This is a genomic window from Streptococcus sp. 27098_8_134 (assembly GCF_041431675.1).
GTDB classification, from domain to species: Bacteria; Bacillota; Bacilli; order Lactobacillales; family Streptococcaceae; genus Streptococcus; species Streptococcus sanguinis_R.
The window spans coordinates 1-230686 of sequence record NZ_JAPVYD010000002.1; the positions used below are offsets into that span (position 1 = coordinate 1).

Genomic DNA, 230686 nt, shown 5'->3' on the forward strand with positions numbered 1-230686 from the left:
TAGTTTGATTTTTTCTGAAGTTTTGCTATAATGGATTTAATATGAATAGTGAGCACCCTTAGCTCAACTGGATAGAGTACCTGACTACGAATCAGGCGGTTAGAGGTTCGACTCCTCTAGGGTGCATTTGGAAGCGAAGTCTTAGGGCTCCGTTTTTAGATTGTTTAAACACCGGGAAGTAGCTCAGCTTGGTAGAGTACTTGGTTTGGGACCAAGGTGTCGCAGGTTCGAATCCTGTCTTCCCGACTAAATAACATTGAAGATGGATATACTGATCTATCTTTTTTGTTTTTAAGAAAACTATTTTGTTCGGTATCCATTACTTCGCTAACGTATGTTGTTATTAAGCTTTCTTAGTTATATTTGGATTTAATAAGGATAGAATCTTTTAGAACTTCTGGTCTGATCCTTTTGTATAATCCTATTTGAAAGCATGGGATTTGATTATTCAACTAGATTTAGTTTGATTTTAAAGTCTAGTGTTCTGGGAGTTTAGTCTGTATCAAGCTGCTCAAATGTACTTTTCATTTGAGATGAGTAATATTAAAGATAAAAACCTCTGATAGCAGTGTTTGTTGCTTTCAGAGGTTTTTATATGTGCTGAGTTTGATTTACTACATCAAAGAGTATTCGTCAGATAGCATAATGGTTTCTTTACCCTTGTTATCAACGATGTAGACTTTTCTGGGAAAGAAAGGGTCAAATTGGTAGTTTAAATCAAATGAAATAATAGTGTTGAAGTTTTTTTGTGAGAATCGTAGAGATACTCTTCCTTGGCTATTGATGATTTCAAACTTGAGGACTGGGCGAAGTTCGAAGACTCCTTTGAGATTGTTATCAATAACGTACCAGAATGAGTCTATAATTTCTTCAGGGAGGCTCGTCATGATGCCAAAGCTGGCATATCGGCCGAGAGTATTTGTAAATGCCATGGGAGACTCCTTTCTTACGGTCTGGATTTTCTTATATGATACCCGAAAATGCTTGAGATTGCAAGAATTTGACCTCTGGTGAGGGCGAATTAGATAAAAGAAAAAGAGCTTTCGCTCTTTGACAACTTTATCGATTCTTTAGTTCAACATAACGTTTGTACCAAATATTGACATAAGCATCTGAAAATGGACCTCTTCCGTTGTTAATCCAATCAACTAGGATTTTGACATTTTCTTTGAGAATGAAATCCAAATCATCAGAATAGTGCATCTGTTTTTTGTGACGTTCATATTCTTCTACATCCAACAGGCGTTTTTCACCATCAGCAAAGACTTTGACGTCTAAATCATAGTCAATGTATTTTAGAGCTTCATTATCCAGATAGTAAGGACTGGCTAGGTTGCAGTAGTATGAAGTTCCATTGTCTCGAATCATGGCAATGATATTAAACCAATATTTTTTATGAAAATAGACAATGGCAGGTTCACGTGTTACCCAACGTCGGCCATCACTTTCTGTTACCAGTGTGTGGTCATTAACGCCAATAATGGCGTTTTCTGTTGTCTTTAGTACCATGGTATCTCGCCAGGTGCGGTGAAGATTCCCATCATGCTTATAACTTTGAATTGTAATAAAGTCGCCTTCTTTTGGAAGTTTCATAACTTACCAACTTTCTACAATTTATAAGTTTATCTTCTTTATTGTAACATATTTTCATAGAAATGCATAAGTTTTCATAGAAAATCTTAAAGATATTCTCTCAGAGCGCTAGCGATGTCGGAGAAATCATAGCCTTTGCGAGCTAGAGCTTGGGTCAGACGCTGTTTTAAGTCATAGCCGTTGTACTTTTTTGAGTACTTGCGGTATTGCTTGTCTAGCTCTTTATAGAGAAGCTCTTGCTGGTTTTCTTGGTCTTCTTCGATTTCCAAATGCTGATAGGCGGTTTTGGCTTGGCTGTATGAAAAACCTTTGTTTATCAAGGATTGAAGTATTTTATCTTGTAAGGCCTTGCTGGGCAGTTTTCCTTGGTATTTTTTGAGCAGCTTTTCGGCAATCTTGTCTGTTAGTTCAGTGAAATCAAACCGGCTCAATTCTTCCTCTATGATAGTGCTAGAAATCCCTTTTTGACTGAGTTTTTGCTTGAGAACAAAAGCGCCTTTGTCACCAGTGAGAAGGTTGGATTGGATAAAAGAATGAGCATATTTTCTATCATTAATCCAATTATCCTTTTTTAGATTGTCTAGGACCTGGCTGATGGTTTCTGGTTGGATGTCGTGCTGCGTTAAGTAGTCTTTAACTTCCTTAGTAGTTCTTTGCTTGAAGGAGAGATGATAGAGGGCTAGGTTTTTTCCGTAAGAAAATTGGGCATAGTCTTGAATTTCTGATAGTTCCTGCTCTGTGATTTCCATTCCTTTGGACAGCATGAAGCGGACGATGGTGTCTTCTGTAATATAGAGCTTTTCACTGTCGTCCAACTCCAAGAGGTAGAGTCTTTTTTTCTTTTCGATTTTTGTGATTTTCATAAGAGATTTTGGTAGAATCCTGTCTTTTAGCCAAATGCTTCAAAGGCAGCAATCAAGCGCAGTTTGTCTGTATCAACATTCTTCCTGCCATAGTAGTCAAGAAAGAGCTCTGCATATTGAGGGTCAGATAAATTATAAGTAAGAGACCAGATCGCCCAGTAAAGATCAATGTGGCGATCGCTAAGGCCAGCGAGGCCAACATCAATAAAGCAGGAGAAGGTTGCTGCGTCTTTCAGAATGAAATTGGGCAAGCAGGCATCTCCGTGGATCAAGGCGTCCGCCGTCAGTAGACCTCCCTGCTCTTGGATAAGCTGGTATGCTTCTTCTCGACTTGAGATGTGAAATTGAGGCAGCAAGGCTTTTTGATAAAAGCAACCTTTCCGATAATTTTCCTCTGCTTGCTCTTTGTAGTGTTGAAGGCGATGCTGGATTGGGAAATGCTGGGGTTGGATGCTGTGAAGTTTTTTGAGTGCGGCAGCCATCGTTTGGCAAAGTTCTTCTTGCTGTTGGAGAAAGGCTAGGGCGTCCTTACCCTTGGCCTCTTTAGTCAGCAGGTAGTCTTTATCTGCTGCTAGGTAGTGGATGACAGGTACACCGAGTCCTTGCTTTTCAAACCATTTGGCAAGTGTGGCTTCTTGGGCTAACTGTCCTTTTTGGTCGATTTTCAAATAATAGCCCGTATCAGCATAGAAAACACTGGCTGCAGAATGTGAGGAGCTGTCGTAAAAGTTGGCCCCCTCTAGATAAGTTCGTATTTGCTCAGGGAAATGGGCTAGTGGAAGGGATATTTTTTCTGCTTTCATACTTTTATTGTAACATATTCTCAACTAATGCGAGGCAGCGTGGTATAATAGAAGCATGAATGTAAAAGTGAAGCAAAGAATTCCTTTGAAAATTAAGAAAATGGGGATTAATGGTGAAGGGATTGGATTTTATAAGAAAACACTGGTCTTTGTGCCAGGGGCTTTGAAAGGTGAGGAAGTTTACTGTCAGGTGACTAAGGTTCAGCGTAATTTCATCGAGGCCAAGCTCTTGACTATCAACAAGCGCTCGAAATTTCGGGTGGAAGCGCCTTGTGAGATTTATGATAGCTGTGGGGGCTGTCAAATCATGCACCTCCATTATGACAAGCAGTTGGAGTTTAAGGAGGATTTGCTGCGTCAGGCCTTGAAAAAATTTGCGCCAGCTGGTTATGAGAACTATGAGATTCGTCCGACCATCGGTATGCAGGAGCCGCTCTATTATAGGGCCAAGTTGCAGTTTCAGACTCGAAAATTTAAGGATGAGGTCAAAGCAGGGCTCTATGCCCAGAATTCCCACTATCTGGTCTCGCTGAAAAATTGTCTGGTTCAGGACAAGGTAACGCAAAAGATCATCAATAAGGTGGCTAGGCTTTTAGGCAAGTATAGGCTGCCAATCTATGATGAGAGGAAGACTGCCGGAGTGCGTACCGTTATGATTCGCAGAGCCAGAAAGACAGGTCAGGTGCAGATGATTTTTGTGACAGGCCGCAAACTGGACTTTTCTCCAGTCGTTCGAGATCTAGTGGCTGAATTTCCTGAGTTGGAAACAGTGGCGGTCAATTATCATACGAGCAAGTCCAGTGAGATTTATGGGGATAAGACAGAGATTATCTGGGGTGAGGAGGCTATCCAAGAAGGAGTGCTGGACTATGAGTTCTCTTTGTCGCCTCGAGCTTTCTATCAGCTCAACCCTGAGCAGACAGAGGTGCTCTACGGGGAGGCGGTTAAGGCGCTGGATGTGACGAAAGAAGATCATTTGATTGATGCCTATTGCGGAGTGGGGACCATCGGCTTTGCCTTTGCTAAAAGAGTCAAGTCTCTGAGGGGCATGGACATCATCCCTGAGGCCATTGAAGACGCTAAACGCAATGCGAAACGCATGGGCTTTGGCAATACACTCTATGAGGCTGGAACGGCAGAGGAAATTATTCCTCGCTGGTATGCTGAGGGCTATCGGGCGGATGCCTTGATTGTCGATCCGCCACGAACTGGTCTGGACGATAAGCTGCTGGAGACAATTGTCCGCTATGCACCTGAGAAGATGGTCTACGTTTCCTGCAATGTCTCAACTCTGGCTCGGGATTTAGTCAAGCTCTCTCAGGTCTACGATGTTCACTATATCCAGTCGGTTGATATGTTTTCGCATACCGCTCGGACCGAGGCAGTGGTGAAATTATCCAAGCGAGATAGCTCTCGTTCGAGTTAATCGTAAGCAGCTCGCAAGAGCTGACAAAATCATTCTAAAAAGGACTTAGTTTTCTTGTAATACAGAGCTAAGCCTTTTCTTTTGTCAAAATCGCAATGGTTTTATAGGGAGATCAGTTTCCGCCTAATCAATTAGTCACAAAAAGAGAACACTCGTCAAGTGTTCTCTAATGGCAATCAGTTATATTAGAATAAACCGAAGACTAGGACTGCAAGGACGGCACCAATAATTGGTCCGACAACTGGAATCCAAGCATAGCTCCAATCGCCATTTCCTTTATTTGGAATCGGAAGAAGACTGTGCATGATGCGAGGACCTAAGTCACGAGCTGGGTTTAGGGCATAACCTGTTGTTCCACCAAGCGAGAGACCAATTCCGACAATTAGTGTTCCAACTGCAAAAGTGCCAATGCCTGCTTGCAGCTTATAAAGTCCAAGAGCGAAGATAGTCAGTACAAGAACAAAAGTTCCAAGGATTTCACTAATCAGGTTAGAGAAGGTATCTTTGATAGCTGGGCCTGTGCTAAATGTACCCAGGACGTTAGCCGGATTTTCTTCAGCTAAATAGTGAGGTTTGAACTGCAGGAAGACGAGGAATTGTCCGACCATAGCACCTGCAAACTGAGCGAGGATATACGGAAGAACAGATGCCCAAGGCAAATCACCTTTCAGAGCTACTCCGATAGTTAGGGCAGGGTTCAGATGGGCTGGGCCAAGGTTGCCAGATACAAAAGCAGCAATGGCAACGGCAATCCCCCATCCCATGGTAATCACAATCCAACCTGAATTGTGACTCTTGGTTTTGGGAAGAACCACACCTGCAACTACACCATTTCCTAGAAGGAGCAAGAGCAGTGTTCCTAAAAATTCGCCAAATATTTCTTTCATCATTTATGTTACTCCATTTAAAAGAAGGGGTGGCAGACAGTTCTTGGTCTACCGCCTTTTCTCGTATTTTCTATTTTTTTAATTCTTCTAAATCGTTATTTGCAAGGGCAGCTTGAACATCATTGCGATAAGCTGCTTTTTCTTCTTCTGTCCAGTCGTAGAATCGTCCCATTTCATCCAGAACAGGCTCTACAATAGCATCTAAGCTATCCCGCATAAAGAGCATGTGGTTTGTCCGACGAAGCAAGAAGTCAACAGGGCTCAGAGCCAACTCATTGCGCATTGCATAATGCAGTGACAAGGTATCCGCTAGGCTGAGACCTGGTGCTTGTTCGATGCTGTGAGCGAGGGCAAAGACTTTAGGAGCATTGGAACCGTAAAGGTTTGCAAGATAGAAGGCTTCTTTGCTGTCTAAACCGCGTGAGACACCAAGTTGAGCAAAAGCTTCGATTTCGGAATCCACATTTGCTGGATTGAGCTCTCCGCCTGAAACAGGGTAGGTCTTCGAGTTGATGAGCTTGAAGCTGCGGTCAAATTCTGCTTTGAGGATTTCAACCACACGCTCCATAGCGCCTTCAGCCATCTTACGATAGTCTGTGATTTTACCGCCAGCAAGGGTCAAGAGGCCATTGTTATCACGTTCCAAGCTGGAACCGCGGGACACAGCAGATGGATCCAAGTGTTTTTCAGAAGTGCTGCTTTCGAGTTGCGTAACAGCCGCCTCGACATCCTCACGGGATTTTTCTTTAGCCAAATAGCTTTCAACGGTCGCAATCAGTGCATTGAAGCTTTCGTCGCTAATGGTACCGTTGTTTCCGCCATTGTAGTCAGAAGCGCTGTTTCCTGCAATCAGAGGACGAAGACCCGCCCAGCTGCTTTCGATATCGTCAATCGTGATGTTTGCTTCTGGGAAGCGATTATTGACAATGCCCAAGAGGTAATCCACATCTTCTTGTGTTACTTTTGGATGCTCTAGGTCGCCAGTGTAGTCAGTATCAGTCGTACCAAAGTAGGTTTTATTTTCACGTGGAAGAACAAAGACCATCCGGCCGTCTCCCAAGCCTGTGTCAAAGTAGACTGGCTGAGAAACCTTGATCTTGCTAGAGTCAACTACCAAGTGAACTCCCTTGGTTGGACGCATTTGTGAGTATTGCTCACCGTCATTTGATAGATTGCGCACCTTATCGCTCCAAGGTCCAGTTGTGTTGATGACCAAGCGAGCCTTGATTTCAAAGACTTCATCCGTCAAGAGGTCACGCGCAACAACGCCTGTAATCTTTCCAGATTCATCAAATAGGAAGCCTTCTGCCTTGACATGGTTGGCAATCAGGGCACCGTCTTGGTTGGCGCGTTTGATATTTTCAATCACGAGACGTGCGTCGTTGTTGCGGAAGTCAAGATAGACACCGCCGCCGACTAAGCCCTCCTTCTTGAGTTCAGGTTCCCGTTCTAAGACTTCTTCCTTGCTCAGGACCTTGTTGGCAGCAGGAGTGTTGTTAACACCGGCCAAGAGGTCGTAGAGGTCCATAGCTACTTTGAGACGGAAGAGGCTGAAGGTAGCGCCCTCTTCTTCATAGACAGGAAGCAGCATAGGATCTGGTTTTGGAATATGAGGGGCAATTTGCTGAACGACAGCACGCTCAGAAACTGTATCTGAGACCACCTCTACGTCGAATTGCTTGAGGTAACGAAGGCCACCATGGACCAATTTGGTAGAACGGCTAGAAGTCCCTTCTGCAAAGTCCTGCATTTCAATCAGACCGGTCTCCAGTCCACTAGCTGCCGCTTGCAAGGCTACCCCAGCACCGGTAATCCCACCACCGATAATCAGGAGGTCCAAGGTGCGTTCCTGCATTTTTTTTATCGATAATTCACGTGTTTTCTTTGAAAATTCCATAATTACACACTTTCTAACTTAGTCGTTTCCTGCTTCTACTGACTTTTTTATCAAAAATAAATCAGTATCAGTCGTCGATTTCTGCAAAGGCTTGAGTTGCCTTAACGGCTTTTTTCCATCCTTTGTAGAGTTGTTCCTTGCGGGATTCATTCATAGACGGCTCAAAGAGTTCTCCAGTTTCATTGAGAGTGCGGAGTTCGTCTAAGTCTTTCCAGTAGCCTACTGACAGTCCTGCCAAGAAGGCTGCACCGAGAGCAGTTGTTTCTAAGTTTTTAGCACGGGCAATATCGATTCCCAAAATGTCAGCCTGGAACTGCATGAGGAAGTTGTTCATAGCGGCACCGCCGTCGACTTTGAGGACTTGAATAGCAGTCTTGGCATCCACCTGCATAGTATCAATGATGTCGCGTACTTGGTAAGCGATGGATTGCAGAGTAGCCTTGATAAAGTCTTCTTTGCTGGTTCCGCGAGTCAAGCCAAAGACAGATCCACGTGCATTTTGATCCCAGTAGGGAGCGCCCAGACCTGTAAAGGCAGGTACGACATAGACTTCGTCATTGTTATGAGAATCAAGGGCATATTTTTCAGACTCAGGTGAGTTTTCAACCATGCGAAGACCGTCGCGCAGCCATTGAATAGCACTTCCGGCAATGAAGATAGAACCTTCTAAAGCGTAGTAAACCTTGCCATTTATACCGTAGCCGATGGTTGTTAAGAGGTTGTTTTCAGACAACTGCATCTCTTCACCAGTATTCATGATGATGAAAGAACCAGTTCCGTATGTATTCTTAACCATACCAGGCTCAAAAGCTAACTGTCCAAAGAGAGCCGCCTGCTGGTCACCAGCCATACCAGAAATCGGAACTTCTCCTCCGTAGAAATGGAATGGAGCAGTCTTGCCATAGATTTCTGAGTTAGATCGAACTTCCGGAAGCATAGCCTTTGGAATGTTGAGGATTTCCAAAATCTCATCATCCCATTTGAGTTCCTTGATGTTATAGAGCATAGTACGGGCTGCATTTGAGTAGTCGGTCACATGAGCCGCGCCGTCAGTCAATTTCCAAACCAGCCAGGTATCAATGGTACCAAAGAGCAATTCGCCCTTTTCAGCTCTTTCTTGTGCACCCTCTACATGATCCAAAATCCAGCGAACCTTGGTAGCAGAGAAGTAAGCGTCAATAATCAAACCAGTCTTTTCATGGAATTTTTCCACATAGCCTTGGCTTTTCAGCTGTTCAGCCAGAGGAGCGGTCTGGCGAGATTGCCAAACGATAGCATTGTAGATAGGAAGACCAGTATTCTTATCCCAGACGACAGTTGTCTCACGCTGGTTGGTGATCCCAATGGCTTCGATTTGGTTGGGTTTGACTCCACTTTCGATGAAGGCACCAGCGATAACGGACTGTACTGAGTTCCAAATTTCATTGGCATTGTGCTCAACCCATCCAGCTTGAGGGAAAATCTGAGTAAATTCTTTTTGACTGGAGCTAACTTTTTCTCCTTTTTTGTTAAAGATGATGGCGCGGGAACTAGTAGTTCCTTGGTCGATGGCCATGATGTATTTTTCTTGTGACATGAACTGTCCTCCTGGTAAAAATCTTGAGGATGTTTCCTCTACAGTAACTAGTATATAAAATAAAACGCTTTCTTTTTTATCAACTTTTTTTAAATTTTAAAAAAATCTGAGGAGATTGTGCGAAAATCACAAAGAAACCTGGATTTCTCCAAGTTTCTTAATGAAATATCATGTGACGGATTTGAGCCAAATCTTCCAAATCTAAGTCATTTTTTAAATAATAGATGGGAACTTGCTGGGTCTGATGAATAGGATTGTTGGTGATGATGAGGTCATAATTTCTGGTCAGGTCGTAGGATTCAATCGTTATAAAGCGATTGTACTCTAAATAGCGTCTTAAAATGGCCGTCATCCTGGAAACAACGATAAAACTATCTGTCAAATCCATGCCTATCTTGATGACTTGACCGTCGTTTTCAGCAATGTACTCCATCAGCTGGAGCCATTCCCACAACACCTTTTTATCCAGAGATGTTCCCTGCTGGAAAATAGGCAGTTTACTAAAAATAGTGTCTGCCACTTGTCGATAATCGTATTCGCTCCATAAGTAAGGATGGCGCAATTCCAGATTGTGCTTGTATTTGTCTTGCAAGAGATAGCCTTTAAAAAGAAAGGCTCGAGCACAGAGTTGACTGAGTTCGTAGGTCACCTGGTCCTCGATATAGTCACCTAGCAAGTCCTGAGCTTTCATCTCTTGAATCAGTTGCGTAATCAGACTGGCAATTTCACCTCCAAAGCCTAGTATATATTCCATGGTGTGCAGGGGTAAAATCCGATGGGAAAGCAGAAATGAAAAGAAAATCATCATTTCCCCATCTTCTTGTCTCAGGGTGATGTGCTGTCCGGCAAAGAAATCATTTGTCCGGCGATGCAAGCGTTGGTAGAAGATGTTTTCAAAATAGCCCTGCATTTTCTGTTCAATGTTTTGAAATTGACAGGCATTGACTCTTAGGCGCTGTTGGGTGATATGTGCCCAAAGAGCCAAGTCTAATCGCTGTCCTTGAGAGAGCTGGGCTCCACAGAGTTCTTCTAAGACGGCAACTTCCTGCCTTCTTTCTGATTTTTGAAGTTCCTTTTCCCAATCTTGGCTGGACCAGACCTTGCGAAAGAGGCAGAAATAAAAATAGCGGATTTGGTGCTCAGAACCTTTCAAGCGGCCATTTTGGATAGATAGCTCAAACTCTGATAAAATCTGATTTAGCCCAGATATATGGCGGCCGAGGGTTGCTTCACTGATCATGAGTTCTTGGGCTAATTGATGGGCTAAAAACTGCTGATGATAGAGCAGGTAGTTTAAAATCTGGTATTTGACAGCATTGCCCAAAAATAGCCTGCGAATATCCCGTCCCTTGGTATCAGATCCGATGGACAGACTGAGCGTTTCATCCTGAAGCTGGATGGATAAGGCTGCATGATGGTCTCTGGCCTTGTCGTTAATTAGGCTAATGTACTTGGTCAAGGTTGCTTTCGAGAATCCTGTTTCTGACATGATGTCCTTCAAACTGGATGTAGAATGCTGCTGTAAATAAGACAGGACAACAAACTGCCCCGCTTCACTCTTTTCCATTAAGTCTGCAAGATACATACGAAAACCCTCTCAATTCACTAATCTTAGCTTATCACAAAAGGGAAAAAAGACGAAGCAATGTGCTTTATATTTTCTTATCATTGCCTGAGGCAATAATGGAAGGCAGAAGTCTGTCATCATGTCTATCTTAATGTGCTATTCAATTTCTTTTGAACTAACGTAAGAGGTGCCCCCCAGATCTTTTTTGCTTTGAGGCAGATAGCTTTTTTATGGTATAATTGTAGAAAAATGACGATGAAGGAGCAGCTATGGATAATGTGATTGATTTGTCTATCCCAGTGGCAGAAGTGATTGAGAAGCAGCCAGAAGTTTTGGATGTTCTGGTCGAGTTGGGCTTTACGCCTCTGGCCAATCCCGTTATGCGCAATACAGTCGGGCGCGTGGTTTCTATCAAAAAAGGTGCTGGTATGAATGGAATTGACCTGAATAAAATCAAGCAAACTCTGGAATTAAATGGCTATGAAGTGGTGGGGATTTAGGCATGGCTACTGAACGCATTGAAGTCCTCAAGTCTATCTTGCTGGATCTACATAACGGAGCTTCGGCAGAGTCCGTCCAGGAGCTTTTCAACGAGCATTTTGCAGGTGTGTCTGCTATTGAAATCAGCCTGATGGAACATGAGCTAATGAACTCGGATACGGGAGTGACCTTTGAAGACGTCATGTCCCTTTGCAATGTCCATGCCAACCTCTTTAAAGGTGCCATTCAGAATGTAGAGGTGGCTGATACCGATCATCCAGGCCATCCTGTTCAGATCTTTAAGCAGGAAAATCTAGCGCTTCGGGCTGCCCTCATGCGGGTTCGCAGGCTCCTATCTACCTATGAAAGCACAGAAGATGAGGAGCTTCTACCTGAAATCCGCAAGGGACTCCAGCGCCAGCTGGGTTTGGTGGGGCAGTTTGATGTCCACTATCAGCGCAAGGAAGAGCTCATGTTTCCCATCATGGAGAGCTACGGCCACGATTCGCCACCCAAGGTCATGTGGGGGGTAGACGACCAGATTCGAGACCTCTTCCAAGAGGCTAAGATTGCTGCAGAGCAGCTACCAGATACTTCGATTGAAGAAGTCAAGGACAAGTTTGAGACTTTTGCGGCTGAGTTTGAAGCTATGATTTTCAAGGAAGAGTCTATTTTGCTGATGATTCTCTTGGAGTCCTTTACTCAGGATGACTGGCTCAAGATTGCTGAGGAGAGTGATGCTTATGGCTATGCTATCATCAAGCCAACGGAGAAATGGATTCCTGCGCGGCACTCATTCTCAGACGAGGAAGCTGGGGATGCTGCTGATGAAGGAAGCGAAGCGCCAGCCAGTAGAGAACAGACAAGTGATGGCAGATTTGAGCAGGTCATTGATACGCCGGATGGTCAGGTCACTATTTCCTTTAAGCCCAAGGAAAAGAAGGAGCAAGCCTTTAATCGGGACTCCCAGCAGCCTTTTGGTCATGGCTATCTGTCGGTGGCGGAGGCCAATCTGATTTTGGACCATCTGCCCATGGAGATTACCTTTGTCAATAAGGAGGATATTTTCCAATATTATAATGACAGTGTGCCGGCAGACGAGATGATTTTCAAGCGGACGCCTTCCCAGATAGGGCGCAATGTCGAGCTCTGTCACCCGCCCAAGTTTTTGGATAAGGTACGGCGGATTTTCAAGGCTCTGCGCGAGGGAGAGCGGGACAAGTTTGAGATGTGGTTCAAGTCGGAATCGCGGGGCAAGTTTGTCCATGTGACCTATGCCGCGGTGCGGGATGAGGCCGGTGAATTTCAAGGGGTGCTGGAGTATGTACAGGACATTCAGCCATTCCGTGACATTGACAGTGATTTTTACCGAGATTTGGACTAGGTATTTGCAGTTAGAAAGTGAGAAAAATGAGCTACGAACAGGAATTTTTACAAGACTTTGAAGCTTGGGTCAAGACCCAAGTCATGATTAACGAGATGGCCCTAAAGGAGAGTCAGGCGGTCTACGAGGCTGACCAAGACGAACGGGCTAAGGAAGCGGCCATTCGTTATGAAAGTCGTCTAGATGCCTACCAGTTCCTTTTAGGGAAATTCGCCAACTATCAGGCGGGCAAGGGATTTCATGACCTGCCAGACAGACTTTTGGGTGAGAGAAATTATTGATTTTTCGCTGGAAAGGTGATAGAATAGGTTCATCAGAGGTGTTTTGAGTCAAGCATTTTACAGAAAGTGGCGGTGCTGAGAAGTCCACAAGTGTGTCAAAACTGGTTGCTGATGAATGAAAATGAAATATTATTGTCTTTTTATTTTAAAGACTAAAGTTGCGGGCATCTGCCCGAAATTGGGTGGTACCGCGGATAAACACATTCGTCCCTGTCATGTAGATGACAGGGACGATTTTTTATAGAAAGCGAGGGAGAAAGATGGAGCAGGTACGATTACCAGAACGACTGGAAACGGAACGGCTAGTGTTACGAGTCCGCACCGTGGCTAATGCTGAGGATATCTTTGACTATGCCAGTCGGCCAGAAGTCTCCTATCCAGCAGGCTTTCCGCCCGTCAAGACCTTAGAAGATGAGATTTATTATCTAGAGCATATTTTGCCCGAGCGCAATCAAAAGCAAAATCTCCCCGCAGGCTATGGAATTGTTGTCAAAGGGACGGATAAAGTCATTGGTTCCGTTGATTTCAACCATCGGCACGAAGACGATGTGCTTGAGATTGGCTATATCTTGCACCCAGACTACTGGGGGCGAGGCTATGTTCCAGAAGCAGCGCGTGCCTTGATTGACCTAGCTTTTAAAGATTTGGGTCTTCACAAGATTGAGCTGACCTGCTTTGGCTACAATGTCCAAAGTCAACGAGTCGCGGAAAAATTAGGCTTTACCCTCGAAGCTCGCATTCGAGACCGCAAAGATGCCCAAGGCAATCGCTGTGACAGTTTGATATATGGCTTGCTGAGGAGTAAGTGGGAGGTTAGAAGTTGCTAGTTGAACCGTTCGAAAATTTCGAACAGTTGAAGAAAAGGAGAGGATAAGTTAGTGAAAACAGATGAAATTATCAAATTAATAGCAGCCTTTGGAATAGGTACGATAGTTAGCACCATCTTTTCTTTTATTAAGTCTACTAAAAGAAATCAGTTAGACTATATCACGAAAGAGAGGTCAGAATGGAGAAAAGGCATAAGAAAAATCATTGTCAAACTCTTAGGGTCAGACTTAGATAAGAAAAAAAATGCAGTCAATCAATTGAAGACACAGCTTAATCCATATGGTTTCCGTAGGAACTATAAGTACGGTAAAGATTATTATATGGCTGATGGACATATATGGGATGAATTGGAAGATTTTGATTTTTCTGAAAATAGAATCCAAAGAATTGTCCAATATCTAGTATTACTATTAAAATTCGATTGGGAACGTTCGAAGGATGAAGTTGGCATCGATCAAAATAATATTATATGGAATGCTTTAAGGTGGATTTTAATAGTATTAAATAGTGTAATGTTGGTTTGGGCTGGTCAGGTAAATAACGAAAAAAATACATACTTTGCATTTATTTCTTTGATCTTGTTACTATTACAGAAGCTTACACTAAAATTATTATCAGGTTTAAATTTAGATTCACGAAAGTCACAATTTGCTTTCTTTATTGCCTTTATTTTTGTTTTTCTATTACCATATATTTATTCAATACACTTAGTTGTTTTACTATTAAATTTTTATAAAATAATTAAGTTGAGTCTAATTTTAAGTATACTACCTATATTATTTATAGTTATTGTTATTTCATCAGAGGTGTATGTGTTGTATCAAATTTATAATTTAGATTCTCAATATGTATCAAAAATAAAGATACTAAATAAGAATGAGTCTTCTTATGAGAGTGAAGAATTTGAGCTCTACAATAAAATTTATGAACTTGAAGAGGAAATAGACAGAGTAAAGAAATTAAAAAAATCTAAAGACATTGAAAAATCTAAAAAAAGACGTGATAGATTACAGAAAAAATTAGATAAATTAATAAAGGAGAATAATTAATGTCAAAACAATTATCACCTAAATACAATCCAGCCGAGGTTGAGGCTGGTCGTTACCAAAAATGGCTTGATGCTGATGTTTTCAAGCCTTCAGGCAATCAAAAGGCCAAGCCTTATTCGATTGTGATTCCACCGCCAAACGTGACTGGTAAACTCCACCTTGGTCACGCTTGGGACACGACTTTGCAGGATATTATCATCCGTCAGAAACGCATGCAAGGTTTTGACACGCTTTGGCTGCCAGGGATGGACCACGCTGGGATTGCGACTCAGGCTAAGGTCGAGGAGCGCTTGCGGGAGCAAGGCATTTCCCGCTATGACCTTGGTCGTGAGAAATTCCTAGATAAAGTCTGGGAATGGAAAGACGAATATGCGACAACTATCAAGGAACAATGGGGCAAGATGGGTCTCTCTGTAGACTACTCTCGCGAGCGCTTTACGCTAGATGAAGGTCTGTCGAAAGCTGTCCGCAAGGTCTTTGTCGAGCTTTACAAGAAAGGCTGGATCTACCGTGGTGAGTTTATCATCAACTGGGATCCAGCAGCTCGCACAGCCCTGTCTGATATCGAGGTCATCCATAAGGACGTGGAAGGTGCTTTCTACCACATGAACTATATGCTGGAGGATGGCTCACGCGCCCTTGAAGTAGCGACCACTCGTCCTGAGACGATGTTTGGAGATGTGGCCGTTGCGGTCAATCCAGAAGATCCACGCTACAAGGACTTGATTGGTCAAAACGTTATTCTGCCGATTGCCAATAAATTAATCCCAATCGTTGCGGATGAACACGCTGACCCTGAGTTTGGTACAGGTGTCGTGAAAATCACGCCTGCCCACGATCCAAACGACTTCTTGGTCGGTCAACGCCACAACTTGCCACAAGTTAACGTCATGAACGATGACGGAACTATGAATGACTTGGCCTTCGAATATGCAGGCATGGACCGTTTCGAAGCTCGTAAGGCAGTCGTGGCTAAGTTGGAAGAAATCGGCGCCCTTGTCAAAATCGAAAAACGTATCCACAGTGTTGGTCACTCAGAGCGGACTGGCGTTATGGTTGAGCCGCGTCTGTCTACTCAGTGGTTCGTAAAGATGGATCAGCTGGCTAAGAATGCTATTGCTAACCAAGACACAGAGGATAAGGTAGAATTTTACCCGCCACGCTTCAACGATACCTTCCTCCAATGGATGGAAAATGTCCACGACTGGGTAATTTCCCGTCAACTCTGGTGGGGTCACCAAATCCCTGCTTGGTACAATGCTGAGGGTGAAATGTATGTCGGTGAAGAAGCTCCAGAAGGTGACGGATGGACTCAGGACGAAGACGTCTTGGATACTTGGTTCAGTTCAGCCCTTTGGCCATTCTCAACCATGGGCTGGCCAGATGTCGACTCAGAAGACTTCAAGCGTTACTTCCCAACATCAACCCTAGTAACAGGTTACGACATCATCTTCTTCTGGGTGTCTCGTATGATCTTCCAATCTTTAGAATTCACTGGTCGTCAGCCATTCCAAAACGTGCTCATCCACGGTCTCATTCGGGATGAGGAAGGTCGCAAGATGTCCAAGTCACTGGGCAATGGGATTGACCCGATGGATGTCATTGACAAATACGGTGCCGATGCCCTGCGTTGGTTCCTGTCAAACGGCTCTGCCCCTGGACAAGATGTGCGCTTCAGCTATGAAAAGATGGATGCTTCTTGGAACTTCATTAACAAAATCTGGAACATTTCCCGTTATATCCTCATGAACAATGAAGGTTTGACGCTGGATGCGGCGCGTGAGCATGTCGCTCAGGTGGCGGCTGGTCAAGCTGGTAATGTCACCGACCGCTGGATTCTCCACAACCTCAACGAAACCATTGGCAAGGTCACTGAGAACTTCGATAAGTTTGAGTTTGGTGTAGCTGGACACATTCTCTACAACTTCATTTGGGATGAATTTGCCGACTGGTATGTGGAGCTGACTAAGGAAGTGCTTTACAGCGACAATGACGACGAGAAAGTCATCACTCGCTCTGTACTCCTCTACACGCTGGACCAAATCCTGCGCCTGCTCCACCCAATCATGCCATTCGTGACAGAGGAAATCTTTGGACAAATCTCAGAAGGCACCATTGTGACAGCGGCTTATCCAGTGGTTCGTCCAGAGTTTGAAAATGCCGAGGCAGCAGCTAGCGTGGAAGCCCTCAAGGATCTGATCCGTTCGGTTCGCAATAGCAGAGCTGAGGTCAATGTGGCGCCAAGCAAGCCGATTACCATCTTGATTAAGACGACAGACAGTGCGCTGGAAACCTTCTTCAAGGATAATGTCAACTACATCAAGCGCTTCACCAATCCTGAGCATTTGGAAATCGCAGCAGACCTTGCCGTGCCAGAGCTGGTCATGTCTAGTATCATTACAGGAGCAGAAATCTACCTGCCGCTTGCTGACCTCCTCAATATCGAGGAAGAACTGGCTCGTCTCGAAAAAGAACTAGCCAAGTGGCAGAAAGAGCTGGATATGGTCGGCAAGAAACTCTCTAACGAGCGCTTCGTAGCCAACGCCAAACCAGAAGTCGTCCAAAAAGAACGCGACAAACAAGCCGACTATCAAGCTAAATACGATGCGACCGTAGCACGTATTGAGGAGATGAGGAAGTTGGTGAAATAAGCTATAAATCTTATCAATTTGCTGAGGTTTTTGGTATAATGAAAAATGAGAATATTTTTTGAACAAAGGTAAGAAATGATAGAAGTTGTAGACTTATTTTCTGGTGCTGGAGGATTGACTTTTGGTTTTCAGAATACAATTAAAAATAATAAATTTGTTTCCAGAAATGACTTTAACATTAGATTTGCAAATGAATTCAATCATGATGCAGCAGAAGCTTTCAGACAAAATTATCCTAGAGTTACTATGATTGAGGAAGATATTGCTAATATAGATAAACATTTTTTAAAATCCAAAGGAATCAGTTCAAAAAGAGTTGATTTAGTTATTGGTGGACCACCTTGTCAGTCATTTAGTACGGTTGGTAAGAGACAATATGATAAAAGAGCTAAAATGTATAGAGAATATCGAAGGATACTTTCTTTTATCCAACCTAAGATGTTTGTTTTTGAAAATGTTTATGGACTTTTAACTATGAAAAATGAACAGAACGGCCCAATCATTAGAAATGTAAAAGAAAGTTTTAATGATTTATCAAGCTTTGGTGAGGCCAGTGGCTATGACGTTTATACTAAATTAATTAATGCAAAAGATTTTGGTGTTCCTCAAAACAGAGAACGTGTCTTTTTGATAGGAATAAGAAAGGATTTAAAAATTAAGTTCGAGTGGACATTCCCAGAAGAAACCACCCTAAATAATGAAATTACATTAAGAGACGCAATTAGTGATTTACCTATATTAGGAAATAATGAACAAAAAAATAATTATATATGTGAACCAAGAACAGAGTACCAAGCTTTATTAAGAGGAAATCAAACCGAGCTACTTAATCATGTTAGTCGAAATCATGGTGAGAGATTACAAAAAATAATGAGAGCTCTTGGAGAGGGGCAAGGGAAAAACGATATTAATAGGATGGTAGAAGATGGTATTTTAGATAAAGATTTATACCTGACTTCTGGCTATAATAATACTTACGGTAGATTGTGGTGGGATAAACCTTCTACTACCATTACAAATAATTTGTCAACACCGTCCTCTCTTCGTTGCATTCACCCTGAACAAAACAGAGCTTTGACGGCTAGAGAAGGTGCAAGAATTCAATCTTTTCCAGATAATTATAAATTTGTAGGTGGATTGCAAGCTATCAATACTCAAATTGGGAATGCTGTTCCTCCAATTTTAAGTATTCATTTAGCTAATAGAATAAAAAAATTTTTCGAGGAAAATAAATTATAAAGGCGTTTAATTATGATAGAAACTAACAGTATCCCATTTAACTTCTCTTATTTTGCTTTAAACTTGTTAGGAAAGCAAATGTATACTAATAAATGGACCGCAATATCTGAATTAATAGCTAATGGTTTAGATGCTGGCGCAACAAATGTCAAGCTCTATATAGAATCTATCGATAAAGAGAATTCGATATTAGAGATTTTAGATAATGGCAGTGGAATGAGCTATGAAGATTTATCTACTAAATACGCCTTGATTGGTAGAAATAGACGTATATCAAACGAGGAATTCTCTGAGAAGACAAAGGGAAGAAAAGGTATAGGAAAATTAGCGACGTTATTTTTGTCAAAAAAATATTATATAGTTTCTAAGAAGGGAGGAACTGAAACAGCTTGGATGTTAGACTCTACAAATGCATCTGATAGCGATATTCCTGAATTAATTCGTGTTGACATTAATGATGTATCTATTGAAAATAGAAGTGTTTGGGATTCGTTTGAGTCGGGGACTTTGATAAAATCGGTTGGAGTTAATTTAGCTGGATTTGCAGAGGGAAAGCTAGATTCTTTAAAGATGAATTTGGCTAATTATTACTTGTTAAACAATATTGGTGCAGTTATCGAAGTGGCGTACAAGACTAAAGCAAAACAGAAGATAGAATTTTCAAAAGTTTCTAAAGTAATTGGATTTAAAAATTTGTATGCTTTTTTTCAAACTTCTGAAGGTATCGTTGAAAACAAATTGTTAAATGACTCAGTGAAAATAAATGCAGATTTAGAGCAAGTATCCAACAAATTACGTAAGGTAAAAAAATTAAATCCATCAGATATTACTAAAATAAATTTAAAAGGAAAAAGAAAATTTATAACTTTACAAGGAGATGCAAAGGAATTTAATTATGAATTAACTGGTTGGATAGGAATCCACAGTACAATTAATATGGTGGAAGCATCTGAAAATACAAAAAATGATCCCAATAATAGATTTATAAGGAATTCTGTTTATAAGGCTAATCAGCTAAGACTTTATGTTAGAGATAAATTGGCAGTATCAAATTTTATTCCACAGTTAAATAATACTCAAGCATTTAGTAATTATATAGAAGGGGAAATCTCATTTGATATTTTAGACAATGATTATTTGGAGGATATTTCAACTTCAAATCGTGAAGGATTATCAGGAAATGATGAAAGGATAACTTTATTGATTGAACTGCTAAAACCAATTGTTAATAAGTTGATAAGTGAACGTGTTAATATTGGTGGTGTAGTTCGCAAAGAAGTGGAAAAAATTCGACAAGAAGAAAAAGAGGAATTAGAAAGAAAAGAGCAACTTGCAGAGGAAAAAAGGAAGCAAGCAGAAGAAAATAAAAGAATTGCAGAACAGCAACATCAGGAGGCTGAGTTAGCTAGAAAATTGGCGGAGACAAAACAAAAAGAAGCAGAAATAGCTAGAGACATAGCAGAGGAGGAAAGTAAAAGAAAGGATGTTTTAATTGGAAGTAATAATTCTGCGCAACAAAATTTGCTGGCTCATGAATTAACTGGAGTGTATAAAAACATAGATTCAGTAAATAAAAAAATTGTTGCAGATTTTAAATCGACAGATGATTTTGAACGAGTGAGCGAGTATGTTGTTAGTCTAAAAAAATCTTCTGGAAAATTATTTACAATAAAAAACCAAATTCTCAAATTAAATACTTCTGAAGTAAAAGGAAGGAAATACATTAATGTCAAAAGTTATATAAAGAGTTACTTAAACAGTCTGTCTTATAAAAATTTAGAGATTATAATTGATTTTTCAAATAATCCTCATACTTCCAGAGTACATATTTTTGATTTAGGCATGATACTAGATAATTTTATTATAAATGCTATGGATCAACTAGCAGACAAAATTATATTTAAATTCATAGATGAAGAAAATAGATTAGTTATAACTTCTAATAAGCCATTATCTTCTGAAATAGTAAATAAGGACGATATTTTTAGATTAGGATTTACTACTAAAGAAAATGGAACAGGAGTTGGGATGTACATAATTAGACAAACTTGTAAAAAATTTAAATGGGAAATTAAAGTGGTTTCAAATACGGAAGAAACAAGCTTTATAATTGAATTAGGTGATAATTAGAAAATGCGTAGAGATATTAGTATTATTTGGTTAGAAGATGAGATGGAAGATGCTTTTCACGACTATTTAAAAATAGTAAAACAAGCTATAGAAGATAAAGGTTATCAATTATTAATAGATAATTGTCATTTATGTGAAAGCATTGGAGATGCCAGAAAAGTTTTGGATGATAGTTCTAAAAGAATCGATTTTTTTATATCCGATTTTAATTTAGGAGAAGAATATGCGAATGGTATTGATAATGGTATTGACTTTTTAAGTGATGTAAGAAGTCGAGAAAACTATAAGCAATTTTTTATTCTTTATTCAAAAAATTATGATGAGATAAAGGAGACAGTAATAACAAAAATTAATAAGGAAGATAATCTAGGATTATTAAATAATACTATGATTATCAACTTATCCTCTCCTAGTGATGAAGTAATTAAACGTGAATTTCAGAAAGCCATTGAAATTAGTCTATCAAAATGGGATGAACTAAATGCTCTTAGAGGAGAGTATATGAGTGAAAATGCTGAGATAGAATATGAATTAAAAAAAATATTAAAGGTTGACTTGGCAGATTCTAGAAATTATAAATCTCTCTACGGAGATTTTAAAAATAATCATCTTAGTAAACGTGATAAAACCCTCAACAAATCATTATTGGATGATTGGATGCGAATGATAGATAAACGGAACTCATTAGCTCATTCTAAAGAAGAATTTAATGATGTAAAAGGATATGTGATATCAAATATTGATGATAAAAGTATACAAATTGTAGAAGAGGAAATTAACGAAGAGAGAAAATTATTGATACATCTATCAGAACGAGTGAAAGCATTGGTAAGGTCAAGACCAAAAAGAATAATCAATAATAAACATTGATGATGAAAGTACATAATTGTATAGGAAATTAATAAAGATAGGAAATTGTTGATAAATCCATAGGAGCAAGTAAAAATATGGGTACAAATAGATATTTTTATATCCAATAAAAAGATAAAATACAATTATTTGCAAATTATCAAAATACTACTAATATAACTAACATTTCTAGAAAGCAGGTTACTACATGACAAATTCTGTAAGTTCGAACCGCTCTGAGAAGTACAACATTGCAGCTTTCTTCTCAGATGTTGGGGGAATTGAGCTGATATTTGAATAGACTAACTAGTTCCTAATGGTGTAAATCAATTAGTTTATTAGTATACACGTCAGGCTTATCAGTTAAAACATCCTGATACCTATTTGGTGGTCATGATATTCACAATGTTTAGCCAGAGGATATCCCAGCTGGGGCTTTGGAAACTAATATGAAATACTCTACTTTACTAAAATCTCCACAACCAAGTTCAGTTACATCTGTACTTGGTTTTTCTATCCCTCCCTCTTTCATCCGCCTCCGACTTAATACTTTATTTTAAGTCTTAAAAATGATAAAATAAGACAAACAAACTATAGGAGAACATAATGACTAAAGCAAATTTTGGTGTTGTTGGTATGGCTGTTATGGGCCGTAACCTTGCCCTAAATATCGAATCTCGTGGCTATACTGTTGCCATCTATAACCGCTCAGCAAACAAGACAGAGGACGTCATTGCCTCTCATCCGGAGAAAAATTTTGTGCCAAGCTATGATGTGGAGTCTTTTGTCAACTCTATCGAAAAGCCACGCCGGATTATGCTGATGGTTCAAGCTGGTCCTGGTACAGATGCGACTATTCAGGCCTTACTTCCTCACTTGGATAAGGGTGATATCCTGATTGACGGTGGGAATACTTTCTACAAAGATACCATTCGCCGTAATGAAGAGTTGGCTAACTCTGGTATCAACTTCATCGGTACAGGTGTTTCTGGTGGTGAAAAGGGCGCATTGGAAGGGCCATCTATCATGCCGGGTGGTCAAAAAGAAGCATATGAGTTGGTAGCCGATGTCTTGGAAGAAATCTCTGCCAAAGCTCCTGAAGACGGTGCACCGTGTGTGACCTATATCGGTCCTGATGGCGCAGGTCACTATGTGAAAATGGTTCATAACGGGATTGAATATGGAGATATGCAGCTTATCGCTGAGAGTTATGACCTTATGCAGCACTTGCTGGGCCTTTCAGCTAGTGAAATGGCTGACATCTTCACAGAGTGGAATAAAGGCGAGCTAGACAGCTATCTGATTGAGATTACAGCGGATATCTTGACACGCAAGGACGATGAAGGTCAAGCCGGTCCAATCGTTGACTATATTCTGGACGCGGCTGGCAATAAGGGAACTGGTAAGTGGACCAGTCAATCTTCACTGGATTTAGGTGTGCCACTGCCATTGATTACAGAGTCAGTCTTTGCACGTTACATTTCTACATACAAAGATGAGCGTGTGGCTGCCAGCAAGGTATTGCCAAAACCAGCTGCTTTCACCTTTGAAGGAGACAAGGCAGAGTTGATTGAAAAGATCCGCCAAGCTCTTTACTTCTCAAAAATCATGTCATATGCTCAAGGTTTTGCTCAATTGCGTGTAGCTTCTAAGGAAAACAACTGGAATCTGCCGTTTGGTGAAATTGCTTCTATCTGGCGTGCTGGATGTATTATCCGTGCCCGTTTCTTGCAAAAGATTACAGATGCTTATGGCCGTGATGCTGACCTAGCAAACCTACTCTTGGATGAGTACTTCATGGACATTACGGCTAAGTATCAGCAGGCAGTTCGTGATGTTGTCAGCTTGGCTGTGCAAGCAGGAGTACCGGTGCCAACCTTCTCTAGTGCCATTGCTTACTTTGATAGCTATCGTGCGGAAAATCTGCCAGCTAATCTGATTCAGGCGCAGCGTGATTACTTTGGTGCTCATACATATAACCGTAAAGACAAAGAAGGTACTTACCACTATTCTTGGTACGACGAAAAATAGGATAGGCCTATGGCAAAGCGAATTTTACTAGTAGAAAATGAAAAAAATCTTGCCCGATTTGTGAGTTTGGAACTGCAAAAGGAAAGCTTTCTTGTAGATTTAGCTGAGACTGGTCAAGAGGGGCTAGCTCTGGCTAAAGATGCCGATTATGACTTGCTTCTGCTCAACTATAATCTTCAGGATATGACTGCCAGCGACTTTGCTCAGCAGCTGAGTTTGATTAAGCCAGCGTCCGTCATTATCGTCCTGGCTAGTCGCGAAGAGATTGCAGAGCAGCAGGAAGCAATCCAGCATTTTGCCGTTTCATACGTAGTCAAGCCTTTCATTATCAGTGACTTAGTGGAGCGTGTCTCTGTCATTTTCCGCGGGCGTGACTTTATCGACCAGCACTGCAGCCTCTTGAAAATTCCGACCTCTTATAGGAATCTGCGAGTGGATATTAAAAATCACACGGTTTACCGTGGTGAGGAAGTTATCGCACTGACGCGGCGGGAGTACGATCTGTTGGTGACCCTTATGGGCAGCAATAAGGTCATGAGCCGTGAGCAGCTGCTGGAGCGTGTCTGGAAGTACGAGAGTGCAACGGAGACCAACGTTGTAGATGTTTATATTCGTTATCTGCGCAGTAAAATTGATGTGGAAGGGCAGCCAAGCTATATCAGAACCGTTCGCGGTGTTGGTTATGCCATGCAAGAATAAAAATTCAAAACTCTGTTCTCCTTAGGGAGACGGAGTTTTTTGCGCTTGTTACAGTATTGATAGGAGAAATAATGCGGACTTTCTGATTATTCTATGCAATCGTTTTCGTTGAAATATAGCAAAAATATGTCTCGTAAAAAGGGATTTTAGCCTTTGGAATGCAAAAAAAGAGAAAATATTTTTATAAAAGCCTTTACAAAATAAAAAATCGTGCTATAATAGAAGTATCGACATGCAAACGATTTCACAAAAACGGACTTGTTTGCAAAAAATATAAGGAGGTCTGAATGATGAAAGATTCATTCAAGAACATTTTTAGCTTTGAATTTTGGCAAAAATTCGGTAAAGCTTTGATGGTGGTCGTTGCTGTTATGCCGGCAGCAGGACTGATGATTAGTATCGGTAAATCGATCCCGATGATTAATCCAAATCTAGGTGTTTTAGTCACTATCGGCGGTGTCTTAGAGCAGATTGGTTGGGGGGTTATCGGTAACCTGCATATCCTCTTTGCTTTGGCTATTGGTGGAAGCTGGGCAAAAGAACGCGCAGGCGGTGCCTTCGCAGCAGGTCTGTCCTTTATCCTGATTAACCGTATCACTGGTGTTATGTTTGGTGTTACCAGCGATATGCTCTCAGATAAGGCTGCTGTAGTTAAAACAATGTTTGGCGCATCTATTAAGGTTTCAGATTATTTCATCAGCGTTCTGGAGTCACCAGCTCTGAACATGGGTGTCTTTGTCGGAATTATCGCTGGTTTTGTTGGAGCGACAGCTTATAACAAATACTATAATTTCCGTAAATTACCGGATGCCTTGTCATTCTTCAATGGTAAGCGTTTTGTACCTTTCGTTGTTATCTTGCGCTCAGTAATCGTAGCAATTGTTTTGTCATTCGTATGGCCAGTTGTTCAATCAGGTATCAACAGCTTTGGTATTTGGATTGCTAACTCACAAGATACTGCACCAGTTTTGGCACCATTCATCTATGGTACTCTGGAACGTCTCTTGCTTCCGTTTGGTTTGCACCACATGTTGACCATTCCAATGAACTACACAGAACTAGGCGGTGTTTATCACGTTATTACTGGTTCTGGTGCGGGAACAACTGTAGCTGGTCAAGACCCTCTATGGTTGGCTTGGGTAACTGACTTGGTTGGTACGAAATCAGCTGATCCTTCTACTTACCAACACTTGCTTGATACAGTTCATCCAGCTCGATTCAAGGTTGGTCAGATGATTGGTTCATTCGGTATCCTTATGGGGGTAGCGGCGGCTATCTATCACAATGTGGATGCTGACAAGAAGCACAAATACAAAGGTATGATGATTGCGACTGCTTTGGCAACCTTCTTGACAGGGGTTACTGAGCCAATCGAGTACATGTTCATGTTCGTTGCAACACCGCTGTATATCATCTATGCATTTGTACAAGGTGCTGCGTTTGCAATGGCTGACATCGTTAACCTTCGTGTGCACTCATTCGGTTCTATCGAATTCTTGACCCGTACTCCTATGGCCATCAATGCTGGCTTGGGAATGGATATCATCAACTTCATTTGGGTAACTATCCTATTTGGTGTTGTGATGTACCTCATTTCTAACTTCATGATCAAGAAGTTCAACTATGCAACTCCAGGACGTAACGGTAACTATGAAACAGCAGATGGTTCAGATGAAGCTTCTTCATCAGAGTCAACTGGCGGTAAAGTTGCTGAAGCTTCTCAAGCAGTAAATGTTATCAATCTTCTGGGTGGTCGCGCTAATATTGTAGATGTAGATGCATGTATGACTCGTCTGCGTGTGACTGTCAAAGATGCTGAAAAAGTTGGAACAGAAGAACAGTGGAAAGCTGAAGGCGCTATGGGCTTAGTTATGAAAGGTCAAGGCGTTCAAGCTATCTACGGACCAAAAGCTGACGTTCTCAAATCTGATATTCAAGACTTGTTGGATTCTGGTGAAGTGATTCCTGAAACACTTCCTAGCCAAAAAGCAGAATCAGCAGCTGCCGAAGTTACTTACAAAGGTGTGACTGAGGAAGTTGAAACTGTTGCGGACGGTCAAGTCATTGACTTGGTAAATGTTAAAGATCCAGTATTCTCACAAAAAATGATGGGTGACGGATTTGCAGTTGAGCCTGAAAATGGTAAGATTTATTCACCAGTTGCTGGTACAGTAACTAGCGTCTTCCCTAGCAAGCACGCTATCGGTCTTGTGACAGATAACGGCTTAGAAGTCTTGGTACATATTGGTTTGGAAACTGTTAGCCTTGAAGGTAAACCTTTCGAAGTTCATGTTTCAGAAGGTCAAAAAGTTGCAGCTGGAGATCTCCTAGTCACGGCTGACTTGGAAGCGATCAAGGAAGCAGGACGTGAAACTTCAACAATCGTAGTCTTCACAAATGCAGCAGCTATCAAGTCTGTAACAGTAGAAAAACTTGGTCAAGCATCTGCTAAGACAGTTGTTGCTAAGGTTGAATTGTAATATAGAAAAGAGAAATCATGGCAAAATTCCTGACATTAAATACTCATAGTTGGATGGAAGAAGAGCAAGCAACTAAGCTTAATCAGCTTGCAGAACGCATTCTTCAAGAAAAATATGATGTCATTTGCCTGCAGGAAGTCAATCAACTAACGGAGTCTGAACAGGTTGTTCAGGCTCCTTTCTATCAGGCGGTTGAAGGAGCGATTGCGATTCATCAAGACAACTTTGCTCTATGTCTGGTAGAAAAGTTGGCTGAGGCAGGACTGGACTATCATTGGTCCTGGGCCTATAATCATATTGGGTTTGATATTTACAACGAAGGAGTGGCAATCCTATCCAGAAAACCACTAGCTCCTAGAGAAGTTCTGGTATCAGAGGCTAATGATCCTAGGGATTACCATACCCGCAAGGTCTTGCTAGCTGAGACTGAGGTAGAAGGTCAATTGCTAACAATTGCCTCCTGCCATCTGTCTTGGTGGGACAAAGGCTTCCAGGGGGAATGGGCTAAGCTTGAAGCAGAGCTTCTCAAGGTTAAAACTCCTCTGGTCCTCATGGGCGATTTCAACAATCCAGTCGGCCAGCAAGGCTACCAGACTATCTTAGCCAGTCCGCTGAAGCTGCAGGATAGTCATGCCGTTGCGAGAGAAGCTATCGGAGAGGCGACAGTAGAAGGTACTATTGCAGGCTGGGATGACAATAAGCACGCTCTGAAGATAGATTATGTTTTCACTAGCCAAGGGATGGACGTTGAGCGTTCCGCTGTCGTCTTTGACGGGAAAGAAACCCCTGTTGTCAGTGACCACTTTGGTTTAGAAGTGCAAGTGACTTTATAATGGTAAAAAGATGAGGCAAGACTGTGAATACAACAGATTGCCTCTCTTTTTCTTTTTGATAAACATATTTTTAGGGCAAAATGGTGAAATATTACCCTCCAAACGGCTGTCTTTTGTTATTCTTGAAAACGTGTTATAATGAAGTATTAGGATTCTAGGAGGAAATGGTATGCGTTGTCCGAAATGTGGTGGGAATAAATCAAGTGTAGTTGATAGCAGACAGGCAGAAGATGGGAATACGATCCGCCGCCGCCGTGAGTGTGAGGAATGTCAGCACCGTTTCACGACCTACGAGCGCGTCGAAGAGAGAACCCTAGTGGTTGTCAAAAAGGACGGGACACGCGAGCAATTTTCTCGGGATAAGATTTTTAACGGTATTATTCGCTCCGCTCAAAAACGGCCAGTATCTAGTGACGAAATAGAGGAGATTGTCAACCGAATCGAGCAAAAAGTCCGCAGTCAGAGCGACAATGAAATCAATAGTGAATATATTGGATCCTTAGTCATGGATGAACTGGCCGAGCTGGATGAAATCACCTACGTTCGTTTCGCCAGTGTTTACCGGAGTTTCAAGGATGTGGGGGAACTTGAAAGCTTGCTCAAGCAGATTACCAAGGGGTCCAAGAAGAAAAAGGACAAATAAATGAAACCAAACCATCAGTTTTCTTTCTTGCGTAATAATGCAGTCAGCCCAGATATTGCTATCTTGACCAAGCTCTATCTGCCGATTCTGGGGAGAGAAGCGGTAACACTTTATCTTTATCTGCTGTCTTTTGGGGATAATGGACAAAAGCAGCACCTCTTCAGTCAGATTCTCAATCATTTAGATTTTGGACTTAATATTTTGGAAGAAAGTTTTGAGCGTTTAGCGGCGATTAAGCTAGTTGACCTTTATCAAACAGATGACCTTTATCTTATTCAACTCCACCCGACCTTAACGGCGGAGGAATTTTTCAGCCATAATGTGTACAGCCGACTCTTGGAAAAGAAAATCGGCGAAGCTGCTGCAGATGCCCTGCGACCAAAAAATCCTAGTGGAGAGAAATTGGTTAAGCCTTTTATGCAGGTGTTTGGTATGGAAGCTGAGCAGCCAAGGGCAGTGCGAAAGGCCAATGATTTTGACTTGGAGTATTTCAAGCAACGGATGGCTCAGGACAATCTTCGCTTTGCCAATGAAAAGGAAGATTTGTTAGAATTGTTTGCAATTGCTGAGCAGAAAAAGTGGACTTGGTATGAGACCTATGTCTTGGCTAGAGAAACTGCTGTTTCTCAGGTCATTTCTACTAAGAGGATGAAGCAAAAGCTAGCTCAGAAGCCAGCAGAAGGTCAGTTTTCTAAGCAAGAGCAGTCTATTATCCAAGAAGCGAAACGAACATCGCCAATGGTCTTCCTGGCAGAAATCAAAAAAACCCGTCAGGCTGCTATTACGAGGACGGAGAGAAAGCTTTTGCTAGATTTAGCTGAATTAGGCCTTTTGGACGAGGTTATCAACGTAATCTTGCTCTTAACCTTTAATAAGGTGGATTCAGCCAATCTCAATGAAAAGTATGCCCTCAAGGTAGCCAATGATTTTTCTTATCAAAAGGTGACGACAGCTGAGGAAGCTGTCTTGAAAATCCGTGAGCGCAACCAGCAGTCCCAGAACCGTCCAGCTAAATCTGGACAAGGCTCTACCAAGAGCAACGTACCTGACTGGAGTCAGCCAAATTATAAAAACGAAACGAGTGCAGAGAAGCAGGCCGAGCTAGAAGAGCAGAAACGTCGGCTCTTAGCCAAACTTGAAGGAGGAGGCGAATAAATGGAGAAAATAGGACAGAATATGCCTCATATGAATAGGGTGCGGCAGTTTGACTATCAGGAGCTGGTCAAGCAAATCATGGCGGACCCAGATGTGGCAGCCTTTATCCAGCAGGAAAAGCTGACCCAAGCTGAGATTCAGCGCAGTGTCTCCAAGTTTAACCAGTATATTACGGAGCGCAACCGCTTTTTGCTGGGGGATGAGACCTATATTGCCAAGGGTTATAAGCCAATCTTGGTGAAGAATGAAGGCTATGCGGATGTTGCCTATGAAGAGACGCCAGAGTTGATTGAGCAGGAGAGACAGGAGGCCATTAGAAGCCGTCTCAATCTTATCAGCCTACCAGCCAGTCTCAAGGAGGCCAGTCTGGCACAGGTGGATCTGGATGATGTTGGTCGCTACAAGGCTTTTGAACTGTTGACCAACTTCGTTGCTGAGTTTCCACATTATCAGAAGGCTGTTTATCTCTACGGCGATTTTGGTGTCGGAAAAAGCTACATGATGGCTGCTCTGGCGCATGATTTGTCAGAAAAACGCAGTGTTTCAACGACACTGCTTCACTATCCAAGCTTTGTTTTGGATGTTAAGAATGCGATCAGTTCCGGCTTGGTCAAGGAGAAGATTGACCAGGTCAAGACGGCTCAAGTGCTGATTTTGGACGATATCGGTGCAGAGCAGTCTAGCCCCTGGATGCGCGATGAGATTTTGCAGGTCATTCTCCAGCACCGTATGCAGGAAAATCTGCCAACTTTCTTTACTTCTAACTTTAGTTTTTCGGATTTAGAGCGTCACTTTGCCAGCTCTAAGAATGGCGATGAGACTTGGCAGGCCAAGCGAGTTATGGAGCGGATTAAATTTCTGGCTCAGGAGGTACGCCTAGAAGGAGAGAACCGCCGATGAATGAAACAATTAACTTGATGAATGCTCATACGTCTGTTCGCCGCTTTACGGAGGAGCAGATTTCGGATAAGGAATTACGTGCCATCATTGATGCTGGGCGAGCAGCGTCCAGCTGGAAGAATTTCCAGTCCTATTCTATCATTGTGGTACGAAGCAAAGAGAAAAAAGAAGCCCTCTTTGACTTGGTGCCCCAAGAAGCCATTCGGCAGTCTTCAGCCTTCCTGCTTTTTGTTGGAGACCTCAATCGTGCCCAAAAAGGCGTTCACATGCATACGGAAGACTTTTATCCTAAGGGGCCGGAGAATCTCCTGATTAGCTCAGTAGATGCTGCTTTAGCGGGTCAAAATACTCTCTTAGCAGCTGAAAGTTTGGGTTATGGCGGAGTAATCATTGGACTGGTTCGTTATGCTGCTAGTCAAATAGCAGAGCTTTTCAAGTTGCCGGACTACACTTATCCAGTCTTTGGGATTGCTCTGGGAACTCCCAACCAGAACCATGCAGTTAAGCCACGTCTGCCTTATGAAGCAGTAGTCTTTGAGGAAGAATATCGTGAACAGGATGATTCAGTTATTCAAGCCTATGACCGCGTTCAGACTGAATATGCCGGCGAGCGAGCTAAGGAAACCTGGAGTCAGCGCCTAGCTGCCCAATTTGGTCAGGAGCCTAATCAAGCTATCAACCAACTGTTCAAAGAAAAGAAATTAGAAAAATAGGGCGGAGTTTGGCTCTGTCCTAAAGAATGAAAGAGGAAAAACATGGCCTTACCAACTATTGCCATTGTCGGCCGTCCTAATGTCGGCAAATCAACGCTCTTCAATCGGATTGCCGGTGAGCGGATTTCCATTGTGGAAGATGTTGAAGGGGTGACCCGCGACCGAATCTATGCGACCGCAAACTGGCTCAACCGTAAGTTTAGTATTATTGATACGGGCGGAATTGACGATGTTGACGCGCCTTTTATGGAGCAAATCAAACACCAGGCTGAGATCGCTATGGACGAAGCGGATGTCATCGTTTTTGTCGTGTCTGGCAAGGAAGGTATTACGGATGCGGACGAGTATGTGGCTCGCATGCTCTATAAGACTCATAAGCCGATTATTTTAGCGGTCAACAAGGTGGACAATCCCGAAATGCGCAATGAGATTTTTGATTTCTATGCGTTGGGCTTGGGTGATCCATTCCCGGTTTCCTCAGTCCACGGGATTGGTACAGGGGATGTTCTTGATGCGATCGTTGAAAATCTGCCAAATGAAGAAGTGGCTGAAAATCCTGATATGATTAAGTTTAGCTTGATTGGCCGTCCTAATGTCGGCAAGTCTAGCTTGATCAATGCCATCTTGGGGGAAGACCGAGTCATTGCTAGTCCAGTGGCTGGTACAACGCGTGACGCTATTGATACGGTCTTTACAGACAGTGAAGGTCAGGAATTTACCATGATCGACACGGCTGGTATGCGCAAGTCAGGCAAGGTCTATGAAAATACGGAAAAATACTCTGTCATGCGGGCCATGCGGGCCATTGATCGCTCAGATGTCGTTCTGATGGTGCTGAATGCCGAAGAAGGAATTCGTGAGTACGACAAGCGAATCGCTGGCTTTGCCCATGAAGCTGGAAAAGGAATGATCATCGTCGTCAATAAGTGGGATACGCTAGAAAAAGATAACCATACCATGAAAGACTGGGAAGAAGATATCCGAGACCAGTTCCAGTATTTGTCTTATGCGCCAATTATCTTTGTCTCTGCCCTGACCAAGCAGCGTCTCCATAAGCTGCCGGACATGATTAAGCAAATCAGTCAGAGTCAGAATACCCGTATTCCCTCTGCGGTCCTCAATGATGTTATCATGGATGCTATCGCGATTAATCCGACACCGACTGACAAGGGCAAGCGTCTCAAGATTTTTTATGCGACTCAGGTAGCGACCAAACCGCCAACTTTTGTCATCTTTGTCAACGAAGAAGAACTCATGCATTTCTCTTACCTGCGTTTCTTGGAAAATCAAATCCGCAAGGCCTTTATTTTTGAAGGAACCCCGATTCACTTGATTGCAAGGAAGCGGAAGTAGAGTTGTAAAACAGCAATTTGACAAACATACGTTTATATGCAAAAATGAAAGTAAGCATAAGAGCTTGCTTTTCTTTTTTTATGTCGAAAGTATGGTATAATGGTGAGATAAATGTAAGGTGGTAATTATGGCAAAATTAATTCCTGGAAAGATTCGGACAGAAGGAATAAACTTAGCCGAAGCTGGAAAAATTGAAATTATAGAAGCCAAGGATTCTTTTTTATACACTCGGATTGATGAACAAAATTTACGGTATAGTTTAAATGATGATGCTATTTTTTGTTCCTGCGATTTTTTTAAAAAGAAAAAATACTGTGCTCATTTAGCTGGTTTAGAATATTTTCTAAAAAATGATATAGATGGTAAGACTTTTTTGGAAAATATGGAGAAAAAAGAAACTTCACAGCAGGAAACAAAAAAATTAGTATCTTTCGGAAGTTTATTTCTAGATAAAATCTTTTCTGAAAAATCTAAAGAGGATATTCGATATGAATTATCTGCTTTTGGTCAAGAAGATGATTACCTTGGACATATTCTTTGGACTCTGAGAATTTCGCGTTTGCCAGATGAACGTTCTTATGTCATTCGAGATATTTTATCTTTTTTGAGGACCATGGTAAAAAAAGGATATTATCAAATTGGAAAAAGCTATTATGAATCAATTAGCTTTGAAGAATTTGATGAGGCTAGTCAGGAACTCCTCATTTTTTTACAGGGGTTAGTAAAGGATTGCCAAGGAAAAGAATCCAATTTAATTTTTCCAAATACAGGACGTAATTTATTTTTTCCTGCAAGTCTATTTGAAGAAGGCGTCAATCTATTAATGAATCTCACTTCATTCCAGTTGGAATGTGGCTTCTATAGTTATAGAGAAGTTATGTTTCAGGATTTTCATGAGGATGCTGGGATTTATCAGTTTAAGGTTGAAGAAAATGCCGATTACTTTGAATTAACGGTTTCAGAAAAGAACTATAAAATGTTATATGATGGTCAGTATATTTTATCTGGCAATACCCTTTACCAATTAAATCATAAACAAATCATTTTAATAAAAGCATTAAGAGATTTACCTATAGCCCAAGACGGGGAAAAGCATTTGCAGTTTGATGGGGCTGATAAAGCTAAACTAGCAAGCAGTTTGTCCATGTTTAGTGAAGTAGGTCGAGTTGTAGCACCGAAATCACTAATGATACACGAATTTACGCCTCACTTTAGTTTTGACATAGCGGAAAATCGGGAAATCGTTTTAACACTCCTTTTTGAATTTGAGGATAGAAAGATAAGGAGTAGAGAAGAACTAGAAAAATTACCTTATGCTAGTGATTTTAATCATGAGCAAGACATTTTTAAAACGATGCTATCTAATGGTTTTTCTGACAATTTTGTCAGTCGACGGTTACCTCTGAAATCGGAGGAGATTTATCATTTCTTTTCTGAAGTTATTCCGTCATTTAGAAAATTGGGTAAGGTTTGGTTATCTGATCAATTGCAGGAGATAGGAGCTTCTACAAAGCCAGATGTTTCAGTTCAACTTAATGGTGGTCTTTTAGATATTAGTTTTGATTTTGCGGGTATTGAGCAGTCTGAGATAGATTCTGCACTAAATTCTTTATTTTTGGAGAAAGATTATTTTATCAGTAAAACTGGGAAAGTTTTAATTTTTGATGAAGAGACCAAGGAGATGAGTCGGACTTTGCAGCAGCTGCGGAGTAAGCGGACTAAAAATGGCTTCATTCAGACCAGCAGTCTGGCAGCTTATCAACTGGCAGAGTTTTTTAAGGGCAAGGATAGGGTACAGTTTTCAAAAGATGTACAGCAGCTGGCCTTTGACCTGACTCACCCAGAGGAATTCCCTCTTCCTGAGCTACAAGTCAAGGCTGACCTTCGGGATTACCAAGAGACGGGTGTCAAGTGGCTATCCATGCTGGATAAGTATGGCTTCGGTGGCATCTTGGCTGACGATATGGGACTAGGGAAAACCCTGCAGACAATTTCTTTTCTGAGTTCGCGTATAGATGACTCTAAGAAAGTCTTAATCTTGGCGCCATCCAGCCTGATTTACAACTGGAGCGATGAGTTTGCTAAATTTGCTCCGCATTTGGATGTGGCGGTGGTGTATGGTCTGAAAAATGTTCGTGATGAGCTGATTGCGGAGAAGCATCAGATTACCATTACCAGCTATGCTTCCTTCAGGCAGGATGTGGAAGAATACAAGGACAACCACTTCCAGTATCTGATTTTGGATGAGGCTCAGGTCATGAAGAATGACCAGACCAAGATTGCCCAGTATTTGCGGGATTTTGAAGTGGAGCATACTTATGCCCTTTCTGGGACGCCGATTGAGAATAATCTGGGAGAACTTTGGTCTATTTTCCAGATTGTCATGCCAGGACTTTTGCCGAGCAAAAAAGAATTTTTAAAACTGCCGGCTGAGAAAGTCGCCCGTTATATCAAACCATTTGTCATGCGGCGCAAGAAAGAAGATGTGCTGCAGGAATTGCCAGATTTGATTGAAGTAGCTTATCGCAATGAATTGGCAGATAGCCAGAAGACTATTTATCTGGCTCTGCTCAAACAAATGCAGGACAGAATTATCCATGCGACAGAAGATGAAATCAACCGCAGCAAGATAGAGATTCTGTCAGGTCTTATGCGCCTCCGTCAGATCTGTGATACTCCGAAGCTGTTTATGGAAGATTACGAGGGCGAGAGCGGTAAGCTGGAAAGTTTGCGGGAATTACTTGAACAGATACAAGATGGTAATCGTCGTGTCCTCATATTTTCACAATTTCGTGGTATGCTGGATATTATCGAGAGTGAGCTGGACAAGATGGGCATGGAGTCCTTTAAGATTACAGGCTCTACTCCAGCCAAGGAGCGTCAGGACATGACAACTGCCTTCAATGACGGCCAGCGTTCAGCCTTTCTGATCTCCCTCAAGGCTGGAGGTGTCGGTCTCAATCTGACTGGTGCTGACACAGTTATCTTGGTTGACCTCTGGTGGAATCCAGCGGTTGAAGCCCAGGCCATAGGCCGTGCCCACCGTATCGGTCAGGAGCGCAATGTCGAAGTCTATCGGATGATTACACGAGGCACGATTGAAGAGAAGATACAGGAGTTGCAGGAGAGCAAGCGCAATCTGGTTTCGACTATTCTGGACGGAGCAGAAGCCAAATCCAGTCTCTCTGTGGAGGAAATTCGAGAAATTCTGGGAATTTCGGCAGAATAGCTTGAAAAATAGCCTGAATAGTTTATAATAATGAAGGGTTGAAAGGAAAAAGATATGACTGATAAACAATTTCCTCTGGTGTCAGATGATGAAATCATGCTGACGGAAATGCCGCATATGAATCTTTATGATGAACTGGATCTCATTAGCAACATTACCGGAGACTATACAGACCGTAATTATTTGGAATGGATGCCGATCGTGGACTCCAACAGGCATGCTCCCATCGCTGCCAGTCAGGCTATCAGAAGACCGCTGCAAAAGCAGTCTGCTTTCAAGGATTTTAAAAAGCCGATTGATAAGAAAGATCCAGCTATCCGTTATGCTGAGCAGGCACGCGAGGAGGCTCGGGCAGATTTGAAAAAGAAGCGTTCAGCGTCTTATCTGACCAGCGACCTTCCGACTAAGGTCCGCAGCAGAAAGCTTCCAACAGCTTCTAATGCGGAAAGACCGAAGCCAACAGCCCCTTTTCAGAAGAATACATCGGGCGAATTTACGAAGTTTGGCGATAGGCTTCAGCAGGATAACTATATTTTGGCAGATATTCAGCCTGAGTATAGCAGCCCTCAGCCACAGGAGCCGGAAGAAAAGCCTAAGAAGAACAATTATGATTTTTTAAAAACCAGTCAGATCTATAATCAGGATAGAGCTAAGGAGGAGCAGTTGAAGCATTCCAAGGCTCAGGAACTGAATTTGACAGGCTTGGACAGCGAATAAAGCTGGCTTGCTCGAGTCTTTTCTGCCTGCAATTTTCTGATGTATAAAGGAAATTGCTAGTTGATTATGTAAATGTAAAATCTATCTGCATATAACATCCATCATCGGTTGAAAAAGACCGATGCTAGAAGCTAGGACTTACTGATTGGTCCGGCTTCTTTGGTGTTTTGGCGGTGCCTAAAAGCTTGTAAAGAAAGAAAATCCCTGCGGGCTGATGAGGGTCTGCGGATATTTTCCTCTTTGAACTTGCTTTTATGGCCTAGTATCTTAAGGAGTAATCATGACGAAAACCTATCATTTTATCGGGATTAAGGGCTCTGGTATGAGCGCTTTGGCTTTGATGCTGCACCAGATGGGCCATAAGGTTCAGGGCAGTGATGTTGATAAATATTATTTCACTCAGCGCGGTCTGGAGCAGGCTGGCATTTCCATCCTGCCTTTTGATGAAAAGAATATCCAGCCAGACTTCGAAATCATTGCCGGCAATGCCTTTCGTCCAGATAACAATGTAGAAATTGCCTATGCAGACGCAAATGGTATTGGCTATAAACGGTACCATGAGTTTTTAGGTAGCTTCATGCGTGACTTTGTCAGCTTGGGAGTGGCTGGTGCCCACGGGAAGACCTCTACAACGGGTATTCTCTCCCATGTTCTGTCCAATATCACGGATACTAGCTATCTGATTGGCGATGGTACAGGCCGTGGTTCTGCCAATGCCAAGTATTTTGTCTTTGAGTCAGACGAGTACGAGCGTCATTTCATGCCTTATCATCCGGAATATTCGATCATTACCAATATCGACTTTGACCATCCGGATTATTTCACGAGTCTGGAAGATGTCTTTAACGCTTTCAATGACTATGCCAAGCAGATTACCAAAGGACTCTTCATTTATGGAGAAGACGAGCAGCTACGCCGGATTACGTCCAATGCCCCGATTTACTACTATGGCTTCAAGGAAGAGGGCAATGACTTTGTTGCTCACGATCTCTTGCGTTCTACCAGCGGTTCAGGCTTTAAAGTTTCTTTCCGAGGGCAAGAGCTGGGTGAGTTCCAGATTCCAAGCTTTGGCCGCCACAACATTATGAATGCGACAGCAGTAATCGGTCTCTTGTATACTGCAGGTCTTGATCTGAATCTAGTTCGGGAACATCTCAAGACCTTTGGCGGGGTTAAGCGCCGCTTTACAGAGAAAATTGTCAACGAAACAGTTATCATTGATGACTTTGCTCACCATCCGACGGAAATTATTGCGACTCTGGATGCAGCACATCAGAAGTATCCAAGCAAGGAAATCGTGGCAATTTTCCAACCGCATACCTTCACTCGGACTATTGCTCTCTTGGACGAATTTGCGGAAGCCCTCAATCAGGCTGACTCAGTCTATTTAGCTCAGATTTACGGTTCTGCGCGTGAGGTGGACAAGGGTGATGTTAAGGTAGAAGATCTGGCTGAAAAGATTGTGAAGCGGGCCAAGGTTATTGATGTGGATAATGTTTCTCCGCTTCTTGACCACGATAATGCCGTCTACGTCTTTATGGGAGCTGGTGACATCCAGACCTATGAATATTCCTTTGAACGTCTCCTGTCCAATCTGACCAGCAACGTTCAGTAGGAGGAGACTTGATGGAAGCACCGATTCGAATCAGACAGGCTGACTTGAGCGACTGGGAAGAAATTCTTGCAATCGAGCAGCTGAATTTTCCAGCAGCAGAAGCAGCCAGTTCAGAAGTTCTCAAAGAGCGGATTGAGCAGATTCCAGATACTTTTTTGCTAGCAGAGCTGCATGGTCAGCTGGCGGGCTATATTGTTGGACCAGCTGTTCAGGCGCGATATTTGACAGATGACCTCTTCAGCAAGGTGGGTGCTAATTCTCCAGAAGGTGGCTTCATTGCCGTCCAAAGTCTGTCCGTCCATCCTGATTTTCAGAGGCAGGGGGTCGGAACCTTGTTGCTTGCAGCTCTCAAGGAGACAGCTGTTCAGCAAAATCGACAGGGCATTAGCCTAACCTGTCATGATGAGCTGATACCTTATTATGAGATGAATGGTTTCGTCCACGAAGGGATTTCTGACTCAACTCATGGTGGAGCCGTCTGGTCTGATATGGTGTGGGAAAATCCCAATTTTAAGGAGAAGTGATGATTATCCGTCAAGCTCAAATGGCTGACTTAGATGCCATTTATGCTATCGAATTGGAAAATTTCAGTCCAGAAGAGGCTGTTAGCCGAGAAAGTCTAGCAGCTCATATCCAAACCCTATCTTCGACTTTTTTGGTGGCGGAAAAGGATGGTAAGATTCTAGGCTATCTGGAGGGACCTGTCTGTCCAGAACGTTATTTAAAGGATATTTCCTTTACAGAGGAGATTGAAGATTATGGTCATCTGGACGGCGGCTTTATCTCATTGACCAGCCTTTCTATCTCGAAGGATGCTCAGGGGATGGGGGTCGGTCGCAAGCTATTGGTAGCTATGAAAGAGATTGCTATAGCAGATGAACGCCATGGCATCAATTTGACCTGTCATGATTACCTAATCGCTTACTACGAGAAGCATGCTTTTGTAAATGAAGGTTTGTCACAATCAACTTACGCAGGTGCTACTTGGTTTGATATGGTCTGGGAAAACCCTAGTCTCAAACTGCAAAAAAACCAATAATAAGCTAGAAAATCCTACTCTTATTGCATTTATCTGACTTTTAAGATATAATGTTAGGGATTATGATGAAGGAGGTCAAATTTTTGACTGAAAAATCACAAGACAAAGAGAAGAATCTGAGCTTTAAAGAGCAGATTTTGAAAGACTTAGCTGGAGAAAAGGAAGAACAAACTCCCTCTTCAACTAGCCAATCAGAAGCGGACGCTGCTTCTGCAAAAGAAACAGCAGCTGCGGAGGACTTTGAAGCTAGACCAGCTTCGGTAGATGTTTCCTACAAGGTTGCAGAGAATGAAAAGGCTCACCCTCAGGTCTATGGCCGAGTGGATGAGGAAGATAAGAAGCCCAATGAGGTTCTATCTCGGGCTAATCGGGCCAACAACACGGTCAAGAAAAAACGTCAAAACACCTTAGCCCGCAGGATTATGACAACGGTTTTGCTGATTGTCCTGCTGGGACTTGTGGTCACAGGAGTTGTCGGCTATACTTATGTATCTTCAGCTCTTAAACCTGTTGATGCAAACGCAACAGAGTATGTGACGGTTGAAGTACCAGAAGGTTCAAGCTCTAAGCAAATTGGGGAAATCCTCGAGAAAAAGGGGCTGATTAAAAATGCCCAAGTTTTTAGTCTCTATTCTAAGATTAAAAGCTTTAACAATTACCAGTCCGGCTATTACAATCTCCAGAAGAGTATGGATCTAGATACCATTGCTCGTCAGCTTCAGGAAGGTGGAACGGATACGCCGCAACCACCAGTTGTTGGTAAGGTTACTATTCCTGAAGGCTATACACTGGAGCAGATTGCAGAGGCTGTGACGGTTAATGCAGCTGCAACTTCTAAGAAGACTAGTAAGACACCTTTTAGTAAGGACGATTTCCTAGCTAAGGTACAGGATGAAGCTTTCATTTCCAAGATGGCGGCTAAATATCCACAGCTGCTGGGCACTTTGCCAAGTAAGGACAGTGGAGTCAAGTATCGCTTAGAAGGTTACCTCTTCCCTGCCACTTATAACTATGGTGAGGATGCGGATTTGGAAAGCTTGATTGACCAGATGTTGGGCGCAATGAATACCAATCTGTCTTCTTACTACTCTACTATTGAAGCGAAGAACCTAACGGTTAATGAAGTTCTGACACTTGCTTCTCTGGTAGAAAAAGAAGGTTCAACAGACCAAGATCGCAAAGATATTGCCAGCGTCTTTTACAATCGTCTCAATCAAGCGATGCCGCTTCAGAGTAATATCGCTATCCTTTATGCTCAAGGCAAGCTAGGAAAGAAAACGACTCTGAAAGAGGACGCTGAGATTGATACCAATATTGACTCGCCTTTCAATGTCTATAAAAAAGAAGGGCTTATGCCTGGACCAGTTGATAGTCCCAGCCTATCTGCTCTGGAGGCTACCATTAATCCAAGTAAGACGGACTACCTCTACTTTGTGGCAAATGTTGAAACAGGCGCTGTTTACTTCGCCAATACTTATGAGGAACACGCTAAAAATGTTGAGGAGCATGTCAACAGCAAGCTCACTCAATCCAGCAGCAGTTCTAATTAGACTGTTGTCATTGCAGATAAGAGAAAGCTAGTGCATTTAGTTCTAGCTTTCTCAGTCCTGCTATATAAAAAAGGGACTGATACAGACTTGTCTCAGCCTCTTGTTTTAGTTTTAAAATAAAAGAAAATAAAAGAAAAGAGAAAAAATGGCTGAAAAAACTTATCCTATGACCCTAGAGGAAAAGGAAAAACTAGAAAAAGAATTAGAAGAATTGAAATTGGTGCGTCGTCCAGAAGTGGTAGAACGTATTAAGATTGCCCGCTCCTACGGCGATTTGTCCGAAAACAGTGAATACGAAGCTGCAAAGGACGAACAGGCTTTTGTGGAAGGACAGATTTCTAGTCTGGAAACCAAGATCCGCTACGCTGAGATTGTAAACAGTGATGCTGTAGCCAAGGACGAGGTAGCTATCGGCAAAACAGTTACCATTCAAGAAGTAGGCGAAAGCGAAGAGGAAGTCTACATTATCGTTGGTTCTGCTGGTGCAGATGCTTTCGCAGGCAAGGTATCCAATGAAAGCCCAATTGGTCAAGCTCTAATTGGCAAGAAAACAGGCGATACTGCAACAGTCGAAACACCGGTTGGCAGCTACGACGTTAAAATTATCAAGGTTGAAAAAACCGTTTAATAAATACCAAAAGGAACTGGCTGGAAGACTGGTTCTTTTTTCGTTTCTTTTAAGACAGAGAGTATAGGATAGATAAGAAGAGCAGGGGAAAAATAGAGAAAAGACAGATGGTTATGCTATAATGAGAATAAGCTAGAAAAGTAGGAGAACTGTATGCAAGAGCAAGATATTTATGGGAAATATGGGGCCTACCTGCCCAAGATTTTAGAGGATCTTAGTCAGCGTATTCAAGAGGCTAATGATCGAGTCAAGCAGGAAACAGGGCAGAAGCTTTTTGAGCATTTTAATGCACGGATCAAGCAGGCAGCCAGTATGGAAGAGAAATGTCAACGCAAGAATCTGCCTAGGGTGCCAGAGTCAGCCCTGAAAGAAATTCGTGATGCGATTGGGATTAGGATTGTTTGCGGTTTTATTGAGGACATCTATCAGACTATTGAGGTGCTTCGTCAGCTGGAGGGCTGTGAGATTGTTCTGGAAAAAGACTATATCCGAGCTGCCAAGCCTAATGGCTATCGCTCCTACCACTTGATATTAGAGGTTGAGACTCCTTACGAGGACTGTCATGGTCAAAATCCCGGCCGCTATTTTGTAGAAATCCAGCTTCGGACCATTGCTATGGATTCTTGGGCCAGCTTAGAGCATCAGATGAAGTACAAGCATGAGATTAAAGACAGCAAGCGGATTGTCCGCGAGCTGAAACGTTGTGCGGATGAGCTGGCTTCTTGTGATGTGACCATGCAGACCATCCGCAATTTGATTCGAGAAAGTGAGTGAGATGATGAAGATTTTATTAGCTGAAGATGAGCAGCAGCTGTCCCGCGTCTTGGAAACAGCGATGATCCATGAAGGCTATCACGTTGATACAGCCTTTGATGGGCAGGAGGCTGTGGACTTAGCCAAGGAAAATGCCTATGATTTGATGATTCTGGATATCATGATGCCGGTCAAGACAGGTATTGAAGCGCTGAAAGAAATCCGCCAAACCGGCAATACTACCCACGTCATCATGCTGACAGCTATGTCAGAGGTAGATGACAAGGTTACAGGGCTGGATGCCGGTGCAGATGATTATCTGACCAAGCCCTTCTCTCTGAAAGAGCTTCTGGCTCGCCTGCGCTCCATGTCCAGACGGGTAGCAACTTTTACTCCCAATTTACTGCGGATTGGCCAAACCAGCCTTAATGTCGGAGAGCATGAACTCATTAGCTCCAACTCAATTCGCTTAGCCGGTAAGGAATCTAAAATGATGGAATTTCTCATGCTTAATGCCCAGAAGAGTCTTTCTACTCAGGAAATCTTCCGTCATGTTTGGTCCAAAGACGAGGATGAGGATTTGGACGAAGGCTTCGTCTGGATTTATATTTCCTATTTGCGCCAGAAGCTGAAGGCTATTCATGCTGACCTTGCTATCTTGGGTGAGGAAGGCGGCAGTTTCACTCTGGTGCCGCTGGAAGGAGATAGCCATGTTTCGGAAGCTTAAAATTCGGTTCATTCTGCTGGCTTCGGCGGCTATTGTTTGTATTTTGCTGACCATGATTGCTGTCTTAAACTCCGTTCGCTTTCTGCAGACCAACGGAGAAATCCAAGCCGTTCTCAATATTCTATCTGCCAATAATGGCGATTTTCCCAGCGTAGAAGAAACAGCAGAGAGCTTGCAAAACGACCGTATCACCATTGATACCATCTACCAATACCGCTATTTCAGTGTGGTCTATAAGGAAGACAAAACACTTTACTCCACCAACTTAGACCATCTTTCCAATCTATCTAAGGAGCAGGCGCTCAGCTATGCTAACAAAGTGATTAAGAACAGCCGCAGCAGTGGGGTTTTTAAGGTAGGCAGTCAATTTTATTCCTACCAGATAACGCAGGATTCCAAGACCAAGCGCTATTTACTGGTGGTCTTAGATTCGACTAATTCTCTCGAAAGCCGCAATGACTTTTTCTGGCTGTCTATCCAGTTATGCTTCTATAGCTTTATTTTCTTTGTCTTGGTCGTGTCTGGATTTTCCAACTTTGCCATCCGTCCCTATATCAAAAACTATGAAAACCAAAAACGTTTCATCACTAATGCGGGGCATGAATTGAAGACGCCATTGGCCATCATCTCAGCCAATACGGAGCTGCAAGAGCTGATGACTGGCGAAAATGAATGGACAGAAAGCACCAAGGACCAGGTCAAGCGTCTCAGTAATCTAATCAATCAAATGGTCGTTCTGGCCCGTCTGGAAGAGCAGCCAGATGTTACTTTGGTAGATGTGAATTTTTCAGAAGTTGTTAAAAAAGTAGCAGGAAACTTCAAGTCTGTCATCGAGAAGGCAGGCAAGAAGTACGAGATCAAGCTGCAGGAAGACATCCATGTCAAGGCAACTGAAGATGAACTCTATGAATTGGTTAGTATCCTGATTGACAATGCCTGCAAGTATTGTGACGAAGATGGACAAATTTTTGTCACCCTGACCAAGGCCAAGCGTGGGAAGCGAGCTCGTTTGACGGTAGCCAATAGTTACGCGGACGGTAAAAATGTTGATTACAGTCGATTCTTTGACCGTTTTTATCGCGAAGACGAATCGCACAATCAGAAGCAGCCTGGCTACGGGATTGGCCTATCCATGGCAGAAAGTCTGGTTCGGATTTTTAAGGGCAGGATTTGGGTTTCTTACAAGAAGGGTTTGATTGGCTTTACCGTTTTACTATGATAGCGTCACCTCGTTCATCAGTTATTGCTTTCTTTGCTGAGCTTTTTGTATCGGTTACGCCGATTCTTACTCGAGATTAAAAAAATTCTTCTAGTATTAGCTAGAAGAATTTTTCTTTATCTTGACCGTTGCTTACCAGCATTGCGGTTCTTTTTCTTTTTGTTCTTTTGCTCAATAGCCGGTTGAGCTTTTGGAGTGACATCTTTAGCCCGGCTAGCTTTTTTCAAACCTTTAGGAGGATTTTTTTCAAATTCTTCTGCTACTTGTTTTCTCAGGCGAGGTCGAATGATATAGTTGATGATAAATTGCTGAATGATTTGGATAAATCCACCGACTACCCAGTAGAGAGTGACTGCGGCAGGAGAGAAGAATGAGAAACCAACAATCATGATAGGGCTCATATAAGAAGCTTGTTTCATGCTGTTTCTTTGAGTTTCATCTTCAATGCCATGCAGAGAGAGCACAGACTGGATATAGTAGAGGATACCGACAATGGCAGTCAAAGCCCAATCGCTTTTGGCCAGGTCTTTAATCCAGAGGAAGGAACTGCCTGCAACTCCTTGAGTATACTGAGCTGCAAAGAAGAGGGCTGAGAAGAAAGGCATTTGGATGAGCAGAGGCAGACAGCCTATACCGCCAAACATGCTGAGTCCATTTTCTTTTTGAGCAGCCATCAGTTCTTGCTGAGCCTGCATTTTCTCTTCCTGAGTTTCAGCATTTTTGATTCGCTCTTGGATTGGGGCAAAAATCGGCTTAAAGTAGTTCATCTTTTCAGACTGAAGCGTCGCCTTCCAAGACTGATAGATTCCCAGCGGAAGAATGATAATCCGCACGATGAGCGTAACGATAATAATCGCCAGACCATAACCCAGACCTGAATTCTTGGCAAAGAATTGGATACCATCCGCCATAGGCTGACCAATCACGTCCCAAATCAGACCAGAAGGATTACCGGCCTTGTCGCGGCCCACACAGCCAGACAGGAAAAGAAGCGCAGCCAGTCCCATACCGGAGAATAAAAAGCGTTTGAAATGTTTCACGAGTTCATATCCTTTGTTTCTAAAAAATAATACCTATCTATTCTACTGTTTTTTTGCAAAATATACAATAGTTCTGCAGACCTAATTTGAAATTTTAAAGTCAGGATAGGAGTCGAAATTAGCCATGGTCACATCCAAATAACTGACCTTAGAAAAAGGTGTCGGTCCCTTGCGGATTTCTTGGATAAATTTGGCCATCAGAGCTGGGTCATCAGCCTGAGCCAGAATGCCAACAGTACCGTCATCATTGTTCCAGACCCGGCCGGTAATACCTCCGATTTCCAGCGCTAGAGAATAAACTCCCCAGCGGAATCCGACCCCTTGTACTCGTCCTTGGGCTATCATTTTTACCTTCTGCATGGCATCCTCCTTTAGTGAGCGGACCGAGGGGATTTAAGCCCTCAGTATGAGTGCAAGTCTGCTAAATTGTGGTATAATGTTCTTATGAATATTATAACCTCAAAAGCCAATAATGTGGTAAAAAAAGCTAAAAAACTTCATCACAAAAAATACCGCAAGGATTCTTATTTGATTGAGGGCTGGCATCTATTTGAGGAAGCTGTCAGCAGCGGAGAAGAGCTGATTCGGATTTTTGCTTTAGCAGAATACGCAGAGCGATTAGGTGATTTTTCTCAGGTAGTCTTTGTCAGTCCGGAAATTTTAGCAGATTTAGCTGATAGTAAGACGCCACAGGGAATTGTCGCGGAAGTGGCTTTTGAAAGGGAAGCAATACCGGCGGAGTTAAGTGGACGCTATCTTTTCTTGGAGGATGTTCAGGATCCAGGAAATGTCGGCACCATCATTCGGACTGCGGATGCAGCTGGTTTTGACGGGGTTTTCATCTCTAGCTCGTCGGCAGACATCTATAACCTAAAAACGCTGCGCTCTATGCAGGGGAGTCATTTTCATCTACCTGTTTATCGGATGGATACAGCTGATTTTATTAGGCTGGCTCAATCTTCCCATTTACCGATTCTGGCTTCAACCTTGTCATCAACATCTATTGACTACAGAGAAGTGAACAGCAGAGAGAGCTTTGCCCTAGTCATGGGCAATGAAGGGCAGGGGATTAGTCCGGAAATGACGGAAGCAGCTGATATTCTGGTCCATATTTCCATGAAAGGGCAGGCAGAAAGTCTCAATGTTGCTGTCGCTGCTGGTATTTTAATCTTTCATTTAAGCTAAAAATCAGAAAAAGAGATATAATAGTTGGCAAGGGAGGTGATTCTATGCCTTACAAAAAGGACGAGGAATTTATGGCCTATGTTGGGCACTTGATTGAAAAGCCCAGTGTTCAGCGCCTGAAAGAAATTCCCCATCATATTCATTCCAATAGACTTGAACATTCCATCAATGTAAGTTATACTAGTTACAGAATTGCCAAAAAATTTGGTTGGAATGCCCGCAGCAAGGCACGCGGTGCCCTGCTTCATGACTTATTCTACTATGACTGGCGTGTGACCAAGTTTAAGAAGAGTCATGCTTGGGTTCATCCGAGGTTGGCAGTTCGCAATGCTCGTAAGATTACTAAGCTTAATAAAGTCGAAGAGGACATTATCGTCAAGCATATGTGGGGCCTGACTTTGGCACCGCCTCGCTACAAAGAATCATTCGTTGTGACGATGGTGGACAAGTATTGGGCCGTCAAAGAAGCAACGGCACCTTGGAGACGCAAGGGCAGTAATCGCAAGCTCTTTCATCGAAAGATGCTGAAACCGTAAATGTTTTATTATAAAAGGAGTAACTATGAATCATTCTATTATTCAAGATCAATCAGATATTAATTCTTTCTATGCCAAGGTTTATTCTATCGTTGGTGTCGGTATCGGAATCTCAGCAATCGTATCCCTCTTGATGCTGAACTTCTTTCAGGACATTATTATCTCTGTTCTGACAGGCTCCACTTGGATTTTCTATGCAGCTATTGCAGTTGAGTTTATCCTTGTGTTGGTAGCATCTGGAACTGCTCGGAGCAATAGCCCAGCGGCGTTGCCTATGTTTTTAGCTTATTCAGCCATCAATGGTTTTACCTTAAGTATTATCATGGCGCTGTATCTTCAGTCAACTGTTCTCTTAGCCTTTCTGACAACGACTGTTATGTTCTTTGCCATGGGGTTCATCGGCAAGGTGACTAAAAAGGATCTTTCTGGAATGGGGAGAGCTTGTATGGCCGGTTTGATTGGTATTATCGCTGCTAGCTTACTTAATATCTTCTTGAGAAGCAGTGGCTTGGACTTTATCATCAGTATCGTTGGTGTCCTTATTTTCTCAGGACTTATCGCTTGGGACAATCAGAAAATCCGCTATGTCTATGAGCAGACCAATGGCAATCCAGGAAATGGCTGGGCAATTTCTCTGGCTCTGCATCTGTATCTGGACTTCATTAATCTCTTCCTCAGCTTGTTGCGTATTTTTGGAAGAAATAAATAACTAGGTTAAATAAGGCTCAAGCATTGGACGTTTGCTCCAGTGCTTTTTGTTTCTCCTATGGATTTATGGTATAATAAAGCCAGCAAATAGAAAGCGAGAATAGTATGAAAACTCCTTTTGTCAGTCGTGAAAAGCTAGCTGAGATTACGGCTCAATTTCCAACCCCTTTCCATCTTTATGATGAGAAGGGGGTTCGGGAAAGAGCGCGTGCCCTGCATAAGGCCTTCTCTTGGAATCCAGGCTTTAAAGAGTATTTTGCTGTCAAGGCCACTCCCAATCCTGCTATTTTAAAAATCCTCAAAGAAGAAGGCTGCGGGGTGGACTGTGCTAGCTATGTTGAGCTGCTCATGAGCCAAAAGCTGGGCTTTGCTGGACAGGATATCATGTTTTCGTCCAATAACACACCAGCTGAGGACTTTCAGTTTGCGCGTGACCTTGGAGCGACTATCAATCTGGATGCCTATGAAGATGTAGCTTTTCTAAAGGAAGCCGCTGGTATTCCCAAGGTCATTTCCTGCCGTTACAACCCTGGCGGTGTCTTTGAGCTGGGAACCAGCATTATGGATAATCCAGAAGAAGCTAAGTTTGGTATGACCAAGGACCAGCTGATTCAGGCTTTCAAAGAGCTCAAGGAGTTGGGAGCTGAGAAGTTTGGGATTCATGCCCTCTTGGCCTCTAATACTGTCAGTAATGACTACTATCCCGAACTGGCCCGTCAGCTTTTTGAGCTGGCTGTGGAAGTAGTGGCTGAGACAGGAGTTGAGTTGGATTTTATCAATCTCTCTGGTGGAGTCGGCATTAATTATCAGCCTGAAGGTGAGGAAAATGACATTGCGGTCATCGGTCAAGGAGTTCGTCAGGCCTATGAAGCTATTCTAACTCCGGCTGGCCTAGGACAGGTAAAGATTTATACGGAGCTGGGCCGCTTTATGCTGGCGCCTTATGGCCTGCTGGTCACCAAGGTTACCCATAAGAAGCAGACATACAGAACCTATCTGGGAGTGGACGCCTCTGCGGTCAATCTGCTACGTCCTGCCATGTACGGTTCTTATCACCACATTACCAATATGGATCGGTCTGAGAGTGAGACAGAGATTGTGGATGTTGTCGGCAGCCTCTGTGAGAATAACGATAAATTCGCCATTAATCGCCCGCTGCCCGTCAGCCAAATTGGGGATACACTAGTGATTCACGATACAGGTGCGCATGGTTTCTCTATGGGTTATCAGTATAATGCCAAGCTCCGCTCCAGCGAAATTCTCTTGGAGCAAGATGGCAATGTTCGCATGATTCGTCGGGCAGAAAAACCAGAAGATTATTTTGCGACACTATATGGCTTTGATTTTGAAAAATAAAGAAAATTTGATATAATGAAGAGCAATGTAAAAATGGAAATAGAGGAGTTCTCGATATGAATTTAGTTTTAGCAATTTTCTTGATTTTGGCAGCATTTGCTGGAGGCGTGATTTTGGGTATGTATCTGCTTCGTCGGCAAGTGGAGAAAGAATTTGCAGAAAATCCGCGTTTAAATGTAGAAGCAGTTCGGACCTTGCTTAGCGCTAGCGGTCAACGGCCAAATGAAGCGAAAGTGCAGCAAGTCTATCGTCAAATTATCAACCAGCAGAAAGCTGCGCTTGCTAAGAGCAAAAAGAAAAAATAATTTTCTAGAGGCTGGCTTTTAATACCAGCAGAGAAAATCTATAAAAAAATGGGGATTTGGAATCGGCTTCCAGTCCCTTGTTTTAGAAAGAAGACCTTATGGATAATCGACCAATCGGTTTTTTAGACTCAGGAGTGGGCGGTTTGACTGTAGTCCGTGAGCTCATGCGGCAGCTCCCCCACGAAGAGGTCATTTATATCGGAGATTCAGCGCGGGCTCCTTACGGTCCTAGGCCTGCTGAGCAGATTCGCGCTTATACCTGGCAGTTGGTCAACTTCCTTCTGACCAAGGATGTTAAGATGATTGTCATCGCCTGCAATACTGCGACTGCCGTTGTCTGGGAAGAAGTGAAGGAAAAGCTGGATATTCCAGTACTGGGCGTGATTCTGCCGGGGGCTAGTGCGGCTATTAAGTCAACTGCCAGTGGCCGCATCGGTGTTATTGGAACGCCAATGACTGTTTCTTCTGATATTTATCGTCAGAAGATTGAAGCGCTCTCGCCGGAGATGCAGGTGGAAAGTTTGGCCTGCCCTAAGTTTGTACCTTTGGTAGAGTCCAATGAACTTCATTCCAGTCTTACCAAAAAAGTTGTCTATGAAACCCTCCAGCCTCTGGCTGGCCGGGTAGATACCCTCGTCTTGGGCTGCACCCACTATCCCTTGCTCCGGCCTATTATTCAAAATAGGATGGGACCAAATGTGAAGCTGATTGACAGCGGGGCAGAGTGCGTACGGGATATTTCTGTCCTGCTTAATTACTTTGAAATCAATCGCAGTCGGGAGAAACAGGAGCTCAATCACCAATTTTACACAACCGCCAATGCCAAGAGCTTTTCGGAAATTGCAGAAAGCTGGCTGGGACTGAAAGTGAATGTGGAGCATGTAAGCTTATGACAAATAAAATTTATGAATACATTGACGAGAACAATTGGTATATCGGAGAATGGACCCGCTTTCGCAAGGCTGGCTATCATTTCAATGACATCCCTTACAGGCTCTTGGAGTATATAGATGCAGAGTTGAGTGAGCTGATTGAGCGAGATTTGGATGAAGAATATAATGCCTTTACCACAGTTGTAGTAAAATACGGCTCACCTATGTCCTATATCCAGTTTGTCCTCAATATGATTAACGACCGTCAGGAGCGAGAGTTTAAGGCGACCAATCATAAGGGAGCTATTCTAATTACAGAAAAGGACTTGCTGCGCAAGGTCTTCTTCCTGTCTAAGGATGGAGTTAAGATAACTGACTTTTTTGGTCAGGAGCAAGAGTCCGAGATAACTGTCGGAGATACCATCTTGATTGCGACTCGCAACGAAGGAAAGACAGCAGAGTTTCGCGAACTCTTTGAAAAGCTGGGCTATAAGGTTGAAAATCTCAATGATTATCCTGACTTGCCAGAAGTGCAAGAGACAGGAACTACCTTTGAGGAAAATGCGCGGCTCAAGGCAGAGACAATCAGTAAGCTGACCGGTAAAATGGTGCTAGCTGACGACTCAGGTCTGCAGGTCGATGTTTTAGGCGGCTTGCCTGGCGTCTGGTCGGCTCGCTTCGCTGGAGTAGGCGCGACAGATGATGAAAACAACATCAAGCTCCTGCATGAATTGGCTATGGTGTTTGATATCAAGGATCGCTCGGCTCATTTTCATACGACCCTAGTAGTGGCTAGTCCTGACAGGGAGTCACTGGTAGTTGAAGCGGATTGGCCGGGCTACATAGCCCATGAACCAAAAGGGGAAAATGGCTTTGGCTATGATCCTTTGTTCTTAGTGGGAGAAACAGGAAAAACGTCTGCCGAGCTGACGATGGAAGAAAAAAATGCGCAATCCCATCGGGCTCAGGCAGTTAAGAGATTAGTGGAGGTATTTCCAGCATGGCAAAGCAAACTATTATAGTCATGAGTGATTCTCATGGCGACCGTGCTATTGTAGAAGAAATTAGGAATCATTATATTGGAAAGGTAGATGCGATTTTCCATAACGGAGACTCTGAGCTTCCTTCTGATGATGAGGTATGGCAAGGGATTCAGGTTGTTGCAGGGAATATGGACTTTTACGACGGCTATCCAGAACGCTTGGTGACGGATTTGGCGGGGACCATTATTGCCCAGACCCACGGGCATCTCTTCCATATTAACTTTTCTTTTCAAAAGCTGGATTTGTGGGCGCAAGAGGTTAATGCAGACATCTGCCTTTATGGTCACCTGCATATCCCAGATGCTCGAATGGAAGGCAAAACGCTCTTTCTGAATCCGGGCTCCATCAGCCAGCCACGTGGCCTGATCAATGAACGCCTCTACGCTAAGGTAGAGATTGATGATGACCGCTTTAAAGTAGATTACTATACGCGAAATCATGAACTTTATCCAAGCTTGTCCAAGGAGTTTAGCCGATGATTGCTAAGGAATTTGAAGACTATCTGCTGCAACATGAAGAAACTTTTTTGACGCCTGGGGAAAATCTGGCGGTTATGATTGACACCCACAATGTGGATCATGCTGTCCTACTGCTGAGCCAGATGACTTACTCACGTGTACCAGTCGTGACAGCAGATAAAAAGTTTGTTGGCACGATTTCCCTGACAGACATCATGTCTTATCGCATGCGCCATGATTTGCCAGAAGAGGAATTCATGATGACAGACATCGTCCATATGACTAAAATGGACGACTTGACAGTTGGGCCAGATTATACTGTTTCAGATGTACTTCATAAGCTGGTCGACGAGTCATTCCTGCCGGTTGTGGGCGAGGATCAGCATTTTTACGGAATTATTACTAGAAAGTCTATTTTGAAAGCTGTCAATTCCTTGTTGCACGGCTTTAGCAAAAAGTACGAAATTCGCAAAAAATGAAAGAATACATTAGACCGTTTTTAAATCAAAAAAACATCTCAGAAAATTCTAAAATTGCCTATTCTTATGATTTGGAGCAGTTTATCGAGGAAGTACATGGCCGGATTACCGAGACCAATCTGCGGATTTATCAGGCCTCTATCAAGGATTTTAAGGCGGCTGTTCAGAAGCGGAAGCTCTCAGCAGTCAATCAGTTTCTCTACTTCCTTTATCAGCAGCAGCTCATTGAGGAGTTTCACCGCTTGGTCCTGCCCAAGGTTTCCATATCAAAGGAGCAGGAAAATGAACTGCTGGATCTGTCTGCTTTTTGGCAAGAATCAAGCGTTCCCAGGGGGCGGCTGATGGCTCTTCTTATCTTGGAAATGGGCTTGCTGCCCAGCGAGATTTTGCAGGTCAGAGTGGCAGATGTCAATCTTGACTTTCAGGTTTTGAAGATTGAAAAGGCTGGTCAGAAGCGGGTTATCAAGATTCCTGAGAGCCTGACGGGTGAGTTAGAAGACTATCTGACGGGGACATACTTATTTGAGAAAAACGGCAAATCCTATTCTCGTCAATGGGGCTTCCGTCAGCTAGAGGCCTTCTTGATTGAGCAGGGACAAGCCAGTCTATCTGCCCAAAGCCTGCGTGAGCAGTTTATTTTGCGTCAGCGGGAGAAGGGGATTGGCCTCTATGATATTGCCCAAGATTTGGGCTTGAAAACCATGATTACACTAGAAAAATACAGATAAAAATGGATATCAAACTAAAAGATTTTGAAGGCCCGTTGGACCTGCTACTCCACCTTGTATCTAAGTACCAGGTGGATATTTATGATGTGCCCATTACGGAGGTCATCGAGCAGTATCTGGCTTATGTGGCTACTTTGCAGGCCATGAAGCTGGAAGTGACGGGCGAGTATATGGTCATGGCAAGCCAGCTCATGCTGATTAAGAGCCGCAAGCTTCTGCCTAAGGTGGCGGATAATACTGAGCTGGAAGATGATTTAGAGCAAGACCTCTTGAGCCAGATTGAGGAATACCGCAGGTTCAAGCTCTTGGGTGAGAAAATGTCGCTCCAGCATGATGACCGAGCTCTTTATTATTCTAAGCCCAAGCTAGAGCTGGTTTATGAAGATGCTGAGCTCCTGCATGACAAGTCAACGATAGATCTTTTTTTGGCTTTTTCCAAGGTTATTGCCAAGAAGCAAGAGGAATTTTCTAAGAGTCATACAACCATTGTGAGAGACGAGTACAAGATTGAGGATATGATGGATGTGGTGCGCCAGCGCTGTGCTGGTAAGAGACGTCTGGCTCTGCAGGAGATTTTTGCAGAGACCAAGGACATGAATGAAGTTATTACTCTCTTTCTGGCGACCTTGGAATTGGTCAAGGTGCAGGAAGTGCAAGTCATTCAGGAAGAAAATTTTGGAAATATTTATTTAGTAGGAAGAGGAAATGAGTAAGTTAGCAGAGATTGAAGCCCTGCTTTTTGTGGCGGGAGAAGATGGACTCAAGGTTCATCAGTTGGCAGAAATCCTTTCTTTGCCGCCGACCGGGGTTATTCAGAGTTTGGAGAAGTTGGCTGAGCAATATGAAGCCAATCCAGATTCTAGCCTGACCCTGCTGGAAACCTCAAAGACATACAAGCTGGTCACAAAGCCAGAGTTTGCTGAGATTCTGCGGGCCTATTCGCGGGCTCCAATCAATCAAAGTCTGTCGCGGGCAGCGCTGGAGACCTTGTCTATCATTGCCTATAAGCAGCCGATTACAAGGGTAGAAATAGACGACATCCGCGGGGTTAATTCTAGCGGTGCTTTGGCTAAGCTCTTGGCTTTTGAACTGGTTCGAGAAGATGGCAAAAAGGAAGTCATTGGCCGGCCGAATCTCTATGTGACAACGGATTATTTCTTAGACTATATGGGGATCAATCATCTTGATGAACTGCCGATTGTCGAAGAAACAGAGCTAGTTGCTGAAGAAAGCCAGCTCTTTATTGAAAGGACAGATATCGATGAGAATCAATAAATACATCGCTCATGCTGGGATAGCCAGCCGCCGTAAGGCAGAAGAGCTAATCAGGCAGGGGAAGGTCAGTATAAACGGCCAAGTGGTACGTGAGCTGGCGACGAACGTCAAGTCTGGCGACCGTGTGGAAGTAGAAGGCCAACCTATCTACAACGAAGAGAAGGTTTATTACCTCCTCAATAAGCCGCGTGGGGTCATTTCCTCTGTCAGTGATGACAAGGGACGGAAAACGGTCGTGGAGCTCTTGCCTCAGGTTAAGGAGCGGATTTATCCGGTCGGTCGTTTGGACTGGGATACTTCTGGCATTCTCATTCTGACCAATGACGGAGATTTTACCGACGAGATGATTCATCCCCGCAATGAGATTGACAAGGTCTATGTGGCCCGTGTCAAAGGATTGGCCAATAAAGAAGTTCTCCGTCCTCTGACTCGCGGTATTGAGATAGAGGGGCGCAAAACCAAGCCAGCGGTTTATGAGATTATCAAGGTTGATCCGGCGAAAAATCGCTCGGTCGTTCAGCTGACCATCCACGAAGGCCGTAACCATCAGGTCAAGAAGATGTTCCAAGCGGTCGGATTGCAAGTAGATAAGCTGTCACGGACTCGCTTTGGGCATTTGGACCTAACTGGCCTTAAGCCTGGTGAGTATCGTAAGCTCAGCAAGAAAGAAGTCAGCCAGCTACATACACTGGCTGTAACCAAGACCAAGAAATGATAAAGAAACTGCTTATTGCTCCTGTCCGCTTTTATCAACGCTTCATATCGCCTGCTTTCCCTCCATCTTGCCGCTTTCGGCCCACCTGCTCTAACTATATGATAGAGGCTATCCAGAAGCATGGTGCTAAAGGAGTTTTGATGGGCTTGGCACGCATTCTCCGCTGTCATCCCTGGTCTCAGCCGGGAGAGGATCCTGTACCAGACCGTTTCAGTCTGAGAAGAAATAATACAAGAAAAAAGTCTCACTAGCGATTTAGCTAGTGAGACTTTTATATATATTCTCCGAATATTTCCTATCTTCTAGACCAGGTCTTAGGCAGGAAGAGCAGGAGAATCGGGTAGATTTCTAAGCGACCACCAATCATAGCAAAGGCTAGCAGAAGTTTAGAAAAAGGACTAAAGATAGAAAAAGTATCTGTCGTCCCAATCATAGGACCGATATTGTTGAAGCAAGAGAGAACCCCGCTGACAACCGTCATAAAGTTATTATTATCCAAGCTGACAATGAAAATGAGAGCTAGAATAATCAAGATATAAACGGCTAAGTATTTCAGTACCTTATGCTGAGTATCCTTGTCAATGACCGCACCATTGACATGCAAGGTCAGGACGCGATTAGGTGATAAGGTAGATAGAATCTGATTTTTAGCAATGCGGGACATGATAATCCCCCGAATGACCTTAAATCCCCCAGCTGTTGATCCAGCTGAGCCCCCGATACACATGAGCAGGAGCAGGATAACTTGAGAAAAGAGCGGCCATTTGACTGTATCGCCATAGCCAAATCCAGTTGTTGTGATGACATTGGCTACCTGGAAGAAGGAAATCTCCACGCTCTTGGCAAAGCCTTGATAGAGATGGAAGACATTAAAGGCAATCAAGGCTGTGGAAAGAAAGACAATCCAGAGATAGCCCTTGAGCTCCTCATCTTCAAAGCAAGCTTTAAACTTACGAATCAGCAAGTAATAGTAGAGATTGAAGTTGACCCCGAAAGCTAAAACTCCAAAGCTGACTAGATAAGTAATCAGCGAGCTGTTATAGTGGGCGATACCGTCATTATAAACGGTGAATCCTCCTGTGCCAGCAGTTCCCATGGCAATGACGAGACTGTCAAAGAGGGGCATGCCCGCTAGGAAGTAGAGCAAGGCGAAAATAGCAAAGAGAGCCAGATAGATGATGTAAAGAATCTGGGCCGTACTCTTAAGCTTGGAAACAACCTTGCCAAAGACTGGGCCCGGAACTTCAGCTTTCATGACCTCCAAGTGACCATTTTTGGCATTGTCCATAATAGCTAGGGCAAAGACCAGCACTCCCATTCCTCCGATTAAGTGGGTAAAGCTGCGCCAGAAGAGCAGCGAATGGGAGAGGACACCGACATCGTTAAGGATAGTCGCTCCCGTGGTGGTGAAGCCAGAGCTGATCTCAAAGAAGGCATCAATAAGGTCTGGAATCTGCCCGGAAAAAACAAAGGGCAGAGCTCCAAAGAAGGACCAGAGAATCCAGCAAAGGGCTACAATTAGGACACCTTCCTTGGCGTAGATATGTAGGTCCTTGGGCTTGAAATAAGAGCCTATTCCACCTAAAACTAGCAGAATGGCCATAGTCGCCCCGATAGAGAGAAAGATTTTTAAGGGCTCACCGTAGATTAGAGCTACGATAATGGGCACAATCAGCAGTGCCGCCTCAATCAGTAGTAATTTTGCCAGCAGGTAGCGAATCATAGATCTATTCATGGGCCTACCTCGCTAACAGATCGTAAATCTGGGTGATATTTTGCAGCAGAGTAGTAACGATAATCTTATCTCCGACTTGCAGGTCGTCATCGCCGGTAGGGAAGATGGCTTTGCCTTGACGGATAATGGCCGCAATCAGGACATCTTTCTTCAGATGAAGCTGAGACAGAGGAATACCAGTCATCTTGTTTTCTTCCTTGATTTGGAACTGCAGGGTCTCAATTTGGCCATTGGCTACATGGTGCAGAGCTTCTAGGTTAGAGAATTGAGCATTGTAGCGACCGCGGATAAAGTGCATAATGGTATCAACAGCGATACCTTTAGGTGTCACGATGCTGGCAAAATCTTGATTATCAATGATTTCCAACAAACTGGTCCGGTTAATCTTGGTGATGTTTTTCTGTACACCTAGATTATTAAGGAACATGGAAGTGATGATATTTTCTTCATCCACACCAGTCAGGGTAGCGATGGCATCAAAGTTATTAGCGCGTTCCTCCAGCAGGATGTCCTTGGCAGTACCATCACCATGGACGACATAGAGATCAGGAAATTCCTGACTGAAAAAGTTTGCCCGCTCACGGTTGGATTCAATGATTTTGAGCTCAATTTTACTGTTTTTGAGAATATTGAGCAGGTAATAAGCGATCTTGCCAGCCCCGATAATCATCAGGCTCTTAACCACTCTAGGGCGTACCATATTGTGGAATTGAACAATGTCTAGGCGGTTACCTGTTACATAGATCTTGTCCCCGGCCTCCAAAGTGAAGTCGCCATCAGGAATTTCCAAGTGCCCTTTTCTCTCAATAGCACAGACAATGATATTTCCAAATTTCTTACGGAACTGGGAAATATTCATCTGGCAGAGATTGCTGTCTTCCTTGAGTTTGAACTCCATCAGTGCCACCCGACCATTGGCAAAATGCTCTACTGACAGGGCATTAGGGAAGTCAATGTTATTAGCAATATAGCGAGCAGTTAGGAGCTCAGGATTGACCACCAGTGAGAAGCTCAGGATGTTCTTCTCCTTAAAGTAAGGGTTGGAATACTCAGGATTGCGCACTCGGACGATAGTTTCCTTAGCCCCCATCCGCTTTGCTAGGACTGCTGAAACCATGTTGACCTCATCCTGCTCGGTCATAGAGATGAAAATGTCACAGTGGCTAACATCCGCCTGCTCTAGGATTTTGAAGTTAGCACCATTGCCAGAAATACCGATAATATCATAGCGTTTGGTAATCTGGTTGAGAACAGCCTCATCCTGCTCAATCAGGATAACATCATGTTTTTCAGCCACTAAGGAGCGACAGAGGGCCGTTCCGACCTTCCCGCCGCCAACAACGATAATTTTCATAAGTTTAGATTCCTCCAAAGTATGTATCTATCATACTCTTTTTTCATTTAAATTTCATCTATATAATACAGAATAGTCTAGTTATTTATAGAATTCCGAATATTTTTTTACAAAAATGGTATCTTCCTATGAAAATTTTAAAAAAACTAGAATTTTTTGAGCCGTTTTTATTGACTTGTAGGCTGAAAGTGTTATACTAAATGAGTACCTTCATTGGTTTACCTCAAACCTGTTGTGATGTAAGTTAATGAAGCCTTAACCACGCTGTTTGCTGAGCTTGACTCCGGGCAGTGTGGCTATTTTTTTATCTAAAGAAAAATACTAGGAAAAATATTCTTATTATGAAAAATCATATCGTTCTTTTTGAGCCTCAGATTCCGCAGAATACCGGCAATATTGCCCGTACTTGCGCCGCGACTAATTCGCCGCTTCACATCATCAAGCCTATGGGATTTCCCATTGATGACCGCAAGATGAAGCGGGCGGGGCTGGACTATTGGGATAAGCTGGACATCACCTATTATGAGAGTTTAGACGATTTTATGGAGCAGATGGACGGCCGTCTGTATCTGATTTCTAAGTTTGCAGAGAAGGTCTATTCTGAGGAGAACTATGCAGCAGAAGATTCGCACTATTTTATGTTTGGCCGAGAGGACAAGGGGCTGCCAGAAGAATTTATGCGTCGTCATCCAGAAAAGGCTCTGCGTATTCCCATGAACGACCAGCATGTCCGTAGCCTTAATGTATCGAATTCTGTCTGCATGATTGTCTATGAAGCTCTGCGCCAGCAGAATTTTGCTGGCTTAGATTTGGTACATGAGTATGAAGCGGATAAGCTGAAGTAGGGGAATGAATGTATCTAAGCAGTAATTTTTTCTAATAGATAGAATACTATTGTTGAAACATTTCTAATTACATCAATCAAATTGCTTGCTCTGGCAGGCTTTTTTTGTTATGATAATGATGTCTTCAGGGCAGGGTGAGATTCCCGACCGGCGGTAACTTTTGGCTGGAAAATGTTTTTTCCTCAATGCCAAATCAAGTCCGCGAGCGCAAGCTGATGTGGTGAGATTCCACAACCGACAGTATAGTCTGGATGGGAGAAGACGAGAGGCAGTGAAGCAATCTTGCCGTTTAATCTTTATTTAAGGGCTTAGCCTTATACTAAATAATTATTAGCTGACAAGCTTTTTTTTCAGTGGCCTTTCCGGCTTCTCTAATTTTTATAAATTGGAGGAACCTGTGATGACAAATACTCGTAAGTTGGCGATTGTAGCAGTTTTATCTGCTCTATCATTTCTACTCATGCTTTATGAGATTCCCTTGATAACCGAGTTTCTAAAGTTGGATTTTTCAATTATTCCGATTTTACTGGCTTTGGTGGTCTTGGATTTTAAAAGCTCTATGGCAGTGCTCTTGATTCGCTCTGTCTTAAAGCTAGCTTTGAATAATCATGGTATAGGCACTCTTATCGGTCTCCCCATGAATATATTGGCAGTAGCTGTATTTGTTTCTGCTTTTGCATTCTTATGGAAAAAAAGGAAAAACTTGTCTGACTATGTGAAGGCTTCTCTGGTAGCAACGCTTGGTCTAACTGTAACTATGATTGTTTTAAATGTCATTTATGCAGTTCCTCTCTTTGCGAGATTTGCTGGTTTTGATATTTATAAAACATATGGCCTGTCCAAGTATCTGCTGACTATGATTGTCCCTTTTAACCTATTAGAAGGAGTGATTTGGGCTGTCGTCTTTTGGCTAATTTACAAACTCTTACAGCCTGTTCTAAAACGCTATGAAAAATAAACAATCTTATCTAACAAAGGGCTCTTTTGCCCTTTTACTTTTCGTCATGCTAGGCTACATGGTCAAGTTTTATCCTGACCAGCTGATCAGCTTTGACACCCCGATTCAGACCTGGCTGCGGGGAGACTTGCCTGCAGCTTTGACAACTTTTTTCAAACTAGTGACCAGTGTGATTGATCCGATGGGTATTATCATCTGGGTTTCAGCTCTTGTCCTGTTTTTCCTTTATAAAAAATGGAAGCTGGAAGCTGCCTTGCTAGCGGGAAATCTGGTCTTACATGGGATTTTGATTAAGCTGATTAAACTTGTTTACCACAGAAGCCGGCCGAGTCTTTCGCATTTGGTCGAAGAGGGCGGTTACTCTTTCCCGAGCGGACATTCCATGGCGGCAGCCATTGTTCTTGGAACCTTGATTATTATCGCTCAGCAACGGATTCAAAACCAAAAAATCAAGCGCTTGGTACAAGGCCTGCTCCTGGTCTATATCTTCACTGTTATGGCCTCCAGAGTCTATCTGGGCGTGCACTATCCGACAGATGTTATCGGAGGAGCCTTGATGGGCTTTGCCATTCTCAATATCGAATTTCCCTTTTATGACAAGCTGCGTTTTCAGTGGCGTTTCAAGGGAAAGCAGAAATAGCGTTTACTTTGATAAGAATAATCAATAAGAACAGAGTTACAGAGTCGAAAAATCATTTATGGCATAATTCTTGAGTTTTAGAATTCAAACTTAGTTTTGGATTTACAGTTATCATACACTGGTCGTTAAAAAATGAGTTATAATTGAATTATTGAAAAACACCAAATGAACATGGTAAGTAGTTCATTTGGTGTTTTTTGAGTTTTAAGCATTTTGAATAATATCTTGAATAGATAGCTTGCAAAGTGATTTGAATTTTTTAGAAAAGACTTCAGGAGATTCTGGAATTGCTTGTGAAATCCATGACTTTATAATTGATAGAGTATAATTAACAAGTAATTCTTCAGTAAACTCTTTAGATAAACCCATTTTACTAGACAGTTGAATGTTTTGGCTAATCCAAGTCTTATATTGGTTCTTTAAAAAAAGTTCCCAATTAGGATCAGCTGCAGTTGAATAAAGATATTTTAGCCAGATTCTATTCTCATAAATTAATGGTATTATTTCAGAAGCAAGGAAGTCAATAAGAAGAGCATTATCGGATCCATTTGAACCTGGTACAAAATCTAGCATTTTTGACATTATTCGTTCGTCAATGTCATGATGAATAGCTTCAATTATTTCGTTAGGAGAGTTGAAATGATTTTTATAGATTGTTTGTCTCGCTATGCCTGCTTCTTCTGCAATCTCAGAAAAAGAAAAGTTAGATTTATCAGGATATTTTTCAGAAAGTCGAAAGAAAGCAGTGATAATATTTTCTCGCGTATCTTTGGTCATCGCTGTTATTCTCCTTGTCAGTCTATATGTAGCCTAGTACTTCTATTGTTATTATTAAAAAATAATTTTAATCTAAGTATAATTAATTAGATTCAATATTAACAAAAAAATTACAGTTTGTAAAAAATTTTCTAAATTGCATTTGATTATTCTGTAAAAACGAGATATTTTGGCTACATTTTGTAAATTTTTGGTACTGGAAGCAGTATAATGAAAATGTTATTATGTAACTTATATCATGTAAATTCAATTTAGAGGGGGAAATTATGAATTCTGTATTTAAAAATGACTTTACTAATTATTTTACAATTTGCAAGCATAAAAAAGACCATGTGGATACTTTATCTTCTCAGATAATTATCCTAAATACTATTACTGATATAGAACTGACTCTTTTAATTTTAAAAGAAAATGTTTCTGTTTATTTCCCAGATTTTGAAAATGATAGTGAAATAATGACTCACTTATATGATAAAAAATATAGTGATATTACTTTGGAAAATGCGGGAACAGAAATTTTATTTGATAATATTCTAAGATTGAGTGAAAAAATTGGGATACCTTGTGAAGTGCTAAACGATGTGCTTTTTACCGAAATTAAAGTGGATAAAGAGCTTGTACATAAAGTTGAAAAAAATAATGTAATGGTTTCAAAAAGCAAACGATTGCCAAATACAAATGTATTTTATCTGAGAGGTTTTTTTGATACAAAAGAAATTCAACTTGATCACAAGGCTGAAGATCATGTCGAATCAATTATTTTAACTGAAATTTGCCGACAAGCCTGTTTATCTACGTCTGCAGAAGCTTTGAGTGGTGAGGAGCATTTTATTCCTACTGAAGAAACAAAAGTTTATCAAAGTTTTGTAACTCAAAAGACTCCTTTGATTATTCAAGTTATTTCGGATAAAACAGCAAAGCATAAAGGATATTGTGTCTATGCTCTTTATCAAAATGGAAAATGTTGTCTAAAAGGGTATATGACTGGAAGAATCTTTAGGAATAGAAAGAGCTTTGAACATATGAGACATAGTCATGAATAAATTAGAAAATATATCTGTAAAAAAACTGTTAGTTCAACTAATTATTCCCTCATTAGTTACAGCAATAGTAAGTGGGTCTTATAATTTAGTTGATGGCATATTCATTGGACAGACCTTAGGGCTTGAGGGGAATTCCGCTAATACATATACATTTATGATATACGCTTTGGTCTATGCTTTTTCAGCTCTAGCAAGCGAAGGAACAGCATCCTTGTTGACAATCTCACTTGGCAAAAAGGATTACAAAAATGCCCGATTAATTTTAGATTCCTCTATCCAAGTTTCTTTAATTTTATCAATTCTACAGTCGATACTTTTATGGTTTTCTTTAGAAGGTTTATTGATTATTTTTGGGGCACCACAAGAACTGTATCATTATGTTAAAGAATTTTGCCTTACATTTCTTATTGGAGCGCCTATATATTTTGTCTCACACACTCTTTTGTACTGTTTGCGGGCTCAAGGTAAGATTAAAGAAGTTTTACATATCAATGCTATTTCATTTCTTGTGAATGCAGGGACTGGTGCAGTTCTAATTCTTGTATTTCATACTGGTTTTTTTGGATCAGCTTTATCTACAGTTCTGGCTAATCTTGCTGCACTTATCTTGACATTCAGAGAGTACACTGGAAAATATAACGATTTAAAAATAGATTTGAAGAGCTTATTATTTATTGATAAAAAGCTTATCAATAAAATTATTGCAATGGGGTTGCCATTCTTTCTCACAACTGTCATATCTGTGATATTACTGATATTATATAATAGGGTTGCTTTTGATTATGCTGGTACTTATGGTCTTGCTGCTTTATCTATAACTTCTTCAATCTATCGCTATATTATTTCTTTGATGAATGCTATTACAAATGGAGTTCAGCCTGTAATTAGTTTTAATTATGGTGCAAAAAATTATAGTAGAATAAAGCAATCACTTAGTCTTTCACTAATAATCAGCACAATTTTTTCTCTGTGCTTGTTCCTTGTAATTCAAATTTTTGCAGTGCAAATAGCTACACTTTTTAATTCAAGCGATCCGAAATTTATAAAGTTTTCTAGTACAGCCTTAAGACTTGTTATGATTTCGTTACCTGTACAAGGAATCATCAATATCGGAACTAACTATTTTCAATATATTTCTTTCTCGCGGATATCTACTTTTTTAGTTATTCTGAGACAGATTATTTTTCAAATACCTTTAGCATTATTTTTACCAATTTTGTTTGGAATAACTGGCCTATGGTCCTCTTATTTTATTTCAGATTTTTTGATACTTGTGATTATAATGTTTTGGCTAAAATTTATGATGACTAAATTAAGAAAAATTATGGAGGCATAAAATGACCTATATAGAGATGTGTAATTCTTTTAAACGATATAAATCAGGAGACAGCGAGATTGTCGCTAATAATAATATCAATTTCAAAATAGATAAAGGGGAGCTCGTTATTATTTTAGGAGCATCAGGAGCTGGTAAATCAACTGTTTTAAATATTTTAGGTGGCATGGACAGTAATGATGAAGGAAAGGTCATTATCGATGGAAATGATATTTCTGATTATAGTGCGAAAGAATTGACGAATTATCGAAGAAAGGATGTCGGCTTTGTTTTTCAGTTTTACAATCTAGTTCCTAATTTAACAGCTAAGGAAAACGTTGAACTTGCTTCAGAGATTGTTGAAGATTCTATGGATGCTGAAGAAGCTTTGAGGAGTGTGGGGTTAGAAAAAAGAATGAATAATTTTCCAGCTCAGTTATCAGGAGGAGAGCAACAAAGGGTTTCAATAGCTAGAGCAGTTGCAAAAAATCCTAAATTATTGTTATGTGATGAGCCGACAGGAGCATTAGATTACAAGACAGGTAAGCAAGTGCTAAAAATTTTACAGGATATGTCTCGATATAAGAATTCAACCGTGATCATTGTCACTCATAATTCTGCACTTACTCCTATTGCGGATAAAGTAATTTACATGCATGATGCAAAAATTAGTTCAGTAGAAATTAATGACAATCCTAAGGATATTGAATCAATAGAATATTAAGGAGTATGAAAAGTGAAAAAAACGACATTTTGGAAAGATATAAGGAAATCTTTTGCCTTATCCAAGGGACGATTCATTTCGATTATGTTGTTAATGTTTCTTGGTTCATTTGCATTAACCGGTTTAAAAGCTACACCGCCAGATATGGAAAGAACGGCTAGAGCATATTTGGATAAACAAAAAACGATGGATTTAGCAGTCATATCAAATGCTGGTTTAGATAAGAAAGATAAAGCTGAATTGGACAGTATAAAGGATGTAATTATTGAATACGGGTATATGGTTGATACTTCCATAAAAGATAGTAACAAGTCAATGAGAGTTTTTTCAGATAGTAAGGATATCTCTTTATATGACTTAGTTTCTGGGAAATTCCCTCAAAATAGTAAGGAAATTGCTTTATCATCGAATTTAAAAGATCGTTATAAAGTGGGAGACAAAATTGAATTTAAAGAGGAAAAAAATTCAATTTTAAAGGGGGATGAATATGAAATTGTCGGTTTTGTTAATTCTGCAGAAATCTGGTCAACAACTAACTTAGGGAACACAACTGCTGGTGATGGGACTTTATCGGCTTATGGAGTTGTCAGTTCAGATTCATTTTCAAGTGATGTATATACAATTGCACGATTAAAGTATGATGAAACTGATAGAGTAAATCCTTATTCAGACAAATATTCAGAAATCATTCAGAAAAAACAGGAACAACTAGATGACTTGCTTTCTGATAATGGAGAGCAGAGATTAGTTGATATAAAAAAGACTCAGCAATCGTCAATCAATTCAAAAAAAGCTCAACTTGAAGAAGCAAAATCGAATTTAGCTAAAAAAAGAGAAGCAGTTGCGAATTTGCCAGAAACCCAGTTAAACGGGATTAATAAGGAATTTTCTGAGGCACAGGATAAAATTAATAAAGCTGAAGAAGATATAAAGAATGGTCAAAATAAAATTGATTCTTTAGAGGCACCTAGTTATAACACATATACGCGTACAACTTTTCCAGGGGGAGAAGGCTATAGAACTTATGAGTCAATAAAAAACAATATTGGTAATATAGGTAACCTTTTTCCTGTAGTTTTATACCTTGTTGCTGCACTAGTCACTTTTACTACGATGACTCGCTTCGTCAACGAAGAGCGGATCAATTCAGGGATATTGAAGGCACTCGGTTATTCAGATTTTGATGTTTTGAAAAAGTTTATTTGTTATGGAACAGTAGCTGGTTTTACCGGAACACTATTAGGAATCGCTTTAGGTCAGTATGTTTTACCTAGCATCGTGACCCGAACTGTTTCAAATACGATGATTATAGGTGGTCCAAAGCTTTATTTCTATTGCTCCTTTTCACTCTTGTCATTGATTTTTACTCTAATAAGCGCTGTTATGCCTACTTTTCTGGTGGCTAGAAAAGAGTTGAATGAAAATACTGCTCAATTATTGTTGCCCAAGCCTCCAGTGAGTGGTTCAAAGATTCTTTTGGAGAGGATTGGCTTTATTTGGAATGGTTTGAATTTTACTCAAAAGGTAACAGCTAGAAATATTTTTAGATATAAGCAAAGAATGATGATGACGGTGCTGGGTGTTACTGGTTCTGTTGCCTTACTTTTTGCAGGATTAGGGATTCAGTCTTCTATTGGTAAGGTTGTAAATAATCAATTCAAAGAAATAACTCGTTTTGATATATTAGCTGTTAAAAAAAATAATATTAGTCAAGATGAGCAAAAAGAAATTGATAATCTTTTGAAGTCTGAGAGAGTGAATGAATTTAAAGAAATACATTATAAAAGTATTAGCGAGAAAATTTCAGGTCAGATTGATAAGAAGTCAATCTCTGTTATAAGTAGTGATGGAAAGCTAGATTCTTTCATTACATTAAGAAATACTGAATCAGGTAAAGAGTTAAAACTTTCTAATAAGGGAGCTTTGATTTCCCAAAAGCTGGCTGATTATTATAATGTAAAGAAAGGAGAATATTTTAATTTTAAAGATAATGACGGGAAAAATTACAAAATAAAAGTGGCTAATATTGTTGAGATGAATGTTGGGCATTATATTTTTATGAGTAATGATTACTATCATAAAACTTTTGGTGAAATCGCAGAAAACAATGCATACTTGATTAACTTAAAAAATAAGTCTGCTTCAAACATTTCTAGTAGTTCTAAAATTTTCTTGGATAAATCAGGAATATCCGCGCTATCTCAAAACTCTGCTTTAGTTAAAACTGTTAGAACAGCAGTAAATTCTTTGGGGACTTCAATGACGGTCTTGGTAGTTGTTTCTGTATTGTTAGCCATTGTAATATTATATAATTTAACGAATATAAATGTGGCTGAACGAATTAGAGAATTATCTACTATAAAAGTCCTTGGGTTCTTTGATAAGGAAGTAACGATGTATATCTACAGAGAGACAATGATACTTTCTGCCATAGGAATCTTATTGGGAATAGTAGGAGGTTATTACTTACATAATGCGATTATTACGATGATGAGCAAAGATACTGTATATCCCAAAGTAGTTGAGTTAACTGTATACTTTATACCAGTGGCGACCATAATATTGATTTTATCTATTCTAGGTTTTGTGGTAAATTTCCGTTTAAAAAATGTAAACATGTTAGAAGCATTAAAATCTGTAGATTGATTATATTTTGTTTTATATATATTTTTTTGAGTATAATTTTATCCCTTTTTCTTTATGGAAGAAGGGATTTTTGGGTCACTGCCGGATTTTGTGGTAGAATGGAATGTATAAAAACTTATAACCTCTTAAACCTTTATTATTGGAAGTTTCTTAGAGAGTTAGCTAATCAATAAAGCTGTAGAAGTAAGTTTCGATTACTACCATCGTAGGAACAATCTTGCTATGGACTGGAGGTCAAGGAGGCTTTATATCTATAAGTCAAATGGAAGTTGCTCGGAAATAATAGGAGTACATCTTCAATGAAAGTGGTTTAATAATATAGCCTCTAAAACGAAAGGTAGTGTTCCAGCTTTTCTGATCTACTTTGTAAAAGGAGGGCCATGTCCGTGTTGAATCAAGAACTCATCGATGCTGTTTTAGCATTAGTAGATAGCATTCCCTCTGGGCGCGTGGCGACCTATGGTCAGATTGCTCGTTTGATTGGGCGGCCAAAAAATGCCCGCTTGGTGGGAAAGATTCTCAGTCAGTCGGAACTTTATGGTGGCAAACATCCTTGCCATCGGGTGGTCAATGCAGTAGGGCGCCTCGCACCTGGCTGGGAGGACCAGAGACACTTGCTCTGGGCGGAGGGAGTGGACTTGAAGGCCAATGGCTGTATAGATCTCAAGCGTTATCAGTGGGAGCTATGACTTCCTTCTTTCCTTGTGAAAGAGGGAATTTTTGTTTCTATGCCCCTTTTTGTGGTAGAATGAAAGGTATGAAATCTTACAATTCTTTGAATGATTATTATCGCAAACTTTTTGGAGAAAAGACTTTTAAGGTGCCCATTGATGCGGGCTTTGACTGTCCCAATCGGGATGGTACGGTAGCGCATGGAGGATGTACGTTCTGTACCGTTTCGGGTTCAGGTGATGCCATTGTGGCGCCGGATGCGCCCATTCGCGAGCAGTTTTACAAGGAAATTGACTTCATGCACCGCAAGTGGCCAGATGTTCGCAAGTATCTGGTCTATTTCCAGAACTTCACCAATACACATGAGAAGCTTGAAGTGATTCGTGAGCGTTATGAGCAAGCCATAAACGAGCCAGGTGTCGTTGGACTTAATATCGGAACTCGGCCGGACTGTTTGCCTGATGAGACCATCGCCTACTTGGCTGACTTGTCCGAGCGTATGCATGTGACTGTGGAGCTGGGGCTTCAGACTACCTACGAGGAGACCTCAGACCTCATCAATCGTGCCCATTCTTATGAGCTCTATGTGGAGACGGTCCAGCGAGTCCGAAAGCTGGCTCCCAAGGCGGAGATTGTCTCTCACTTGATTAACGGCCTGCCGGGCGAAACCCATGAGATGATACTGGAGAATGTCCGCCGCTGTGTGACGGACAATGACATTCAGGGAATCAAGCTTCACTTGCTTCACTTGATGACCAATACCCGCATGCAGCGGGATTATCATGAGGGGCGACTGCAGCTGCTCAGTCAGGATGAGTATGTCTCCATCATCTGCGACCAGCTGGAGATTATCCCCGAGCATATCGTCATCCATCGTATCACAGGCGATGCTCCGCGAGATATGTTGATTGGCCCCATGTGGAGCCTCAATAAATGGGAAGTTCTCAATGCCATTGAGGCAGAAATGCGTCGTCGTGGCAGCAAGCAAGGCTGTAAAGCAAAGGAGCAGAGATTCGTATGTTAAGACCCTTACAGATGGCCCATGCCTTTTTGGCAGAAGTCGTGACCAAGGAAGATATCGTGGTGGATGCTACTATGGGCAACGGACATGACACCCTCTTTCTGGCTAAGTTGGCCAAGCAGGTCTATGCTTTTGACATTCAGGAGCAGGCTGTGGAAAAGACCCGCCAGCGCTTGGCAAAAGCTGGCTTGGACAATGCTCAGCTAATCTTGGCTGGCCATGAGACTCTGGACCAATACACAGACCATTTCAAGGCAGCTATTTTTAATCTTGGCTACTTGCCTTCGGCGGACAAGTCTGTCATTACCCGACCCGCTACGACGTTGGAAGCTCTGGGAAAAGTCTGTCAAGGCTTAGAAAAAGGCGGCCGTGCAGCGATCATGATTTACTACGGGCATGAAGGTGGCGAAGTTGAAAAAGATGCGGTGCTAGACTTCGTCAGTCAGCTGCCTCAGCAGGACTTTACTGTTGCCCTCTATAAGACTATCAATCAGATTAACAACCCGCCTTTCTTAGTCATGATTGAGAAATTGAGAGAAGGAACTTGAGATACAATAAGGATACAGAGAGAAAAGCCAGACAATAGGAGCTTTCAGTACTGTATCCTTGTTTTTTATCGTGAAAATCGAATAATTAGGTCTAAAAGAAAAGAATTAAGGTGTGTGTAAATTTAAAGTCTTATATTTTCTTACATAGAAGATATAAGACTTTTGACATTTTTCAGTTTATATGATAATCTATGACTGTAAAAATAAAAACGTCACAGAGTTTTTAGGAGGAAGTTATGGCTACTGCTTTTACTGCTGAAGAGAAAGAAGTAATTAGAAAGAAATTACATAAAGTTGCAAAGGAATGCCTTCAAAGATATGGGCTTAAAAAAACCACAGTTGACCAGATGGCAGTAATGGTAGATATTTCCAAAGGTTCTTTTTATAATTTTTATTCCTCAAAAGAAATGTTATTTTTTGCGGTCTTAGAAGAATATCAAATAGATGTTATGGATCGCCTGACAGAACAATTAGATATGGAAGCCAAGATAGATACAAATCGTCTGGTACAGTTACTTTATGATTTTTATCAAGATTTTCGCTATTCATTTATGTATACCATATTCAAAAATCATGAAATGGAATTACTCGTAAGAAAATTGCCAAAAGAGGCGATAACAAATCATCATCTGATAGATGATAGGATGGTTAAAAAAATTGTATCCCGAATCAATATTAGAGAAAATGTATCGGTAGAAATCGTCTCTGCTTTATTTAGAACGATTGCTATGACTATTCTACACATCGAGGAAATCGGTGAAGAACAATTTGATACTACATTGAAGTTAGTCATACAAGGAGTTGTGGAACAAATTACTAAGGAGGATAGGTAATGGTGAAAGAAGCAATTAGAACCGCAAATCTTTCTAAAAGATATGGAACAAAAAATGTTGTCAACAACTTGAATCTATCAATAAAAAGTGGTGAAATAGTAGGTTTTTTAGGACTGAATGGTGCAGGGAAAACAACAACGATGAGAATGATGTTAGGATTGATAAAATCTACATCAGGAGCATGTTATATTCAAGGAAAAAAGTTAGATCTGAATAATTTAGAACTTCGAAACGAAATAGGTTATATTATTGAGACACCTTATTCTTATCCAGACTTAACTGTGAGAGAAAATTTAGAAATCGTTAGTAAATTAAGAGGGGTTAATAAAGATAATATTGACTGGGTAGTTGAGAAATTAAAACTAAAGCAATATGAACATAAACAGGAGAAGCATCTTTCTTTAGGAAATGTTGCGTGTTTAGGAATTGCAAAAGCGATTATTCATAAACCTAAAATTCTAATTCTTGATGAGCCAACAAATGGATTAGATCCTTTTGGAGTTATTGAAGTGAGAGAACTATTAAAGGAATTGGCGAATAATCTAGGCACAACTGTTCTTATTTCAAGTCATAATCTGGAAGAAATATCTAAAATTGCTACTAGAATAGTCATTATACATGAGGGCAGACTTATAAGAGAAGTTGAAAGCAATGAATTAGAACAGTACTTAGAAAAGAAGTTACTAGTAACTGGATCTAATAATAAGGCCATGAAAGAAGTGTTATCTAACCATGGCTATCAGGTGAACATTCAATCAGACACAGAAAATAATATCGATTTCTTAGAACTAATTGATAAAAAATCTGTGGAATGCCCGGAAGATGTTGCTACATTGCTAGTCCATGCAGGTTATCCACCTAAAACACTGATTGTTGAAAAAGAAGATTTAGAGCATTATTTCTTAAGAATACTGAATGACTATAATGGAGGAATCTCGAATGAAAAAGCTTAGTTCCTGTATTTTAATTGAATGGAGAAAGTTAATAAAATCAAAACTTTCCATCGTAACTGCTTGTTCTATCTGTTTAGTTCCTTTTATTGTTGGGCTGTTTGCAACTATGATGAAATATCCAGAGAATTTCAAAAATCTTGGTTTGATTTCTGCAAAAATGGAAACGATGAGGATAACAGACTGGTCGTCGTACTTAATGACCATATCACAAGTCATTTCTGTTGGGGGATTGCTCATTTTTGGATTTACAGCATCTTGGGTTTTTGGTAGAGAATATTCTGATAAAACGATGATAGACCTATTAGCACTCCCGATAAGAAGAGATACAATCGTATTATCCAAGTTTATCGTTATCGCCCTATGGAGCTATATTCTATCAATTTTTGCTCTTTTATTAGGATTATTAGCTGGCAATCTGATTGGACTTGAGGGTGGAAGCTTAATGGTGATTTTCAAAGGTATACTTACTTTTGGTTTTTGTACTACTCTTACGATCATTCTCTCTACTCCAGTGGCTTTTTTTGCTTGTTTAGGCCGGGGATATTTGTCTCCATTGGCATTTATTATTTTTACTATTATTTTTTCTCAGCTTGGTTCTGCTCTTAACTTTGGAAAATACATTCCATGGGCGATTCCTGCACTTGCAAGTGGTATTGCAGGAAAAGCACTATTGAATTTTGGGAGCATTGTCAGTTTATTTGGGATGAGTATTCTAGGTCTTATCGCAACAATAGTTTGGTGGAGATATGCTGATTACGATTAAAATGAAGTGATGAAAATGATAATAACACAAAGATGAGCCTTATTCATTTCAATTCAAAACAACCCCTCCTGTTCAGATTGAAAAACAAGAGGGGTTATATTATGACAATCGAAAGTTTTGGGCGAGAGGAGACTATGTGAGTACCGTGGGCCTAAATGAAAAGATAGTTTCTAAATATATACGCGATTGGGGAAAAATGACTTTGCCTTTGATAAGTTAAGTGTCAAAGCGTTCTCAGATGGCGGTTTTAGAACAAGGTGAAATCCCGTTGTTATAGGCATTAGTCAAGTAATCATAGCATTAACCTAAACGAAGTTCAGTGAACGTCTTTAGACGTCGCTGGAGGGAAATGGCTATGAGTCCGTGTATAAGCCGCCCGTTTTCACGGGTGGTTATGATTTTTCAAAATGAGCAAAAAAACAGTAAACCTTTGTGATTTACTGTTTCTCAAATTGTTATATTCAATTATACAAACTGGGATTTTTAGATTTTAATCCTTAAGGAAAATAAAATGGGCTATTCTCCTGAAGTATGTTCTATAATATTATAGTTTAATGCAAAGTGTAGCTATATAGTCATTTCCATAGCGTGATAATCTATGTCTTTTGTCACACGATTCATAAAAATCTATCATAGTGAGACCATTTTTAAGTTGTCCTCTAATCTGAGTTTCTAAGGTATGGCTAAATTCATATCCATATTCTGGATTGATGGTTATCTTGCCTTCCTCTTCAAGCTCTTTTGAATTAAAAGGTATTGAAAACTTTAAAAGTAATTCCTCATCAGGTTTGTCCCATACAATGTCAGCATCATACATGTATATCCAGGGGTTCATAAATCCGACCATTAATAGTCCACCCTTTTTCAATACTCGAGAAGCTTCTTTATACATGTTTTTTAAATCTTCTATATATACATTTGAAACTGGATTAAAAATAATATCAAAGGTTTCATTTTCAAATGGAAATGATTTTGTCATATCGCCTTGAACTGTGTTGATTTTTAAGCCTTCTCTTTTAGCAACCAACTCATCTCTTTGTAATTGTGATTTAGAAAAATCCATTATGGTGACATCATAACCTTTTATAGCAAAAACTGGCCCCTGCTGTCCACCACCACAAGCTAAACCTAATATCTTTTTTCCGTTTGCTTTTTCAAACCATTCTTTTGGAACTTTTTTCCCAACAGTTAATGCAACAGAAATTGGATGTTTTCTAACTTCTTCTAATTCTTCATGTGTCAATGGCTCAGTATAGTCATTTTTTACATTATTCCATCTATCTTCATTTAATTTTATATAATTGTTCATCTTATAATCTCCTCGTAATTTTATACTATTTCGATTTAAGTTGGATGTGTTGCCATTATATTTTTCTCACCTCTACAAATTTCTTATTTCTTGAACTATTTTAATCTTGCTTTAATTTTTAATTTTTATTTTATTTGAAACTTTAATTTGTTATGTTTCAAATACAGCACTTTTATAAATTTACAATCTCTTTTCATGTATCAATTTATGTTCTTTGCTGTTCATATAATCTTTATGTTTATGATTATGCTTTTCCTCTAATATAAAATGACTATGCTCATGTTCATGCGTGATAATATGAGTATGTGTTTTCCCATCATGCGTGTGAACAATTATGTGAGAATGACTATGACTGTGACGTTTAACCATTGTATCATATACAACAATTACGCAGCCGATTATCATAAAAACAAGACCAATGAAATATACCAAAGTAAGTTTTTCTCCATTTACTATAAATGCTAAAAAAGTTCCTACAAACGGAGCTACAGCATAATATGCACTAGTTTTTGTAGCACCTAAATCTCTTTGTGCTCTGATATACATAAAAATACTGAGCCCATATGCCACAAATCCAAGTAGCAAAGCAGCCATTATATATTTCATTTCAGGAATTCTTTCTCCCAAAATAAGGGCGACTATAAATGCACCGCTACCTGAGAAAAAACCTTTTAGTAAAACAATCTCATAAGTACTTTTATCTGAAATTTTTCTAGTGCAGTTATTTTCAAGTCCCCAACAGCAAGTTGCCAGTATAACAAACAATGAACCTAATGAAAACTTGAAACTTTCAGCCCCTTCAAATGAAAGAACTATACTTGATATTGTGATAAATCCAATAGCAATCCACAACTTTGATGTTACTTTCTCCTTAAATATCAAAAGAGCAATAATTGTTGTTGCTACAATTTCAAAGTTACCTAGCAGTGAAGCATTTGAGGCTGAACCAATATTTATGCCAATCATAAGGGATATAGGTGCCGCAATATCAAGGACAATCATTCCAACAGTATAAGGTAAATCTGCCTTATTTAACTTTTCATACTTTTCTTCGACTTTCCTATGAAACAAGTACATAATACCTACACCTGTTCCAGCTCCCAAATATAGAAAAGATGCCATCAATGTCGGTGGAATCTTATTTAAAAGCACTTTAGAAAATGGTGTATTTATTGCATAAAAAATAGCCGCAAGCAATGCTAAAATTACCGCTATAAATTTTCTGCTTTTATCCATATTTAATAAATCAACTCCTTTTAGATAAATTCTCAATTTGACGCACTGTAGATGATTCTCGCTTAGATGCTACATCTGAAATGCTGTTATCCAAAAACATATTGCAGCTATAAGTGAAATCGGAGTCATAACATATTTCTCTTTCTTACTTTTTGAAATCATGTTCATAATTGTATTCAAGGATAGATAAGCGGCAAAGAAGAAACAAATATATTTAGTAACCTTAAAAGGCAGCCACAAGGGAAGCAAACCTCCAGCTTGCAAAATAATGATCATGGCAAAAATTTGGATAGCCACCGAAATGACTGCCACAATTCTAAATTTCTTAGGTAAGATTTTATGTTGTCCACCCATTGTATATTCGCCCAAAGGCAGACCGCAAGCAACAAGAACTGTCATAATTGCTATAACTCCAAATAATACTGCACCTAATATTGAAAACATAAATCTCTATTCTCCCTTCGTAAAGTACAAAAAATTTTAATTACAAATTCAACTTTGTTTTACTTAGTATTCCTAAAAAATTATAAGAAATTCTTATCAAGTGTTCAAGTTTTATAGGTTTTTCTCAAGCTAGTCTGTTGATTTCCCTTTTCCTTTGTTCTTCCACCAATCGCTCAGGTCGACTAAGGATTGAGCGGCGGAAGGGATGAGAAGGAGGACATAGATATAGACATACTGGCTCTTGGTTTCCCAGAAGAAGTGGAAGAGGCCGCCCCCCAAGAGAAAGATGAAGGGATAGAGGTCAAAAGGCGTCAGCTTTTCCTCGGCGACGAAAAATTTATGTAGAATAAAGAAACAGGAGAGCAGATAGATGCTGGCTAGCAGGGTTAAGAGCAGGAAATTAACAATCTGATAACCTTTTCTTTCCTCATAAATGCTGCGCAGGATAGCTGGCTTCATGTATTGCTGGCGCTCAATCTGAGGCCCAGTCCAAATAGACTGAAAAGTCGGCTCAGTCCAGGTAGACTTGACCTTTTCGTAGAAGAATTTCAACGCATAAGCAGGATGCTTGCTGAAGTGAATCAGGATATCCTTCAAATCCCGAGTGGCCATTTCTGTAGCCAAATTTTCATCGTACTTATTGCGCTTGAGAATTTTGGTATTGTAGGCATCGTACCAGCCTCCCAAGGTCTGCCGATTAGGATCATCCCGCAGGCCCATGGTGATATAAGCGATTTTTGGTGTCCCGACACCTATCTTGCCTCCGATCAGCTGCTCATAGTAGGCCGTCAGACCCTTGTTTGAAAGAACGATGCCGGCTAAAATCAGGATGATAGTCAGTGGTTTCTTCCAAGACCATTTATAAAAAACGGACAGGAAGTAGACGCCGATCAGCATAATGGCAAAGATAATGTAGTTGTTGCGCAGGAGGCAGGCCAGACTGATGCTGGCCGCTCCCAGCAAGGCATAGAGCAGGTTTCCTTTCTGATCCAGCTTGATAAAAGCATAGAGACTGAGCAGACAGAAGAAGAGACCGGGAATGGTACCGTAGACAAAGAGAACGAAAAAGAGTTGTGGTAGAAAGAGAAAAGTCAGCAGAATCGTGTATTTCTGAATCATTTCTCTGGCATTGAGCAGGGCTGTAATCTTGTAGATCAAGAAATGACTGAGTAAAGTCCAGACGACATTCATGCTAAAGGCAAACTGAGTCGTAGGAGAAATAAAAGCATAAATCCGCTCCAGAGTCATCAGCCCTAGCTGATGGGGATTACGATATATGTAACTTCCGATGGTTGTCAGCGAGCTGTAATCTCCTCGATTAAAGGCTAGCGCTGCATTGAAAACGTGCTTGGCGTCAGCTCGGATGCGGCCATCGTAGGCCGTTATCAGAAAAATCGCTGCTGCTATAAAGATGAGGGACAGGATCAAAAAAAGATGCTTGGTCTGAACCTTTTCCAACAAGGGCCGGATTAAAAAGAGGCTGAGGAGAAAGAGCAGGAGGATAGGGTAAAAATACCAAGGATTACTGACGAATTGGACTCCTTCTGCAATCCTCAAAGGGATGTAAGTGTGGGATAGCAGAATCTGCCCAGACAGGAAAAGCAAAGCAATCGCAGTCATGGTCAGAATCAGAAAATAGCCCAGATTGAAGATAGTATTAGAAAATTGCTTCATGAGGACCTGACCTCCACCTTGACGAAATAGCGGTCTTCTCCCAGCTCAATCAGCTCGACTGGTTGGGGATAAAATCGATCCATGGCCTCTTTTTGAAGAATGTCTCCTTTAGGACCTTGGGCTATGATTTCGCCTTCTTTCAGGAGCAGGACATGATCCATAGCTTCAGTAATTTCTTCTACATGGTGGGTGACATAGAGGATGGTAGGAGCCTGGTCCATCTGTGTAATCTTACCAATCTGATCCAGCAGACGCTCGCGGGCAAAGAGATCCAGACCGCTGGTCGCTTCGTCTAAGATAAGCAATTCCGGCTTTTCCATGAGACTGCGCGCAATCAGCAAGAGCTGTTTTTCCCCTTGAGACAGACTGGCGTAGTTTCGGCCAATCAAATCTTGCCCGCCAATGGAAGCCAGCATTTCCCTAGCTTGATCCAGCTCAGTTTGCCCGTAAGGAGCATAGAGAATACTGCTTTTATATTTGCCTGTCAGGACGATTTCTTCAGATGTGAGGCGGCTGGGCAGACGCTCAGCAATGAAGGAGCCGACTACTCCAATCCTAGTTCGCAGTTGAGGAATGTCGCCGGCGCCAAATTCCGTACCGAGAACTGTTACCTTGCCTTGAGTCTTCCAATGTTCAGCCATGAGCAAGCGCAAGAGAGTAGACTTTCCAGAACCGTTGAGACCGAGGATGGCCCAATGTTCCCCCTTTTTCACTTGCCAGTTGAGATCTTTTAAGATGGTTCGGCCTTGTTTAGCCAAGCTTACATTTTCCAGTTTGATAATCTTTTCCATTTTTACTCTTTCTTTCGTTAAATCTCCTTTATTATAACAAAATTTATGGTAAAATAACTGATAGGAGGAGTCAAATGTTTCATAAAAGTAAGCTGATGTTTTGGACCAGTGAGGTCCTTTTGCTAACGATTATTTTCTTTATCTGGCGCCAGATGGGGGATATGATAACCCCGATTGTTAGCGTTGTGAATACCATCTTGATTCCCTTTCTTGTGGGAGGATTTCTTTACTATATTACGAATCCGCTGGTGAAATTTCTCCAGGATAAGCTCAAAATCAACCGAATGATTGGGATTCTGATTACGCTCAGCCTTTTATTTGGCTTGATTGCTTTGGGCGTTATTTACCTCTTGCCGATTTTGATTAATCAGCTGAGCAGCTTGATTAATTCAACGCAAGGCCTTTATTGGGAAATTCAAAGTTTTGTCAATCAATTATCTAAAAATCCGCTCTTTCGAAATCTGAATATCCAGTCCACCATCCAGCAGCTCAATCTGTCTTATGTGGATATTCTGCAAAATATCCTTAACAGTGTAACCAACAGTTTGGGCAGTGTTCTGTCAGCAGTTGTCAACACGCTGATGATTTTGATTATGACGCCGATTTTCTTGGTTTACTTCCTCATGGACGGCCATAAGCTTTTGCCCATGCTGGAGCGGACAGTCCTCAAGCGAGATAAGCTCAATATCTCCAGCTTGCTGACCAATCTCAATGCTACTGTTGCCCGCTATATCAGCGGAATTTCAATCGATGCCCTGATTATCGGTGCTCTGGCCTATATTGGCTATAGCGTGATTGGGCTCAAGTACGCTTTGGTCTTTGCTATTTTCTCCAGTCTGGCTAATCTGATTCCTTATGTAGGACCGAGTATCGGCTTGATTCCCATGGTCATTACTTATGCCTTTACGGATCCTCAGAAGATGGTGGCAGCCTTGATTTACATGCTGATTATCCAGCAGGTAGATGGCAATATCCTCTATCCCCGTATCGTTGGTGGTGTGATGAAGGTCCATCCTATTACCATCATGGTGCTCTTGCTCTTATCCAGCAATATCTATGGTGTGCTGGGGATGATTGTGGCAATCCCGACCTATTCTATCCTCAAAGAAATCGCCAAATTCTTGGCTAATCTCTATGATAATCACAAGGAAGCCCAGCAGCAGAAGAAGAACGAAGAGTTTGGGATTATTAATAAATAAGGATGAGTTTGGAATTCGATTGATTCCAGAGTCTCGATACCAGAAAATAAGACGGAAGGAAGGCCTTCCGTCTTATTTTCATTTCCTGTGCACTAAATTTAAAAATATGATATAATCAGATTTACTTATACATTTCGAGGAGAAAGAATCAATGGAAGACCCTGGCAGTCAGAATATGTTATGGCAAGCCTTACTACTGTTTATATTGACTTTGTTAAATGCCTTTTTCTCAGCTGCTGAGATGGCAATGGTATCGCTCAATCGGGCACGTGTGGAGCAAAAGGCTGAAGAGGGCGACCTCAAGTACAGCCGCCTCCTAGCAGTCTTAGAAAGCCCCAATAACTTCTTATCAACTATTCAGGTTGGGATTACGGTTATCAATATCCTGTCTGGGGCCAGCTTTGCGGACAATCTGGGGAAACTCTTTTCTTCTTGGATGGGAAATTCCGAAACCGCGCGTGCTATCGGAACTTTCTTGGCTTTGGTCCTATTGACTTATATTTCCATTGTTTTGGGTGAGCTTTATCCTAAGCGCATTGCCATGAACTTGAAAGATAATCTAGCTGTGCGGGCTGCACCAGTCATTATTTTTCTTGGTAAGATTGTCAGTCCCTTCGTCTGGTTGCTGTCAGCATCAACCAACCTGCTGAGTCGGATAACGCCGATGAAGTTTGATGATGCAGACGAAAAGATGACCCGGGACGAGATTGAGTATATGCTGACTAAGAGCGAAGAGACCTTGGATGCGGACGAGATTGAGATGCTGCAGGGGATTTTCTCTCTGGATGAGCTGATGGCGCGTGAACTGATGGTGCCACGGACGGATGCCTTTATGGTAGACATTCAGGACGACACCAAGGAAATCATCGAAAGCATCCTCAAGCAGAGCTTCTCGCGGATTCCTGTCTATGATGGGGATAAGGACAATGTCATTGGACTGATTCATACCAAGCGACTGCTTAATGAAGGATTCATCAATGGTTTTGACAATATCGTTCTGCGCAAGATCCTGCAGGAGCCGCTCTTTGTACCGGAAACCATGTTTGTCGATGATTTGCTCAAGGAGCTGCGCAATACGCAAAATCAAATGGCGATTCTCTTGGATGAGTATGGTGGTATGGCTGGTCTGGTCACACTGGAAGACCTCTTGGAGGAGATTGTTGGTGAGATCGACGATGAGACAGACAAGGCTGAAATCGAAGTCCATGAAATCGGTGAGAATACCTACATCGTCTTAGGAACCATGACCCTCAATGACTTTAATGAATACTTTGAAGTTGAGATTGAAAGCGACGATGTGGATACGATTGCTGGTTATTACTTGACTTGTGTGGGGACTATTCCAGATCCGAAAGAGCGCATTAGCTACGAAGTCGAAAGTCTAAATAAGCGACTCATTTTAACCAATGACAAGGTTAAAAATGGCCGTGTCACGAAGGTTAAGGTTGAAATTTCAGAACAAGTGGAAATCGATGAGGAAGCTAATAAATAGTTGACTCTTTGTAAATCAAACAGGCTTTCTTATAAAGAAGGTCTGTTTTTGATTATCCCAATAAGGAGGTTTGTGTCATTGAGGTAGAGATGATTCAATAGTAAAATTGCGGAAAAGGCTCTAGTTTTATGGTAAACTATATATAGAAAGACATGGTATTTTGTATGATGAAACGCGTGAAATCTATTCTTTTATCACTGATTTGCCTTTTTGTGCTTGTGATAGGAGGTAAATTTTATATGGATCGAATGAAAGTGGATAATCTATATCGGCATGGTTTTCAGCTCTATGAAGAACAAATCGCAACCTACCTAAAAGAGCATTATAGTGGTATCAGTAAAATCGAATTTTCTCCAATTTTTAAAAGTGGAGGAAGTGGAGAAGGTTTTGTCTATGCTCGTATAGTCCCAGTTGTTTATGATACATATGGTAATAAAGTATATTTGCGCAATGATGGTGTTTTAAAGATGGGTGTGGCAGATTATGAAATGACAGCCGGAATTGATTTAGATTTTAATGTCAATGACGGTTCGGAAATAATATATTTGCGTAATAATCAGAAAGAGTCTATTAGTGTAGAAAGTTACCAGAATCTACCAGATGAATTAAAATTGAATAAGGATGAAATTACTGATGAAAAGATGGAGGCTTTTTCTCGTGCAGGGTATTTAAAAGGAGTAGAAAAAAATAGCCAAGGAAGTCCCAAGGCTGAGATCGTTTATAATTTGGAAATTAGACGAATTGATGAAAGAGAGTTGGATAAATGGCAATAAAACACTAATTTATTTAGGAAAAGATACATACGAAGAATTTTCCATATGATTAATTGAGTTCTTGTTATTTGTTCTTCTCTTTTTATGGTAAAATTAATATATAAAGAAAAGGAGGTTTGTATGTCTAAACGAACAAAATCTATTCTTTTATCTTTGCTTTGTTTTTTTGTACTAGTAATAGGAGGTAAATTTTATATGGATCGAATGAAAGTGGATAATCTCTACCGGCATGGTTTTCAACTTTATGAGGAACAAATCGCCACCTACCTAAAAGAGCATTACAGCGGTGTCAGTAAAATCGAATTTTCTCCGATTTTTATCAGTGGGGGGGGAGGAGAAAGTTTTGTAAACGCTCGTATAGTCCCAGTTGTTTATGATAGTTATGGAAATAAAGTCTATCTACGAAATGATGGAGTGCTAGATATGGCAGTGCCAGATTATGGAACTCTTGCCGGTCTTGACTTAAGCTTTAACGTCAATGACGGGTCAGAGATTGTCTATCTGCGAAATAATGAACGCGAGTCTGTTAGCTCAGAAGTATATCAACACCTTCCAGAGCAGTTAAAATTACAAAAAGAGGAATTTACGGATGAAGTGATGACTGCTTTTTCTCGTGAGGGACATCTAAAAGGTGTAGAAAAAAATAGCCAAGGCAGTCCCCAAGCTGAGATTATCTATAATTTGGAAATTAGACGAGTGCAGGGAAGAGAGGCTTTCGAATGGCAGTAACACACCAAGACATTCAGTACTTACAGAAAAATACTAAAGATTTTTCAACAGATTCATCTCAAAAAAAAATAGTAAATACGGATACAGGTCAAACATTTCAAATCATTGACCGAATGGAGGGAGTCACTCAGGCTATTGCAGTAGCCCCCTTGGATGCTAATGGAGAGCCCATTGTTTCACAGACTATTGTCACAGTAGCTGGAACCCAGCCAGTTCATGTCAATATTCTCAGTTCAGACCATTGGGCTTCAACTTACAATGCCTTTGGAGGAGGTGCCTACGGAGATGGGATGACAGCTCAATATGAGGATATTGAAGCTTTTTATCAGCGTGTCCAGAAGATTACAGAAGTAGGTGACAAGAAGCTAACCCAGCCGGTCAGAATTTATGCCATGAGTGGTTTTAGTCAGTCAGCGACTCCAGTTGTCAAGATAGCAGCGGAACATAACGTCCCTATGGTTGTCAATTTTACAGACTGGGGAGCTCAAGCTGCTCTTGATAAGGGGAATTTTACTGCCAGTGATTTAGCATATATCAATCGACATGTCACCACCTATGATGCTAATACGAAAGATACGACCATAATGGATAGCAATGGTGGGCGGATTCCATATGCTAATATTATTTCCCGTGAAGGAACGCAAGGACTGCATTCGCCTGCAGAAGATCATAACCCAGCAAAATTCTATATTATTGGCAATAAACTGGATACAGAAAAGTATGCTAAGGAAGGAGAGTTTGTATCAGGGATGACCCCAGAGCAGGTGCGTGCAGCTGCTAAAATCAAAGCTGAGCGAACACCTATCTGGGACAAACACGATGAAGCTTACTTCATTCGCGAATACTATGAAAAGTTTCCGCCCAAGATTGGCAATATGCTAGATTTGGACTGGTATGCCAAAAAGGGAGAGTTTTTTGTTGGTATGACGGAGAAGCAGGTACGCAAAGCCGCTAAAATTAAAGCGGAACAGTCACCATTCTGGGATAAGCATGATGAAGAATACTATGTTAAAGAGTATAAAAAGATATATGGTGAATTTATACCTGAGGCTAGATATAAGCGCTTATTGACTATTAATCGTGCGATTGAGACAATTTCTTTGGCTCAGTCTGGTTTTTCAAGCGCTAGTGGGAGCCAGCTGATTTATCTACGAAAAGATCTTGTGACGGCAGTTGCGGATTTAGCTGAACAGCAAGGAGCAGAGTTTGAAGAGCTAATCAAGCAAAAATTGAGCGAATATAAGCAAAATATTGAAAACATGGTGACATCACTCCGATTGATAGCTTATGGTAGCAGAATCTATTTATCGGATGATGAGTTGGAATCGCTCTTGTCCCAATTTACATTGGAGACTTGTTGGGATAGTGGGGTTGAAGAAGCAACGCTAAGTGAGGCGGCTTCTTACAAACAGAAATTGGATATTTTTGGTTCTAATATACGCCAAGCAGCTGATAGACTCGAAGAAGTGGATCGTCAAGGAAGTATACAGTTTAGTAGCAAGTAGGAGGAACTATGGTAAATCTCAGAAGAATAGAATTAACAGCGAATAATAATCTTGTTGAACTAATGAAGGCTCAAGAACGGGAGATGATCGATGCTCTGATTCAATCGGAGAAATCTAAGGTTACAGCGCAGTCTAGTCTTTTAGCTGCTTGGTTGGCTGAGCAAAAGCTACAGATGTCTGATTTTGCTACTGCTACTCTCAATAACAGTCTAAAGGGTGGATTTTCTGGTAATGCTGCGACAGCTGCGACAAATTATCTAACAAATATTCCACAACCAAATCTGCAAACCCCTATTAAATGAGGTCTGCTATGGAACAGATATTCAGACTAGAAGAGAAATATAAGCAAGAATTAAAGAAAATAGAGCAAGTTGAAGAAGCACTGGATTCTATGAGATTAGACGCTCGGAGAAAGACGGATTTATTAAGTGAACAATTGCTTTACTATTCTAGAAATCATTCAACTGATGAGATATATCGAGCAGTTAGTAAGATGAATGACAATATGGAACAATTTGATTTGTCTTTCAGAAAATTTTTTGATGCACTTAGTGAAGAGAGGGAAGAAATAACCGCTAAATATCGGAAAGACTTAGACCGATTGGAGGATGAATATTATAAAAGAAGGAAAGCTGAGAATTCTCAAGTATAGACTGTAAAAATATCATATATCAATGCAGTATGAAAAAGTGATATTTAATGTCAGCCTTTTAAGTTTCCTTCAAGTTTTTTATAAGTCTGTCTTAAGTTTCTGGGATTATACTAATACCATCAAAATAGAAATGAGGACAGTCCAATGAAATCTAAAGTTAGCCTATATGATAAGCAAGTATTGACATTCTCTCAGGCGCAAAAGTAAGAAAGGAAGTAATAAGAATCAGTAACGTTTAAAAAGCAGCAGAAGCCCTTAACTAATTTTTTCATATAAATCTCCTAAAACAAGTAAAAAGAAATTTTGAGGCTCTTTGTCGCTCCAAAACAAAGCAGCCTTAGACTACTCATAAAAGAAATCACCTCTGCCAGCTGGAAGGCAGAGGTGGTTTTGTGGTCTGGATGGAAATCAAGGTTATTCTTTCTGACGCTTAGCAAAATCCACAAAGCGAAATTTGTCTAGCTTGTGCCGGCTCTCGGTATATTGAAACTGGCGGCCGTCTGCCAGATAGACCTGGGATTTGACAGAGACGACCTGCTGATCCTTGCCTAGGTCCATGAGAATCTTGTCTCGGTCATTGGCGGGGTCAATGGTAAATTCCTTTTTGGCATAGGCAATGTTAAGTTTTAAGTCATTTTCCAAATAGGCATAAATGGACTGCTCAGCGATTTCCCTTGTCAAGTCAGGGACGATTCCCTTGTCTAAATAGTCAATATCTAAGACAGAGGCGACTTGGTCTACAACGCGCTGACGGACGATTCGCCAAACCAGTCGGTAGGGAGGGAAACCAGTGATGTCGGACAGTTTCTGATCTACGGTAATCTTTTCCAAGCTGACAACATTGGTTTTGGACTGCATATTATTCTGCTTGACTACTTCTTGATAGCTGGTCAGCTTAGACACAGGAAAGTCAAACTGTTCATGCTTGATGACTTTGGAACCCTGTCCGCGGACTTTTTCAATCAATCCTTCTTCTTGCAGCAGCGCCAGAGCCTTGCGAACAGTGTCGCGGCTGACCTGGTAGTCTTCTGTCAGCTGGTGTTCGCTGGGCAAGAAGTCCCCGACTGCATAACGCTCGTCTAAAATATCTTTCTCAATTTGTTTGAATAATTGTTTATATTTCTTCATCATAAACTCCACTTGTTTTCTTTTTTACATACAACCCAGAAAATTTTATCAAAAAAGTGGGCTTTTTTCAACAAACAACTTGCATACATCTTTGGAATCGATTACAATAATTTGTAGAGATGTGTTGAAAAACCGACTCGTAAAAAATATAAGGAGAGTGCTGGATTCTCATTCAGCCATTAGTCAAATGGGAAAATTTGAGAAGGAAGCTAAAGATCTGCTAGATGCAATCGGCGGCAAAGAGAATGTCACAGCAGTTAGCCATTGTGCAACGCGGATGCGCTTTGTACTTGGCGACGATAAAAAGGCCAATGTCAAGGCCATTGAGACAATCCCAGTGGTCAAGGGAACTTTTACAAATGCTGGGCAATTCCAAGTCATCATTGGAAATGATGTGCCAATCTTTTACAATGACTTCACTGCTGTATCAGGTATTGAGGGAGTATCAAAAGAAGCAGCCAAGTCTGCTGCCAAGAGCAAGCAAAATCCCCTTCAGCGGGTTATGGCCACTCTGGCGGAAATTTTCACCCCGATCATTCCAGCTTTGATTGTCGGAGGGTTAATCCTTGGCTTCCGAAATGTCCTTGAGGGCGTGCATTGGTCTATGTTGGATGGGAAAACAATCACAGAGGTATCCAAATTCTGGTCTGGAATTAACCATTTCTTGTGGCTTCCGGGAGAAGCAATTTTCCAATTCCTGCCGGTAGGAATCACTTGGTCTGTTTCTCGTAAAATGGGAACTAGCCAAATTCTTGGGATTGTCTTGGGAATCTGTTTGGTGTCACCACAATTGCTCAATGCTTATTCAGTAGCATCGACACCAGCAGCTGAAATCGCTAAGGACTGGGTTTGGGATTTCGGTTTCTTCACTGTCAATCGTGTTGGTTACCAAGCTCAGGTTATTCCGGCCCTTTTAGCAGGTTTATCTCTATCTTATCTGGAAATCTTTTGGCGTAAACATATTCCAGAAGTAGTGTCTATGATTTTTGTGCCATTCTTATCATTGATTCCTGCTCTGATTCTGGCTCATACTGTCTTGGGTCCTATCGGTTGGACAATCGGTCAGGGGATTTCAACAGTTGTACTTGCAGGTTTAACTGGTCCAGTTAAATGGCTCTTTGGCGCAGTATTTGGTGCCCTTTATGCTCCATTTGTTATCACAGGTCTTCACCATATGACCAATGCCATTGATACTCAGTTGGTAGCTGATGCCGGTGGTACTGGTCTTTGGCCAATGATTGCTCTATCTAATATTGCTCAAGGTTCAGCTGTATTTGCTTATTACCTTATGAAACGCCATGATGAGCGGGAAGCGCAAATTTCCCTGCCTGCAACCATTTCAGCTTACCTTGGTGTTACTGAGCCTGCTCTCTTCGGGGTCAATGTCAAGTACGTTTATCCATTTGTTGCGGGAATGATTGGTTCGTCTATTGCGGGTCTGCTTTCTGTAACCTTTAATATAACAGCAAATGCCATTGGTATTGGTGGTTTACCAGGTATCCTTTCTATCCAGGCAAAATATATGATTCCATTTGCAGGAGTTATGCTTGTAGCAATCCTTGTACCAATGTTCCTGACTTTCTTTTTCCACAAGACAGGCTTCTTAACGAAGAATGAGGAAGATCCAGAATTGAAAGCTGAGTTTGCAGCTCTGGAAGAAGCAGAATTTGCTGGGACTTCCAAAGCCGAGTCATCTCCAGAGGTGCAAGCAGCTGATTTATCAGCTCCTGTAACGATTACTAGTCCGCTGGCAGGAGAAGTCAAAGAATTGAGTCAGGCAACGGATCCTGTCTTTGCACAAGGTTTGATGGGGCGTGGAGTTGTCATCGTTCCTAGCCAAGGTGAGTTGGTTTCACCAGTTAATGGTAGAGTAACCGTCTTCTTCCCAACCAAGCATGCAATTGGCATCTTGTCAGATGAAGGGGTTGAAATCCTGATGCATATCGGAATGGACACTGTCAATCTGGAAGGCAAAGGCTTTGAAGGTTTTGTGTCTCAAGGGGATAAGGTCAAGGCAGGCGACAAGCTCATTTCCTTTGATATAGACATGATCAAGAAAGCGGGCTATGTAACGGAAACACCAGTCATCATTACAAACTCAGACAGTTATCAAGTGGAGGAGCTTGAACAACTTCCTCGGGCAGTTAAGCGAGGTAGTCAGTTGATGAACGCTAAGCCACTTTAAAGAAAAATGAATGACTATAGAAAGGGACGGTTCTTTAAAATCTGTCCCTTTTCTCAAAAAAGGAGAAAATATGGCACTTGATAAAACAAAGGTTGTCTACCAAATTTATCCAAAATCTTTTAAAGACACGACTGGCAATGGTTTGGGAGATTTTCGCGGGATTATTGAGAAGATTCCTTATCTAAAAGAGCTGGGAGTGGACATGGTCTGGCTCAATCCTTTCTATCCGAGTCCGCAACGGGACAATGGTTATGATATTTCTGACTATACTGCGGTAGACCTTATCTTTGGAGATATGGCAGATTTTGAAGAGATGGTCAAGGTTGGCCAGCAGCATGGGATTGACTTTATGCTGGATATGGTTCTAAATCACTGTTCGATTGAACATGAGTGGTTCCAAAAGGCTCTGGCTGGGGATTCCTACTATCAGGACTTCTTTATCCTGCGGGATGAGCCAACGGACTGGCTGTCCAAGTTTGGCGGCAGTGCCTGGGCACCATTTGGGGATACGGGCAAATATTATCTGCATCTCTATGATGTGACTCAAGCTGATCTTAACTGGCGCAACCCCAATGTTCGTCAAGAGCTCTTCAAGGTGGTGAATTTTTGGCGAGATAAAGGAGTCAATGGCTTCCGCTTTGATGTCATCAACGTCATCGGAAAAGATGAAGTGCTGACGGACTGTCCAGAGCAGGAGGGCAAGCCAGCCTATACCGATAAGCCAATCGTCCATGACTATCTGCGTATGATGAACGAAGCAACTTTTGGGCAGGACGATTCCTTTATGACGGTTGGCGAAATGAGTGCAACGACGATTGAAAACTGCATCCTTTACACCGCACCAGACCGGCAGGAGCTATCTATGGCTTTTAATTTCCATCATCTCAAGGTGGACTATGAAGCTGGACAGAAGTGGACGCTTAAGGCTTTTGACTTTGAAGAGTTAAAACGCCTCTTCCATACTTGGGGCAAGGAAATGAGTGATCATGATGGCTGGTCAGCCCTCTTTTGGAACAACCATGATCAGCCGCGAGCTCTCAATCGCTTTGTCGATGTAGAGGATTTCCGCAATGAAGGGGCGACCATGTTGGCAGCCAGTATTCATCTGTCGCGAGGGACGCCTTATATCTACATGGGTGAGGAGATTGGTATGGTGGACCCTGACTACGACTCCATGGAAGATTATGTGGATGTCGAGTCTCTCAATGCTTACCAGAGTCTGCTTGCTGAAGGTCAATCGCCAGAGGCAGCCTTCAGGATTATCAAGACTAAATCTCGTGATAATTCTCGGACACCTATGCAGTGGGATGATTCAGTCAATGCAGGTTTTACAACAGGAACTCCATGGCTGAAGGCGGGCAAATCCTATCCTCTTATCAATGTGGAAAATGAAATCAAGGGACCAATCTTTACCTTTTATCAGAAATTGATTGCCCTGCGTAAGGAACTGCCAATCATTGCAGAAGGTAGCTATCAGCCAGCCTATGAAGACAGTCCCCAGGTCTATGCCTTTGAGCGGGAGTGGCAAGGACAAAAACTTTTAGTCCTTAACAACTTTTATGCTGATCCGATTACCGTGGACATCCTGCCGGATTATCAAAATGGTCAGGTTCTCCTATCCAATTACGGCAAGACTCAGATTGACCATGTGATGACCTTGCAGCCATACGAAACCTTGGCTATCTTAGTAGGTGAAAACTAAAGTCTCGAAAGAATCTGGAAAAAATTCCAGATTCTTTTTTCTGTGTTGGGCCAGTCTAGGCAAGTATTTTTCTGAAGTAAGAGAAACTAATACAGAATTTTAAGAAAGCCTTTGCAAAATTTGATTCTTTTCTTTATAATAAAAATTAAATAGGATAATATACATTTATACAGAAAAGGAGAAGTTCATGAAAAAACAAGTTTCTTACAAGCAGCTTTTTCCCACAGTGGTTTTGCTAGCTGCTTTTCTGTCCCTGCTTTTTTCTGTCCAACCAGTCGGAGCAGAAGAAGCGGTAAGTTCGTCGACTTCAGATGCGGCAGCTCTCACAGAGAATCCGGCCGTAAGCGATGCGTCGGTTGCCAGTCAATCAGAGAGCTCTTCTGCAGAATCGGGAGAGTCAAGGGCAACTTCTGAAGAGGCAGTGGGAAAGGCAGACCAAGCCCCTGCTGCAGCACAAGCTGCGACTAGCGGACCAGAAGTTGTTCCAAATGTAGGAACCATTCAGGGAGAATCACAAGCCTCTCCCTATGGGGACAAGGAAGTTCAAGTTTCCAATGTAGTTGTGACGAAAACAGACCGTTATGGTTTTTATGTTCAAGACGTGACTCCTGATGGAAACAGTAGGACTTCTGATGCTCTTTATGTTGTTTCTAAAGAAAAAGTCGATGTCGGAGACAAACTTAGTCTTGAAGGACGCGTCAAAGAAGGTTATATGGAAGAGCTCAGCGTTCGTCAGGGGCAAACTTTCAACAAGCCCAGTGATAGCATGACAGTCACCATGCTTGTCGCTTCCAAGGTGATCAAGGAAGGGAAAGCTGACTTACCTGCTCCAGTAGACATCGTGGCTAATATGCCTAAGGATACGGTCGATAACGATATTAATAACTATCAACCTCAAAGTGAAGCGTTGGACTACTGGGAAAGTTTGGAAGGAATGTTGACGACGGTGAAGAGGCCCCGAGTTCTAGGCCCGCAGTACCGTGGAGACATTTATGTCTTACCTGAAGGCTACCAAGCCTTGCCATTAAACAATATCGGAGGTCTCAATCTTCGTCCAAACGCTCAAAATACCGCAACCATTCCAGTCTATGTTGGCAATAAATTCATTGCCAAGGCCAAGGATTATTTCAATGGTGATGTGGTTGGAGTCGTGACCTATCGTGGGAAGGTTTACAAGTTGGAGCCGACTCAGCTGCCTGATTTGGTGGACGGGGGCTTGCAGAGACAGGTCTCTCCTATCTATCCAAGTGAGGACAAGCTGACTGTTGCTTCCTACAATATCGAGAATTTTTCTGCTAATGCTAAAAAAGGTGAAACGCCTGAGGAAAAAGTGACTAGAATCGCTAATTCCTTTATCAATGAAATTCATAGTCCAGATATCATCACGCTCATTGAGGTTCAAGACGAGAATGGCAGTGTCAATGACGGAACGACCAGCGGTGTCAAAAGTGGTGAGAAACTAGCGGCCCGCATCAAAGAACTGGGCGGAAAAACTTACAAGTACACCGAAGTTGCCCCCCTTGACGGTCAAGATGGCGGCAAGCCTGGCTCCAATATCCGCGTGGCTTTTCTCTACAATCCAAATCGTGTAAAATTAGTTGAGAAAGATGCTGGTAATAGTGATGAAGCAGCTAGCTTCTCTGGTGGCCATTTGGTTAAGAATCCTGCCCGAATCGAACCGACCAATCCAGCCTTTACCAAGGTTCGTAAATCCTTGGCAGCTGAGTTTGAATTCAAGGGACAGCATATCGTCGTTATTGCTAATCATTTGAAGTCCAAGATTGGGGATGATGCCGTTTATGGTTCCGCTCAGCCAGCAGTTCAGCATACGCAGGCAGCCCGAATTGAGCAGGCTAAAATTTTAAATAGCTTTGTTCAGGAAGGACTGAGACAAAATCCTAACCTTAAGTTTGTGCTGACTGGTGATTTCAATGATTTTGAATTTTCTGAAACAGCTAAAGCACTGGCAGGTAATGAACTCATTAATCTCATGCAGGAACATGATGCGGCTGACCGTTATTCCTACTTCTACCGCGGCAGCAACCAAAGCTTGGATAACATTTTCATTTCGAAGAACCTGGCAGGCAAGGCTGTCTTTGCGCCTGTACATATCAATGCCTCTTTCATGGAAGAACATGGCAGAGCTTCAGACCATGATCCAGTAGTGGTGCAGCTGGACTTTTCTAAGGATGTTGCAGCTTCAACATCTGACAGCTCCCAACCGTCTCAATCAAGTGGACAATCTTCTGTAGCAGTAGATCAAGGAGTTCCTTCTCAGACCAATCCTCCATCGTCCAATCAAACTGGACAAGGTCAGACAGCTAGCAGCAAGAAGAAGGGACTCCCGCAGACCGGCCAAAATAAGAGTGGCTGGACAGTCTTGGGATTGCTCCTGCTAATGTTTGCTTTTACTCTCAAAAAGAGAAGCAGAAATTAACTAAAATCAATTTAAAAAGTGAGATCAGGGTGGAATAAAGATTCTGCCCTGATTTTTTATTCGCCAGCTTCTAAGAGCAAGTCTTAATCAGCTTTCGCCCTAAAGTTTTATCTGTTGTAAAACACTGAAAATGAAACTGAAAAACAGTTTGTTTTCTAAAAAATAGGCAAATTAAGTCTATTTTTGCTTTAATCATGTTATAATGTAGTTAGTAATAAAACGTTTTCAGAGTTAAGAGGTTGCGCGATGGTTGAAGAGAAAATTGAAGAAGCAGTTGATTATGGAAAGGTAACGGGCATGGTCCACTCCACCGAAAGTTTTGGAGCAGTTGATGGACCGGGTATCCGTTTTATTGTCTTTTTGCAGGGCTGCCATATGCGCTGCCAGTATTGCCATAATCCGGATACTTGGGAGATGGAGACCAACAAATCTCAGCTGCGGACCGTGGACGATGTCTTGCAAGAAGCTCTCCGTTATAAGGGCTTCTGGGGCAATAAAGGCGGCATCACCGTCAGCGGAGGAGAAGCCTTGCTGCAGATTGATTTTCTGATCGCCTTCTTTACCAAGGCTAAGGAGCTGGGCATTCACTGTACATTGGATACCTGTGCCCTACCTTTTAGAAATACGCCCCGCTACCTGAAAAAATTTGACAAGCTTATGGCAGTCACCGACCTTGTCCTGCTAGATATCAAGGAAATTAATGAAGAACAACACAAAATAGTGACCAGCCAGACCAACAAGAATATCTTGGCCTGTGCCAAGTACCTATCTGACATTGGAAAGCCAGTCTGGATTCGCCATGTCTTGGTGCCAGGATTGACCGACCGTGATGATGACCTGATTGAGCTAGGTAAATTTGTAAAGACGCTGAAGAATGTTGATAAGTTTGAAATTCTACCTTACCATACCATGGGTGAATTCAAATGGCGGGAGTTGGGTATCCCTTACAAGCTGGAAGGGGTTAAGCCTCCAACAGCTGATCGGGTCAAGAATGCTAAGGAACTCATGCAGACTGAATCCTATACAGAGTATATGAATCGGGTGCATAATAGCTAATCTACTATGAGTATGGATAAATGGGCTGGTGGGATGACCAGTCCATTTTTCTTAAGAAAATGCCCTTCTGCTTTTGTGAAATGCCTGTAATTGTGGTAAAATAAATGCAATAAACATTATATAAAAGAAGAGGTTTATCATGTCTAAAATTTTAGTTTTCGGTCACCAAAATCCTGATTCAGATGCTATCGGTTCATCTTACGCTTTTGCTTATTTGGCTCGCGAAGCTTATGGCTTGGATACAGAAGCTGTTGCTCTGGGTGAGCCTAATGAAGAAACAGCATTTGTTTTAGATTACTTTGGCGTGGCGGCACCGCGCGTGATTACATCTGCCAAGGCAGAAGGAGCTGAACAAGTTATCCTGACAGACCACAATGAATTCCAGCAGTCTGTGGCAGATATTGCTGAAGTTGAAGTTTATGGCGTAGTGGACCACCACCGTGTTGCTAACTTTGAAACAGCTAGTCCACTCTACATGCGCTTGGAGCCAGTGGGATCTGCTTCCTCTATTGTTTACCGCATGTTCAAGGAGCACGGCGTAGCAGTTCCAAAAGAAATTGCAGGATTGATGCTGTCTGGTTTGATCTCTGATACTCTCTTGCTCAAGTCACCAACAACTCATCCAACTGACAAGGTCATTGCACCAGAATTGGCTGAGCTAGCTGGTGTCAACTTGGAAGAGTATGGTTTGGCAATGCTTAAGGCAGGTACAAACTTGGCTAGCAAGTCTGCTGAAGAATTGATTGACATCGATGCGAAAACCTTTGAGCTGAATGGAAATAATGTCCGTGTGGCACAGGTCAACACAGTTGATATTGCTGAAGTTTTGGAGCGTCAAGCAGAAATCGAAGCGGCTATTGAAAAAGCAATCGCTGATAATGGCTACTCTGACTTTGTCTTGATGATTACAGATATTATTAACTCAAACTCAGAAATTTTGGCTATCGGAAGCAATATGGACAAGGTCGAAGCAGCCTTCAACTTTGTTCTTGAAAACAACCATGCTTTCCTTGCAGGCGCTGTTTCTCGTAAGAAGCAAGTGGTGCCTCAACTGACAGAAAGTTTTAATGCTTAAAGAGCTCAAATGACGAAATAAGTTACTAGATGAGGGCTATTCCCCTCATACTTAAAAAGGAGTCTCGGCTCCTTTTTTGATAGGCGAGAGAAATGAAGATTCAAGATTTACAAGATGGAGATTTGATTTTTACAGTCGGATCTTCAGAAATTGCTGCAGCCATCCGAGCAGCAACTGGCTCATACAGCCACGTGGCCATCTTTTTTAATGGTGAGATTTATCATGCAACCCATGAGAAGGGGGTTGTCAATCAAGATTTGTCTGATTTTTGGCAGGATGAGGATGTTTATGACGTATATCGCTATCCAGCTATTGAAGCAGATGCTGTCTTTAAAAGGGCCAAATTGCATCTAGGAAAGCCTTACAATTTCGGCTTTTATCCGCAGTCCGATTGTTTTTACTGTTCGGAGTATATTGCGGACATTTTGCCGATTTTTGATACGATTCCCATGCAGTTTGGCGATGAGAAAAATCTGATTTCTGATTTTTGGCAGGAGTATTATCGTGACTTGGGCTTAGCGGTTCCCATAGGTCAGCCTGGGACGAATCCTAGCCAGTTGGCTCAGTCAAGAAAACTCATCTACAAAGGAGAACTTCATGATTAAAATCATCAATCCCAGCCGTTTGACGCGCCAGCCTTTTTTCCAGGAGCTGATTGATTATTTGGATCGGCATGAGGCAGTGATTCTGCGGGAGATTAAGAGAGAGTTTGAGGGCGTGGCCAACATTGACCGCTCGATAGAAGAGTATATCAAGGCTGGCTATATCAAGCGGGAGAACAAGCTATATTACCTGACGCTGCCCTTTGTGGAAAGTTTGGAGGACTTGTGTTTGGATCAGGAAGTCTTTATCCGTGATGATAGTCCCCTCTATCAGGAATTGTTGGATCAGCGCTTTGAGACCCGGCTTTCCAATCAGACCAATGCGGCGATTTTGCTGGAAGAGACAGATTTTCTGCGGGATAAGCTAACCTTGGCAAATTATTTTTACAAGATGCAGCGCCAGTATCCCCTGTCTGAGGCACAAAAGCCTCTCTATGCTATCTTAGGCGATGTCAATCCCGAATATGCACTCAAGTACATGACGACCTTCCTCCTCAAGTATGTCCGCAAGGATGAGCTCATGCAGAAGCGGCGGGACATTTTTGTTGATAGCTTAGTAATTTTAGGTTATATTCAACAAAATGAAGCAGGCAAGTATGAGTTACAGGCAAGCTTTGATAAGAAGAGATTGACTTTTCATCTGGACTGATTTTCCCATAGTATGAGCAGAATATTTGACCTTTGAAAAGAAAAAACTTATACTACTGTAAACGGTATCAGAAACCGTAAAAAAGAACGGAGGCAATCATATGTCACTAGAAAATAAATTCGATCAAGCTAAGGGCGCTGTTAAAGAAGGCGTGGGCAAAGTTACAGGAGATAACAAGACCGAAGCAGAAGGCTTTGTAGAAAAAACAGTTGCCAAAGCAAAAGAAGTTGCTGAAGATGCTAAAGAAGCTGTTGAAGGTGCTGTTGAAGGTATCAAAAACAGCTTGGATAAATAAGAATAGTGAGAAGAGAGTTAAAATTTAACTCTCTTTTTTGTTTCCAATAGCAGCAAGCAGCAATAAAAAAGTTTTATAAATTTGTAAATAATAAAAATTTAAGCTTTTCATGCTAAGATAGAAATATAAAAAAGAACCTGAAATGATGACATAAATTTACAGGTGGTGAAAGGAAATATGATGAAATTATTGACAAACCTACGCCCCTCTAAGCCTTTGAAAGAGCTGAGGTGGTTTGATATTGCAGTGATTACCCTGCTCATGTTTGGGCAGTTTATTTATCGCTCAACAGAGCTTTATCTAGCTAGCTTTGCGCCAGCCGCCAGCACAAGAGCGACTGAAACGGTGACCAATACAGCCAGTGAGGGAGCGGCTTTTTCTAGTAATTTCAATTTTCAGCTACTGATGCTGGTCTTGACCATTCTTTACCTATTGCTTCGGCGCTTTGACTTTAAGCAGCTTCCCATCCGTCTGAGCTGGTCGGTTCTCCTTTGGACTCCTCTTATTTTTGTAGTGGTAGGGTTCTTTGGTGACATTGTAACGACACTGAGCGGCGAGTATAATTACTTTGATCCAACTCTCTGGTCTTATGTAGATATTCTGGAAATCTTCCGGAAATTTGCTGAACTGACACCTATGGCCATTCTCTACGGACTTCTAAATGGCTTCTATGAGGAATTCTTCTTTCTGGGGCTTATGACCTCTGTTAAGGATAAGTATAAGTGGTGGGCTCTGGCTTACTCTACTATCATTCGGATTTCTTTCCACACCTATCAGGGCATGCTGTGGGCCTTGGTTATCGGAGTGGTGTACGGTCTCTTTTACTATTTCCTTTACAAGTACAAGGTCAAGAACCTCTTGCCTTTCTTTCTCATGCACGCCTTGGCGGATATGTTTGGCTCCAGCTTGATGTACGTTCTGATTAAATGGCGTTAATTTTTACAAAACGACAATAAAAAGGCGATATGCTCGCCTTTTTTCTTATAAATACTTTTCTGCAAGTGCATAGTCTCCTGGATAGGCTACTTTTTCTCCTTCTACGATTTGGTAAGCATCCGCTCCTTTACCGGCCAGAATGACGGCATCTCCCTCTCGGTCTGTCAGGCTGAGAGCTTTTTTGATGGCTTCCTCTCGGTCGGCTATTTTTTCCACTGGATAGGAGATGTAAGATGCGATTTCCTCCGCAATGGCTAGAGGGTCTTCATAGTTGGGGTCGTCCGCGGTTAAGATAACGGTCAGCTCAGGATGCTGATTAAGTAGGCGACCGAAGTCTTTGCGCCGGCTTTCACCCTTGTTGCCGGTAGCACCCAAGAGGAGGATAATCTTACCCTTCTGGTGTTCCTCTACCACAGACAGCAGGTTGCTCAGGCTGACGCCATTGTGAGCATAATCAACGAAGATTTTGGCACCATTTTTCTGAGTCAGAACTTCCATACGGCCTGGTACTCGGGTTGCAGCAATTCCTTTTTTGATGTCTTCGAGGCTAGCACCCAGTCGCAGACAGGCAAGACCAGCCGCTACTGCATTTTCCTGATTGAAGCGGCCGATGAGCTGGATATCGTAGTGGCCAGCTAACTTGCCAGCAGCTTCAAAGCTGAAAGCCTGAGAATCTATGATGCTATTGTTAGAACCTGCTCCATAGAAATCATGTTCCATAGAAGCGACTTGCTCTTTCACGATTTGGAAATGGTCCATGTCGCTATTCACGATAACTGCTCGGCTATTGTCCATCAAGAGTCGCTTATTGTAGAAATAATCCTCAAAAGTCGGATGCTCAATAGGGCCGATATGGTCTGGGCTGATATTAAGAAAGACACCCACATCAAAGGTTAGGCCATAGACCCTTTTCTTGAGATAAGCCTGACTGGAAACTTCCATGATGAGATGAGTCCGACCATTAGCAAGGGCTTGGGCCATCATTTTGATAAGATCCAGACTTTCTGGTGTAGTCAGAGTTGACTTAAAAAAAGTCTCGCCATCCAAAGTAGTGTTCATAGTCGAGAGCAGGGCAGGTCGATGGCTTTGGGAAAGGATTTGATAGGCAAAATAAGCTGTAGTTGTCTTACCCTTGGTGCCAGTAAAGGCAAGTAATTTGAGTTTCTTCTCCGGATGGCCGTAAAATTCCATGGCTAAGAGACTCATGGCCTGCTTGACATCGTTGACTAAGAGGACCGGAATGCCCACTTGAAAGTCTGTCTCGCTGATATAAAAGCGCAGGCCAGCTGTGACGGCTTTTTCTAGAAATTCTCTCTTAAAAGCCTCACCCTTGACAAAAAAGAGGGTAGAGGCATCCGCTTCCCTGCTGTCATAGCTGATACAATCGAAAGTTAAGCCGCTGTAGGAGAAGAAGTATTCTCCGTCTTTGACAATATCACGAAAATTATGGTCTTCTTTTAAAATATCTAATACGGTTTCAATTTTAATCATAAATCTATTGTAAACCTTATGGCTGGGTTTTACAAGAGGCAAGGAAAAGTTTATAATAAAAGAAGAATAAATAGAAGAGGTTTTCTATGAGCCAAGAAACAACAAGCCAGCAGCAGCAGATGCTGCGGGGAACTGCCTGGCTAACTGCCAGCAATTTTATCAGTCGTCTTCTGGGGGCCATCTATATCATTCCTTGGTATATCTGGATGGGCAAGCACGGCGCCGAGGCCAACGGCCTTTTTACTATGGGCTACAATATTTATGCTTGGTTTTTACTGATTTCGACAGCCGGCGTGCCAGTGGCAGTGGCCAAGCAGGTGGCTAAGTACAATACCATTGACAAGGAAGAGCACAGTTTTACTTTGATTCGCGAGTTTCTCAAGTTTATGTTGCTTTTGGGAGCTGTCTTTGCAGTGATGATGTACCTACTTTCACCAGTTTTCGCTTCTATGTCTGGCGGTGGTTCAGACTTGGTGCCAGTCATGCAGAGTCTGTCTTTGGCTGTTTTGATATTCCCATCGATGAGCGTTATCCGAGGTTTTTTCCAAGGGTTTAACAATCTTAAGCCTTATGCCATCAGTCAGATTGCGGAGCAGGTCATTCGGGTTATCTGGATGCTGCTGACAGCCTTTTTCATCATGAAAATCGGCTCTGGCAACTATGTAGAAGCGGTTACCCAGTCCACCTTTGCCGCCTTTATCGGTATGCTTGCTAGCATGGCTGTCTTAGCCTTCTATCTCTGGAAGACAGGTATGCTGACTTCCATCCTTCATAAGCCTGCTAATGCAGGGGAGATCAATGGCCGTGCCCTCCTCTGGGATACCATTCGTGAAGCCATTCCTTTCATTATCACAGGATCTGCCATTCAGCTTTTTCAGATTATTGACCAAGCTACCTTTATCCATGTCATGGGCTGGATTAGCAAGTACAGCAAATCCGAGCTGCTGGTTCAGTTTGCCTATTTCTCAGCAAATCCTAATAAAATCACCATGATTTTAATTGCCGTGGCAACCTCTATCGGCGGTGTCGGGATTCCGCTTTTGACCGAGAACTATGTCAAAGGTGATTTTCGCTCGGCTGCCCGCTTGGTGCAGGATAATCTTAGTATGCTGATTTTCTTTATCTTGCCAGCAACCATTGGTGCTGTTTTGGTAGCGGAACCTCTGTATACTGTTTTCTATGGCAAGCCAGACGGCTTAGCTCTGGGACTTTTTATCTTTGCTATGCTGCAGACCATTATCCTTAGTCTATATACGGTGTTGGCTCCGATGATTCAGGCCCTTTTCCAAAATCGAAAAGCTATTATTTACTTCCTCTATGGAGTAGTAGTCAAGCTGGTGCTGCAAGTACCCTTGATTTATTTTTTCAAAGCTTATGGTCCTCTTCTTGCGACGACAGTTGGTTTGATTATCCCAATCCTGCTCATGTATCAGGAAATTCGCAAGGTAACAGGTCTGAATCCTAAGAACCTCTTTAAGCGGAGCCTCCTGTCAGTGATTCTGACGGTTCTGATGACCATCTTTGTCTTGGTGGCAGAGCTTCTTATCGGTCTCTTCCTTCATCCAAGCGGTCGGATTTCCAGCTTTGTCTATATAGCTCTGATTGGCGGTATCGGCCTCGCTGTTTATGGCGGACTGGCACTCAAAGTTCGTCTTATGGATCGCTTTATCGGTTCAAAAGCGGCTAGTCTGCGACGACGCTTTCATATCTATTAAAAAGCCGCAGGACTTTTTAATTTTTATCTTTACTATGTCTAAAACATTAACATTATAGTTTCAAACTATAGCTAGCTCTTGAAAAGAAAAAAGAAAAATGTTTTCAAAAGATGTTACAATAGAGGGTGAAATATTAGCGAAGGATTGGAAGGTTAATATGAGTAAGGACGTAAAATTAAATACACTACTGGCTCAGGCTGGGGTAAAAAAAGATGAAACAACTGGTGCTTTAACAACACCCCTGCATTTTTCAACAACCTACCAGCACCCTGAGTTTGGTCAGTCAACAGGTTATGACTATACTCGAACCAAGAATCCAACGCGGGTTAGCTTGGAAGAGACTCTGGCTGCTATCGAAAGTGCAAATTATGCTCTAGCGACTAGCTCTGGTATGTCGGCTATTGTGCTGGCCTTTAGTGCCTTTCCAGTTGGCAGCAAGGTTTTGGCTGTTCGGGATCTCTATGGTGGCTCTTTTCGCTGGTTTGCTCAGGCTGAAGCAGAAGGGCGCTTTGCTTTTACCTATGCCAATACAGAAGAAGAACTACTGAATAATCTGACAGAGGATATAGATATTGTCTATATCGAGACACCGACCAATCCTCTTATGGTAGAGTTTGACATTGCCCGCATTTCCCAAGCAGCTCATGAGCGAGGAGCAGCTGTCATTGTGGATAATACCTTCTATAGTCCCATTTATCAAAGACCGCTGGAGGATGGAGCAGATATTGTTCTGCACTCTGCAACCAAGTATCTGGGCGGGCACAATGATGTCTTGGCCGGAGCTATCATGACTAATGATGCTGCTATTTATGACAAGCTTTTCTATAATCTCAATACAACTGGGCCAGTCCTGTCTCCTTTTGACAGCTATCTGCTTTTGCGCGGTCTCAAGACACTGGCTCTACGCATGGAGCGCTCTACTCAGAATGCGCAAGAAGTAGTCGCTTTTCTGAAGCAATCTCCTGCGGTAAAAGAGGTTCTCTATCCAGGCAAGGGTGGTATGATTTCCTTTAAAGTTGTGGACGAAGGCAAGATTCCTCATCTCCTAAATAGCCTGAAAGTCTTTACCTTTGCGGAAAGTTTAGGAGGAGTGGAGAGCTTGATTACCTATCCGACGACCCAGACTCACGCAGACATTCCAGTGGAAGTGCGTCATTCTTATGGCTTAACTGATGATTTGCTACGCCTGTCAATTGGAATTGAGGATAGTCGAGATTTGGTAGACGATTTACGTGCAGCCTTGGAGAATGAATAATATGGGAAGATATAATTTTGAAAAAGCACCCTGTCGTGTAGGGCATCATACTTATAAATGGAAAGAAGCGGAGAAGGACAAAGAAGTTCTGCCAGCCTGGATTGCGGATATGGATTTTGAAGTCCTGCCTGAAATCCAGCAAGCTGTTCATGACTACGCTAATCAGTTGGTCTATGGCTATACCTATGCCAGTGAAGAGCTAATCAATGCTGTTCTAGATTGGGAGCGGGATGAGCACGACTATACCTTTGATCGGGATGCTTTGGTATTTATCGAGGGGGTTGTTCCTGCTATTTCGACGGCTATCCAAGCCTTTACCAAGGAAGGGGATGCTGTTCTAATCAACACTCCTGTTTACCCACCTTTTGCCCGCAGTGTCAAGCTCAATAATCGTCAGCTTATTACCAATTCTTTGATAGAGCAGGATGGTCTCTTTCAGATTGACTTTGAGAAGCTAGAGCGGGACATTGTAGACAATGAAGTCAAGATTTATGTTCTTTGCAATCCGCACAATCCTGGAGGTCGAGTTTGGGAACGGGAAGTGTTAGAGAAAATTGGCCGCCTCTGCCAAAAATACGGCGTCCTCTTGGTTTCAGATGAAATCCACCAAGATTTGACGCTGTTTGGCCATGAACATCAGTCTTTTAATACTGTCTCGCCTGACTTTAAGGACTTTAGTCTGATTTTAGCAAGTGCGACTAAAACCTTTAATATTGCTGGAACTAAAAATTCCTATGCTGTGATTGAGAATCCTAGCTTGCGGCATCAGTTTAAAAAACGCCAGCTGGCCAATAACCAGCATGAAATTCCTGGTCTTGGATTTCTAGCTACAGAAGCAGCCTATCGTTACGGTTGGTCTTGGTTGATGGAGCTCAAGGAAGTTCTGGAGAAGAATGTGAATTTTGTGGTTGATTATTTTGCCAAAGAGGCACCGCGCCTGCGGATCATGAAGCCTCAAGGGACTTATCTGATTTGGCTGGACTTTTCAGATTATGGCCTGACAGATGACCAGCTCTTTCAGCTGCTACGAGAAGAGGCAAAGGTCGTCCTGAATAGAGGAAGTGATTTTGGCCAAGAAGGCAAAGGCCATGCCCGTCTAAATGTTGCTGCTCCAGAGACCATGGTTGAAGAAATCTGCTCCCGTATTGCAGAGGTATTGCCAAAATAAATCAAAAATTTTTTGAAATTTGTTTCAAGTGAGAAAAATGATTGACAATCCTCCCAAAGAGGAGTATAGTAATAGTGGAAAATCGGTAGGTGAGGCTACCATAAGGATACGGATGACTACCGCAAAGCAGTGGAGACACTACTCGTTGGTCAACAGTCCTGATCGCCAAGGTCAAGACTAAGCTCATTTCATCGCCTTATGGAGTTAAAGCTTGAACGGTGAATGCTTGCTTTATCTGTGCTTAAAACAATGAAGCGAATAACCTGACATGCAAACGACCCTGCTGAGAAATTGGCAGGGTATTCTTTTTTGTTGAAAATATTTCAAGAGAGTAAATAGTTGATTGCCTGCCTCTTAAGAAACAAGAAAGAGGAGGAATAATGAAATTTTGGTATTCTAGTACCAGTCCTTTTGCGCGTAAAGTATATGTTACAATTTTACACCATCATTTAGAGGAGCAAGTGGATATTCAGAAAGTTCAGGTGGCTTTTGATAGAAATTCACCGCACAATCAAGATAATCCTTTAGGTAGAATTCCTGCTTTTCAAGCTTCCAGTGGAGAATGGTTATATGGTAGTGATTTAATTTCTCAATATTTAGACGAACTAGGTCAGGAAGTTTCACTTTTCCCCAATGGAATGGATAAATGGCATGTTTTAAATATACTGTCCATTGCTGAAGGAATTTTGGAAAATACAATGCCGATTGTTGCGGAAAAATTTTTCCATGAAAAAGAACATTGGTGGAAAGACAGACATCAGCAAATTGAAGAGAGAAATATACGGAGTTTGTCTTTGTTAGAGAAACTGGCTACTGAGCAAGGGCTCTCTTTAAATATTGCAACAATCCAAGTAGTTGCTCTTGTAGATTGGTGGAATTTACGTGAAGAAGTTATTGGATTATCTTTAAAAGAAAATTTTCCAGAATTGCAAGATTGGACACAGAAGATGAATGCCACTTTTGAGGTCTTGCAGGCATCTTGGGACTTTTAATTGTTTTTATAAATTAAGAAAGGAGACATGCGATGCAAATTGACGATTATCCGGAACCGCACATACACAGCCAATCGCTGATTTGTGTCGTTCTGTCCTCATAAAGTGATTGGTCCCTGTGTATGAAATTTAACAATCATACATCAAGGAGAAACCAATGAAAACAGTAAAAGAAAGATTAGTTGCTGCTCTGCAGCTTCCTGTAAAAGAAACTCTGGCATTTTACAAGAGTTCCTTTCGCGGCCTGACAGAAGAGCAGGTCGAAGAAAATCGTGACCTTTATGGTGAGAATATCATCACAAAGGGTCAGGAAGACTCTATTCTAAAGAAAATTTACGAGTCTATCATTAACCCCTTTACAGTCATCCTATTGGTGATTGCCCTAGTGTCCTTAGTAACAAATGTCTGGCTGGCTAAGCCTGGTGAGGAAGATCCGACAACTTCCATCATCATTGTTGTTCTGGTGCTGATTTCTGGAGGCATTCGTTTTGTTCAGGAATTGCGGAGCGACCGCGCTGCTAGCAATCTGTCTCGGCTGATTGTCAACACGGCTACGGTTATCCGTGAAGGAGCAGAGCAGGAACTTCCGATTGATGAGCTTGTTGTAGGAGACATCATCAAACTTAGTGCTGGAGACATGATTCCTGCAGATGTACTGCTGCTGGATTCGCGTGATTTCTTTGTTCAGCAGTCCGGCCTGACAGGGGAAAGTGATGCAGTAGAAAAGGTCTGTTTGGCCAAGTCAGATGAACAAAATCTCGATAGCCTTTTAGAAACAGAGTCGCTGGCCTTTATGGGAACCAACGTTATTTCCGGAAGAGCTACAGCTCTGGTGCTGGTGGTTGGCGATGAGACCATGATGGGAGCCATTGAGCAGACGCTTAACACCTATGATGAGCCGACCTCTTTTGAGCGCGAGATGAATAGCATTTCCTGGCTCTTGATTCGTCTGATGCTTATCATGGTTCCAGTCGTGTTCTTCATAAACGGTCTGACAGACGGCGACTGGCTGGAAGCAGGTGTCTTTGCTCTCAGCGTTGGAGTTGGCTTGACTCCAGAAATGCTGCCTATGATTATCACAGCGAGCTTGGCTAAAGGTTCTATTATCATGGCTCAGGAAAAGGTCGTGATTAAGAAGCTGAATGCCATCCAAGACCTAGGAGCTATTGATATCCTTTGTACGGATAAGACAGGTACACTGACCCAAGACGAGATTGTGTTGGAATACCCGCTGGATATTCATGGTGATTTGGACCTAGCAGTGCTCCGTCGTGCCTTTCTCAATTCCTACTATCAAACTGGTCTCAAAAATCTCATGGATCGGGCTATTATTAATCGGACGGAGAAAGAAGCAGAAAAGCATGAGATTGTCCGTAATCTAGACCAAACCTTTAAGAAAATTGATGAACTGCCCTTTGATTTCGAGCGTCGTCGTATGAGTGTCATCGTCAAGGATGATGAGGATGTTATCAGCATGGTGACCAAGGGGGCCTTGGAGGAAATGCTGGCTATCTCTAGCCATGTAGAATACAAGAAACGCATTACAGTACTGACTGAGGAGATTCGTCAGGAAATCCTTTCGGAAGTGTCCCAACTCAATGAGCAAGGTCTGCGCGTGCTTGGTGTTAGCTACAAGTCAGACTTAGAAGAAGATTACAACTATGAATTGAAGGATGAGTCCGACATGATTTTGACGGGCTATCTGGCTTTCCTAGATCCTCCTAAGTCATCTGCGGCTCCAGCTATTGAAACCTTGGCTGAGTACGGAGTTGCTACTAAGATTTTGACCGGTGATAATGATAAGGTGACCCAGGCAGTTTGTGAAAAGGTTGGGTTAGATGTAGATAATATCTTACTAGGCGTAGAGGTAGATGCTTTATCAGATGAGGAATTGAGCCAAGCAGTAGAGCATACAACGGTTTTTGCCAAGCTCTCACCTGACCAAAAAGCTCGGATCATTCTCCAACTCAAGGCTAATGGCCACAAGGTTGGCTACATGGGTGATGGTATCAATGATGCACCTTCTATGAAGGTAGCAGATGTGGGTATTTCTGTTGATACAGCTGTCGATATTGCCAAGGAAACAGCAGATGTCGTTCTGCTGGACAAGGACCTTATGGTTCTGGAGAAAGGGCTGGTAGAAGGGCGCAAGGTCTATGCCAACATGACCAAGTACATTAAGATGACGGTCAGTTCCAATTTTGGGAATATCTTTTCTCTCCTCTTTGCCAGTATCTTTTTGCCATTTCTTCCTATGGCACCAGTTCATCTGATTGTCCTCAATCTAGTTTATGACTTGTCTTGTATAGCTCTGCCCTTCGATAACGTTGACAGTGAATTTCTCAAGAAACCACGGATTTGGTCTGCTAACTCTATTACCCGCTTTATGGCTTGGATTGGTCCTATCTCATCCATTTTTGATGTTTTGACCTATTTGTTGCTCTACTTTATTATCGTACCTATGATAACAGGTGGCAACTATCAAGCTGGTAGTGGGCAAGCAGAAACCTTTATCACTCTTTTTCAAACAGGCTGGTTCGTTGAGTCCATATGGACCCAGACCATGGTTATCTACATGCTGCGCTCACCTAAGCTGCCATTTGTGCAAAGCCGTCCTGCTTTGTCTGTCATTGTGACGACCATGGCAGCAGCCCTCTTTGTTACTTCCCTGCCATACAGCCTCTTTGCGTCAGTTCTGAAGACAGCTCCGCTAAATGGCACTTATTTCCTTTTCCTCCTCTTGATTATTGCGCTTTATATGGTTAGTGTAACCCTTGTTAAACACCTTTATATCAAGCGCTATAGAGAATGGCTATAAGGTGAAGAAAATCTTTGAAAAGGCTTGCTTATAGCAAGCCTTTTCACTCTTTTTTTGATATAATAAGAAGAATAAATTGAAAGAAGGAAATCCAATCATGGGAAAACTTGAAGTTATCGCTCATCCACTAATTCAGCATAAATTGTCTATCTTGCGTCGTACAGATACCTCTACCAAGGCTTTTCGTGAATTAGTTGATGAAATCGCAATGCTCATGGGTTATGAAGTTTTGCGCGATTTACCACTTGAAGATGTAGAAATTGAAACACCAATTACGAAAACAGTCCAAAAGCAGATTGCAGGAAAAAAATTAGCTATTGTACCCATCCTGCGGGCTGGTATTGGCATGGTGGATGGACTTCTGAGCTTGGTTCCAGCAGCTAAAGTTGGGCATATCGGAATGTACCGTGATGAAGAAACTTTGAAGCCGGTTGAGTATCTGGTCAAGTTGCCAGAAGATATTGACCAACGTCAGATTTTCGTTGTAGATCCAATGTTGGCTACGGGTGGTTCTGCGATCTTGGCGGTGGATTCTCTGAAGAAACGTGGTGCTAGCCACATTACTTTTGTATGTTTAGTTTCTGCGCCAGAAGGAGTAAAAGCCTTGCAGGGAGCTCATCCAGATGTTGATATTTTCACAGCCGCTCTGGATGACCACCTCAATGACCATGGTTATATCGTACCAGGACTGGGAGATGCAGGAGATCGTCTTTTCGGAACTAAGTAAAAGTTTATATTTGACCTTTTTTGACCAAAAGGATATAATAGTTCCGTAATTTGAAATTCTATTCCCTAGTTTGATAGAAAATTTTAAAAAGAGAAAGAGAGAAAACTATGATTCCTGTAGTTATTGAACAAACCAGCCGAGGGGAGCGCTCCTATGATATTTACTCTCGGCTATTAAAAGACCGCATTATCATGCTGACTGGCCCAGTAGAGGATAATATGGCTAATTCAGTCATTGCCCAGCTCCTTTTCTTGGACGCTCAAGACAATACTAAAGATATTTACCTCTATGTAAATACGCCTGGGGGATCTGTCTCAGCAGGTCTGGCCATTGTGGACACTATGAACTTTATCAAGTCTGATGTTCAGACCATTGTTATGGGTGTAGCTGCTAGCATGGGAACAATCATTGCTTCCAGTGGTGCTAAGGGCAAACGATTCATGCTGCCAAATGCAGAATATCTGATTCACCAGCCAATGGGCGGAGCTGGAAGTGGTACCCAGCAGACGGATATGGCCATTGTAGCTGAGCACTTGCTTAGAACTCGGAATACCTTGGAAAAAATCTTGGCTGAAAACTCTGGCAAGTCCGTTGAGCAAATCCACAAGGATGCAGAACGTGATTACTGGATGAGCGCTCAAGAAACCTTAGAATACGGCTTTATTGACGAAATCATGGAAAATAGCAACTTGAACTAACATAGGAGGAGCCCAAAGCGGCTCCTTTTGCTGTTTTAAATTTGTTAGTCTGTCAACACTAAGTGTTTTAAGCTAATCATAAAGCTTTTCAGGGCTAGTTTTTTTGCCCTATCTTTGCTATAATCATCTAAGAACTACATGGACTGGAAAGGAGTTTTATGATAGAGAGAGAAGAAAGAGTGGGCTTGATTGTCTATCTTTACTATAATCGAGATGCCAAAAAGCTAGCTAACTTTGGGGATATTATTTATCATTCTAAGAAGCATCGCTATCTGCATCTCTATGTCAATCAAGAGGAAGCCCAGAATTTACAGGAGAATCTGCCCAAGGAGCGCTACGTTAAGCAAGTTCGGATTTCTCACATAAAAGAACTGGATCAAAACTTTGTTGGAAGCCTGTATAGAGAGCAAGAAAACGTTATCATTTGATAAAGTTTCTATAAGGGGTTGACAATTGTCAGATAATTCGATATATTCTTACTATATCATCAATCAAATCACTTAAGGAGATTTCGGAATGAAGAAAAAATTTGCACTATCCTTAGTAGCTTTTGCTAGTGCGGCCCTTCTCGCAGCTTGTGGAGAAGTATCCAATAACAACTCAACAGCAACTGGTACAGAAATTGGCGATACGATTAAATTTGGTTTTAACTTTGAAGAATCAGGTGAAGTAGCAGCCTACGGTACAGCTGAACAACATGGTGCTCAGTTGGCCGTTGATGAAATCAACGCTGCTGGTGGCGTAGATGGCAAGAAGATTGAAGTTACTGATAAGGATAACAAATCAGAAACAGCTGAAGCATCTACCATCACTACTAGCTTGGTTACCCAAAGTAAGGTAAATGCAATCATTGGCCCTGCGACTTCTGGAGCGACAGCTTCAGCTACTGCAAATGCTGCTAAAGCAGGTGTGCCAATCATTACACCAAGTGCGACACAGGATGATCTGACCAACAAGCAAGATTATCTTTACCGTGCAACTTTCATTGATAGTTACCAAGGTAAAATCATTTCTAAGTATGTTACTGATAACTTGAAAGCTAAGAAAGTCGTTCTTTACTACGACCAATCTAGTGACTACGCTAAAGGAATGGCGGATGCCTTCAAGAAGGAGTTCAAGGGTGAGATTGTAGCAACGGAAACTTTCCAATCCAAGGATACAGACTTCCAGGCTGCTTTGACAAAGATTAAGGGCAAAGAATTTGACGCTCTGGTTGTTCCAGGTTACTATACAGAAGCTGGTAAAATTGTCAATCAAGCGCGTGGTTTGGGTATTGACCAAACAATCGTTGGTCCTGATGGCTTTGGTGATGCTAAGTTCGTTGAGCAAGCAACTCCTGCTGCAGCTACAAATGTTTACTATGTATCTGGCTTTACAACTTCTGGTGAAATGTCAGAAAAAGCTAAGAAGTTTATTGAAGCATACAAAGCTAAGTACAAAGAAGAGCCTTCTATGTTTGCAGCTCTGGCATATGACTCTGTTTATATGGCAGCAGAAGCAGCTAAAGGTGCTAAAACTTCAGTAGATATCAAAGACAACTTGGCTAAGCTTAAAGATTTCGATGGAGTAACTGGTTCAATCACTATTGATAAAGATCACAATCCAGTGAAAACAGCTCTGATGATTGGCTTGAAGGACGGTCAAGTAGATACTGTAGAAACAGTTAAAGCGGAATAAGAGTTATGAGGCTGGGGCTATCCCAGTCTTTGACTTGTTTTCTATTTTTAGTTGCTTGAGCAAGTTTGTAGATGATTTCTTTCTTTATAAATCTACGGATTTGAAAGAGTATTGTTTTATAATCTATTCTTCTTCGTTTCTCAATCAACTATTATTCGTATTTTGGGAGTGGGATGATAAAATCACGACCTGGTCTGCTGATTTTTGTCCCATTCCTTATTTTATTATAGAAAGAGTGGTGTCTAATGCTCCAACAATTAGTCAACGGTCTAATCCTGGGTAGTGTTTATGCGCTTCTGGCTTTGGGTTATACCATGGTTTATGGGATTATTAAGCTGATTAACTTTGCCCACGGCGATATCTATATGATTGGTGCCTTTATGGGTTATTACTTGATTAATATCCTGAAGTTTAATTTCTTCCTTTCTCTCATTTTAGCGATGATTGGGACAGCGATTCTCGGTGTGCTTATTGAGTTTTTAGCCTATCGTCCTCTGCGAAATTCGACTCGGATTGCGGCTTTGATTACAGCCATTGGGGTTTCTTTTCTTCTTGAGTATGGCATGATTTTCTTTGTCGGTGCCAATACCCGTTCCTTCCCGCAGGTTATTAAAACAGTACGCTTTAACTTAGGACCGATTTCTATCTCAAATATTCAGTTGCTGATTTTGGGAATTTCGATTTTCCTCATGGTGGCTTTGCAGTTCATCGTGCAGAAGACAAAGATGGGTAAGGCTATGCGCGCTGTATCTGTAGATAGTGATGCTGCCCAGCTCATGGGAATCAATGTCAATCGGACAATCAGCTTCACCTTTGCTTTGGGATCAGCTCTTGCAGGAGCTGCTGGCGTCCTAATTGCCCTTTACTATAATTCATTAGAGCCTTTGATGGGGATGACTCCAGGTATTAAGTCCTTTGTAGCGGCCGTTCTAGGTGGTATTGGAATTATTCCTGGTGCTGCGCTTGGTGGCTTTGTTATCGGTCTTTTGGAAACTTTTGCGACAGCGCTTGGACTATCTGATTTCCGTGATGCCATTGTCTATGCGATTTTGATTGTCATTCTTCTGATTCGTCCAGCTGGTATCCTCGGTAAAAATGTGAAAGAGAAGGTGTAAGGTATGAAAAAGAATTTAAAGATAAATATTTTTTGGCTTGGCCTTGTCTTAATCGGCTACCTGCTGATGACAGTATTGGTTAGTGCCGGTGTTCTCAATGCTTTTTACATTCAAATCTTAGAGCAGATTGGGATTAATATTATTCTGGCTGTGGGGCTTAATCTCATCGTCGGATTCTCAGGCCAATTCTCTCTTGGCCATGCTGGCTTTATGGCTATCGGTGCCTACGCAGTAGCCATTATTGGCTCTAAATCGCCAACATATGGAGCTTTCTTCATTGCTATGCTGGCTGGAGCTATCATTGCTGGTATTGTGGCTTTAGTAGTGGGTTTGCCGACCCTGCGACTTAAAGGGGACTATCTCGCGATTGCAACTCTTGGTGTCTCAGAGATTATCCGTATTCTGATTATTAATGGCGGTACTTTGACGAATGGCGCAGCTGGTATCCTATCCATTCCGCCCTTTACTTCTTGGCAGATGGTCTATGTCTTTGTTGTTATCACAACTATTTTGACCTTGAATTTCCTGCGCAGTCCTATTGGCCGCAGTACTCTGTCTGTCCGTGAGGATGAGATTGCTGCCGAGTCTGTTGGTGTTAATACTACTAGAATCAAAGTGACAGCCTTTGTCTTGGGAGCTATCACGGCTTCTATTGCTGGTTCTCTTCAAGCTGGCTTTGTTGGATCAGTTGTTCCTAAGGACTATTCCTTTACCAACACTATCAATATCTTGATTATTGTCGTTTTTGGTGGTCTAGGATCGATGACTGGAACCATTGTGGCTGCAGTAGTATTGGGAGTTCTCAATATGTTGCTGCAGGATGTATCCAGCATTCGGATGATTGTCTATTCTTTGGCCCTGATCTTGGTCATGATTTTCCGTCCAGGCGGACTTTTAGGAACTTGGGAGCTCAGCCTGTCTAAGCTCTTCAAAAAGAATAAGGAGGTCAAAGAATAATGGCACTTCTTGATGTGAAAAATCTAACTAAAAACTTTGGTGGTTTGACTGCTGTCAGCGATGTGACCTTGGAACTCAACGAGGGCGAGCTGGTTGGTCTGATTGGCCCTAATGGTGCAGGAAAAACGACCCTTTTTAACCTCTTGACTGGTGTTTATGAGCCTAGTGAAGGAACAGTGACACTAGATGGTTATTTGCTCAATGGTAAGGTACCTTACAAGATTGCTTCTTTAGGTCTAGGGCGGACTTTCCAGAACATCCGGCTCTTTAAGGACCTTAGTGTTTTGGATAATGTTTTGATTGCCTTTGGTAATCATCATAAGGCTCATGTGTTAGCTTCTTTCCTCCGCCTGCCAGCTTACTACAAAAACGAAGAAGAACTCAAAGCTAAGGCTTTGGAGTTGCTGAAAATTTTTGACTTGGACAAGGAAGCAGAAACCTTGGCTAAGAACTTAGCTTATGGTCAGCAGCGCCGCTTGGAGATTGTTCGGGCCTTGGCAACGGAGCCTAAGATCCTCTTCTTGGATGAGCCGGCTGCAGGGATGAACCCTCAGGAGACAGCAGAGCTGACTGCATTGATTCGACGGATTAAAAACGAATTTAACATTACCATCATGCTAATTGAGCATGATATGAGTCTGGTAATGGAAGTCACTGAGCGCATCTATGTGCTGGAGTACGGCCGCTTGATTGCGCACGGAACACCTGATGAAATCAAGAATGACAAACGCGTTATTGAAGCTTATCTAGGAGGTGAAGCCTAATGTCCATGCTTAAAGTTGAGAATCTCTCTGTCCATTATGGCATGATTCAGGCTGTCCGTGATGTCAGCTTTGAAGTAAATGAAGGAGAAGTTGTTTCCCTGATTGGTGCAAATGGCGCTGGGAAAACGACCATTCTCCGGACTATTTCAGGCTTGGTTCGTCCAAGTGCTGGTAAAATTGAATTTGTCGGCAATGAAATTCAAAAAGTTCCTGCTCAAAAAATCGTAGCAGCTGGACTTTCGCAAGTACCAGAAGGCCGCCATGTCTTTCCAGGTTTGACCGTTTTGGAGAATTTGGAAATGGGCGCCTTTCTCAAAACAAACCGTGAAGAAAATCAAGCCAATCTCAAAAAAGTCTTCTCTCGTTTCCCACGCTTGGAAGAGCGTAAAAACCAAGATGCTGCTACCCTTTCAGGTGGTGAGCAGCAGATGCTGGCCATGGGACGGGCTCTGATGTCTACACCTAAGCTTTTGCTCTTAGATGAGCCTTCTATGGGCTTGGCGCCAATCTTTATTCAGGAAATCTTTGATATTATCCAAGATATTCAGCGACAAGGGACTACAGTTCTTTTGATTGAGCAAAATGCAAATAAGGCACTCTCTATCGCTGACCGTGGCTATGTCCTTGAAACAGGTAAAATTGTTTTGTCCGGAACAGGCCAAGAGCTCCTCGCTTCTGACGAAGTCCGCAAAGCATATCTAGGTGGCTGAAACAATCCGGGGGATTGTTTCAGGTTGCAGATGGGAACTCGCAGTAGCGAGTTTTCTTCAAAAGGTCTGGGAGACATTTTTAGGTTGTTGATAGAAAGTTACGATAGTAACTTAACATTTTGAAAAGGTCCATTGGACCTTTTTAAGTTGCAGATAAAGAAAACAAGGTTTTCGTCAAGATGCCCAGGGGATTGTTTCAGGTTGCAGATGGGAATTCGCGAGAGCGAATTTTCTTCAAAATGTCTGGGAGACACTTTTAGGTTGTTGATAGAAAGTTACGATATTAACTTAACAGTTAGAAAAGGTCCAATGGACCTTTTTAAGTTGCAGATAAAGAAAACAAGGTTTTCGTCAAGATGCCCGGGGGATTGTTTCAGGTTGCAGATGGGAACTCGCGAGAGCGAGTTTTCTTTAAAATGTCTGGGAGACATTTTTAGGTTGTTGATAGAAAGTTACGATATTAACTTAACAGTTAGAAAAGGTCCATTGGACCTTTTTTCTTCTCTTAGATGCTTAAAATAGTATATCTAGCCATTGTCCATCTTCAATTTTTCCAATCGCGGGATTTTTCTAAATTTTGAAAACTTAGGCAAAGGCCTTGGAAGCGTTTGAAATCAGCTTCAAAATAAAGTATAATAAGTATAAGAATTATGGATAGGAAGTAGAGGGAACTTTTATGGCAGTTAAAGATTTTATGACGCGTAAGGTGGTTTATATCAGCCCAAATACAACGATTGCTCATGCGGCAGATATGATGCGTGAGCAGAAACTCCACCGTCTGCCGGTGATTGAGAATGACCAACTAGTGGGACTGGTGACAGAAGGAACGATTGCAGAAGCTAGTCCATCTAAGGCAACGAGTCTGTCCATTTACGAGATGAATTATCTTCTCAACAAAACAAAAGTTGGTGATGTTATGATTCGTGATGTTGTCACGATTTCTCAGTTTGCCAGTCTGGAAGATGCGACCTATCTGATGCTGAAAAATAAGATTGGTATCCTGCCTGTCGTGGACAATGAGCAACTTTACGGGGTTATTACTGACCGTGATATTTTCAAGGCTTTCTTAGAAGTATCTGGCTATGGTGAAGAGGGAGTCCGTCTGCGCTTTGTCACTGAGAATAAGGTGGGGGTTCTTGAGCAGATTATCCGTCTTCTGGTGGAAGAAAATCTCAACATCTCCAATACCGTCAATATCTCACGCAAGGATGGCAAAGTCGTCATTGAAGTACAGTTAGACGGTAATATAGATACGGCGCTTCTCAAGAAAAAATTTGAGGAGCATGCTATTGAGTTGGCTGAGATTACACATACTGCTGCAAAAGCTTTATAAGCGATAAAAAAGCCTCATCGTTAGATGAGGTTTTTAACGTACAATAGGCTGTTTGTTGGCATCTAAAGTAAAGCCTTCGCCCAAAATCTCATGGGCTTCGGTAATAGTTGTAAAGGCAAATGGATCGACTTGGTTAATGAGTTTCTTCATCTGTTGCATTTCGTTACGGGAAACAACACAGTAGACAATCTGGAGATCCTGCTTGCTATAGAAGCCTTGCCCCTTGAGGAAGGTCACTCCACGATCCAGCTTGTTATTGATAGTTTCAGCCAGTTCTGCCGGTTTGCTGGTAACGATAAGGAATCCCTTGCCGGCAAAACCTCCTTCTGCGATCAGGTCAATGACGCGCGAGGTGATAAAGACAAACATTAGGGTATAAGACACCATGCGTAGGTCTTTGAAAACAAGGAGAACCAAGGTAATGACTACAAAATCAACAGTCAGCATGAGTTTGCCCATGGAAATGCTCGTATATTTATTAAAGATGCGGGCTACAATGTCAGTACCGCCCGTCGTTCCACCAGCATTGAAGATGATGCCCAGTCCAATCCCCAAAACAATCCCTGTTCCAAGACAGGCCAGTAAAACATCCCCGTCCAGAGCTGAGAGAAAATAGTTTTGCAGGTGTTTGGAAGCAGGTAGGATTTCAAAAATTTTGAGCCAAGCAGACACGGAGAAGGTCCCTAGAATGCTGAGATAGAGGGTTCGCGAGCCTAACAGCTTCCAAGCAATAATAAAGAGAGGAATGTTAATAATCAGGTTGGTCGTCGAGACAGGGATTTTAAACAGATAGTAGGCAATCAAGGTCAAACCCGTCGCGCCACCTTCATATAAATGAAAAGGAATGACCAAATAATGAATCCCAAAAGAAAAAATTCCAGCCCCAAAAATGATGGCCAGTACGTTTTTTAATTTAAACATAACATCCTCCTAAATCTATTTCCAGAAAGTTATTCTGAATATATTTTACCAAAAATTTAGCCTTTGTGAAACACTTTGAAAAAATTTTTAAAGTCTTTTCTTATGATGGGCTTTTAGCTTTTTTTTTGGTAAAATAAACAATAGATAAAAAAGAGTGGGATGAAAATAATGAGTTGACGGAATCGGCTCTTATCAGCCTGCACAGTAATGTGGACGGACTCTGCAAAGTAGATTATATCAAGCTTTAGGGCAAGTCTTATCTGCATTTTCTTATAAAGAACAAAAAATAGAAGTTAGAGATTAAAAGTAAAGATGAAAAATGGTATTTTGATTTCGCTGGAAGGTCCAGAAGGGGCTGGAAAGTCGAGTGTGTTGGAAGCCTTGCTTCCTTTTTTGAAAAATTATGGCACTGGTCTTATTACGACGCGGGAGCCGGGTGGCGTCCAGATTGCGGAGGCTATCCGCGAAGTGATTTTGGAGCCTAGTCATACGGCTATGGATGCAAAGACTGAGCTCTTGCTGTACATTGCCAGCCGCCGTCAGCACTTGGCTGAGCGGGTTTTGCCAGCTTTGTCGCAAGGAAAGCTTGTCTTGATGGACCGTTTTATCGATAGTTCAGTGGCCTATCAGGGCTACGGACGGGGTCTGGATGTGGCAGATATTGAATGGCTCAATCAGTTTGCAACCGATGGACTCAAGCCTGATTTGACCCTCTATTTTGATATTGATGTGGAAGAAGGGCTGGCGCGGATTGCTAGGAGCGAGAGTCGAGAGGTGAATCGGCTTGATCTGGAAGGTTTGGACTTGCACCAGCGGGTTCGGCAGGGCTATTTGGCGATTCTTGATAAGGAGCCCGAGCGCTTTGTCAAGGTGGATGCTAGCCAACCTTTGGATAAGGTGGTGGCTGATAGTTTGGCCATCATTCAGGAACGATTTGGGAATCCGTCATGAAGATAAAAGAGTTACAGCAAAGCCAGCCCAGCTTGTTTGAGCAGTTTCAGCATATTCTGGAACAGGGGCGGCTTAGTCACGCCTATTTGTTTACCGGAGCTTTTGGCAGTTTTGAAATGGCCCAAATCCTGTCTCAGAGTCTTTTTTGCGAGAATAAGCAAGGCGTCTGGCCTTGTCAGTCCTGTCGTTCTTGTCGTTTGATTGCAGCAGAAGATTTTTCTGATGTAACTGTGGTGCGACCGGTTAATAACATTATTAAAACAGACCGAGTTCGGGAGTTGGTCCGAAACTTCTCTCAAAGTGGCTTAGAAGGCAGTCGGCAGGTTTTCATTATCTGCGATGCGGATCGGATGCACATCAATGCAGCCAATTCCTTGCTCAAAGTCATTGAGGAACCACAGAGCGAGATTTATATCTTTCTTCTGACTGCTGATGAACAGCTGATTCTGCCGACGATTCGAAGTCGGACTCAGGTTTATCATTTCTTGAAAAATACAGCTGCTCTGCAGCACAGTTTGGAACAGGATGGCTTGATTAAAAGTCGAGCGGAGCTACTAGCTGCTTATAGTCAGACTCAGTCAGAAGCGGCTAGCTTGGCTCATAATAATGCCTTTTTTGAATTAGTCAGCGAATGCGAGCGCTTTGTCAAGGATTTTCAAACTCGTCCAAGTCAGGCATTTCTGCAGGTTTCGCGTCTGGCAAAGCTGGCTGATGATAAGGAGAAGCAGGAACAGGTCTTCAAGCTCTTGGAAGTATTATTTTATAAAGAGATAGCAACAGAAAGCGGTCGACAGGCCTTGGAGCAGCTTTTACTGGCTCGGAAGATGTGGCGGGCCAATGTATCTTTTCAAAACGCTTTAGAATATATGACTTTGAAGGGAAAGTAAAAAGAGTCAGCATAGGAGTATAAAATGGATAAAAAAGATTTATTTGACGCCTTGGATGATTTTTCACAGACGCTTTTAGTAACTCTTGCTGAGGTGGAGGCCGTCAAGAAAAATCTCAAGAGTGTGGTAGAGGAAAATATTGCACTGCATCTGGAAAATGACAAGCTGAGGGAGCGCTTGGGAGAGGTGGAGAAGGAAGCTCCAACCAAGACCAAGAAAAACCGAGATAATCTGCGTAAGCTTTACTATGACGGCTTTCATGTCTGTACGGATTTCTATGGTCAGCGCCGGGAGAATGACGCAGAGTGCATGTTCTGTGATGAATTGTTATTTAGGGAGTAGCGATGCAGGTTCAAAAAAGTTTTAAGGGCGAAACTGCCTACGGCAAGCTTTATCTGGTCGCGACTCCTATCGGAAATCTGGATGATATGAGCATCCGTATGGTCAATACCCTGAAAGAGGTTGACAGGATTGCGGCTGAAGATACGAGAAACACCGGCCTGCTGCTCAAACATTTTGGTATTGAGACTAAACAGATCAGTTTTCACGAGCACAATGCCAAGGAGAAAATCCCAATTCTCTTGGGCATGCTTCAAAGCGGAAATGATATAGCCCAGGTTTCAGATGCTGGTCTGCCCAGCATTTCTGATCCTGGACATGATTTGGTTCAGGCAGCGCTAGAAGCTGGAATTACTGTAGTGCCAATTCCTGGTCCTAGTGCTGGAATAACAGCCTTGATTGCCAGCGGTTTAGCACCTCAACCGCATATTTTCTATGGCTTTCTGCCTAGAAAGTCCGGCCAGCAGAAGGAATTTTTCACTAGCAAAAGATCCTATCCTGAGACCCAAATTTTCTATGAATCGCCTCATCGGGTTCGGGCTACTCTGGAAAACATGCTGGCAGTTTATGGTGACCGACAAGTCGTCTTGGTGCGCGAGCTGACTAAGATTCACGAAGAGTATCAGCGAGGACTGATTTCAGACTTGTTGGCTTATACGGCTGAACATCCGCCTAAAGGAGAGTGTCTCTTGATTGTAGCTGGGGCGACAGAAGATGCTCCGCAAGAAATTTCTCAAGAGCAGATCCTAGCTGAAATTGATCTTTTAGTTGAAGCCGGCAGCAAAAAAAATCATGCCATCAAGGAAGTGGCCAAGAAATACGGAAGGAACAAGAGCGAGCTCTATGCGGTTTATCATGAAAATAAGGATTGGTAGAAGCTCAGAAATTTCTCAATACAACCAGTTGTCTGTTTAAAAATTGGAAAAAGCGTAACTCAGCTTTTTAGTAAGACTATTTAATCCTGACTTAAACTCAGGATTTTTTTGTTATCTAGATTAGACAGTTGGTTTTGCTTATCTATATTTCAACAATGTTCGGGAATTGGCTAAAAAAGTGCTTGATTTCTGAAATAAAATAGATATTTTCTAAACTTTGTGATATGATATACAAAATAAATTTTGGAGGTAGGATATGACGATTTACAATTTTTCTGCTGGACCGGCAGTATTGCCCAAGGAAGTCTTGAAAAAAGCTCAAGCTGAGTTTTTAGACTATGCCCAAAGTGGCATGAGTGTGATGGAGCTGTCCCACCGATCCAAAGAATTTGACGATATTATCAAAGAAGCTGAGAGCTTGCTGCGTGAGCTTATGGATATTCCGGACAATTACCGCGTGCTCTTCCTACAGGGTGGGGCTTCTACCCAGTTTAGCATGATTCCCCTTAATCTAGCCCAAGGTGGCAAGGCCTACTACCTAGTGGCCGGATCTTGGGGAAAGAAAGCTTACACTGAAGCAGTCAAGCTGTCTAAGTTCATTCCATTTGAGCCGATTCTTTTGGCTTCGTCAGAGGATTTAAATTACACGGAAATTCCTTCTTTTGATGAGAAGGAGATTGATCCGCAGGCGGCTTATGTGCATCTGACAACCAATAATACAATCGAAGGAACGGCTATTTATGATCTGCCTACGACCAATGGCGTGCCGATTGTGGCGGACATGTCTTCTAATATCCTGGCTGCTCAGTACCGAGTAGAGGATTTTGGTTTGATTTATGCTGGGGCTCAGAAGAATATCGGACCTGCCGGCGTGACAGTTGTCATCATTCGAGAAGACCTGCTGGATGACGAACCAGTTCTATCTAGCATGTTGGATTACCGCATTCAGGCGGACAATGGCTCTCTTTACAATACACCACCTACTTTCGCCATCTATATGGCCAAACTGGTCTTTGAGTGGGTCAAGGAGCTGGGTGGTGTAGCAGAAATGGAAAAGCGCAATCGTGAAAAATCTAGCCTTTTATACGACTTCATTGAGCAGTCTGACTTTTATCGCAGTCCAGTCCGTTACAAGGAGCAGCGCTCAGTCGCCAATATTCCCTTTGTGTCTCCTAGCCAAGAGCTGGACGCCAAATTTAACAAAGAGGCTGCAGCAGCGGGATTCAGGAATATCAAGGGGCACCGCAGCGTAGGCGGCATGAGAGCCAGTCTCTACAATGCTTTTCCGCTTCAAGGTGTCAAGGACTTGATTGCCTTTATGCAGAAATTTGAAGAAGAAAATTCTTAAGGGAGGGAATCTATGGTCTTTAGTGTCAAAACCTTTAACAACATCAATCAAATCGGGCTTAAGGAGCTGGGCAATGCTTTTCAGATTGACGGAGACAAGTCTGACAATCCAGATGCTTATATCCTGCGCAGTCAAAACCTGCATGGACAGGAATTTCCAAGTAAGCTCAAAGCCATTGCGAGAGCAGGTGCAGGAACTAATAATATTCCTGTTGACCAGGCAACGGTTCAGGGAATTGTGGTCTTCAACACGCCAGGAGCTAATGCCAATGCGGTAAAAGAAGCAGTCTTGGCTTCTATTCTCCTATCTGCACGTGACTATATCGGAGCTAACAGTTGGGCTAATGGCCTTTCTGGTGATGATGTTCCCAAGCAAGTGGAAGCGGGTAAGAAGCAGTTTGCTGGGACAGAAATTGCAGAGAAGACTTTGGGAGTCATTGGGTTAGGAGCTATCGGCGGCCGCATTGCCAACGATGCCTATCGTCTGGGGATGAATGTCCTGGGTTATGACCCTTATGTATCCATTGAAACAGCTTGGAATATCTCTAGCCATGTCAAACGGGTAGCAGACATTAAGGAAATCTTTGAGAAGAGTGATTATATCACTATCCACGTCCCTCTGACTGAGGATACACGCGCTACTTTCGATCAGGCTGCTTTTGGTCTTATGCAAAAGGGAACAACCCTCATCAACTTTGCTCGTGGCGAGCTGGTGGATAATGCTGCCCTCTTTGAAGCCATAGAAGCTGGTGTAGTCAAGCGCTATATCACAGACTTTGGTGTAGAAGAGCTGCTCCGTCATCCACAGATTACTGTCTTTCCGCATTTGGGTGGCTCGACAGAGGAAGCTGAGCTCAACTGTGCCATTATGGCTGGGAAAACCATCCGCCGCTTCATGGAAACGGGCGAGATAATTAACTCAGTGAATTTCCCTAATGTCCGTCAGGCTCTCTCAGCGCCTTATCGGATTACCTTGATTAACAAAAATGTACCGAATATTGTGGCTCGGATTTCAACAGCGGTTAGTGATTTGAATATCAATATCGACAATATCATCAATCGTTCCAAGGGGGATTATGCCTATACTTTGCTGGATCTGGATGAATCGGATGAAAGCAAGATTCAGGAGTTGGTTGATAAATTTGAGAATAGCGACAATATTGTGCGCGTGCGTTTGATTAAGAAATAACAGAAAAACAGACTGTACTTCCCTAGGTGATAAGTCTGTACCAGCCGATGAGCCTTTCTCTTGTCGGCTTTTTCTAATGAGTCTCGGCTTGACAAGAAGGAGTTAGCTGGGCTATTATAGGGACGGAGGAAAAACAATGTTACAATTTATCGAATATCCAAAATGCTCTACCTGCCGCAAGGCCAAGGCTGAGCTCAATCAATTAGGAGTGGACTTTGAAGCGGTGGATATTGTCCAAAATACACCTACCCGGGACCAGCTCCTAGACTGGATCCAGAACTCGGACTTTGAGCTCAAGGCTTTTTTCAATACTAGCGGTCTCAAATACCGTGAGCTAGGGCTCAAAGAAAAGGTGCCACATTTCACAGCTCAGGAAGCTGCAGATTTACTGGCTACAGACGGCATGCTGATTAAGCGACCGCTCTTGGTGCGAGATAACCAGATCTTGCAGATTGGTTACCGAAAAGCATATCAAGAGTTGGGGTTGTGAAATATTAAGACCAGCTGCTTTCTCAATCATGATTTTTGGATGCTTCTTCCTTTCATGATATAATAAATCTATCTCAATCTTAGAAAGAAGAATCATGGTTTTATCAAAAAAACGGGCTCGTCATGTGATTGAAGAGATTATTGCTCTTTTCCCTGACGCCAAGCCCAGTCTGGATTTTCGCAATCACTTTGAGCTTTTGGTAGCGGTCATGCTGTCGGCTCAGACGACAGATGCTGCGGTCAATAAGGCAACGCCAGCTTTGTTTGAAGCCTATCCAACCCCTCATGACATGGCTGCGGCTGGAGAAGCTGACATTGCTAAATATATTTCTCGCCTCGGGCTCTATCGCAATAAGGCCAAGTTTTTGAAGAAATGCGCCCAGCAGCTTTTGGATGACTTTGACGGTCAAGTACCACAAACGCGGGCGGAATTGGAAAGTCTAGCTGGTGTTGGTCGCAAGACGGCCAATGTAGTCATGAGTGTGGGCTTTGGCATTCCGGCCTTTGCTGTCGATACTCATGTGGAGCGCATCTGCAAGCACCATGATATCGTTAAAAAGTCGGCAACGCCACTGGAAGTAGAAAAGCGAGTTATGGATGTCCTTCCACCGGAACGTTGGCTGCCAGCCCATCAGGCTATGATTTACTTTGGACGGGCCATCTGTCATCCTAAAAATCCCGAGTGCGAATACTATCCGCAACTCTATCACTTTAAAGACATTTAAAAAGCGAGGTCAAATGACTTCGCTTTCTTATTCACTAAATCTTAAAAAATAACCATCAGGATCCAAAATCGCAAATTCATGAGGATAGATAAAGCTATTCCCCACTCGAAACTCTCTTTTTGTCAGCGGACGATGGATGGGATAGTCAGCTTCCAGCAGTTTTTGGTGGAGCTGAGGGACATCCTCAATACCAAAAGAAATATTGACACCGCGCCCGAAAGGATAGGTCAGTTGGGCTAATTCTTCTGCGCTGCCTTCTTCTAGCATAAGTTGGCAGTCTTCAAGCGAGAGGAAGAGAAATTTCTCCTCTGGACGCTCGTATTCGACAGAGAATCCTAGCAGGTCGCAGTAGAAGTGGCGTGATTTTTCGATGTCAGATACTACAAATTCAGGAATGACAGCTTGATAGTCCATTTGTTTTCTCCTTAGAGTTCAATCTCCATGACAATGGGTGTGTGGTCTTGGCGCGCACCGGAGTCAATCATATCAGACTTGGTCACCTTGTCAGCCACGCGGTTGCTTGTCAGCCAGTAGTCGATTCTCCAGCCTGTATTGTTGATTTTAGAAGTCTTGCTGCGTTGCGCCCACCAAGTGTACTGGTCAGGGATATCGCCGTGCAAGTGGCGGAAGGTATCGGTAAATCCTTTAGCCAGCAGGTTGGTAAAGCCAGCGCGCTCTTCGTCGGTAAAGCCTGGTGAACGGCGGTTGCTGGCTGGATTGGCCAAGTCGATTTCCTTGTGGGCCACATTGTAGTCGCCAGTAGCGAGGACTGGTTTTTGTCCATCTAGTGTTGCCAAGTATTCAGCGTATTTGGCATCCCAGACTTGACGGTCTTCTAAGCGTTTGAGTCCATCACCAGCATTAGGCGTATAAACTTGAGTGACGAAGAAGTCGTCAAATTCTAGCGTAATGATGCGGCCTTCGACATCCATGGTTGACGGAGCGCCGATTTCAGGGAAGGTTACGGTTGGCGTCAGTTCTTTTTTGTAGAGGAACATGGTTCCTGCATAGCCCTTACGTGCTGGCTCTTGGGAGGAGCGCCAAGTGTTTTCATAGTCTGGGAAAAGATTTGTCAAGATTTCCAAGTGCTTTTTAGTCGGGCCTGTTGCAGACAGTTTTGTTTCCTGAATGGCGATAATATCTGCGTTTTCAGCTTGCAAGGTTTGAAGGACAGCTTGAGAAAGCTGAGCGCGGGCAGAATCACTGGTCAATGCAGCGTTGAGAGAGTCAATGTTCCAAGAGATGAGTTTCATAAAATTTCCTTTTCTAGTAAAATTTACTGAGTTTATTATAACAAAATTTAGGAATGATTTATAGCAAAGTGATTGTAAGAAAGCTTGAAAAATAATGAAAATTTTTCTATAATTATCCTAGAAAAATAGAGGGAAGAAACCATGAAATTCTATTCTTATGATTATGTTTTGAGTCAGATTAGCCAGCAAAACTGGGTGACAGTTGCACTTTCTGTCTTGCTTCTGCTTGTGACAGGATTTTTTGCTTTTAAGGCCTATCGCAATAAGCGCGATTCAAAATTTCGGGAACTAGCCATCATTTCTGTTTTGGCCTTGGTGGCTATGGTCTTGATTGGCATTAGCAATTTTCAGACTGACCAAGACTCTAATAACCAGTTTCAAACCTCTCTGCATTTTATTGAGGTTATTTCAGAAGACTTGGGTGTGGATAAGTCGGAGGTCTATGTCAATACTTCAGCCGCAACTGATGGAGCGATTTTGAAGGTCGGAAAGAACTTTTATCGGGCTATGAGCGGCAGTGAGCCGGATAAATATCTGCTTGAAAAAATTGACTTGCATAAGACGACAGATATCGAAATAGTGGAGGTTGAAAAATGACATTGAATTTTCTTGAAATCCTAATTAAGCTAGCACTGGGGCTTTTCTCACTGGTTTTTGTTATCAACGTGACGGGAAAAGGCAATCTGGCGCCCAATTCAGCAATCGACCAGATTCAAAACTATGTTCTTGGTGGTATTATCGGTGGGGTGATTTACAATAGCTCCATTAACATTCTGCAGTATGCAGTCATTCTCATCATGTGGACCATCTTGGTTTTAAGCCTGAAGTTGCTCAATAACAATGTTCGTGCTGTAAAGCATTTGATTGATGGTAAGCCGACAACGTTGATTAAGCATGGGGAGCTGAGCCCCGAAGCCTGCCGTTCTGTTGGTCTTTCAGCAGCAGATGTAGCTTTGAAGCTGCGCAGCCAAGGTATTTTCCAGCTCAAGCAGGTCAAGAGAGCAGTTTTGGAGCAAAACGGCCAACTCATCATCGTACAGGCTGGTGAAGAGAATCCTAAATATCCCCTTATCACAGATGGTGTTGTCCAGATTGATATTTTAGAGTCTATTGACAAAACAGAAGAGTGGCTGGTGGAGAGACTGGCTAAAGACGGATACACCGATATTTCGAATATCTTCATTGCTGAGTATGAAAGCGGCAATTTGAATGTTGTGACCTATTAAACCTATAATATTTTCTAGGTTTTTTAATTGATTTGAATGTTAATGAATGTCTTTTCGCAAACTTAACAAAATATGATATAATGAAGTGCTACTAAAAAAGGTTTCATTAGCCTTGAAAGGATTAAAAAATGACTGAAAAACAATCGTTTTATATTACAACCCCTATCTATTATCCGAGCGGTAAACTCCACATCGGGTCCGCCTATACGACCATTGCTTGTGATGTTCTGGCTCGCTACAAACGTCTCATGGGTTATGATGTTTTCTATCTGACCGGTCTTGATGAGCATGGACAGAAGATTCAGGCCAAAGCTGAGGAGTCTGGTATCAGCCCTCAAGCTTATGTAGATGGTATGGCGGTTGGAGTCAAGGAACTTTGGAAGCTGTTGGATATTTCTTATGATAAATTTATCCGGACGACCGATGACTACCATGAAAAGGTTGTAGCCGATGTCTTTGAACGACTCTTAGCTCAAGATGATATCTATTTGGGTGAATATTCAGGCTGGTATTCTGTATCAGATGAGGAATTTTTTACCGAAAGCCAGTTGGCAGAAGTCTTCCATGATGAAAATGGAAAGGTAACAGGCGGAATCGCACCATCTGGACATGAAGTGGAGTGGGTATCAGAAGAGTCTTACTTCCTGCGCCTTAGCAAGTACCAAGACCGCTTGGTAGAATTTTTCAAATCTCATCCTGACTTCATCACTCCTGATGGTCGCCTCAATGAAATGTTGCGTAACTTTATTGAGCCAGGTTTGGAAGATTTGGCAGTTTCTCGGACAACCTTTACTTGGGGTGTGCCGGTGCCATCCAATCCTAAACACGTTGTCTATGTTTGGATTGATGCTCTTCTCAACTATGCGACAGCTCTTGGCTACGGTCAAGATGATCATGCTAACTACGATAAATTCTGGAATGGAACAGTCTTCCACATGGTGGGCAAGGACATTCTGCGTTTCCACTCTATCTACTGGCCAATCCTGCTCATGATGCTGGATATTAAACTGCCCGACCGCTTGATTGCCCACGGTTGGTTTGTCATGAAGGATGGTAAGATGTCCAAGTCTAAGGGTAATGTGGTCTATCCGGAAATGCTGGTAGAGCGTTATGGTTTGGATGCTCTGCGTTATTACCTCATGCGCAGTCTTCCGGTGGGATCTGATGGAACATTCACACCTGAGGACTATGTGGGTCGTATCAACTTTGAGTTAGCTAATGACCTAGGCAACTTGCTCAACCGTACGGTTTCTATGATTAACAAGTACTTTGACGGTCAGGTGCCAGCCTATGAAGAAAATGTGACAGACTTTGACGGACCTCTGGCTCAGGTGGCATCTGAATCCATCGCTGACTACTACAAACACATGGACGCAGTTGACTACCCACGTGCCCTGGAAGTAGTCTGGACGCTTATCTCCCGCACTAATAAATATATCGATGAAACTGCTCCTTGGGTTTTAGCTAAGGATGAAGCCAAGGTCAAAGAGCTGGCAGCAGTTATGAGCCACTTGACAGCGAGCCTTCGTGTTGTGGCCCACATGATTGAGCCTTTCATGATGGAAACGAGTAAGGCTGTCCTCAGTCAACTTGGCTTGCCTCAAGCGGATTCACTGGAAAACCTAGCAATTGACCAGCTCCCAGCAGGCTTGATAGTTGTAGAGAAAGGAACACCAATCTTCCCGCGTCTCGATATGGAAGAAGAAATTGCTTATATCAAGGGACAAATGGAAGGCAACAAACCTGCGGTTGAAAAAGAATGGAATCCAGAAGAAGTCGAGCTCAAACTTAACCGCAAAGAAATCAAGTTTGACGACTTCGATAAGGTGGAAATCCGTGTCGCAGAAGTCAAAGAGGTGTCTAAAGTTGAAGGCTCGGATAAGCTGCTTCAATTCCGCTTGGATGCAGGAGACGGTGAGGACCGCCAAATCCTCTCTGGTATTGCTAAATACTATCCAAACGAGCAAGAACTGGTCGGTAAGAAAGTCCAAATCGTAGCTAATCTCAAACCACGTAAGATGATGAAAAAATATGTTAGCCAAGGGATGATTCTATCAGCCGAGCACGGCGACCAACTGACTCTCCTTACCGTGGATGAAAAAGTTCCAAATGGAAGTTTGATTGGATAGCAATCTTTGATCTAATGACAATCCCCCAGCAGGAGTCTGCTGGGGGATTTTTGTATTTGGAAATTAAAAAGGTATGGTTTATGATTGAGAAAAGAATTGTTAGCCAAAAAACATTTAAATAACCGTCAGTACATTGACAAAGTTGACAAGTTGTAGGATAATTGGCTTGTAGATTTACTTTTATCTATTAAATTATTTTAGGAGAATTATTTATGGCTTTTTGGGATGATGTTGTTAAAGGAGCTGGTGACTTAGCCAATGGGACTGTTAAAGCAGTAGGAAATGGTTTTAATGCTACTACTAAAGCTGTCGGAGATGTTGCAGGGAGCGCTGGTAAAGAGATTGATAAGGTGGTTAATGGAGCTAAGGGTAAATTTGATGCGAAGCCAGAAGAAGTGGCCATGCAAGTCTTAGAGCAAGTATCCAAGCTACCAGTAGTTAAAGTTGATAGAAATCAATTTCTAATGGATAAATTTGGCAAGGGTTTAAGTCAAGATGAAGTAGGGAAATTATTAGCTGATGGTCCTGTAAATATTGTTTCCAAGGATAAATTGGACAAAGCTGCAAAGGCTTGTATTATGGATAATGTCCTATTATCAAGTGGAGCTTCTGTTCTTGCTGGTTTACCAGGAGGAATTGCTATGGCTGTGACCATACCAGCAGATGTTGCTCAATATTATGCCATGGCTTTAAAATTAGCTCAAGAACTAGGTTATATCTACGGTTTCCAATATCTGTGGTCTGAAAAGGATAAATTAACAGAAGAAGCCCAAAATACATTGCTATTGTATCTGGGTGTCATGTTAGGTGTTTCTGGAACAGGTGCGTTACTGAGAGCTGGAGGCATGGCGATTGGAAAACAGGCACTCAAATCAATTCCACAAAAAGCTTTAACGAAAACCTTGTATTATCCAATTTTGAAAAAAGTATTAAAGGTTTTCGGTATCAGTCTTACAAAGGGAACATTTGCTAAAGGAGTTTCCAAGGTTCTTCCTGTTGTTTCAGGGGTTATTTCAGGAGGTATCACTTTTGCTACTATGAAACCAATGGGGGAAAACTTGCAAAAAGAACTTTCTAAAATGATTGATTACAATGAAGAACAATATGAAAAAGATGTTAAATCAATCCGTAAAGAAGCTGAAGTAATTGAAGATGAGGAATAATTCAATTGTCAAAATTTATTATGAAAGTCTTTTGTTTACAAGTATGGGCTAAAGGTATGAATAAAATATCTAAAGATTTGAATAAACCTAAGGAAATGTCTGTTGGAAAGGCTCTGTTCTATTCATTTACCTTTCCAAAAATTTTAATTGGATATTAAAGACGAATGACAAGGATAAGTAAAATTTAATCAAGTCTTCTCACTTGCTTCAATTTTAACTGGCTGCTTAGGCAATATAAACTTTCTTTCCAAAATCAGACTTAGTAAACTACATAGTGATTAATCAGAATAGAAATAAGCCTCAGGATGATCATCTTGAGGTTTTTCTAATGTCCTATACCATATCGCAAACCCTCATTTTTGTTTAAAACAAACAAATAATATGGAAAAAAACAGAAAAATGAGTTATAATAAACAAAACTAGAGTGTAGAGAGGGAATAGTATGGGTAAAAATCAGAGACAGGATGAAATAATTAGGCTGGTTGATCGAGTTGGGACAGTGACGGTTGCTGAGATTGTAGAGAGTATGAAGGTCTCCGACATGACGGTTCGGCGGGACTTGATTGAGTTGGAAAGTAAAGGGCTGCTGACTCGTGTTCACGGTGGGGCTAAAAGTAATCAGCACCTCAAGTATAGAGAAATCCCTCATGAAGAGAAGCTTTATCAGAATATTGAGGCCAAGCGGACTGTGGCCAAGAAGGCTGTGGAGCTGATTGAAGATGGCGATACTATTTTTCTTGGACCGGGGACTTCTGTAGAAGTGCTGGCTGAGGAAATCAGCAATCAGCATCTGCGCGTGATTACAAATTGTCTGCCTATTTTTCACGATCTTTTGAAGAAGAAGTCAGATACCTTCAAAGTCTTTCTACTTGGTGGGGAGATGCGGGAAGCGACTCAAGCCTTTGTTGGTGAGATGACCAATGCCATCATGGATAAGATGTATTTTACCAAGATGTTTTTCAGCGGCAATGGTATCAAAAATGGTCAGATTATGACTTCTTCTTTTGAAGAAGCCTACACCCAGAAGCTAGCTTTGGAGCGCTCGACAGAGACCTACCTACTGATTGATTCTTCTAAGATTGGCAAGGAAGATTTCACTTCTATCTGTCCTTTGGCTGATATTACAGCTGTTATTACAGACCGGATGTCTGAAAATGCTCAAGAAGAACTGGAGGTTTATACCAAGATTATTTCCTAGTTTATTTTAAATGGATGAAAAAATTATCAAAAAGCTCTTTTTAGGGCTTTTTTGTTTATTTTAATCATCTTTAAAAATATTTTGATTAAAATAAACAAAAATCTGTTGACAAATAACTTTTAAAGGAGTATAGTATGCTTATAGGAAACAGAAAGTGTTTTTTATAAACAACATTCTGTGCAAAAAATCAAACAAAGGAGAATGCTCATGGCAATTATTATTGGAGCAGATGCTGCTGGAAGCAAGCTGAAAGATGTGGTCAAGGATTTTCTCGTCGGAGAAAACTTTGAAGTGGTGGATGTGACGAAAGAAGGTCAGGATTTTGTTGATGTGACCCTTGCAGTTGCGGCTGAGGTGAATAAGCAAGAGGAAAATCTTGGTATTGTCATTGACGCTTATGGTGCTGGTCCATTTATGGTAGCGACCAAAATCAAAGGGATGGTAGCGGCGGAAGTCTCAGATGAACGCTCTGCCTACATGACTCGCGGCCATAACAACTCTCGCATGATTACGATGGGAGCTGAAATCGTTGGTGAAGGGCTGGCTAAGAACATTGCCAAAGGCTTTGTAAATGGTAAATACGACGGCGGCCGTCACCAAATCCGGGTCGACATGCTCAACAAAATGTGCTAAGAAAAGGAGAAATCAAATGAAAATTGCAATTGGATGTGACCATATCGTTACCAATGAAAAAATGGCAGTCTCAGATTTTCTAAAATCTAAAGGCTATGAAGTTCTTGATTTTGGTACTTATGACCATACACGTACTCACTACCCAATCTTTGGTAAAAAAGTAGGGGAGGCAGTCGTTAGTGGACAAGCTGATCTTGGTGTTTGTATCTGTGGTACAGGTGTCGGTATCAACAACGCTGTAAATAAAGTTCCTGGTGTTCGTTCAGCTTTGGTACGTGACATGACTTCAGCTCTTTATGCTAAGGAAGAACTCAACGCGAATGTTATCGGTTTTGGCGGGAAAATTACTGGTGAGCTCCTCATGTGCGATATCATTGAAGCTTTCATCCATGCGGAGTACAAGCCGACTGAAGAAAATAAAAAATTGATCGCAAAAATTGAGCACGTTGAGACTCACAATGCTCATCAAACAGATGCCAACTTCTTTACAGAATTTCTTGAAAAATGGGATCGTGGAGAGTACCACGATTAGTGAGGTAGCTAGATGATTCTTACAGTGACCATGAATCCTTCTATCGATATTTCCTATCCCTTAGAAGAATTGAAAATAGATACTGTTAATCGTGTTTCGGAAGTCAGTAAAACAGCAGGCGGCAAGGGTCTCAACGTAACTAGGGTCTTGGCAGAAATTGGAGACCATGTCGCTGCGACGGGACTGATTGGTGGGACTAACGGAGAGTTCTTATTACAAAACCTCCATCCTAATGTTAGACAATGCTTTTATAATATTTCGGGACATACGAGGAATTGCATTGCTATCTTACACGAAGGCAAGCAAACAGAAATCCTGGAAGCTGGTCCGACTATTACAGGGGATGAGGCAAGGGATTTCCAAGAGCATTTCCGGTCTTTGATGGCTGAGGCGGATGTTGTCAGTATCTCGGGAAGTCTACCAACTGGTTTACCTGTTGAATATTATATTCAATTGGTTGAAATTGCTAATCAAGCTGGCAATAAGGTGGTGCTGGATTGCTCTGGAGCAGCTCTGGAAGCTGTACTCAAATCAGATGTCAAACCAACTGCCATCAAACCAAATAACGAGGAACTTTCTCAGTTATTGGGTCGCGAAGTTTCCAAAGATTTGGATGAGTTAAAAGCTGTTCTTTCAGAACCGCTCTTTGATGGAATCGAGTGGATCATCGTATCACTCGGTGCAGATGGTGCTTTTGCCAAACACTGGGACACTTTCTATAAAGTAGATATTCCTAAAATCCAAGTGGTCAATCCAGTTGGCTCTGGCGACTCAACTGTTGCAGGGATTTCGTCAGCCTTGAGCCATCGAGAAGACGATGCCTCTCTGCTCAAAAAGGCAAATGTTCTCGGCATGCTCAATGCCCAAGAAAAAATGACTGGACATGTCAATGTCTACAATTATGATAATTTATATAATCAAATCACAGTAAAAGAGGTATAAAGAATGGTATTAACAGAACAAAAACGCAAGTACATGGAAAAACTTTCTGATGAGAATGGCATCATTTCTGCTTTGGCATTTGACCAACGCGGTGCTTTGAAACGCCTCATGGCTCAACACCAGGAAGCAGAACCAACAGTAGCTCAAATGGAAAAACTGAAAGTTTTGGTTGCAGAAGAGCTGACCCCTTACGCTTCATCTATGTTGCTGGATCCTGAGTATGGACTGCCTGCTACTAAGGCTTTGGACAAGAATGCTGGCTTGTTATTGGCCTATGAAAAGACAGGCTACGATACTTCTAGCACTAAGCGCCTGCCAGACTGTCTGGATGTTTGGTCTGCAAAACGCATCAAAGAACAAGGTGCGGATGCAGTGAAATTCCTTCTTTACTATGACGTAGACAGTTCCGAAGAACTCAACCAACAAAAGCAGGCTTATATCGAGCGTGTGGGTTCTGAGTGTGTGGCAGAAGATATTCCATTCTTCCTTGAAATCTTGGCTTACGATGAAAAGATTGCGGATGCTTCCAGCGCTGAATACGCGAAAGTGAAACCTCACAAGGTTATCGGAGCTATGAAAGTATTCTCAGATCCACGTTTCAATATTGATGTCTTAAAAGTGGAAGTTCCAGTCAATGTTAAATACGTTGAAGGCTTTGGCGATGGTGAAGTAGTTCATACTAAAGAACAAGCTGCTGCCTTCTTCAAGGAACAGGATGAAGCAACTAACCTGCCATACATCTACTTGAGTGCGGGTGTATCAGCGAAACTTTTCCAAGAGACACTTGTGTTTGCTCATGAGTCAGGTGCTAACTTCAACGGCGTTCTTTGCGGACGTGCGACTTGGGCTGGCAGCGTTAAAGACTACATTGAGCAAGGTGAAGAAGCAGCCCGCAAGTGGCTTCGTACAACAGGATTTGAAAATATCGATGAACTCAACAAGGTTCTTCAAAAAACAGCTACCTCTTGGAAAGAAAGAGTCTAAAAATAGTTAAAAAATAAATAAAGTAAGGGTTTACATTCTGCGACTGATATGCTATAATGAAATCAGAAATTGAATAGGGTGAGCGTTACTAAGTTAGATTAGGCGTGACCGCAAATAAATTGAGGGAAGATATAGCCTCTGTTTGTTTGTGGTCTTTTTGTTTTGCCAGAACCCTAGAAAATGAAGAGGAGGAGATATGTATCGAATCATACATCCTATGAACAACAATGTTGCTCTAGCCAAACATGAAAATGGTGAAGAGGTTGTTCTGATTGGCAGTGGCATAGCTTTTAATAAAAAGAAGGGTGACATCGTTCTTGAAAGTAAGGTTGAGAAAATTTTTCGCCTAAGAACGGAAGAGTCTAAAGAAAACTTTGTGGCCTTGCTCAAAGATGTTCCACTGGACTTTATCACAGTGACTTATGATGTGATTGATACCCTTTCTAAGAAGTATGATTACCCTGTTCAGGAGTATATCTATGTCACGCTGACAGATCACATCTACTGTTCTTATCAGGCTGTACAGCAGGGGCGGTACAAGGAGAGTGACCTGCCAGATGCTTCGGACAAATATCCTATTCCTTATCAGATTGCTCAGGAAGCGGTAGCCATATACCGCGAGCGGTTGTTGGATCATTTCCCTAGCGACGAGGTCAATCGCATTGCTTATCACTTTATCAATGCTGAAGGGGAGACCAATCCTGAGGGGCAAAGCCACTTGGGCAAGCGAAAAGATATTCTGGCTGCAGTTGAAGCAGAGCTGAAGAAAAATGGCATTAAAAGAAGTGCAGAAAACAGCAACTTTTATGACCGTTTTATGATTCACCTAAACTACTTTTTGGACTATCTGGACAGAAGCCGTGATGACAATGTTTCCCTGCTGGAAATGGAAAGTCAGATCCAGATGACCTACCCTCAAGCCTATCAGGTCGGAAGTGATATTTACCAAATCATTGCCCAGAAGACGGGAATTGATCTCTACCGCAGCGAACGGGTTTACCTGGTGCTGCATATTCAACGCCTTTTATAATAGCAAATAATAATAAAATTTTACATAAGAATACAAGGAGGAACTCTCATGAATAGAGAAGAAGTAACATTGCTCGGTTTTGAAATTGTAGCCTACGCTGGTGACGCTCGCTCCAAGCTCTTAGAAGCTTTGAAAGCCGCAGAAGCTGGGGATTTTGCTAAGGCAGATGCCTTGGTAGAAGAAGCCAATGGCTGCATCGCTGAAGCTCACCATGCTCAGACCAGTCTCTTGACAAAAGAAGCGGCTGGTGAGGACTTGGCTTACAGTGTGACCATGATGCACGGCCAAGATCACCTAATGACTACCATCTTGCTAAAAGACATGATGCACCATTTGATTGAACTGTACAAAAGAGGAGTAAAATAATGAACAAACTCATCGGACTTATTGAGAAAGGGAAGCCTTTCTTTGAGAAGATTTCTCGGAATATCTATCTCCGAGCTATTCGGGATGGCTTTATCGCTGGTATGCCTGTCATCCTCTTCTCATCTATCTTTATCTTGATTGCCTATGTGCCAAATGCTTGGGGCTTCCACTGGTCTAAGGACATTGAAACTTTCCTAATGACCCCCTATAGCTATTCGATGGGGATTCTGGCTTTCTTTGTGGGTGGGACTACTGCCAAGGCTCTGACTGACTCTGTCAACCGCGACCTGCCTGCGACAAACCAGATTAACTTTTTGTCTACTATGCTGGCTTCTATGGTCGGCTTCCTCCTCATGGCGGCTGAGCCTGCCAAGGAAGGTGGCTTCCTGACAGCCTTCATGGGAACCAAAGGTCTTTTGACAGCTTTCATCGCAGCCTTTGTTACAGTTAATGTCTATAAGGTTTGTGTAAAAAATAATGTCACCATTCGCATGCCAGAAGAAGTTCCACCAAATATTTCTCAAGTATTTAAAGACTTGATTCCATTTACTGTTTCAGTCGTTCTGCTCTACGGTTTGGAGCTGCTTGTTAAAGCAAGTCTGGGAGTGACCGTTGCAGAATCCATCGGAACGCTTCTTGCTCCGCTTTTCTCAGCAGCTGACGGCTATCTAGGAATCACGCTTATCTTTGGTGCTTATGCTTTCTTCTGGTTCGTGGGAATTCACGGTCCGTCTATCGTTGAGCCTGCCATTGCTGCCATTACTTATGCTAATATCGATGCTAACTTGGCTCTGGTTCAAGCTGGTCAGCATGCGGATAAGGTCATCACTTCTGGTACTCAAATGTTCATCGTTACCATGGGTGGTACTGGTGCGACCTTGATTGTTCCATTCCTCTTCATGTGGATCTGTAAGTCTGAGCGTAACCGTGCAATTGGACGGGCATCTGTTGTCCCAACCTTCTTTGGTGTCAATGAGCCTATTCTCTTTGGAGCACCAATCGTTCTGAATCCGATTTTCTTTATTCCATTTATCTTTGCACCTATCGCAAACGTATGGATTTTCAAATTTTTTGTTGATACTTTGAACATGAACTCCTTCTCAGCCAACCTTCCTTGGGTGACACCTGGACCTCTGGGAATTGTGCTGGGTACCAACTTCCAGCTTCTGTCCTTTGTTCTTGCAGCCCTTCTTGTCGTAGTGGATGTGGTTATTTACTATCCATTTGTCAAGGTTTATGACGAACAAATCCTAGAAGAAGAGCGTTCTGGCAAAGCTAACGATGCTCTTAAAGAAAAAGTAGCAGCTAACTTTAATACTGCTAAAGCAGACGCTATCCTTGAAAAAGCAGGAGTGGAGGAAGAAGCTCCAGCTCAAAACAATATTAGCGAAGAAACCAATGTTCTGGTGCTCTGTGCAGGTGGTGGTACTAGCGGATTGCTGGCCAACGCTTTGAATAAAGCAGCAGCTGAATACAATGTTCCTGTCAAAGCAGCAGCAGGTGGCTACGGTGCTCACCGTGAAATGCTACCTGAGTTTGACCTGGTTATCCTGGCTCCTCAAGTTGCCTCCAACTTTGAAGACATGAAGGCGGAAACTGATAAATTGGGTATCAAGCTGGCTAAGACTGAAGGCGGCCAATACATCAAACTAACCCGTGATGGCAAAGGAGCACTTGCCTTCGTGCAGGAACAATTTAACAACTAATTTGTTAGTTCATTTGAGGTGAAGCAAAGTTCAATTCCCCTGTTATTTACCTATTTACTTACTTGTTTCACCTCAAATGTTATTGAAAGGAAAATAAGATGACAAAAACCTTACCTAAAGATTTTATTTTCGGTGGTGCAACAGCAGCCTATCAAGCTGAGGGAGCAACCCACACAGATGGCAAAGGACCTGTTGCCTGGGATAAGTATCTAGAAGATAACTACTGGTACACGGCGGAGCCTGCCAGTGACTTTTACCACAAATACCCAGTAGATCTGAAATTGGCTGAAGAGTATGGCGTCAATGGGATTCGGATTTCCATCGCCTGGTCACGGATTTTCCCGACAGGCTATGGCGAGGTCAATCCAAAAGGTGTAGAGTTTTACCATAATCTTTTCGCAGAATGCCACAAGCGTCATGTAGAACCTTTTGTGACCCTTCACCACTTTGATACACCAGAGGCTCTTCATTCAAATGGAGATTTCCTCAATAGGGAAAATATTGAGCACTTTGTGGACTATGCGGCTTTCTGTTTTGAAGAATTCCCAGAAGTTCGCTATTGGACAACTTTCAATGAAATTGGCCCAATTGGTGATGGTCAGTACTTAGTAGGAAAATTCCCGCCGGGGATTCAGTATGACTTAGCCAAGGTTTTCCAATCTCATCACAACATGATGGTCTCTCATGCCCGTGCCGTTAAGCTCTATAAGGACAAGGGATACAAGGGTGAAATCGGTGTCGTTCATGCACTTCCGACAAAATATCCTTACGATCCAGAAAATCCAGCAGATGTCAGAGCAGCAGAGTTGGAAGATATTATTCATAACAAGTTTATCCTAGATGCGACTTATCTGGGGCACTATTCAGATGTAACTCTGGCAGGAGTAAACCATATCCTTAAGGTCAATGGTGGTCAGCTGGATCTACGAGATGAAGACTTTGCGGCTTTAGAAGTAGCTAAAGACCTCAATGACTTCCTTGGCATCAACTACTATATGAGTGATTGGATGCGCGACTTTGACGGTGAAACAGAAATTATCCATAACGGAAAAGGCGAAAAGGGAAGCTCCAAGTACCAGATTAAGGGAGTAGGGCGCAGAGAATCTCCAACCCATATTCCGAAAACTGATTGGGATTGGATTATCTATCCGCAAGGTCTCTATGATCAAATCATGCGGATTAAGAAAGATTATCCCAACTACAAGAAGATTTATATCACAGAAAATGGTCTGGGTTATAAAGATGAATTTGTGGACAATACAGTTTACGACGATGCTCGCATTGATTACGTCAAGCAGCATCTGGAAGTTTTATCCGATGCGATTGCGGACGGGGCTAATGTCAAGGGCTACTTTATCTGGTCTCTGATGGATGTCTTTTCTTGGTCTAACGGTTATGAAAAGCGTTACGGCTTATTCTACGTAGACTTCGAAACGCAGGAACGCTATCCGAAGAAATCCGCTCACTGGTATAAGAAACTAGCCGAAACACAAATGATTGAATAGGCAAATAAAAACTCCCCTCCTAGCTGAATGGAATCGGCTAAGACGGGAGTTGTTTTATTCTTCATCATCTGTAAATTCTAGAATGTCTCCGGGCTGGCAATCAAGGGCCTGACAGATAGCATTGAGGGTGCTAAATCGGATAGCCTTGGCCTTGCCCGTTTTGAGGATGGAAAGGTTGGCGTTGGTGATACCGATGATATCGGCCAGTTCACCCAGTTTCATCTTTTTCTTGGCCAGCTGGACATCAAGATTAACGATAATCATGATAGCAGCCTCCTAGATGGTAAATTCATTCTCTTCAGCTATATCAATCCCCTTTTCCAGAATTTTCATCATCAGCCAAATAATCAGAGCACCCAAGAGAGGTGTAAAGCTCATACTGGCGTTAAAAGAGAAGGGGAGGGTGATGGGATTGCCTGATGCAGCAACCTTAACGGAAAGAAAGGTCAGAGCCAGAAAGACTTTCCATGCCCGATTGGCTAGTTGGGTATTCGATGAATCAAAAATCTTTCCACCAATCAAATTTTTGATGAAATTACGAGCAAGACAGATGAGATAAATAGTCAAAGAAGCTGTGAGAAGATTTATAACAAAGGCTAGAATACTCCACCAATTTGAAAAATCAACTGAGGGCAGAAATTGAACATTGAGCTTTATTCCCAGCCTGTCGGAAAGACCGGTGTAAGAAATCACACTTAGGATAGTAAGAAACACCAGAATAGCAGCATAACCCACTATGATAAGGTTTAATAGAGTAACAATATCTTTGAGCAAAGAGTTATTTTTTAATTCAATCTTTTTCATGATGCTTACCTCTATCGAAAATCAGCCAGCAGTAGATTTTCTTTTCCTTTTATTCTTATTATAATCTATTTTTTATTGTATTTCAAGAAAAATATATCGAAAAACGATAAAAATATATACCCTTTTATCATAAAAGTAGTTGCTTGTTTTTAATACTATAAAGTTTTCAAATTAATTCAAGGAGGAAAAATAGGAATTTTTGATTTCTTTAAAAAACAGTTAGATTTTTGACAGCACTTTAGTTTTATTCTATAATGAAATTACTTTTTATTTAAGGAGACAAAAATGAAAAAAATTTTTTCAGCCAGCGTGGCTCTTTTAGCAGCAGTTACCTTAGCAGCATGTTCAAATAATCATTCATCCGTTACTTCTAAATCTTCAGAAAGCAAGGCTGCTTCTAGCTCAGTTAAAAAGTCTTCAAAATCAAGCAGTAAAGCAAGTAACTCAAGCAGTTCAAGTACTTCGTCAAGTGCCAATTTAGAAACGCCTGACTTTGTCTTGGTTACAGACGAAGAAATCGCTAACGCAACAACAATTGGTGACTTGAAAACCGTCTACAATAAGCTTGCGGATAATTACATCAAATATAGTGGAGAAATTAGAGAAAAACTCCCTGAGTCTGAAAGAGCAGATTTTGACAAAGAAGCGGAAGAAGGTTTGAAAGCTTTTGAGGAATCAAAACAGACTCTTAGTGATCAATTATCTCAGTATGGTTCAGATGATTTAGAAGTTCCAGCAGAGGTACGGGATCCGTTCCTGCAAAACTTAAAAGAGAAACGTGATAAACTGGTAAATGTTTTGAAAATGTCTTATATTTTTGTTTCAAACATGCCTAAAAAACAGTAAGATTGATGATTGAAATTAGTCCTTATTCTCTGGAGAAGATTTTTACGAATCAGGCAGACCTCCCAATCTGTATCTTGGTTCAGCTCCATACCTTACTAGACAATAAAACATCAGGGGCAACCTTATCGTTGCTCCTGATGTTTTATACTCTTTATTTAAATTTAAAGCCTTCATAGACCAGATCTGCTTTAGGATTGGTCTTTTTAAATTCGTTGGCTAGTTTATCCATCATCTTGACAGGTCCGCACATGAAGACCGTAGTTTTGTCGTCCAAAGGATAATTCTTGAAATCCAAATAGCCGGAGACCTTGCTATCGACCAAATGAAGATCAAACAACGGATTCCTGGCTGCATAGTCCTTGAGTAGGTCTAGGTAAACAGCATTTTCTGCTCCGGTATAAGCATAGTAGAAGCTGACTGGACGATTCAGATTAGGATTTTCTCGGATATAGGAGATGAAGGGCGTAATGCCAATCCCACCAGCAATCCAGATTTGTTTTTCTTGCCCCTGGTCAAGAATCATGTGGCCATAAGCTCGGTCAATGGTGACCTTAGTTCCCTCTTGGATCTTGTCATAAAGTTTCTTAGTGTGGTCACCAGAGTTCTTGATAGTAAAGTAGACGATATTGTCATGACCGCCAGAGATAGAGAAGGGATGTGGCGCTTTTTCAAATCCTTCTTGGAAAATCTTGACAAAGGCAAACTGCCCATACTGGTAGTCTAGCTTTTGACTAAGCTGGATCTTCAACTCCACGGTATCGTGGTTCAGTCGCTTGACCTGCAGAATTTTCCCCAGATGGCGAAAGGCCAAACTTTGATAGAGCAAGATGATGTAAAAGCCAGAAGCTAAACCGATGATAGCATAGAATCCGACTACGAAGCCTAGCAAGGTCGGTGTCAGGAGTCGCCCCCCCATCAGCATATAAGCGTGAAAGAGGCCAAAGATATAGGCCAGATACACAAAGCGGTGAATCCAGCGCCAAGCCTCATATTTGATGTGCTTGCCGAGATAGGCCACCAGAACAATGCTGACAAAGAGATAGATGCCGACATTCCCAAGCTGGGCTGCCAGAAGAGATCCCCATAGGCTGCCGCCCATGGCAACATTGTGGAGAGCGAGCAGGACGACGGAAAAGATAGCTGTAAACTTATGATAGGCGTACATCTTTTCGATGCCATGGAACCATTTTTCCAAAAGGGCGTTCCGAGTCGCAAGTAAAAAGGTCAGCGAAAGGGTAGTTAAGGCCAGACCGGGTACGATAAAGTTGGTCATCCCAGCTGAAGCCCAAGCATAGATGGTCAAGAGTATGCTGACAGCAATAAGGGCAATTCCTTTGATAGATTTCATGATGGTTTCCTTTCTGATTTTTATTACTACTTAGTTGTAAATAGGTTTGTTACATTCTAACAAAGAAAAAATAAGCTGTCAAGATAAGAGCTTGTTTGGTTTTTAGGATAGATAGGTCAAGTCTTCCGTTAGCCAAGCTAGTGGGACTTTTGCGATTTTACTCGTGAACTTCTGTAGCAGTCTCTTCCACTTTATCAGTCTCAGACTGGCCGAAAGGCAACTGCTTGCTCCAGCGTGATAGGTTTTCTCGGATATCCTTGCTAATTTCAGAAAGATTAGGTATGCTAATGTCATCCTTCCAGCTTTGAACACGCATATTCAGCAGGAGCTTGGACAAGCGCAGCAGCATGTCACGTTCTTGGTCTGTTAGGGATTGAGCATTTTTCAGGATATCGAGGACTTTGTTAAAGTTTTCAACATTGGACAGTTCGTCGACAGACTGGATACCAGCATCCAAAATCAGTCCGAAAAAGAGGTCGAAAAAGTCTTTAAGTTCTTCATCTGAAACGGTGCTCACCCAATTTTTAAACGTTTTGTCAATCTGCAGGCTCTCTGCATCTAGTGTATCCAGCAATAGGAAAGAGTCTCCCTTGATTTTCCATGAAAAGGTATCGTGCTGGGCAAAGCCACCGATAGCACTGCTTTTGACAATCCTAGCTTCCTTAGGTGTTTCCAGCATCATGCCGACGATAGAGTTCTGAGGCAGGTAGCGTTTCATCCTTTCAACCATGGCCTGATAGCCATCACTTTCGGTGACAGAGTGATTGAGACCGGGGGAGTCATAGCTATAGATGGCTTCAATACGGTCTTGGAGCGATGCTTCCATCTGACTGGCAGCATAAGAAGCTAGATTTCCTCCTTTGGAATGGCCGGTTAGGATAAAGTTACCAGGCAGATTTTCTAAGGCTTTTTGCAGGTAGCGGGCGGCCATTTTCTGAGCAGGGATTTGAGCCATATAGGTCATGTGGAAGTCTTCCTTCCAGCCGACAATGGAGTCGTCCGTTCCGCGAAAGACCAGGACATAGGTATCAGGCTTGATTTTGAAAATCAAGGCAGCGAATTGCTTCTGGATATCTTGGTCAACATCATTGACATAGCCCATCAGTTTTAGATTTTTAAAGCGGGTAGAGGCTGCGGCCAAATCTAGCAGTTTCAGTCGGTTTTTGCTAACCATCATGGAGAGGTCGCGCGGTACTTGGTCGGCCAAATCCAGCAGTCGGCAGTCGCAGTAGGGGGACATGTCTTCATGCACTAGTTGGTCAAAAGGCAAGTAGGTTAGCTCTGTCAGAATTAGCAGATCCAGTTCATTGAAAGGTTTATCATAAATGCTGTCATGCTGCACTTCTTCAAGGTAAGTAAAAATATTGCTCATGTTATATCTCCAATTTCTACTAGTTAGTATAGCATATTTTTCTGATAGAATTTCTCTTTTCCAGAAAAATCATACCTTAGACCGAGGATGATAAACAAGCAATCGCATTTTTTGGTATAATGTTACTAGTAAGAAATCGGGAGGGAAAGATGCACAAGATTTTACTAGTAGAAGATGATCCGGTCATTCGTCAGATGATTAAGAAAATGCTGGAACAGTGGGGCTTTCAGGTAGTGGCAGTTGAGGACTTTATGGATGTGCTGACTGTCTTTGTTCGAGAGGAGCCGCATCTGGTGCTGATGGATATCGGTCTGCCCTTGTTTAACGGCTATCACTGGTGTCAGGAAATCCGCAAGATTTCAACGGTGCCTATCATGTTTCTGTCTTCCCGCGATCAGTCAATGGACATTGTCATGGCTATCAATATGGGGGCAGACGACTATGTGACCAAGCCTTTTGACAACAATGTCTTTCTGGCTAAGGTTCAGGGCTTGCTGCGCCGTTCCTATGAGTTTGGAAACGACCAGAGTCTCCTGGAGCACCAAGGTGTCATTCTCAATCTCAAGTCGACAGATCTGGTCTTTGATGGGAAAGTGGTGACCTTGACAAAGAACGAATTTCAGATTTTGCGGGTTCTATTCGAGCATTCTGATGGTATCGTGGCGCGTGATGATCTGATGAAGGAACTCTGGAATAGTGACTTTTTCATCGATGACAATACCTTATCGGTCAATGTTGCTCGCCTGCGTAAGAAGCTTGAAGAGCACGGACTGAAAAACTTCATCGAAACCAAAAAAGGAATAGGATACGGTCTCATCAATGGACACACAGGATAACTTTTTCTTTCTTAAGTCTTACCTTTATTCGCGGCGATTTTTTCTAGCTCTGTTGATTCTGCTGCTAGGTTTCATTTTGATTTTTGCCTTTGTCTTTGATGCTTATCGCAGTCTGCTAGAATATGTTGCGCTCTTGCTAGCTTTTCTGTCTTTCTTGTTTATCGGAGCAGATACTTGGACTGCCTTTAAGAGCTATCGCAGCCAGAAGCTACAGGTCTCTGCTCAGGCTCAGACTCCTCTAGAAAAGCTTTTGCAGGAACGAGTGGAAGAGTTGGAGTACGAACAGAAGAATCAGCTCTTGGTTGAACAGGAAAAATACAATGATTTGCTGGACTACTACACTCTTTGGGTTCATCAAGTCAAGACTCCTATTGCTGCCAGTTCGCTCTTGATTGGAGATTTGAAGGATAAGGAAGCTAAGTCTCAGTTGGAGCAGGAGCTCTTTAAGATCGAGTCCTACGTTCATCTGGTGCTCCAGTACCTCCGTCTGGAAAGCTTTCATGATGATCTAGTGCTGAAGCAGGAAAATCTGGCTGATTTGGTCAGGGAAGTAGCCAAGAAATACGCCCTTTTCTTTATTCAGCAAGGGCTCAGTCTCAATCTTCATGACCTAGACCACACGATTGTCACTGATAAAAAGTGGTTTCTAGTGATTTTGGAGCAGGTCTTGTCCAATAGTCTTAAATACACCAAAGAAGGCAGTATAGAGATTTATTTTCATGAGGGCAGCCTCTACATCAAGGACACGGGTCTGGGGATTCAAAATGCTGATTTGCTGCGTGTTTTTGAGCGCGGTTTCTCAGGTTACAACGGTCGTTTGACCCAGCAGTCCTCAGGCTTAGGTCTTTATCTGTCCAAGAAAATTGCTGATCAGCTAGGACACAAGATTGCTATAGACTCTCAAGTTGGTCAGGGAACGACTGTTTCCATCGCCTTTCCTGAGAAGAAATTGATCTTTGAGTGAAATTTAAAAGAGAATAGAATATGGAAGAACATATCGAATTTAAAAATATAGAAACTCCTGAAGCTGTGAAGGGGTTTAGGGAATTAATAGAAGAGAAGAAGGAAGGTAGATACCAAACAATTTTTCTTAACGGAAAATGGGGAAGTGGGAAAACAACTTTCTTAGAAAAGGCGTCTGATTCCTTAGAAAAAACGTCTGAGTTAAATAAAAAAAGTTATAAATTTATTTACCTTAAATTGTGGGAAACTAGGGACGAGAGAACTGTAATACAAATTGCTTTTAAAGAATTACACACATTTTATTATTGGTTAATGAAATTATTTGTCATAGTTTGTGTTGTAATTTCTTTATTGCTGACACCAGCATTCAACATGGGATTATCTGACTTTTTATCAAATATTGTTTTAAAATGGATAATAGTAATAATTGCACTCTCAGTTTCTGTGGCACAGCTATTTAAAATCAAATCGGATAATTTTTATTTGGAGTTTTTTCATTTGTTAAATAGTGAAAAATTCTTCTTGAAAATATTTACTTATTTTTCAAAACCTAAGGTACTTATCATTGATGATTTTGATAGAGTAGATCATAAGAAACAATTAGAAGCTTACAAACTGTTTAATATCTTACATGGTGTGTTGCCAATTGTATTTGTTGGAGATTATGATAAATTAATTAAACAAGAGGATATTAGCTTTGAATATTTAAGTAAGATTGTTGATAGAAAAGTAGAGTTACCATTTTTGTTATCGTCTACTAAAATTGCAGCCAATATTTCTAATCAACTACTAACTTTTCTAAAAACAAATCAGAAAGAAATAAATCCGCAATATGAAGCTTTTATTAAAAATGTATTTTTATCATCAAGGTTTTCTATGAGAGAGTGGAAAAGATATGTTGAAACTTTAAATAATCAAATAGATAAAAAAGGTGGGCCAGAAAATGTAAGTGTACGTGATTTATCGATTATTGTGTACTTGTATCTATTTTATCCATTAGATTATCAAGAATTAATTAGCAATTATGATAATAATTATGAGTTTAATAGTCGGAAGGGGAGTACAGACTTTAACGAGGTTAGCAAAGACTCCTATAAATTTTATATTAAAGAAGTTTTATTGCAATGTCCTGACCAGAAAAAGTTTCCTAGAATATTTTATGAAAATGCTAAAATGTATTTTTTAGATGATTATGTCTCCAATTTATCTAAAGATGAAGCAAATAAAATTTTGGGGGACCCCGAAAAATTGGAGAAGAAGCTATTAGAGAAAACGCTAGATATGGACTTTTATTACTATGTTCAAAATTTACATTCAAACGAAATTGATAGTAGCGATCAAATTTTGAATTGTATTTTTTTGACAATAAAAAGTAATACTGATATTCAAATTCAATTGGTGCAATCAATTATAGATATTTTTGGAAATAAGCAGAAAACAGACGAAGAAAAGTTTAGATTGTTCGAAGAATATACTAATAAATATGATTTCACAGTTGAAGAAAAGTGCCATTTCTATATAAAATTTGGATATGCTAATGAATATATATCTAACCAACTTTATCAAGAGATTATGGTTGAAATTGAACAATTAAACGAAAATTCAAAATATAACCTTGAAATATTTAGAATGTTATTATTAGGAGATTCAAAAAAAATTAAAGAAAATTCGATGAGTATAATTAAATTAAGCAAATATTTGACAAAGGATGACGCAAAAAAATTGTTGAATTTTATAAATGAACCACTAAAGAAAATGAGTAATCCTTATGTTTATATTTCTAAAACTGATTATAGAAATAAATTAAAAAACTTAATACATTTTGAAATTGGCCTAGTAGTATCTAAAGATATCATTGATATTGGTAAAGATAGTATTAAAAGTGTAATAGGAAATTTAAATAAGGTAGCTTTAAAAGATCTATTAAAGCAACTAGATGACTCAGAGTTGATATTTACACAATCTTCTGAACATACTGATGGAGCAAATCGGAATGATACATATAAAAAATTTATAGAAAGTGTTCGGCGATTAATTGTTATTGAATTCCCTAATTAAGATAAGGAAAATTTTGTAAATTAAGAGATATTTATAACATTAATAACTTACAAAATTGTAAGAATAAAACTAGCAAATGAAAGGTTAGGTTATGGTACCAGCCTTTCTTTTTTATTATCATAGAGGCAAGAAATAAGAAGGAGACAGAAAAATGAAATCAAAAGGTATAAATGCTTTTCAGTTGAAGCTCTTCATGGCGTTTCTTATGGTTTTTGACCATATCAGTCAGATACCGGGGCTGGTGCCGGAGGGCTGGGATGGCGTCTTGCATGCCCTAACCCGCTGTGTTGGAGTAGCATTTGCCTTCATGGCAGTGGAAGGTTTTCTCCACACTCGCAACCGCCTGGCTTACAATATGAGGCTCTTCTTTTGGGCAGCCCTGATGCAGACAGGAAACTGTATCCTGACACTCCTCTTTCAGGAAAAGGGCATCTACCTCACTCACAACATCTTCCTGACCTTGGCCTGCGGGGTTCTCATGCTGAGTCTTTTCTTTGGCTTTTCTGACAATGGAGGAGCTGCTAAGGATAGGAAGCGTGGTTTGCGGCTGACTGCTGGGGTCTTGGTCTTGCTGGCTGGGCTTGTCTTTAGCGAAGGCGGCATGGCTCTGCTTCCTTTCATGCTCTTGACCTACCTTTTTAGAAATCAAGTATTTTTCAGAAACTTGACCTATGTAGTTTGGGCGGGAATTCTCTTTGCCATGAGTATTCAAATTTATCCAACCTTGCAGGACACGCTAACAATGCTGCTCTATAATTCAGACTGGCTCTTTATCAGTGCTCTTCCTCTCTTGCACTTCTACAATGGTGAGCGAGGATCCAGCAGCAAGTGGAGCAAATATTTCTTCTATATTTTCTATCCAGCCCACCTTTGGCTAATTGCTTTGATTGCCTTTTGGGTAAAATAAAGCCCATTTCATCTTACAAAAGTGTAAGATTGCACTTTAAAATGTAAGCTTAGGTTATGGCAGGGTGGTTGGTATTGAGATAAAATAGACTTATCAATTAGGAGGCAGTTCATAAATACTGCTAAAAGCAGGGCTTTGATAGGTGCCTGCTAGACAGAAAGGAAGCAAGATGACATTATTAGACGTACAGCATGTGAAAAAAATTTATAAAACTCGTTTTCAGGGTAGTCAAGTAGAGGCACTGAAGGACATTCACTTTACGGTAGAAAAAGGCGAATATGTCGCCATCATGGGGGAGTCAGGCTCTGGGAAATCCACCCTGCTCAACATCCTAGCTATGCTGGACAAGCCGACTGAGGGCCGCGTCTTTCTCAACGGAACTGACACGGCAACCATCAAAAACAGCCAGGCTTCCAGCTTCCGCCGGGAGAAATTAGGCTTTGTCTTTCAGGATTTCAACCTGCTGGATACCCTGTCAGTCAAGGATAATATTCTCCTGCCTCTAGTCCTCTCTCGCCGTCCCATTACCGAAATGATGCAAAAGCTGGTTACGACCTGCAATGAGCTGGGGATTAACAAACTCCAAGAGAAGTTTCCTTATGAGATTTCCGGTGGTCAGAAGCAGCGGGTTGCAGTAGCTCGGGCCATCATCACAGACCCTGAGATTCTGCTGGCAGATGAGCCGACGGGAGCCTTGGATTCCAAATCTTCGGCAGCCCTGTTGGATGTCTTTGATGATATCAATGCCCGCGGCCAAACTATTCTCATGGTAACCCACTCGACGGCAGCGGCTAGCCGCGCCAAGCGGGTGCTCTTTATCAAGGATGGGATTCTCTACAACCAAATCTTCCGTGGTGACAAGACCGAGCGGCAGATGTTCCAAGAGATTTCTGATACTCTGACAGTTATGGCAAGTGAGGTGGGCAATTATGTTCAAACTAACGAGTAAATTGGCTTTGTCCAATCTGGTTAAAAATCGCAGTTTGTATTATCCATTTGCTTTGGCGACGGTACTGGCAACAGCGATTTTGTATAGTTTTGTCTCACTAGCTCATAGCCCCAACATGGAGGCCTCTTATGGCGGTGCAGCTGCTCGCATGACCTTGCAGTTTGGTATCCATGTCATTCAGATTGCCGTCCTTATCCTCATTACCTATGCCAATAGCTTCGTCATGAAAAACCGCTCCCGAGAGTTGGGGGTCTATAGTCTGCTGGGTATGGAGAAAAAGCATCTGCTAGTCATGACCTTCTTTGAACTCTGTGTCTTTTATCTAGCTACAGTCGGTCTGGGTATCTTGTCTGGCCTAGCTTTAGATAAGATGCTCTACGCAGTCCTTTTGAAATTGATGGGAATGCCAGCAGTTCTTGCCTCGACCTTCCAATGGCAGAATGTTTGGATGACTCTAGCCAGTCTAGGTGTCGCTTTTGCGGTGATTTTGTTGCTCAACTCTACGCGTCTTCTACGCTATAGCTCTCTTAACCTAATGAAAGAAAAGAAAGCAGGCGAGAAGAAAGGACGCTTCCTTTTTCTGCAAACCTTGCTGGGGCTCCTGCTCATGGGTGTGGCTTATTATATGGCTTTGACCGTTACCAAACCTGTCGCTGCTATCGGCAATTTCTTTATAGCTGTAGTCATGGTTATCCTAGCAACTTATCTGCTTTTTAATGCAGGTTCAATTACATTATTGAAATTTCTCAAAAAGCGCAAAGGCTACTACTATAAAATGCAGAATTTCATTTCTGTTTCCAATCTTATCTCGCGGATGCGTAAAAATGCAGCAGGATTGGCAACTATCTCCATTCTATCTACCATGCTCTTAGTGACTCTGGTTGGTACAATCAATATCTATGTTGGAGGTCAGGATTATATTACTACCTTGCATCCAAAGGATTACAATGTCAGCGTCGTCTTGCCGAAATCGACCAATCAGAAGGAGGCTCTGTTGGACAAGGTCCAGCAAGTCGCTCAGGACACAGGTCTGAAGAAGCCAAGCTATACTACCTATCTCTACCAATCAGCCTTCATTATGAAACTGGCTGGTAATGATGTGACAGTTCCAATGCAAAGCGAGCTGGAGTCGGATACAAGTATCTTGACCAAGTCTGCAGGCACGATTACGGTCATCAATCGTCAGGATTATGAAAAAATGACAGGGGAAAAGATAGACTTGGCAGACGATGAAACTCTTGTCTATGGAAAAAATATTTCCTTGAATAAGGATAAGCCTCTCCGAGTGAATGGTAAGGACTGGAAGATTAAGCAGCTTTTATCGTCGAATTTCACGCATGGGGAAATCCCTAATCCAAACGATGTAACCATGGAACAGGGTCTCTATATGGTGGTCAATGATAGCAAAGAGGTTAATCTCGATGTGGATCATTACTACTACATTGGAGTTGCTTCAGAGACTAAGGGCAGTAAAAAGTTTGTCGAGCAAGTCCAATTGGGGTTGAGGGACACTTTGGATCAGGAACAAGCTCAAGATGGTAGCTTTGCAATGGCTAGTGACCGTTATAGTGCAGAAAAGAGCTATCAAGAACTTACTGGAACCTTGCTCTTCATCGGTGTCTTCCTCTCCGTTATCTTCCTTCTAGGAGCTGTTCTCGTGATTTACTATAAGCAAATCTCTGAAGGCTATGAAGACCGAGATGGCTTTATCATCTTGCAAAAAGTTGGTTTAGATGAAAAGCAGACTAGAAGTACCATTCGCAAGCAGATTTTGACTGTTTTCTTCCTACCTCTCATCTTTGCTTTTCTACATGTAGCAGCGGTCTTTCATATGCTGCGCTTGATAGTTGCCCTATTGGGTGTGACCAATCTTCCTCTTTTGATTCAGACAACACTTGCAACTTGCGGTGTCTTCCTCCTGACCTATATTTTAGTTTTCTTACTGACTTCACGCAGTTACCGCAAGATTGTCGCCCGCTAATAAACTTCCCTGACCGAATGGTCGGGGATTTTTTGATGTCTGGATTTTTACCTCTCATCTCCCTCATTTTACCGCTTGTCCAAAAAGCTGAGATTTTTCAAAAAAGACTTGCTATCATAGTCTCAGAAGTAAAGAAGAGGAGAAAAGATCATGTTAGTAGAAACGAAAAATCTTAGCAAGGTTTATGGCGATAAGGTGGCAGTTAATGATCTGAATATTCAGATTGAGAGAGGCAGTTTTACAGCTATTCTAGGCCCTAATGGTGCAGGAAAATCCACGACCATTCAGATGCTGATTGGGCTCTTGCAGCCGACATCCGGGCAGATTTGCTATGCTGAAAAGCTTAGGCTGGGTGTGGTTTTCCAAAACAGTGTGTTGGATGCCCGGCTAACAGTTTTAGAAAATCTGACCATTAGAGCCAAGCAGTACAAGGAGATGCCGGCAGGTAGAATCGAGCGCTTGGTCTCTCAGCTAGGTTTATCAGCCTTTGCCAAGCAGCCTTATGGCACGCTGTCTGGTGGTCAAAAGCGTCGGGTGGACATTGCGCGAGCCCTGCTCAATAGTCCTGACCTGCTCTTTCTGGATGAGCCTACGACAGGCCTGGACATTCAGACTCGGGAGAGTATTTGGAGTTTGCTCAAGCAAATTCAGAAAGAAGAGCAGATGACCATTGTCTTGACAACCCACTATCTCAATGAAGCTGATGATGCAGATAAGATCTATATCGTAGATCATGGTCAGGTCATTGCCCAAGGCTCTGCAGACCAGATTAAGGGAAACTATGCCCGCAATGTCTTACGGATTTTGAGTCAAGATTCAGCAAGTTTAGAGAAAAGCTTGCCAAGAGGCTACGCTTGGGAGCAAGTCAAGGAAGGGGAATTTATCCTCCACCCTAAAACGACTCAAGAAGCTCTGACCTTACTGGCTCAGGCTGGTCCCTATATTGAACAATTTGAATTCCAACCCGGAACCATGGACGATGCCTTTATGGCACTGACAGGAAGAGAGGTACGCTAATATGCTCGCTTTGATAAAACGTAATTTTTTACTTTATTTCCGCAACCGTAGTGGGGTAATTTTGTCCCTCTTCGGAGCGATTATTCCCTTTGTGCTTTATATCGTTTTTTTGAAAAATAATTACAAAGACCATTCCAGCCAGCTGATGGACTTGTGGCTGATTGGCGGTGTGTTGGCAGTTACAGGATTAACGACCACCTTGGCAGCTTTCTCTCGGCAGGTCGAAGACCGGGAGCGGAAGGTGACAGACGACCTCTTTATCACAGACTTGGGACCATGGGGCTTGCAGCTTAGTTATCTTGTCAGCTCTGTTATTATCGGCTTTTTGATGCAGGTCATTATGTTTGCCTTTATGCTCAGCTATTTTACGCTGGCGGATAAAATTTCCTTTGAATGGGGGAGTCTTCCTTACCTGATGCTTCTGATGCTCTTGAACAGCCTTTTAGCCACACTGATAAATGCTCTGATTGTTCAATGCTTTAAATCAGTGGATAGTTTAGGGAAATTGGCGACAGTAGTTGGAGCAACTTCTGGTTTTCTAGTGGGTACCTATATCCCCATTGGAACCTTGCCGAATATGGCGCAAAACCTGATGAAGCTTACGCCTTCTAACTACATGGCATCTCTTTTCAGACAGGTTCTCATGAAAGAAAGTCTAGCAGATACTTTTGCTAATAGCAGCCAGTCACAAGCAGCTTTTGAAAAAACAATGGGAATTCGCATTGAATGGCAGGAGCTCTTGACAAGGACAGAAACTTTCTATATAGTTGGAGTAGTTTTAGTTGCAATAGCGCTTATTTGGATGGTACAAAATATGATTGTCATCCGCCGGCTGAAACTACAATAGAATGTGAATAGGGAGCTTTCTCTTGCAAGCAAAATTTGAAACAGATCCAACCATTTCATCCAAGGATCCGCTGGTTGTGGTCAAGGCAGACCAGCTAGGGGCAGAAGCCAAGGCCATCTTAGATTATTTAGAGCAGTATAAGGCAGGGCCTAGTGGTGTTCTGCCTATCAAGTCGGATGATAAGCTGGTCATGTTGAGGACTGAAGATATTATCCTAGCAGACATCAACCAGACAACTCTGATGATATACAGTAGAGATGGCATTTACCAGACGACAGAGACCTTGACTCGCTTTCAGCAACGGATTAGCAGCTCGAACTTTATCCAGGTTTCCCGTCATGCTGTCATCAATATTGACCATTTGGAGTCCTTGTCAGACAGCTTTTCTGGCAATATGACGGCCAAGCTGACTAATCAAATCAAAACCGAAGTCAGCCGTCGCTATGTCAAACTCTTAATGGAATATCTGGGAATCTAGGAGGTAAGTGATGAGTATAAAAAAATGTCTACACGCTATATTAATGGGCATCCAGACAGGGAGTGCAGTCTATCTGATTGTCCTTGCTTTCTCTATTCAAAAACATCCGCCCACAACTAGTAATATCATCAGTGTCATGGTGATGAGCGGTTTGATTGGGATTGTCAGTTCAATTTTAAAAACTCTTGAAGACCGATTCTCTTTTTTAGCCTCGATTTTACTGCATTTTGTCGCAGTTGCGGTCTTAGTATGCTGCTTCATGGTCTACAATAACTGGGGATTTTTAATTGCCAACTGGCATTTCTGGCTGGATTTTATTCTGATTTATCTATTTGTATGGCTCTTTCTTTACTTGGATACAAATCTTAAGACCAAGAAGATTAACAGCGCCTTGGCTAAGCGCAGAAAGGAAAAAGAAGGCAAGTAACTTGCTTAAAAACGTTCTGACAAGCAATCATAAAAATAAATGGAGCTGGACTGTATCCTGCTCCTGTTTTTTTGTATCTAAAAAACTCAAGCTAGAAAATCTAGCTTGAGTTTTATGTGCTATTACACTCCCAATCGGATATGAGGGAAGTGGTTGTAGAGGTAGTCAAAGGTTGACTGAAGTTTGGTATCTGTTGTTTTACCAATGTTCTTAATAGGCATTTGGTATTTCTTTTGATTGTTCCGAATAGCAACTAAGGTTGAGTTTCTGTTTGAAGCAACGAAGCCGCGCTGCATGGTGAGAATGTGGTGGTAGAGATGGACGACCTGTTTGAGTTCAATCGCCTTGAAACCTCGATAGTAGGTAATGAGATGGTCTTTATAGACAGCAATTTTTAGCACATCGTCGTGGAAAGAAGCTTGCTCAAGCAGGATATTGAGATTGTTCTTGGCCTCTGGATAGGCTGCATAGATTTCTTCGTAGGCAGCGATATTTTTCTTGCGGCCGATAATTCCTATAACGACAAAGAGAACACTGAGTCCAATCAAAAACAGAATGTAGAACATGAATGCAAGATTGTCAGATTCAAATTCAGTGATAGAGATATAGGAGCTGCTTGACATTACTGTGATGACTTCGGGATTGTCTGCTAAGAGACCGCGAACGAGGCTGCCATAATTAGAGATATATCCCTGATTTTTCTTAGGGGAGTTAGCATTAACATAGGAGCCAACGATTCGGACAGGATTTTTTTCCAGCTCGCCCTTTTTCTCTTTTTCCAAGAGCTGGGCAATCTGCTTGTCCCCTTTTTTAGCCTGCAGACCAACATATCCGTCTTGGTAGGCAACCAGCCAAACTTGAGTATTATCTTCTACTTCAATCAGGGCCTCTGGGAAAATATATGACACTTCAGCATAGACTGCTGAATCTGATCCAGACTCGCTATTTCGGTCATAGGCAGTCTTGGTGTTGACTTTTTGGTATTGGATAAAGCCCATTACTGCAGCAACAAATAGAAAAATAAGAGAAATTACCAGTAGGGCGATGGTACCCTGGTTTCGTCTTTCCTTGAGCATAGCTCAACCTCCAAAATATAATCTAAAAAATAATTTGATTAGCAAACTATCTTTTTTGTATAGTATAACATAAATGCTTGACAAGTGACAAGATTGTGTTAAAATATGAATGAACACAAAATATAATTCATTCACAAAAGAGGCGTGGAAATGGATAAAAAAAATGAGCTCCTGGCTGCGGCTAGAGAAGTCTTTGCAGAAAAAGGCTATAAGGCAGCTGGAATTTCTGATATTGCTAAGAGAAGCCATATGGCTGTCGGATCCTTTTACAAGTATTATGAGTCTAAGGAAGCTATCTTCTTGGAGGTTTATGTAGCTGAAAATAGCCGTGTACGTGAGGAAATCATGCAACGCGTAGACTGGCAGGGCGAGCCTGAGGCAATCATTGAACAGCTTTTTGCAGTCACTTTTGAATTGATTTCGCCCAATAAAATTCTAGCTGAGTGGAACAAACCAGGTATTTCTCAGATTCTGCATGATTACTATAATCAGGATTCTGGACGAGCGTCCAACGCTTTTCATCATTTTCTGATTCAGACATTCAGCCAGCGCTTGCAGGAAGAGGGTTTTTCGAAGGAGAAAATAGCTGAAATTATGAAGGTTTATGACTTGATTTACTACATAGACATGCATGTCACAGAGCAGGAATTTTCAGGCTACTTCAATAGCATTGAGACTTTAGTGAAATATTTTGTTAAGGGAATTTTTTCCAAATAGAGGAAATTCCTTTTCTTAGAAGTAGATATGAATGAATTTCAAAAAATATTCATTCATAAACAAAGGAGGTGATGTCTTATGTAGTGCGAATAGGAATTGGAAGGTATTCAAGAAACGTGATTGGATAAGTATAAAGTGAATTATTTTTTAGAAAGTTTTGAATGAATATTACAAATTGTTCATTCAAAAACAGAAAGTGAGGAAAAGAATGAATAAGCAAGGAGGATTTGCCATGAGTGGAATGGCTATTTTGGGTATCTGTCTGGTCGCGATTGGTCTTTTGACCATTGGCTACGGCGGTGTGACAGTTGGTTTTAGTTTAAGTGTGGATTTTCAGTCATTTTTAGTCGGAGGTCTCATCATTGTCCTAATCGGAGCAGCTTTGATTCCGGGCTTGCCGGCAGTTGCTAAGCTGACAGTACTGGCTTTGACAACTTTGTCATTGCTGATGTATATTCACATGATGCCAGATTTGGAGTTTATGCTTATGCTCATCTCTGATGTTGTGGTTTTAGGCTTTGCAGCTTGGTTTGCTATCCTTTTTTTAAGAAAGTAGGTGATGAAGATGATTGTAGTTTATGATTCAAATACTGGTATTGGTAAACGATTTGCAGAATCACTGGGCTATCCGACCCAGACCATCAAGGAGAAACTGGAAGAGCCCTGTATTCTCATTACTCGAAATGCTGGTGCTGGGAAAATTCCTTGGTCTACCAAACGCTTTATCAAGAAACATCCTGGGCTGATTAAAGGTTTTGTTAACAATGGCGACTCTGTTAAACACGGCCGGACTTTCTGCGGGGCGACTGCCTTGATTATTGAAAAATACGGGCTCCAGCATATCTGCGATATTGACCAAGGCGGAACTCCAGAAGATGTTAAGACTGTGCAGGCATTTTTGGCGAAGTGCTAGTCTCATCAAGTTTCGCATAAATGGAGGACTCGTATGTCTAGGTTCAAGAACATTGGGAGCTTGTTTCTGGCTCTGACTTCTGTCTTTATCCTAACGGCCTGTGGACATACGCAGAAAGAGCCTGACACCTCAGATAAGACGGAAAGAAATTCTTCCAAACAAGAAGAAACAGATCAGAATCAGGTAGACGCAACTTCCAGTGCGTCACATAAAGATTGACCTTTTTGTCAAAATAGAAGAGCTTAATTTTTTCAATGATTTTTAGGTCATCTTTTGGCCCGTTTTCGTATCAATAGGAGAGAGAAGGCTTAGCTTCTTCTTTCTCCTTTTTATGATAAAACCCTCTGAGCATTCCTATAGTTTTTTAATAGTCAATATGGTACAATGAATTAGTATTGTCTTTCCAGTGTTTGTCAAAAAGGCAGAAAAACATGAAAAGAGCGTGTTCGACTGGCTTGCCAATACGCTGTGCTTTTAAACAAATTTTACTTGTGAGAAAGGAAGATTGCATGAATAAAAAACTGAGAGTATGGTTTCAGCTCATCATTCTCTGTCTAGGCGTGTTCCTGCCTTTCCTAGCTGGAACCCTTAAGGCTCAGGCGGCGGAACTCAATGATGTCATCACTGAGATGCACCTCACCACTAACTCTGGTGAGCAGCTGACCAATGGTGTAGATATCTGGCAGACCTTCCGAGTCTATGCTAAGTTTGCCCTGCCGGACAACCAAGCCCATGCGGGTGATACAACGGTGATTCATTTACCGAATGAATTTACCTTTGGGAATTCGTCAGCTATTGAGCTTAAGGATGAAAACGGAGCTCTGGTGGCTAATGGAGTTCTGGATAGCAATGCTAAGACCATCACGTTGACATACACAGACTATGTAGAGCAGAAGTCCAGTGTCAGAGGCGAGTTTTTCTTCTATTCGCGGATTGACCACGAAGTTGTCACAGAGGAAAGGGATATTCCAGTTACTTTCACGGTAGGCAATAATAGGATTCCAGCTGGCAGCATTCACTATAATGGACCTCCGAAAAAGTATGAGTCCCTGCTAGAAAAGAGTGCTTTTCAGTGGGATGCCGATGCTAAGAATGAAATCCGCTACAATGTAGCCATTAACCGCAACATGGGGAACTACAAAAATGTCTCTGTGACGGACAAGCTGGGTGATACAAACGCTAAGATTGTTCAAGACTCTGTACGAGTTTATAAGGTTTCTTGGCGCTGGAATAATGGAGATTGGGCGCGTGATTCGACTGAAGATGTAACAGCAGACTTCCAGTCTAAGATGACCTTTGGCGCTGAAGGCGATAGCTTGACAATCAACTTCGGAGATGTAGAAGGTTTCGGCTACCTAGTTGAGTACAAGACATTGGCTGACTATGATTTGGCTGATGGAGAAGTTGTAGGAAATAAGGCTACTATGAACTACAACAATACCGAGACAGTGTCTGTAACTAATGAATACTCTTATCAGATTGCTGGCGGAAAGTCAGAAGGCTATAACTTCAAGGTTAAGGTTCACAAGACTGATGAGTCTAATGCTTCTCTGAGCGGTGCAGTCTTTGAAGTGGTGCGGAAAGCGACCAATAAGGTGGTTGGCACCATCACGACAGATGCAGATGGGAACGCAGAAGTTGGTAATCTTCTGCGTGACACTTATATCCTGCGTGAAACGACTGCTCCAGCTGGTTACGATCGCCTGACAGAGGATATTACCATCAGTCCGACGGATTTTGGTAAGACTTTGAACGTAGGAAGTCCGGCATCTGGAGATTCTGGAGACAGCAGATTGGTCGCAGTAAATGTCGTTAACAAGCAAACGCAAATTCCTGGAGACAAAAAGGTAACCTTCAGTAAGGTCAATCTAGCTGGTGAGGAAATTGCCGGTGCTCAGATTCAGATTTTCAAGGGACGGGAAAGCAAGGGCAGTCCTGTCGCATCTTGGACTTCAGAAGCTGACAAATCTAAAGAAATCAACTTAGAGCCGGGTATTTATACCTTCCATGAGGAAGCGGCTCCGACAGGTTATCTAGCTGTGACTGATATTGTCTTCCAAGTCAATGAAGATGGCACTGTAACAGTTCTAGACGCTAATAGTAATGCAGTAGAGTATACAGACGGTAAGTTGTTCATTACTGACCAAGCGGCACCAGCTGAACCTGGTACCCCTGATAAAGCAGTTCAAGGCGGTATTAAGCCAAATCAATCATCTGATTCTGATAAAGCAGCAGATGGTCAAGGAAAATCTAAAAAAGTTCTTCCTGCGACTGGCTCTGCTGAAAGCCTTGGACTAGTTCTTTCTGGTCTGGTAGTCCTGGCTCTTTTAGGACTTTACCGTAAGACTCGACTGAGCAAATAAACAAAGAGAAGATAGAGCAGAATGCTTTATCTTCTTTTGTTTGCACATTTTTTGTCTAGTTTTTTTGCAGCTTACTTAGCAATTTCTTCCAGTTACTCATGCAGGGCAGCCACTTACGGAAAAACTCTTGTTTTTGTCTCAGAATCCTCTATAATAAATGGCAAATAGAAAAAGGAGACAGAAGATATGACAGATACAAAAATTCAAGAGAAGCTGAAGCCAGGTTTGAAGTTAGAGGATTTTCAAAAAGATGGGGACATCTATCTGGCGCTGAATCCGGATTATGTCTCAGGGGACAATGCCAAGTATATGACCATGTACAATCGCTTTGCTCGCTGGTATGATTTGAGTGAGAAATGGCTGGGCGGTCTTCTCTATGGCAAGACAGTTGACAAGCTAAGAAGGGATCTGATGGCAGAAATAGAATGGAAGGACAATTTGTCAGTTCTTTATGTCTCTATCGGAACAGGTCACGACCTACGCTACATTCCTGAGAATATTGACCTGAAAAGCCTAGACTTTGTCGGGGCAGATATTTCCATAGGCATGCTGAAAAAATGCCAGAAATCCTGCGCCAAGAAAACAAATCTGCAGCTCTTTCATGCTTGTGCAGAAGACCTGCCCTTTGAGGATAATAGCTTTGACATCGTCTATCATATCGGTGGAATTAATTTCTTTAGTGATAAGGCCAAGGCTATGCAGGAAATGCTGCGGGTGGCTAAGCCAGGGACTAAGATTATGATCTCAGACGAGACAGCAGACTATGTGGACCAGCAATATAAGAAGAACCACTTCAGCAAGGACTATTTTAAGGACGCTACTGTTGATCTGGGAGAAATTGAGGCCGCTATACCGGCCGGAGTCAAAGAGAAGGAGTTGAAACTCCTCTGGGACGGAAAATTTTATGCCCTGACGTTTAGGAAATAAATCAGAAGAACTGGACTCAGGTACAAGTTTCCGAGATGATTGATGTACAACAAGGTACTTATTCTCGTTGGGAAAATGGAACTTTAGAACCTAGTTTAGAAGCCATTGTCAAATTAGCAAAATTATTTGATACCACAACAGACTATTTATTAGGAAAAACGATTTACAGTACTCTAGATGTTGTCCCACATCCAATCACTAGAATTGATTTGAAGAAGCTAAAAGGGTTTAATAAAACTGAACTAGATGATCTGAAATTTGCAATTGTCATGCATGGGATAAAAAATCATTTCACTGCATTTGACTATATGGACGAGCTAGTCTCTGAATATAATTTAGATGAAGAAGAGCAAGAAATATTGCGAACTCTCTTTAAAGAGGTTTATGAATATTTTAATGCAGATTGATGATTTGTTTTTAGTTTCTAAATTCATTCTAGATGTTGGTACTATTTGTCATTATCCTTCACTCTGCTTTTAAACGGGAGCACAGTGGTATTGAGGACAAGCAGTTGAAATGTTGCAGAAGTTGATAACATAAATACAAACCTACGGTGAGCCTCCGTAGGTTGTTTAATGTCTAAAAATCGCTATTTTACTGATGAAGTAAAAAATATTGGTATTACAGCGAAACATAAAATATGATACAATAAAAACAATTAATAGTTCGATCATTTATCAAAGAGGAGTAAGAATGATGAAAAATATTTATATGTATATTCAAGATACTATGGCTGATTTCGAACACGGCTATTTAATGCAGGCGCTAAGCTTACAGTCAATGTTAGGAGAAGCTAAAGTAAAATTAGTAACAGTTTCTAAAGGGAAAAAGTCTATAAAAACTGCTGGAGGCATGACAATTGTTCCAGATGTTAATCTATATGATTTAGATACTGCAAATGCAGCTGCGCTAGTGCTTATTGGAGGTGATACTTGGTTGGATAATGAGCAAGATGATGTTTTAGAAGTAGCCTCTAAACTATTGCAAGAAAATATTTTAGTTGGAGCTATTTGTGGCGCTACTTTGGGATTAGCTGAAAAAGGAATTTTAGATAATCGATATCATACAAGTAATGCTTCATTCTTTTTAACCCAGATGAGCCAACATTATCGAGGGCAGGATTATTATAAAGATGAGATTGCAGTTCAAGATGGAAAGCTTATTACCGCTAGCTCAGCCGGATCTTTATCATGGACTAAGCTCATTGTCGAGGAGTTAGGCCTATATTCAAAATCTACAGTAGAAGCATGGTTTAATTATTTTTCAACGGGGGATGCTCATTATTATTTTGAAATGATGAACTCTTTAGAAAAAGATGCACAAGGACATTAGTATGAAAAAGATTATTCTCCTTCGCGGAGTAACACCAACAGGTACCAATAGAATTCCCAAAATGTCTTATTTAGTAGAAATCCTAACAGAAGTTGGTTTTTTAAATGTTCAAACATATATTCAGAGTGGGAATATACTGTTAGAATCAGAGTTATCTGACGAAGAAATCAGAAAGTTAGTTCATGATACGATTTTGGATAAAATTGGAGCTGATTTATCAATAATTATCAAAGAAATTAATCAATTAGAGATTGCTATTCAAGAAAACCCATTTGATAATACTTATGATAGTTCTCGTATTCATCTAGTTTTTACTAACGAAGAGATTCCCGAAAGTACTCTAACAGAACTTAGTAGAGAGAATTTTGGAGATGAAGAGTTCTATGGTGGTCACGAGTGCTGTTACCTATATTTACCACGTGATGCTCGAAAAAAACGTTTAAACACTAATTATCTTGAAAAGAAATTTGGAATTCGGATGACTATGCGAAAATTGAGTGTAGTTAACCGACTTTCAAAGTTTTAATCAGACAGAATCAGATAAAATTATATTATAAAAGTGGAAAAGCAAAAATTGATGACTATGAGATGATAAGGAGAAGAACGATGATAGAAGAACGAATCCATGCTACAAAGCAGTATGTTAAAGCTTTATTTGCTGATCGAGCGGATGGCCATGATGTAGAGCATACCCTTCGCGTCTATACCAATGCTATGAGAATCGCACAAGCAGAAGGTCCATGTGATATGGAGATAGTGGGCTTATCAGCTCTTCTTCACGATGCTGATGATGATAAATTATTTCAAACAGAGAATAATGCGAATGCTCGCACGTTTCTAGAAGAGATTTGTATTCCTCAAAACCAAATCGACCAGATTTGCCAGGTTATCAATGCTGTTTCTTTCAGCAAAAATCGCGGTAAACATCCAGAAACCATAGAAGGAAAGATTGTCCAGGATGCAGACCGCCTGGATGCGATAGGAGCTGTAGGAATTGCGCGAACTTTTTCCTATGGTGGCCACAAAGGGAGGCCCCTTACTGATACCATCCAACATTTCCATGACAAGTTGTTCCTCTTAAAAGATGAAATGAACACGGAGACTGCCAAACAAATGGCAGAAAGTCGCCATCAATTTGTAATCACCTTCCTAAATGAACTAGAAAAGGAATTGTACTGAATAAAATATTGAAATTAACTTTTATAAAAGACTCATTTGATAGGAAGATATGCTAAATCGACTATTAAAAACCATTCTACTGTACCTAAGTATTTGGATGAGCTAGTCTCTGAAAATAATTTAGATGAAGAAGAGCAAGAAATATTGCATACCCTTTTTAAAGAGGTTTATGATTATTTTAATGCAGATTGATGGTTTATAAGATAAAGTCTCAATAGGTAAAGATTAGTATATTTTTGTTGAATGATTTTACATTTAGATTTTGTTATTAGTTTACTTTATCTTAAAAAATGTAGATATGAAATTGACAGTGTAGATAATATTAAAGCGAGAGAGTAATATGTTATTTTGGATTTGTTTTATATTAACAATTATATTGGCTAATTATATTGGCAACAATACCCTAAAAAATAAAAAATGGAATTATTGCCTTATCCTTTTTCTAATAGTTGATATTTATTATATAGCACTATACTTGTATGATAATGTTCCGACTTTTATTCAAGGTATCGGTACGTACTTACAAAATATGACTTCAAGTTTGGATGTTGTAGTATTAGTAGCATTAATAACAGGTTCAATTACACTATTAAATTCATTTTATTCGAGATATTCAGAACAAAAGAATAAAAAAAGGGAATGTGTTAGAATTAATGGAATTTGCCAAACGGTCACTTATCCTTCAGTCCCCTTATGATTGCTTTTGAAGTTTCTTTCAGTTTAGTTGTTCTTTACGAAGCTTTTCAATTTGCCAAAAAATTTGATCGAAAACAAGACTTAAACATTGGTAGCAACCATTTCCTTGATTTCAGAATGGGGGTAAAGGAATGAAGAAAAGACTTATTCTTTTTATTTACTTTTTTCTAGTGATACTTGGACTAGGAGTCGTTACAGAACCTTATATCTCCTATAGTTTGTCAGGTACTGATTATGGGATAGTGGGAGTAGCTAGTTTATTAGAAATTTTCTATATTGTTCCAGTCTTTCTTTTGCTCTTTCTTTTGGCTAAAAAATGGCAGACCCCCTTGGCAGCTATTTTATTAGCACTGATAGGCGGACTTTTCCTGTCGAAGTTTCTATCTAGTACGGCTGATAGGGGACTGACTTATTTATTAGAAAGTAACTTTCCTAAGACTTCCTGGGTGAATATCATTCAGGACTCTGTTGTTGCTCCGCCTATTGAGGAGCCTGCCAAACTTCTAGCAGTAGTCTTCGCCTATTACTTTGTTCCAGTAAAAAATCTAAAATCAATATTGCTGCTGGGCTATGCTGCGGGTACAGGATTTGAAATTCAAGAACAATTTGTTTGGATTGCTAATAATGTAGACCGTGGTTTGGCTGATTCTCTATCACAAGTCATAAGCCGTTTAGTTCCGGCTTTTATGTCTCACGGGCTATATACATCTTTGCTTACTTTCGGTCTTGCACTGATATTACATTATCATAAGAAGAATCAATCTGTATTTGCTTATGGCCTATTTTGTGTTATGCTGCCTTTTGTTTTACATTTTTTGTGGAATCTGCCAGCGAATCAGACTTATTGGGGTCGGATAATTCTAGCTTTTGAGCTTGCTTTTAGTCTTTTAGTCCTCTATAAAGCCTATGGTTTAGCAAAAGATATAGATAGGCAATCAGGTGAATTACGATTGAAAAATTCTCATCTTTTTAGAGTCCGTTATACCGGCAGGGGTTAAGGAGAAGGAGTTAAAACTCCTTTGGGATGGGAAATTTTATGCCCTGACGTTTAGGAAATAAATGATTAGAACCGGACTTTGTTTCCGGTTTTTTTGATTCTGAATAAAAGAAACATTCGTTACAGTTTAATTGTTAGAAAAATATTCCTTCATGCTAAATGACAAAAATGTAAGTTTAAAAGCTGAAATGAAATGTTAGGTTATGGAAAGCCTATCTTCTTTTTTGCATAATAGGGGGTGCCCTTTTGATTTTCTCCAAATAGAGAAATGATTTTAGGGCTAATATCATACTTTTTAGAAAGGAATATTGTATGAAAAAAATAACTGCGATTTTTTTGCTACTGTTGACAAGCTGGGGCATATTTCAACCGGCTACTATCTTGGCTGAGGAGCAGAATCTGCCATCTGGCACAGAGCGCAATCAAATTAGCCAGAAAATAGAGGACTTTGTCAAAGCACATGAAGATACCACAGCTGGTATGTCAACAGCTGTTTTTGATAAGGACGGAAACATTTATCAGGGAAATTTTGGTTATATGGATAAGGAGAAGGGAATAAAGGTTGATAATGATAGCGTCTTTGAGTGGGGTTCAACCGGTAAACTAACAATCTGGGTATCGATTATGCAACTTTGGGAAGAGGGCAAGATTGATTTGGAAGCAGACATCCAAACCTATCTGCCAGAGGGATTCCTCAAGACACTGCGCTACGACAAGCCCATCACTATGCTCCACCTCATGAATCATCAGGCAGGTTTTAGCGAGTCAACTCATGGAGTTAGGGAAGATAAAGGCTTATCCATTGAGGAGATTCTATCAAAAAATCAGCCTGAGCAATCCTATGAGCCAGGTACCATGACGGCATATTCTAATTTTAGTGCAGGTTTAGCTGCTTATATTGTTGAGCGAGTATCTGGCCAGGATTTTTCGGCCTATGTCCATGAGCATATTTTCCAACCATTGGGTATGATGGATACTGCTCTATCATCCGACTTTAAAGAAAATTCTAAGGTTTATCAGAAACGGCTAGAAGAAGTTTCGTACAATGCGGATGGACAGACATCGTTGGGAACAGCCTATTCTTATCTAGGTCTCTATCCGACGGGACAGGCAGTCTCTACTATGGCGGATTTCCAGAAGTTTGCCATGGCTCTTTTGAAAAAAGAAAAGCTCCTTCAGCGGCCTGAGACTTGGGAGACCCTTTACACAGCGACTTCAGTCTATCCAGGAACAGATACACCACTCAATATGCATGGTTTTTGGACTCAAGAGTATAGCACGACGGTCGTGGGTCATAGTGGTAATTCGATAGGTTATTCTTCCCAACTTCTTCTGGATTTAAAAAACGGGATAGGCATGGTTATTATGACTAATCAAGATCATGAGCAAGTGTATAACTATGATATGCCAACACTAGTTTTTGGTGCTAAGAAAGAGACGGATGCAGCGACTTTTGATACATTTCAGGCTGGGTATTACAGACCGGCACGGTATTTTGCTTCAGGTCCCCTCTCCATTACCAAAGTTCTATCCTATACCCAATTTACGGAGAAATCTGCGGAGAACCCGCTTTTGGCACAGAAATATGCGGTTATCAGTCATCAAGGGGAAACAGAAAAAGTGACAACAGCCTACGCAGACACTTTCAAGGTGGAGGATACAGATGTACTGCAAGAGCAGGCAATACTGATTTTGGCGGTAATTGCAGTTGTTTATAGTCTGCTTCAACTCTTATTTTGTAGTGTTCTAGATTTCTTCCGTTTAATATTCAGGAAAGGCCAGTCTAAAACTCCAAAACGACTCCGGCTTTGGACCTATCTGACCTCCTTGGCTGCTTTGGCTGTTGGTGTGAATTTCGCTCTTTTCTTCATCGCAATAGCTGTCAATGATGTGAGTTTTTTGGCTAGCTGGCGTTTTATGGTCTTTGCTGGTCTAGGTTTAGTCTTGGCAGGCTTTGCCGTTTATCCACTCCTGACAAAGGCTAGAAAAGGATTGAGCAAAGGCCGTCTCTTCCTGATAGCTTTGACCAGTCTATCTGCTATGGCTATCGTGGTCAACATTCTCTACTGGTCGCTTTATCAATGGTGGTGGATATAAGAATTTATATTCTTGAAAATCCTTTCCTGAATAAGGATAGAATATTTCCATGAGTATGTCCAAGGAGTTTGAACTTTCGTTTCAGGCTCCTTGATTTCTAACTATCTATTGAAGAGCTTACTAAACTTCTAGTAGATTCCGCCTATTATATTATTCCATCAAGGATCTAAAATTAATATTACTGATGGGTTATGCTGCGGGTACAGGATTTGAAATTCAAGAACGATTTGTTTGGATTGCCGATAATGAGAACCGTGGTCTGGATGATTCTCTATCACTAGTCATCAGCCAATTAGTTCCATCTTTTCTAAATGACAAAAAGCTAAACAAATGTTAAAAAAATCTCCTTTTGTGTATAGCCATTTTTCTTATAGTATGATAAAATGTAGATGTAATGTATCTATAAATGTTCGTTTTCTAGAAAGCGGGCACTGACAAGATGGGGAAGCTCAGTTAGTATACAATTACATTGTACATTTAAAACTGAATATTGTGAGAAAGGAAAATTGCATGAACAAAAGGATTAGAGCATTGCTCCACCTTGTTATTCTTTGTTTAGGAGTCATTTTGCCATCAGTTGCTCCTCTTACTCAGGTGCAAGCAGCTGAGTTTGGTGATGTTATCACGGAGATGAGCCTGAAGAATTCTTCAGGTGGTGATTTGACGCAGGGAATTGATATTTGGGAAACTTTTCGAGTTTACGCAAAGTTTGTCTTGCCGGATAACCAAGTACATCAAGGAGATACGACAAAAATCACCTTGCCTTCTGAGTATGCTTTTGGGAACTCTTCAGCTATTGAGCTTAAGGACGGCTCGGATAATGTAGTGGCAAATGGATTTTTGGATTCAACCAACAAGACCATTACTTTGACCTATACAAATTATGTTGAGCAAAAGTCTGGTGTCCAAGGAGAATTCTTCTTCTATGCACGAGTTGACCATGATGTTGTGAGACAAGAAGGTGACTTGAATGGTGGATTTACCGTAGGAGGTCGGATGTTGTATCCGGGAATCGTTCATTATAATGGACCACCCAAAAGATATGACTCAAAAATTGAGAAGAGCTCTTATCAGGCAGCAGAAGACGGTAAGAACGAGGTTCATTACAATATTGCGATTAACCGCAATATGGAGCATTATACCGGAGTAACGATAACTGACAAAATTACCTCGCCTAATTTTAAAATCATGAGGGACTCAATTCGGGTCTATAAAATTGCTTGGCGCTGGAATAATGGAGATTGGGTGCGGGATTCAACAGAAGACGTGACAGCTAATTTCCAATCAAAAATCACGGAAAATGCTGCTGGTGATGGATTCACGATCGACCTTGGCGACATGGATGGTTTCGGGTATTTGCTGGACTATAAGACAAAAGCAGATTACGATCTTGTTGATGGTGAGCGTGTTTCCAATAGTGCTACCATGACCTATAATGGTGGTCAAACAACGACATCAGCTGAAAATCGCTCTTATCAGATTGCCGGCGGTGTTGGAGAAGGCTATGTTTTCACTATTAAGCTCCATAAGGTCAATGAAAATGGTGAGAACCTGCAAGGTGCAGAATTTGAAGTTGTTCGTGATCGGAGCGGTGCAGTTGTCGGGAAATTAACTACAGATTCTGACGGAAATGCCAACTTGGGTGACTTGTTGCGTGATGATTATACCATCCGTGAAGTGACTCCTCCTAGAGGATATGATAAATTAACTGAGGAAATTAAGATTGGTGCCCAGGATTTTGGAACAGACAAATCTGTATCGCGTGAAATCGTCAATAAGAAGACGGTAACCGAGCAGGATGTAACTTTCAAAAAAGTAGATCCAAACGGGAAAGAAATTCCTGGTGCGCAACTGAAAATCTATAAAGGTGATCATGTTGAACAAGAAGAAGCTCCTGTTGCAGACTGGACTTCTGAGGCTGACACTTCTAAAGTCATAAAATTGTCTCCAGGAACCTATACACTGACTGAAGCTAACGCTCCTACTGGTTATCAATATGTAGAAGATATCACATTTACAGTAGGTGCTAATGGTACTGTTACTCTTGTGAAAAAAGGAGCAGAAGATACCGTTCAAGCAGCGGGTTCAATTCTGACGATTACTGACAAAGAGGACAATAGTCCTAAAGCCATTACCTTCAGTAAGGTCAACTTGGGCGGTACTGAAATTGCTGGTGCTCAAATTAAGATTTTCAAAGGCAACAAAGCGCAGGGTCAAGCTCTTGAAAGCTGGACATCCGAAGCCAATCAGTCTAAAGAAATCGATTTGGAGCCTGGTACATACACCTTCCATGAGGAAGCCGCGCCAACTGGTTACCTCAAAGTAACTGACATCACTTTCCAAGTCAAACATGACGGTACGGTGGAAGTGACCAATGTCGGAGAAAAAGACTCCACAGGTGAAAGCAACAAGGTTGTGACTGACGGAGCAACTTTGAAGGTAACAGACAAGGATGACGACTCAGAACGTGATGTGACTATCAAAAAAGTAGATCCAAACGGGCAGGAGATTCCTGGTGCGGAACTGAAACTTTACAAAGGCAGTCGGATTCGTCCTGAAGCTAAACCTGTTGCAGAGTGGACATCCGAAGCCAACGCATCTAAAGTAGTAAAATTAGCTCCGGGGACATATTCTCTGAAAGAAAGTCATGCTCCAGCTGGGTTTGTAGCTGTAGAAGATATTAAATTCACAGTTCATTCCGATGGTACCATTACAGTTGATGCTAAAGGTGCAACAGATTCTGTTGAAGCAAATGGCTTGGTTCTTACTGTAACCGATAAAGAGGACAATAGTCTGAAAGCCATTACTTTCAGTAAGGTCAACCTTGGTGGTACTGAGATTGCCGGTGCAGAGATTAAGATTTACAAGGGTGATAAGGCAGAAGGCCAAGCAGTAGAAAGCTGGACATCCGAAGCTAACAAGTCTAAGGACATCAGCTTAGCACCTGGTACTTATACCTTCCACGAGGAAGCGGCTCCAACCGGTTACCTCAAAGTAACTGACATCACTTTCCAAGTCAAGCATGACGGCACAGTGGAAGTGACCAATGTTGGTGAGAAAGACTCTAAGGGTGAAGACAACAAGGTCGTAACCAACGGCTCAACTGTTACAGTAACGGATAAAGACGATGATCTTCCACGTAAGGTAACTTTCAGTAAGGTCAACCTCGGCGGTACTGAAATCGCAGGAGCTCAAATCAAGATCTACAAGGGCGACAAGGCAGAAGGCAATCCAGTAGAAAGCTGGACATCTGAAGCTGGTAAGTCTAAAGAATTGAACTTGACTCCTGGTACTTATACTTTCCATGAGGAAGCAGCTCCAACAGGCTACCTCAAAGTGACAGACATTACTTTCCAAGTAAAAACTGACGGAACAGTAGAAGTGACAAACGTTGGCGAGAAAGACGCTAAGGGCCAAGCTAACACCGTAGCGACAAATGGTTCAACTGTTACGGTGACTGACAAGGACGATGATCTCCCACGTAAGGTAACCTTCAGTAAGGTCAACTTAGGCGGTACTGAGATTGCTGGTGCTCAGATCAAGATCTTCAAAGGCGATAAGGCAGAAGGCCAAGTAGTAGAAAGCTGGACTTCAGAAGCTGGTAAGTCTAAAGATATCAACTTAGCACCTGGCACTTACACCTTCCATGAGGAAGCAGCACCGACAGGCTACCTCAAAGTGACCGACATCGCTTTCCAAGTCAAAACAGACGGAACAGTAGAAGTGAGCAATGTTGGTGAGAAGGACGCTAAGGGCGAATCTAACACCGTTGCGACCAATGGAGCAACACTGACTGTAACCGATAAGGACGATGATCTTCCACGTAAGGTAACCTTCGGTAAGGTCAACCTCGGCGGTACTGAGATTGCAGGAGCTCAAATCAAGATCTTCAAGGGCGAGAAAGCTGAAGGAAATGCAGTCGAAAGCTGGACATCCGAAGCTAATCAGTCTAAAGAAATCAATTTGGAACCTGGTACTTACACCTTCCATGAGGAAGCAGCACCGACTGGTTACCTTAAAGTAACTGACATCACTTTCCAAGTCAAGCATGACGGCACAGTGGAAGTGACCAATGTTGGCGAGAAAGACGCTAAGGGTGAAGCTAACACCGTTGCGACCAATGGTTCAACTCTGACCGTAACGGATAAAGACGATGACCTCCCGCGTAAGGTGACTTTCAGTAAGGTCAACCTTGGTGGGACAGAAATCGCAGGTGCTGAGATCAAGATTTACAAGGGCGATAAAGCTGAAGGCACAGCCGTAGAAAGCTGGACTTCGGAAGCTAATCAGTCTAAGGACATCAACTTAGCACCTGGCACTTACACCTTCCATGAAGAAGCGGCTCCAACCGGTTATCTCAAAGTGACCGATATCACTTTCCAAGTCAAACATGACGGTACAGTGGAAGTGACCAATGTTGGTGAGAAAGACGCTAAGGGTGAAGACAACAAGGTCGTAACTAACGGCTCAACTGTTACAGTGACGGATAAAGACGATGATAGTCCAAAAGCCATTACTTTCAGTAAGGTCAACCTAGGCGGTACAGAAATCGCCGGTGCTGAGATCAAGATTTACAAGGGCGAGAAAGCAGAAGGTCAAGCCGTAGAAAGCTGGACCTCCGAAGCTGGTAAGTCTAAGGAAATCAACTTGGCACCTGGTACTTACACTTTCCATGAAGAAGCAGCACCAACCGGTTACCTTAAAGTGACTGACATCACATTCCAAGTCAAAACAGACGGTACCGTGGAAGTGACCAATGTCGGAGAGAAAGACTCTAAAGGCGAAGACAACAAGGTCGTAACCAACGGCTCAACTGTTACAGTAACCGATAAGGATGATGATCTCCCACGTAAGATTACCTTCAGCAAGGTCAACCTCGGCGGTACAGAAATCGCTGGTGCTGAAATCAAGATTTACAAGGGCGATAAAGCTGAAGGTACAGCAGTAGAAAGCTGGACTTCCGAAGCTGGTAAGTCTAAAGATATCAACTTAGCACCTGGTACTTACACTTTCCATGAGGAAGCAGCACCGACCGGCTACCTCAAAGTAACCGACATCACTTTCCAAGTTAACTATGATGGAACAGTTAAAGTAACCAATGTTGGCGAAAAAGACTCTAAAGGTGAAGACAACAAGGTCGTAACCGATGGTTCTAAAGTTACTGTAACGGATAAAGACGATGACAGTCCCAAGACTATTACTTTCAGTAAAGTTAATCTCAGCGGTACAGAAATCGCTGGTGCGGAAATAAAGATCTTCAAGGGCGATAAAGCAGAAGGTCAAGCTGTCGAAAGCTGGACATCCGAAGCTAACAAGTCTAAGGATATCAACTTGACTCCAGGTACTTATACTTTCCATGAGGAAGCAGCCCCAACCGGTTACCTCAAAGTAACCGACATCACTTTCCAAGTCAAACAAGACGGCACAGTGGAAGTGACAAACGTTGGTGAGAAAGACTTCAAGGGTGAAGAGAACAAGGTCGTAACAAACGGCTCAACTGTTACAGTAACGGATAAAGACGATGATCTTCCACGTAAGGTGACCTTCAGTAAGGTCAACCTTGGCGGTACAGAAATCGCTGGTGCAGAGATTCAAATTTTCCAAGGCAAAGAGGCAACTGGCAATCCTGTAGCAAAATGGACTTCAGAAGCAAATACATCGCACGAGCTTGAATTAGCTCCTGGAGTATATACCTTCCATGAAGCTGCAGCCCCAACCGGTTATCTAGCTGTTACCGACATTGTGTTCCAAGTGAATCTCGATGGCACAGTAACAGTTGTAAATGCCGATGGAAATACAGTAGAATACAAGGATGGGACGTTAGTCGTAACTGACCAAACGAAACCGACTGGCCCAGAAAAGGATCCGTCTAAAAAAACAGATGAACCAGATCCGAAAAAATCAAATCAAGATAAACCTGGAGATAAGGGGAAGACGAAGAAAATTCTGCCTTTCACAGGTACAGAAATCAGCTTTACGCTACTTGCTTTCGGTTTGATTCTGATAGTTGGTTGTGGGGTTTATTTCGGGATCCGTTTCAAAAAATAAAACAGAAAACAAGTGTCAATGAACATTGACGCTTGTTTTTTTATGTGCTTGATGAAAGAAGCCGATAGGTATCGGTGAATTTAGGCCTATTGACGCAGTTTAAGGGAAATCGAAAACTATTTTTCTAAGTGACAAAAATGTAAGTTTAAAGGCTAAAATGAAAGGTTATCTTATGGCAGCTAGTCTGGGAATTCGGTATCCTATAAGTGTAAAGAAAAAGAAGATAAACGTCTTCCAAACTAATAATCAGATTTCAAGAAGGAGGCTCGCTATGAAAATCAATCTTTTTAACCATCGCCAAAGTAAACCCAAAGCTCAAAAGATTTCCAAGCAAGAAATCGAGAAGACTCGCCTAGGCTGTGCTTCCAGTCAATATTATTTCTGGCTGCAGTACAGTCACTGAGAGATTCTAGTATTCAAGGATAAGAGAAAGGTCAGTTGACTTTTCTCTTTATCCGACTTGGAGCACAAGATGACAAAAATGTAAGATTGGCAGGCAAAATGAAAGATTAGGTTATGGAAACTTGTCTGTCTTTCCGGTATGATAGTAGTATCAAGTTAAATAAAGAAGAGGTTCGAGTATGACATTATTAGACGTACAACACGTGAAAAAGATTTATAAAACCCGCTTTCAGGGCAGCCAAGTAGAGGCACTGAAAGACATTCACTTTACGGTAGAAAAAGGCGAGTATGTCGCCATCATGGGGGAGTCAGGCTCTGGGAAATCCACCCTGCTCAACATCCTAGCCATGCTGGACAAGCCGACTGAGGGCCGCGTCTTTCTCAACGGAACTGACACAGCAACCATCAAAAACAGCCAGGCTTCCAGTTTCCGCCGAGAAAAATTAGGATTTGTCTTTCAGGATTTCAACCTGCTGGACACCCTATCAGTCAAGGATAATATTCTTCTGCCGCTAGTCCTCTCTCGTCGTCCCATTACCGAGATGATGCAAAAGCTGGTTACGACCTGCAACGAGCTGGGGATTAACAAGCTGCAAGAGAAGTTTCCTTATGAGATTTCCGGTGGCCAGAAGCAGCGGGTTGCAGTAGCTCGGGCCATTATCACAGATCCTGAGATTCTGCTGGCGGACGAGCCGACGGGAGCTTTGGATTCCAAATCTTCGGCAGCTCTGCTTGATGTCTTTGACGATATCAATGCCCGCGGTCAAACCATTCTCATGGTGACCCACTCAACGGCGGCGGCTAGCCGCGCCAAGCGGGTGCTCTTTATCAAGGATGGGATTCTCTACAACCAAATCTTCCGTGGTGACAAGACCGAGCGACAGATGTTCCAAGAGATTTCTGATACTCTGACAGTTATGGCAAGTGAGGTGAAGGACTAGTGTTTCGATTAGCAGCAAAATTGGCGGTATCCAATCTGATTAAGAACCGCCGTCTCTATTATCCGTTTGCACTGGCTACCTGTGTGGCTGTAGCCATTTCTTATATTTTCAACTCCTTGGCTTTTAATCCCAATCTATCCAAAATGACAGGGGCCAGCTCTGTTATCCTCGTTTTGGTCCTAGGGGTTGTTATTGTAAACATCACAGCTGGAATTATTGTCTTTTATGCCAATCAATTTGTTATGAAGAATCGCTCCAAGGAGCTGGGACTTTATGGTATGCTAGGTCTTAATAAGAGTCATCTCTTTGTTATGACCTTTATTGAGCTACTAATCTTCGGGCTAGTGGCTGTAAGCTTGGGGCTGACTATTGGTGTTCTCTTTGACCAGCTGATTTATGCCTTTTTGCTCAAGCTCATGGGTACCAAGGTGGTTTTGGTTTCGACATTTCAACCTTTTGTATTGGTATTGATTATCATTTTCTATGCTTTTGTATTTTTCTGCTTGCTGATTAAAAATGGCTTTTACTTAAGAAAGTTTGATGCTCTACAATTAGTCAAAGAAAAAAATAGCGGAGAGAAAAAGAGTCGCTTTTTACTCTTGCAAACTATTATTGGTATGTCTTCTCTCGCTTTTGGCTATTATCTTGCTTTAGGTGTATCTAATCCGATGGCAGCCATTATCATTTTCTTCGTGGCCGTACTTTTTGTTATTCTAGGGACTTATCTGCTTTTTAATGCAGGAACAACTGTTTTCTTGCAATTTTTGAAAAAGAAGAAGACGTTTTATTATCAGCCTGATAACATGATTTCGGTATCTAATCTAATTTTTCGAATGAAGAAAAATGCAATCGGTTTAGCGACGATTTCTATTTTGTCGACAATGGTTCTGGTTACCTTATCTGGTGGAGCTAACATTTATGCTGGTGGTGATTATATGCAGAATGCCATGTTCCCGCATGATTTCAGTATCCAAGGAAAAGAAATAACAGGTGAGGTGCTGGATCAAGCTTTGACAGAGTTTGTTCAAGAGCAGCAGCTGCAGATTAGTAAAAAAGTTATTTACCAGTATTATACGATAGGAGTTAGAAGCCGAACTGGTAATCAGCTAGATATTTATTCTAAGGGACAGAAATCATTCACTCCAAATCTTTATATTTTGGCCATTTCTGAGAGTGATTATCAAGGAATGACGGGTCAAAATCTTCAGCTTAAAGATGATGAAGTAGCCATATTTGAGCAAGGACTGGAACTAGATAGCAAAAAAGATTTACAGCTAGCTGATAAAAATTTAAAAATCAAGAGAAAATTAAAAGAAGATTTCGTTTTCGGTAATATACCCGATCCGATGAATATGATAGTGCCTGAAAAAATCTATATGGTAGCTAAAAATCCGAGTCAAATCTTTTCTTCATTTATGAACGATTACGCTGTCAATGTTAACTATTATGGAGGATTAAATCTCAAGCTTCCAAAAGAAGAACAGAGAAAACTAAAAGAAGCATACCAAGAAAAGTTAAGCAGTTTTAATACCACCTTACCTGAAAATCAAGGTATTTATGGTTCGGTGACAGCCTTCGATAAGCAAGAAATAAAAGGAATGCTAGGTGGTATGTTCTTTATTGGAATTTTCCTATCAATCGTTTTTATGCTTGGAACTGTTCTTATCATCTACTACAAGCAGATTTCTGAAGGCTATGAAGATCGAGAAGGCTTTGTTATTTTACAAAAGGTTGGATTGGACGAAAAACAAATTAAGAAAACGATTCGTAGGCAAATTCTGATAGTCTTTTTCCTACCACTAATCTTTGCTTTTCTTCATTTGGCATTTGCCTATCACATGCTGAGCTTGATTTTATCTGCTTTAGGGGTGCTGAATGCCACACTCATGTTAGTGATGACTCTGGGTGTTTGTGCTCTGTTTATTGCAGTATATGTCGGTGTCTTTCTCATTACTTCTCGCAGCTATCGCAAAATTGTGGCTATGTGATAGCAGAAACAGGCTCTATATATCTTTCATCTATTTTAAAGACCTAGGCTGAGATTTTTCTCAGCCTTTCTTTTCGGTATTTTTCTGAGAAAGATTCCTAAAAGGGAGGAAATATGATAAAATAGGGCGTTAATGCAATTAGGAGAATAAGAATAGATGAATATTTTTAGAAAAAAAGATGCCAGTAAGGACAGAACGGGTATGCGCCGTCACTTGAAAATTCCTGATTTAATTTTGCTTGGTATTGGGGCCATGGTAGGAACTGGGATTTTCACCATTACAGGGACTGGAGCGGCCAAATATGCTGGACCTGCTCTGACTGTTTCGATTGTCATTTCAGCTCTTTGTGTGAGTATTTCGGCTCTTTTTTACGCTGAGTTTGCCTCACGGATTCCGGCTAATGGCGGAGCTTACAGTTATATTTATGCGGTTCTGGGAGAATTTCCTGCTTGGCTGGCTGGCTGGCTAACTATCATGGAGTTCATGACCGCTATCTCAGGTGTTGCCTCTGGTTGGGGCTCTTATCTGAAGGGCTTGCTTAGCGGCTTTGGTATCCAGCTTCCGGCAGCTCTGAATGGCACCTTCAATCCAAAAGCAGGTACTTATGTGGACTTGCTGCCTATTCTGGTCTTGGTCTTTGTTACAGGGGTTGTCCTTTTGAACTCAAAGGCAGCCCTGCGCTTCAACTCAGCCTTGGTGGTCTTGAAATTCTCAGCCTTGGCACTCTTTATCATTGCAGGTTTTTTCTTCATCAAACCAGAAAATTGGTCTAACTTTTCACCTTTTGGCTTCGGAGAAATTTATGGCGGTAAGGTCGGCATCATGGCCGGGGCTTCACTCATGTTCTTTGCCTTTCTAGGCTTTGAGTCCATTTCCATGGCGGTCGATGAAATCAAGGAGCCCCAAAAGAATGTTCCGCGCGGGATTGTTTTATCCTTGAGCATTGTGACCATTCTCTATATTTTGGTGACCTTGGTCTTGACTGGGATTGTCCACTATAGCAAGCTGGATGTTTCAGATGCGGTGGCCTTTGCCCTGCGCAGCGTCGGACTTGGTTGGGCAGCTAACTATATCTCTGTCGTCGCTATTTTAACACTGATTACGGTCTGTATCTCCATGACCTACGCCCTGTCGCGGATGATTTACAGTATTGCGCGTGATGGTCTCTTGCCTCGCTCTTTCAAGAAATTGACAGAGACCAGTCGGGTGCCAAAGAATGCCACGATTTTAGTAGGGATTGCCTCAGCTGTCTGTGCCGGTATCTTCCCCTTGGCTAGCATCGCTTCTTTCCTCAATATCTGTACCTTGGCCTATCTGATTTTATTGGCACTGGCTGTCTTGAAATTGCGGAAAGATCAAGGAATGCCCAAAGCTGGGGAATTTAAAACACCTCTGGTACCTCTGACACCGATTTTGTCCATTATCATCTGCCTGTCCTTTATGACCCAGTATACTAAGGAAACCTGGCAGGCCTTTGGAATTGCCCTAGCGCTGGGAAGTCTTATCTATGGATTTTATGGTTATCGAAACTCTGAAATTGCTGTAAAAGAGAAGTAGGGTGAAGTATTGCTATTAAACAGAAAGTAGAAGTAGAAAAGTATGAAGAACCTTAATCTAACCCAAAAGAAGAAAATCTGGCTCTTTGCCCTTGCTTTTATCGCCCTAATTTTACTGGCGATTGTGATTAATATTCAGCTGAACCAGTCCGAAGATATGCATGCTGAGTATGTTCGGCTTTGGAAGACAACTTGGCATGAGGAAAATAAAGACTGGCTCTATCCACTGAAAAATATCTGTCTCGTTATTCTGGCAGTTCTAGCTGGGTCTGGTTTGATGATTGCATTCTCTAAGAGTGAGAGATGGAAATAAGCTTCTGTAGATGTAAATGAAATCGTCTTACAAAAATGTAAGATTGACGATGATAAATGTAAGGTAGAGACATGGAAAACGTGTCTCTATTTTGCTATAATCAGCTCAGGAATCCTAACAAGAAAGGTTGTGCAATTATGAAAAAAGTCCTTTTAGGTTGCTTGGGAACAGTACTGGTTTTGCTTGCTCTTTTAATAGGTTTTCTGGCCTACTTTGGTCCAGACTACGGCATTTTTCTTTTTCCACCTAGTCCGCAGGACTACGCTCGCTCGGTTGTGAAAAAGCTTGATTTCGGTCTTTATACGGGCAAAGACTGGGAAAATGAGAAAAACAAAGACTTAGAGAAGCTTGAATCTGCCAAGACTTATCAAGATACCTATCCTGTCTTGGAAAAATTAACCAAAGAGGCTGGCGGGAAGCATTCTTATTTTTTAAGTCCACAGGATAATCCCGAAAATAGTCCAGAAAGCAAAAATCAGCCTGAAGTGCAGAATCGGGAGGGTATTCTCTATTTAAAAGTTCCTGCTTTCACAGGTGATGCACAGGCAGCGGAGGCTTATGCTAAGAAACTTTCAGCAGCTCTTAAAAGGGATGACTATCAGGCGGTTGTAGTGGATTTGAGAGACAATACTGGCGGGAATATGTATCCGATGATTGCTGGAATGTCCTCTCTTTTGCCTGATGAAGACCTCTTCCGATTCGTTTATAAAAATGGAAGCAAGAGCGCGGTTTCGCGATCAGATGTCCTTAAGCAGCTTGGTCTGGAGCAGACTGATGAGAAAGCAAAGAAAGTGCCAATAGCTGTCCTTATCAATGGGAAAACAGGTAGCTCAGGAGAGATAACTGTTTTAGCTTTTAAGGGACTTGAAAATGTTAAAATTTTTGGTCAGCCAACGGCAAGCTATACTACGGGAAATAATTATTATCAACTATATGATGGAGCGGTTTTGCTCTTGACTACCTCGAGTATCCTAGATCGCACGGGCAAGCTTTATGAGAATGAGGCAATTCAGCCCGATGTCCTAACAGACCAGCCTTTAGAAGAGGCGGAGTCTTGGTTGAAGGGACAGATAGGAGAATAGTTCATTGAAAGCAGTCAAAGAGACTGCTTTTCTGCTATAATAAAGAGAAGAACGAGGTGACAGATGATTCGTAAAGTAAAACTAAGAGATGCTGCAGCCATTCAGCGGCTCAATGATGAGTGTCTGGGCTATGACTTCGCTAGGGAAGCGACGAAGGCTCAACTGAAAAAGTTACTAGAGAATGACCAGCATTTGATTTTGGTAGCTGAAGAAGACGGTCAGGTCATAGGCTATGCTCATGCGGCTAGCTACGACTGTCTCTATTTCCCGTCCTTGCTCAATCTCTTGGCTTTGGCCGTCGCTCAGGATTTTCAAGGGCAGGGACATGGCAGAGCGCTGATGCAAGCTTTGCGTGAAGAGGGAAAAGCAGCAGGCTACACAGGAATTCGGATTAATTCAGGCATTTCCCGCTCCGCAGCCCATGAATTTTATCGCAGCCTCGGCTGCAGCGAAAAAGCAGACCAGAAACGATTTTATTGGGAGTTTTAGAGAAAGGAGGAGTAGATGATGATTGAACCGCTAACCCAGCAACATGCTTTAGAAATTGCTAACGACTGGCATTATGAGGCGCCTTATGATTTTTATGATATGAAAAATGACCTGGAAGATTATGAAGAAATGATTTCCCCAAAAGCGCGTGGGGACCGTTATTATCAAGTCTTGCGGGATGGGGAACTCTATGGATTTTTCTGCTTGGAGCAGAAAGGAGAGCGCACTTTGGAGCTTGGTTTGGGGATGAAGCCGGTGCACTGTGGAAAAGGTCAGGGCGCTGCGTTTCTGCAGGGAATTCTGGACTTTATCATGGAAAAATTTGCGCCCCAAGTCATAAGTTTATCCGTGGCTGATTTCAATCACCGAGCCCAACAGCTTTATCTCAGCATGGGCTTTGAAGTGGTGAGGCGCATCCCGCAGGAAAGCAATGGTGATATTCATCTCTTTGTGGAGATGGAGAAAAACACCTAATTTTAGACTTTGTTGCAAAGCAACAGAAAAACTTGTTGACAGTCAAGAAAAAGTCGTCCAATATACTTACGACTGCTGGTGGCTAGCAGGGAATTTGTCAAAGATTACCAATAAACAAAGGAGAAAACCATGACATTTGAAGAAATTTTACCTGGCCTTAAGGCCAAGAAAAAATATGTGCGTACAGGCTGGGGCGGGGCAGAGAACTACGTCCAGCTCTTTGACACGATTGAGCAGAATGGGGTGGCTCTCGAGGTGACACCCTATTTCCTCATCAATGTTTCTGGTGAGGGGGAGGGCTTCTCCATGTGGAGTCCGACTCCTTGCGATGTGCTCGCGACAGATTGGGTGGAAGTAGATGACTAAGACAGTACTGGTGACGGGAGTTAGCTCAGGCATCGGCCGAGCTCAGGCTCTGACTTTTTTGGAAAATGGCTACCGGGTTTATGGGGTGGACAAGGATGAAAATCCTGGCTTTCTCAATGAGCTTCGTTTTGTCAAGATGGATTTGACAGGGGATTTGACACCGCTCTTCACCAGCTTGCCCGAGGTGGATATTCTCTGCAATACAGCAGGTATTTTGGACGATTATCGTCCCCTGCACGAGACCAGCGACGAGGACTGGGAGCAGATTTTTGCGCTCAATCTGACCGCTACCATGAAAATCACTCGCTTTTATCTGCAGAAAATGCTGGAGAAAAAGTCTGGTATCATCATTAATATGTGCTCGATTGCTAGCTTTCTGGCTGGCGGCGGCGGTGCTGCCTATACAGCCTCTAAGCATGCTCTGGCTGGCCTGACCAAGCAGATAGCCTTAGACTATGCGGATAAAAATATCCAAGTCTTTGGCTTGGCGCCAGGCGCTGTCAAGACAGCTATGACTGCCGCCGACTTTGAGCCAGACGGACTGGCAGACTGGGTTGCTGAGGAAACGCCGATCAAGCGCTGGTTAGACCCTCAGGAAATAGCTAATGTTAGCCTCTTTCTAGCCAGTGGCAAGGCAGCTGCTATGCAGGGTGAGATTATCAAAATTGACGGCGGCTGGAGTTTGAAGTAAGGAAATAAAATGTTTAAATGGGAAAAATGCAAGAAGATTTATCTGTTTTGTCTAGCCCTGCTATTTCTTATCTGGTTAAACAATACAAGCCTCTTTTCTAATAAAGATGGGAAAGAATATAAAATCCTAGCTCATCGAGGACTTGCGCAGACCTTTGATGAATCTAAAGCGGACTGGGATAGCAATACGGCAGCCATGATTGACCCGCCTACGCATCCCTATCTTGAGAACACCCTTTCTTCGATGCAGGCGGCCTTTGACCTAGGAGCGGATGCAGTGGAGTTTGATGTGAAATTGTCCAAAGACCAGCAACTAGCAGTCTTTCATGATGCAACTCTGGAATTCAAAACTGGCATTGAGGGAGAAATTCAGGACTATACGATGGCTGAGCTCAAAAAGATGGATATCGGTTACGGTTATACGGCTGATGGCGGAAAAACCTATCCTTTTAGAGGAAAAGGAGTCGGCCAGATGCCCACAATAGATGAGGTTTTTGAGGCCTTTCCAGACAAGGAGTTTGTGATTGAGGTCAAAGACGGGAAATTAGAAACCTATAAAGTCTTGTGGGAAAAGCTAAAAACGCTCTCGCCCAAAAGGTTAAACAAACTCAGTGTTTGTGGGGCAAGCGAGGAAGGCGTTCATTGGTTGCGCAGTCAGAGCAGCAGTCTCAAGCTCTTGTCCAAAAATCGCATGCTTAATGCTCTTATCCAATATGAATTATTGGGCTTTACGGGCTATATCCCTGAGGAAATGAAAAATGCAGAGCTGCGCATTCCTTTGAAATATGCCAAATTCTTATGGGGTTGGCCAAACAAATTTATGGAAAGAATGGAAGCTGTCAATACACGGGTTGAGCTAACAGCTGGCGGCAGCGATTTATCAGAAGGTTTCGATCATATCCATAGTCTAAAAGATATCCCAGAGGGCTTTGACGGCTATATCTGGACGAATAAAATCAATGAACTGCATCTGAAAGAAGGTAAAGAATGAAGGCAAAGGATACTTTTTTCCAATCCTGGACCAAAAATATGGTACTTTACGGTTTGGATGCTGGCCTAGGGCAGTTCTTCATGAATGCGCCTGAGACATCCTGCCTTTACCAACTAGGAAATTTCATCTTTCCTGCTGGTCAGGTGGATTGTTATTTTTGGCAGGATTTTAGCAAAAAATATAGTTTAGCTGACAAGGTCATTATCTCCGAGGAGCGCAGTTGGCAAGAGTTTCTGGATAGTCAGAGTGAGCTGCAGCAGTTCACTCGCTATGCTTTTGTGGACAGGGCTGACTTTGACGCAGAGGTTTTGGAGAAATGGCAGCGCAGGCTACCAGCAAACTACCATCTTTGTCCGATTGATAAGGAGAATTATGAGCGTTTGGCTGAGGAAGTCTGGTCTCAGGATTTGCAGGGTGACTTTTCCGATTTTGACTATTTTCAAGCGGCGGGTGGCTTTGGCTTTTTGCTCTATTTAGGAGAGGAAATCATCGCTGGCGTATCGATAGGATTGGTCTATCATGGAGCCCTTGAGATTGAAATTGCTATCAAACCGGCCTACCAAAGGCAGGGCTTGGCCAAAAATTTAGGTGCCCAGATGATTTTAGAAGCCCAAAAACGCTCGCTCTTTCCTCTCTGGGATGCGCACAATGAAGCTTCCAAGAAGGTCGCAGAAAGCTTGGGCTATCAGTTTCTAGGAGCTTATCCGGCTTATGAATGGAAAGGGACTTTTGAACAATGAAGAAAAACCAAAGCTATGACTTAAAAGATATCATTGAGGCTGTAAAATCGGAAGAGCTAGATGATGATTTCTGCTTATATGCTAAGGAAAATGGAGAACTGAATTTTCAGGACAGCTACTTGCTTGCTGATTATCCTCAAGTGGTGGATAATAGGGATGTTTACCCTAGACAAGTAAGGGAGCAAGAACTGGAGCTGATTTATTACGGTGAAGATTTTGCGGATGTTCTCTTGTCAGTCATGGAGCAGAAAGCAGAAGTGACTGATCAAGAGTGTTTACAGGCTCTGATTTACTATTATGAGCATGATGACTTTATGGATTTTGATAAAGATACAGTTTTGTAGGAAGATTTTTTATAAACAATAATTATCATTTTAGAAAGACAGGAGAAGTGATGACCCCAAAAGAAATGTGGCAGGCATACAAGAAAATCAATCCAAAGATTGGCGACGATATTGACGCCTGGGCCTTCGGTGACTTGGCAGATGAGCTTGCTGACTTAGTGCTGTGTGGTGAAAAGACAGCGACGGCTTCGGTCTATGAGCTCTATAAGTTTGAAAATGAGCCTCTACCTCAAGTAGGAACTTTCGATATCATACTAGACAGCCGGAATAGAGCCGTCTGTATCATCGAAATCACCAAAGTCTCTGTGGTACCTTTTAATGAGGTTTCAGCCGAACACGCCTTTAAGGAAGGAGAAGGAGACAAATCCTTGGCCTACTGGCAACAAGTCCATGAGGAATTTTTTACGGAGTGTCTGGCGGAAGCCGGTTTGGAATTTTCCCAAGAAACGGGTGTCGTCCTAGAAGAATTTCGCAAGGTCTATCCGCTGGATCAAGCTTAAGTCTATTTTTGAATAGGCTTTTTGTTTGTCCTTGATAAATCGAAACAAAAATGTTACTATTAGGTATATAAAGAAATCGTGATTTGGAGGAGAAATGGATAAATTAATTTTAGGCTTACTCATGATAAAACATTTTACAGTTTATGAAATTCGTCAGGTGATGCGGCAAAATTTCAGCTCCATGTGCAGCGATAGTCTGGGAAGTATCCAAGCAGCCTTAAAAAAACTGTCCCAGCAAGGAGCAGTGACTTATTCGGAGTACGTAGAAAAAGGAAAAATGAAAAAGGAATATGCCATTACTGCTTCTGGACGAATCTTGTTTTTGGAGTGGCTTAAAACACCTATCGACATGAGCAAGAACAAAAATATGGACTTGGGGAAATTCCTCTTTATGGGTTATCTACCTAAGAAAGAGCAGCTCCAGATGCTGGATTTGACTATTGAGGGACTGGAAGTTGAAGTCCAAGAGTTTGAAGCTGTCAAAGACGCGATTCGTTTTACGGAGGAGCAGGAAAAAGTAAAGGCCTATCTAGAGCAGAACAGCCATCTGGCTACAGAGCTGATAGAGACCAGTCAGGCGGCTGATTTAGCTGAAAGTATTTCCCAGATTGGCTATTTTGAAATGAAGACGCTCGAATTTGGGCTGGATTCGGCCCGCTTTCAGTTGGAATGGTTTAGCAAGCTTCGCCAGCAGTTGGCTAAAAATGAGAAAGAGTGCTGAGATACTAAGTATTCAAAAAGCAGCGGCTACTTGACTTGTAGATACATTTGGCAATGGCTTTGAGAGTTTGAAAAACAAATTAGCCTTTCTTCCGCTACAGCCTTCAAAGACCGTTCCTGAAAAAAGATTGAAAATAGCTCTAAAAAAGCTTATAATATAAGCTATAAAATGACAGAAGGCTTCTAGGAGGATTGATTTTGAAGAAGGTTCATTTTTTTATCATTTACGGCTGTGTCTGCTTTGTACTGATTGGCGGAACCTTTCTCTATACTTACTTTAAACCTGGAGGAATCGCAGAAGCTCTTGAATCCCGCTTTAAGCTGTCTGCTGTAGTGGATGCATCCTTGAAAAAATTCGATCATGATAGTTTTTACATGGATCGGCTGTCTGAGTCGACCTATCTAGAAGGCTACAAAAAAAGAAAAGCCAAGACGGTTAAACAGCTGACTGTTTCAGATTCACCTTATTTAGCTAAGCTTTACGAAACCTATGATGATCAAGAACTGACCCATTATTTCAGCGAAGATCGGATGTACTTGGAAGAAAAAGACGGCTTTGAGACCATTGATGACACCGACTCTCGGAAACATATTGATGGCTATTCGGGCATGTCCTCTTTTAAGGCTTTGCTGCAGGTCATGGTAGATAATGAGTCAGAACTGACTAAGAAAAAAGTGGACGGGGGCTATGAGTTTTCGGTGACAGCAGAAGGTGATTTGGCCTATGACCTTATCGATGCCTTCTACTATGCTTATAATGATGAACATTATGATACGACCATCGATATTGAGAAGTGTCAGGTTGCCTTTGTGGTTGACCCTAAGACTCGGACCATCCGCTCTATTGATATGACCATGGATTTGGATGAAGATACAGCCTTAGATGGAGAATTGATTTACTTCAAGCAGCGGGCTGTTTTCAAGGACTATGGCAAAGCAAAAGTCCATCTTCCAAAGAAAATCAAAGAAAAAGAAGCAAAATCAGCTGTTTAAAGGCTGATTTTTTTGTGCAAAAATTTTTTCGTTGCAGATTTTTAAGGGAATGGCTTGATTTTAAATTTTTAAAAATTACCTTTTAGTGATATAATAAAGGTGATATCCTACAGAAAAGAGATAAGAGATAATTGATGACAAATTACGCGATTATTTTGGCTGCGGGTAAAGGTACTCGCATGAAGTCAGATTTACCAAAGGTACTGCACAAGGTTGCAGGAATTTCCATGCTGGAACATGTGTTCCGCAGTGTCAATGCCATTAATCCAGAAAAGACCGTGACAGTTGTTGGGCACAAGGCAGAGCTAGTCGAGCAAGTCTTGGCAGGTCAGACAGACTTTGTCCGTCAGACTGAGCAGTTGGGAACGGGTCATGCCGTTATGATGGCAGAGCCTGTTTTGGAAAATCTGACAGGTCAGACGCTGGTCATTGCTGGCGATACTCCTCTGATTACAGGAGAAAGCCTGAAAAATCTGATTGACTTCCATATCAACCACAAGAATGTTGCGACTATCCTGACGGCAGAAGCAGATAATCCTTTCGGCTATGGCCGTATCGTTCGCAATCAGCACGACGAGGTCTTAAAAATTGTTGAGCAGAAAGATGCTTCTGACTTTGAGCAGCAGATCAAGGAAATCAATACGGGGACTTACGTCTTTGACAATGCTCGTCTCTTTGAAGCCCTCAAAAATATCAATACTAATAATGCTCAAGGCGAATACTATATCACAGATGTGATTGGTATTTTCCGCGAGAATGGTGAAAAAGTCGGTGCTTATACGCTCAAAGACTTTGATGAAAGTCTGGGGGTTAATGACCGCGTGGCTCTAGCTACAGCTGAGGGAATCATGCGCCGCCGGATTAACCAGCAGCATATGGTCAACGGTGTCAGCTTTGTCAATCCAAATGCGACCTATATCGATGTGGATGTGGAAATTGCGCCTGAAGTTCAAGTTGAAGCAAATGTGACCTTGAAAGGTCAGACCAAGATTGGGGCAGAGACTATCCTGACCAATGGTACCTACATCGTGGACTCTGTCATTGGAGAGCGAACCGTTATCACCAACTCCATGATTGAGGAGTCAAGTGTTGCGGATGGAGTGACGGTCGGACCTTACGCTCATATTCGTCCAGGTTCTAGTCTGGCTAAGGATGTCCATGTCGGTAACTTTGTTGAAGTTAAAGGATCGTCAATTGGAGAAAATACCAAGGCTGGCCATTTGACCTACATTGGAAACTCTGAAGTTGGTGCTAATGTCAACTTTGGTGCAGGTACGATTACGGTCAATTATGATGGCCAGAAGAAGTACAAGACTATCATTGGCGACAATGTCTTTGTTGGTTCCAACTCGACCATTATTGCCCCAGTTGAGCTGGGTGACAACTCACTGGTCGGTGCGGGTTCTACTATTACAAAGGACGTACCAGCAGATGCCATTGCTCTGGGACGTGGCCGTCAGATTAACAAGGAAGATTATGCTAAGCGTCTTCCTCATCACCCTCAAAATAAGTAGGTTCAGTCATGGAATTTGAAGAAAAAACCGTCCAACGGACGGAGATTTATCAGGGACCGATTTTTAAAGTGGTTCAGGACCAGGTGGAGCTGCCAGAAGGCAAAGGTCAAGCCCAACGAGATTTGATTTTTCATAATGGTGCGGTGGCTGTAATTGCTATCACCCCGGAAAATAAGATGATTTTAGTCAAGCAGTACCGCAAGGCGATTGAAGCAACTTCTTACGAGATTCCAGCTGGCAAGCTGGAGGTAGGAGAGAATGCGGATCCCCAAGCAGCAGCCCTTCGAGAATTAGAAGAAGAGACCGGCTACACAGGACAGCTGGAGTTGGTCTATGATTTCTACTCTGCCATCGGTTTTTGCAATGAAAAAATCAAGCTCTACAGCGCCAGCCATTTGACAAAGGTCGAAAACCCTCGCCCCCAAGACGAGGATGAAACATTGGAACTTTTTGAAGTCAGTCTGGAGGAGGCGCATCAGTTGCTGCAAAACGGTGACATCTGCGATGCCAAAACCATCATGGCCCTTCAGTACTGGCAACAAAAAAATCTGAATAAATAGGAACGTAGATCAATGGGAAAAGCTTTATTAACAGATGAAATCATTGAGCGGGCCAACCGCGGTGAGGATATTTCGGGGCCGCCTCTCATGGATGACGAGGAAACCAAGATTCTTTCAACTGGCAGAAGCTCCTTTAGCTCGCAGCAGTCTAGCCGACAGGATACTCAATTTGGCTATCAGAGCCCTCAAAACCGCTTTGGTTATGAAGAAGCTCGGTCTCAACAGAGTCGTTTTGGCTATCAGACTGCTCAAAACCAAGAGGAGTTTACGGATGAGACTCTGCACATTGAGGTTGATCCGACCGTGACTAAGAGCCGTCGGATTGAAAACCAAAAGCGGAGCCTCTTTCAAGCCAAACTCAATAAGATTCTCCTTTGGGTAGTTATCCTGCTGATTGGTTTGATTGCTGCTATTATTTGGTGGCCTTAAAAACCAGCTCTATTGCACTTAAAAGGAAGCCTAGCCTGTCTAAGCTTCTTTTTCATCAGATGATTTGAGGTATTATATGAAAATTGGAATTATCGCAGCCATGCCTGAGGAGTTGAAGATTCTGCTGGAGCATTTGAAAAATCCGCAAAAGCACCTGCGTTTGGGGCACGTCTATCATACGGGCTCTATTGGCTACCATGAAGTAGTGTTGGTCGAAAGCGGGATTGGCAAGGTTATGTCCGCTATGAGTGTGGCTGTTTTAGTCAATGACTTCAAGGTCACAGCCGTGATTAACACAGGCTCAGCTGGAGCAGTAGCAGAAGGTCTGGCTATCGGCGATGTGGTGGTCGCAGATCGTCTGGTCTACCATGATGTGGATGTGACGGCCTTTGGCTATGACTACGGTCAGATGGCACGACAGCCGCTTTATTTTGAAGCAAGTCGCTATCTGGTTGCTGAAATGAAGAAAATTTTGGATAAGACCAATCAAAAGGCAAAGGTAGGTTTGATTGCGACAGGTGATAGCTTTGTTGCAGGTCAAGACAAGATTGATCGCATCAAGGAGCATTTTCCAGATGTCTTGGCTGTCGAGATGGAAGGCGCAGCTATTGCTCAAGCTACACATTCGATTGGTCTGCCTTTTATGGTTATTCGCGCAATGAGCGACACAGCTAGTCATGATGCCAATGTCACTTTTGATGAATTTATTCTTGAAGCTGGTAAACGCTCTGCAGAAACCCTGATTCAATTTCTGAAAGAGTTGGTTTAAAGGGGGAGATAGTATGTACAAAGAGTCTTATTTTGATGGTGGTCTCTTTTCTTACATCGGTCATGTGATTTTAGCTACCTTGATTACAGTATTTACGCTGGGAATTTGTGCACCTTGGGGCATGTGTATTCTGTATAATTGGAAGATAAAACATACAGTTATTGACGGGCACCGCCTTTACTTTGACGGTACCGCTATGCAGCTTTTTGGGAATTGGATTAAGTGGTGGCTATTGACCATTGTTACCTGTGGTATTTATGGCTTTTGGCTGAAAATCAAACTGACCCAGTGGATTACCAAGCATACGCATCATGCGAATTGAGAATAAGCAAGCGAGACTTAAGTGGCTCGCTTTTCCTTTTCTTCTGTCTTGCCAAAAAATCCCTTTTGATGGTATAATCAAGGAACTGCAATCAATGATAGAGGAGAAAAAATGAGTATCTTAGAAGTAAAAAATCTCAGCCACGGTTTCGGAGACCGGGCTATTTTTGAGGATGTATCCTTCCGCCTGCTCAAGGGTGAACATATCGGTCTGGTCGGCGCCAATGGTGAGGGAAAGTCAACCTTTATGAGTATCGTGACGGGTAAAATGCTGCCGGACGAAGGTAAGGTTGAGTGGTCCAAGTATGTGACGGCTGGCTATCTGGACCAGCATGCTGTGCTGGAGCAAGGTCAATCTGTCCGTGATGTCTTGCGCACGGCTTTTGACGAGCTTTTCAAGACCGAGGCTCGTATCAATGAAATATATATGAGCATGGCTGAGGAAGGAGCCGATGTTGATGTCCTGATGGAAGAAGTGGGCGAGCTGCAGGACCGCTTGGAGAGCCGAGATTTTTATACTTTAGATGCCAAGATTGACGAGGTTGCACGGGCTCTGGGCGTCATGGACTACGGTATGGAGAGTGATGTGACGGAGCTATCTGGTGGGCAGCGGACCAAGGTTCTCTTGGCTAAGCTGCTTCTTGAAAAACCAGATATCCTGCTCTTGGACGAGCCAACCAACTATTTAGATGCTGAGCACATTGACTGGCTCAAGCGTTATCTACAGAACTATGAAAATGCCTTTGTTCTGATCTCGCATGATATTCCTTTCCTGAATGATGTGATCAATATCGTCTACCATGTGGAAAATCAGCACTTGACTCGTTATTCTGGCGACTACTATCAGTTTCAGGAAGTCTATGAGATGAAAAAATCTCAGCTGGAAGCAGCATATGAGCGCCAGCAGAAGGAAATTGCGGACCTCAAGGACTTTGTGGCTCGCAACAAAGCCCGCGTGGCGACCCGTAATATGGCTATGTCCCGCCAGAAAAAGCTGGATAAGATGGATATTATTGAGCTGCAGAGTGAGAAGCCTAAGCCTTCATTTGACTTCAAACCTGCCCGGACACCTGGCCGCTTTATTTTCCAAGCCAAGGATTTGCAGATTGGCTACGACCGACCGCTAACCCAGCCCCTTAACCTGACCTTTGAGCGCAATCAGAAGGTAGCAATCATCGGAGCGAATGGGATTGGAAAAACAACCCTGCTCAAGAGTTTGTTGGGGATTATCCCGCCTATTTCAGGTCAGGTCGAGCGTGGGGACTATCTGGAGCTGGGTTATTTCGAGCAGGAAGTCGAAGGTGGCAATCGTCAGACACCGCTGGAAGCAGTCTGGAACGCCTTTCCGGCACTTAATCAGGCAGAAGTCCGAGCGGCTCTAGCTAGATGTGGCTTGACTTCTAAGCACATCGAGAGCCAGATTCAGGTTCTTTCAGGTGGGGAGCAGGCCAAGGTTCGCCTTTGCCTCCTCATGAACCGAGAAAATAATGTTCTGGTGCTGGACGAGCCGACCAACCACCTGGATGTCGATGCCAAGGAAGAGCTTAAACGAGCTCTGAAAGAATACAAGGGCAGCATCCTTATGGTCTGCCATGAACCTGATTTCTATGAAGGCTGGATGGACCAGATCTGGGATTTTAACCAGTTGACTTAAGAGCATTGTTTTTAATCAAATTGAAAGTTGACAATCAAGAGAAATTTCAAGTCTAAAAGGTGCTCAATTTTATTTAGACACCTTGACAAATATGTAAAGAACTGCTAGTATATCCATAAGCAGTTCTTTTTTGAAGACTAAATGGAAATTATTATGAAATACCTTATGAAAAAATATGTTAAGTCATTTCTTTTTGGGTTGACTTTTATTTTTGTGCTCTTTTCTTCAGCAGTCTATGCTGTTACGGAGCTTACTGAAAGCACGAATCTATCAACGCTTGATATTTATCAGTTTACCTTGACTCAGGATAATATGGAGGTCCTAAGTCAAGGCGCCTCGGTCGAAAGGGATTTTATCCCAGCTAATGGGAATTGGAAAGAAAGTACGGTCTTCTCGCTAAGAGTAGATAAAAACCAAACTCAGCAAACCTTTAATAGCCCCATTCAATTGCGGTTTAACAATGCAGGTATTGTTAATGGCAAGGCTGTTGATGTTTATGTGACCTTCCATAGTATAGATACTCATCTGGTTCAGAGAAATGCAGACTACCAGGATCCAAATAAGACGCTTGTCCCCTTTCTGACAGTGGATGAAAACTGGGGAAGCAAATCCATCCAGATTTTGGACTATATTTGGCCACCGCATCCAACTCTTACTCATGATATGCATGGAAGCTTTGCTCTGGATACGGATGTCACTGCAGAATTGAGATATCAGGACGGAACGCCCACAGATCTAAAGATGGTCATGTTGCCGTCTGATATTGATGTGGTCTATAATGCACTCGGTCGAGAAGAAAATTTTTCAATATATGATAAAGATATAGCATTAAATAAAATCGTAAAAAACACTTCCTATGCCCTTAATGAAACTCTAGTGGGCAATAAAACGACATGGCACCCTACAAGGAGTACGCAGGGAGATAGTGATGAACACAATGTTTCAGGATTTGCGGTTCGTTCTGAAACTAACGCCGTTCGATTTGAATTTACAACGACGGCAGGTAGTGGCGGTTTGTTTGGCTTTTATACAGAGACTCCAAAGGCACCAGTGAAGCAGGCTTCAAAGGATAAGCTTCCTGCCCTTGCCGGAGAATCTCTCAATTATACAGCCAAATTTACTATGCCAACCCCTGGTAAGGACGTCATTGGATCTCTATCTTCAATGCAGATGGTTGAAACTTTGGACAATCGTTTGGATTTTCAGAGCTTGACCCTTCAATTGGACGGTCGGACGTTGATCCAAGATGCTGACTATACACTGGCCAGAGATGGACAAAAGGTAACGGTGGCAATCAATGCCAAGCACCTGACCAGTAGCAATGCTGGGAAAGAATTTACTCTTATATATAAGACAAAAACAAACGATAACATTTTACAAAATAGAGCGCCAATTGAAAATAGGGTCACACAAGAAATTGATAATATCCCTGTTTCATCAGAAATCGTTACAACTAATGTTCTCTACAAGAAAAGTTACCAATTTGAAAGTGGAACGCAGGATAAATCTCTTCCTCAAGAAGTTTTGAATGTGCTACCGCAAGATCAACATGACCTAGAAAATGGTTCAACAGTCACACCGGATTCCCCAAAAGAGAATAAAAGACTTGTCAGTACTTCAGAAGGAAATTGGGTTTTCCAAAACTATGATAAAGAATCTGACACTATTCAAAATCAGGATGTACTTTTTACCGGAATATGGAATTTTCAAGAATACGAAAAGCCCAGAAAAGAAGTCTTCAATAAAAATAATGACAACATTGATAACCAAGAAGTCAAGGCCAATGATGTTCTAATCTATAAAATCACCTACAAAAATACCAGTGATAGGGAGTTGGATGTCACGATTACAGATGAACTCCCTAAACACACGGACTATGTCAATGGTTCAACTGTATATGATGATTTTGCTCATAACAGATTGACATGGCGAAGAAGGCTGGCACCAGAGGAGACAGTAGAAGTGTCCTTTAAAGTCCGAGTAGATCAGGATGTAGATGGGCACATTCTTCAAAGCGCGGCTCGAGTATCAACTGACCTCTTCTCATTAGAAACAAATAGGACGAGTAATCCGACAGCTATAAAAAAATATGTCCTTCCAGAAACAGGTGGGAATGGAACTCTCTTATACCTCTTGGGTGGCTCTATCGTCACAGTGGGATCAGTGATTTGGCTGATTGTCCGAAATAAACTATATAGGAAATTTCAATAAAGAAAAAGATAGGAAATCACGAAAGTCTTGAAGAGGAATGAGAAGCCTCGAAGACTAAACTTGAGTGAAGAAATATTTAGGAGATTATAATGAAAAAGATAAAACAGCTGGTCATGGCGGTCTTGGCCTTTGTCTTGACCTTTGTCGGTCTACCGGTCGTATCGGCAGACACGACCTATACCATTCAGCTGACTGGGACATCAACAGGCCATACTTACGAAGCTCATCCGATTTTTCTTGGAGACCTCGATACAGCTACGAATACTCTTACCAATATCAGATGGGCTCCGGGGATTTGGGATTCAGGTAAAAGAAGATTTGGAAACGCAGCCGACAAAGCAGCCTCTTTAAGTGCTAAAGGGGATGATTCGCAAGAAGCAAGAGAGTTTGCTCAGGAAATTTCCAAGTATCTATCTGGTGGTGGACGAAAAACAGTATCGGGACAAAATGGGACAACGACCATTTCTGGCTTGGCTCCAGGCTACTATTTGATTAAGGAAGTAAATAATACTTTATATAAAAAAAATGAAGCATACACTCGCTTTATGCTACAGGTGGCAAGAGATACGACAGTAGCAATTAAGTCTGATGTTCCTAGTCTTACTAAGGTTACCAAGTCAAGTACGACTGGAGAGGAAACGACTATAACGGATTACTCTATCGGTGATACAGTTCCATTCCAACTGACGGCGACACTACCAAGAAACTTGGATGATTATTCTGAGTATGAGCTTTCTTTTAATGATAGTTTAATGCCCGGTTTGACTTATAATAACGATGCGCAAATTTATCTAAAACGCGGTGATGAAGAAAGCTTAATAACTGACCATTTTAATATTTCTGTAGAATCGTCTCGTAATTTAACCATAGCAACTAGTGATTTGAGGCAGGTCCCAAATGTAGATGCTTCTAGTAAGATTGTGGTTCGCTACACTGCTCAACTGAATCAATACGCAACAACACATGCCAGTGCTAATACTAACATGAACGTGGCTAGTCTAAGCTTTTCTAATAACCCCAATACGGCTTTGGCAAAATCAATCGGGACAACGCCCCAAAGCAAAGTTCAGATTCATACCTACCAACTTAATGTCTATAAGGTGGATGAAAGGGGAGGAGCTCTTCCAGGAGCAGAGTTTACTCTTTATAAAAAAGTAAACGATCAGTATGTAAAGGTTGGATCTACACAAGAATACAAAAGAAGTAATTTCTCAGGATTTAAAGGACTGGGATCAGGAGATTATAAACTAGTAGAAACGATCACTCCAAAAGGCTACAACACCATGAAGGATATTGAGTTTAGGCTACGAGCAACCTACGATCCGACATTGCCAATTACTCGAACCTCTATTCAAGCAACTTCAGACAGAGCAACTTTTACTTATGAATTGACAAATGGAATTTTTACTACGAAAATTGTCAATAAAAAAGGAGCTCTTCTGCCAAACACTGGTGGAATCGGAACGACGATCCTTTACCTGAGTGGTACAGGGCTTGTGCTAGGTGCAGGAATCTTATGGATGTTAAAGAAAAGAGTGAATAAAAAATAGGATAAAATCAGAAGAACTGAACGGGAAATCAGTCTCTTCCTCAAAAGGAGATTATAATGAAAAAATTAAAACAACTATTGATGACCATATTGGTCTTTGTCCTGACTTTTGCAGGTCTACCGGCCGCATCAGCTGATACAACGACCTACACTATCCAACTGACTGGAACGACAGCTGGTCATACTTACGATGTCTATCAGATTTTTTCGGGCTCTTTAGATGCTAGCAACACCTTAACCAATATCGAGTGGGGCTCGGCAGTTAATCAGGCGAATATTGAATTCTACATGGGGACAGCAAGTGCGAAAGCTGCCAGTCTCAGTGGTAAAGCTAATGACTCTGAAGAAGCAAAGACCTTTGCAAAAGACATCATTCAATACTTAACGTACGGACCTACTAAGGTAGTTTCTAGTGAAGACGGAACAACAACTATTTCTGGCTTAGAGCCGGGTTACTACTTGATTAGAGATAGATATAATTCGTTGGCTGGTAAAGAAGGAGAAAGCTATACTCGTTTTATGTTACTCGTTTCAAAGGATACTAATGTAGCCATAAAATCAAGTTCACCAACCATTACTAAAAAGGTTAAGGCAAGTGACTCCAATACATACTCTTCAGCGGCAGACTATGCGATTGGTGACAAGGTTTACTTTGAGCTAACAGCAACTCTGCCGAGCAACTATGCTGACTATTCTTCCTATCAATTGGTCGTCGATGATATCATGGCGCCAGGGTTGACTTATAATTACGATGCTCAGGTTATTCTAAAAAACGGTAATATAGAGACGGATGTTACAAGTAAATTTAACACTTACATCTATCAGGCAGGTGAAGGCATTAGATTAAATATTGTTAATTACTATCTAGATCGATTGAGCGATGTAACAATAACAGCTTCAAGTAAGTTTATCATTCGTTACAGTACGACGCTTGGAGATAAAGCTATCACTGGGGTAGCTGGTAATGAAAACACAGTGAGCTTGACTTACTTAAACGAGCCAAACGAAAAAAATTCTAATTCTACAGCAAAAACACCTGATAGTAAAGCCAAGGTTTACACTTACCAGCTAAAAGTAAATAAGGTCAAAGAAAATCAAGACCCTCTAGCTGGTGCAGGATTTACTCTTTATAAGAAAGTCAATAATCAATACACTGAAATCAAGAAGTTTGAAGCTGGCTCTGAGACCACTTTTGATTTTAAGGGGCTTGATTCTGGTGACTACAAGCTGGTTGAAAGTACAGTTCCTGCAGGATACAATGCTATGAAAGATATCGAGTTTACTATTTCAGGAACAATCGACTCCACAGGAGCTTTGACAAACCTGACAGCAACTTCAGCAAACGCGACATTTGAGACCGATGTCAATACTGGTATTATCACCCTGAAAGTGGTCAATAAGCAAGGAGCCCTTCTGCCAAACACAGGTGGAATTGGAACAACCATTCTCTACCTAGTCGGCACAAGTCTTGTGCTTGGAGCAGGCGTGCTCTTTGTAGTCAAAAAACGTGTTTCAACAAAATAAAAGGAGAACTAGAGGAAGTGATGAACGTTTAATTCATCTCCCTCCTCAAAGGAGATTAAAATGAAAAAATTAAAACAACTATTGATGACCGTCTTGGTCTTTATCCTGACTTTTGCAGGGCTACCGGTCGTATCGGCTGATACAACGACCTACACCATCCAACTGACCGGAACGACAACTGGTCACACTTATGAAGTCTATCATATTTTTTCAGGGACTTTAGATGCTAGCAACACCTTGACCAATATCGAGTGGGGACCTGGGGTTACTGGAGCAGGTAGAACTCATTTTGGAGATGCATCTGAAAAAGCAGCTTCTTTAAACGGTAAGCAAAACGACTCTGCGGAGGCTAAAGCCTTTGCCCAAGAATTGAATCAATATTTATCAGGTTCAGGTGTAACAACCGTTAAATCCCAGCAAGGTACGACAACCATTTCAGGACTAAAACCTGGTTACTATCTTATTAAGGATAGTCGGGGATCATTGGATAATAGAAGTGGTCAAGCCTATACTAGATTTATGCTGCAAGTGGCCAAGGATACAACTGTAGCCGTGAAAGCAGATGTTCCAACTCTTACAAAACAAGTTCAAGCTAATGGCTCTCAAAATTATACTGCAGCGACGGAATATAGAATTGGACAAAATATTCCTTTCCAAATTACCGCAACTCTTCCAAGCAACTATGCTGAATTTCCGCAATATGTATTTACAATCAAGGATACGATTCCTGCCGGAATGACCCATAATAATGATGCTCGAGTTTATCTAAAAGAAGGTGGAACTGAAAAAGACATTTCAACATTTTTCCCAATTTCCTATACAGGCAATGTCATTACGATAACTGCTGGTGATCTTAAAGGCAATCAAGAAGTTACAGCATCTAGTAAGATTGTCGTTCGCTACACTTCAAGTTTAAACAATTATCCTATAATGGGTGGGGTAGGAAATCCTAATATAGCTAGCCTGACCTATTCAAATGATCCAAATGGAAATAATTCTTCAACTACTGAAACTCCTGAAACCAAGGCAAATGTCTATACCTACCAGCTGACAGTGAATAAGGTCAAAGAAAACCAAGCAGCTCTTGCTGGTGCAGGATTTACTCTTTATAAGAAGATCAATAACCAATACACTGAGATTAAAAAGTTTGAAGCTGGATCAAACAGCAGATTTGATTTTATGGGGCTGGATTCGGGTGACTACAAGCTTGTGGAAAGTACAGTTCCAGTGGGCTACAATGCTATGAAAGATGTCGAGTTTACCATTTCAGGTACAATCGACTCCACAGGAGCTTTGACAAATCTGACAGCAACTTCAGCGACCGCGACATTTGATTCTAATGTCAATACTGGTGTAATCACCCTGAAAGTGGTCAATAAGCGAGGTGCTCTTCTGCCAAACACAGGTGGAATTGGAACAACCATTCTTTACCTAATCGGAACAAGCCTAGTTCTTGGTGCTGGAGTTCTATTTATTATCAAGAAACGCGCTGACTCTAGGTAATCTTAGGGAGAAAGGAAGAGGTAGATGAAGTATACTATCTCTTTTCCTTTCTTATGCGACTGAATAAATATTATGAAAAAACATCTTATTAATTTTTTGCTAATTTTATTTTTAGTTAGTGGGATAGGATTGTTACTCTACCCTACTGTAAGTGAACTTTGGAACTCTTATCATCAGTCGCAAGCTATTTCAAATTATGAAAATAAAGTAGAAAAGCTAGACACGAGTAAAGCAGATGAGATGAGAGAGGCTGCAAAGTTCTATAACCAAACCCTCGAAAAAGGAGTTGTTCCTAACTATCGTCTTTCAGAGGAAGAAAAAAACAACTACAATAGCCTATTAGATGTTACAGGGACTGGCATTATGGCTTATGTGGAAATTCCTAAGCTAGGAACCAACCTGCCCATTTACCATGGGACAGATGATGCTATTTTGCAAGTAGCAATTGGGCATATTCCAGGAAGTTCACTGCCAGTTGGCGGTCAAGGGACCCACTCAGTTATATCAGGTCACCGAGGTTTGCCTTCAGCTAAGCTGTTTACAGATATTGACAAATTAAAAAATGGAGATCGGTTTATGATCCATGTCTTGGGAAAGACTATCACTTATCAAGTGGATCAGACCTTAACAGTTGAGCCTGATGATATTTCTTCCTTGAGCATTGACCCAGAACAAGATTATTGCACACTAGTTACCTGTACCCCTTACGGGATAAATAGTCACCGCTTGTTGGTTAGAGGTCACCGAGTTCCGAATGAGGAGAAGATTTCCAAATCAAGCAAGAAGAGGACGAACGTGATTCCTTGGCTTTATATAGCTATTATCCTTCTTTTGCTGATCTTTATTTTGATTGTTCTTTACGGCAGGAGTAAGAAAAAAAGAGCAGAGCTACGTCTTAAAACAGGTTTGCGCTCAGCCGTTTATCGCAAACAGAACAAAAAGGGGTATCATGCTAAATGATTTATGGAAATAGGAACAGTTATGTGAGAGTTAATGAAGAAGACAATTACTTTTTATCAAGGCAACAGTGCTTTATTCTTAAAAATCCTCACAGGATAAGACACTTAGTCTTGATATTTTACTCTTACAAAAAACGACTGGTACAAGATTTGTCTCAGTCGCTTTTTATTACTAATAATTCAAAAACTGTTCGATTTCCTGCTTTTCAATCTGTTTACCGTGCTGGCAGACTGGGCAGGTGAGGTAATGTTTTCTACCGTAAGGAAAGGTTGGAATCCAATAAAGTGTAAACTTTCGGCCGGTTTCAATAATGTCCCAAGGTGCGACATTGTGGCAGTTGGCACACTCGATACTGCTTTGGGTCTGTCCTACGTTTTTCTGATAACCTTTATATCCCCAGATAATCATATTGATTTCCCTCCTTTATTGGTTGGGCAGCAAGCTTATTTGCTGAAGTCATAGTCCTTGATAATCTCGATTTTTTCAATCTTGATATCTTTTTTAGGCTTGTCATTGTCGTCTGTTTCTGCGGCAGCGATTTTGTCCACCACATCCATCCCTTCCAGCACTTGGCCGAATACGGTATAAGCTCCGCCATCTAAAGTAGGATTTCCACCGTTTTTATAGGCTTCGATGATTTTAGCTGGGAAAGAATCCGTAGACATTTGGCTAGACAGGTCTTTCTTGCTTTGGTTGATGAAGAACTGACTGCCATTGGTACCAGGGCCTGCATTGGCCATGGATAGGGCACCACGAATATTATAGAGATATGGAGAATACTCATTTTTAAAGCCGTTTCCAGAGTCTTTAGACTTGTCTTTGCCTTTCCAGATAGACTCGCCTCCAGTGCCGTTGCCTTTAGGGTCTCCAGTCTGAATCATAAATTCATTGATAACACGGTGAAATATAATGCCGTCATAGTAGCCTTCCTTGGCATGGGTCAGGAAGTTTTCAACGGCCAGTGGGGCTTGTTTTGGAAAGAGCTTGATGCGGATATCGCCTTCAGTCGTTACCAACTTGACTTCCGCTTCATCCTCTGCAACTTCTGTAGATAGCTGCGGGAAGTTGGCATTTTCGTTGGTCATGGCATCCTTGAATTGCTCACGGAGTTTGCTGGTTTCCTCTGGATCAGAGCTAGAGCTCACTAGAGAGGAACTGCTGGATGAGTTGGAGGAGCTAGTAGTCTCCTCTTCTTTGCCTTTACCAGAGCAGCCAGCCAAGACAAGTCCTGATAAGAGGCTAATAAGAAGAATTTTTTTCATATAAAACCTTTCTCGTATTAGATTGTAAACTACTGATATTTTACTACAATTAGGCTAGTTTTTCAAACCCTCCTGTGTCAGACAATCCAGAAGCAGATTTTTAAGTCCTGCTGGCTGTAAATTCAGGCCGCGAATTGCTTCTATGTCTAGCCATTCGGGTTGATAGATATTCTGGGTATGACTGCGAAGGGCTTCCTCGCCCTGAATCATTGGGGCTGATGTATGGGTGATAGTGGCACGAAAATAGATTTCTAAGCGTTGGCCATTTCTGAAAGTAAAGGCTGGCTGAAGCTGTTTTTCAGACAAGCTCCAACCCAGCTCTTCCTGAATTTCTCGCTGAGCTGCTTGGACTGCAGTCTCACCTGACTCAGCCCCGCCGCCCGGTATCACAAAATACTCTTCTCCATTTTTCCAGCGGTGGATGAGCAGTATTTGCTTAGTTTCGGGATTGAAAAGAATGACTCCGGCTCGCATTATCTTCCTCCTGAAATATTTTTACTGTTAATTAATTAGAATTTCCTTTTATTCTAACACAAGAGCAAGAGTTTTGCTTGGACCTTCTAAAGTAATGGTAGAGAGATCACATTTATCTTGATAAGATTAAGTTTTAAATACAGAAGAAGCTTAGTAGTAGGCAGACTTGTGCATGATGAAAGATTGTGGTAAAATAAACAAAGTAAAAATAATAAGGAGTGTTTTCCATGGAGAAAAGACTGACAAGAGATGTCAAAAACAAGAAAATCGCTGGTGTATGTGCTGGTATCGCAAACTACTTTGATTTAGATCCAACCTTGGTCCGTGTTATTTGGATTCTTTTGGTCTGTGTGGCAGGTACAGGTGTTTTGGCTTACTTGATTGCTTGGGCGGTTATGCCAGAAGATTCAAGTGCAGAAGCTTAATAAGGAGTGCGTGATAGTGAGATGAGAACTGGTTAGCCCAGTTCTTTTTGCGTGGATAAATAAGTTTTTTTGCTTTTGATTTAGATAAAAGATTTCTCATCTATGGCTCAAATATGGTATAATAAGGGTTATGGCAACTAAGAAAAACACGAAAAAAGGCCGGACAACTCGCCGGCCGACAAAAGCAGAATTAGAAAGACAAAAAGCAATAAAGAGAATGATTGCCACCTTTGTATTGGCTCTTATTCTTTTGTTTGCAGCAATTAAGCTAGGTGCCTTTGGGGTCACCATTTATAATATGATTCGCCTCTTGGTGGGAAGCTTGGCTTATCTAGCTATTCTGGCCAGCTTTGGCTATCTCTTTTTTTTCAAGTGGCTGCACAAGCACGAGGGGATGGTTTCAGGATTTATCAGCCTCTTTTTAGGACTGGAGTTAATTTTCCAAGCTTATTTTGTCAGTGTGTTGAAGCTAGAAGGGGCATCTGTCTTATCCACAACTCTAGGCAGGGTCTTGACTGATCTGACAGCTTTTAAGGTTACCTCCTTCGCAGGTGGCGGTCTGCTGGGCTCTCTCCTGTATGCGCCTATCTCTTTCCTTTTTTCAAATATTGGCTCCTATTTCTTCGGCCTGCTCCTCATTCTTTTGGGCGGTCTGCTTATGAGTCCTTGGTCTATCTATGATATTTCAGAAAAGGCTATGGCAGCCTTTCAAAATTGGAGAGAGAAGCAGGAAGAAAAGCGACAGCTCCGTTTCTTGGAGCAGGAAGAGAAAGCTGCACAGGCAGCGATGCAAGCCATTGAGGTAGAGCAAGTAGAAGCTGAAGTCAATCCTGAAACAGGAGAGATTTTAGATGACGAGGACTTGTCAGAAACAGCTGTGAACTTTGACGAGGCAGACTATGAGGAAGTAGGAGAGTATGACCCCCATGAGCCTCTGGACTTTGGTCGCGAAGAAGAGACGGAAGAGGCAGAGACGGACGTAGACGTAGAAGTGGACTTTACCACCAAGGAAAGTCTGGACTACAAGCTGCCGACCATCAACCTCTTTGCACCCGACAAGCCTAAGAATCAGTCTAAAGAAAAGCGCATTGTTCGAGATAATATCAAAATTTTGGAAGAGACCTTTGCTAGTTTTGGGATCAAGGCTGCTGTTGAGCGGGCTGAAATCGGACCTTCCGTCACTAAGTACGAGGTCAAGCCAGCTGTTGGTGTTCGGGTCAATCGGATTTCCAATCTGGCTGATGATTTGGCTCTAGCCTTGGCTGCCAAGGATGTGCGGATTGAAGCGCCGATTCCTGGGAAATCCCTAGTAGGGATTGAAGTGCCCAACTCTGAAGTTGCGACCGTGACCTTCCGAGAACTCTGGGACCAGTCGAAGACGGATGCCAGCAAGCTCCTAGAAATCCCACTTGGGAAGGCTGTAAACGGCTCTGTCCGCTCCTTTGACTTGGCTAAGATGCCCCATCTCTTGGTAGCGGGCTCTACTGGATCTGGTAAATCTGTGGCCGTCAACGGTATTATCGCCAGCATTCTTATGAAGGCCAGACCGGATGAAGTCAAGTTTATGATGGTGGATCCTAAGATGGTGGAGCTGTCCGTTTATAATGACATTCCCCACTTGCTTATCCCAGTCGTGACCAATCCTCGCAAGGCTAGCCGTGCACTCCAGAAGGTTGTAGATGAGATGGAAAACCGCTATGAACTCTTCTCCAAGGTCGGTGCCCGTAACATTGCTGGCTATAATGCTAAAGTAGCCGAGTACAATGCTCAGTCAGAATACAAGCAGGTGCCCCTGCCTTTAATCGTCGTCATCGTGGACGAGCTGGCTGACCTTATGATGGTGGCCAGCAAGGAAGTGGAAGACGCTATTATCCGTTTAGGGCAAAAAGCGCGTGCGGCTGGAATTCACATGATTCTGGCTACCCAACGGCCATCTGTAGATGTTATCTCGGGTCTGATTAAGGCCAATGTGCCCTCTCGGATTGCCTTTGCTGTATCCAGCGGGACAGATAGTCGGACTATTCTGGATGAAAATGGAGCAGAAAAGCTCTTGGGTCGAGGAGACATGCTCTTTAAGCCAATTGACGAAAACCACCCGGTTCGTCTGCAGGGCTCCTTTATCTCGGATGAAGATGTGGAGCGAATCGTAGCCTTCGTCAAGAATCAAGCTGAAGCTGATTATGACGATAGTTTTGATCCTGGTGAAGTATCTGAAAGTGATTTGGATACTGGTGGGGGCGATGATGAAGGCGATCCTCTCTTTGAAGAAGCCAAGGCCTTGGTTATCGAGACTCAGAAAGCCAGCGCATCTATGATTCAGCGGCGACTCTCGGTCGGTTTTAATCGGGCTACTCGTCTTATGGAAGAACTTGAAGCAGCAGGCGTTATCGGGCCAGCCGAGGGAACCAAGCCGAGAAAGGTTTTGCAGACAAATTAATTCTAATTTCACTAGTCTGCTAGCAAGATAATCATTTGATAAAAACAAATCTGCCAGCAGTCAGCCGGCAGATTTTCTCTACTCACTCAAAGGAAAGGAAAGAAGTTATGAAACTGGACACCATTCACCATATAGCCATCATTGGTCATGATTATGCCAAGACCAGAGAGTTTTATGTGGATAAGCTGGGCTTTGAGCAGGTGGATGAGCACCATCGGCCAGACAAGCAGGATATTCTTTTTAATGTCCGCAAGGGAAATCTGACTCTGGAAATTTTTATCAAGGAAGAAGCACCTAAGAGACCGGCCCTGCCGCATCCTGAGCATACAGGTCTGCGTCATCTGGCCTTCCGAGTGACAAATGTCGAAGAAACGCTAGCGGAATTTGACCGTTTAAAGATTCCTCATACCGAGCTGCGCTATGATGACTTCGACGGCCGTAAGATGGCTTTCTTCTTTGATCCGGATGGCCTGCCTCTGGAGATTCATGAATAAGACTAGGAGCATCGGAAGGACCTTTTTTCTCAGCAAAAGAAGGACTTATAAATCTCACATATGAAAAACCCATCGGCTATCTAATAACCGATGGGTTTTGTTTTGCATTATTACAAAAAGAGACCGATGACCATGGCTAGGTACATGAAGAAGGTCAGAAGAAAACCTGCCCGCCAGAAGAACTTAAAGAACTTAGGGTAGTAGAAGCTCCGTTTTTTCTTGAGAAAATAGATGGTAATGGCAATAGCAAGAACTGAGAGAGCCAGGGTCAGCTGGGGCAGCAAGCTATGATAGTAGGCCTTGTCTGAAATGATATAAAATTCCACAACAAAAAGCGGAAAAGCCAAGTCCGCAAAGTTTAAACCGTATTTTCTTAATTGAAAAACTCGCACTGTAATAGTGGTTAAAATCAAAGTTAAAAAGATAAATAAAATCGAAGCAATCTTTAATAGTGTCATAAGATTATTTTACCACAAAAAATTCAAAAAAGAAGATAAAATTCCTTGCATTTAAGAAAGTTTAGTGTATAATAGAAAGGTATGCGAAAAGCATACTTGTGGGAGGTAAAAATCTTTATTTACCGCCAAAACCACAAAGGAGGATTTAAAAATGGCTAAAAAAGTCGAAAAACTTGTAAAATTGCAAATCCCTGCTGGTAAAGCTACTCCAGCTCCACCAGTTGGTCCTGCGCTTGGTCAAGCCGGTATCAACATCATGGGATTCACTAAGGAGTTCAACGCTCGTACAGCTGATCAAGCTGGTATGATTATTCCAGTTGTTATCTCAGTATACGAAGACAAATCATTCACTTTCGTGACTAAGACTCCGCCAGCTGCTGTTCTTTTGAAGAAAGCTGCAGGTGTTGAAAAAGGTTCAGGTGAGCCAAACAAAACGAAAGTTGCAACAGTTACTCGTGCGCAAGTACAAGAAATTGCTGAAACTAAGATGCCAGATTTGAACGCTGCAAACATCGAGTCTGCAATGCGTATGATTGAAGGTACTGCTCGTTCTATGGGATTCACTGTTGTTGACTAATCAATAACGTTCATCCCATTTGCCCGCACTACACTTGATCAGATTGACGAGTGACGTGGGAGATGAAAATCGATTGAACCACTTACAAGGAGAAAGATAAAATGGCTAAAAAAAGCAAACAACTTCGTGCTGCTCTTGAAAAAATCGACAGCACAAAAGCATACAGCGTAGAAGAAGCTGTAGCACTTGCAAAAGAAACTAACTTTGCAAAATTCGATGCAACTGTAGAAGTTGCTTACAACTTGAACATTGACGTTAAAAAAGCTGACCAACAAATCCGTGGCGCAATGGTATTGCCAAACGGAACTGGTAAAACTTCACGCGTTCTTGTTTTCGCACGTGGAGCAAAAGCTGAAGAAGCAAAAGCTGCTGGTGCAGACTTCGTTGGTGAAGATGACCTCGTTGCAAAAATCAACGACGGTTGGTTGGACTTTGACGTAGTAATCGCTACACCAGATATGATGGCACTTGTAGGTCGCCTTGGACGTGTCCTTGGACCTCGTAACTTGATGCCAAACCCTAAGACTGGTACTGTAACAATGGACGTTGCAAAAGCAGTTGAAGAGTCTAAAGGTGGTAAGATTACTTACCGTGCAGACCGTGCAGGTAACGTACAAGCTATCATTGGTAAAGTTTCATTTGAAGCTGACAAGTTGGTTGAAAACTTCAAAGCTTTCAACGACACAATCCAAAAAGCGAAACCAGCTACTGCTAAAGGTACTTACGTAACTAACCTGACTATCACTACTACACAAGGTGTTGGTATCAAGGTTGATGTAAACTCACTTTAAGAATTAAATTGAACTGCCTTCGGGCGGTTCTTTTTTTGAAATAAAAATGATGATAGCGGTTACAATTGCAAAGAAACATGTTATAATATTATGGAATCAATTTATTTTATAACAAAAGGAGACGGTGTCATGAAAAAAGATCAGAACCAGCTAACCTGGCTGATGGTATCTCTGATTGCTTTTAATATGGTCTGGGGTCTGGGCAATGTGGTTAATAACTACTCCCAGCAGGGCATTTCGGTAATTGTTTCTTGGATTCTTATCCTAGCTATTTACTTTATTCCCTATGCCCTCATCGTGGGGCAGCTAGGCTCGACTTTCAAGGAGAGCGGAGGCGGTGTCAGCGACTGGGTGGAGAAGACCTCTACCAAGCGTCTGGCTTATTTTGCGGCCTGGACTTACTGGGTGGTGCATATTCCTTATCTGGCTCAGAAGCCGCAGGGAGTTTTGATTCCGCTAGGCTGGGCCATTCAGGGAAATGGCGATTTTTTGAGCAGTCTTGATATTCACTGGATTGTTATTCTTAGCTTGCTGATTTTCGGTGCCTTTCTCTACTTGTCTACCAAGGGGCTTTCAACTCTCAAGGTGATAGGGGGCTTGGCAGGAAGTGCCATGCTCATCATGTCTTTCCTCTTCGTTCTCTTAGCGGTCGGGGCGCCTTTTATCAAACCTGATATGCAGTTTGCGACGGCCAATATGGATAAGGTCAGCACCTATATTCCCAACTTTGATTTTTCTTATTTCACGACTATCTCCCTCTTAGTCTTTGCGGTCGGCGGGGCTGAGAAAATATCGCCTTACGTTAATCAAACACGCAATCCAGCCAAGGAATTTCCAAAGGGAATGATTGTCATGGCTGTCATGGTTGGTGCATCTGCTATCCTAGGCTCTCTGGCTATGGGCATGCTTTTTGATGGCAGCAATATTCCTGAGGATCTGATGCGAAACGGCGCTTACCAAGCCTTCCAAAAGCTGGGCAATTACTGGGGTGTGGGAAATGTTCTAGTAGTCATCTATGCCCTGACCAATATGGTTGGACAGATTGCTGCACTGGCTTTCTCTATTGATGCGCCTCTGCAAATCATGCTCAATAATGCTGATGAAGAGTTTGTCCCAAGCTGGCTGCGTAAGCGAACATCAAAAGGTGTCCTCATTAACGGTTACATTCTGACAGGGATTTTGGTTAGCTTCTTGATTATTCTGCCAATCTTTGGAATCAAGGAAATTGACGGCCTAGTCAAATGGATGACCAACCTCAACTCTATCGTTATGCCCATGCGGTATCTCTGGGTATTCCTGGCCTACATGATGTTGAACAAGGCCTGGAAGAAGTACAAGGATGCCGAGTATAAATTTACCAAAAATCCAAAAGTCGGCTTTGCCATCGGAGCTTGGTGCTTCCTCTTTACAGCCTTTGCCTGCATTTTAGGGATGGTTCCGAAAGTGGACTTTGCCAAAGACCCAGCTGGCTGGCAATTCTCTCTCTTGACTAATATTTTGACCCCAATCGTCTTAATCAGTCTGGGTGTTATTCTGCCAATTTTAGCTAAGCGGGAAAAGAAACAGTCTCTCAAGTAGTGAGTGGATTATGTGAAAGATGATTGAAGTTTTTACTTCCCAGTCCTATCTGATGATGGGGCTGGTTTTTCTGTGAAATGAGCTTGTCTGCTCTGCTATTTTACTAAAAGGAAAAAAGAAAAATTTCAGTGATTTAACTATATAAAAATCACAAAATGTGGTAAAATAGTACAGATAAAATAAGGAGTAAAAAAATGGTAGAACCTAAGTATAAGCGTATTTTGATTAAGTTGTCAGGTGAAGCTCTTGCCGGTGAAAAAGGCGTTGGTATTGATATTCAAACCGTTCAGAAGATGGCGGAAGAAATCAAAGAAGTTCACGATTTGGGAGTTCAGATTGCTCTGGTCATCGGAGGCGGAAACCTTTGGCGGGGTGAGCCGGCAGCAGAAGCGGGCATGGACCGCGTGCAGGCCGACTATACTGGTATGTTGGGTACTGTCATGAATGCGCTGGTAATGGCGGATTCGCTGCAGCAAGTCGGTGTAGATACGCGCGTGCAGACAGCGATTGCTATGCAGCAGGTGGCTGAGCCTTACATCCGTGGTCGAGCCCTTCGTCATCTGGAAAAAGGCCGTATCGTAATTTTCGGTGCAGGTATTGGTTCTCCTTATTTTTCAACCGATACAACCGCTGCCTTGCGATCAGCAGAGATTGAAGCAGATGCGATTCTCATGGCTAAAAATGGCGTGGACGGTGTCTATAATGCAGATCCTAAGAAGGACAAGACCGCTGTTAAGTTTGATGAACTGACCCACCGAGATGTCATCAGCAAGGGACTGCGGATTATGGACTCAACGGCTTCGACCTTGTCTATGGACAATGATATTGACTTGGTTGTCTTTAACATGAATGAGCCGGGCAATATCAAACGTGTTGTTATCGGTGAGCAAATCGGAACAACAGTATCAAATAATTTATAAGAATGGAGATTAGAAACTCATGGCAAATGCAATTGTAGAAAAAGCAAAAGAAAGAATGACCCACTCGCACCAAAGTCTGGCTCGTGAATTTGGCAGCATCCGTGCAGGCCGCGCCAATGCCAGCCTTTTAGACCGCATCCATGTGGAGTACTATGGAGTAGAAACTCCGCTCAATCAAATCGCTTCGATTACGATTCCGGAAGCACGTGTCCTTTTGGTCACACCTTTTGACAAGTCTTCTATCAAGGACATTGAGCGTGCGCTTAATGCTTCTGACCTTGGGATTACGCCAGCCAGCGATGGATCTGTGATTCGTCTGGTCATTCCAGCTCTGACAGAGGAAACTCGCCGGGACTTGGCTAAAGAAGTGAAAAAGGTCGGTGAAAATGCTAAAGTTGCCATCCGTAACATCCGCCGCGATGCTATGGACGAAGCTAAGAAGCAGGAAAAAGCCAAAGAAATCACTGAAGATGAATTGAAGACTTTGGAAAAGGATATTCAAAAAGTAACGGACGATGCTGTCAAACATATCGATGAGATGACAGCCAATAAAGAAAAAGAACTTTTAGAAGTTTAACATTTTTATCAGAATCAAAACTCAGTTGGCTTTGGCTGACTGAGTTGTTTTAACATCAAAAATCCTTGCCTGGTTTGAAGAAGCAAGGTAGAAAATAGGTCTATATGAATACAAATCTTGCCAGCTTCATCGTGGGTATCATCACGGATGAAAATGATCGCTTTTACTTTGTTCAAAAGGACGGTCAGGTTTACGCTCTTTCTAAGGAAGAGGGAGAGCACGAGTTAGGTCAGTCTGTCAAAGGCTTTGCCTACAGTGATATGAAACAGAAGCTTCGCCTGACAACTCTTGAAGTTACAGCTACTCAAGACCAGTTTGGCTGGGGAACAGTAACGGAGGTTCGCAAGGATTTAGGCGTCTTTGTCGATACTGGTCTGCCGGATAAGCAAATCGTTGTGTCACTAGACATCTTGCCAGAAATCAAGGAACTCTGGCCTAAGAAGGGTGATCGCCTTTATATCCGTCTGGATGTGGACAAGAAAGATCGCATCTGGGGCCAACTGGCTTATCAAGAGGATTTCCAGCGTCTGGCTCGTCCTGCCTATAATAACATGCAGAACCAAAACTGGCCAGCCATCGTTTATCGGCTCAAGCTTTCTGGCACCTTTGTCTACCTGCCGGAGAATAATATGCTGGGCTTCATCCATCCAAGCGAGCGCTATGCAGAGCCTCGTCTAGGGCAAGTCTTGGACGCACGGGTAATTGGCTTCCGTGAAGTAGACCGCACTCTTAATCTTTCGCTTAAGCCTCGCTCATTTGAAATGCTGGAAAACGATGCCCAGATGATTCTAACCTATCTGGAGAGCAATGGCGGCTTTATGACCTTGAACGACAAGTCTTCACCAGACGACATCAAGGCGACCTTTGGCATTTCCAAAGGCCAGTTTAAAAAAGCTCTGGGTGGGCTGATGAAAGCTGGTAAAATCAAGCAGGACCCGACCGGAACGGAGTTGGTGTGAGGATGAAGAGTTGACATCTAGAGCTGATGCTTGGAAGGGTACAATCTTAAAGAAATGAAAGGAACCTATGAGAAAATCTTTTTACAGCTGGCTGATGACAGAGCGCAATCCTAAGAGCAAGGAGCCCAAGGCTATTTTGGCAGATTTGGCTTTTCAGGATACGGCCTTTCCCAAGCATACGGATGATTTTGATGAGGTCAGTCGTTTTCTGGAGGAGCATGCAAATTTTTCCTTTAACTTGGGCGAGTTTGATGCTATTTGGGAAGAATATCAAGCCCATTAAGTGGATAGTGGCTAGGGATAGTCATTTTCTGCTTGCTTTGATATAATAAAGATAATTCATTCAAAAAAATAAAATAGAGAGGTTCTTTGTTTGCAGGAACATTCAGTAGAATTGAAACTGGGCCATCCAGATGATGCCTTTCATCTCTTTGGTTCTAATGAACGCCATTTGCGCCTAATGGAGCAGGAATTGAAGGTAACCATTCATGCCCGAACCGAGATTGTGCAGATTTTGGGTACGGAGGCTGCCTGTGAGGAGACTCGACAGGTCATTCAGGCTCTGTTGGTCTTGGTTAATCGTGGCATGACCATCGGTACGCCCGATGTTGTGACAGCCATTACAATGGTCAAAAATGATGAAATTGATAAGTTTGTAGCTCTTTATGAAGAAGAGATTATCAAGGACAGTTATGGCAAACCGATTCGGGTCAAGACACTTGGTCAGAAAATCTATGTGGACAGTGTTAAAAATCATGATATCGTCTTTGGGATTGGTCCAGCTGGAACAGGGAAGACCTTTCTGGCGGTGACCTTGGCCGTGACAGCTCTCAAACGTGGGCAGGTCAAGCGAATTATCCTGACACGTCCAGCAGTGGAAGCTGGTGAGAGTTTGGGCTTTCTGCCTGGTGACCTTAAGGAAAAGGTGGATCCTTATCTGCGTCCGGTCTATGATGCCTTGTATCAGATTTTGGGCAAGGACCAGACAACGCGCCTTATGGAGCGAGAAATCATTGAAATTGCACCTTTAGCTTATATGCGGGGGCGGACGCTGGATGATGCTTTTGTGATTCTGGACGAGGCACAGAATACCACCATTATGCAGATGAAGATGTTTCTGACGCGGCTGGGATTCCAGTCCAAGATGATTGTCAATGGAGACATCAGCCAGATTGACCTGCCTCGCAATGTTAAATCAGGACTCATTGATGCTCAGGAGAAATTGAAGAATATCTCCCAGATTGATTTTGTTCATTTCTCAGCTAAGGATGTCGTTCGTCATCCAGTGGTAGCGGAAATTATCCGGGCTTATGAGCCAGCTCCTGTTAAAGCTAGTGAATCTGATATAGGAGAAACAGAATAGCATACGAAAAGAGCAGATTTATTTCTGCTCTTTTTTGTGAGATTGATTTGAAAAGTAGAAATTTTCAACTAAACGAGTTCGTCAATAGATGTGTAGTCCTTGTTGAGGCCTTCTGCAACTGGCTGACTGGTGATGTGGCCTTGGTAGGTTGTGACACCTTGACGCAGGCCTGGGTCATCTTCAATGGCTTGTTTGAAGCCTTTCTCTGCCAAGGCTTCAATATAAGGAAGGGTGACATTGGTCAAGGCGATAGTAGAAGTGCGGGCTACGGCACCAGGAATATTAGCAACTGCATAGTGGAGGACACCGTGTTTTTCGTAAACAGGCTCGGTGTGAGTCGTTACGCGGTCAGCAGTTTCAATAACACCGCCTTGGTCAACAGCTACGTCAACAATGACAGAGCCTGGACGCATTTGCTTAACCATATCGTCTGTCACTAGTTTCGGAGCTTTCGCACCTGGAATGAGGACAGCGCCAATCACGACATCTGCCTCTCGAACGCTAGCTTCGATATTGAACGGATTAGACATGAGGGTCTGGATTTGATGACCGAAGACATCTTCTAGGACAGACAGACGCTTAGCGCTGATATCCAAAATAGTCACTTGAGCACCCAGTCCTAGAGCGATACGAGCGGCATGAGTACCTACGACACCGCCACCGATGATGGTGACTTTACCTTTCGGAACACCTGGTACACCACCGAGAAGTACGCCAGATCCACCTTCACGCTTAGTCAGGAAGTGGGCTCCGATTTGGACCGCCATCCGACCAGCTACCTCACTCATAGGTACCAAGAGTGGCAGTTGTCCATCTTGATCGCGGACGGTTTCATAGGCCAGACCAGTCGTCTTGGCACTTGTCATAGCATCTGCTAGCTCAGGAGCGGCAGCCATGTGCAGGTAGGTAAAGAGTAAGAGGTCATCGCGGAGGAAGCTATATTCGGCTGCCAGAGGTTCTTTGACCTTGACCACCAGCTCAGCTGCCCAAGCTTCTGCAGCAGTAGGGACGATTTTTGCACCTTGCTTTTGGTAGTCTGCATCTGTAAAACCAGATCCCAGCCCTGCATTTGTCTCAATCAGCACTTCATGTCCTTTACCAACGAGGCTTTGAACACCAGCTGGTGTCAGAGCGACACGATTTTCATTGTTTTTGATTTCTTTTGGAATACCGATTAACATAAAAAATATGCTCCTTTTTTAAGATGTTTTTATTGTATATGAAAACGCTTCAAAAATCAAGAAAAAATCGGAGCGGTTTGCTTTCATTAGTGAATTGTGCTATTCTGTTAAGAAAAACTAGGAGGTCCTGATGGAAAATATCTATGTCAAACTGGCTCGTCATACCAGACTGGAAACTGAGCGGTTGATTCTGCGTCCGGTGACCTTGGAGGATGCCCCGGCGATGTTTGAGTACGCATCGGATGAGGAAAATACTCGCTATATTTTTGAAACAAATAAAAGCCTGGAAGAGACACGCAATAATATCGCTCTCTTTTATCTGGCCAATCCTCTGGGGCGCTGGGGATTAGAAGTGAAGGAGAGCGGCAAATTCATCGGGACGATTGACCTGCATAAGATCAGGCTGGACTTGAAAACAGCGGCTATCGGCTATGTAATCAATAAAAAATACTGGAATCAGGGATATACGACAGAGGCCAATCGCGCAGTAATCAAGCTAGCTTTTGAGGAAATCAGAATGAACAAACTTGTAGCGCTGCATGATGTGGATAATCCAGCATCTGGCAGGGTTATGGTCAAGTCTGGTATGAAATATTCCCACGAAGAGCCTTACGCATCACTAGATAAGCATGAGAAAGGCCGCATTGTGACGCGTGTGCATTACTATCTGACTAGGGAAGATTATTTTGCAAAAAAATGAGAAAGGATATTGACAAGCACCTATCTACATGATATATTAGATAGGTACGCTGATTTAGCTCAGTTGGCAGAGCGCATCCATGGTAAGGATGAGGTCGCCGGTTCGATCCCGGCAATTAGCATCTTGTAGGACAAGGTTGGGTTTTCCCAGCCTTTTCTTTTTGTCAACGATAGCTGGTCGTGGAATGCAAAGTTTCGGGAAGAAACATAATAAAAATAGCTGCTTTTGTCTTTGCGGTGAGAGGTTGACAAATCTGCTCTGGTATTTTCCAAAACCCAGCCCTTGGCTCCCTAAAGTGAGTCAAAATATGATATAATAAGGTAATACTAGCAAAGCGGGTAAGATATGTATATCGAAATGGTAGATGAGACGGGTCAGGTTTCGGAAGGGATTCTTAAACAGACCCAGGAAATTTTGGAGTTTGCGGCCCAGAAAACGGGCAAGGAAAATAAGGAAATGGCTGTGACTTTTGTCAGCAATGCGCGCAGTCATGAACTAAACTTGGAATATAGAGATACGGATCGGCCGACGGATGTGATCAGCTTGGAGTATAAGCCTGAGCTGGACATCGCTGTTGACGAGGAGGATTTGCTGGACCACCCTGAGCTAGCTGAGATGCTGGAAGATTTTGACGCCTATATCGGCGAGCTGTTCATTTCAGTGGACAAGGCGCGTGAGCAGGCAGAGGAATACGGCCACAGCTTTGAGCGGGAGATGGGCTTTTTGGCAGTGCATGGTTTTCTGCATATCAACGGCTATGATCACTATACGCCGGAAGAAGAAGCAGAAATGTTTGGATTACAGGAAGAAATTTTAACTGCTTATGGACTCACAAGGAAATAACAAACGCAAATGGAAAAATCGAGATGTGGTCTCGAGTCTGGAATTTGCTTTAACCGGTATTTTTACAGCCTTTAAAGAGGAGCGCAACCTGCGTAAGCATGTCCTTTCAGCTCTGGTAGTGATAGTTGCGGGACTGATTTTTGACTTGTCTGCGATAGAGTGGCTCTTTCTCTTTTTGAGCATTTTTCTGGTCATTGCCTTTGAGATTGTCAATTCTGCCATTGAGAATGTCGTGGATCTGGCCAGCGATTACCACTTTTCTATGCGGGCAAAGAATGCCAAGGATATGGCGGCGGGAGCTGTTCTGGTCGTGTCTGGCTTTGCTGTTGTGACGGGACTGATTATTTTTGTTCCCAAGATTTGGGATTGGATTTTTTAAAGATTTGAAAATCGGGGGAGACTGCCGATTTTCTGCTGTTTTTATGGAAATAATAGAGGTGAAATAATGACTTTTAAATCAGGTTTTGTAGCTATTTTAGGACGTCCTAATGTTGGGAAATCCACCTTTTTGAATCATGTTATGGGGCAAAAAATTGCCATCATGAGCGATAAGGCTCAGACCACTCGCAATAAAATTATGGGGATTTATACAACGGATAAGGAGCAGATTGTCTTTATCGACACGCCGGGAATCCACAAGCCTAAGACGGCTCTAGGCGATTTTATGGTGGAAGCAGCCTACAGCACCCTGCGTGAGGTGGATACCGTCCTCTTCATGGTGCCAGCTGATGAGCCGCGTGGCAAGGGCGATGACATGATTATCGAACGCCTGAAAGCGGCTAAGGTGCCAGTTATTTTGGTGGTTAATAAGATTGATAAAGTCCATCCGGATCAGCTTTTAGCGCAAATTGATGATTTCCGTCAGCAGATGGACTTCAAAGAAATCGTGCCGATTTCAGCCCTGCAGGGCAATAATGTTTCTCATCTTATTGACATCCTTAGTGAGAATCTGGAGGAAGGCTTCCAGTATTTCCCAGAAGACCAGATTACCGACCATCCGGAGCGCTTTCTGGTGTCAGAGATGATTCGTGAGAAAGTGTTGATGCTGACGCGGGAGGAAATTCCTCACTCAGTCGCTGTGGTTGTTGACAGCATGAAGCGAGACGAAGAGACGGACAAGGTCCATATCCGAGCGACTATCATGGTGGAGCGCGACAGCCAAAAAGGCATTATCATTGGTAAAGGCGGTTCCATGCTGAAGAAAATCGGATCCATGGCTCGGCGTGATATTGAGCTCATGCTGGGGGACAAGGTCTTCCTAGAAACCTGGGTCAAGGTCAAGAAAAACTGGCGGGACAAGAAGCTGGACTTGGCGGACTTTGGCTATAATAAGAAGGAATATTGAATCCCTAAGGAAGCTAGGAAAAATTATTTTTAAAATAGCAGTGAAAGAGAGCATAACAATTTGTTATCTCTTTTTACTACAAACTAGCAGCAAGATATAAAATTGTTGATATTACGTTATTTAATAGCTACTATCATTCCGTTAATCCGCAAATATTGTTCCGTTAATCCTCGTATTGTTCCGAACTATGGTATAATAGAGGGAGAAAGTGAGGAGTGCTCATGTATATGACAGTGAGGCAGGCAGCTGATCTCTGGGGTATTTCTGATCGTCGAGTTCGGTCTCTGTGCAGTCAGGGAAAGATTCCGGGTGCTGTCCAAGAAGGGCGTTTGTGGAGAATTCCCTCAGATGCCAGAAAACCAGCGGATGGTCGCTATAAAAAAGCAGAGAGCCTCTTGCCTTTGATTGATGAAAAGATGATGAAGTTATCAAAACTTCGCCCTTTGACGGATGGAGAGCTGGAGCGGCTGAATGAAGAGTTCACAGTCGAATATACTTATAATTCAAATGCCATTGAGGGCAATACTCTGACCTTGCGTGAGACAGATTTGGTCCTGCGTGGATTGACTATTGATCAAAAGCCTTTAAAAGATCATATGGAGGCAATCGGTCATCAGGAGGCTTTTCAGTATGTTCAAAGGCTTGTTGAGGAGAACCAGCCTTTGTCAGATCAGATGATAAAGGATATTCATTATCTAGTATTAGCGGATAAAAAAAATGACCGAGGCATTTATCGGAGAGTCCCGGTGCGCATCATGGGAGCAGCCAATGAACCGGCTCAGCCGTATATGATTGCTCCATTGATGGAGAAGATCCTAATGGACTATGCTGCAAGTCAGGAAAATATGGTGACCAAACTAGCTCAGTTTCATATTGCCTTTGAGAGTATCCATCCGTTTATTGACGGCAATGGCCGAACGGGGAGGCTCTTGGTGAATTTGGAGTTGATGAAGGCAGGCTATCCACCAATTGATATAAAATTTATGGACAGATTAGCTTATTACCAAGCATTTGATGACTTTCATTCAAAAGGAAGTTTATCGGCAATGGAGGATTTATTTGCCAAATATATCAATGAAAGATTGGATATGTATTTGGAGATTTTATCTCTTGGTGATGAAGCATAAGGAGAGCAGATTTATTTATGATTGATATAAATTTTGCCAATCCTGCTTTCTTTATCTCAGGTGGGAAAGAAGCCGAAACCATTCATGACTGGCACCGCAGGTTGGCACAGAAAAATGTTAGGTCTGAATACGCCTACTATCCTTACAAAGGGCATGCTTGGCTTTTTAGTGATGTGGATACGCATATTCAGCTGCTGTGCTATTTCTTTCAAAATGCTGCCTTTCCAGAGAAATTGAAAGGATTTTGATATGGACTATATTTCCTATATTCGCTCCAAGGTGGGGCATGATAAGGTTATTCTGAATTTTGCTGGTGGGATTCTGGCAGACGAGGAAGGTCGTGTGCTTCTGCAGTTGCGAGGCGATAAAAAAACATGGGCGATTCCTGGTGGAGCTATGGAGCTCGGGGAGACTTCTTTGCAAGCAGCCGTGCGCGAGTTTTACGAAGAGACAGGCGTTTCTGTTGAAGCCAAGCGCTTGCTGAATGTCTACACTAATTTTGATGAATCTTATCCTAATGGTGACAAAGTGCAGACGGTTGTCTTTCTGTATGAATTGCAGGCATTGGAGAATGTTGATATTTCCAATTTTCACAATGAGGAAACACTACGGTTAGGCTTTTTTTCTAAAGAAGAAATAGCAGAGCTGGAAAATGTATCGGATAAACACCGCCTGATGCTGGATGAGTATTTTTCGGACAGCTTTGCTATGGGGCTTTGATATTAAGAATAATAAGAAAGGAGCTTTATGCCTGAATTACCTGAAGTGGAAACGGTTCGGTGCGGTTTGGAGCGTCTGGTTGTTGGCAAGACGATTGGGCAGGTGCGGGTCCGCTATGCCAAGATGATTGGAACGGGAGTGGATAGCTTTATTCATGACTTGCCAGGTCAGACCATTGAAAGGATTGGCCGTCGGGGCAAGTATTTGCTCTTTTACCTGACGGGTGGAGTGCTGGTTTCCCATCTGCGAATGGAAGGCAAGTATCTTTTTTATCCTGATGAGGTGCCTGAGCGCAAGCATGCTCATGTCTTTTTCGAGACGACGGATGGTGGAACGCTTGTTTATGAGGATGTCCGCAAGTTTGGGACCATGGAGCTGTTGAGAAAGGACCAGCTGGAGGCTTATTTTGCTGCCAGAAAGCTTGGTCCTGAGCCGACAGAGGCGGACTTTCTTTTATCTCCTTTTGCAGCAGCTTTGAAGCGTTCCAAGAAGCCCATCAAACCCTATTTGCTGGAGCAGACCTTGGTTGTTGGGCTGGGCAATATCTATGTAGATGAGGCCCTTTGGCGGGCGCGGATTCATCCGGCAAGGCCAGCAGCTAGTCTGAAGCCTGCTGAGGCCAAGCGGCTGCGTGAGCAGATTATAGAAGTTTTGCAGCTTGGGATTGAAAAGAGAGGATCGACCATTCGGACCTATCGTAATGCTTTGGGTGAAGATGGCACGATGCAGGATTTTCTGCAGGTCTATGGAAAGACTGGTCAACCTTGTGCTAGATGCGGCAGCCCGATTGAGAAAATTAAGCTGGGCGGTCGAGGTACACATCTCTGTCCTCATTGCCAGAAAGCGAGGTAGCTGTTATGGTAAGAATTATCGGTATCACTGGCGGCATTGCCTCGGGTAAGTCAATAGTGACAGAGTTTTTGAGGCAGCAGGGCTACCAAGTCATTGATGCGGATCAAGTAGTACATGAGCTGCAGGAGCCGGGGGGACGGCTTTATCAAGCTCTTTTATCCGCTTTTGGCTCAGCTATCTTACGGGAAGATGGCCGCTTGGATCGGCCTAAGCTGGGAGCTATGATTTTTGGGAATCCTCAACTCTTGGAGCAATCCAGTCAAATACAAAATCAGATTATCCGCGAGGAACTGGCTGGCAGGAGAGATATGCTGGCAGAGACGGAAGACATCTTTTTTATGGATCTTCCCTTGCTGTTTGAGTTACAATATGAGGACTGGTCTGACCAAATCTGGCTGGTGGATGTGACAGAGGAAACTCAGCTCAGTCGTCTTATGTCTCGAAATGCTCTCAGTCAGGAAGAGGCAGAAAAACGCATAGCAGCTCAGCTATCTCTCCGAGAAAAACGAAAGAGGGCGGACGTGCTGATAGATAATAATGGCTCGCTAGAGGCTACTCGACAGCAGATTCGCGATGCTTTGCAGAAATTAGAAAGAAGATGATTTATCACGACACAAGTAAATTGGAAACATAACCTGAAAGTCGCTTGGTTTGGGAACTTCCTGACAGGTGCCAGCATTTCTCTGGTGACGCCTTTTATGCCACTCTTCGTGGAGCAGTTGGGTGCCAGAGGTCATGAGGTGGAGTATTACGCTGGGCTAGGGATTTCACTCTCTGCAATCTCAGCGGCGCTACTCTCTCCTGTCTGGGGAAGTCTGGCCGACCGATATGGCCGTAAGCCTATGATGATACGTGCAGCTACTGCCATGGTTTTCACTATGGGAGGTATTGCCTTTGTGCCCAATATTTTCTGGCTCTTACTCCTACGCTTTCTAAACGGTGTTTTCGCTGGTTATGTTCCCAACAGCACAGCTCTGATTGCCAGTCAGGCTCCCAAGGAAAAAACGGGTTATGCTCTGGGAACTCTCTCGACCGGTGTCGTTGCGGGTAATCTTATGGGGCCGTTTATTGGCGGTCTGATTGCGGAGATGTTCGGTATCCGCAATGTCTTTCTCCTGATTGGCGGCTTCTTTCTAGTGGCAGCCTTGATGACCTTTTATTTGATTCGGGAGGATTTTGTGCCAGTGACCCGACAAGAAGAGGTAGGCTTTAGGGAATTGCTGCGTCAACTCAGGTATCCTAGGATGCTGATTAATCTCTTTCTGACCAGCTTTGTTATCCAGTTTGCAGCTCAATCCATCAGTCCTATCCTTGCCCTCTATGTCAGAGAGCTGGGGCAAAAGGACAATCTGATCTTTGTTTCGGGTCTCATCGTATCTAGCATGGGACTTTCCAGCATGATGAGCTCCAGTATTCTGGGGCGGTTAGGAGACCGTATCGGCAATCACAGGCTTCTGGTGCTGGCTCAGTTCTATTCAATCCTGATTTATCTGCTCTGTGCCAATGCTGACTCCCCTATGCAGCTGGGCTTTTATCGCTTTTTATTTGGCCTAGGAACAGGGGCGCTGATACCGGGTGTCAATGCCCTGCTAAGCAAGATAACACCCAAGTTTGGAATCTCTAGGATTTTCAGCTATAATCAGATTTTCTTTTATCTGGGTGGAGTGGTCGGCCCTATGTCTGGATCGTTCATTGCGGCAGCCTATGGCTATCATTCAGTCTTTTACGCAACAGCAGGGCTGGTTGCCGTTAGTATGCTGGCCAATCTCTTTAGTTTTCGAAATTTATTTAAAAAGAAGGATATCTAGTGCGCGTTAAAATAAATTTAAAATGTTCCAGCTGCGGTAGTCAGAACTATCTGACCAGCAAAAATACTAAAACTCATCCGGAAAAAATTGAGGTCTTAAAGTATTGTCCTAAGGAAAGAAAAGTTACTTTACATCTTGAATCCAAGTAGATTTTATGATAAAATAGATAGGATTTTAAGGAGTTTTTATTTATGTACAACCTATTATTAACCATTTTAGTCATTTTATCAGCTATTATTGTCATTGCAATTTTTATGCAGCCAACCAAAAATCAGTCCAGCAACGTCTTTGATGCCAGTGCCAACGATTTGTTTGAACGTCCTAAGGCACGCGGTTTTGAAGCTGTGATGCAGCGTATGACGGGAATCATGATTTTCTTCTGGCTACTGATTGCATTGGTATTAGCAGTATTATCAAGTAAATAAAATGGGCTCTGACTTCGTCTTGGCCTATTTTTTAAGTTTTAAAGAGATTTAGAAGAGATGAAGAAAGAACTCATCAAAAGAAGAGGAATATGAAATCAGAAATTATTGAATATTTAAAAGACAGGCAGCAAGCTAGCGTAGATGAGCTGGCGGCTGCTTTGGGGAAAGAGTCTTCCAAGGACTTTAGTAGCTTGGTCAAGACCATCTCCCAGATGGAAAGAAAGCATCGGATTCGCTTTGATGACAAGGGGCGGATTGAGCTTTATGAGAAGAAAAAGCAGGAGCGTCTGACGCTCAAAGGTGTTTTTCATGCCCACAAGAATGGCTTTGGCTTTGTCACCTTGAATGAGGAAGAGGATGACCTCTTTGTCGGCCGTAATGATGTCAATCATGCCATTGATGGCGATACAGTGGAAGTAGTCATTACCAAGGTTGCAGACCGTATCAAGGGAACGTCAGCTGAGGCTAAGGTTATCGATATTTTGGAGCACAGCCTGACATCAGCAGTTGGTCAGCTGGTTCTGGATGAGGAAAAGCCCAAGTACGCGGGCTATATCCGCTCGAAAAACCAGAAAATCCGCCAGTCTATTTATGTCAAAAAACCAGCCATGGTTTTAGATGGCACAGAGGTGCTCAAGGTCGCTATTGACAAATATCCAACTAAGAAACACGATTTCTTTGTGGCCAGTCTGGTCGATGTAGTCGGTCATGTCAACGATCCAGGTATTGATGTGTTAGAAGTGCTGGAGTCGATGGACATTGTCTCCGAATTTTCAGAAAAGGTTTTGGAAGAGGCCGAGCGAGTTCCGGATGCACCGACAGAGAGTGATTTGGCAAGGCGTTTGGACCTGCGTGAAGAGATTATCTTCACCATTGATGGAGCGGATGCCAAAGACTTGGACGATGCTGTTCATATCAAGCGCCTGAAAAATGGCAACTTTGAGCTAGGCGTCCATATCGCAGATGTGTCCTACTATGTCAAAGAAGGCTCTGAGCTGGACAAGGAAGCCCTCAATCGGGCGACCTCTGTCTATGTGACCGACCGCGTGGTGCCTATGCTGCCGGAGCGGCTGTCCAACGGAATCTGCTCCCTCAATCCCAATGTGGACCGGCTGACCCAGTCGGCTATCATGGAGATTGATGCCAAGGGACGCGTGGTCAAGCATACCATCACCCAGACTGTTATCAAGACGACCTTCCGCATGACCTACAGCGATGTCAACGACATCATCGCAGGAGATCAGGAAAAAGCTGAGCAGTTCAAGGCCATTGTGCCTAGTATTGACAGCATGGTGCGTTTGCATGAGATCCTGGAAAGCATGCGTTTTAAACGGGGTGCGCTTAACTTTGATACCAATGAAGCCAAAATCATGGTCAACAAGGAAGGTCGACCGGTGGATATTGTCCTGCGCCAGCGTGGGATTGCCGAGCGCATGATTGAGTCCTTTATGCTGGTGGCAAATGAGACGGTGGCTGAGCATTTTGCTAAGCTAAATCTGCCCTTCATCTATCGGATCCATGAGGAGCCTAAGGCGGAGAAGGTGCAGAAGTTTATCGATTACGCTTCTAGCTTTGGGATTCGGATATACGGGACGGCTAGCTCTATGAGTCAGCAGGCTCTGCAGGATATTATGGAGGCGGTCAAAGACCAGCCTTATGAGGATGTCCTATCCATGATGCTTTTGCGCTCCATGCAGCAGGCTCGCTACTCTGAGCACAATCACGGCCACTATGGTCTGGCAGCGGAGTTTTATACGCATTTCACCAGTCCTATTCGCCGCTATCCGGACCTTCTGGTTCATCGGATGGTGCGGGATTATGGCAAATCTAAGGAAATAGCAGAGCATTTTGAGCAAGTGATTCCAGAGATTGCTAGTCAGTCTTCCAGCCGAGAGCGTCGGGCTATCGAAGCCGAGCGTGAAGTCGAAGCCATGAAAAAAGCTGAGTACATGGAAGAATTTGTTGGAGAAGAGTTTGACGGCGTAGTTTCAGGCGTCGTGAAGTTCGGACTCTTTGTTGAGTTGCCCAATACGGTCGAAGGCTTGATTCATGTCACCAACCTGCCAGAGTTTTACAGCTACAATGAGCGGACGATGACACTGAAAGGAGAAAAGTCCGGTGTGGTCTTCAAGGTCGGTCAGCAGATTCGCATCAAGCTGGTTCGAGCGGATAAGGCTACGGGTGAGATTGACTTTGAATACCTGCCAAGTGAATATGACCTGATAGAAAAGACCAGTAAGACTGGCAGAGGTAAGTCGGGCAGAAAGAGACGTCGTGAGGATGACAAGCGCAGCCATTCTTCCAAAGAAAAAGGCTACAGAGATAAGAAAGATAAGAAGCCCAAGAAAGGCAAGAGCCAGAAGGCATTTTACAAGGAATTAGTCAAGAAAGGAGCCAAGCATGGCAAAGGGAGAAGGAAAGGTCGTCGCGCAAAATAAAAAGGCCAGACACGACTACACCATCGTAGATACCATCGAGGCTGGCATGGTGCTGACCGGTACGGAAATCAAGAGCGTCCGTGTTGCCCGTATCAATCTAAAAGACGGCTTTGCCCAAATCAAGAACGGTGAGGCCTGGCTCAGTAATGTCCATATCGCGCCTTATGAAGAGGGCAATATCTGGAACCAAGAGCCTGAGCGCCGCAGAAAGCTGCTGCTGCATAAGAAGCAGATCCAAAAGCTGGAGCAGGAGACCAAGGGAACTGGTATGACGCTGGTGCCGCTCAAGGTCTATCTCAAGGACGGCTATGCCAAGCTCCTCTTGGGCTTAGCCAAAGGGAAGCACGACTATGACAAGCGCGAGTCCATCAAACGCCGCGAGCAAAACCGCGACATCGCAAGACAAATGAAGAACTTTAATACAAGATGAAAGACTGGGTGACCGGTCTTTTTTTATTTTAAGGAGCAAGTTTTCCAATTATTCGATTGTCTTCGATGACTTTTCTAATTTTAAAAAAAGAAGTGAGCATAATAGTTGATAAGTAAGCATTTAGATGATACACTTGTTCTTTTATCAGATACAAGTTTATAAAAAGGAGTTTCTATGGATACAAAATTCTCAGTGGCTTTGCATATCTTGACAATGATTAGTGAGAGTAGGGAGACTTTGAGTTCGCAAAACTTAGCGACGAGTGTAGGAACTAATTCTAGCTATATCCGAAAAGTCATTACCTTGTTGAAAAATGCAGGTTTAATTATTTCTCATCAAGGTAAATCGGGCTACCAACTCGGCAAATCTCCTAAGAAGATGAGTTTACTTGAGATTTATTATGCGACACAAGAAGTTAAGCACATTAGTTTGTTTCAAATGCATCAGAACGCTAATCAAGAATGTCCTGTCGGACAAAATATTCAAGAAGCGGTCTCGCCAATTTTCGCTAGCACAGAAGCTCAGCTAGAAAAGGCACTAAGTCATCAAACATTAGATGATGTCATCAATAATTTATATAAAACAGCTAATCAAGTTCGAAACTGACTTGTAAAATCTTAGTTTTAAAAACAAAAATACAGTCTTGCACTTGATGCAAAGAAGATAAAGGATAGAAAAGAGATTATAATGAAAGCAGCACTACATACAAAATACGACAAAAAGAACATCAACCTTACGATAACAGAAATAGCAAAGCCTATCATTACAGATAATCAAGTTTTGGTTAAGGTCACTGCAGCGGGAGTCAATCCTTTGGACAATATGATTTCCCGAGGAGAAGTTAAGATGATCGTTCCTTACAAATTGCCGCAAACAGCTGGAAATGAAGTTGTTGGAGTTGTTGAAGAACTTGGAAGCCGTGTCAGCAACTTCAAGCTTGGCGACCGTGTTTTTACTCGCCTCCCACTTGATCATATCGGAGCTTTTGCAGAATATGTTGCCGTAGATAGTGAAGCCTTGGCAAAAGTCCCAGAATATTTGACAGACATAGAGGCGGCTGCGGTGCCTTTGACAGCTTTGACTATTATGCAAGCCCTTGAGCTTATGGGAGCTCAAGCTGGTAAAACAATCTTCATCTCTGGAGGTACAGGTGGTGTTGGTGGCATGGCGATTCCTATTGCTAAAGCAAAAGGCTTGAAGGTCATCACGAATGGTGCTGCTGCTAACGCTGAGCGTGTCTTGAACCTAGGGGCAGATCGCTTTATTGATTACAAGACGGAGGATTATACAAAAGCTGTCAGCGATGTGGACTATGTTTTGGATACACTTGGTGGTGCTGAAACAGAGAAGCAAATGTCTATCATGAAAAAAGGCGGACATTTGGTTTCTCTTCGAGCGATGCCAAATGGTGCTTTTGCTAAACGCATGAACTTGCCAAAATGGAAACAAATCTTGCTAGGACTTGCTGGTCGTAAGTTTGATAAGATGGCTGAGAAGTATGGTGTTCATTATCATTTTATCTTTGTTGAAAGTAATGGTGCCCAATTACAAGAAGTGGCAGATATTTTCAGTAATCTTGAAATCAAACCATCTATTGATACAGTTTACACGTTTGATGAGGTGAATGCTGCTCTCGATAAGGTTGCGAATGGACGTTCACGTGGGAAAACAGTTCTCAGCTTTGAATAATTAGAAAGAAGTTTATGTCTTACATTACAACAAAAAATCAATACATTACTGTTGCTGGCAATCAAATTGCCTATCGTGAACTTAGCAAGGGTAAGTCTGACTTTCCGCTTGTTATGTTAGTTCACTTGGCTGCGACCTTGGACAATTGGGATCCAAAACTTTTAGATTTGATTGCGAAAGAGCATCATGTCCTTGTCTTAGACCTACCAGGTGTTGGGGCAAGTCAGGGAAAAGTTGCAACGACTATCCCAGGCATGGCAGAGCAAACCATTGCCATTATAAGTGATTTAGGTTACAATCGTATCAACCTTTTAGGACTGTCTATGGGCGGTATGATTGCTCAAGAAATAGTTCGTATGGATTCTGATTTGGTTAATTCTCTTATTTTGGCAGGAACTGGTCCTCGAGGTGGATTTGAAATGGATAAGGTTACCGGAAAAACATTCAAATATATGTTTAAAGCTGCCCTTGAGCGTATTGACCCAAAACGCTATATTTTTTACAATCATGATGAGCAAGGTAAAGTAGAAGCTTTGAAAGTTTTAGATCGTATGGGCGCGCGGACTGAGCAATTTAAGGACAAAGACATGAAAATTTCTGGTTTCTTAACGCAGCTCAAGGCAATCAAGGCTTGGGGCCAAGCTCCACAAGACGATCTGAAATATATCAATCAACCAACCTTAATTGTGAATGGTGATAAGGATATGCAAGTCCCAACAGAAAATTCTTATGCTATGCATGAAAAGGTAGAAGGCAGCAAACTTCTTATCTATCCAAATGCTGGACATGGTTCTATTTTCCAATATGCGGATGAATTCTCAAAGGAATTATTGAGGTTTTTGGTAGCATAAAATAGTTAAAATGCTAGGGTTAAAAAAGGGACATAGCAACTTTAATACAATATGAAAGACTGGGCGACCGGTCTTTTTTAGTATGCAACTCTGACTTTTGATTTATGCTATAATAGAAAGGATGAGGTTTGAGGATGACCACTTTTGGTGAATGATTGATGAAAAAAAGTGGAATGACTCCGAGGACTATCAAAATAAATGGCTAGATGAATTAAAAACTGGTGGTAAGCAAATGAAACTCAATAAAAAATTTTTCATATTTCTTGGAGGACTTCTTCTGACTTTAGTAGTTCTTTTCGCTTTTTTAGTAAGTGGGAGAAAAAAAGATAATATAGGAGAACCTGATAGCGATTATATTATTGAAGATATAAAGGTCTTTGATGATAATAAGTTTGTATTCGCTTCTAACAAAAGAAATGTGGGATATGGAGAATCTTTTCGATACAGTCAAAATTATATAGTAGATTTTTCAAGCTATGATCTTTTTGTAGATAGCGATGCTACCTCACCTAAAGTTGGCAAAGAGGAGTATTTCAAGATAAAGATTTATGATTTACATAATCCGTCTAATTTAGCTAGTAAAGAAGTGAATCTTTATGATTTGATGGGGAAAGAAAATACTTATCGGGTAGCACAGTACTATGATCCATTCACAAGGAATGGAAAAGACTATTTGCCGATCTGGATGAGTTCATATGAAAAAGGCAAGGCGGAAAAAAATAAATACGTTATTTTTTCACTAGATACAGGTAAAATTGAAAAGGAGATGTCTGAAAAAGAAATCAGCCAGCTTTTGGAGCAAAAGGAAACTAAGGTTTATTCAAAAGAAACTTTATACGAATCTATGGATTGGGGTAGAGGTGGAATAGGAGAACAGATTGACAATGAATTATTAAAGTACGGTATAAAGGATGTTACAGGATACTTAGTGCAATCATTTGATAAAGATGATTCTGTAGATGTTTCAGGGACCAACTTCTCCAAGCTATATCCAGAAATTTCAAAAAACATGAAAGAAATGAATAAAATCTATTTCCGTCCAGAGCAATACAATGAGGAGGAATGGTTTAATGATTTAATTCATTGGTTTGCGCCCGAAGGTCAGGAAGTGATGGAACTTTATGCTACAGATGAAACAACTGGAGAGAAAACACAGATTCGATCTTTTAATGATTTCAAGCAGTGGGTTGAAGCCCATCCACAAAAAGAAAACTAGAGTCTACAGGGAAAACGATAAAACTACTGACAAATAACTTTTACGACAAGCGCGAATCCGTCAAACTCCGCGAGAAAAATCGAGATATGGCCAGACAATGGAAAGGATGAGGTTTTAGGATGAATTTATTTGTAAAAAGCAGATCTTTTAAGACAAACTATATACTGGATTAAGGAGCAGAAGATGAAAAAGACAAATAAAAAATGGTTGAACCGATTACTGTTGTTTGTATCTGTTCTCGGATTGATAGGGGGAAGTTTATTCCTCTATCAATGGTATCTGTCGGAGAAATATACAGGTTACCAGTATTACACTGGTAAAGCGAAAATTGACTCTTATCAAATTATTGCGGATGGCAAAGGAGCCATAGTACATTGGGATATAGACCAGTCAGAGGAAACAGAATTGCGCAAGTATAATAAGCAATTATTCACTGAATGGCGCAATCCCACATCTCAAAACTATATTCTCAGGGATAATATGAAATTACCAAAGCACCCTTCGGATATCCATGAATCGATTGGGAAGGATGCCTATTGGACTTTATCAATTTACAAGGTAGAAGGGAATAAACTAAAAGAAGAGCCTGAAATTGACTTACTGGCTACAGTGGACGAATATAAAAAAGGTTATATTTCGAATGATATTGGTCCGGTATACTCATACAAAGGAAAAGATTTGCTGGCGCTTTACATTAGACCCTTGGAAAACCATGAGAAAAAGAAAAAAGTATTTTTAAATCTCCAAACAAGAAAAATTGAAGAAGTGAAAGCTATTGAAAATATACAGTTTCCCTATTCTACTATAAAACTTAGTAATTTATCTGACTTTGGAATAAAAAGTGATGTATTTGGGTTCCATTTTACAATCAAACTAGAGGAAATGGTAGGTACACCTATTAGCAAAGATAAAAATGCTATGAACATATTAGAGAAAGAGAATTCTCAAGTTGTCATTTTGACAAATGAAAATAGTTTTGATAACGTTGATAGAATTGCATCAGTTTATTCAAAGTTTTTGCCAAACGATTATAATCTTTATAGAGACTCTAAGATACCCAAAGAATTGTCTACCGATGGTCAAGATCATGCGTTCAGTTCCAAAGAAGAGTTTGATAAATACTTTGATGTTGAAAAAGTTAAAAATCTTTATCATCTGAATGATTAGAATGTTGGTAGACGGTTTATTTTCTATCTTCGGCAGTATATTATCTGAAGGAGCATACTTTGATTTTGGTTACTGAGCGCGGACCGATAAGGGAAACAGTGATATATTTTTTCTTGATGTTCTCATATTTTTTGAATTGAACGATCAAAGATATGCTGTTGGTTGCAGTATTAGGCTTCTTTGGCTACAAGTAAGTTAAGAAGAAAAAAGAAGAATAGTAGACTTCCTATGTGAGAAAGAACTGACTGATTGACCAGTTCTTTCTTTTTGCAGGGAAGGCCGTTCAATTTAACACTTGTCAAGTTTGTGCTTTTCGAGTATGATAAAGACAGTTAGATTATTCGGAGCTTGGCTTTAAGAGAAAGGATTTTTTATGATAGAAGAATTGCTAGCCTATAAACGCATGCCGTTGTGGACGGCTGAGACCATGCCAGAAGCGGTAAAGAGAAAGCACAATACCAAAGAGGGAACTTGGGGCAAAATTACTGTTCTCAAGGGACGCCTTAAGTTTGTCGAGATGTCAGAGGAGGGTGAGGAGCTGGCTGAGCACATCTTTGAGGCTGGTCAGGACAATCCTTTTGCCCAACCCCAAGCTTGGCATCGGGTCGAAGCCTTGACGGATGACCTAGAGTGGTATTTGGAGTTTTACTGTCGGCCTGAGGATTATTTCCCAAAGAAATACGGCAGCAATCCAGTGCACTCAGAGGTTTTGGAAGCCATGCAGACAGTCCGACCAGGGCGGGCGCTTGATTTGGGCTGTGGTCAAGGTCGTAATGCTCTTTTTCTGGCCAAGCAAGGTTTTGAAGTGACGGCTGTAGATCAGAATGAGCTGGCACTGGAGATCTTACGGAGCATTGTGGAGCAGGAGGATTTAGATCTGCTAGTGGGTAGCTACGACATCAACTCAGCTAGTCTGACTCAGACTTATGATTTGATTGTTTCAACCGTTGTCCTGATGTTTCTGCAGGCGGAGCGGATTTCGGATATTATCCGTAATATGCAAGAGCATACAGCGCTTGGTGGCTACAATCTCATCGTCTGTGCTATGGATACAGAAGACTTCCCATGCTCTGTTCCCTTTCCTTTTACTTTTAAGGAAGGCGAGCTTGCCGAGTATTACAAGGACTGGGAGCTGGTTAAGTACAATGAAAATCCTGGTCACCTCCATCGCCGTGATGAAAACGGCAATCGAATTCAGCTGCGCTTTGCGACTATGCTGGCTAAAAAGGTTCAGTAGAAGACAGTAAAACAGAAGTTGATTTTTGAAAATTTAGCTTTACCAACTTATTTTGAGGTTCTGGTTTAAAAGGTCTGGGAGACAATTTAAATTGTCTCAGCCTCAATATTTTTTGAACAGAATAAAGCTAGACTGAGGCATTTTTGTCTCAGTCTTTTTTTATTTTAGTAAAAAACTTTAGAAATATTTTAGAATTTCTTTAGAAATATCTGAAGTTTGGAGGCTATACTAGAAAGTGCAAGGAGGAGAGAAAAGAGCTGGAAGCAACAGGACAGCTGATAGAAACTTTAGTTTTTCTTTAAGTGTGACTCTAGATCAGATCACTTTTAAAAGCAGACTGAAAGACCTTATTTTCTCCTCTTGCGGCAAATTTTTCCAGACCTTCAGTTTTCTGTTGACGAGGAAAAAAGAATATGTTAAAGTAAATGAGTAAAATAAAAAAGTCAATTATATTTTACTTAATATACAAGGAGGAACTCATGAAGAAAAGAACGAAAATCATTCTAACTTCTACGTTGACTGTGACCGGCCTAATCTTGGCTGCCGGTGGCTACTGGGCTTATAAGACCTTTGTCCCTCAGGAGACACCGATTGATAAGAATGCCACAGTGAGGACCAATTACTATCAAGCCATCAATAAAAAATGGCTGGAAAAGGCAGAGATCCCTAGCGACCAGCCGTCTAACGGTGTGTTTTATGAACTGAACGAGCAGGTCAAGGATAAGATGAAGGCGGATGTCAAAAATCTAGTCTCTGGTAAAGAAGAGTCAACGATTGAAGGCATGCCTGAGTTTATCAAATACTACCAGCAAGCTACGGACTTCAAGCAGCGGGAAAAGGATGGTCTAGCCCCTCTCAAGTCCTATCTCAAGGAAATTGAAGACTTGTCCGATCTAAAGGACCTAGCTAGCAAGGCTGTTGACTGGGAAAAACGCGGTTTGGCTCTGCCGTTTACCTTTGAAATCAGTTCTAACCTAGAAAATACTAATCAGAAACAAGTGAATCTGTCCAGTCCAAGTCTTATGCTGCCGGATAAGAGCTATTATGAAGATGAAGGTGCTAAGAAAAGGATGATGGATCCGCTGGAAAAAGCATTCAAAGAAGCCTTTCAAAAGCTAGGCTATAGTGAAAAAGAGAGCGAAAAGATTGTCAAAGAAGCTTTAGAATTTGATGGAGAACTGGCCAAGTATGCCCAAAGTAATGAAGAAACTTCGGAAATTAAAAATCTTCACCATCCTAAGACGGCAGAAGACATCAATGCCTACTCTGATACCTTTAAGTTTCACGATATTATCAATGACTATCTAGGCCAGGAATCTGGTGATGTCAATGTACCTAACCCTAAGTATTATGAAAATTTTGCCAAGGTAGTTAATGACAAGAACTTTGGCAAGCTCAAATCTTGGATGCTTGTGAAGCAGGCGGCATCAGCATCTAGTTTTCTAACCGATGACTATCGGCTGATTTTTGCAGAGTACCAAAAATCCTTGCAAGGTACTAAGGAAGCAACTTCAAAAGAAGATGCAGCATACGATCTGACAACAGGAACTTTTTCAGATGTCTTTAGTCTTTACTACGGTCGCAAATATTTCGGTGAGGAAGCCAAGCAAGAAGTGACCCAAATGGTCAAGGATATCAAGGAAGTTTATCGGGAACGCATGCTGAAAAACGAATGGCTGTCAGAAGAAACCAAGCAGAAGGCAGTCAAGAAGCTGGATACTATGAAACTCTATATCGGCTATCCTGAAAAAGTTCGCGAAGTGACTAAGGCTTTGAAAGTAGACGATAAGAAATCCTTCTTTGAGAATGCAATTGCTTTGAGTCAGGCAAAACATCAATATGATGTTGAACACTTCTCTGAGCCAGTAGACAAGGACGAGTGGCTGATGCCTTCCTACGATATCAACGCTTACTACTCACAGGAAAATAACAGTATCAACTTCCCAGCCGCAATCCTGCAGAATCCATTCTTTGATGTTAAGCAAGAGATGGAAAAGAACTACGGCGGTATCGGTATGGTTATCGGTCACGAGATTACTCACGCCTTCGACTCAAATGGTGCAAACTTTGATGAAGAGGGGAATTTGAATAATTGGTGGACAGAAGCAGATAAGAAAGCTTTTGACAAGAAAATTGAAGCAGTTACCAAGCAGTGGGATGGTATTGAAATCTACGGCGGCAAGGTCAACGGCAAGCTTACGGTAACAGAAAATGTAGCCGATGCGGGTGGACTTTCAGCTACTCTAGAAGTTGTTAAAAAGAAATATCCAGATGCAGACTTGAAGAATTACTTTGAAAACTATGCCAATATCTGGAGAAGCAAGGCCAGTCTGCAATTCAACCAACTTCTCCTGAAGGTAGATGTTCATGCTCCGTCCGAATTGCGGGTCAACCAGCAACTCAAAAATGTAGAGGCCTTCTATGAAACCTATCCAGAAATCAAAGAAGGTGATGCCATGTATCTGGCTCCAGATAAGCGGGTCAGCGTATGGTAAGATTGATTGTCTAGAGAAGACAGTAAAATAATCTAAGCTATGAAGCACAACCAGTTTGGTAATAGGAGAGAAGTTCGTTCTTTTTCTTCTATCCATTCTTTCCTGCGATACTTGCGCGGCTGCGGGTTGTGCCTCCGCAGCCACGTGTCTTTAAAGTCAGATATTATCTGGCTTTTTTCTATTTTAAAATAAATTATTTATCTAGTAAATCTTACACGTCAAAAAAATTGTAATCGCTTGCAAAACCTGGGGTAAAAGGCTATACTGAATATAGTATTTAATTTTGTAATTTTTTACAAAAAAACAAAGGAGATATTTTTATGAAAAAAATATTGTTTCGTTCCTTGTTAGCTCTTTCGACCATTTTCCTCTTTCCTTTCCAAGTGGTCGAAGCCTGCACAGGATTTATCGTCGGGAAAGACCTGACGGCAGACGGCACAACGCTTTACGGTCGTACAGAGGACTTGGAGCCAAATCACAATAAGGTCTTTCTGGTTCATCCGAGAAAGACCAATGCGAGTGGTGCCAAGCTGGTCGATGAAACCAACAACTTTGAATGGACCCTACCGGCAGAAAGCTACAAGTATACCTCGGTATCAGATGTGACCCCATCCCAAGGTATTTTTGACGAGGTAGGCTTCAATGAGTACGGTGTTTCTATTTCTGCGACTGTTTCTGCCAAGGCTAATGATGCCATCCAAAAAGTGGATCCTTATGTAGCAAATGGTTTGGCAGAGTCTATCCTGACAACTGTCGTTCTTCCCCACGTTCAGACTGCCCGTCAGGGTGTGGAGCTGATGGCGCAGATCGTCAGAGAGCAGGGAGCAGCAGAGGGGAATATTATCACTATTGCTGACAAGACTGGTGTCTGGTATATGGAAATCCTATCTGGCCACCAATATGTTGCTATTAAATTCCCAGATGACAAGTATGCAGTCTTTCCTAATACTTTCTTCTTGGGCAGTGTTGACTTTGACGATACAGAAAATGTCATTGCCTCAAAGGGTGTTCAGGATGTAGCCAAGCAAGCTAACTCTTATAAAGAAATTGACGGCAAATTCCACATTTCTCAGTCCTACAATCCACCGATGGCAGAGGCAGATCGTTCGCGCGCCTGGGCAGGTATCACCAGTCTAGATCCAAATGCGGCCGTTTCTTATAACGACTCTTACTTTGACCTCATGCACTCCACAGACAGAAAGATCAGTGTAGCAGATGTCATGGCTATGCAGCGCAATCGCTTTGAGGGTACTCAGTTCAAACCGCTGGACCAAATGGAGCTAGATGGTAAGGGGCTGCCACAACGCGGTACGACAGACCCTGTTTACAAATATCCGTTGGGCAACCCAAATGTCATGGAAGCTCATATTTTCCAGCTCAAAGACGGCGTTCCAGCCAATATGGGCGGAGGCACTATGTGGCTGGCGGTAGGCAGTCCGCGCTTCTCACCTTACCTGCCTTATAATGGGAATATCACGGATACTTACGATGCTTATAAGGTCAACACAACTAGCTACAGTCCAGACTCTTGGTACTGGGTAGCATCTCATATCTACGATATGGCGGCCAAGCATCAGGACCTCTTTGGAACTTCTGTCCAAGATAAGTGGAAGGCTTTGGAAACCCGATTTATTGAGGAGCAAAATGCTCTAGATGCAGCCAATGCAGCTCTTCCAGACTCTTCAGCCAAAGTCACAGAGGAAACACAGGCTCGAGCAGCGCAAGTCTTTAAGGAAATGAAAGAGCTAGAAGCTGAAATGGAAGCTAAAATCAAGGAAGCAACAAAAACAACTCCATCTAGCTCCAGCAAAGATTCTAGCAGCTCTTCATCAACTCAAAACTCGTCAAGTTCTTCCTCTTCAGCAACTTCTAGCAGTTCGGATACACGGACGGAAGTCAATGTAGAAGATGACAGCTTGGTAGATGTCACAACTGGCATTCGCTTGAAAAATGCTGACTTGGTCAAGGCTGGTCTTCAGCTGTCAGTGAAAAAACTGGAAAGCAAGATTCAGCCGACAGATACCTATGACATTAGCTTGACCGATCCGAATGGTCAGCCGGTGCATCAGGTCAGTCCAACACTTGTGACGATTCCAGTTCGCAAAGACTTGCCAGTAGATGCCGTCTATGCTCTGGATGAAAATGGCAAACAAGTTGAGAAATTTGATGTAACGGTTAATCAAAACCAGACTATCAGCTTCACGACCAATCATTTCTCTGTTTACCAAGTGCAGTATCGAAATGAGCAGTCCGTCAAGGCCAAGAAAAAAGACCTACCATCAACAGGTGAGCAAGTCACCATCATGGGCCTTGCAGGTTTAATTATCCTAGCAGGAGTCTTCTTCCTTTTGAAGAAAACAAAGAAAAACTAATCTAAAATAAAAAGAAGGCCGAGCAATATGTTCGGCCTTTCTTGGTGAAAAAAACGACTCTTGTCCAGGCTATCCTTCAAGCTAGAGCCTTTATCTTAAATAATCATAGTTATAAGTAGTCAAAATTATGTCAGTGAGTTCTTCAGGTTCTTCTTGAGCTCCGCCGGCTATCCAAAGAGAAATAATCCCCTCAACACTGGATAGGAAGATTTCCAAGGCGTATTTCTGAGGGATGTGAAAGTTTTCCTCTAAAAAACGCTGGGTAGCAGCCTTTTGCTTATCACTCAGAATGATACTGGTTATGTACTCCCGAATAGCCTCCCGAAAGTCAATATAATGGCTCTTGGTCAAGGCATTGATAAGACGTTCATTAGCGCGCAATATATGAAATTTTGCTATCATTAACTTTTTGGGATATTCATTCTCCGCTTCAAACATGCTATAACTAGAAAGTTGGGAAATAATGTCGTTTTTGAGACTATCAACCATCTGATATTTATCTTGGTAGTGGAGGTAGAAGGTGCCGCGGTTAATCCCAGCCCGCTTGCAGAGCTTGCTGATGGAAATATTATCAAACCTTTCCTCTGATAGTAGCTGAATCAAGGCTTCTTTGATGTCTTCCTTAGTGCTAGTTTTTCGTTTCTGGACCATTTTTCTTCCTTTTTGCTTAAATCAACACTTTGTTGATTTTTGGTTATTGATTTTTGTCTAAGCTCATTATATAATATCTGTGATTTAGAATCAACACCTTGTTGATTTAAGGAAACGAGTTTTGAAAAGGAGAGATGATGACATGGCTTATATTGAAATGAAACATAGTTTTAAACGTTATCAGGTAGGTGACACGGAGATTGTCGCCAATCATGATATTTCTTTTGAGATTGAAAAGGGGGAACTGGTCATTATCCTGGGTGCTTCTGGTGCTGGTAAGTCTACGGTGCTCAATATCCTCGGAGGTATGGATACCAATGATGAGGGAGATATCCTGATAGACGGCCAGAATATTGCTGACTACAATTCCCACCAGCTGACAGACTATCGGCGCAATGATGTGGGCTTCGTCTTTCAGTTTTACAATTTGGTGCCCAATCTGACGGCCAAGGAAAATGTCGAATTGGCTTCTGAAATCGTCAAGGATGCTCAAGACCCAGTAGCGGCTTTGACCGCAGTGGGACTGGAAAAACGCCTCAATAATTTTCCAGCCCAGCTATCAGGAGGGGAGCAGCAGCGGGTGTCTATCGCTCGGGCTGTGGCTAAGAATCCCAAGATTTTGCTCTGCGATGAGCCGACAGGAGCTTTGGACTACAATACTGGAAAGCAAGTGCTGCAAATCTTACAGGACATGTCCCGCAATCAAGGGGCGACGGTGATTATCGTGACCCACAATGCTGCCTTGGCTCCCATTGCTGACAGGGTTATCCGCATGCACGATGCGAGAGTCAAGAGTGTTACAGTCAATGAACAACCACAGGATATAAGTACATTGGAGTATTGATATGAAGAGAAAGATTTATTGGAAAGATATTCTGCGCTCCTTCACTAGCTCTAAAGGACGTTTCCTATCTATTTTAATCCTCATGATGCTGGGCTCTTTAGCTCTCGTGGGGCTTAAGGTCGCTCCACCCAATATGCGCAGAACAGCAACAGATTATTTGAAAGAGCAACGAACCATGGACTTGGCTGTTATGGCGGACTATGGTTTGGATGCGGAAGATCAGAAA

General features: G+C 42.1%; 226 protein-coding genes, 3 tRNA genes, 3 pseudogenes and 2 riboswitches (1 of these 234 cut by a window edge). Of the genes and pseudogenes, 198 read left to right on the top strand and 34 right to left on the bottom strand.

The window, feature by feature from the left end:
• Positions 1-52: 52 nt before the first annotated feature.
• Together O3620_RS04490 and O3620_RS04495 are read left to right on the top strand one after the other, a co-directional pair.
• Positions 53-126, top strand: a tRNA-Arg gene (locus O3620_RS04490).
• A 46-nt stretch (positions 127-172) separates the two neighbouring features.
• Positions 173-246: transfer RNA gene (locus O3620_RS04495), tRNA-Pro, on the top strand.
• A 368-nt stretch (positions 247-614) separates the two neighbouring features.
• On the opposite strand, the gene O3620_RS04500 is transcribed toward O3620_RS04495, so the two are convergent.
• The 4 genes from O3620_RS04500 to O3620_RS04515 form a co-directional block, all read right to left on the bottom strand.
• Positions 615-932, bottom strand: a complete 318-nt coding sequence (locus O3620_RS04500) for a DUF960 domain-containing protein (RefSeq protein WP_002905830.1) — start codon at positions 930-932, stop codon at positions 615-617.
• 127 nt (positions 933-1059) lie between these two features.
• Positions 1060-1593, bottom strand: a complete 534-nt coding sequence (locus tag O3620_RS04505; RefSeq protein ID WP_002896978.1) for a DUF402 domain-containing protein — start codon at positions 1591-1593, stop codon at positions 1060-1062.
• Positions 1594-1679: 86 nt separating this feature from the next.
• Positions 1680-2456, bottom strand: a complete 777-nt coding sequence (recX, locus tag O3620_RS04510) for a recombination regulator RecX (protein WP_002918394.1) — start codon at positions 2454-2456, stop codon at positions 1680-1682.
• Between the two features lie 26 nt (positions 2457-2482).
• On the bottom strand, positions 2483-3259 hold the full coding sequence (locus O3620_RS04515) for an aminoglycoside 3'-phosphotransferase (protein ID WP_002918396.1): 777 nt from the start codon (positions 3257-3259) through the stop codon (positions 2483-2485).
• A gap of 55 nt (positions 3260-3314) precedes the next feature.
• Between O3620_RS04515 and rlmD the strand changes: the two genes are divergently transcribed.
• Positions 3315-4685 (top strand): 23S rRNA (uracil(1939)-C(5))-methyltransferase RlmD, encoded by a 1371-nt coding sequence (gene rlmD, locus O3620_RS04520; protein WP_002918398.1) that lies wholly within the window; start codon positions 3315-3317, stop codon positions 4683-4685.
• A 185-nt stretch (positions 4686-4870) separates the two neighbouring features.
• Here rlmD and O3620_RS04525 read toward each other — a convergent pair whose 3' ends face one another.
• The 4 genes from O3620_RS04525 to O3620_RS04540 form a co-directional block, all read right to left on the bottom strand.
• Positions 4871-5575, bottom strand: coding sequence for an MIP/aquaporin family protein (locus O3620_RS04525; protein WP_048772879.1), 705 nt, complete (start codon positions 5573-5575; stop codon positions 4871-4873).
• Between the two features lie 67 nt (positions 5576-5642).
• Positions 5643-7469 (bottom strand): type 1 glycerol-3-phosphate oxidase, encoded by a 1827-nt coding sequence (glpO, locus tag O3620_RS04530; RefSeq protein ID WP_002918401.1) that lies wholly within the window; start codon positions 7467-7469, stop codon positions 5643-5645.
• Between the two features lie 67 nt (positions 7470-7536).
• Complete coding sequence (glpK, locus tag O3620_RS04535) at positions 7537-9045, bottom strand: glycerol kinase GlpK (RefSeq protein WP_004190493.1); 1509 nt, start codon at positions 9043-9045, stop codon at positions 7537-7539.
• A 157-nt stretch (positions 9046-9202) separates the two neighbouring features.
• Positions 9203-10630, bottom strand: coding sequence for a helix-turn-helix domain-containing protein (locus O3620_RS04540; RefSeq protein ID WP_371601481.1), 1428 nt, complete (start codon positions 10628-10630; stop codon positions 9203-9205).
• Positions 10631-10881: 251 nt separating this feature from the next.
• On the opposite strand from O3620_RS04540, the gene O3620_RS04545 reads away from it, so the two are divergent.
• The 28 genes from O3620_RS04545 (at position 10882) to O3620_RS04680 (ending at position 43787) form a co-directional block, all read left to right on the top strand.
• Positions 10882-11112, top strand: coding sequence for a DUF1858 domain-containing protein (locus O3620_RS04545; RefSeq protein WP_002894544.1), 231 nt, complete (start codon positions 10882-10884; stop codon positions 11110-11112).
• Positions 11113-11114: 2 nt separating this feature from the next.
• A complete protein-coding gene (locus tag O3620_RS04550; RefSeq protein WP_002918406.1) occupies positions 11115-12476 on the top strand; it encodes a DUF438 domain-containing protein in 1362 nt (453 codons plus the stop codon).
• Between the two features lie 26 nt (positions 12477-12502).
• A complete protein-coding gene (locus tag O3620_RS04555; protein ID WP_002918408.1) occupies positions 12503-12757 on the top strand; it encodes a DUF1912 family protein in 255 nt (84 codons plus the stop codon).
• Positions 12758-13017: 260 nt separating this feature from the next.
• Positions 13018-13584 (top strand): GNAT family N-acetyltransferase, encoded by a 567-nt coding sequence (locus tag O3620_RS04560; RefSeq protein WP_080558631.1) that lies wholly within the window; start codon positions 13018-13020, stop codon positions 13582-13584.
• A gap of 51 nt (positions 13585-13635) precedes the next feature.
• Positions 13636-14634 (top strand): hypothetical protein, encoded by a 999-nt coding sequence (locus O3620_RS04565; RefSeq protein WP_002918410.1) that lies wholly within the window; start codon positions 13636-13638, stop codon positions 14632-14634.
• Complete coding sequence (locus tag O3620_RS04570; RefSeq protein ID WP_371601482.1) at positions 14634-17285, top strand: valine--tRNA ligase; 2652 nt, start codon at positions 14634-14636, stop codon at positions 17283-17285. Before O3620_RS04565 ends, O3620_RS04570 begins: the two co-directional genes overlap by 1 nt.
• Positions 17286-17360: 75 nt before the next feature.
• Complete coding sequence (locus O3620_RS04575) at positions 17361-18524, top strand: DNA cytosine methyltransferase (RefSeq protein WP_002918412.1); 1164 nt, start codon at positions 17361-17363, stop codon at positions 18522-18524.
• Positions 18525-18602: 78 nt separating this feature from the next.
• Positions 18603-20654: an ATP-binding protein gene (locus O3620_RS04580; RefSeq protein WP_223310709.1), complete on the top strand. Its 2052-nt coding sequence runs from the start codon at positions 18603-18605 to the stop codon at positions 20652-20654.
• 3 nt (positions 20655-20657) lie between these two features.
• Positions 20658-21524 (top strand): hypothetical protein, encoded by an 867-nt coding sequence (locus O3620_RS04585; RefSeq protein WP_002918418.1) that lies wholly within the window; start codon positions 20658-20660, stop codon positions 21522-21524.
• A 585-nt stretch (positions 21525-22109) separates the two neighbouring features.
• Positions 22110-23534, top strand: coding sequence for an NADP-dependent phosphogluconate dehydrogenase (gene gndA, locus O3620_RS04590; protein ID WP_002894560.1), 1425 nt, complete (start codon positions 22110-22112; stop codon positions 23532-23534).
• Positions 23535-23543: 9 nt separating this feature from the next.
• Entirely contained in the window at positions 23544-24233 is a 690-nt protein-coding gene (locus O3620_RS04595; RefSeq protein WP_002903255.1) for a response regulator transcription factor, read from the top strand.
• A gap of 287 nt (positions 24234-24520) precedes the next feature.
• Positions 24521-26713 (top strand): PTS transporter subunit IIBC, encoded by a 2193-nt coding sequence (locus O3620_RS04600; RefSeq protein ID WP_002903254.1) that lies wholly within the window; start codon positions 24521-24523, stop codon positions 26711-26713.
• Between the two features lie 17 nt (positions 26714-26730).
• Complete coding sequence (locus O3620_RS04605; RefSeq protein WP_371601483.1) at positions 26731-27546, top strand: endonuclease/exonuclease/phosphatase family protein; 816 nt, start codon at positions 26731-26733, stop codon at positions 27544-27546.
• 169 nt (positions 27547-27715) lie between these two features.
• Positions 27716-28189 carry a transcriptional regulator NrdR gene (gene nrdR, locus O3620_RS04610; protein ID WP_002894570.1) on the top strand — a complete coding sequence of 158 codons (474 nt, stop codon included), beginning with the start codon at positions 27716-27718 and terminating at the stop codon, positions 28187-28189.
• A complete protein-coding gene (locus tag O3620_RS04615; RefSeq protein ID WP_002918427.1) occupies positions 28190-29344 on the top strand; it encodes a DnaD domain protein in 1155 nt (384 codons plus the stop codon).
• Positions 29345-30244 (top strand): primosomal protein DnaI, encoded by a 900-nt coding sequence (gene dnaI, locus O3620_RS04620; protein WP_002918429.1) that lies wholly within the window; start codon positions 29345-29347, stop codon positions 30242-30244.
• Positions 30241-30957: an NADPH-dependent oxidoreductase gene (locus tag O3620_RS04625; protein ID WP_002918432.1), complete on the top strand. Its 717-nt coding sequence runs from the start codon at positions 30241-30243 to the stop codon at positions 30955-30957. Before dnaI ends, O3620_RS04625 begins: the two co-directional genes overlap by 4 nt.
• Before the next feature lie 42 nt (positions 30958-30999).
• Complete coding sequence (gene der / locus O3620_RS04630; protein WP_002918434.1) at positions 31000-32310, top strand: ribosome biogenesis GTPase Der; 1311 nt, start codon at positions 31000-31002, stop codon at positions 32308-32310.
• A gap of 127 nt (positions 32311-32437) precedes the next feature.
• Positions 32438-35539, top strand: a complete 3102-nt coding sequence (locus tag O3620_RS04635; RefSeq protein ID WP_002918436.1) for a DEAD/DEAH box helicase — start codon at positions 32438-32440, stop codon at positions 35537-35539.
• 54 nt (positions 35540-35593) lie between these two features.
• Positions 35594-36256 carry a hypothetical protein gene (locus tag O3620_RS04640; protein ID WP_002918437.1) on the top strand — a complete coding sequence of 221 codons (663 nt, stop codon included), beginning with the start codon at positions 35594-35596 and terminating at the stop codon, positions 36254-36256.
• Between the two features lie 280 nt (positions 36257-36536).
• Complete coding sequence (murC, locus tag O3620_RS04645) at positions 36537-37871, top strand: UDP-N-acetylmuramate--L-alanine ligase (protein ID WP_002918438.1); 1335 nt, start codon at positions 36537-36539, stop codon at positions 37869-37871.
• 11 nt (positions 37872-37882) lie between these two features.
• A complete protein-coding gene (locus tag O3620_RS04650) occupies positions 37883-38395 on the top strand; it encodes a GNAT family N-acetyltransferase (protein ID WP_002920555.1) in 513 nt (170 codons plus the stop codon).
• The gene (locus O3620_RS04655; protein WP_002918440.1) at positions 38395-38910 is read left to right on the top strand and encodes a GNAT family N-acetyltransferase; all 516 of its coding nucleotides are present in this window, start codon (positions 38395-38397) and stop codon (positions 38908-38910) included. The genes O3620_RS04650 and O3620_RS04655 overlap by 1 nt, the downstream gene beginning before the upstream one ends.
• A gap of 50 nt (positions 38911-38960) precedes the next feature.
• Positions 38961-40460, top strand: coding sequence for an endolytic transglycosylase MltG (gene mltG, locus O3620_RS04660; protein ID WP_002897011.1), 1500 nt, complete (start codon positions 38961-38963; stop codon positions 40458-40460).
• 145 nt (positions 40461-40605) lie between these two features.
• Positions 40606-41088, top strand: coding sequence for a transcription elongation factor GreA (gene greA / locus O3620_RS04665; RefSeq protein WP_002918441.1), 483 nt, complete (start codon positions 40606-40608; stop codon positions 41086-41088).
• Between the two features lie 153 nt (positions 41089-41241).
• Positions 41242-41862, top strand: a complete 621-nt coding sequence (locus O3620_RS04670; RefSeq protein ID WP_002918445.1) for a GTP pyrophosphokinase family protein — start codon at positions 41242-41244, stop codon at positions 41860-41862.
• A gap of 4 nt (positions 41863-41866) precedes the next feature.
• Positions 41867-42568, top strand: a complete 702-nt coding sequence (locus O3620_RS04675; RefSeq protein WP_032913074.1) for a response regulator transcription factor — start codon at positions 41867-41869, stop codon at positions 42566-42568.
• Entirely contained in the window at positions 42552-43787 is a 1236-nt protein-coding gene (locus O3620_RS04680) for a cell wall metabolism sensor histidine kinase WalK (protein WP_002918450.1), read from the top strand. Before O3620_RS04675 ends, O3620_RS04680 begins: the two co-directional genes overlap by 17 nt.
• 116 nt (positions 43788-43903) lie before the next feature.
• Here O3620_RS04680 and yidC read toward each other — a convergent pair whose 3' ends face one another.
• Together yidC and O3620_RS04690 are read right to left on the bottom strand one after the other, a co-directional pair.
• Positions 43904-44827, bottom strand: a complete 924-nt coding sequence (yidC, locus tag O3620_RS04685; RefSeq protein WP_002918452.1) for a membrane protein insertase YidC — start codon at positions 44825-44827, stop codon at positions 43904-43906.
• A gap of 81 nt (positions 44828-44908) precedes the next feature.
• Positions 44909-45187 carry an acylphosphatase gene (locus O3620_RS04690; RefSeq protein ID WP_002897016.1) on the bottom strand — a complete coding sequence of 93 codons (279 nt, stop codon included), beginning with the start codon at positions 45185-45187 and terminating at the stop codon, positions 44909-44911.
• An 84-nt stretch (positions 45188-45271) separates the two neighbouring features.
• On the opposite strand from O3620_RS04690, the gene O3620_RS04695 reads away from it, so the two are divergent.
• The 14 genes from O3620_RS04695 (at position 45272) to yidD (ending at position 54738) form a co-directional block, all read left to right on the top strand.
• Positions 45272-46012 carry a TrmH family RNA methyltransferase gene (locus O3620_RS04695; RefSeq protein WP_371601484.1) on the top strand — a complete coding sequence of 247 codons (741 nt, stop codon included), beginning with the start codon at positions 45272-45274 and terminating at the stop codon, positions 46010-46012.
• A 44-nt stretch (positions 46013-46056) separates the two neighbouring features.
• A complete protein-coding gene (locus O3620_RS04700; RefSeq protein WP_371601485.1) occupies positions 46057-46548 on the top strand; it encodes an HD domain-containing protein in 492 nt (163 codons plus the stop codon).
• Between the two features lie 25 nt (positions 46549-46573).
• Entirely contained in the window at positions 46574-47257 is a 684-nt protein-coding gene (locus O3620_RS04705) for a Bax inhibitor-1/YccA family protein (protein ID WP_002920562.1), read from the top strand.
• A 104-nt stretch (positions 47258-47361) separates the two neighbouring features.
• Complete coding sequence (locus O3620_RS04710) at positions 47362-48612, top strand: diaminopimelate decarboxylase (protein WP_061589191.1); 1251 nt, start codon at positions 47362-47364, stop codon at positions 48610-48612.
• Positions 48613-48668: 56 nt separating this feature from the next.
• Positions 48669-48917, top strand: a complete 249-nt coding sequence (locus tag O3620_RS04715) for a YneF family protein (RefSeq protein WP_002920567.1) — start codon at positions 48669-48671, stop codon at positions 48915-48917.
• Positions 48918-49015: 98 nt separating this feature from the next.
• Positions 49016-49810: a glutamate racemase gene (racE, locus tag O3620_RS04720; protein WP_002899734.1), complete on the top strand. Its 795-nt coding sequence runs from the start codon at positions 49016-49018 to the stop codon at positions 49808-49810.
• Positions 49807-50811 carry a nucleoside-triphosphate diphosphatase gene (locus O3620_RS04725; protein ID WP_371601486.1) on the top strand — a complete coding sequence of 335 codons (1005 nt, stop codon included), beginning with the start codon at positions 49807-49809 and terminating at the stop codon, positions 50809-50811. The genes racE and O3620_RS04725 overlap by 4 nt, the downstream gene beginning before the upstream one ends.
• Positions 50790-51311, top strand: a complete 522-nt coding sequence (locus tag O3620_RS04730; RefSeq protein WP_002905880.1) for a metallophosphoesterase — start codon at positions 50790-50792, stop codon at positions 51309-51311. Before O3620_RS04725 ends, O3620_RS04730 begins: the two co-directional genes overlap by 22 nt.
• Positions 51308-51769 (top strand): cyclic-di-AMP-binding protein CbpB, encoded by a 462-nt coding sequence (gene cbpB, locus O3620_RS04735; RefSeq protein WP_049543895.1) that lies wholly within the window; start codon positions 51308-51310, stop codon positions 51767-51769. Before O3620_RS04730 ends, cbpB begins: the two co-directional genes overlap by 4 nt.
• A complete protein-coding gene (gene xerD / locus O3620_RS04740; protein WP_002894607.1) occupies positions 51766-52497 on the top strand; it encodes a site-specific tyrosine recombinase XerD in 732 nt (243 codons plus the stop codon). The genes cbpB and xerD overlap by 4 nt, the downstream gene beginning before the upstream one ends.
• Positions 52498-52499: 2 nt before the next feature.
• Complete coding sequence (locus tag O3620_RS04745) at positions 52500-53210, top strand: segregation/condensation protein A (RefSeq protein ID WP_343092029.1); 711 nt, start codon at positions 52500-52502, stop codon at positions 53208-53210.
• Positions 53203-53772 carry an SMC-Scp complex subunit ScpB gene (gene scpB, locus O3620_RS04750; RefSeq protein ID WP_002894610.1) on the top strand — a complete coding sequence of 190 codons (570 nt, stop codon included), beginning with the start codon at positions 53203-53205 and terminating at the stop codon, positions 53770-53772. Before O3620_RS04745 ends, scpB begins: the two co-directional genes overlap by 8 nt.
• Positions 53759-54487: a pseudouridine synthase gene (locus O3620_RS04755; RefSeq protein ID WP_002909097.1), complete on the top strand. Its 729-nt coding sequence runs from the start codon at positions 53759-53761 to the stop codon at positions 54485-54487. The genes scpB and O3620_RS04755 overlap by 14 nt, the downstream gene beginning before the upstream one ends.
• Entirely contained in the window at positions 54484-54738 is a 255-nt protein-coding gene (gene yidD / locus O3620_RS04760) for a membrane protein insertion efficiency factor YidD (RefSeq protein WP_125434934.1), read from the top strand. Before O3620_RS04755 ends, yidD begins: the two co-directional genes overlap by 4 nt.
• Positions 54739-54782: 44 nt before the next feature.
• Here the strand turns inward: yidD and O3620_RS04765 are convergent, their stop codons facing one another.
• Entirely contained in the window at positions 54783-56222 is a 1440-nt protein-coding gene (locus O3620_RS04765; RefSeq protein WP_371601487.1) for a TrkH family potassium uptake protein, read from the bottom strand.
• 4 nt (positions 56223-56226) lie between these two features.
• Entirely contained in the window at positions 56227-57576 is a 1350-nt protein-coding gene (gene trkA, locus O3620_RS04770) for a Trk system potassium transporter TrkA (RefSeq protein ID WP_371601488.1), read from the bottom strand.
• 341 nt (positions 57577-57917) lie between these two features.
• Between trkA and O3620_RS04775 the strand changes: the two genes are divergently transcribed.
• The 3 genes from O3620_RS04775 (at position 57918) to O3620_RS04785 (ending at position 60019) form a co-directional block, all read left to right on the top strand.
• Complete coding sequence (locus O3620_RS04775; protein ID WP_032912824.1) at positions 57918-58421, top strand: tRNA (cytidine(34)-2'-O)-methyltransferase; 504 nt, start codon at positions 57918-57920, stop codon at positions 58419-58421.
• A gap of 116 nt (positions 58422-58537) precedes the next feature.
• Positions 58538-58688, top strand: a riboswitch (FMN riboswitch).
• Between the two features lie 133 nt (positions 58689-58821).
• Entirely contained in the window at positions 58822-59379 is a 558-nt protein-coding gene (locus tag O3620_RS04780) for an ECF transporter S component (RefSeq protein WP_002918476.1), read from the top strand.
• Positions 59369-60019 (top strand): phosphatase PAP2 family protein, encoded by a 651-nt coding sequence (locus tag O3620_RS04785; RefSeq protein WP_002918477.1) that lies wholly within the window; start codon positions 59369-59371, stop codon positions 60017-60019. The genes O3620_RS04780 and O3620_RS04785 overlap by 11 nt, the downstream gene beginning before the upstream one ends.
• Before the next feature lie 204 nt (positions 60020-60223).
• Here O3620_RS04785 and O3620_RS04790 read toward each other — a convergent pair whose 3' ends face one another.
• Positions 60224-60796, bottom strand: a complete 573-nt coding sequence (locus O3620_RS04790; RefSeq protein ID WP_002918478.1) for a TetR/AcrR family transcriptional regulator — start codon at positions 60794-60796, stop codon at positions 60224-60226.
• A 266-nt stretch (positions 60797-61062) separates the two neighbouring features.
• Here O3620_RS04790 and O3620_RS04795 point away from each other — a divergent pair, with 266 nt between their 5' ends.
• The 11 genes and pseudogenes from O3620_RS04795 to O3620_RS04845 form a co-directional block, all read left to right on the top strand.
• A complete protein-coding gene (locus tag O3620_RS04795; protein WP_002905132.1) occupies positions 61063-61839 on the top strand; it encodes an AfsA-related hotdog domain-containing protein in 777 nt (258 codons plus the stop codon).
• Positions 61832-63175 carry an MATE family efflux transporter gene (locus O3620_RS04800; protein WP_002905130.1) on the top strand — a complete coding sequence of 448 codons (1344 nt, stop codon included), beginning with the start codon at positions 61832-61834 and terminating at the stop codon, positions 63173-63175. The genes O3620_RS04795 and O3620_RS04800 overlap by 8 nt, the downstream gene beginning before the upstream one ends.
• Before the next feature lies 1 nt (position 63176).
• A complete protein-coding gene (locus tag O3620_RS04805) occupies positions 63177-63878 on the top strand; it encodes an ABC transporter ATP-binding protein (protein WP_002905129.1) in 702 nt (233 codons plus the stop codon).
• 12 nt (positions 63879-63890) lie between these two features.
• Positions 63891-66524 carry an FtsX-like permease family protein gene (locus O3620_RS04810; protein ID WP_101772167.1) on the top strand — a complete coding sequence of 878 codons (2634 nt, stop codon included), beginning with the start codon at positions 63891-63893 and terminating at the stop codon, positions 66522-66524.
• Between the two features lie 380 nt (positions 66525-66904).
• Positions 66905-67213: an MGMT family protein gene (locus O3620_RS04815; protein ID WP_002918483.1), complete on the top strand. Its 309-nt coding sequence runs from the start codon at positions 66905-66907 to the stop codon at positions 67211-67213.
• Between the two features lie 59 nt (positions 67214-67272).
• Entirely contained in the window at positions 67273-68220 is a 948-nt protein-coding gene (locus tag O3620_RS04820; RefSeq protein ID WP_002918484.1) for a TIGR01212 family radical SAM protein, read from the top strand.
• Positions 68214-68765, top strand: a complete 552-nt coding sequence (locus O3620_RS04825; RefSeq protein ID WP_002918486.1) for a class I SAM-dependent methyltransferase — start codon at positions 68214-68216, stop codon at positions 68763-68765. The genes O3620_RS04820 and O3620_RS04825 overlap by 7 nt, the downstream gene beginning before the upstream one ends.
• A 236-nt stretch (positions 68766-69001) precedes the next feature.
• Positions 69002-69598 carry a TetR/AcrR family transcriptional regulator gene (locus O3620_RS04830; protein WP_002905122.1) on the top strand — a complete coding sequence of 199 codons (597 nt, stop codon included), beginning with the start codon at positions 69002-69004 and terminating at the stop codon, positions 69596-69598.
• A complete protein-coding gene (locus O3620_RS04835) occupies positions 69598-70551 on the top strand; it encodes an ABC transporter ATP-binding protein (RefSeq protein ID WP_002918488.1) in 954 nt (317 codons plus the stop codon). The genes O3620_RS04830 and O3620_RS04835 overlap by 1 nt, the downstream gene beginning before the upstream one ends.
• Complete coding sequence (locus O3620_RS04840; RefSeq protein WP_002918489.1) at positions 70538-71314, top strand: ABC transporter permease; 777 nt, start codon at positions 70538-70540, stop codon at positions 71312-71314. Before O3620_RS04835 ends, O3620_RS04840 begins: the two co-directional genes overlap by 14 nt.
• A 100-nt stretch (positions 71315-71414) precedes the next feature.
• A pseudogene (locus O3620_RS04845) lies at positions 71415-71575 on the top strand (IS200/IS605 family transposase); the annotation flags it as partial.
• 283 nt (positions 71576-71858) lie between these two features.
• On the opposite strand, the gene O3620_RS04850 reads toward O3620_RS04845, so the two are convergent.
• The 5 genes from O3620_RS04850 to O3620_RS04870 form a co-directional block, all read right to left on the bottom strand.
• The gene (locus O3620_RS04850; protein WP_002918490.1) at positions 71859-72623 is read right to left on the bottom strand and encodes a class I SAM-dependent methyltransferase; all 765 of its coding nucleotides are present in this window, start codon (positions 72621-72623) and stop codon (positions 71859-71861) included.
• Between the two features lie 180 nt (positions 72624-72803).
• Complete coding sequence (locus O3620_RS04855) at positions 72804-73859, bottom strand: DMT family transporter (RefSeq protein ID WP_002914567.1); 1056 nt, start codon at positions 73857-73859, stop codon at positions 72804-72806.
• Positions 73860-73928: 69 nt separating this feature from the next.
• Entirely contained in the window at positions 73929-74303 is a 375-nt protein-coding gene (locus O3620_RS04860; RefSeq protein WP_002914568.1) for a hypothetical protein, read from the bottom strand.
• 129 nt (positions 74304-74432) lie between these two features.
• On the bottom strand, positions 74433-75977 hold the full coding sequence (locus tag O3620_RS04865; protein ID WP_002918491.1) for a hypothetical protein: 1545 nt from the start codon (positions 75975-75977) through the stop codon (positions 74433-74435).
• Positions 75974-76768, bottom strand: a complete 795-nt coding sequence (locus O3620_RS04870; RefSeq protein ID WP_002918492.1) for an ABC transporter ATP-binding protein — start codon at positions 76766-76768, stop codon at positions 75974-75976. The genes O3620_RS04865 and O3620_RS04870 overlap by 4 nt, the downstream gene beginning before the upstream one ends.
• A gap of 74 nt (positions 76769-76842) precedes the next feature.
• On the opposite strand from O3620_RS04870, the gene O3620_RS04875 reads away from it, so the two are divergent.
• The 7 genes from O3620_RS04875 (at position 76843) to O3620_RS04905 (ending at position 83118) form a co-directional block, all read left to right on the top strand.
• Positions 76843-77967, top strand: a complete 1125-nt coding sequence (locus O3620_RS04875; RefSeq protein WP_002894636.1) for an AI-2E family transporter — start codon at positions 76843-76845, stop codon at positions 77965-77967.
• 151 nt (positions 77968-78118) lie between these two features.
• Entirely contained in the window at positions 78119-79459 is a 1341-nt protein-coding gene (locus tag O3620_RS04880; protein WP_371601489.1) for a hemolysin family protein, read from the top strand.
• A 164-nt stretch (positions 79460-79623) separates the two neighbouring features.
• A complete protein-coding gene (locus O3620_RS04885) occupies positions 79624-80232 on the top strand; it encodes a hypothetical protein (RefSeq protein ID WP_371601490.1) in 609 nt (202 codons plus the stop codon).
• A 120-nt stretch (positions 80233-80352) separates the two neighbouring features.
• Positions 80353-80961, top strand: a complete 609-nt coding sequence (locus tag O3620_RS04890) for a hypothetical protein (protein WP_011837337.1) — start codon at positions 80353-80355, stop codon at positions 80959-80961.
• Positions 80952-82466, top strand: a complete 1515-nt coding sequence (locus O3620_RS04895; RefSeq protein WP_011837336.1) for a hypothetical protein — start codon at positions 80952-80954, stop codon at positions 82464-82466. Before O3620_RS04890 ends, O3620_RS04895 begins: the two co-directional genes overlap by 10 nt.
• An 8-nt stretch (positions 82467-82474) precedes the next feature.
• The gene (locus tag O3620_RS04900; protein WP_011837335.1) at positions 82475-82768 is read left to right on the top strand and encodes a hypothetical protein; all 294 of its coding nucleotides are present in this window, start codon (positions 82475-82477) and stop codon (positions 82766-82768) included.
• Positions 82769-82776: 8 nt separating this feature from the next.
• Positions 82777-83118 (top strand): hypothetical protein, encoded by a 342-nt coding sequence (locus O3620_RS04905; RefSeq protein ID WP_223311173.1) that lies wholly within the window; start codon positions 82777-82779, stop codon positions 83116-83118.
• A gap of 414 nt (positions 83119-83532) precedes the next feature.
• On the opposite strand, the gene treR is transcribed toward O3620_RS04905, so the two are convergent.
• Positions 83533-84246, bottom strand: a complete 714-nt coding sequence (gene treR, locus O3620_RS04910) for a trehalose operon repressor (RefSeq protein ID WP_371601590.1) — start codon at positions 84244-84246, stop codon at positions 83533-83535.
• Positions 84247-84433: 187 nt separating this feature from the next.
• Here treR and treP point away from each other — a divergent pair, with 187 nt between their 5' ends.
• The 9 genes from treP to O3620_RS04955 all read left to right on the top strand — a co-directional run bounded on the left by treP (position 84434) and on the right by O3620_RS04955 (position 95183).
• A complete protein-coding gene (gene treP, locus O3620_RS04915; RefSeq protein WP_033179201.1) occupies positions 84434-86431 on the top strand; it encodes a PTS system trehalose-specific EIIBC component in 1998 nt (665 codons plus the stop codon).
• Between the two features lie 70 nt (positions 86432-86501).
• The gene (gene treC, locus O3620_RS04920; RefSeq protein WP_033179200.1) at positions 86502-88133 is read left to right on the top strand and encodes an alpha,alpha-phosphotrehalase; all 1632 of its coding nucleotides are present in this window, start codon (positions 86502-86504) and stop codon (positions 88131-88133) included.
• 187 nt (positions 88134-88320) lie between these two features.
• Positions 88321-90570: an endonuclease/exonuclease/phosphatase family protein gene (locus O3620_RS04925; protein WP_371601491.1), complete on the top strand. Its 2250-nt coding sequence runs from the start codon at positions 88321-88323 to the stop codon at positions 90568-90570.
• Positions 90571-90816: 246 nt separating this feature from the next.
• Entirely contained in the window at positions 90817-91626 is an 810-nt protein-coding gene (gene pflA / locus O3620_RS04930; RefSeq protein ID WP_002894645.1) for a pyruvate formate-lyase-activating protein, read from the top strand.
• Between the two features lie 139 nt (positions 91627-91765).
• A complete protein-coding gene (locus tag O3620_RS04935) occupies positions 91766-92701 on the top strand; it encodes a manganese-dependent inorganic pyrophosphatase (RefSeq protein WP_002899779.1) in 936 nt (311 codons plus the stop codon).
• A 92-nt stretch (positions 92702-92793) separates the two neighbouring features.
• Positions 92794-93306 (top strand): YiiX/YebB-like N1pC/P60 family cysteine hydrolase, encoded by a 513-nt coding sequence (locus tag O3620_RS04940; protein WP_049544211.1) that lies wholly within the window; start codon positions 92794-92796, stop codon positions 93304-93306.
• Entirely contained in the window at positions 93299-93952 is a 654-nt protein-coding gene (locus O3620_RS04945) for a DUF1803 domain-containing protein (RefSeq protein WP_371601492.1), read from the top strand. The genes O3620_RS04940 and O3620_RS04945 overlap by 8 nt, the downstream gene beginning before the upstream one ends.
• Positions 93953-94052: 100 nt before the next feature.
• Complete coding sequence (locus tag O3620_RS04950) at positions 94053-94247, top strand: CsbD family protein (RefSeq protein WP_002894655.1); 195 nt, start codon at positions 94053-94055, stop codon at positions 94245-94247.
• A gap of 180 nt (positions 94248-94427) precedes the next feature.
• On the top strand, positions 94428-95183 hold the full coding sequence (locus tag O3620_RS04955) for a CPBP family intramembrane glutamic endopeptidase (protein WP_023916573.1): 756 nt from the start codon (positions 94428-94430) through the stop codon (positions 95181-95183).
• A 45-nt stretch (positions 95184-95228) separates the two neighbouring features.
• On the opposite strand, the gene O3620_RS04960 is transcribed toward O3620_RS04955, so the two are convergent.
• Entirely contained in the window at positions 95229-96674 is a 1446-nt protein-coding gene (locus O3620_RS04960) for a UDP-N-acetylmuramoyl-L-alanyl-D-glutamate--L-lysine ligase (protein WP_371601493.1), read from the bottom strand.
• Positions 96675-96760: 86 nt separating this feature from the next.
• Here O3620_RS04960 and O3620_RS04965 point away from each other — a divergent pair, with 86 nt between their 5' ends.
• From O3620_RS04965 to O3620_RS05030, 14 genes are all read left to right on the top strand, one after another.
• Complete coding sequence (locus O3620_RS04965) at positions 96761-98389, top strand: oligosaccharide flippase family protein (RefSeq protein ID WP_371601494.1); 1629 nt, start codon at positions 96761-96763, stop codon at positions 98387-98389.
• 97 nt (positions 98390-98486) lie between these two features.
• Complete coding sequence (locus tag O3620_RS04970) at positions 98487-99644, top strand: cystathionine gamma-synthase (protein WP_002914600.1); 1158 nt, start codon at positions 98487-98489, stop codon at positions 99642-99644.
• Positions 99637-100812, top strand: a complete 1176-nt coding sequence (locus tag O3620_RS04975) for a MalY/PatB family protein (protein WP_002899790.1) — start codon at positions 99637-99639, stop codon at positions 100810-100812. Before O3620_RS04970 ends, O3620_RS04975 begins: the two co-directional genes overlap by 8 nt.
• A gap of 74 nt (positions 100813-100886) precedes the next feature.
• Positions 100887-101042: riboswitch (M-box (ykoK) riboswitch) on the top strand.
• 150 nt (positions 101043-101192) lie between these two features.
• Positions 101193-101804: a glutathione S-transferase family protein gene (locus O3620_RS04980; RefSeq protein ID WP_002899791.1), complete on the top strand. Its 612-nt coding sequence runs from the start codon at positions 101193-101195 to the stop codon at positions 101802-101804.
• A 157-nt stretch (positions 101805-101961) separates the two neighbouring features.
• On the top strand, positions 101962-104622 hold the full coding sequence (gene mgtA, locus O3620_RS04985; protein WP_002918523.1) for a magnesium-translocating P-type ATPase: 2661 nt from the start codon (positions 101962-101964) through the stop codon (positions 104620-104622).
• Positions 104623-104719: 97 nt separating this feature from the next.
• Positions 104720-105349 (top strand): uracil phosphoribosyltransferase, encoded by a 630-nt coding sequence (upp, locus tag O3620_RS04990; protein WP_002918524.1) that lies wholly within the window; start codon positions 104720-104722, stop codon positions 105347-105349.
• Between the two features lie 80 nt (positions 105350-105429).
• Positions 105430-106047 (top strand): ATP-dependent Clp protease proteolytic subunit, encoded by a 618-nt coding sequence (locus tag O3620_RS04995; RefSeq protein WP_223312420.1) that lies wholly within the window; start codon positions 105430-105432, stop codon positions 106045-106047.
• A gap of 158 nt (positions 106048-106205) precedes the next feature.
• Complete coding sequence (locus O3620_RS05000; protein ID WP_002918525.1) at positions 106206-106475, top strand: YlbG family protein; 270 nt, start codon at positions 106206-106208, stop codon at positions 106473-106475.
• Between the two features lie 88 nt (positions 106476-106563).
• A complete protein-coding gene (locus O3620_RS05005; protein WP_002894677.1) occupies positions 106564-107724 on the top strand; it encodes an ABC transporter substrate-binding protein in 1161 nt (386 codons plus the stop codon).
• A gap of 245 nt (positions 107725-107969) precedes the next feature.
• On the top strand, positions 107970-108839 hold the full coding sequence (locus tag O3620_RS05010) for a branched-chain amino acid ABC transporter permease (RefSeq protein WP_002894678.1): 870 nt from the start codon (positions 107970-107972) through the stop codon (positions 108837-108839).
• Between the two features lie 3 nt (positions 108840-108842).
• On the top strand, positions 108843-109796 hold the full coding sequence (locus tag O3620_RS05015) for a branched-chain amino acid ABC transporter permease (protein ID WP_002914606.1): 954 nt from the start codon (positions 108843-108845) through the stop codon (positions 109794-109796).
• The gene (locus O3620_RS05020; RefSeq protein WP_002918526.1) at positions 109796-110560 is read left to right on the top strand and encodes an ABC transporter ATP-binding protein; all 765 of its coding nucleotides are present in this window, start codon (positions 109796-109798) and stop codon (positions 110558-110560) included. Before O3620_RS05015 ends, O3620_RS05020 begins: the two co-directional genes overlap by 1 nt.
• Complete coding sequence (locus tag O3620_RS05025; RefSeq protein WP_002894681.1) at positions 110560-111270, top strand: ABC transporter ATP-binding protein; 711 nt, start codon at positions 110560-110562, stop codon at positions 111268-111270. The genes O3620_RS05020 and O3620_RS05025 overlap by 1 nt, the downstream gene beginning before the upstream one ends.
• A 676-nt stretch (positions 111271-111946) precedes the next feature.
• Entirely contained in the window at positions 111947-112603 is a 657-nt protein-coding gene (locus O3620_RS05030) for a CBS and ACT domain-containing protein (RefSeq protein WP_002914607.1), read from the top strand.
• Positions 112604-112636: 33 nt separating this feature from the next.
• Here O3620_RS05030 and O3620_RS05035 read toward each other — a convergent pair whose 3' ends face one another.
• The gene (locus tag O3620_RS05035; RefSeq protein WP_002918527.1) at positions 112637-113524 is read right to left on the bottom strand and encodes a YitT family protein; all 888 of its coding nucleotides are present in this window, start codon (positions 113522-113524) and stop codon (positions 112637-112639) included.
• Positions 113525-113836: 312 nt separating this feature from the next.
• Here O3620_RS05035 and tmk point away from each other — a divergent pair, with 312 nt between their 5' ends.
• From tmk to nth, 8 genes are all read left to right on the top strand, one after another.
• Complete coding sequence (gene tmk, locus O3620_RS05040) at positions 113837-114475, top strand: dTMP kinase (protein ID WP_002918528.1); 639 nt, start codon at positions 113837-113839, stop codon at positions 114473-114475.
• Positions 114472-115362 (top strand): DNA polymerase III subunit delta', encoded by an 891-nt coding sequence (locus O3620_RS05045; protein ID WP_002918529.1) that lies wholly within the window; start codon positions 114472-114474, stop codon positions 115360-115362. Before tmk ends, O3620_RS05045 begins: the two co-directional genes overlap by 4 nt.
• A gap of 24 nt (positions 115363-115386) precedes the next feature.
• Positions 115387-115704: a DNA replication initiation control protein YabA gene (gene yabA / locus O3620_RS05050; protein ID WP_002894690.1), complete on the top strand. Its 318-nt coding sequence runs from the start codon at positions 115387-115389 to the stop codon at positions 115702-115704.
• 2 nt (positions 115705-115706) lie between these two features.
• Positions 115707-116576, top strand: coding sequence for a 16S rRNA (cytidine(1402)-2'-O)-methyltransferase (rsmI, locus tag O3620_RS05055; RefSeq protein WP_002918530.1), 870 nt, complete (start codon positions 115707-115709; stop codon positions 116574-116576).
• A 256-nt stretch (positions 116577-116832) separates the two neighbouring features.
• On the top strand, positions 116833-117924 hold the full coding sequence (serC, locus tag O3620_RS05060) for a 3-phosphoserine/phosphohydroxythreonine transaminase (protein WP_002918531.1): 1092 nt from the start codon (positions 116833-116835) through the stop codon (positions 117922-117924).
• 12 nt (positions 117925-117936) lie between these two features.
• Positions 117937-119112 carry a 3-phosphoglycerate dehydrogenase family protein gene (locus O3620_RS05065; protein ID WP_002905090.1) on the top strand — a complete coding sequence of 392 codons (1176 nt, stop codon included), beginning with the start codon at positions 117937-117939 and terminating at the stop codon, positions 119110-119112.
• Positions 119113-119248: 136 nt separating this feature from the next.
• Positions 119249-119602, top strand: a complete 354-nt coding sequence (locus tag O3620_RS05070) for an arsenate reductase family protein (RefSeq protein ID WP_002905089.1) — start codon at positions 119249-119251, stop codon at positions 119600-119602.
• A 94-nt stretch (positions 119603-119696) separates the two neighbouring features.
• On the top strand, positions 119697-120326 hold the full coding sequence (gene nth, locus O3620_RS05075) for an endonuclease III (RefSeq protein WP_002916951.1): 630 nt from the start codon (positions 119697-119699) through the stop codon (positions 120324-120326).
• Positions 120327-120353: 27 nt separating this feature from the next.
• Here the strand turns inward: nth and O3620_RS05080 are convergent, their stop codons facing one another.
• Positions 120354-120740, bottom strand: coding sequence for a VOC family protein (locus O3620_RS05080; RefSeq protein ID WP_002916952.1), 387 nt, complete (start codon positions 120738-120740; stop codon positions 120354-120356).
• Between the two features lie 11 nt (positions 120741-120751).
• On the bottom strand, positions 120752-121579 hold the full coding sequence (locus O3620_RS05085) for an exodeoxyribonuclease III (RefSeq protein WP_002916953.1): 828 nt from the start codon (positions 121577-121579) through the stop codon (positions 120752-120754).
• Between the two features lie 141 nt (positions 121580-121720).
• Here O3620_RS05085 and O3620_RS05090 point away from each other — a divergent pair, with 141 nt between their 5' ends.
• From O3620_RS05090 to lacG, 13 genes are all read left to right on the top strand, one after another.
• On the top strand, positions 121721-122176 hold the full coding sequence (locus tag O3620_RS05090; RefSeq protein WP_002897090.1) for a DUF3290 family protein: 456 nt from the start codon (positions 121721-121723) through the stop codon (positions 122174-122176).
• Positions 122173-122805, top strand: coding sequence for a DUF421 domain-containing protein (locus tag O3620_RS05095; protein WP_371601495.1), 633 nt, complete (start codon positions 122173-122175; stop codon positions 122803-122805). Before O3620_RS05090 ends, O3620_RS05095 begins: the two co-directional genes overlap by 4 nt.
• Before the next feature lie 128 nt (positions 122806-122933).
• Positions 122934-124934 (top strand): methionine--tRNA ligase, encoded by a 2001-nt coding sequence (gene metG, locus O3620_RS05100; RefSeq protein ID WP_371601496.1) that lies wholly within the window; start codon positions 122934-122936, stop codon positions 124932-124934.
• Between the two features lie 401 nt (positions 124935-125335).
• Positions 125336-126097 (top strand): hypothetical protein, encoded by a 762-nt coding sequence (locus O3620_RS05105; protein ID WP_032908931.1) that lies wholly within the window; start codon positions 125336-125338, stop codon positions 126095-126097.
• Positions 126098-126539: 442 nt separating this feature from the next.
• Positions 126540-127295 (top strand): DeoR/GlpR family DNA-binding transcription regulator, encoded by a 756-nt coding sequence (locus O3620_RS05110; RefSeq protein WP_002916958.1) that lies wholly within the window; start codon positions 126540-126542, stop codon positions 127293-127295.
• Positions 127296-127502: 207 nt separating this feature from the next.
• Entirely contained in the window at positions 127503-127928 is a 426-nt protein-coding gene (gene lacA, locus O3620_RS05115) for a galactose-6-phosphate isomerase subunit LacA (RefSeq protein ID WP_009659075.1), read from the top strand.
• A 16-nt stretch (positions 127929-127944) separates the two neighbouring features.
• Positions 127945-128460, top strand: a complete 516-nt coding sequence (gene lacB / locus O3620_RS05120; protein WP_002894723.1) for a galactose-6-phosphate isomerase subunit LacB — start codon at positions 127945-127947, stop codon at positions 128458-128460.
• Positions 128461-128472: 12 nt separating this feature from the next.
• Positions 128473-129402: a tagatose-6-phosphate kinase gene (locus O3620_RS05125; RefSeq protein ID WP_371601497.1), complete on the top strand. Its 930-nt coding sequence runs from the start codon at positions 128473-128475 to the stop codon at positions 129400-129402.
• Positions 129403-129405: 3 nt separating this feature from the next.
• Positions 129406-130386 carry a tagatose-bisphosphate aldolase gene (gene lacD / locus O3620_RS05130; protein ID WP_002918539.1) on the top strand — a complete coding sequence of 327 codons (981 nt, stop codon included), beginning with the start codon at positions 129406-129408 and terminating at the stop codon, positions 130384-130386.
• A 196-nt stretch (positions 130387-130582) separates the two neighbouring features.
• Positions 130583-131416: a PRD domain-containing protein gene (locus tag O3620_RS05135; protein ID WP_002918540.1), complete on the top strand. Its 834-nt coding sequence runs from the start codon at positions 130583-130585 to the stop codon at positions 131414-131416.
• Positions 131417-131464: 48 nt separating this feature from the next.
• Positions 131465-131782 carry a PTS lactose/cellobiose transporter subunit IIA gene (locus O3620_RS05140; protein WP_002894735.1) on the top strand — a complete coding sequence of 106 codons (318 nt, stop codon included), beginning with the start codon at positions 131465-131467 and terminating at the stop codon, positions 131780-131782.
• Positions 131782-133488, top strand: coding sequence for a lactose-specific PTS transporter subunit EIIC (locus O3620_RS05145; RefSeq protein ID WP_049553198.1), 1707 nt, complete (start codon positions 131782-131784; stop codon positions 133486-133488). Before O3620_RS05140 ends, O3620_RS05145 begins: the two co-directional genes overlap by 1 nt.
• A gap of 98 nt (positions 133489-133586) precedes the next feature.
• Entirely contained in the window at positions 133587-134993 is a 1407-nt protein-coding gene (gene lacG, locus O3620_RS05150) for a 6-phospho-beta-galactosidase (RefSeq protein WP_049553199.1), read from the top strand.
• A 54-nt stretch (positions 134994-135047) separates the two neighbouring features.
• Here the strand turns inward: lacG and O3620_RS05155 are convergent, their stop codons facing one another.
• Together O3620_RS05155 and O3620_RS05160 are read right to left on the bottom strand one after the other, a co-directional pair.
• Positions 135048-135257, bottom strand: a complete 210-nt coding sequence (locus O3620_RS05155; RefSeq protein ID WP_002894739.1) for a helix-turn-helix transcriptional regulator — start codon at positions 135255-135257, stop codon at positions 135048-135050.
• Between the two features lie 12 nt (positions 135258-135269).
• The gene (locus tag O3620_RS05160) at positions 135270-135797 is read right to left on the bottom strand and encodes a DUF2975 domain-containing protein (protein WP_004185896.1); all 528 of its coding nucleotides are present in this window, start codon (positions 135795-135797) and stop codon (positions 135270-135272) included.
• A gap of 285 nt (positions 135798-136082) precedes the next feature.
• Between O3620_RS05160 and O3620_RS05165 the strand changes: the two genes are divergently transcribed.
• On the top strand, positions 136083-136643 hold the full coding sequence (locus tag O3620_RS05165; protein WP_004185898.1) for a hypothetical protein: 561 nt from the start codon (positions 136083-136085) through the stop codon (positions 136641-136643).
• 151 nt (positions 136644-136794) lie between these two features.
• Here the strand turns inward: O3620_RS05165 and O3620_RS05170 are convergent, their stop codons facing one another.
• Together O3620_RS05170 and O3620_RS05175 are read right to left on the bottom strand one after the other, a co-directional pair.
• Entirely contained in the window at positions 136795-137991 is a 1197-nt protein-coding gene (locus O3620_RS05170) for a ferric reductase-like transmembrane domain-containing protein (RefSeq protein ID WP_004185900.1), read from the bottom strand.
• A gap of 157 nt (positions 137992-138148) precedes the next feature.
• Entirely contained in the window at positions 138149-139363 is a 1215-nt protein-coding gene (locus tag O3620_RS05175; protein WP_223310172.1) for a DUF2974 domain-containing protein, read from the bottom strand.
• A gap of 149 nt (positions 139364-139512) precedes the next feature.
• Between O3620_RS05175 and O3620_RS05180 the strand changes: the two genes are divergently transcribed.
• The 10 genes from O3620_RS05180 (at position 139513) to O3620_RS05225 (ending at position 149826) form a co-directional block, all read left to right on the top strand.
• Entirely contained in the window at positions 139513-140199 is a 687-nt protein-coding gene (locus O3620_RS05180) for a response regulator transcription factor (RefSeq protein WP_009659088.1), read from the top strand.
• Positions 140183-141163, top strand: a complete 981-nt coding sequence (locus tag O3620_RS05185; protein ID WP_002918544.1) for a sensor histidine kinase — start codon at positions 140183-140185, stop codon at positions 141161-141163. Before O3620_RS05180 ends, O3620_RS05185 begins: the two co-directional genes overlap by 17 nt.
• A 20-nt stretch (positions 141164-141183) precedes the next feature.
• On the top strand, positions 141184-143220 hold the full coding sequence (locus tag O3620_RS05190; RefSeq protein WP_371601498.1) for a P-loop NTPase fold protein: 2037 nt from the start codon (positions 141184-141186) through the stop codon (positions 143218-143220).
• 151 nt (positions 143221-143371) lie between these two features.
• Complete coding sequence (locus tag O3620_RS05195) at positions 143372-144127, top strand: TraX family protein (protein ID WP_371601499.1); 756 nt, start codon at positions 143372-143374, stop codon at positions 144125-144127.
• A gap of 169 nt (positions 144128-144296) precedes the next feature.
• Complete coding sequence (locus O3620_RS05200; protein WP_002899832.1) at positions 144297-145076, top strand: ABC transporter ATP-binding protein; 780 nt, start codon at positions 144297-144299, stop codon at positions 145074-145076.
• The gene (locus tag O3620_RS05205; RefSeq protein WP_002918551.1) at positions 145057-147057 is read left to right on the top strand and encodes an ABC transporter permease; all 2001 of its coding nucleotides are present in this window, start codon (positions 145057-145059) and stop codon (positions 147055-147057) included. The genes O3620_RS05200 and O3620_RS05205 overlap by 20 nt, the downstream gene beginning before the upstream one ends.
• 150 nt (positions 147058-147207) lie before the next feature.
• Positions 147208-148074, top strand: a complete 867-nt coding sequence (locus O3620_RS05210) for an ABC transporter ATP-binding protein (RefSeq protein WP_002918555.1) — start codon at positions 147208-147210, stop codon at positions 148072-148074.
• A 1-nt stretch (position 148075) separates the two neighbouring features.
• Entirely contained in the window at positions 148076-148921 is an 846-nt protein-coding gene (locus tag O3620_RS05215) for an ABC transporter permease (protein ID WP_002918557.1), read from the top strand.
• 22 nt (positions 148922-148943) lie between these two features.
• A complete protein-coding gene (locus tag O3620_RS05220; RefSeq protein WP_002905974.1) occupies positions 148944-149399 on the top strand; it encodes a LytTR family DNA-binding domain-containing protein in 456 nt (151 codons plus the stop codon).
• Between the two features lie 10 nt (positions 149400-149409).
• Positions 149410-149826 (top strand): DUF3021 domain-containing protein, encoded by a 417-nt coding sequence (locus O3620_RS05225; protein ID WP_002918558.1) that lies wholly within the window; start codon positions 149410-149412, stop codon positions 149824-149826.
• A 122-nt stretch (positions 149827-149948) separates the two neighbouring features.
• Here the strand turns inward: O3620_RS05225 and O3620_RS05230 are convergent, their stop codons facing one another.
• Positions 149949-150902, bottom strand: coding sequence for a hypothetical protein (locus tag O3620_RS05230; protein ID WP_002918561.1), 954 nt, complete (start codon positions 150900-150902; stop codon positions 149949-149951).
• Between the two features lie 150 nt (positions 150903-151052).
• On the opposite strand from O3620_RS05230, the gene O3620_RS05235 reads away from it, so the two are divergent.
• The 41 genes and pseudogenes from O3620_RS05235 (at position 151053) to O3620_RS05435 (ending at position 193754) form a co-directional block, all read left to right on the top strand.
• A complete protein-coding gene (locus O3620_RS05235) occupies positions 151053-151619 on the top strand; it encodes a TetR/AcrR family transcriptional regulator (RefSeq protein WP_002918564.1) in 567 nt (188 codons plus the stop codon).
• Positions 151620-151827: 208 nt separating this feature from the next.
• Complete coding sequence (locus tag O3620_RS05240) at positions 151828-152175, top strand: hypothetical protein (RefSeq protein ID WP_032912835.1); 348 nt, start codon at positions 151828-151830, stop codon at positions 152173-152175.
• Positions 152176-152532, top strand: coding sequence for a class Ib ribonucleoside-diphosphate reductase assembly flavoprotein NrdI (locus tag O3620_RS05245; protein ID WP_002899844.1), 357 nt, complete (start codon positions 152176-152178; stop codon positions 152530-152532).
• Between the two features lie 33 nt (positions 152533-152565).
• Positions 152566-152751: a hypothetical protein gene (locus O3620_RS05250; RefSeq protein WP_002918572.1), complete on the top strand. Its 186-nt coding sequence runs from the start codon at positions 152566-152568 to the stop codon at positions 152749-152751.
• A 290-nt stretch (positions 152752-153041) separates the two neighbouring features.
• Complete coding sequence (locus O3620_RS05255) at positions 153042-154895, top strand: SpaA isopeptide-forming pilin-related protein (RefSeq protein ID WP_032912837.1); 1854 nt, start codon at positions 153042-153044, stop codon at positions 154893-154895.
• 186 nt (positions 154896-155081) lie between these two features.
• Entirely contained in the window at positions 155082-155822 is a 741-nt protein-coding gene (locus tag O3620_RS05260) for a class I SAM-dependent methyltransferase (RefSeq protein ID WP_002918575.1), read from the top strand.
• Between the two features lie 35 nt (positions 155823-155857).
• Positions 155858-156229, top strand: coding sequence for a helix-turn-helix domain-containing protein (locus tag O3620_RS05265; protein WP_002918576.1), 372 nt, complete (start codon positions 155858-155860; stop codon positions 156227-156229).
• Positions 156230-156518: 289 nt separating this feature from the next.
• Positions 156519-157154, top strand: a complete 636-nt coding sequence (locus O3620_RS05270) for a DJ-1/PfpI family protein (RefSeq protein WP_032913075.1) — start codon at positions 156519-156521, stop codon at positions 157152-157154.
• A gap of 1 nt (position 157155) precedes the next feature.
• Positions 157156-157680: a DUF1697 domain-containing protein gene (locus tag O3620_RS05275; protein WP_061406833.1), complete on the top strand. Its 525-nt coding sequence runs from the start codon at positions 157156-157158 to the stop codon at positions 157678-157680.
• A gap of 80 nt (positions 157681-157760) precedes the next feature.
• Positions 157761-158333 carry an HD domain-containing protein gene (locus O3620_RS05280; RefSeq protein WP_371601500.1) on the top strand — a complete coding sequence of 191 codons (573 nt, stop codon included), beginning with the start codon at positions 157761-157763 and terminating at the stop codon, positions 158331-158333.
• Positions 158334-159160: 827 nt separating this feature from the next.
• Positions 159161-160027 carry a PrsW family glutamic-type intramembrane protease gene (locus tag O3620_RS05285; RefSeq protein ID WP_002918583.1) on the top strand — a complete coding sequence of 289 codons (867 nt, stop codon included), beginning with the start codon at positions 159161-159163 and terminating at the stop codon, positions 160025-160027.
• A pseudogene (locus O3620_RS05290) lies at positions 159999-160088 on the top strand (SAM-dependent methyltransferase); the annotation flags it as partial. The gene O3620_RS05285 and the pseudogene O3620_RS05290, both read left to right, overlap by 29 nt.
• 250 nt (positions 160089-160338) lie before the next feature.
• On the top strand, positions 160339-162123 hold the full coding sequence (locus O3620_RS05295; RefSeq protein WP_002918584.1) for a serine hydrolase: 1785 nt from the start codon (positions 160339-160341) through the stop codon (positions 162121-162123).
• A 510-nt stretch (positions 162124-162633) separates the two neighbouring features.
• A complete protein-coding gene (locus O3620_RS05300; RefSeq protein ID WP_371601501.1) occupies positions 162634-168171 on the top strand; it encodes a SpaA isopeptide-forming pilin-related protein in 5538 nt (1845 codons plus the stop codon).
• 271 nt (positions 168172-168442) lie between these two features.
• Positions 168443-168574, top strand: coding sequence for a hypothetical protein (locus O3620_RS05305; protein WP_260425620.1), 132 nt, complete (start codon positions 168443-168445; stop codon positions 168572-168574).
• Positions 168575-168752: 178 nt separating this feature from the next.
• A complete protein-coding gene (locus O3620_RS05310; protein WP_002894797.1) occupies positions 168753-169514 on the top strand; it encodes an ABC transporter ATP-binding protein in 762 nt (253 codons plus the stop codon).
• Positions 169514-171502, top strand: a complete 1989-nt coding sequence (locus O3620_RS05315) for an ABC transporter permease (protein ID WP_268683205.1) — start codon at positions 169514-169516, stop codon at positions 171500-171502. The genes O3620_RS05310 and O3620_RS05315 overlap by 1 nt, the downstream gene beginning before the upstream one ends.
• A gap of 156 nt (positions 171503-171658) precedes the next feature.
• On the top strand, positions 171659-173059 hold the full coding sequence (locus tag O3620_RS05320; protein ID WP_125356729.1) for an amino acid permease: 1401 nt from the start codon (positions 171659-171661) through the stop codon (positions 173057-173059).
• 42 nt (positions 173060-173101) lie between these two features.
• Complete coding sequence (locus O3620_RS05325) at positions 173102-173371, top strand: hypothetical protein (protein ID WP_002918590.1); 270 nt, start codon at positions 173102-173104, stop codon at positions 173369-173371.
• 71 nt (positions 173372-173442) lie between these two features.
• A complete protein-coding gene (locus O3620_RS05330) occupies positions 173443-174453 on the top strand; it encodes a S41 family peptidase (protein WP_125356731.1) in 1011 nt (336 codons plus the stop codon).
• Positions 174454-174516: 63 nt separating this feature from the next.
• Positions 174517-174942, top strand: coding sequence for a GNAT family N-acetyltransferase (locus O3620_RS05335; protein WP_268681529.1), 426 nt, complete (start codon positions 174517-174519; stop codon positions 174940-174942).
• Positions 174943-174957: 15 nt separating this feature from the next.
• Positions 174958-175416 carry a GNAT family N-acetyltransferase gene (locus O3620_RS05340; RefSeq protein WP_125356733.1) on the top strand — a complete coding sequence of 153 codons (459 nt, stop codon included), beginning with the start codon at positions 174958-174960 and terminating at the stop codon, positions 175414-175416.
• A gap of 129 nt (positions 175417-175545) precedes the next feature.
• Complete coding sequence (locus O3620_RS05345) at positions 175546-175782, top strand: DUF2829 domain-containing protein (RefSeq protein WP_002899859.1); 237 nt, start codon at positions 175546-175548, stop codon at positions 175780-175782.
• On the top strand, positions 175775-176473 hold the full coding sequence (locus O3620_RS05350; protein ID WP_002913309.1) for a 3-oxoacyl-ACP reductase: 699 nt from the start codon (positions 175775-175777) through the stop codon (positions 176471-176473). The genes O3620_RS05345 and O3620_RS05350 overlap by 8 nt, the downstream gene beginning before the upstream one ends.
• Before the next feature lie 9 nt (positions 176474-176482).
• The gene (locus O3620_RS05355; protein WP_002918601.1) at positions 176483-177463 is read left to right on the top strand and encodes a glycerophosphodiester phosphodiesterase family protein; all 981 of its coding nucleotides are present in this window, start codon (positions 176483-176485) and stop codon (positions 177461-177463) included.
• Positions 177460-178203, top strand: coding sequence for a GNAT family N-acetyltransferase (locus O3620_RS05360; protein ID WP_002918602.1), 744 nt, complete (start codon positions 177460-177462; stop codon positions 178201-178203). Before O3620_RS05355 ends, O3620_RS05360 begins: the two co-directional genes overlap by 4 nt.
• Positions 178200-178547 (top strand): hypothetical protein, encoded by a 348-nt coding sequence (locus O3620_RS05365; protein ID WP_371601502.1) that lies wholly within the window; start codon positions 178200-178202, stop codon positions 178545-178547. The genes O3620_RS05360 and O3620_RS05365 overlap by 4 nt, the downstream gene beginning before the upstream one ends.
• Before the next feature lie 50 nt (positions 178548-178597).
• Complete coding sequence (locus O3620_RS05370) at positions 178598-179047, top strand: ASCH domain-containing protein (protein WP_371601503.1); 450 nt, start codon at positions 178598-178600, stop codon at positions 179045-179047.
• A 94-nt stretch (positions 179048-179141) separates the two neighbouring features.
• Positions 179142-179768: a PadR family transcriptional regulator gene (locus tag O3620_RS05375; protein WP_371601504.1), complete on the top strand. Its 627-nt coding sequence runs from the start codon at positions 179142-179144 to the stop codon at positions 179766-179768.
• Positions 179769-179965: 197 nt separating this feature from the next.
• Positions 179966-180760 carry a hypothetical protein gene (locus O3620_RS05380; RefSeq protein ID WP_002909232.1) on the top strand — a complete coding sequence of 265 codons (795 nt, stop codon included), beginning with the start codon at positions 179966-179968 and terminating at the stop codon, positions 180758-180760.
• A gap of 134 nt (positions 180761-180894) precedes the next feature.
• Positions 180895-182274, top strand: coding sequence for a bifunctional UDP-N-acetylglucosamine diphosphorylase/glucosamine-1-phosphate N-acetyltransferase GlmU (gene glmU, locus O3620_RS05385; protein WP_371601505.1), 1380 nt, complete (start codon positions 180895-180897; stop codon positions 182272-182274).
• A gap of 8 nt (positions 182275-182282) precedes the next feature.
• On the top strand, positions 182283-182834 hold the full coding sequence (locus O3620_RS05390) for an NUDIX hydrolase (RefSeq protein ID WP_002897133.1): 552 nt from the start codon (positions 182283-182285) through the stop codon (positions 182832-182834).
• A gap of 12 nt (positions 182835-182846) precedes the next feature.
• On the top strand, positions 182847-183263 hold the full coding sequence (gene macP, locus O3620_RS05395; protein ID WP_002909235.1) for a cell wall synthase accessory phosphoprotein MacP: 417 nt from the start codon (positions 182847-182849) through the stop codon (positions 183261-183263).
• A gap of 76 nt (positions 183264-183339) precedes the next feature.
• Complete coding sequence (locus O3620_RS05400; protein WP_002918610.1) at positions 183340-184032, top strand: 5'-methylthioadenosine/adenosylhomocysteine nucleosidase; 693 nt, start codon at positions 183340-183342, stop codon at positions 184030-184032.
• Positions 184033-184045: 13 nt separating this feature from the next.
• A complete protein-coding gene (locus tag O3620_RS05405; protein ID WP_002918611.1) occupies positions 184046-184354 on the top strand; it encodes a DUF898 family protein in 309 nt (102 codons plus the stop codon).
• Positions 184355-184465: 111 nt separating this feature from the next.
• A complete protein-coding gene (abc-f, locus tag O3620_RS05410) occupies positions 184466-186007 on the top strand; it encodes a ribosomal protection-like ABC-F family protein (protein WP_002918612.1) in 1542 nt (513 codons plus the stop codon).
• A 165-nt stretch (positions 186008-186172) separates the two neighbouring features.
• A complete protein-coding gene (locus tag O3620_RS05415) occupies positions 186173-188218 on the top strand; it encodes an Sgo0707 family adhesin (protein WP_371601506.1) in 2046 nt (681 codons plus the stop codon).
• An 89-nt stretch (positions 188219-188307) separates the two neighbouring features.
• Positions 188308-189768, top strand: coding sequence for an isopeptide-forming domain-containing fimbrial protein (locus O3620_RS05420; protein WP_002918614.1), 1461 nt, complete (start codon positions 188308-188310; stop codon positions 189766-189768).
• A 56-nt stretch (positions 189769-189824) separates the two neighbouring features.
• Positions 189825-191291, top strand: a complete 1467-nt coding sequence (locus O3620_RS05425; protein ID WP_002918615.1) for a SpaA isopeptide-forming pilin-related protein — start codon at positions 189825-189827, stop codon at positions 191289-191291.
• A 60-nt stretch (positions 191292-191351) separates the two neighbouring features.
• Complete coding sequence (locus tag O3620_RS05430; RefSeq protein WP_371601507.1) at positions 191352-192794, top strand: isopeptide-forming domain-containing fimbrial protein; 1443 nt, start codon at positions 191352-191354, stop codon at positions 192792-192794.
• 72 nt (positions 192795-192866) lie between these two features.
• Positions 192867-193754 (top strand): class C sortase, encoded by an 888-nt coding sequence (locus O3620_RS05435; protein WP_371601508.1) that lies wholly within the window; start codon positions 192867-192869, stop codon positions 193752-193754.
• 171 nt (positions 193755-193925) lie between these two features.
• Here the strand turns inward: O3620_RS05435 and O3620_RS05440 are convergent, their stop codons facing one another.
• The 3 genes from O3620_RS05440 to O3620_RS05450 are packed head-to-tail and all read right to left on the bottom strand — an operon-like array spanning position 193926 to position 195490.
• Positions 193926-194162 carry a zinc-ribbon domain-containing protein gene (locus O3620_RS05440; protein ID WP_126435291.1) on the bottom strand — a complete coding sequence of 79 codons (237 nt, stop codon included), beginning with the start codon at positions 194160-194162 and terminating at the stop codon, positions 193926-193928.
• 35 nt (positions 194163-194197) lie between these two features.
• The gene (locus tag O3620_RS05445) at positions 194198-195016 is read right to left on the bottom strand and encodes a peptidylprolyl isomerase (RefSeq protein ID WP_371601509.1); all 819 of its coding nucleotides are present in this window, start codon (positions 195014-195016) and stop codon (positions 194198-194200) included.
• 54 nt (positions 195017-195070) lie between these two features.
• Entirely contained in the window at positions 195071-195490 is a 420-nt protein-coding gene (locus O3620_RS05450) for an NUDIX domain-containing protein (RefSeq protein ID WP_371601510.1), read from the bottom strand.
• Between the two features lie 227 nt (positions 195491-195717).
• Between O3620_RS05450 and O3620_RS05455 the strand changes: the two genes are divergently transcribed.
• The 3 genes from O3620_RS05455 to O3620_RS05465 all read left to right on the top strand — a co-directional run bounded on the left by O3620_RS05455 (position 195718) and on the right by O3620_RS05465 (position 198846).
• Positions 195718-195915 (top strand): PspC domain-containing protein, encoded by a 198-nt coding sequence (locus O3620_RS05455; protein ID WP_072074324.1) that lies wholly within the window; start codon positions 195718-195720, stop codon positions 195913-195915.
• Positions 195916-196045: 130 nt separating this feature from the next.
• Positions 196046-198352, top strand: coding sequence for a DNA translocase FtsK (locus O3620_RS05460; RefSeq protein ID WP_371601511.1), 2307 nt, complete (start codon positions 196046-196048; stop codon positions 198350-198352).
• Between the two features lie 107 nt (positions 198353-198459).
• Positions 198460-198846 (top strand): VOC family protein, encoded by a 387-nt coding sequence (locus O3620_RS05465; protein ID WP_168955868.1) that lies wholly within the window; start codon positions 198460-198462, stop codon positions 198844-198846.
• 110 nt (positions 198847-198956) lie between these two features.
• Here O3620_RS05465 and O3620_RS05470 read toward each other — a convergent pair whose 3' ends face one another.
• A complete protein-coding gene (locus tag O3620_RS05470) occupies positions 198957-199304 on the bottom strand; it encodes a DUF3397 domain-containing protein (RefSeq protein WP_002897148.1) in 348 nt (115 codons plus the stop codon).
• Between the two features lie 151 nt (positions 199305-199455).
• Between O3620_RS05470 and rplK the strand changes: the two genes are divergently transcribed.
• The 8 genes from rplK (at position 199456) to O3620_RS05510 (ending at position 206069) form a co-directional block, all read left to right on the top strand.
• Entirely contained in the window at positions 199456-199881 is a 426-nt protein-coding gene (gene rplK / locus O3620_RS05475; protein WP_002894851.1) for a 50S ribosomal protein L11, read from the top strand.
• 101 nt (positions 199882-199982) lie between these two features.
• Positions 199983-200672: a 50S ribosomal protein L1 gene (rplA, locus tag O3620_RS05480; RefSeq protein ID WP_002894855.1), complete on the top strand. Its 690-nt coding sequence runs from the start codon at positions 199983-199985 to the stop codon at positions 200670-200672.
• Between the two features lie 129 nt (positions 200673-200801).
• On the top strand, positions 200802-202250 hold the full coding sequence (locus O3620_RS05485) for an APC family permease (RefSeq protein ID WP_125351182.1): 1449 nt from the start codon (positions 200802-200804) through the stop codon (positions 202248-202250).
• 194 nt (positions 202251-202444) lie between these two features.
• Entirely contained in the window at positions 202445-203170 is a 726-nt protein-coding gene (pyrH, locus tag O3620_RS05490; protein WP_002894857.1) for a UMP kinase, read from the top strand.
• Between the two features lie 19 nt (positions 203171-203189).
• The gene (gene frr / locus O3620_RS05495) at positions 203190-203747 is read left to right on the top strand and encodes a ribosome recycling factor (RefSeq protein WP_002894858.1); all 558 of its coding nucleotides are present in this window, start codon (positions 203190-203192) and stop codon (positions 203745-203747) included.
• 104 nt (positions 203748-203851) lie between these two features.
• Positions 203852-204706, top strand: coding sequence for an RNA-binding virulence regulatory protein CvfB (gene cvfB / locus O3620_RS05500; protein WP_002918623.1), 855 nt, complete (start codon positions 203852-203854; stop codon positions 204704-204706).
• Between the two features lie 67 nt (positions 204707-204773).
• A complete protein-coding gene (locus O3620_RS05505; protein ID WP_002894860.1) occupies positions 204774-204989 on the top strand; it encodes a YozE family protein in 216 nt (71 codons plus the stop codon).
• 90 nt (positions 204990-205079) lie between these two features.
• Entirely contained in the window at positions 205080-206069 is a 990-nt protein-coding gene (locus tag O3620_RS05510) for a PhoH family protein (protein ID WP_002918631.1), read from the top strand.
• A 68-nt stretch (positions 206070-206137) separates the two neighbouring features.
• On the opposite strand, the gene ald is transcribed toward O3620_RS05510, so the two are convergent.
• A complete protein-coding gene (gene ald, locus O3620_RS05515; RefSeq protein WP_002918634.1) occupies positions 206138-207250 on the bottom strand; it encodes an alanine dehydrogenase in 1113 nt (370 codons plus the stop codon).
• Positions 207251-207380: 130 nt separating this feature from the next.
• On the opposite strand from ald, the gene O3620_RS05520 reads away from it, so the two are divergent.
• From O3620_RS05520 to O3620_RS05630, 23 genes and pseudogenes are all read left to right on the top strand, one after another.
• Positions 207381-207950, top strand: a complete 570-nt coding sequence (locus tag O3620_RS05520) for a GNAT family N-acetyltransferase (RefSeq protein WP_002918635.1) — start codon at positions 207381-207383, stop codon at positions 207948-207950.
• A gap of 48 nt (positions 207951-207998) precedes the next feature.
• Positions 207999-208071, top strand: a tRNA-Thr gene (locus tag O3620_RS05525).
• Between the two features lie 224 nt (positions 208072-208295).
• Entirely contained in the window at positions 208296-208793 is a 498-nt protein-coding gene (gene ybeY / locus O3620_RS05530) for an rRNA maturation RNase YbeY (RefSeq protein ID WP_002918637.1), read from the top strand.
• The gene (locus O3620_RS05535) at positions 208774-209172 is read left to right on the top strand and encodes a diacylglycerol kinase family protein (RefSeq protein WP_002918638.1); all 399 of its coding nucleotides are present in this window, start codon (positions 208774-208776) and stop codon (positions 209170-209172) included. Before ybeY ends, O3620_RS05535 begins: the two co-directional genes overlap by 20 nt.
• Before the next feature lie 66 nt (positions 209173-209238).
• Positions 209239-210138: a GTPase Era gene (gene era / locus O3620_RS05540; RefSeq protein WP_002894867.1), complete on the top strand. Its 900-nt coding sequence runs from the start codon at positions 209239-209241 to the stop codon at positions 210136-210138.
• A 221-nt stretch (positions 210139-210359) separates the two neighbouring features.
• On the top strand, positions 210360-211265 hold the full coding sequence (locus O3620_RS05545; protein ID WP_371601512.1) for a Fic family protein: 906 nt from the start codon (positions 210360-210362) through the stop codon (positions 211263-211265).
• 29 nt (positions 211266-211294) lie between these two features.
• Positions 211295-211513, top strand: a pseudogene (locus tag O3620_RS05550) (hypothetical protein); the annotation flags it as partial.
• Between the two features lies 1 nt (position 211514).
• Positions 211515-211985: an NUDIX hydrolase gene (locus tag O3620_RS05555; protein WP_270622583.1), complete on the top strand. Its 471-nt coding sequence runs from the start codon at positions 211515-211517 to the stop codon at positions 211983-211985.
• Positions 211986-212012: 27 nt separating this feature from the next.
• A complete protein-coding gene (gene mutM, locus O3620_RS05560) occupies positions 212013-212837 on the top strand; it encodes a DNA-formamidopyrimidine glycosylase (protein ID WP_125402561.1) in 825 nt (274 codons plus the stop codon).
• Between the two features lie 5 nt (positions 212838-212842).
• Entirely contained in the window at positions 212843-213439 is a 597-nt protein-coding gene (coaE, locus tag O3620_RS05565; protein ID WP_125402563.1) for a dephospho-CoA kinase, read from the top strand.
• Positions 213440-213442: 3 nt separating this feature from the next.
• Positions 213443-214645: a multidrug efflux MFS transporter gene (locus O3620_RS05570; protein WP_328264004.1), complete on the top strand. Its 1203-nt coding sequence runs from the start codon at positions 213443-213445 to the stop codon at positions 214643-214645.
• Complete coding sequence (gene rpmG, locus O3620_RS05575; protein ID WP_072074309.1) at positions 214645-214794, top strand: 50S ribosomal protein L33; 150 nt, start codon at positions 214645-214647, stop codon at positions 214792-214794. The genes O3620_RS05570 and rpmG overlap by 1 nt, the downstream gene beginning before the upstream one ends.
• A gap of 42 nt (positions 214795-214836) precedes the next feature.
• Complete coding sequence (gene secG, locus O3620_RS05580) at positions 214837-215070, top strand: preprotein translocase subunit SecG (protein ID WP_002894878.1); 234 nt, start codon at positions 214837-214839, stop codon at positions 215068-215070.
• A gap of 89 nt (positions 215071-215159) precedes the next feature.
• Positions 215160-217508 carry a ribonuclease R gene (gene rnr, locus O3620_RS05585; protein WP_371601513.1) on the top strand — a complete coding sequence of 783 codons (2349 nt, stop codon included), beginning with the start codon at positions 215160-215162 and terminating at the stop codon, positions 217506-217508.
• Positions 217471-217938, top strand: a complete 468-nt coding sequence (gene smpB / locus O3620_RS05590; RefSeq protein WP_061592537.1) for an SsrA-binding protein SmpB — start codon at positions 217471-217473, stop codon at positions 217936-217938. The genes rnr and smpB overlap by 38 nt, the downstream gene beginning before the upstream one ends.
• A gap of 174 nt (positions 217939-218112) precedes the next feature.
• Positions 218113-218544 carry an Rrf2 family transcriptional regulator gene (locus tag O3620_RS05595; RefSeq protein WP_009659354.1) on the top strand — a complete coding sequence of 144 codons (432 nt, stop codon included), beginning with the start codon at positions 218113-218115 and terminating at the stop codon, positions 218542-218544.
• An 81-nt stretch (positions 218545-218625) separates the two neighbouring features.
• Positions 218626-219627, top strand: coding sequence for an NADP-dependent oxidoreductase (locus O3620_RS05600; RefSeq protein WP_125347015.1), 1002 nt, complete (start codon positions 218626-218628; stop codon positions 219625-219627).
• 14 nt (positions 219628-219641) lie between these two features.
• Positions 219642-220478 carry an alpha/beta fold hydrolase gene (locus O3620_RS05605; RefSeq protein ID WP_125347014.1) on the top strand — a complete coding sequence of 279 codons (837 nt, stop codon included), beginning with the start codon at positions 219642-219644 and terminating at the stop codon, positions 220476-220478.
• 232 nt (positions 220479-220710) lie between these two features.
• A complete protein-coding gene (locus O3620_RS05610; protein ID WP_371601591.1) occupies positions 220711-221694 on the top strand; it encodes a hypothetical protein in 984 nt (327 codons plus the stop codon).
• Positions 221695-221877: 183 nt separating this feature from the next.
• Entirely contained in the window at positions 221878-222861 is a 984-nt protein-coding gene (locus O3620_RS05615) for a hypothetical protein (RefSeq protein WP_002918656.1), read from the top strand.
• Between the two features lie 376 nt (positions 222862-223237).
• The gene (tehB, locus tag O3620_RS05620; RefSeq protein WP_216725480.1) at positions 223238-224098 is read left to right on the top strand and encodes an SAM-dependent methyltransferase TehB; all 861 of its coding nucleotides are present in this window, start codon (positions 223238-223240) and stop codon (positions 224096-224098) included.
• 425 nt (positions 224099-224523) lie between these two features.
• Entirely contained in the window at positions 224524-226593 is a 2070-nt protein-coding gene (locus O3620_RS05625; protein WP_002918659.1) for a M13-type metalloendopeptidase, read from the top strand.
• Positions 226594-226913: 320 nt separating this feature from the next.
• Positions 226914-228965, top strand: coding sequence for a C69 family dipeptidase (locus O3620_RS05630; protein WP_371601514.1), 2052 nt, complete (start codon positions 226914-226916; stop codon positions 228963-228965).
• Positions 228966-229055: 90 nt separating this feature from the next.
• On the opposite strand, the gene O3620_RS05635 is transcribed toward O3620_RS05630, so the two are convergent.
• Positions 229056-229616 (bottom strand): TetR/AcrR family transcriptional regulator, encoded by a 561-nt coding sequence (locus O3620_RS05635; RefSeq protein WP_004186046.1) that lies wholly within the window; start codon positions 229614-229616, stop codon positions 229056-229058.
• 142 nt (positions 229617-229758) lie between these two features.
• On the opposite strand from O3620_RS05635, the gene O3620_RS05640 reads away from it, so the two are divergent.
• Both O3620_RS05640 and O3620_RS05645 read left to right on the top strand, forming a co-directional pair.
• Positions 229759-230460 carry an ABC transporter ATP-binding protein gene (locus tag O3620_RS05640; protein ID WP_101771607.1) on the top strand — a complete coding sequence of 234 codons (702 nt, stop codon included), beginning with the start codon at positions 229759-229761 and terminating at the stop codon, positions 230458-230460.
• Position 230461: 1 nt separating this feature from the next.
• Positions 230462-230686 carry the 5' end (the start) of an FtsX-like permease family protein gene (locus O3620_RS05645; RefSeq protein ID WP_371601515.1) on the top strand. It continues 2499 nt past the right edge of the window, so the window shows 225 of its 2724 coding nt (coding positions 1-225); it begins with the start codon at positions 230462-230464; its stop codon lies off the right edge, out of view.

What these genes read in the sequence shown, in the direction of transcription:
- cvfB (WP_002918623.1), top strand. Translation starts at nt 203,852, where the DNA reads ATGAATACAAATCTTGCCAGCTTCATCGTGGGTATCATCACGGATGAA.
- O3620_RS05505 (WP_002894860.1), top strand. Translation starts at nt 204,774, where the DNA reads ATGAGAAAATCTTTTTACAGCTGGCTGATGACAGAGCGCAATCCTAAG.
- O3620_RS05610 (WP_371601591.1), top strand. Translation starts at nt 220,711, where the DNA reads ATGAAACTCAATAAAAAATTTTTCATATTTCTTGGAGGACTTCTTCTG.
- coaE (WP_125402563.1), top strand. Translation starts at nt 212,843, where the DNA reads ATGGTAAGAATTATCGGTATCACTGGCGGCATTGCCTCGGGTAAGTCA.
- O3620_RS05435 (WP_371601508.1), top strand. Translation starts at nt 192,867, where the DNA reads ATGAAAAAACATCTTATTAATTTTTTGCTAATTTTATTTTTAGTTAGT.
- O3620_RS05080 (WP_002916952.1), bottom strand. Translation starts at nt 120,740, where the DNA reads ATGGACTATCAAGCTGTCATTCCTGAATTTGTAGTATCTGACATCGAA.
- O3620_RS04860 (WP_002914568.1), bottom strand. Translation starts at nt 74,303, where the DNA reads ATGTTTTCAATATTAGGTGCAGTATTATTTGGAGTTATAGCAATTATG.
- O3620_RS04800 (WP_002905130.1), top strand. Translation starts at nt 61,832, where the DNA reads ATGAATAAATTAGAAAATATATCTGTAAAAAAACTGTTAGTTCAACTA.
- O3620_RS04705 (WP_002920562.1), top strand. Translation starts at nt 46,574, where the DNA reads ATGAATCATTCTATTATTCAAGATCAATCAGATATTAATTCTTTCTAT.
- O3620_RS04615 (WP_002918427.1), top strand. Translation starts at nt 28,190, where the DNA reads ATGAAACCAAACCATCAGTTTTCTTTCTTGCGTAATAATGCAGTCAGC.
- O3620_RS04935 (WP_002899779.1), top strand. Translation starts at nt 91,766, where the DNA reads ATGTCTAAAATTTTAGTTTTCGGTCACCAAAATCCTGATTCAGATGCT.
- treR (WP_371601590.1), bottom strand. Translation starts at nt 84,246, where the DNA reads ATGAAGAAATATAAACAATTATTCAAACAAATTGAGAAAGATATTTTA.
- O3620_RS04755 (WP_002909097.1), top strand. Translation starts at nt 53,759, where the DNA reads ATGAGAATCAATAAATACATCGCTCATGCTGGGATAGCCAGCCGCCGT.
- O3620_RS05265 (WP_002918576.1), top strand. Translation starts at nt 155,858, where the DNA reads ATGATTGATGTACAACAAGGTACTTATTCTCGTTGGGAAAATGGAACT.
- O3620_RS05045 (WP_002918529.1), top strand. Translation starts at nt 114,472, where the DNA reads ATGAAGATAAAAGAGTTACAGCAAAGCCAGCCCAGCTTGTTTGAGCAG.
- O3620_RS04540 (WP_371601481.1), bottom strand. Translation starts at nt 10,630, where the DNA reads ATGTATCTTGCAGACTTAATGGAAAAGAGTGAAGCGGGGCAGTTTGTT.
- O3620_RS05305 (WP_260425620.1), top strand. Translation starts at nt 168,443, where the DNA reads ATGAAAATCAATCTTTTTAACCATCGCCAAAGTAAACCCAAAGCTCAA.
- O3620_RS05485 (WP_125351182.1), top strand. Translation starts at nt 200,802, where the DNA reads ATGAAAAAAGATCAGAACCAGCTAACCTGGCTGATGGTATCTCTGATT.
- O3620_RS04945 (WP_371601492.1), top strand. Translation starts at nt 93,299, where the DNA reads ATGATTAAAATCATCAATCCCAGCCGTTTGACGCGCCAGCCTTTTTTC.
- O3620_RS04690 (WP_002897016.1), bottom strand. Translation starts at nt 45,187, where the DNA reads ATGCAGAAGGTAAAAATGATAGCCCAAGGACGAGTACAAGGGGTCGGA.
- macP (WP_002909235.1), top strand. Translation starts at nt 182,847, where the DNA reads ATGGGAAAAGCTTTATTAACAGATGAAATCATTGAGCGGGCCAACCGC.
- O3620_RS05370 (WP_371601503.1), top strand. Translation starts at nt 178,598, where the DNA reads ATGACCCCAAAAGAAATGTGGCAGGCATACAAGAAAATCAATCCAAAG.
- O3620_RS04700 (WP_371601485.1), top strand. Translation starts at nt 46,057, where the DNA reads ATGCCTTACAAAAAGGACGAGGAATTTATGGCCTATGTTGGGCACTTG.
- O3620_RS04655 (WP_002918440.1), top strand. Translation starts at nt 38,395, where the DNA reads ATGATTATCCGTCAAGCTCAAATGGCTGACTTAGATGCCATTTATGCT.
- O3620_RS05430 (WP_371601507.1), top strand. Translation starts at nt 191,352, where the DNA reads ATGAAAAAATTAAAACAACTATTGATGACCGTCTTGGTCTTTATCCTG.
- O3620_RS04515 (WP_002918396.1), bottom strand. Translation starts at nt 3,259, where the DNA reads ATGAAAGCAGAAAAAATATCCCTTCCACTAGCCCATTTCCCTGAGCAA.
- O3620_RS04730 (WP_002905880.1), top strand. Translation starts at nt 50,790, where the DNA reads ATGGCAAAGCAAACTATTATAGTCATGAGTGATTCTCATGGCGACCGT.
- O3620_RS05320 (WP_125356729.1), top strand. Translation starts at nt 171,659, where the DNA reads ATGAATATTTTTAGAAAAAAAGATGCCAGTAAGGACAGAACGGGTATG.
- O3620_RS05405 (WP_002918611.1), top strand. Translation starts at nt 184,046, where the DNA reads ATGTACAAAGAGTCTTATTTTGATGGTGGTCTCTTTTCTTACATCGGT.
- O3620_RS04500 (WP_002905830.1), bottom strand. Translation starts at nt 932, where the DNA reads ATGGCATTTACAAATACTCTCGGCCGATATGCCAGCTTTGGCATCATG.
- O3620_RS05335 (WP_268681529.1), top strand. Translation starts at nt 174,517, where the DNA reads ATGATTCGTAAAGTAAAACTAAGAGATGCTGCAGCCATTCAGCGGCTC.
- O3620_RS05415 (WP_371601506.1), top strand. Translation starts at nt 186,173, where the DNA reads ATGAAAAAATATGTTAAGTCATTTCTTTTTGGGTTGACTTTTATTTTT.
- O3620_RS05355 (WP_002918601.1), top strand. Translation starts at nt 176,483, where the DNA reads ATGTTTAAATGGGAAAAATGCAAGAAGATTTATCTGTTTTGTCTAGCC.
- murC (WP_002918438.1), top strand. Translation starts at nt 36,537, where the DNA reads ATGACGAAAACCTATCATTTTATCGGGATTAAGGGCTCTGGTATGAGC.
- O3620_RS05450 (WP_371601510.1), bottom strand. Translation starts at nt 195,490, where the DNA reads ATGCGAGCCGGAGTCATTCTTTTCAATCCCGAAACTAAGCAAATACTG.
- O3620_RS05400 (WP_002918610.1), top strand. Translation starts at nt 183,340, where the DNA reads ATGAAAATTGGAATTATCGCAGCCATGCCTGAGGAGTTGAAGATTCTG.
- O3620_RS04850 (WP_002918490.1), bottom strand. Translation starts at nt 72,623, where the DNA reads ATGAACAATTATATAAAATTAAATGAAGATAGATGGAATAATGTAAAA.
- metG (WP_371601496.1), top strand. Translation starts at nt 122,934, where the DNA reads ATGACTGAAAAACAATCGTTTTATATTACAACCCCTATCTATTATCCG.
- O3620_RS04885 (WP_371601490.1), top strand. Translation starts at nt 79,624, where the DNA reads ATGATGAAACGCGTGAAATCTATTCTTTTATCACTGATTTGCCTTTTT.
- O3620_RS05445 (WP_371601509.1), bottom strand. Translation starts at nt 195,016, where the DNA reads ATGAAAAAAATTCTTCTTATTAGCCTCTTATCAGGACTTGTCTTGGCT.
- O3620_RS05030 (WP_002914607.1), top strand. Translation starts at nt 111,947, where the DNA reads ATGGCAGTTAAAGATTTTATGACGCGTAAGGTGGTTTATATCAGCCCA.
- rplK (WP_002894851.1), top strand. Translation starts at nt 199,456, where the DNA reads ATGGCTAAAAAAGTCGAAAAACTTGTAAAATTGCAAATCCCTGCTGGT.
- O3620_RS05250 (WP_002918572.1), top strand. Translation starts at nt 152,566, where the DNA reads ATGTCTAGGTTCAAGAACATTGGGAGCTTGTTTCTGGCTCTGACTTCT.
- O3620_RS05240 (WP_032912835.1), top strand. Translation starts at nt 151,828, where the DNA reads ATGAATAAGCAAGGAGGATTTGCCATGAGTGGAATGGCTATTTTGGGT.
- O3620_RS05095 (WP_371601495.1), top strand. Translation starts at nt 122,173, where the DNA reads ATGACATTGAATTTTCTTGAAATCCTAATTAAGCTAGCACTGGGGCTT.
- O3620_RS05155 (WP_002894739.1), bottom strand. Translation starts at nt 135,257, where the DNA reads ATGATTATCGTTAATCTTGATGTCCAGCTGGCCAAGAAAAAGATGAAA.
- O3620_RS05035 (WP_002918527.1), bottom strand. Translation starts at nt 113,524, where the DNA reads ATGTTTAAATTAAAAAACGTACTGGCCATCATTTTTGGGGCTGGAATT.
- trkA (WP_371601488.1), bottom strand. Translation starts at nt 57,576, where the DNA reads ATGAAAATTATCGTTGTTGGCGGCGGGAAGGTCGGAACGGCCCTCTGT.
- O3620_RS05170 (WP_004185900.1), bottom strand. Translation starts at nt 137,991, where the DNA reads ATGAAATCTATCAAAGGAATTGCCCTTATTGCTGTCAGCATACTCTTG.
- O3620_RS05420 (WP_002918614.1), top strand. Translation starts at nt 188,308, where the DNA reads ATGAAAAAGATAAAACAGCTGGTCATGGCGGTCTTGGCCTTTGTCTTG.
- O3620_RS05630 (WP_371601514.1), top strand. Translation starts at nt 226,914, where the DNA reads ATGAAAAAAATATTGTTTCGTTCCTTGTTAGCTCTTTCGACCATTTTC.
- O3620_RS05465 (WP_168955868.1), top strand. Translation starts at nt 198,460, where the DNA reads ATGAAACTGGACACCATTCACCATATAGCCATCATTGGTCATGATTAT.
- era (WP_002894867.1), top strand. Translation starts at nt 209,239, where the DNA reads ATGACTTTTAAATCAGGTTTTGTAGCTATTTTAGGACGTCCTAATGTT.
- O3620_RS04890 (WP_011837337.1), top strand. Translation starts at nt 80,353, where the DNA reads ATGTCTAAACGAACAAAATCTATTCTTTTATCTTTGCTTTGTTTTTTT.
- O3620_RS04940 (WP_049544211.1), top strand. Translation starts at nt 92,794, where the DNA reads ATGAAGATTCAAGATTTACAAGATGGAGATTTGATTTTTACAGTCGGA.
- O3620_RS05325 (WP_002918590.1), top strand. Translation starts at nt 173,102, where the DNA reads ATGAAGAACCTTAATCTAACCCAAAAGAAGAAAATCTGGCTCTTTGCC.
- O3620_RS04650 (WP_002920555.1), top strand. Translation starts at nt 37,883, where the DNA reads ATGGAAGCACCGATTCGAATCAGACAGGCTGACTTGAGCGACTGGGAA.
- O3620_RS04555 (WP_002918408.1), top strand. Translation starts at nt 12,503, where the DNA reads ATGAGCTACGAACAGGAATTTTTACAAGACTTTGAAGCTTGGGTCAAG.
- O3620_RS05205 (WP_002918551.1), top strand. Translation starts at nt 145,057, where the DNA reads ATGTTCAAACTAACGAGTAAATTGGCTTTGTCCAATCTGGTTAAAAAT.
- cbpB (WP_049543895.1), top strand. Translation starts at nt 51,308, where the DNA reads ATGATTGCTAAGGAATTTGAAGACTATCTGCTGCAACATGAAGAAACT.
- O3620_RS04745 (WP_343092029.1), top strand. Translation starts at nt 52,500, where the DNA reads ATGGATATCAAACTAAAAGATTTTGAAGGCCCGTTGGACCTGCTACTC.
- O3620_RS05140 (WP_002894735.1), top strand. Translation starts at nt 131,465, where the DNA reads ATGAATAGAGAAGAAGTAACATTGCTCGGTTTTGAAATTGTAGCCTAC.
- nrdR (WP_002894570.1), top strand. Translation starts at nt 27,716, where the DNA reads ATGCGTTGTCCGAAATGTGGTGGGAATAAATCAAGTGTAGTTGATAGC.
- O3620_RS05000 (WP_002918525.1), top strand. Translation starts at nt 106,206, where the DNA reads ATGATAGAGAGAGAAGAAAGAGTGGGCTTGATTGTCTATCTTTACTAT.
- gndA (WP_002894560.1), top strand. Translation starts at nt 22,110, where the DNA reads ATGACTAAAGCAAATTTTGGTGTTGTTGGTATGGCTGTTATGGGCCGT.
- abc-f (WP_002918612.1), top strand. Translation starts at nt 184,466, where the DNA reads ATGAGTATCTTAGAAGTAAAAAATCTCAGCCACGGTTTCGGAGACCGG.
- lacB (WP_002894723.1), top strand. Translation starts at nt 127,945, where the DNA reads ATGAAAATTGCAATTGGATGTGACCATATCGTTACCAATGAAAAAATG.
- O3620_RS05595 (WP_009659354.1), top strand. Translation starts at nt 218,113, where the DNA reads ATGGATACAAAATTCTCAGTGGCTTTGCATATCTTGACAATGATTAGT.
- O3620_RS04975 (WP_002899790.1), top strand. Translation starts at nt 99,637, where the DNA reads ATGAATAATATGGGAAGATATAATTTTGAAAAAGCACCCTGTCGTGTA.
- O3620_RS04635 (WP_002918436.1), top strand. Translation starts at nt 32,438, where the DNA reads ATGGCAAAATTAATTCCTGGAAAGATTCGGACAGAAGGAATAAACTTA.
- O3620_RS05615 (WP_002918656.1), top strand. Translation starts at nt 221,878, where the DNA reads ATGAAAAAGACAAATAAAAAATGGTTGAACCGATTACTGTTGTTTGTA.
- O3620_RS04950 (WP_002894655.1), top strand. Translation starts at nt 94,053, where the DNA reads ATGTCACTAGAAAATAAATTCGATCAAGCTAAGGGCGCTGTTAAAGAA.
- rnr (WP_371601513.1), top strand. Translation starts at nt 215,160, where the DNA reads ATGAAATCAGAAATTATTGAATATTTAAAAGACAGGCAGCAAGCTAGC.
- O3620_RS05455 (WP_072074324.1), top strand. Translation starts at nt 195,718, where the DNA reads ATGGAGAAAAGACTGACAAGAGATGTCAAAAACAAGAAAATCGCTGGT.
- O3620_RS04825 (WP_002918486.1), top strand. Translation starts at nt 68,214, where the DNA reads ATGTTAAGACCCTTACAGATGGCCCATGCCTTTTTGGCAGAAGTCGTG.
- O3620_RS04875 (WP_002894636.1), top strand. Translation starts at nt 76,843, where the DNA reads ATGTTTCATAAAAGTAAGCTGATGTTTTGGACCAGTGAGGTCCTTTTG.
- secG (WP_002894878.1), top strand. Translation starts at nt 214,837, where the DNA reads ATGTACAACCTATTATTAACCATTTTAGTCATTTTATCAGCTATTATT.
- der (WP_002918434.1), top strand. Translation starts at nt 31,000, where the DNA reads ATGGCCTTACCAACTATTGCCATTGTCGGCCGTCCTAATGTCGGCAAA.
- O3620_RS05460 (WP_371601511.1), top strand. Translation starts at nt 196,046, where the DNA reads ATGGCAACTAAGAAAAACACGAAAAAAGGCCGGACAACTCGCCGGCCG.
- O3620_RS04725 (WP_371601486.1), top strand. Translation starts at nt 49,807, where the DNA reads ATGACAAATAAAATTTATGAATACATTGACGAGAACAATTGGTATATC.
- glmU (WP_371601505.1), top strand. Translation starts at nt 180,895, where the DNA reads ATGACAAATTACGCGATTATTTTGGCTGCGGGTAAAGGTACTCGCATG.
- O3620_RS05175 (WP_223310172.1), bottom strand. Translation starts at nt 139,363, where the DNA reads ATGAGCAATATTTTTACTTACCTTGAAGAAGTGCAGCATGACAGCATT.
- lacA (WP_009659075.1), top strand. Translation starts at nt 127,503, where the DNA reads ATGGCAATTATTATTGGAGCAGATGCTGCTGGAAGCAAGCTGAAAGAT.
- O3620_RS04595 (WP_002903255.1), top strand. Translation starts at nt 23,544, where the DNA reads ATGGCAAAGCGAATTTTACTAGTAGAAAATGAAAAAAATCTTGCCCGA.
- O3620_RS05270 (WP_032913075.1), top strand. Translation starts at nt 156,519, where the DNA reads ATGAAAAATATTTATATGTATATTCAAGATACTATGGCTGATTTCGAA.
- glpK (WP_004190493.1), bottom strand. Translation starts at nt 9,045, where the DNA reads ATGTCACAAGAAAAATACATCATGGCCATCGACCAAGGAACTACTAGT.
- O3620_RS05375 (WP_371601504.1), top strand. Translation starts at nt 179,142, where the DNA reads ATGGATAAATTAATTTTAGGCTTACTCATGATAAAACATTTTACAGTT.
- O3620_RS04580 (WP_223310709.1), top strand. Translation starts at nt 18,603, where the DNA reads ATGTATACTAATAAATGGACCGCAATATCTGAATTAATAGCTAATGGT.
- serC (WP_002918531.1), top strand. Translation starts at nt 116,833, where the DNA reads ATGACGATTTACAATTTTTCTGCTGGACCGGCAGTATTGCCCAAGGAA.
- tmk (WP_002918528.1), top strand. Translation starts at nt 113,837, where the DNA reads ATGAAAAATGGTATTTTGATTTCGCTGGAAGGTCCAGAAGGGGCTGGA.
- upp (WP_002918524.1), top strand. Translation starts at nt 104,720, where the DNA reads ATGGGAAAACTTGAAGTTATCGCTCATCCACTAATTCAGCATAAATTG.
- O3620_RS05070 (WP_002905089.1), top strand. Translation starts at nt 119,249, where the DNA reads ATGTTACAATTTATCGAATATCCAAAATGCTCTACCTGCCGCAAGGCC.
- O3620_RS04625 (WP_002918432.1), top strand. Translation starts at nt 30,241, where the DNA reads ATGAATGAAACAATTAACTTGATGAATGCTCATACGTCTGTTCGCCGC.
- O3620_RS04525 (WP_048772879.1), bottom strand. Translation starts at nt 5,575, where the DNA reads ATGATGAAAGAAATATTTGGCGAATTTTTAGGAACACTGCTCTTGCTC.
- O3620_RS05640 (WP_101771607.1), top strand. Translation starts at nt 229,759, where the DNA reads ATGGCTTATATTGAAATGAAACATAGTTTTAAACGTTATCAGGTAGGT.
- O3620_RS04780 (WP_002918476.1), top strand. Translation starts at nt 58,822, where the DNA reads ATGACAAATACTCGTAAGTTGGCGATTGTAGCAGTTTTATCTGCTCTA.
- O3620_RS05015 (WP_002914606.1), top strand. Translation starts at nt 108,843, where the DNA reads ATGAAAAAGAATTTAAAGATAAATATTTTTTGGCTTGGCCTTGTCTTA.
- O3620_RS04640 (WP_002918437.1), top strand. Translation starts at nt 35,594, where the DNA reads ATGACTGATAAACAATTTCCTCTGGTGTCAGATGATGAAATCATGCTG.
- pyrH (WP_002894857.1), top strand. Translation starts at nt 202,445, where the DNA reads ATGGTAGAACCTAAGTATAAGCGTATTTTGATTAAGTTGTCAGGTGAA.
- rplA (WP_002894855.1), top strand. Translation starts at nt 199,983, where the DNA reads ATGGCTAAAAAAAGCAAACAACTTCGTGCTGCTCTTGAAAAAATCGAC.
- O3620_RS05295 (WP_002918584.1), top strand. Translation starts at nt 160,339, where the DNA reads ATGAAAAAAATAACTGCGATTTTTTTGCTACTGTTGACAAGCTGGGGC.
- O3620_RS04600 (WP_002903254.1), top strand. Translation starts at nt 24,521, where the DNA reads ATGATGAAAGATTCATTCAAGAACATTTTTAGCTTTGAATTTTGGCAA.
- O3620_RS04505 (WP_002896978.1), bottom strand. Translation starts at nt 1,593, where the DNA reads ATGAAACTTCCAAAAGAAGGCGACTTTATTACAATTCAAAGTTATAAG.
- O3620_RS04960 (WP_371601493.1), bottom strand. Translation starts at nt 96,674, where the DNA reads ATGATTAAAATTGAAACCGTATTAGATATTTTAAAAGAAGACCATAAT.
- O3620_RS04560 (WP_080558631.1), top strand. Translation starts at nt 13,018, where the DNA reads ATGGAGCAGGTACGATTACCAGAACGACTGGAAACGGAACGGCTAGTG.
- O3620_RS05225 (WP_002918558.1), top strand. Translation starts at nt 149,410, where the DNA reads ATGAGTATAAAAAAATGTCTACACGCTATATTAATGGGCATCCAGACA.
- rlmD (WP_002918398.1), top strand. Translation starts at nt 3,315, where the DNA reads ATGAATGTAAAAGTGAAGCAAAGAATTCCTTTGAAAATTAAGAAAATG.
- lacG (WP_049553199.1), top strand. Translation starts at nt 133,587, where the DNA reads ATGACAAAAACCTTACCTAAAGATTTTATTTTCGGTGGTGCAACAGCA.
- O3620_RS04870 (WP_002918492.1), bottom strand. Translation starts at nt 76,768, where the DNA reads ATGGAAAAGATTATCAAACTGGAAAATGTAAGCTTGGCTAAACAAGGC.
- O3620_RS04790 (WP_002918478.1), bottom strand. Translation starts at nt 60,796, where the DNA reads ATGACCAAAGATACGCGAGAAAATATTATCACTGCTTTCTTTCGACTT.
- O3620_RS04710 (WP_061589191.1), top strand. Translation starts at nt 47,362, where the DNA reads ATGAAAACTCCTTTTGTCAGTCGTGAAAAGCTAGCTGAGATTACGGCT.
- O3620_RS04545 (WP_002894544.1), top strand. Translation starts at nt 10,882, where the DNA reads ATGGATAATGTGATTGATTTGTCTATCCCAGTGGCAGAAGTGATTGAG.
- O3620_RS05300 (WP_371601501.1), top strand. Translation starts at nt 162,634, where the DNA reads ATGAACAAAAGGATTAGAGCATTGCTCCACCTTGTTATTCTTTGTTTA.
- O3620_RS05085 (WP_002916953.1), bottom strand. Translation starts at nt 121,579, where the DNA reads ATGAAACTCATCTCTTGGAACATTGACTCTCTCAACGCTGCATTGACC.
- O3620_RS05425 (WP_002918615.1), top strand. Translation starts at nt 189,825, where the DNA reads ATGAAAAAATTAAAACAACTATTGATGACCATATTGGTCTTTGTCCTG.
- O3620_RS05635 (WP_004186046.1), bottom strand. Translation starts at nt 229,616, where the DNA reads ATGGTCCAGAAACGAAAAACTAGCACTAAGGAAGACATCAAAGAAGCC.
- O3620_RS05255 (WP_032912837.1), top strand. Translation starts at nt 153,042, where the DNA reads ATGAATAAAAAACTGAGAGTATGGTTTCAGCTCATCATTCTCTGTCTA.
- O3620_RS04955 (WP_023916573.1), top strand. Translation starts at nt 94,428, where the DNA reads ATGAAATTATTGACAAACCTACGCCCCTCTAAGCCTTTGAAAGAGCTG.
- O3620_RS05145 (WP_049553198.1), top strand. Translation starts at nt 131,782, where the DNA reads ATGAACAAACTCATCGGACTTATTGAGAAAGGGAAGCCTTTCTTTGAG.
- O3620_RS05025 (WP_002894681.1), top strand. Translation starts at nt 110,560, where the DNA reads ATGTCCATGCTTAAAGTTGAGAATCTCTCTGTCCATTATGGCATGATT.
- O3620_RS04830 (WP_002905122.1), top strand. Translation starts at nt 69,002, where the DNA reads ATGGCTACTGCTTTTACTGCTGAAGAGAAAGAAGTAATTAGAAAGAAA.
- O3620_RS05390 (WP_002897133.1), top strand. Translation starts at nt 182,283, where the DNA reads ATGGAATTTGAAGAAAAAACCGTCCAACGGACGGAGATTTATCAGGGA.
- O3620_RS04855 (WP_002914567.1), bottom strand. Translation starts at nt 73,859, where the DNA reads ATGGATAAAAGCAGAAAATTTATAGCGGTAATTTTAGCATTGCTTGCG.
- O3620_RS04880 (WP_371601489.1), top strand. Translation starts at nt 78,119, where the DNA reads ATGGAAGACCCTGGCAGTCAGAATATGTTATGGCAAGCCTTACTACTG.
- frr (WP_002894858.1), top strand. Translation starts at nt 203,190, where the DNA reads ATGGCAAATGCAATTGTAGAAAAAGCAAAAGAAAGAATGACCCACTCG.
- mutM (WP_125402561.1), top strand. Translation starts at nt 212,013, where the DNA reads ATGCCTGAATTACCTGAAGTGGAAACGGTTCGGTGCGGTTTGGAGCGT.
- O3620_RS04765 (WP_371601487.1), bottom strand. Translation starts at nt 56,222, where the DNA reads ATGAATAGATCTATGATTCGCTACCTGCTGGCAAAATTACTACTGATT.
- O3620_RS05340 (WP_125356733.1), top strand. Translation starts at nt 174,958, where the DNA reads ATGATGATTGAACCGCTAACCCAGCAACATGCTTTAGAAATTGCTAAC.
- O3620_RS05125 (WP_371601497.1), top strand. Translation starts at nt 128,473, where the DNA reads ATGATTCTTACAGTGACCATGAATCCTTCTATCGATATTTCCTATCCC.
- O3620_RS04585 (WP_002918418.1), top strand. Translation starts at nt 20,658, where the DNA reads ATGCGTAGAGATATTAGTATTATTTGGTTAGAAGATGAGATGGAAGAT.
- O3620_RS04785 (WP_002918477.1), top strand. Translation starts at nt 59,369, where the DNA reads ATGAAAAATAAACAATCTTATCTAACAAAGGGCTCTTTTGCCCTTTTA.
- yidD (WP_125434934.1), top strand. Translation starts at nt 54,484, where the DNA reads ATGATAAAGAAACTGCTTATTGCTCCTGTCCGCTTTTATCAACGCTTC.
- O3620_RS05285 (WP_002918583.1), top strand. Translation starts at nt 159,161, where the DNA reads ATGAAGAAAAGACTTATTCTTTTTATTTACTTTTTTCTAGTGATACTT.
- O3620_RS05190 (WP_371601498.1), top strand. Translation starts at nt 141,184, where the DNA reads ATGGAAGAACATATCGAATTTAAAAATATAGAAACTCCTGAAGCTGTG.
- O3620_RS05330 (WP_125356731.1), top strand. Translation starts at nt 173,443, where the DNA reads ATGGAAAACGTGTCTCTATTTTGCTATAATCAGCTCAGGAATCCTAAC.
- O3620_RS04575 (WP_002918412.1), top strand. Translation starts at nt 17,361, where the DNA reads ATGATAGAAGTTGTAGACTTATTTTCTGGTGCTGGAGGATTGACTTTT.
- scpB (WP_002894610.1), top strand. Translation starts at nt 53,203, where the DNA reads ATGAGTAAGTTAGCAGAGATTGAAGCCCTGCTTTTTGTGGCGGGAGAA.
- O3620_RS04670 (WP_002918445.1), top strand. Translation starts at nt 41,242, where the DNA reads ATGCAAGAGCAAGATATTTATGGGAAATATGGGGCCTACCTGCCCAAG.
- O3620_RS05230 (WP_002918561.1), bottom strand. Translation starts at nt 150,902, where the DNA reads ATGCTCAAGGAAAGACGAAACCAGGGTACCATCGCCCTACTGGTAATT.
- O3620_RS04925 (WP_371601491.1), top strand. Translation starts at nt 88,321, where the DNA reads ATGAAAAAACAAGTTTCTTACAAGCAGCTTTTTCCCACAGTGGTTTTG.
- O3620_RS05005 (WP_002894677.1), top strand. Translation starts at nt 106,564, where the DNA reads ATGAAGAAAAAATTTGCACTATCCTTAGTAGCTTTTGCTAGTGCGGCC.
- O3620_RS05440 (WP_126435291.1), bottom strand. Translation starts at nt 194,162, where the DNA reads ATGATTATCTGGGGATATAAAGGTTATCAGAAAAACGTAGGACAGACC.
- O3620_RS04840 (WP_002918489.1), top strand. Translation starts at nt 70,538, where the DNA reads ATGAAAAAGCTTAGTTCCTGTATTTTAATTGAATGGAGAAAGTTAATA.
- yabA (WP_002894690.1), top strand. Translation starts at nt 115,387, where the DNA reads ATGGATAAAAAAGATTTATTTGACGCCTTGGATGATTTTTCACAGACG.
- O3620_RS04605 (WP_371601483.1), top strand. Translation starts at nt 26,731, where the DNA reads ATGGCAAAATTCCTGACATTAAATACTCATAGTTGGATGGAAGAAGAG.
- mgtA (WP_002918523.1), top strand. Translation starts at nt 101,962, where the DNA reads ATGAAAACAGTAAAAGAAAGATTAGTTGCTGCTCTGCAGCTTCCTGTA.
- O3620_RS04900 (WP_011837335.1), top strand. Translation starts at nt 82,475, where the DNA reads ATGGTAAATCTCAGAAGAATAGAATTAACAGCGAATAATAATCTTGTT.
- xerD (WP_002894607.1), top strand. Translation starts at nt 51,766, where the DNA reads ATGAAAGAATACATTAGACCGTTTTTAAATCAAAAAAACATCTCAGAA.
- rsmI (WP_002918530.1), top strand. Translation starts at nt 115,707, where the DNA reads ATGCAGGTTCAAAAAAGTTTTAAGGGCGAAACTGCCTACGGCAAGCTT.
- ald (WP_002918634.1), bottom strand. Translation starts at nt 207,250, where the DNA reads ATGTTAATCGGTATTCCAAAAGAAATCAAAAACAATGAAAATCGTGTC.
- O3620_RS05065 (WP_002905090.1), top strand. Translation starts at nt 117,937, where the DNA reads ATGGTCTTTAGTGTCAAAACCTTTAACAACATCAATCAAATCGGGCTT.
- greA (WP_002918441.1), top strand. Translation starts at nt 40,606, where the DNA reads ATGGCTGAAAAAACTTATCCTATGACCCTAGAGGAAAAGGAAAAACTA.
- O3620_RS05360 (WP_002918602.1), top strand. Translation starts at nt 177,460, where the DNA reads ATGAAGGCAAAGGATACTTTTTTCCAATCCTGGACCAAAAATATGGTA.
- mltG (WP_002897011.1), top strand. Translation starts at nt 38,961, where the DNA reads ATGTTAGGGATTATGATGAAGGAGGTCAAATTTTTGACTGAAAAATCA.
- O3620_RS05180 (WP_009659088.1), top strand. Translation starts at nt 139,513, where the DNA reads ATGCACAAGATTTTACTAGTAGAAGATGATCCGGTCATTCGTCAGATG.
- dnaI (WP_002918429.1), top strand. Translation starts at nt 29,345, where the DNA reads ATGGAGAAAATAGGACAGAATATGCCTCATATGAATAGGGTGCGGCAG.
- O3620_RS05235 (WP_002918564.1), top strand. Translation starts at nt 151,053, where the DNA reads ATGGATAAAAAAAATGAGCTCCTGGCTGCGGCTAGAGAAGTCTTTGCA.
- O3620_RS04835 (WP_002918488.1), top strand. Translation starts at nt 69,598, where the DNA reads ATGGTGAAAGAAGCAATTAGAACCGCAAATCTTTCTAAAAGATATGGA.
- O3620_RS05010 (WP_002894678.1), top strand. Translation starts at nt 107,970, where the DNA reads ATGCTCCAACAATTAGTCAACGGTCTAATCCTGGGTAGTGTTTATGCG.
- O3620_RS05545 (WP_371601512.1), top strand. Translation starts at nt 210,360, where the DNA reads ATGTATATGACAGTGAGGCAGGCAGCTGATCTCTGGGGTATTTCTGAT.
- O3620_RS05275 (WP_061406833.1), top strand. Translation starts at nt 157,156, where the DNA reads ATGAAAAAGATTATTCTCCTTCGCGGAGTAACACCAACAGGTACCAAT.
- O3620_RS05625 (WP_002918659.1), top strand. Translation starts at nt 224,524, where the DNA reads ATGAGTAAAATAAAAAAGTCAATTATATTTTACTTAATATACAAGGAG.
- treC (WP_033179200.1), top strand. Translation starts at nt 86,502, where the DNA reads ATGGCACTTGATAAAACAAAGGTTGTCTACCAAATTTATCCAAAATCT.
- O3620_RS04820 (WP_002918484.1), top strand. Translation starts at nt 67,273, where the DNA reads ATGAAAGGTATGAAATCTTACAATTCTTTGAATGATTATTATCGCAAA.
- nth (WP_002916951.1), top strand. Translation starts at nt 119,697, where the DNA reads ATGGTTTTATCAAAAAAACGGGCTCGTCATGTGATTGAAGAGATTATT.
- O3620_RS05185 (WP_002918544.1), top strand. Translation starts at nt 140,183, where the DNA reads ATGGACACACAGGATAACTTTTTCTTTCTTAAGTCTTACCTTTATTCG.
- O3620_RS05260 (WP_002918575.1), top strand. Translation starts at nt 155,082, where the DNA reads ATGACAGATACAAAAATTCAAGAGAAGCTGAAGCCAGGTTTGAAGTTA.
- ybeY (WP_002918637.1), top strand. Translation starts at nt 208,296, where the DNA reads ATGTATATCGAAATGGTAGATGAGACGGGTCAGGTTTCGGAAGGGATT.
- recX (WP_002918394.1), bottom strand. Translation starts at nt 2,456, where the DNA reads ATGAAAATCACAAAAATCGAAAAGAAAAAAAGACTCTACCTCTTGGAG.
- lacD (WP_002918539.1), top strand. Translation starts at nt 129,406, where the DNA reads ATGGTATTAACAGAACAAAAACGCAAGTACATGGAAAAACTTTCTGAT.
- O3620_RS04675 (WP_032913074.1), top strand. Translation starts at nt 41,867, where the DNA reads ATGAAGATTTTATTAGCTGAAGATGAGCAGCAGCTGTCCCGCGTCTTG.
- O3620_RS04865 (WP_002918491.1), bottom strand. Translation starts at nt 75,977, where the DNA reads ATGAAGCAATTTTCTAATACTATCTTCAATCTGGGCTATTTTCTGATT.
- O3620_RS05215 (WP_002918557.1), top strand. Translation starts at nt 148,076, where the DNA reads ATGCTCGCTTTGATAAAACGTAATTTTTTACTTTATTTCCGCAACCGT.
- racE (WP_002899734.1), top strand. Translation starts at nt 49,016, where the DNA reads ATGGATAATCGACCAATCGGTTTTTTAGACTCAGGAGTGGGCGGTTTG.
- O3620_RS05110 (WP_002916958.1), top strand. Translation starts at nt 126,540, where the DNA reads ATGGGTAAAAATCAGAGACAGGATGAAATAATTAGGCTGGTTGATCGA.
- O3620_RS05090 (WP_002897090.1), top strand. Translation starts at nt 121,721, where the DNA reads ATGAAATTCTATTCTTATGATTATGTTTTGAGTCAGATTAGCCAGCAA.
- O3620_RS04905 (WP_223311173.1), top strand. Translation starts at nt 82,777, where the DNA reads ATGGAACAGATATTCAGACTAGAAGAGAAATATAAGCAAGAATTAAAG.
- O3620_RS04570 (WP_371601482.1), top strand. Translation starts at nt 14,634, where the DNA reads ATGTCAAAACAATTATCACCTAAATACAATCCAGCCGAGGTTGAGGCT.
- O3620_RS05605 (WP_125347014.1), top strand. Translation starts at nt 219,642, where the DNA reads ATGTCTTACATTACAACAAAAAATCAATACATTACTGTTGCTGGCAAT.
- O3620_RS04895 (WP_011837336.1), top strand. Translation starts at nt 80,952, where the DNA reads ATGGCAGTAACACACCAAGACATTCAGTACTTACAGAAAAATACTAAA.
- O3620_RS05165 (WP_004185898.1), top strand. Translation starts at nt 136,083, where the DNA reads ATGAAAAAAATTTTTTCAGCCAGCGTGGCTCTTTTAGCAGCAGTTACC.
- O3620_RS05350 (WP_002913309.1), top strand. Translation starts at nt 175,775, where the DNA reads ATGACTAAGACAGTACTGGTGACGGGAGTTAGCTCAGGCATCGGCCGA.
- O3620_RS05345 (WP_002899859.1), top strand. Translation starts at nt 175,546, where the DNA reads ATGACATTTGAAGAAATTTTACCTGGCCTTAAGGCCAAGAAAAAATAT.
- O3620_RS05020 (WP_002918526.1), top strand. Translation starts at nt 109,796, where the DNA reads ATGGCACTTCTTGATGTGAAAAATCTAACTAAAAACTTTGGTGGTTTG.
- O3620_RS04795 (WP_002905132.1), top strand. Translation starts at nt 61,063, where the DNA reads ATGAATTCTGTATTTAAAAATGACTTTACTAATTATTTTACAATTTGC.
- O3620_RS05135 (WP_002918540.1), top strand. Translation starts at nt 130,583, where the DNA reads ATGTATCGAATCATACATCCTATGAACAACAATGTTGCTCTAGCCAAA.
- O3620_RS04805 (WP_002905129.1), top strand. Translation starts at nt 63,177, where the DNA reads ATGACCTATATAGAGATGTGTAATTCTTTTAAACGATATAAATCAGGA.
- O3620_RS04680 (WP_002918450.1), top strand. Translation starts at nt 42,552, where the DNA reads ATGTTTCGGAAGCTTAAAATTCGGTTCATTCTGCTGGCTTCGGCGGCT.
- O3620_RS05520 (WP_002918635.1), top strand. Translation starts at nt 207,381, where the DNA reads ATGGAAAATATCTATGTCAAACTGGCTCGTCATACCAGACTGGAAACT.
- O3620_RS04775 (WP_032912824.1), top strand. Translation starts at nt 57,918, where the DNA reads ATGAAAAATCATATCGTTCTTTTTGAGCCTCAGATTCCGCAGAATACC.
- O3620_RS05105 (WP_032908931.1), top strand. Translation starts at nt 125,336, where the DNA reads ATGCAAGTCTTAGAGCAAGTATCCAAGCTACCAGTAGTTAAAGTTGAT.
- O3620_RS04715 (WP_002920567.1), top strand. Translation starts at nt 48,669, where the DNA reads ATGAATTTAGTTTTAGCAATTTTCTTGATTTTGGCAGCATTTGCTGGA.
- O3620_RS05160 (WP_004185896.1), bottom strand. Translation starts at nt 135,797, where the DNA reads ATGAAAAAGATTGAATTAAAAAATAACTCTTTGCTCAAAGATATTGTT.
- O3620_RS05365 (WP_371601502.1), top strand. Translation starts at nt 178,200, where the DNA reads ATGAAGAAAAACCAAAGCTATGACTTAAAAGATATCATTGAGGCTGTA.
- O3620_RS04815 (WP_002918483.1), top strand. Translation starts at nt 66,905, where the DNA reads ATGTCCGTGTTGAATCAAGAACTCATCGATGCTGTTTTAGCATTAGTA.
- O3620_RS05470 (WP_002897148.1), bottom strand. Translation starts at nt 199,304, where the DNA reads ATGACACTATTAAAGATTGCTTCGATTTTATTTATCTTTTTAACTTTG.
- glpO (WP_002918401.1), bottom strand. Translation starts at nt 7,469, where the DNA reads ATGGAATTTTCAAAGAAAACACGTGAATTATCGATAAAAAAAATGCAG.
- O3620_RS05195 (WP_371601499.1), top strand. Translation starts at nt 143,372, where the DNA reads ATGAAATCAAAAGGTATAAATGCTTTTCAGTTGAAGCTCTTCATGGCG.
- O3620_RS04980 (WP_002899791.1), top strand. Translation starts at nt 101,193, where the DNA reads ATGAAATTTTGGTATTCTAGTACCAGTCCTTTTGCGCGTAAAGTATAT.
- O3620_RS05200 (WP_002899832.1), top strand. Translation starts at nt 144,297, where the DNA reads ATGACATTATTAGACGTACAGCATGTGAAAAAAATTTATAAAACTCGT.
- O3620_RS05600 (WP_125347015.1), top strand. Translation starts at nt 218,626, where the DNA reads ATGAAAGCAGCACTACATACAAAATACGACAAAAAGAACATCAACCTT.
- O3620_RS04965 (WP_371601494.1), top strand. Translation starts at nt 96,761, where the DNA reads ATGAGCCAAGAAACAACAAGCCAGCAGCAGCAGATGCTGCGGGGAACT.
- O3620_RS04550 (WP_002918406.1), top strand. Translation starts at nt 11,115, where the DNA reads ATGGCTACTGAACGCATTGAAGTCCTCAAGTCTATCTTGCTGGATCTA.
- pflA (WP_002894645.1), top strand. Translation starts at nt 90,817, where the DNA reads ATGGTTGAAGAGAAAATTGAAGAAGCAGTTGATTATGGAAAGGTAACG.
- O3620_RS05310 (WP_002894797.1), top strand. Translation starts at nt 168,753, where the DNA reads ATGACATTATTAGACGTACAACACGTGAAAAAGATTTATAAAACCCGC.
- smpB (WP_061592537.1), top strand. Translation starts at nt 217,471, where the DNA reads ATGGCAAAGGGAGAAGGAAAGGTCGTCGCGCAAAATAAAAAGGCCAGA.
- O3620_RS05535 (WP_002918638.1), top strand. Translation starts at nt 208,774, where the DNA reads ATGGACTCACAAGGAAATAACAAACGCAAATGGAAAAATCGAGATGTG.
- O3620_RS05555 (WP_270622583.1), top strand. Translation starts at nt 211,515, where the DNA reads ATGGACTATATTTCCTATATTCGCTCCAAGGTGGGGCATGATAAGGTT.
- O3620_RS05280 (WP_371601500.1), top strand. Translation starts at nt 157,761, where the DNA reads ATGATAGAAGAACGAATCCATGCTACAAAGCAGTATGTTAAAGCTTTA.
- treP (WP_033179201.1), top strand. Translation starts at nt 84,434, where the DNA reads ATGGGAAAATTTGAGAAGGAAGCTAAAGATCTGCTAGATGCAATCGGC.
- O3620_RS04970 (WP_002914600.1), top strand. Translation starts at nt 98,487, where the DNA reads ATGTTTTCAAAAGATGTTACAATAGAGGGTGAAATATTAGCGAAGGAT.
- O3620_RS04695 (WP_371601484.1), top strand. Translation starts at nt 45,272, where the DNA reads ATGAATATTATAACCTCAAAAGCCAATAATGTGGTAAAAAAAGCTAAA.
- O3620_RS05210 (WP_002918555.1), top strand. Translation starts at nt 147,208, where the DNA reads ATGTTAGTAGAAACGAAAAATCTTAGCAAGGTTTATGGCGATAAGGTG.